The sequence below is a fragment of the Ramlibacter tataouinensis genome (genome assembly GCF_001580455.1).
Lineage (GTDB): Bacteria > Pseudomonadota > Gammaproteobacteria > Burkholderiales > Burkholderiaceae_C > Ramlibacter > Ramlibacter tataouinensis_B.
This window is the reverse complement of the sequence record NZ_CP010951.1, coordinates 2906502-3135676: the sequence shown is the minus strand read 5'-3', so window position 1 is coordinate 3135676 and position 229175 is coordinate 2906502. Positions and strand designations below refer to the sequence as shown.

The following is a 229175-nucleotide window of genomic DNA, read 5'->3' as shown; positions in this document are numbered from 1 at the left end:
GTCCTAGAGCCCGATCACGTCCACGAACTTCTCGGGCTCGCTGCTTTGCTGCTGCAGCGCCCACATGGCGGCGTAGCGGCCACTCTGGGCCAGCAGCTGTGCGTGGGTGCCGCGTTCGACGATGCGGCCGGCCTCCATCACCAGTATCTCGTGGGCGTCGACGATGGTGGACAGCCGGTGCGCGATGACCAGCGCCGTCTTGTTGCGCGCCACGCCCTTGAGCTCGGCCTGGATGGCGCGCTCGTTGGCGGAGTCGAGCGCCGAGGTCGCCTCGTCGAAGATCATGATCGGCGGGTTCTTCAGCAGGGTGCGCGCGATCGCCACGCGCTGCTTCTCGCCGCCCGAGAGTTTCAGGCCGCGCTCGCCCACCATGGTCTGGTAGCCCTTGGGCGTGGACTGGATGAAGTCGTGGATGCGCGCCGCGCGCGCCGCCTCCTCCACCTCGGCGTGAGTCGCGCCGGGGCGGCCGTAGGCGATGTTGTATTCCACCGTGTCGTTGAACAGCACGGTGTCCTGCGGCACGATACCGATGGAGTGCCGCACGCTGGCCTGGGTCACGTCGCGGATGTCTCGCCCGGCGATCGTGATGTGTCCGGCCCTCACGTCATAGAAGCGATACAGCAGGCGCGCCAGCGTCGACTTGCCCGAGCCCGAGGGGCCGACCACCGCCACGGTCTTGCCGGCGGGGATCTCGAAGCTGACGTCGTGCAGGATGGGGCGGGCGGCTTCGTAGGAGAAGTCGACGTGCTCGAACTTGACGGTCCAGGCACCCTCCCCCCCGCCCTCTCCCGCCAGCGGGAGCGGGAGCGCGTCGGGCCGGTCTTCGACCTCGCGCTCGCGCTCCATCAGCACGAACATCTTGTCCAGGTCGGTCAGGCTCTGCTTGATCTCGCGGTACAGCACGCCCAGGAAGTTCAGCGGGATGTAGAGCTGGATCATGAAGGCGTTGACCATGACCAGGTCGCCCAGCGTCATGCGGCCCTCGACCACGCCCTGGGTGGCGCGCCACAGCATGGCCACCAGGCCGACGGCGATGATCAACTGCTGGCCGGCGTTGAGCATGGACAGTGTGGTCTGGCTCTTCAGGCGGGCGCGGCGCAGCCGCTCCAGGCTCTCGTCGTAGCGGCGGGCTTCGAAGTTCTCGTTGTTGAAGTACTTGACCGTCTCGTAATTCAGCAGCGAATCGACCGCCTTGGTGTGCGCGGCCGAGTCGAATTCGTTGGCCTCGCGCCGGAACTTGGTGCGCCACTCGGTGATGGTCACCGTGTAGACGATGTAGAGCACCAGCGCCGACAGCGTGATCCAGGCGAACACCATGTCGAAGCGCACGCCCAGGATCGTCAGCACCAGCAGCACCTCGATCAGCGTCGGCACGATGCTGAACAGCGAATACGAAATCAGCGACTCGATGCCGCGCACGCCGCGCTCGATGTCCCGCGTCATGCCGCCGGTCTGCCGCTCCAGGTGGAAGCGCAGCGACAGCGAATGCAGGTGGCGGAAGGTCTCCAGCGCGATGCGGCGCGCGGCGCCCTGCGTCGCCTTGGCGAACACCAGCTCGCGCAGCTCGGTGAACAGCGTGGTCGACAGGCGCAGCAGGCCGTAGGCGAGCAGCAGCCCCACCGGCACCACCAGCAGGGCCACGGCCTGGCCCGGCTGGATGCTCATGGCGTCCACCAGGTTCTTCAGCAGCACCGGCACGCCCACGTTGGCGAGCTTGGCCCCCACCATGAACAGCAGCGCCGCCAGCACCCGGCCCTTGTATTCCCACAGGTAGGGGAACAGGCGCTGGATGGTGGTCCAGTCGGTGTGGACGCGGGCGCGGCCGGTCGCGGAGGCGGCGGCGGGCAGGGAAGATGAGGCAAGTTCGCCGTAGCGGCGCATTGAACGACAATCCTTGGGAAATGGAGATTGTGCCCATGTCCGACGACTCAAGCGACCTGGCCTGCGAATTGCCCGCCGACAAGGAACTGGTTCTCAAGGTCATCCCGATGCCAGCGGATACCAACTCCAACGGCGACATCTTCGGCGGCTGGGTGATGGCGCAGGTGGATTTGGCCGGCGCGGTGCTGCCCGCGCGCTACACCATGGGGCGCATGGCCACCGTGGCGGTGAACGAGTTCATCTTCAAGCAGCCGGTGCGCGTCGGCGACATTCTTTCCTTCTACTCGGAAGTCACCCGCGTCGGCCGCACCTCGGTCACGGTGAAGGTCGAGGTTTTCGCCGAGCGCTTTCGCACGCAGCGGCGCTACATCAAGGTGACGGAAGCCACCGTGACCTACGTGGCCATCGACGACAGCGGGCGGCCGCGGCCGCTGCCCGAGCGCAGCTAGGCCGACCCTCACCCCTGCCCTCTCCCGCGGGCGGGAGAGGGAGAACACCTCCAAGGCCTGGGTCTCGGGGTCAGAACTTCCCGTGCCGGCCCTCGCCGGACGCAAAGCGCGCGGCGCCCTCCAGCGCGTCGCCGATGCGCTGCCGGCTGCGCTCCCACTCGGCATGCAGCGCTTCGCCCAGGGGCTTGCCCCATTGCTCGTAGGCGTTCATGCGGTCGGCCAGCATGGTCTGCTGCGGGAACTTCGCCAGCTGCAGCGCCAGCTCGATCGCGGCCTCGCGCACGCTGCCCTTGGGCACCACGCGGTTGGCCAGCCCCATCTGCAGGGCTTCCGCGGCCTCGACCTTGCGGCCGGTGAGGATCAGGTCCATGGCGTGGCCCATGCCGACAAGACGCGGCAGGCGCACGGTGCCGCCGTCGATCAGCGGCACGCCGAAGCGCCGGCAGTAGACGCCGAAGTAGGCGTCCTCTTCCATCACCCGCATGTCGCACCACAGCGCCAGTTCCATGCCGCCGGCCACGGCCGCGCCGCTGACCGCGGCGATCACCGGCTTGGTCAGCAGCAGGCGCGAGGGACCCATCGGCCCGAGCGCGGCCTGGTCACTGGCCTGGAAATCGAGCGCCGCCAGCGGATCGCCCGCCTGCTGAGCCATCCGGGCGCCCGCCTGCAGGTCCCAGCCGGCGCAGAAGTGGCCGTGCGCGCCATGGAACACAGCCACGCGGGCCTGCGGATCGGCGTCGAAGGCCAGGAAGGCCTGGTGCAGCGCCACCGCCGTGTCGCTGTCCACCGCGTTGCGCACTTCGCGGCGGTCCAGCGTCACCACCGTGACGGATTCGAACATCTCGACGCGCACGCTGTCGCCCATGCGCCATTACACCGCACGGCGCCAGGCCGGTCCATCGGCGCTGATTCGGGCAGACCCTGTATCGGGCGCCCCCGGCGCAAAGCTATAACGCGACCAGAAGCAGAAGCATTCAACCGGAGACCGGGTTGCAAGTCCTTCAACTGGTGATCAGCGGCGTCGCGCAAGGCTGCATCTACGGCCTGATCGCGCTGGGCTTCGTGCTCATCTACAAGGCGACCGAGACGGTGAGCTTCGCCCAGGGCGAGCTCATGATGCTGGGCGCCTTCTGCGCGCTGGCGGCCATGGCCTTCCTGGGATTTCCGTTCTGGCTGGCGGTGATCAGCGCGATCGCGGCGATGGGCGTGTTCGGCGTGCTGCTCGAGCGCATCGTGATCCGCCCCATCCTCGGCCAGCCGGCGTTCTCCATAGTCATGCTCACCATCGGCATCGGCTATGTCGCGCGCGGGCTGATCACCATGATTCCCAACATCGGCACCGAAACGCACACGCTACCGGTGCCGTACAAGGACCGGGTGCTGAACCTGGGCACGCTGGTGATCAACGTGGAGCAGATGGCGGTCATCGGCTCCACGGCGGCGCTGTGCCTGCTGCTCTACACCGTGTTCAGGTACAGCAAGGTGGGCATCGCGATGCAGGCCGCCTCGCAGAACCAGCTGGCTGCCTACTACATGGGCATCCCGGTCAAGACACTCAATGGGCTGGTGTGGGGCCTGGCCGCCGGCGCCGCCGCGATCGCCGGCCTGCTGCTCGCGCCCATCACCTTCGTGCACGCCAACATGGGCTTCATCGGCCTGAAGGCCTTCCCGGCGGCGGTGGTCGGCGGTTTCGGCAGCCTGCCCGGGGCGATCGTCGGCGGGCTGGTGATCGGCATCGTCGAATCGCTGGCGGGCTTCTACCTGCCGGAAGGCTTCAAGGATACGGCCGCCTACATCGTGGTGCTGCTGATGCTGATGATCAAACCCAACGGCCTGTTCGGCGAGAAGCTGCGCAAGAAGGTCTAACACCCACCGACGACATGCACCCCCACGCTCGTCACTTCGTGTACTCGCTGCCCCCCAAGGGGGCCTCAGCCTCCTTGAGGCGGCTCGGCGGAGGCTGAATGCACCCCCACGCTCGTCACTTTGTGTACTCGCTGCCCCCCGAGGGGGCCTCAGCCTCCTTGAGGCGGCTCGGCGGAGGCTGACATGCGCTTCATCTTCAAGACCGACTACGGCCAGGACATCCAGCTAGCCAAGCATGGCGGTCAGGTGTTCTGGTACGGCCTGCTGCTGGTGCTGCTCGCCGCCGCGCCCTGGCTGTTCGCCGAGTACTGGCTGGCGCAGCTCACCTTCGTGCTGATCTACGCCATCGTCGGGCTGGGCCTGATGCTGCTGGCCGGCTTCACCGGGCTGTTCTCGATCGGACACGCCGCCTTCCTGGGCGTCGGCGCCTACACCGAGGCGGTGCTGGTCAATGCGGGCTGGCCCTTCCCGGTATCGCTGCTGATGGCCGCGGGCCTGTCGGCCGCCGTGGGGGTGATCGTCGGCCTGCCGGCGCTGCGGGTGAAGGGCATCTACCTGGGCATCGCGACGCTCGCCTTCGGCTTCATCGTCGAGGAGGTGCTGGCGCGCTGGGAGTCGGTCACCGGCGGCAATGCCGGCATCAGCGTCAAGAAACCCGGCATGTTCGGCTGGACCATCGATTCCGGCACCGGCTTCTATTTCCTGTGCCTGGTGCTGGCGATCGCGGCGACGCTGATCATCCTGAACCTGCTGCGCTCACCGACCGGCCGCGCCTTCGTGGCGATCCGCGATTCGGAGATCTCGGCGCAGAGCATGGGCATCCACCTGGCGCGCTACAAGACGCTGTCGTTCGCGCTCTCGGCGGCCTTCGCCGGCGTGGGCGGCGCGCTCTACGCGCACAAGCTCTCGTTCATCTCGCCCGACCAGTTCAACATCCTGCAGTCGATCGACCTGCTGCTGATGGTGGTGATCGGCGGGCTGGGCTCGGTGCACGGCGCCTTCCTGGGCGCGATCTTCCTGATCTCCATGCCGCAGCTGATCTCGATGTCCAAGGACTGGCTGCCCGCCGCCATCGGCCAGGCGCCGGGGCTGCAGGGCCTGGTGTACGGCCTGGTGCTGATCGGCTTCGTGCTGTTCGAGCCGCTCGGGCTTTACGGGCGCTGGCTGAAGGTGCGCACCTACCTGCAGCTCTTCCCCTTCTACCGCAGCGGCCTGTTCCGCCGGCAGAAGTCCTTCCAGAAGTCTGATCGGCTCCGCTGAACATGAACGGCGACATCCTTCTTTCGGCCAAGGACCTCAGCGTGCGCTTCGGCGGCGTGCTGGCCGTGAACAAGGTCAGCTTCGACGTCCGGCGCGGCGAAGTTTTCACACTGATCGGCCCGAATGGCGCCGGCAAGACCACGGTCTTCAACCTGATCAGCCGCATCTACACGCCCACTGCCGGCACCCTCGAATACGAAGGCCGCGAACTCACGCACCAGCCGCCGCACCGCATCGCCAAGCTCGGCATCGCGCGCACCTTCCAGAACATCGAGCTGTTCGAGCATGCCACCGTGCTGCACAACCTGCTGATCGGGCGCCACACCCACCGCCAGACCGGCCTGTGGAGCGAGATGTTCTTCACGCCGTCCGCGCGCCGCGCCGAGATCGAGGCACGCGAGAAGGTGGAGCGGGTGATCGACCTGCTGGACCTGCAGCACCACCGTGACGCCATGGTCGCCGGCCTGCCCTACGGTGTCCGCAAGGTGGTGGAACTGGCGCGCGCCCTGTGCACCGAGCCCAAGCTGCTGCTGCTCGATGAGCCCTCATCGGGGCTGAACGTGGAAGAGACCGAGGACATGGCCTTCTGGATCCAGGACATCAAGCACGAACTGGGTGTCACCGTGCTGATGGTGGAGCACGACATGACGCTGGTGTCCAAGGTCTCCGACCGGGTGCTGGCGATGAACCAGGGCGAGGTGCTGGCCATGGGCGCGCCGCGCGAGGTGCAGACGCACCCGGGCGTGATCGAGGCCTACCTCGGAACGACCGACGAGCCGACTGAATTGAGAAGGGCCGTGGCATGACCCACACGGAGGGTAACCAATGAGCCTCAACCCGCCCGCCGTCAGCGACACGCCGGTGCTGAGGCTGCTGAACGTGGAATCGGCCTACGGGCCGATCAAGGCGATCCGCGGCGTCAGCTTGCAGGTGCGCCGCGGCGAGATCGCCACCGTGCTCGGCTCCAACGGCGCCGGCAAGACCACCATCCTCAAGACCATCTCCGGCATCATCGACCCGCGCAAGGGCAGCGTCGAGTTCAAGGGCGAGGAGATCACCGCGCGCGATCCGGCCTACATCGTGCAGCAGGGCCTGATGCATGTGCCGGAAGGCCGCGAGGTGTTCCCGCTGCTGTCGGTGCACGACAACCTGCTGATGGGCGCCTACACCCGTAAGGACCGCGACGGCGTGGCGCGCGACATGGAGGCCGTGTTCGGCTACTTCCCCATCCTCAAGGAGCGCGCCCGGCAGGACGCCGGGCTGCTCTCGGGCGGCCAGCAGCAGATGCTGGCGATCAGCCGCGCGCTGATGGCCTCGCCCGACCTGATCCTGCTGGACGAGCCCAGCCTGGGCCTGTCGCCCAAGCTCACGAAGGAGATCTTCGAGATCGTCGTGCGCATCAACCGCGAGCGCGGCGCCACCATCCTGCTGGTGGAACAGAACGCCAACATGGCGCTGAACGTCTCTGACTACGGCTACGTGCTGGAAAACGGCCGCATCGTGATGGAAGACACCTGCGCCCGCCTGCGCGAGAAGGAGGACATCAAGGAGTTCTACCTCGGCATGAAGGAAGCCGGCGTGCGCGGGGAGCGGCGGTGGAAGAAGAAGAAGACATGGCGGTGAACCTGGGCGCTCCCTCCCCCTCCGGGGGAGGGCGGGGGTGGGGGCGCTTGGTGGAGAAGCGCCCCCATCCCGACCTTCCCCCGGAGGGGGAAGGAGAAAGGCAAGCCACATGAGCAATCTCTGGGACCTCAGTCACATCCAGCCCGAAACGCGCGTGGTGCTCGAGGGCGAGACCATTCCGCAGATGTTCTGGAACGGCGTGCGCGAGCGCGGGCCGCGGGTGTGGATGCGCCAGAAGGATCTGGGCATCTGGCGCGCCTGGACCTGGCAGCAGACCGGCGACGCGGTGGCCGAGATCGCGGGCGGGCTGATGAGCCTGGGGCTGGCGGCGGGCGAGACCGCTTCCATCCTGTCGAACACGGTGATCGAGTGGGTGTTGGCCGACCTGGCCGTGCTGTCCTGCGGCGGCGTGTCCAACGGCATCTATCCCACCGACGCGGCTTCGCAGGTGCACTACCTGTGCGAGGACTCGCGCACCCGCGTCCTGTTCGTGGAGGATGACGAGCAGCTGGACAAGGCGCTGGAAGTGCGCGCGCAGCTGCCCTTGCTCACGAAGATCGTCGTCTTCGACATGGAGGGCCTGCGCGAGCTGCAGGACCCGGGCGTGATCAGCCTGGATGAGCTGCGGGCGCTGGGACGCGAGTACAACGCGCAGCACCCCCAGGAACTGACGGCGCGCGTGCAGGCGCGCCAGCCGGAAGACCTGGCCATCCTGGTCTACACCTCGGGCACCACCGGCAAGCCGAAGGGCGCGATGCACAGCCACCGCGGACTGGTCTTCATCGTGCGCGGCTACAACATCCTGGTGCAGCAGGACGAGCGCGACGAGCGCATGGCCTTCCTGCCGCTATGCCACATCGCCGAGCGCGTGGGCGGCGAGTACTTCGGGATGTACACCGGGGCCATCCTTAACTTCGTCGAGAACCCGGAAACGGTGCCCGAGAACGTGCGCGAGATCGCACCCACGGTGTGCACTGCGGTGCCGCGCATCTGGGAGAAGTTCTATTCGGCGGTGATGATCGCGCTGAAGGAGTCCACGCCGCTGCAGCAGGCCGCCTACCGCTGGGGGATCGGCGTGGGCACGCAGATCGCCGACCGCGTGCTGGCCGGCCAGCCGGTGGGCAGCCTGCTCAAGGCGAAGTTCATGCTGGCGCGCTGGCTCGCGCTGGACAACGTGCGCAAGCTGATCGGCATCCATCGCGCGCGCTTCCTGGTGACCGGCGCGGCGCCGATCTCGCCCGAACTGGTGAAGTGGTACCTGGCGCTGGGCGTTCCGATGCTGGAGGTCTGGGGCATGACCGAGTCCTGCGGCGCGTCCACCGGCATCACGCCCACCAAGATCAAGCCCGGCTCGATCGGGCCGGCCGCGCCCTACAACGAAGTGAAGATCGACCCGGCCACCGGCGAGATCCTGGTGCGCGGCACCAACGTGTTCATGGGCTACCTGAACCAGCCGGAGAAGACGCGCGAGACCATCGACGCCGAGGGCTGGCTGCACACCGGCGACGTCGGCTCGATGGACGCGGACGGCTACTTCCACATCACCGACCGGATGAAGGACATCATCATCACCGCCGGCGGCAAGAACATCACGCCGAGCGAGCTGGAAAACGAGCTGAAGTTCTCGCCCTACATCACCGACGCCGTGGTGGTCGGCGACCGCCGCCCCTACCTCACGGCGATCGTGATGATCGACCAGGACAACGTGGAGAAGTTCGCGCAGGACCATGACGTGCCCTTCTCCAACTACGCCAGCCTGACGCGGACGACCCAGGTGCAGGAGCTGATCCAGGGCGAGATCGACCGCGTCAACGCCAGGTTCGCCCGCGTGGAGCAGATCAAGCGCTTCTTCCTGCTCGATACGCAATTGAGCGCCGAAGACGAGGAGTTGACGCCCACCATGAAGCTCAAGCGCAAGCTGGTGCAGCAAAAGTACGCCGAGCGCATCGAGGCGATGTACGCGTGAGGGGATTCACCCGCCCTCTTTTTCCGGGAGAGGCGGGGTGAGAGCGCTCCGGGATTCCGCCCTTGACACACCCCGCGCCCCATCAAGAATGAGGCGACCTTCCACTGCAGCCCCCCTCAAAGGAGACAGGATGAAGAACAAGGCCAAACTCGCCGCCCTCGCCAGCCTGGCACTGGCCAGCACCCTGGCCGTCGCGCAGCAGCAGGGCGTATCCAAGGATGAGATCGTCGTCGGCACCATCCAGGACCTCTCCGGACCGATCGCCGGCTACGGCAAGCAGGCGCGCAACGGCATGCTGCTGCGCATCCAGGAGCTGAACGAGCAGCAGGGCAATGTCAACGGCCGCAAGATCCGGCTGATCGCCGAGGACAACGGCTACGACCCGAAGAAGGCCGTGCTGGCGGCGCAGAAGCTGGTGAACCAGGACAAGGTGTTCATCATCGTCGGCCACATCGGCACCGCGCAGAACATGGCGGCCATGCCGGTGCAGTTCGAGAAGAACATCGTCAACTTCATGCCGATCACCGCGGCGCGCGAGATGTACGAGCCGCTGCACAAGCTGAAGTACTCGTTCGCGGCGACCTACTACGACCAGATGCGCATGACCCTGCCCAAGCTGGTGAAGGAGAAGAACGCGAAGAAGGTCTGCACGCTGTACCAGGACGACGACTTCGGCCTGGAGGTGCAGCGCGGCGCCGAAGCCGGCCTGAAGACGATCAACATGGAAGTGACCGAGAAGACGACCTACAAGCGCGGCGCCACCGACTTCTCCTCGCAGGTCGCCAAGATGAAGGCATCGGGCTGCGACCTGGTGGTGCTGGGCACCATCATCCGCGAGACCATCGGGACCATCGCCGAGTCGCGCAAGACCGGCTTCAGCCCGGTGTTCCTCGGGTCCAGCGCCGCCTACACCGACCTGATCCACAAACTGGGCGGCAAGGCCATGGACGGCCTGTACGCCACCCATACGGTGCAGCACCCGTACCTGGACGAAGCCGCGCAACCGATCCGCTTCTGGGCTGCCAAGTACCAGACCCGGTTCAACGAGGATCCGACGGTGTTCTCTGTCTACGGCTACCTCATCATGGACCAGTTCATCCAGGCGGCACGCAAGGCGGGTCCGAACCTCACCACCGATTCCTTCGTGAAAGCGATGGACTCCATGACCTTCGAACCCGACATGTTCGGAGGCCCCCGCTCCACCTACACGGCCACCAAGCGCCTGGGCAACGACCAGTCGCGGCTGTCGCAGATCCAGGACGGCAAGTGGAAGGTGGTCTCGGACTACATCAAGCAACCCTGAAACGAGCCGGTTGCCGGCCGGGGCGCCCCCCCCCCGCTCCCGGCACCCCATCACCCCGCAGGCCGCCTGATGGCGGCCTTTCTCTTTGTTCCTCAGCTTCGCGGGCGATAATCCCGCGCAACCCATGCCCGGACCGCTCCACCCCTCGACGCTACAGGACAAGGCCCTGCTGCTGCTGGTGGCGCTGGTCACCGTACTGTTCGGGGTGGTGCTGTGGCCGCTGATCGGGGCGGTGCTGTGGGCGGTGTTCATCGCCATCGTGTTCTCCTCGCTGCAGGACCGCTCGGTGCAGGTGTGCCGTGGACGCCGCGGCTGGGCCGCCTTCGGCACGCTGCTGGTGATCGTGGTGATCGTGCTGATCCCGATGGCGCTGCTGGCGTCGGCGGTCGCCCAGGAAGCCACCGCTTTCTACGAGCGCATCAAGTCCGGCCAGTATGCGATCGGCGACCATTTCCAGCAGGTGATGAACGCGCTGCCCGAGTGGGCCCGCGCGCTGCTGGACCGGGTCGGGCTGGAAGACCTGGGGGCCGTGCAGCGCAAGCTGGTGTCGGCGTTGGCCGCCAGCAGCCAGCAGATCACGGTGCGGGCCTTCACCATCGGCCAGAACACGCTGGAATTCCTGCTGAACTTCTTCGTGATGCTGTACCTGCTGTTCTTCCTGCTGCGCGACGGCAAGCGCATCGCCGCGCTCGCCATCCGCGCCCTGCCGCTGGAGCCCTACCACACGCGCCGCGTGATCGACCACTTCGCGACCGTGGTGCGCGCCACGGTCAAGGGCAACGTGTTGGTGGCGCTGGTTCAGGGCGCGCTGGGTTGGGTCGCGTTCTCGGTGCTGGGCATCACCGGCGCGCTGCTGTGGGGCGCGGTGATGGCGCTGCTGTCCCTGCTGCCCGCCGTGGGCGCAGGCCTGGTGTGGGGGCCGGTGGCGATCTACCTTCTGGCCACGGGCTCGATCACCGCCGGGCTCGGCCTGGTCGCCTGGGGCGTGCTGGTGATCGGGCTGGTGGACAACGTGCTGCGCCCGGTCCTGGTCGGCAAGGAAACGCGCATGCCCGACTACCTGGTGCTGATCGCCACGCTGGGCGGGCTGGCGGTCTTCGGCATCAACGGCTTCGTCATCGGGCCGGTGATCGCCGCGCTGTTCCTGGTCTGCTGGGACATGTTGACCGAGGAGCGCGAGCAGCAGCACGCCTCGCCGGCTGGCGTTTCACCGCTCGCCGTCCCACCGCCCGCCGCTACTTCGACGCCGCCTGCGTCGGCGCCGGCTTCCACCCCGCGTCCGGATTGAAGGTTTTCATCTGGCCCGCCACCGTGGCGGTGTTGGGGCCGAGGTCCTTCTCCAGCAGCTTGCCTTCGTGGTTGAGCATGAAGCTCATGACGCCGGTCTCACCGTATTTCACCGGCCAGGCGATCAGCCCGAATCCATTGCGCAGGCGCCCGCCGCTGATGTAGCTGTAGGCGCCGCCGGGCACCTGCTTGCCCTGGCCCGTGAGGATTCGGAAGTGGTAGCCGTGATAGCCGCCCCCGGTCGGCTTGTTGCCGGCGAACACTGGGCCGAGCGGGCTCTCGTCCTTGCCTGTGGGATCGTCCCAGTACAGGCCGTCGTGCTTGCCGGGCGTGCTGGCGAACTTCTGCGCGTAGTAGCGCACGCCGGTCTTGTCGCGGTCCTTGGACGCGTAGTCGCGCTGGGCGTCGACATACGCCAGCGCGGCCTGCATCGCGTTCAATTCGTTGCGGCCGATGGCGCGCACGCGCATCTCGTCGGCGCCGGCCGCCGGGTCGAAGCGCCAGCCCGACTTGACCTTGACGATGGGAACCGGCAGGGTCCAGCCGCCCTCGCCCACCGAGATCACCGCCTTGCTGTCGGACTCATTGACGATCTTGTGCGCCTTGTCCCAGTCGGCGAGGTAGGCATCGACGTCTTCGCGATCCGGTCCGCCTTCGGCGGGCACATAGCGCCGCCAGTTCTGGCCGAGCACGACGCCCAGCGCGACGCGGTCGTTCTTGCGCAGCGCATCGGTGAACGCCGCGGCTGCGGCCTCGGCGCTCGGATAGGACTTCGGCGGCGGCGCCGGCTTCGGCGCCTGCGCCTTCGGCGCCGAAGCGGCCTTCTGGCCTTCCGCGGACTGCTGTGCAAGCGCCCATCCTGGCGCCAGCGCCAGCGCCACAGCCAGCATCGAGTCGAGGATCAGGGACTTTCTATTCATGGTTATCTCCTTCGGACCCACCCTAGCGCCGGCCGCCGCCGCCGCCGCGTCCACCACCACCACCGCCTCCCCGCCCACCACCTCCACCGCCACCCGCGCGCGCGCCACCGCCGCCGCTGAATCCGCTGCTGGCGCGGGCACCACCACCGCCGCCGCCGTGCTGCGAGGCCGACTGGCGGCTGGCGTTGCCGCGGTCGATCTGCTGGCGTGATGCGCCCGGATCGCGCGCGCCCTGGAAGGCATTGCTGCCACCGCCGGCCTGCGTGCGTCCGCCCGCGCCCGCGCCAGCACCCGCCCCGGCCCCAGCGCCCTGTGCGCGCCCGCCCGCCCCGGCCCCGGCGCCAGCGCCCTGCGCTCGCCCTCCGGCGCCAGCACCACCCGCGCGATCGCCCTGCGAAATGCCACGCTGCTGCATCGCCGACTGGGCCTGCTGGCGCTGCGCGTCGCGACTGCCGCCCGCAGCGTCGCGCCCGCGGTAGTTCGTGCGTTGCGCCGCATCGCCGGACTGCCGGCCGAACTGTTGCTGGCTGCGCTGGTCGCGGTACGGCGTGCCGCGGCGATTCTCGGCGTTGTGCTTGAAGTTCGTCTGGCTCCGGTCGATCTGCCGGTTGGAGTTGATATTGTTGTACTTGTTGACGTTGACGTTGACGTCGCCGCCGCCCCAGTTGCAGTTACCCCAGAGCGAACCGACCGCCGCCACACCGATGCCAAACGCGATTCCCGAAGCCAGCGCTGCGCCCGGGACGTAGCCGGGGTAGTAGTAAGGCGACGGCGGATAGTAGTAAGGTGGGTAGGCTGGATAAGGCCAGGTGCCGTACACCGTGGTCGGGTTGTAGGCCGGAACATAGACCGTTTCCGGATTGGACGGCTCGATCTTGATCACCGTCTGCTGCGTCTGCGGCGCTTGCTCGACCACCACCTTTTGTTGTTCCGACGACTTCAGGTTGCCCGCCTTCTGCGCCTGGGCACGCAGGCGCTGGGCCGAATCGAGCACATCCTTGGGCGAAGCCAGGAAGGCGTCGCCCAGGTTCTGCGTCCAGTCGGGCTTGTCGCCCATCATTTGGACCACCTGGGGAAAAGCGACTATGGCCTGCACCGCCGGATCCCAGGGCTGGTCCTGCACCGCCTTGGTCGCCTCGTCGCCCTTCATGTCCTTGTGGGCCTTGGACCACTTGGCCGCCTCCGCCACGTCGGACGGGTAGGTCGCGGCCATCAGGACCTGCGACAGCAGCGAGTCCGGATACAGCGCGATGGGCGCCAGCATCTGGTCCAGCTGTTCCTGTGAGAAACCGGAACCCTGCGCGGGCGCGCTTTGGGCAGGGGCGCTCTGCGGTGCCGTACCCTGCGCCACCGTGATCGCCGTGGGCGGCCCCTGCACGGGGACCGCTACCGGGTAGGCCGGGCCTGGCAGCGCCAAGCCGGCGATGCTCGTATGCACTAGCACGCGAGAGATGAATGCAGCCATGACCGCTCCATTCGCTGTCTGATTGATTTCACACGACCATAACGTGACAGGTTTGCCGCGGCCACTAGGGTTCGGGGAAGGCTGGGGTTACAAATCGCGTCAGCGCCGTTGGAAGCGCGGGACCACCAGATCTCTACTTCGACGCCGCCTGCGTCGGCGCCGGCTTCCACCCCGCGTCCGGATTGAAGGTTTTCATCTGGCCCGCCACCGTGGCGGTGTTGGGGCCGAGGTCCTTCTCCAGCAGCTTGCCTTCGTGGTTGAGCATGAAGCTCATGACGCCGGTCTCGCCATATTTCACCGGCCAGGCGATCAGCCCGAAGCCATTGCGCAGGCGCCCGCCGCTGATGTAGCTGTAGGCGCCGCCGGGCACCTCCTTGCCCTGGCCCGTGAGGATTCGGAAGTGGTAGCCGTGATAGCCGCCCCCGGTCGGCTTGTTGCCGGCGAACACTGGGCCGAGCGGGCTCTCGTCCTTGCCTATGGGATCGTCCCAGTACAGGCCGTCGTGCTTGCCGGGGCTGCTGGCGAACTTCTGCGCGTAGTAGCGCACGCCGGTCTTGTCGCGGTCCTTGGACGCGTAGTCGCGCTGGGCGTCGACATAAGCCAGCGCGGCCTGCATCGCGTTCAATTCGTTGCGGCCGATGGCGCGCACGCGCATCTCGTCGGCGCCGGCCGCCGGGTCGAAGCGCCAGCCCGACTTGACCTTGACGATGGGAACCGGCAGGGTCCAGCCGCCTTCGCCCACCGAGATCACGGCCTTGCTGTCGGACTCATTGACGATCTTGTGCGCCTTGTCCCAGTCGGCGAGGTAGGCATCGACGTCTTCGCGATCCGGTCCGCCTTCGGCGGGCACATAGCGCCGCCAGTTCTGGCCGAGCACGACGCCCAGCGCCGTACGGTCGTTCTTGCGCAGCGCATCGGTGAACGCCGCGGCTGCGGCCTCGGCGCTCGGATAGGACTTCGGCGGCGGCGCCGGCTTTGGCGCCTGCGCCTTCGGCGCCGAAGCGGCCTTCTGGCCTTCCGCGGACTGCTGTGCAAGCGCCCATCCTGGCGCCAGCGCCAGCGCCGCAGCCACGACCGAATTGAGCAGGATGAACTTCTTCATGGTCATCTCCTTCCGCCGCCACCACGTCCACCACCACCGCCTGCCCGGCCGCCACCGCTGAATCCGCCACCGCCCGCGCGCGCGCCGCCTCCTCCGCTGAATCCGCTGGCGCGAGCGCCACCGCCGCCGCCGTGCTGCGAGAACGACTGGCGGCTGGCGTTGCCGCGGTCCATCTGCTGGCGTGATGCGCCCGGGTCGCGTGCGCCCTGGAAGGCGTTGTTGCCGCCGCCGAATCCACCGCCGCCGCGCCCGTCGCCTTGGGAGAAGCCACGCTGCTGCAGCGCCGACTGCGCCTGTTGGCGCTGCGCTTCGCGACCCCCGGCGGCATCGCGCCCGCGATAGCCGCTGCGTTGCGCCGCGTCGGCGGACTGCCGGCCGAATTGCTGCTGGCTGCGCTGGTCGCGATACGGCGTGCCGCGCCGATTCTCGGCGTTGTGCTTGAACTTGTTCTGGCCCCTGTCGATCTGCCTGTTGCGATTGATGTTGTTGAAGCGATCGACGTCGATGTTGATGTCGCCACCACCCCAGTTGCAGTTGCCCCATATGGCGCCGGCCGCCGCAAAACCGATCCCCCACATGATCCCGGAGGCGAAGGCCGCGCCCGGGTAGTAACCGGGGTAGTAGAAGGGGTCCGGGGGCCAGTAGTACGGCGGATAGGCTGGATAAGGCCAGGCGCCGTACACCGTGACGGGGTTGTACGCGGGCACGTAGATCGTTTCAGGATTGGCCGGCTCGATCTTGATCACCGTCTGCTGAGTCTCCGGCGCCTGCTCCACCACCACCTTTTGCTGCTCGCTGGATTTCAGGTTGCCCTGCTGCTGCGCCTTGGCGCGCAGGCGCTGCGCCGCATCGAGCACATCCTTGGGCGAAGCCAGGAAAGCGTCGCCCAGGTTTTGCGTCCAGTCGGGCTTGGCGCCCATCATCTGGATCACTTGCGGAAAAGCCACCATCGCCTGCACCGCCGGGTCCCAGGGCTGGTTCTGCACCGCCTTGGTCGCCTCGTCGCCCTTCATGTTGGGATTGGCCTTGGACCACTTGGCCGCATCAGCCACATCCGACGGATAGGTCGCAGCCATGAGGATCTGCGCCAGCAGCGAGTCCGGATACAGCGCGATCGGTGCCACCATCTGGTCCAGCTGTTCCATCGAGAAACCAGAACCCTGCGCGGGCGCGCTCTGCGGGGGAGGTGCGCTTTGAGGGGGAGCAGCACTCTGCCGCGGGGGCGCACTTTGGGGAGGGGCGCTCTGCGGGGCCGGCCCCTGCGTCACCGTGACTGTCGTCGGTGGGGCCTGTACCGGGACCGGCACCGGATAGGCACAGCCCAACAGCGCCAAGCCGACGAAGCTCGTATGCACCAGCACGCGTGAGATGAATGCAGCCATGACCGCTCCAAGCGTTCGTGTGATCTCACGCGACCATAACTCGGCAGGCCTACCCCGGCCACTAGGGTCCGGGGAACGACGGGGTTACAAATCGCGTCAGGAAACGATGTAGGCGGCCGACCCCGTGGACAGCAGCTTGCCGTCCGCGGCCAGGAACTCCATGCGGGTGGAGGCCACCCGCGAGCCCAGTCGCATCACCTCGGCGCGCAACTCGAAATGCTCGCCGATGCCCTGCCGGAGGTAGTCGATGCGCAAGTCGATGGTGCCCAGCTTGGAGAAGCGGTGCAGGCGCTCCATCGGCGGCTCGTCCAGGTGACGCGCGCCGATCGCGGCCATCACAGCCAGGCCGCCCATGGCGTCGAGGCTCGCGCTGATCACGCCGCCGTGGAGTCGGTTATACGAGAAGTGACCGACCAGCTCGGGCTTCATCTCGATGCGACCGACCACGCCCTCGGGCGCGAGCGTCACGATCTTCAGGCCCAGCACCTGGTTGAAGACGATCTTCTCCTCGAAGATCTGCTTGAGCCCCGCGATGAACTCGGGCTCGAAGGCGGGGGCGGCACCGGGATTCTTGGTCATAGCCCCAATTGTCGCGCCGCCAGCTCCTTCATGATTTCCTCGGCGCCGCCGCCGATCATCATGACCTTCACCTCGCGGTAGACACGCTCGCTGCGCGTGCCGCGCATGAAGCCCATGCCGCCCAGGATCTGCACCGCCTGGTCGGCGCAGAACTGCATCGCCTGAGTCGCGTGGTTCTTCAGCATGCACACCTGCGCCACGCAATCGGGGTCAGATTCCAATTTCCCTTCGTCGGCCAGCTGCGTCACGGTCGCCAGCCAAGCTTCGGTCGAGCGGATGCGCATCTGCATGTCCACCAGCTTGTGCCGTATCACCGGCTTGTCGATCAGCGCGCCGCCGAAGGCCTGGCGCTGGCGCGCCCAGTCGAGCGCTTCGTCGAAGCAGGCCTGCGCGAAGCCCAGCGCCAGGGCCGACATCCCCAGCCGCTCGCCGTTGAAATTGCTCATGACGATCTTGAAGCCGGCGCCCTGCTCGCCCACCAGCAAGCGCGCCGGCACCCGCACGCCGTCGAGGCGAAGGTGGGCGGTATCCGAAGCCAGCCAACCCATCTTGTCGAGCGCAGTGCGCGACAGGCCGGCCGCGTCGCCCGGCACCACGATCATGGAAATGCCCGAGGCGCCCTTGGCCTCGCCGGTGCGCACCGCCATCGTGATCCAGTCGGCGCGCATGCCCGAGGTGATGAACACCTTCTCGCCGTCGATCACCCACTCGGCGCCGTCCAGGCGCGCGCGCGTGCGCAGCGACGCCACGTCCGAGCCGCAGCCCGGCTCGGTGATCGCCAGCGCCGCGATGCGTTCGCCGCGCAGCACCGGCGGGATGATCTCGCGCTGCAGCTCGGCGCTGTCATGGCGCAGGACCGGCGGCAGGCCGATGTTGTGCGAGAACAGCGCCGCCATCACCCCGCCGCTGGCGCTGTGGCGCGCCATGGTCACCGACACCGCATGGCGCAGCGCGTAGGGGGCTGGCGTGCCGCCGAGTTCTTCCGGATAGCCCAAACCCAGCAGGCCAAGCGCCGCGGCTTCCCGGTGCAGCTCGCGCGGCACCAGCCCGGCCTTTTCCCACGCGTCCACGTTCGGGACGATGCGCTCGAGCGTGAAGCGCCGCACCGTGTCGGTGAGCGCAGCCAGGTCGGCCTTCAGGTCGGCATTCATGCGGCTTCGAACGTGACCAGTACCTGCGAGGTGGCCGCCTGCTGGCCCGGCGCGACATGGATGGACTTGACCACCGCATCGCGGGCGGCCGCCAGCGCGTGCTCGAGCTTCATCGATTCGATCACCAGCAGCGTGTCGCCGCGGGCGACGCTCGCGCCCGGCCGGGCCTTGACTTCGATCACCTTGCCGTTGAACGGCGCGCGCAGCTCGTCGGAGGGGTTGTGGCCGCCGCCGCGCGCCGCCGGCTCGAACGAAGCGTCCTCGACGATCAGGTCCACCGTGCCGGCCTGCAGATGCCAGCGCGACGGTCCCAGCGGTGCCTTAAGCACGCGCGCCGTATGCGTGGCCTGCCCTGCGGCGATGTCGACGATGGCCCCGCGATGGCGCATGCGCAGCGGGCGCGCGTAGGGGCAGGCCAGAGCCGGCGCGGGCGGTGCCAGCGCGGCGGCGCAGGCGCCCTGAAGCAAGGCGGCTTCCTCGTCCTGCAACTGGCGGCGCAATTCGTCGCCGTGCTGCTGCAGGAAGGGGATCAACGCACGCCCGGCACGGAATTCCGGATGCCGCAGGCAGGCCGCGAGCAGGCGCCGGTTCGTCGGAACGCCGAGCAGCTGCGTTCGATCGAGCGCGGCGGCCAGGCGGGCGATGGCTTCTTCGCGGGTGGGGGCGTGGGCGATGAGTTTCCCGAGGAGGGAGTCGTAGTGAGGCGGAACTTCGACGCCTTTGAAGAGGGCATGGTCGAAACGCAGGCGAGCAGCGCCCCCACCCCCACCCTCCCCCGGAGGGGGAGGGTGAAATTCCTGAACGGTGCCGGTATGCGGAGCGAAGTTCTCGTCCTCGGCGCACAGGCGCACTTCGATGGCGTGGCCGGAAAACGTGACCTCTTCCTGCGTCAGCGGCAAAGGCTCGCCCTGTGCCACGCGCAGCTGCCACTCGACCAGGTCCAGTCCGGTGACGGCCTCGGTCACCGGATGCTCGACCTGCAGGCGCGTGTTCATCTCCATCAGGAAGAACTCGGCGCCGTCCACCAGGAACTCCACCGTGCCGGCGCCGACATAGCCGGCGGCTTGCGCGAGGTCCACCGCGCAGCGCCCCATGCGCTCGCGCATCGCCGCATCGACCGCCGGGCTGGGCGACTCCTCGACCAGCTTCTGGTGCCGGCGCTGCACCGAGCAGTCGCGCTCGCCCAGGTGGATGCAGTGGCCGTGTGCGTCGGCGAACACCTGCACTTCCACATGCCGCGGCGCGAGCAGGGCGCGTTCCAGCAGCAGCTCGCCGGAGCCGAAAGACGATTGCGCTTCGGAACGGGCGCTGCGCAACGCAGCCGCGAGTTGCGCAGCCTCGGTCACCAGCCGCATGCCGCGGCCGCCGCCGCCCGCTGCGGCCTTCACCATCACGGGGTAGCCGATGCGCCCGGCTTCGCGCACGAAGCACTCGTCGGACTGGTCGGCACCGAAGTAGCCCGGCAGGCAGGGCACGCCGCGCGCCTGCGCGATCGCCTTGGCCGACGACTTGCTGCCCAGCGCACGGATTGCCGCGGCAGGTGGCCCGACCCAGACCAGGCCCGCGTCCACCACCGCCTGCGCGAAATCGGCGTTCTCGCTCAGGAAACCGTAGCCGGGATGCACCGCATCGGCCCCGGTGGCGCGCGCCGCGGCGATCAGCTTGTCGATGCGCAGGTAGCTCTCGGCCGAGGCGTTGCCGCCCAGCGCGTGGGCCAGGGTAGCCTCCTGCACGTGCAGGGCGCCGGCGTCCGCATCGGAGTACACCGCGACGGATTCAATGCCCAGGCGGCGCGCCGTCCGAATGACCCGCAGCGCAATCTCGCCGCGATTCGCAATCAGCAGCCGTCGGATCCTCACGAGCGCCCCCACCCCTACCCACCCCCGGTGGGGGAGGGGGCTGATCTTTTCGCGATGCCCATGATCTTGGCCAGGATGCCCAGCATCACCTCGTCGGCGCCGCCGCCGATGGAGGCCAGGCGGCCGTCGCGGTACATGCGCGAGACCTTGTTCTCCCAGGTGAAGCCCATGCCGCCCCAGAACTGCAGGCAGGTGTCGGGCACCAGGCGATTGAGGCGCCCGGCCTTCAGCTTGGCCATGGACGCCAGCTCCAGCACGTCCTGGCCCTGCACGTACAGCTCGCAGGCGCGGTAGGTCAGCGCGCGCAGGCATTCGACTTCGGTCTTGAGCTCGGCCAGCTTGAACTGCACCCACTGCTGGTCGGCCAGCGATGCGCCGAACAGCTTGCGCTCCTGCGCCCACTCGATGGTCCAGCCGATGCAGTTGGACAGCGACACCAGGCAACTGGCCGCGGCCCACAGCCGCTCTTCCTGGAACTGCTGCATCTGGTAGATGAAGCCCTGCCCTTCGGCGCCGATGCGGTAGCGCTGCGGCACCCGCACCTCGTCGAAGTAGATCAGGCCGGTGTCCGAGGCATTCATGCCGATCTTGCGGATCTTCTTCGCCACTTCGATGCCGGGCCGCAGCTTGCCGTTCTCCCGCATCGGCACGATGACCAGCGACTTGTTCTTGTGCATCGGGCCGTCGCCGGTGTTGACCAGCATGCACATCCAGTCGGCCTGCAGGCTGTTGGTGATCCACATCTTCTGGCCGCTGATCACGTAGTCGTCGCCGTCCTTGCGCGCCCGGCTCTTGATGGCCGCCACGTCGCTGCCGGCGCCCGGTTCGCTCACGCCGATGCAGGCCACGGTTTCGCCCGCGATGGCCGGCGCCAGGAACTCGCGCCGCAATTCGTCGCTGCCGTAGCGCGCCAGCGCCGGCGTGGCCATGTCGGTCTGCACGCCGATCGCCATGGGCACGCCGCCGCATTCGATGTGGCCCAGCGTCTCGGTCATGGCCAGCGCGTAGGAGTAGTCCAGCCCGGCGCCGCCGAAGGCTTCGGGCTTGGTCAGCCCGAGCAGGCCGAGCTGCCCCAGGCGCTTGAACACCTGGTGCGCCGGGAACATCTCCGCGGCTTCCCACTCGTCCACGTGCGGATTGATCTCGTCGTCGATGAAGCGCTTGAGCGTCTTCTGGATCTCGAGGTGTTCGTGGCTGAACTGCATGCGTGTCTCCTCACATCCGGGCCACACCGAACTGCACCGGCCGCAACTGCCGCTGCTCGCCTTCCCGTATCGTGTCCAGGCAGAAGGCCAGCACCGCGCGCGTGTCGCGCGGATCGATCACGCCGTCGTCCAGCAGCAGGCCCGAGGTGTAGAAGGCGTCGGCCTGCGCCTCGAACATGGCGACGATCTGGTCGAACTGCGCCTTCGACTGCACGGGATCGGGCTGGATGCCCTTTCGCGCCAGCGCGGCTTCGGTGACGATCTGCATGGTCTGCGCCGCCTGCTCGCCGCCCATCACCGCGGTCTTCGCGCTCGGCCAGCTGAACAGGAACCGCGGCGCATAGGCGCGGCCGCACATGCCGTAGTTGCCGGCGCCGAAGGACGCGCCGCACTGGATGGTGATCTGCGGCACGTTGGCGCTGGTCACGGCCTGGATCATCTTGCTGCCGTGCTTGATCATCCCGTCCTGCTCGCTGTGCTTGCCGACGATGTAGCCGGTGGTGTTCTGCAGGTAGATGATGGGGTGGCCGAGCTGGCACATCATCTGGATGAAGTGCGTGGCCTTGTTCGCACCGGCGACATCGATCGGGCCATTGTTGGTGATGAAGCCCACCGCATGGCCGGCAATGCGCGCCTGCGCGCAGACCGTGGCCGCGCCGTACAGCGCCTTGAATTCGAGCAGGTCGGCATCGTCGGCGAGCCGCGCGATGATCTCGCGCATGTCCAGGGGTTCGCGCAGGCTGGTGGGCATGAGGGTGAGGAGTTCTTCCGAGGCCGGAGCGCCCCCACCCCAGCCCTCCCCCGGTGGGGGAGGGAGTGCCTGCTCCTCCCCCCTCCGGGGGGAGGCTGGGAGGGGGGCGCTGCGCAGGGCCAGCCGCGACACCACATCGCGCGCGATCCCCAGCGCATGCCGGTCATCCTCCGCCAGGTACTCGCCCAGCCCCGACACCGCCGTGTGCATCTCCGCCCCGCCGAGCTCCTCTTCGGTCGCGATCTCGCCGGTGGCCGCTTTCAGCAGCGGCGGGCCGGCCAGGAAGGCGCGCGAGCGGCCGCGCACCATGATCACGATGTCGCTCAGCCCCGGCATGTAGGCGCCGCCCGCGGTGCCCGAGCCGTGCTGCACGGTGATCACCGGGATGCCGGCCGCCGACAGCCGCGCGAGGTTGCGAAACAGCGCGCCGCCATGGATGAATCCTTCCACCCGGTAGCGCATGAGGTTGGCGCCGGCGCTTTCGACGAGGTGGATGAAGGGCAGCTTGTTTTGCAGCGCGATCTCCTGCACGCGCAGGATCTTGTCCAGCCCCATGGCCTGGATCGCCCCGGCCTCGATGCCGGAGTCGCTGGCGACGATCATGCAACGCACGCCGCCGACGAAGCCGATGCCGGCGACGATGCCGCCGCCCGGCACCGACTGCGCGGCTTCCCGGGTGTCCTGCAGGTAGCCCGCCAGCGAGCACAGCGGCAGGTAAGGCGTGCCCGCGTCCAGCAGCAGCGCGACGCGCTCGCGCGGCAGAAGTTGGCCGCGCTTGTCGAACACGGGCTTGGACCGGGCCGAGGTGGCGGCGGCGCGCTCCTCGAGCGCGCGCAACTGCGCGATGCGCTCCAGCATGGCCGCGCGGCGCGCCTGGGCGGGTTCGCCCTGCGGATTCCAGGCGGAGGCAAAGCTGCTCATCGCGGGTGGCGCAACGGCGTGTTCTCGCCCCGAGCGTGGATCTGCATGCCGGGGACCATAGCAAACCCGGCGGTTTCGGACAATCAGTTGCTGCGCTGATCCGGAGCGTCCGACTCCGCCGGTGCGGCCGGGCGCGGCGGCACCGCCGCCGGGTGATCGACCTCGAGCACCCAGGCTTTCAGCAGGGTGTAGCTCACGGCCAGGATGACCGGGCCGATGAACAGGCCGATGACACCGAAGGAAAGCAGGCCGCCGATCACGCCCGCGAAGATGAGCAGCAGCGGCAGGTTGGCGCCGCGCTGTATCAGCCAGGGGCGCAGCACGTTGTCCATGGCCAGCACCACCACGGTCCAGACCAGGAACACCGTGCCACGTCCCGGCGAGCCGGACCAGTACAGCCAGACCACGCCCGGGACCATGACGAGGAAGGGCCCCAGCTGCGCGATGCACAGGATGAAGATCAGCGCCGTGAGCAGGCCGACCTGCGGAATACCGACCACCAGCATGCCGAGCGCCGCCACCGTCGACTGGACCAGGGCCGTGACGATCACCCCCAGCGCGACGGCCCGGATCGCCTGGCCGGCGAGCACCACCGATTCCTCGCCGCGCACCCCGGCCAGCCGCCGGAAGAACAGCATCACGCCGCGGGCCGCGACTTCGCCGGTGGCGTAGAGGATGACGGCGATGATCAGCATCGCCACGAAATAGAACAGCAGCAGGCCCACGCTGCCGGCCTGCGAGCCGAGCCAGACCACCGCCTTGGCGGCATAGGGCTCGAGCCGGCCGGCCAGCACGTCCGGCGCGGTTTCGGCCAGCTCCAACCAGGCCTGGGCAATGCGCGCGCCGGCGAGCGGGATGGACTGGACCCACGCGGGCGGCGGCGGGATGCGCAGCTCGGGCATCTCGCGCACCAGCGACACCAGCCGGTCGGACTGATCGAGCAGCGTGTCCACCGCCAGGAACAGCGGCACCACGATGATGGCCAGCAGCATCAGTGTCATCGCCGTGACCGCCAGGAAGCGGCTGCCACCGAGGATCGCCTGCAGTTTCTTGAACAGCGGCCAAGTGGCGGCGACGATGGTCACCGCCCAGATGCCCGGGCCGATGAAGGGCTGGACCACCCAGAGGGTCCCCAGCAGCAGTCCCCCGATGGCCAGGATGGACATCAGCACGCGAGGCAGGTTGGTGACTGGCGTCAATCGGGCTCCTTCGGGTTGGCGCGAGTGTAGAGCGTCGGCGGCGCGGCGGCTATCGGGCCAGGGCTTGGCCCGGAAATGCTGGCCGAGCAAGGGTGGCCCGCACTTGACCCTCGAACGTCGCCGGGCAGGCGTTTCCGCGAGAATGCCGCTTTTGCCTTCCCAGCATTCCGAGGACTCGAAGATGACATATCCGAACACCCAGCTCTTCATCGATGGCCAGTGGCAGGACGCGGCGGACGGGCGCACGCTGGCGGTCTTCAATCCCGCCTCCGGCCGGGAGATCGGCCGCGTGGCGCATGCCGGCGCCGCCGACCTGGACCGCGCGCTGGCGGCAGCGCAGAAGGGCTTCGAAACCTGGCGCGACCTGCCGGCGATCGAGCGCAACAAGGTGATGCGCCGGGCCGCCGCGCTCATGCGCGAGCGCGCCGGCGACATCGCCGCCGTGCTGACGCAGGAACAGGGCAAGCCGCTGGCGGAAGCCAAGGGCGAAGCGAACGCCGCTGCCGACATCATCGAATGGTTCGCCGACGAGGGACTGCGCGTGTACGGGCGCATCGTGCCCTCGCGCGGCAACCTGGCGGCGCGCCAAATGGTGCTGAAGGACCCGGTCGGCCCGGTGGCCGCGTTCACGCCGTGGAACTTCCCCATCAACCAGGTGGTGCGCAAGCTGGCGGCAGCGCTGGCCTCGGGCTGCTCGATGATCGTCAAGGCGCCGGAGGAAACCCCGGCCGCGCCGGCCGCGCTCATCCGTGCCTTCGCCGACGCCGGCCTGCCGGCCGGCGTGCTCGGCCTGGTGTACGGCAACCCGGCCGAGATCTCCAGCTACCTGATCCCGCACCCGGTCATCCGCAAGGTCACCTTCACCGGCTCGACGCCGGTCGGCAAGCAGCTCGCGGCGATGGCCGGCCAGCACATGAAGCGCGTCACCATGGAGCTGGGCGGCCACGCGCCGGTGATCGTGTGCGAGGACGCCGACATCGCGCTGGCGGTGAAGGCCGCGGGCGCGGCGAAGTTCCGCAACGCCGGCCAGGTCTGCATCTCGCCCACCCGCTTCCTGGTGCACGAGAGCGTGAAGCGGGACTTCGCCGCGGCGCTGGCCAAGCACGCGGCCGGACTGAAGATCGGCGACGGCCTGGCCGAAGGCACGCAGATGGGGCCGCTGGCCAACCCGCGGCGCCTGACCGCGATGGCCGAGTTCACACGCGACGCGGTGGAGCGCGGCGCCACCGTGATGCACGGCGGCGAGCGCATCGGGGACGCCGGCAACTTCTGGCAGCCGACCATCCTGGCCGACGTGCCGCTGGAGGCCAAGGTGTTCAACGACGAGCCCTTCGGCCCGATGGCGGCCATCCGCGGCTTCAACACCCTGGCCGAGGCCATCGCCGAGGCCAACCGGCTGGCCTTCGGCCTGGCGGGCTACGCCTTCACCAAATCGCTGAAGAACGCCGACCTGCTGGCGCGGCGCGTCGAAGTGGGCATGCTGTGGATGAACATGCCGGCCCTGCCCACGGCCGAAATGCCCTTCGGCGGCATCAAGGATTCGGGCTACGGTTCCGAAGGCGGGCCGGAGGCGATGGAGGCGTACCTCAATACGCGCGCCGTCACCGTGATGAACGTCTGAGCGCGCGAGCCGGGCCAAGGCACGGGCGGCCCGGCTCGGTCACGAGCCCTAGTCGACGAAGAAGTCCGGGATGAAGTTCTGGTTGCCCGGCTTGACCGCATAGCGGCCGAGGTCGGTCACGCCGTGCGCGGCCAGCAGCTCATCGTCGATGAAGAAGTTGCCCGTGTTGCTGCTGGGGCTGGTGAGGATGAAGTAGGCCGCATCGGCCAGGATCTCGGGCGTGCGGCACAGATTCACATCCACGCCCGGGATCATCTGCAGGGCCGCGGTGGCGATCGCGGTGCGCGGCCACAGGCTGTTCACCGCGATGCCGTGCTGGCGCAGCTCGCCCGAATGTCCCAGCGTGCACATGCTCATGCCGTACTTGGCCATGGTGTAGGCCGTGTGCGGCGCGAACCAGTGCTGCTTCATCGACAGCGGCGGCGACATGTTCAGCACATGCGGGTTGCGCCCGGCGGCCGCCGATTTCTTCAGCTGCGGCAGGCAGGCCTGCGTGCACAGGTAGGTGCCGCGCGCGTTGATCCCGTTCATCAGGTCGTAACGCTTCATCGGCGTGTGCTCGGTGTCCGTCAGGCTGATGGCACTGGCGTTGTTGACCAGGATGTCGATGCCGCCGAACGCGGCTTCGGCCTTGGCCACCGCGGCCAGCACGGCGTCCTCCTCGCGGATGTCCACCGCCAGCGGCAGCGCCTGCCCGCCCGCGGCCCGGATCTCCTCGGCGGCCGAGAAGATGGTGCCCGGCAGTCTGGGGTTCGGATCGGTCGTCTTGGCCGCGATCACGATGTTGGCGCCGTCGGCTGCCGCCCGTTTGGCGATCGCCAGGCCGATGCCGCGCGATGCGCCGGTGATGAAAAGCGTACGACCCTTGAGTGTCATTGGATTACCTCCGCCCTGCGGGCTGCGGTGCTATGAATCTTCGGAGCGGCCGTTCGGTTCATGGCCCTACCCCGCTGTTGCCAGGGGCGCGACGGACAGCAGCTCCGAAGGCGCCGGTTGAGATGTGCTGTCGCGCGCCGCAGCATGCCAGGAGTGGCCCTGCAGCTGCTCGCGGGCGTACTCGTAGCCGGCCTGGACGATGCGGTCGAACTTCGACCAGTCCAGCATACCGTAGCCATGGACGCCGGGCGCGAAGTACAGGTCGACGTAGCGCTTGGCCTCGGCCTGGCGCGCGTAGCTGTACATGATGCTGGCGTTGAGCAGCAGCGGCACCAGCCCCGGGAGGCGGTTGCGCTTGCCGCGCATCTTGTCGAGCATCAGCTGCCAGCTTCCCGGCAGTTCCTCGATGCCCTGGTACTTCCGGGTGCCCTCGCGCAGCAGGTTGACGCCGATGATGCGGCCGGCGCCCCTCTGCGCCATCACGTCCGTGGGGAAGTTGTTGAACGTGCCGCCGTCGATGTGCAACTCGCCGTCGAGCATGACGGGCGGAAGCGCGCCCGGGATCGAAACCGAAGCCCGGATGCTCTTGGCGAGCGGGCCGCGGGTCAGCACCGTCTCGCGCATGGCGGAGTAGTTGCTGCTGACGCAGAAGTAGCCCTTCCACAGGTCCTCGATGCCGCAGCCTTCGCCCATGATCGAATGCACGCCCTGGTCGATCACGCGCCGCAGGCGCTTGCCGCCGATCAGCGACAGCATGGGCAGCAGGTTGTAGTCGCCGGTGGGGTTCTCGCGGAACGCGCTGCGCGCCCGGTCGATGGCCTCCTCGATCGGGATGTCCATGGCGCCGAACGCGGCCATCACCGAGCCGATGCTGGTGCCGCCCAGCAGGTCGTAGCCGATGCCGGCTTCCTGCAGCGCCTTCATCACGCCCAGGTGCGCGAAGCCGCGCGCGCCGCCGCCCGACAGCACCAGGCCGACGCCGTTGCCGCTGACCACGCGCGACAGCCGCGCCCAGTCGGCGGCGCGGTCCGCGCGCACGTGGAAATGGCCGGCGAGCTCGCGCGGCGCCAGCCAGCGCGCGGTGCCGCGCGGCACCGCCGTCTCCGGTGGATGCACCAGCACCAGCGAACATGCGGCGTTGTGTTCCCGCTGCGCCCCCTGCAGGCAGGCGGCCTCGACGGGCGCCAACGCCGGGTCCTCGCGGGTGTCGGCGAACAGCAGGATGTGGTCGCTGTGGCGCAGGCAGCGGCGGGTCCATTCGCTGGGACCCGGGTCCGCGACCAGCAGCACGAACTGGTGGTCGCCCTCCACCTGCTCCAGCTTGTGCGCGAGACGTGCAGAAGCCGCCAGGTCCTGGCGCGGCGCCTGCGCGGCGCCCGGATCGCCCAGCCATTCGCCGACGCGGGCGGCCGTCACGACGAGGGTGGGCCCCAGCGCGGACAGGGTCTGCGCCATCCGCTGGGCGGCTTCGAGGGCATCAAGCGCGGGCGCCAGCGGCACCAGCCCGATGGTCATGGGCTTGCCGCCGCCCCTGGCCGCGTCGTTGTGCTTCATCCGCCCGATGACCAGGCGGGTGAGGTTCAGCGCGACCTGCGGGTAGGCCATCAGCAGTTCGCGGAACACCTCGCTGCCCACCCGGGCGAGCAGCGAGTCGCGCACCGCGGCGATGGTCGCCATGCGCGGCTCACCGGTGAAGAAGGCCAGCTCACCAACGGTCTCGCCGCGGGCGATCTCGCCCAGCACGGTGCGCGTGTGCTCGGCATCCTCGCGCACCGCGCGCAGGCGGCCGCTCACCACGAAGTACAAGCTGTCGTCGCGCTCGCCCTGCCGGAACAGCACCTCTCCGCCGCCAAGCTCCAGCCATTCGAACCGGGGCAGGACTCGCTCGAGCATCTCCTGGTCGAACTCCCCGAAGATGCGCTTGAGCCCGTCCACCAGCAGCTGGGTGTGCCCCTGCAGCAATTCCTTCTTTGCAGGCGCCATGCCCGTCACCTCTTGTTGTTCGTTCTTAGTACGGGACAGTACCACCCGCCGCGCGATTGTGGGTGAACTGGCCCGGCGTTGGCAACGCCGGGGAAACCTCAGGGGGTCACAGGTTCGTGAAGTCCGGCTTGCGCTTGGCCATGAAGGCGCCGAAGGCCTCGCGCGCCGCGGGCTCGCGCAGCATGCGGGTGAAGCTCTTGCCTTCCTCGGCCATCTGCTGCGCCACCAGCTGCTGCTGGCCGGCTTTCATCAGGCGCTTGGTTTCGGCCAGCGCGCTGGCTGGCTTGGCCGCCAGCTTCTGCGCCACCGCCAGCGCATAGGCATTGGCCTCGGTCGGCGGCAGCACGCGATTGACCAGGCCCACCTCGAGGGCCGCCTCGGCCATGAAGGGCTCGCCCAGAAGCAGCGCCTCGGCGGCGCGGTGGTAGCCGAGCATCTGCGGCACCAGCACGCTGGAAGCCGCTTCGGGGCACAGGCCCAGATTGACGAAGGGCATGGAGAAGGCCGCGTTGTCGCCGGCGTACACGAGGTCGCAATGCAACAGCAAGGTGGTGCCGACGCCGACCGCCGGCCCGCACACCGCCGCCAGCAGCGGCTTCGGGAAGGAGGCGATGCCGCGCAGGAACCGAAACACGGGCGAGCCGTCCTGCGCCGGCGGCTGGTTCAGGAAGTCGCCGATGTCGTTGCCGGCGCTGAACACGGTTTCGTGCCCCTGGATCAGGACGACGCGCACGGCGGCATCGCCACTGGCGGCCTCCAGGGCGTCGGCCAGCGCGCCGTACATGTCCGCGGTGATCGAGTTCTTGCGCTCGAGCCGGTTGAACGTGAGGATCATCACGCCCTGCTCGCTGTGAACGAGGATATCTTTACTCATGCTTGCCTCAGTGCTTGTTCGACGAAATCGAGCCGGTCCTGGCCCCAATACAACTGGCCGTCGACGAAGAAGGACGGTGCGCCGAACACGCCGCGCTCGACCGCCTCCTGGGTGACGGCTTTCAGCCGCTCCTTGACCTGCGGTTCGGCGGTCAGCGCCAGCAGCGCCTGCGGATCGAAGCCCGCCGCGTGCAGCACGCCGGCGACCACCGCCGGGTCGTTCATGTTCTGGCCCTCGACCCAGATCGCCCGGTTGACCGCGTCCACATAGGCCACCAGTTGCGGCTCATCGCGCATCTGCAAGGCGGTCGCGCAGCGCATCAGCATGAGCGTGTTGATCGGGAAATGCGGATTGAGCCTGAACGGGATGCCGCGCTGCCGCGCGAAGCGCTCCAGGTCGGCCTCCATGTAGCGGCTCTTGGCCGGAATGTTCATGGGCGACTGGTTGCCCGTGGCCTGGAACACGCCGCCCAGCAGCATGGGCCGGTATTGCAGCCTGGCGCCGGCCGCCTGCGCGATCTGCGCGATCGGGCGCCACGCCAGGTAGGACGCCGGGCTGCCGACATCGAAGAAGAATTCCACCGTCTTGCCCATCCGGATCACTCCTTGAAGTACACGAGCTGGTGCGTGGTCGCCAGCAGCACGCCGGCCTCGCTCCACAGGTGGCCCGCATGGTCGAAGTAGCCGTTGCGAAAGCCCTGCCCCTGAGCCTGCGCGAGCAGGTAGCCGGCGCCCGCAGCCTGCAGCTGCGCGCCGTCGGCGTGGAAGTAGACCGTCATCGTCACGGTGCCGACCACGCTGGGCTTGCCGCGGCGCAGCCACACGCGCGGAAAGAAGATGTCGGCCATGGAGGTGAGCGACGGGAAGTCGAGCGCACGCGACGGATTGTCGCGCACCCACAGCGCCGTGCGGCTGTGGCCGCGGTCCTGTCCGTCCCAGGGGTAGGGAACGGACCCGCCGATGAAGCGCATGTCGTATCGCCCCAACCAGGCCACCCGCGCCGGCTGCGTGGGCGGCGCCAGCTCCTGGGGCGCCCGCGCGGCGGGCATCACCGCCTCGTCGCCGCTCCAGGTCTCGCGCCGGATCGCGGTGAGCGCGGTGGCGGTCACCACCGCCTGCCCGTCCTGCAGCAGTTCCACGATCCAGTGCTGGGTCGACCGGTTGGTGCGCGCCGGCCGCGCCCGCGCCTCGAACGGACCGTCGGCCATGGCCGCCGCGAAGTTGACGGTGAAGGCCACCGGCTCGCCCAGGCGCTGCGGATGCAGCATCACGGCGTTGAGCGCCTGCGCGGCCATGATGCCGCCGTAGGGGCCGATGAAGTTCGCGTAGTCCGGGCTGGTGCGGCCTTCCCAGCCGTCCTGGCCGGTCGCGGCCAGTGCGATCGCGTTGTCGAAGGGATGCGTGTTCATTGGAATAACCTCCGCCCTGCGGGCTGCGGTGCTATTCGCCTTCGGAGCGGCCGTGCGGCTCATGCCGTTCGCAAGTTGGGCAGGCCGCTCAGCCACTCGGCCATGCGCGGCCACAGCTGCGCCTCGTGTTCGCTGCGGAAGGGACCGAAGTGGCCCAGGCGGCGCGCGCCGATGTCGGCGGGTGCCAGCCGCTGCACCGAGCGCGGCGCGTTCTCGTACAGGTCGATCAGGATGTGCGTGCCGCGCAGCGTCATCAGCTCGTCGTCGGTGATCGACAGCGCGTGCACCGGGAAGGTGGCGCGCGAATAGCTCTGGCGCGCGGACTCGCCCTCGGCGCTGACGCTGTAGCGCGGCGAGAGGCACCATTTGCGCCATTGCATGACGACGCCGGTGGGCAGGTCGCCGACCTTGCGCAGCTTGCGGCCGGGGAAGTAGCCGAACAGCCGCGTGGCCAGCGGCACCAGCACGAACCAGAAGTAGGGAACGAAGCGCTTGAGCTGCGGCGCGTTCTCGCGCCAGTAGCCGCTGCCGGCCGCGACGCTGAGCATGCCGCTGACCTTGTGCTGGTTACTCAGGAAGCCGGGCAGTTGCGCGCCCAGGCTGTGGCCCAGCAGGAACAGGGGCCGCTCCGGCAGCGCGGCGTGGGCGAGGTCGATCACCGCCTCGTAGTCGCGCGTCCAGTCGAACAGGTCGGCCTGGTAGCCGCGCAGCGCCTTGCCGCTGGGGCCGGAATCGCCGCTGCCGCGGTAGTCGAAGGTGACGACCCGCCATCCCTGCGTGGCCAGCCACTGCGCAAAGGGCGCGTAGTAATCCTGGCGCACCCCCATCGCGCCGCCGATCACCACGCTGCCGCGGTCCGGGCTGTCCGGTTCGAAGACGCGCAGCGCGATCTTCGCGCCGTCCCGCGATTCGATCACCTGGGCCTTCATGCGTGACTCCTTGTCCATGCGACTGGCCCCTTGAGTTCAGACTCTTTCGAAGATTCCCGCTGCGCCCTGCCCCATGCCGACGCACATCGTGACCATGCCGTATTTCAGATTCTTGCGGCGAAGCGCGTGCACCACTGTCGCCGAGCGGATAGCACCCGTCGCGCCCAGCGGATGACCCAGCGCAATCGCGCCGCCCATGGGGTTGACCTTGGCGCCGTCCAGGCCCAGCGTATCGATCACGGCGAGCGATTGCGCCGCGAACGCCTCGTTGAGTTCGATCCAGTCCAGGTCCTGCTGCTTGAGCCCCGCCGCCTTCAGGGCCGCCGGGATCGCCTCGACCGGGCCGATGCCCATGATGTGCGGCGGCACGCCGCGGCTGGCGAAGCTGACGAAGCGGGCCAGCGGCGTCAGCCCGAAGCGCTTGATGGCCGACTCGCTGGCCAGGATCAGGGCGCCGGCGCCGTCGGAGGTCTGCGAGCTGTTGCCCGCGGTCACCGTGCCGCGCGCCGCGAACACGGTCTTGAGCTTGGCCAGGCCCTCGGGCGTGGTGTCGGGCCGCGCGCCCTCGTCGAGCTGGACCGTGCGCCGGCTGATGCCAACCTCGGCCGACTCCAGGTCGAGCGAGCGCTCTTCGACTTCGATCGACGTGATCTCGGCGGCGAACTCGCCGGCGGTCATGGCAGCGACCGCCTTCATGTGCGAGCGATAGGCGAACTCGTCCTGCGCCTCGCGCGAGACTTTCCACTGCTGCGCGACCTTCTCCGCCGTGAGGCCCATGCCGTAGGCGATGCCATAGCTCTCGATGTCCTCGGGGTTCGAGAAGATGGCCGGCGACAGCGAGGGCGAGTTGCCCATCATCGGCACCATGCTCATGCTCTCGGCGCCGGCGGCGATCATCACCTCGGCCTCGCCGACGCGAATGCGGTCGGCCGCGATCTGCACCGCCGACAGCCCGGAGGCGCAGAAGCGGTTGACGGTGATGCCGCCCACGCTCTTGGGCAGTCCGGCCAGCACGGCGCCGACGCGCGCGACGTTCAGGCCCTGCTGCGCCTCGGGAATGGCACAGCCGCAGATGATGTCTTCGATCACTGCCGGATCGAGGCCGGGCGCCTGCGCCAGCGCCGACTTGAGCACGGCGGCCAGCAAGTCGTCGGGCCGCGTGTTGCGGAAAGACCCCTTGTGCGAGCGCCCGATGGGGGAGCGGGTGGCGGCGATGATGTAGGCGTCCTGGATTTGTTTCACTTGGATGCTCCTAGGTATTTGCTCCTTCCCCCTCCGGGGGAAGGGTGGGATGGGGGCGCTTGCCCGCCAGACCAAGTTGTTCAACGATGGCTGTCAGCACACCTTCGATGTTCGTCAAAGGCGCGTCGGTAGCAAACCGCAGAATCGCGAAGCCCTGCTCGCGGAAGAACGCATCGCGTCGTGCGTCGTAAGCGAGGGCGTCTGCGTGCTGGGAACCGTCCAGCTCCACGATCATCTTTGGCGAAAGACAAGCGAAGTCTGCGATGTAGTGGCCCAGGGGATGCTGGCGCCTGAACTTGACTCCAAGCTGTTCTCCCCGCAGGCGGGACCAAAGCTTGCGCTCGGAGTCCGTCATGGATCCGCGCAACGCCCGGGCGTTGGCATGCGTGGTGGAAAGAGCCTGGTTTCGCATCGAAGCGCCCCCATCCCTGCCTTCCCCCGGAGGGGGAAGGAGGAACAGCCGCCTAGTTCCTCACCGGCTTCCCCGTGTTCAGCATCCCCAAAATCCGCTCCTGCGTCTTGGGGTGCTGCACCAGTTCGCAGAAGGCCTGGCGCTCCAGCGTCATCAGGTACTCCTCGGTCACCAGCGTGCCGGCGTCGACGTCGCCGCCGGTCACCACCCTGGCGATCAGCGAGGCGATGTGGAAGTCGTGGTGGCTGATGAAGCCGCCGTCACGCATGTTCACCAGCTGGCCCTGGATGGTGGCGCGGGCAGCGCGGCCAGCCACCGGGAAGCGGCGACGGTGCGGCGCGCGCCAGCCGGCGTCGTGCATGGACTTGGCCTGCTGCACGGCCACGTACAGCAGTTCGTCCTTGTTCGGGACGACGATGTCGCTTTCCAGCAGGTAACCGAGCTTGCGCGATTCGATCGCGCTGGTGCCGACCTTGGCCATGGCGGCCGCGGTGAAGCCTTCGCTCAGGAACTTCAGCAGGTCCTTGTCGGTGCTGCTCGCGGCGTTCTCGGCCGCGCGGCGCGCGATGTAGGTCAGGCCGCCGGCGCCCGGCACCAGGCCCACGCCGACTTCGACCAGGCCGATGTAGCTTTCCATCGCGGCCACGCGCCTGGCCGAATACAGGCCCAGCTCGCAGCCGCCGCCCAGCGCCAGCCCGCGGATGGCCGACACCACCGGCACGCCGGCGTAGCGCAGGCGCAGCATGGTCTGCTGCATGAAGCCTTCGGCATCCTCGATCGCGGCCACGCCGACGGCGATAAAGGCCGGCAAGGTGGACTCCAGGTCGGCGCCGGCGCTGAAGGGCTCGTCGCCCGACCAGATCACCAGGCCGCGGAAGTCCTTCTCGGCCATCTCCACCGCCTGCTGCAGGCCTTCGCAGACCTCGGGGCTGATGGTGTGCATCTTGGTCTTCAGGCTGGCGATCAGCACCTCCTGGTCCAGTGTCCACAGCCGGATGTTCTTGTCCTCGTGCAGCGTGCTGCCCGCCTCCTGGAAGCGCGGGCCGGCTTCGCCCAGCAGCAGTTCGGGGAACAGCTGGCGCGCATGCACCGGCAGCACGCGGCGCGGCTCGAAGCGATTCGCGGCCGGATTCCAGGATCCCTGCGCCGTGTGCACGCCGCCGGCCTCGGCCACCGGGCCCTCGAACACCCACTTCGGCAGCGGCGCCTTCGACAGCGCCTTGCCGGCATCGATGTCTTCCTGGATCCAGCGCGCGACCTGCAGCCAGCCCACCTCCTGCCACAGTTCGAACGGGCCCTGCTTCATGCCGAAGCCCCAGCGCATCGCCAGGTCGACGTCGCGCGCGGTCTCGGCGATCGTCGCCAGGTGCACCGCGGCGTAGTGGAAGCTGTTGCGCAGGATCGCCCACAGGAAGCGGCCTTGCGGGCCTTCGGCGTGGCGCAGCAGCTTCAGGCGCTCGGCCGCCGGCTTCTTCAGCATGCGGGCGTAGACCTCGTCGGCCTTCTGCCCAGCGGGCACGTACTCGCCCGATTCCAGCTCGAAGCGCAGCACGTCGCGGCCGGCCTTCTTGTAGAAGCCCGCTTTGGTCTTCTGGCCCAGGTGACCCTTCTCGAGCAGCGTCTTGAGTACCGCCGGCGTGCCGAAACTGGCGTAGAAGGGATCCGTGTCGGCGCTCAGGGTGTCCTGCAGCGTCTTGATCACGTGGGCCATGGTGTCCAGGCCCACCACGTCGGCGGTGCGGAAGGTGCCCGAGCTGGCGCGGCCCATCTTCTTGCCGGTGAGGTCGTCGACCACGTCGAAGGTGAGGCCGAAGTTGTCGACCTCCTTCATGGTCGCCAGCATGCCGGCGATGCCGACCCGGTTGGCGACGAAGTTGGGCGTGTCCTTGGCCCGCACCACGCCCTTGCCCAGGCCGCTGGTGACGAAGGTCTCCAGGTCGTCCAGGATCTGCGGCTCCGTGGTGGGCGTGGCGATCAGCTCCACCAGATACATGTACCGGGGCGGATTGAAGAAGTGGATGCCGCAGAAGCGCGGCTTGATCGCGTCGGGCAGCGCCTGCGACAGCGCGCTGATCGACAGGCCCGAGGTGTTGGACGCCACGATGGCATGCGGCGCGACGTGCGGCGCGATTTTCTTGTACAGGTCCAGCTTCCAGTCCATGCGCTCGGCGATCGCCTCGATCACCAGGTCGCAATCGCCCAGCAGCGCCAGGTGTTCCTCGTAGTTCGCCTGCTGGATCAGCTCGGCGTCCTCGGCCACCCCGAGCGGCGAGGGCTTCATCTTCTTCAGGCCCTCGACGGCCTTGGCGACGATGCCGGTCTTCGGGCCTGTTCCGCCGCCGGGCCGCCCCAAGGCGGAACCGGCCCCCTCGGGGGGCAGCGACCCACGCGCAGCGGGGAGCGTGGGGGCGAGCTGATCCGGCAGATCGAACAGCACGACCGGCACCTTCACATTGACCAGGTGTGCGGCGATCTGCGCGCCCATCACCCCCGCGCCGAGCACGGCGACTTTCTTCACGTGGAATCGGTTCATCGCGATATCAAAACTTGTTCACTATTGAGCGCGCACCCAGGTCTGCGTGCGGCCGAAGGGGCCGAAGGAGCCGCGCACCTCCAGCTTCTTGCCGGCGTCGACGGGCGTCAGGCGCAGCCGGTACTCGCGGCCGTTCTCGGGGTCGAGGATCTTGCCGTCTTCCCACACGTCCTTGCCGTCGGCCTTGCGCGCGCCGCGGATGATCTCCAGCCCCACCATGGGCTGGCCCTTGCGCTCGTCGGCGCACTCATTGCAGCGCTCGTCGGGCTTGGCGTCCTTGCGCAGGATCTTCTCGATGCGCCCGCTCAGGCCGCCGGCCGTCTCCGTGATGCGGATCTCGGCCTTGGCTTCGCCGGTCTTGTCGTCGACGTTTCGCCACAGGCCCACCGGCGTGGTCTGCGCGAAGGCGGCGGCCGCCGCGAGCCCCAGGCCGGCGATCAACAGCCGCTTCATGCCAGCGCCAGGTCGGTGTCCATCAACACCTTGCTGCCGGCGCGCGCGGTGCGCATCAGCGTCGCGGTCTCGGGGAACAGCTTGGCGAAATAGAAGCGCGCCGTCTGCAGCTTGCCCTGGTAGAAGGGGTCTGTGTTGCCGGCCGCGATCTCGCGCAGCGCGACTTGCGCCATGCGGGCCCAGAAGTAGCCGAACACCAGGTGGCCGGCGACGCGCAGGTAGTCGACCGACGCGGCGCCGACCTCGTCCGGGTTCTGGAAACCCTTGAAGCCGATCTCGGTGGTGAACTTGGTCATCTGCTCGCCGAGGTAGGCGATCGGATTGATGAACTCGGCCATCTTCTCGTTCACGCCCTCTTCCTCGACCAGCTGGGCGACCATCTTGCCGAACCTCTTGAGCGCCGCGCCGTTGTCGCCCAGGATCTTGCGGCCCAGCAGGTCCAGCGACTGGATGCCGTTGGTTCCCTCGTAGATCATGTTGATGCGGGCATCGCGCACGAACTGCTCCATGCCCCATTCCTTGATGTAGCCGTGGCCGCCGAACACCTGCATGCAGGCCGAGGTCGAAATCCAGCCGTTGTCGGTGATGAAGGCCTTGACGATGGGCGTGAGCAGCGCCACCAGCTCGGCGGCATCCTTGCGCACCTTCTCGTCGGGGTGGTTCAGTTCGCGGTCGATCAGCAGCGCGCAGAACTGCGCCAGCGCCCGGCCGCCTTCGGCGTAGGCCTTGGCGGTGAGCAGCATGCGGCGCACGTCCGGGTGCACGATGATCGGGTCGGCCGGCTTGTCCTTGGCCTTGGTGCCCGAGAGCGAGCGCATCTGCACGCGGTCCTTGGCATAGGCCAACGCGTTCTGGTAGGCCACTTCGGTCAGGCCCAGCGACTGCATGCCGACGCCGACGCGGGCGGCGTTCATCATGACGAACATCGCCATCAGCCCCTTGTTGGGCTCGCCCACCAGCGTGCCGACCGCGCCGTCCAGCGTGAGCTGCGCGGTGGCATTGCCGTGGATGCCCATCTTGTGTTCCAGGCCGGTGCAGAAGATGGGATTGCGGGCGCCCAGCGAGCCGTCCTGGTTCACCCTGAACTTGGGCACCGCGAACAGGCTGATGCCCTTGCTGCCCTTGGGCGCGTCCGGCAGGCGCGCCAGCACCAGGTGCACGATGTTGGCGGTGAGGTCGTGCTCGCCCGCCGAGATGAAGATCTTGCTGCCGGTCAGCTTGTAGCTGCCGTCGCCCTGCGGCTCGGCCTTCGTGCGCAGCAGGCCCAGGTCGGTGCCGCAGTGCGATTCGGTCAGGCACATGGTGCCGGTCCACTCGCCGCTGGCCAGCTTGGGCACGTACATCCGCTTCTGCTCGGGCGTGCCGTGCACGCGCAGCGCCGCGTACGCGCCGGCGGTCAGGCCCGGGTACATGGTCCAGGCCTGGTTGGCGCTGTTCATCATTTCGTTGAAGGCCTGACTCACCACCAGGGGCAGGCCCTGGCCGCCGTAGTCCGGGTCGCAGGACAAGGCCGGCCAGCCGGCCTGCACACACTGGTGGTAGGCCTCCTTGAAGCCCTTGGGGGTCGTGACTTCGTGGGTCTTGGGATCCAGCCGGCAACCTTCCTCGTCGCCCGTGATGTTGAGCGGGAAGATGACCTCGGCCGCGAACTTGCCGCCTTGTTCCAGCACGGCATTGATCGTCTCGGCATCGATGTCCGCGTAGCGCGGGATGGACTTGTACTCGTCCGTGACCTTGAGCACTTCGTGCATCACGAACTGCATGTCGCGCAGCGGCGGGGTGTATGTCGGCATGGGGGACTACTCCTTGGAAGCTTTGCCGGAACGGCGGGCGTTGGATGCGGCGGGCGCGAGGGGTGCGCCGTAGAGCCGCAGGATGTTTTCGAAACCGGTGTTCGCGCGGGCGAGCGCGCCCGGGCTCTTGAGGAATCGCGCCTCGTAGTGCAGCGCGAGGATGAGGCCGTGGATCTCGAACAGCATTTGTTCCTCGTCCGCGTCCGGGTGCAGGTGGCCTTCGGCCTTGGCTCCGACGATGGAGCGCTTCATGGCGTTGTGCCAGGTCAGCACGGAACTGGCCAGCGCGTCGCGCACCGGCCCCGTGCGGTCGTCGAACTCCACTGCGCCGCTGATGTAGATGCAGCCGGAATCGATCTCGATCGAGGTGCGCTTCATCCAGAGGCTGAACAGCGCGCGCAGGCGCGGCAGCCCGCGCTCTTCGCGCATCGCCGGATAGAACACCTCGTCCTCGAAGCGCGAGTGGTATTCGCGGATGACCGAAATCTGCAGTTCCTCGCGCGAGCCGAAGTGGGCGAACACGCCCGACTTGCTCATGCGGGTGACCTCGGCCAGCGCGCCGATGGACAGCCCTTCCAGGCCGATCTGCGTCGCCAGCCCGAGCGCGGCGTCGACGATGGCGGCCTTGGTCTGCTGGCCCTTTTGCAAGGCCTTGCCTTCGCGCGTAGAGCGGGGAGGCCGGGAAGGCAGTTCAGTGACGGACATGGCGATCACGCAAAATAAAACGAACGGTCGTTCTATTCTGCATGAATCGGTGGCCGGTCAACGGGAAAGCCCGGACTCTAGAGGCGCTTTTCTAAGGTCCTTTGGGGCAAACCCTGAGGCCGGCCATGGAAAAAGTCGCGTCGGAGCCAAGTGCGGCCGCGCCGTCAGCGCCAAGGCGCCCACGGCATCGGGCCGTCGGACCGCTGCGCTTCAGCGCTTGAACGGCACCACCAGTTGCCGCTGCTCGCCCAGCCCCTCAATGCCCAGCGTCACCACGTCGCCCTTCTTCAGGTAGGTGGGCGGCTTCATGCCCAGGCCGACGCCGGGCGGCGTGCCGGTGGTGATCACGTCGCCGGGCATCAGCGTCATGAATTCGCTCACGTAGCTCACCAGCTTGGCGCAGTCGAAGATCATGGTGCGGGTGTTGCCGGTCTGCATGCGCTTGCCGTTGACGTCCAGCCACATGTCCAGCCGCTGCACGTTGGTGATCTCGTCGCTCGTCACCAGCCAGGGGCCGATGGGGCCGAAGGTATCGCAGCCCTTGCCCTTGTCCCACTGCGGACCGCGCTCGAGCTGGAACTCGCGCTCGCTCACGTCGTTGATCACGCAAAAGCCGGCCACATGCGACAGCGCGTCCTTCTTGGTCACATAGCGCGCGCGGGTGCCGATCACCACGCCCAGTTCGACCTCCCAGTCGGTCTTGACCGAACCCTTTGGCAGCATCACCGGATCATCCGGCCCCTGGATGCAGCTGGTGGACTTCATGAACACCACCGGCTCCTTGGGGATGGGTACGCCCGATTCGGCGGCATGGTCGGCGTAGTTCAAGCCGATCGCGACGAACTTGCCGATGCCGGTCACCGGGCAGCCGAAGCGCGGCTTGCCGCGCACCGCCGGCAGCTTGGCGGGATTGAGCTTGCGCAGCTTGGCCAGCGCCGTGGCGCCCAGTTGCGCCGGTCCGATGTCGGGCACCACCGCGCTCAAGTCGCGCAGGCGCCCGTCGGCGTCGATCAGGCCCGGCTTTTCCTTGCCGGGGTTGCCGTAGCGGACGAGTTTCATGTCATTGCCTTTCTAGTGATATCAGTAGGTCGAGCGCCCGCCGGACAGGTCGAACACCGCGCCGGTCGAGAAGGAACATTCCTCGGTGCACAGCCAGCCCACCAGGGACGCGACCTCCTCGGGCGTGCCGAAGCGTCCCATGGGGATCTTCGAGAGCATGAACTGGATGTGCTCGGGCGTCATCTGGTCGAAGATGGCCGTCTTCACCGCCGCCGGCGTCACGCAGTTGACGCGGATGCCGGTGTCGGCCAGCTCCTTGCCGAGCGATTTGGTCAGGGCGATCACCGCTGCCTTGCTGGCGCTGTAGGCGCTCGCGTTCGGGTTGCCGTCCTTGCCGGCCACCGAGGCGATGTTGACGATGCGGCCGTAGTTGGCCGCGCGCATGACCGGCACCACCTGACGGCAGCACAGGAACAGGCCGTTCAGGTTGACGTCCATGACCTGCCGCCAGTCGGCCACCGGGTACTCCCACAGCCGGGTGTTGGGGCCGGTGATGCCTGCGCTGTTGACCAGCGCGTCGATGCGCCCGGCCGCCTGCAGCGTCGACTGCACCGCGCGCTCCACGTCGGCGGGGTCCGCAACGTCGACCCCGACCCAGCTGGTGTTGCCGCCCAGGTGTGTGGCGGCCTGCTGCGCGGCCGCCCCGTCGCGGTCCCACAAGGTGACGCTGCCGCCCGAGCGGACCAGCCGGGCGGCGATGGCCAGGCCGAGCCCGGCGGCGCCGCCGGTGACCACCGCGTGGCGGCCCTGGAAGTCAAGCTGGTTCATATCGTGATCCCCCCATCGACGGCGAAGGACTGTCCGGTGGCGAAGCGCGATTCGTCGCTGGCCAGGTAGACGATCAGCGGGACGATCTCCTCGGCCTGCGCCAGGCGGCCCATCGGCTGGCGCGCGATGAAGGCCTGGCGCGCGGCCACCGGGTCAGGGTTGGCATTGATGCGGTCCTGCAGCGAGGGCGTGTCCACCGTGCCCGGGCAGATGGCATTGCAGCGGATGCCCTGCGTGACGTAGTCGGCCGCCACGCTCTTGGTCAGGCCCAGCACCGCGGCCTTGCTCACGCCGTAGATGAAGCGGTTGGGCAGGCCCTTGATGCTGCTGCACACGCTGGCCATGTTGATGATGCTGCCCGCGCCCTTGCCGCCGTCGTTGGCCAGCATGCGCGGCAGCGCGGCCTGCACGGCCCAGAACTGCGAGCGCACGTTCAGGTCGAGCGCGAAGTTCCATTCCTCGTCGGTCGCCTGCAGCACCGTGCCGTTGTGCACGAAGCCGGCGCAATTGAACAGCACGTCGATGGCCGGCATGGACGCCACCACCCGCTGGATCGCCGCCTTGTCCAGCACGTCGAGCGGAACGGCGCGGATGCCCGCGACGCCCTCGAAGCGCTCCAGCAGCTTCGGGTCGACGTCGGTGGCCCACACCTGCGCGCCCTCGGCCGCGAAGGCCAGCGCCGCCGCATGCCCCATGCCCTGTCCGGCGGCGGTGACGAGGGCGGTCTTCCCTTCCAATCTCATGGCTACCTCCCGTCTATGCTGAGATTCACATGGGCACGGCGCGCGATGGCTTCCCAGTCCCATTCGATGCCCAGGCCCGGCGTGTCGGGCGGGCGGGCGTGGCCGTCCTCGATGACGAGGCGACTGGTGGTGATGTCATCGAGCTGCGGGATGTATTCGACCCAGGCCGCATTGGGCACGCCGGCGCACAGGCTGACGTGCAACTCCATCAGGAAGTGCGGGCACACCGGCACGACGAATGCCTCGGCCAGGTGCGCCACCTTGAGCCAGGGCGTGATGCCGCCGATGCGTGCCACGTCGGGCTGCACGATGCTGCAGGCGCCCTGCTCCAGGTACTCGCGGAACTGCGCCAGGTGGTAGATCGATTCGCCCACCGCCACCGGAATGGTGGTGTGCTCGCGCAGCTGGCGATGGCCGGCCACGTCTTCGGCCGGGAGCGGCTCTTCGATCCAGGCGAGGTCCAGGCCTTCGAACAACTTGGCGCGCCGCGCCGCCGCCGGCCGCGTCAGGCCCTGGTTGGCGTCGGTCATCAGCTCGAAGCCCGGGCCGACGGCGTCGCGCACCGCTTCGAGTCGCGCGCGGTCCTCGCTCGGGTGGGGCCGGCCGATTTTGATCTTGGCGCCCAGGAAGCCCTGCTCGCGCGCCGCCAGCGTCTGCTCCACCAGTTCGCCGGCCGAAAGGTGCAGCCAGCCGCCTTCAGTGGTGTACAGCGGCACGCGCGGCTGCGCGCCACCCAGCAGGCGCCACAGCGGCAGCGCCTGGCTGCGCGCGCGCCAGTCCCACAGCGCCGTGTCCACGCAGGCCAGCGCCAGGCTGGTGATCGCGCCGACGGCGGTGGCATGGGTGTGGAAGAACAGGTCCTTCCAGATCGCTTCCACATCGAGGGGCGCGCGGCCCAGCAGGCGCGGCGCCAGGTGGTCGCGCAGCAGCGCCACCACCGATGAGCCCCCGGTGCCTATGGTGTAGGCGTAGCCGGTGGCGTCGATGCCGTCGCTGACGTGCAAGGTGAGCAGCAGGGTTTCCTGCGTCACGAAGGACTGGATGGCGTCGGTGCGCACGACCTTAGGCGGCAGGTCGAGCTGGCGGATCGTGACGCGCTCGATGACGGGAAGAGGCGACAGCATGGGCTTGGGGTGAACCCCGATTGTGAAATTGGTCTGACCACTTTTCTAATCCGCAGGAACCCTTAGATGCCATGCTCCCGCACGCCATCGAACTCCGCGCCGCCGAACCCCAGCGCCTGTACCGGCAGATTGCCGAGCAATTGCGCACGCTGATCGCGGGCGGCGAGTTCACGCCGGGCACCCGCCTGCCCGCCGAGCGCGAACTGGCGGCGCAGCTGGGCGTCAGCCGCCCGTCGGCACGCGAGGCGCTGATCGCGCTCGAGGTCGAAGGCTGGGTGGAGGTGCGCCCCGGCTCCGGCGTGTACGTGGTGGACCGCCGCGGCGCCCGGACGACGGCCAAGGTCCCGCCCAATGAATGGGGCCCGCTCGAACTGCTGCGCGCCCGCCGCGTCGTCGAGGGCGAGGTCGCGGCGCTGGCCGCGGCGCATGCCAAGCGCAAGCATTTGCAGGCGATCCGCGACGCCATCCGCGCCATGAAGGACGAGGCCGACCGCAACGTGCAACCGGTGATGGGCGACCGCGCCTTCCACACCGCCGTAGCGGCCGCCTGCGACAACGTGGTGCTGCTGGAGACCGTGCAGACCTATTGGGATGCGCGGCACGGCCCGCTGTTCGAGCGCCTTGGCGGCCACTTCGAAACCGTGCCGTCCTGGCGAACGGCCATCGCCGAACACGAGCTGGTGCTGGAAGCGATCGCCTCGCGCGACCCCCAGGCCGCACGCGAGGCGATGCATCACCACCTGGAGAAAGCCCACGCCCGATTCAGCGCGAGCTGGCGCCGCGCGAACACTTCCTGACCCAGCCCAGCGGTAATCAAGGAGACATCGATGAAGAAGCGTTTGACCCTGAAGCTCGCCGCCACCTGTGCCCTGCTCGCGGCCGCCATGCCGTTCGCGGCGCAGGCCCAGACCAAGCTGAAGTTCGCCCACGTGTACGAGACTTCCGAGCCGTACCACAAGTGGGCGGTGTGGGCGGCCGACGAACTCAAGAAGCGCACCGCCGCCCGCTACGAGATGCAGGTCTTCCCGGCCTCGACCCTGGGCAAGGAAACCGAGATCAACCAGGGCCTCACGCTCGGAACGGTGGACGTGATCTACACCGGGCAGGCCTTCGCGGCGCGAACCTACCCGCCGATCGCCATCGGCGGCGCGCCCTTCATGTTCCGCGACTTCAGCCACTGGAAGGCCTACGCCGCCAGCCCCGTGCTGCAGGGACTGATGGACGAGTACGCCAAGAAAGGCGGCAACCGGCCGATCGCGGTCACCTACTACGGCGTGCGCCACACCACCGCCAACAAGGCAATCAACAAGCCCGAGGACATGGCCGGCCTGAAGCTGCGTGTGCCGGACGCGCCGCTGTACGTCCTGTACCCCAAGGTGGTCGGCGCCAACGCGACGCCGATCGCCTTCGCCGAGGTCTACCTGGCGCTGCAGAACAAGACGGTGGACGCGCAGGAGAACCCGCTGCCGACGATCGAGGCCAAGAAGTTCTATGAGGTGCAGTCGCACATCAACCTCACCGGCCACATCACCGAGATGCTGCTCACCATCGTGAGCGGCCCCGTCTGGAACAAGATGAGCGACGCCGACAAGAAGACCTTCGAGGCCGTGTTCAAGGAGGCCGCCGCCAAGTGCACCGACGACATCGCGCAGGCCGAGACCAAGCTGGTGGAGACCTTCGCCACGCAGTACAAGAAGACCGTGGTCAAGTCCGACCGCGCGGCCTTCAGCGCGGCCTTCCAGAAGTTCCACCTGGGCCCGGACGCGAGCTGGGACAAGGCGCTGTACGACAAGGTGCAGGCGCTCAAGTAGGACCATGTCGACCTCATCGATCGACGAGCTCCCCCGGGTGATGGGGGCGGACGGGGAGTTCCACGCGCAGGACGAGGCCGTGGACCTCTCCGGGACGGCTCCGGAAGCCTGGGTGGCGCTCGGCTTCTTCTGGCTGCTGGGCGCCGTGGTGTTCCACCAGTTCTTCACGCGCTACGTGCTGAACAACTCGGCGGCCTGGACCGAGGAGGTGGCCCGCTACCTCCTCATTGCCACCGTGTTCACCGGCGCGACCATCGGCGTGGTGAAGAACAACCACATCCAGGTGGACTTCTTCTACCGCTACATGCCGCGGTGGATGGCGCGCGCCGCGGCCACCGTCGTCGACGTGCTGCGCATCGGCTTCTTCGCCGCCGCCGTGGTGCTCACGGTGCTGATGATGCTCAAGCTGGGCAGCAGTTCGCGCATGACCATGGTGGACCTGCCGATGAACTGGATCTATGGCGTGTGCCTCGCGGGCTTTGCCGCCATGACCGTGCGCTCCGTCCTGGTGATGCGCACGCACCTGAAGCGCGGCTACAGCGTGCTGGAGCGGCCCGAATCCAACATCGACGACCGCTGACGGCGTCAACGCGAAAGATCACCACATGCTCAAGGTCCTGTTCCTGTTGCTGATGGGCGGAGGCATTCCGGTGGCCATCGCCATGGCCGGTTCCGCCCTGCTGTTCATCCTGTGGAGCGGCAACCTGCCGCCCTTTGTGGTGATCCACCGCATGGTGAGCGGCATCGACAGCTTCCCGCTGCTGGCCGTGCCCTTCTTCATCCTGGCCGGCAATTTGATGAACAACGCCGGCATCACCAACCGCATCTACAACTTCGCGCTGGCGCTGGTGGGCTGGCTCAAGGGCGGACTGGGGCACGTCAACGTGCTGGGGTCGGTGATCTTCGCCGGCATGAGCGGCACGGCCATCGCGGACGCCGCGGGGCTGGGAACGATCGAGATCAAGGCCATGAAGGACCATGGCTACAGCACCGAGTTCGCCGTCGGCGTCACCGCCGCCTCGGCCACGCTGGGGCCCATCATCCCGCCCTCGCTGCCCTTCGTGATCTACGGAATGATGGCCAACGTCAGCGTGGGTGCCCTGTTCCTGGCCGGCATCCTGCCGGGCGCGCTGATGGCTGTGCTGATGATGCTCACGGTGGCGTACTACGCCCACAAGAACGGCTGGGGCGCCGACATCAAGTTCGACTGGACACGCCTGACCAAGGCGCTGGCCGAAACCGCCGTGGTGATCGGCTGGCCGCTGGTCCTGTGGCTGCTGGTGGACAAGGCCGGCGCGCCGGCGCAGGCCACCGTGCTGACCGGCCTCGTGCTCCTGTTCGTCGCCGACAAGATGTTCAAGTTCCAGGCGGTGCTGCCGATCATGACGCCCGTGCTGCTGATCGGCGGCATGACCACTGGCCTGTTCACGCCCACCGAAGGCGCGATCGCCGCCTGCGTCTGGTCCATGGTGCTGGGCCTGTTCTGGTACCGCACGCTGACCTGGAAGATGTTCGTCAAGGTCTGCCTGGACACCGTCGAGACCACGTCCACGGTGCTGTTCATCGTGGCGGCGGCCAGCATCTTCGGCTGGATGCTCACCGCCACCGGCGTGACCTCGGCGATCTCGTCCTGGGTGCTGAGTTTCACCCAGGAGGCCTGGGTGTTCCTGCTGCTGGCCAACCTGTTGATGCTGTTCGTCGGCTGCTTCCTGGAGCCGACCGCCGCCATCACCATCCTCGTGCCCATCCTGATGCCGATCTGCCAGCAACTGGGCATCGACCCGGTGCACTTCGGGCTGGTGATGGTGCTGAACCTGATGATCGGCCTGCTGCATCCGCCGATGGGCCTGGTGCTGTTCGTGCTGGCGCGGGTGGCCAAGTTGAGTGTGGAGCGCACCACCGTCGCCATCCTGCCGTGGCTGGCGCCGCTGCTCGGCTCGCTGGTGATCATCACCTACTTCCCCAAGCTGGTGCTTTGGCTGCCCAAGCAGTTTTTCTGAACTTGTTCCGATTGCCATGACGCCGTTCATCCGCCTCCATCCCCAGGACGACGTCCTCATCGCGCGCGCCCAGCTGGTCAGCGGCGCGCGCGCCGGGGACGTGGTCGTCAAGGGCCTGATCCCGCCCGGCCACAAGGTCGCCGTCCGTGACATCGCGGCAGGCCAGCCGGTGCGCCGCTACAACCAGATCATCGGCTTCGCCAGCCGGCCGATCGCCGCCGGCGAGCATGTGCACACGCACAACCTGGCCATGGGCGATTTCGAGCGCGACTACGCCTTCGGCGCCGACCTGAAGCCCGAGCCGGCCACGCGCGAAGCCAGCTTCCTGGGCTTCAAGCGGGCCGACGGCCGCGTCGCCACCCGCAACTACATCGGCATCCTGTCCAGCGTGAACTGCTCGGCGACCGCCGCACGCGCCATCGCCGACCACTTCTCGCGCCAGGCCAACCCGGGGGCGCTCGAAGCCTTCCCCAACGTCGACGGCGTGGTGGCGCTCACCCACGGCACCGGCTGCGGCATGGACACCGAGGGCCTGGGCATGCGGGTGCTGGAGCGCACGCTGGCCGGTTACGCCACCCATGCCAACTTCTGGGGCGTGCTGGTGGTGGGCCTGGGCTGCGAGGCCAACCAGATCAATGCCTGGCTGGCGCACTCCAGCCTGCGCGAAGGCGAGCAGCTGCGCGTGTTCAACATCCAGGACACCGGCGGCACCCGCAAGACGGTGGAGCGCGGCATCGCCATGGTCCGCGAGATGCTGCCGGGGGCCAATGCCTGCCGCCGCGAGCCCTGCAGCGCCGCGCACATCACGATCGGCCTGCAGTGCGGCGGCTCCGATGGCTACTCGGGCATCAGCGCCAACCCGGCGCTGGGCGCGGCGGTGGACCTGCTGGTGGCCCACGGCGGCACGGCCATCCTGTCGGAGACGCCCGAGATCTACGGCGCCGAGCACCTGCTCACGCGCCGCGCCGTCACGCAGGAGGTCGGCGACAAGCTCATCTCGCGCATCCGCTGGTGGGAGCACTACACCAAGGTCAACGAGGGCGAGATGAACAACAACCCCTCACCCGGCAACAAGGCCGGCGGGTTGACCACCATCCTCGAAAAGTCGCTGGGCGCGGTGGCCAAGGGCGGCACCACCAACCTGCGCGCGGTGTACGAATACGCCGAGCCCGTGACGCAGCACGGCTTCGTCTACATGGACACACCCGGCTACGACCCGGTCAGCGCCACCGGCCAGGTCGCCGGCGGCGCCAACATGATCTGCTTCACCACCGGGCGCGGCTCGGCCTACGGCTGCGCGCCCTCCCCTTCGCTCAAGCTCGCCACCAACACGGCGCTGTGGCAGCGGCAGGAAGAGGACATGGACATCAACTGCGGCGAGATCATCGACGGCAAGGCCAGCATCCAGGAGATGGGCCAGCGCATCTTCGAACTGGTGCTGGCCACGGCCTCCGGCGCAGCCACCAAGAGCGAGCTCCACGGCTACGGGCAGAACGAGTTCGTGCCCTGGCAACTCGGTGCGGTGATGTAGCCCGGCGCCCCGGGGGATGGCCTCGAGATGACGACCACCGGTGGAAATCGCGGCTCCAAGGCCAAAGAAGGCGCCCGGATGACAACTTTTGGGCGCACCGCGCGCCTTTTCGTCGGCGGCTAGCGCATTCCGCTACGGGCGTTGGTTCTTCGCCGAATGAGCAGTAACGGCACGTGACAATTCGGGCCGGCCGGGTTACAACGCTCATCCGTATCCTTCAAATGAATGAGAGCCGGGGCCGGTGGTGCTTGGCCGACCGCCGTACCGGCCATGAGACAGTAGATGCCGCTCGAGTCGTTCCAGCCCGCGGACGAACCGTTCCCGCCGACCGACGTCGCCCCGCTCGAGCCCTTGCGCCCAAGCCAGGAGCCGGCGCCGGTCGTGGCCGTGCGCGCCGAACCCGAAGCGCAGCTCGCGACCTTCATGTACGCGCGCGTGCGCAACTTTGGCGTCACCTGCGACTCGATGGCCGGCGCCGAACTCACTGCGTGGGTGAACGACGTGCGGCGCGTGCTGCAACGCGCCGCCGTCGAGCTCGACGGCGTGATCGCGCAGCGCAAGCCCGACTCGATCCTGTGCGTGTTCTCGCATCGGCCCGATGAGGCCGTGCCCTCACACGCCAAGCGCGCGCTGCATGCGGCCATCCTCACCGTGCATGCCTGCACGGTGCTCGCCGACCGCATCGCAGCACGGCCGCAGTCACAAGGCCTGCCGCCGCTGTCCGTCGCGATCGGCGTACACCTGGGCGTCGCCGAAGTGAGCCCGCGCCCGAGCAACCCGGGCATGGTGCACGCCGTCGGCGAGGCGGTCGAGATCGCGCGCCTGCTCGAAGTCGTCGCGGCCGACCTGCATTGGAGCATCGCCGCATCGTTCGGCACGCGGCAGGCCGCCGGGGCCCGCGTCGACTCCGGCCGCAGCGGCACGCTCGGGCTGCCCGACGAAACCTTCCTCGAGGTCGTTGAGATCGCGGGGCTGGTACCGCGACTGGGCTCGACCACCTCCGAACAACACTACGCGCTGCTGCGGGAGTCGCTGCAGAAGAACCAGCAGCTCTCGCGCACCAACGGCAACGCCGGGGGCGGCGGCGGGCACATGCTGATCGAGGGCTACCGGCTGCTGCGCAAGATCGGCCAGGGCGGCGTCGCCACCGTCTATCTCGCCCAGCCGATACACGGCGGCCCGGCGCAGGTGCTGAAGGTGCTGCGGCTGGGCAGCGGGGCCGCCGACATGGACCTGCAGCGCTTCATCACCGAGTTCGCGCTGCTCGCGCAGATCGAGCACCCCAACGTCGCACGCATCTTCAAGCAGGACTTCTCGGCGGGCTGTGCCTACATCGCGATGGAGTACTTCCCGCTCGGCGACTTGCGCTCGCACATGCGCAAGGCGATCGATCCCGCCATCGCGCTTTACTACGTCCGGCAGATCGCCGCAGGACTGGAATCGATCCACCGGATCGGTATCGTGCACCGCGACCTGAAACCGCACAACGTGATGCTGCGCCAGGACGGCATCCTGGCGATCGCCGACTTCGGCATTGCCAAGCAGGTGTCGATGAAGCTCACCGACACGGGCGCCGGCGAGATCATCGGCACGCCCTACTACATCAGTCCGGAGCAGGCGCTCGGGCACCCGGTCGACGCGCGTGCCGACCTCTACAGCCTCGGAGTGATGGCCTACGAGATGCTCACGGGGCAACGCCCTTACCAGGCGCCAAGCGCGCAGGAACTGCTCGACCTGCACCTGCACGCGCCCCTGCCCGCGCTGCCGGCCCACCTGCGTCACCTGCAGCCCGTGCTCGATCGCATGATGGCCAAGGACCCCCAGCAGCGCTATGCCTCGGCAACCGAACTGCTCGAGGTGTTGATGGGGATCGGCGCATGAGGCGCCCGGTCGCTCCGAAGCCTCATAGCACCGCAGCCCGCAGGGCGGAGGTTATCCAATGAGCCGCCCGGCCGCTCCGAAGGCTCATAGCACCGCAGCCCGCAGGGCGAAGGTTATCCAATGAGTGCCGCACGCTATCGCATCGAAAAGCTGCTGGGACAGGGCCGGCACGCGAGCCTGTGGCGCGCCATGGACGTCGACCGGCGCGAGCGGGTCGCGCTCAAGGTCGCGTCGCGCGGATGCCTGCGGCGCGAGTTCGACACCTTGCAGGAGAACCAGGACGGCCACGCCGTGAAGGCGCACGACTGCGGCGTGCTGCCCGACGGCCGTCCCTACCTGGCGATGGAATACGTCGACCACGGCGACCTGGCGCATGCGCCCCTGCCCGAAGGCGGGGCCGCACGCGCGCTGAACGATGCGGCGCTGGCGCTGGCCGGCGTGCACCGCCGCGGCTGGGTGCACCGTGACATCAAGCCCGCGCACCTGCTGCTGCGCGCGAACGGCCAGGTCGTGTTGTGCGATTTCGGCAGCGCCTGCCGCGCGGGAGCGCGCGAGGACCGCGCGGCGCCCAGCCTCGTCGGCACACCGCGCTATGCCGCGCCCGAACAGATGGAAGGCGCCGCCGCGTCGACCGCCGCCGACGTGTACAGCCTCGGCATCTGCGCATTCGAACTACTGGCGGGGAAACCGCCGTTCCGGGGAGAAACCTTGACCGAACTGTTCAGCCAGCACCTGCGAGCGCCCGTGCCGCGCCTGCCGCCCGGCGCCGCGCACTGGCAATCGTTGGTCGACGCGATGCTCGCGAAACATCCCGCGAGCCGGCCGGCCGACGGCGACGCCGTGCTCGCGGTCCTGCGGGAGAACCATTCTTGAGCCTCGATGACCAGTATCTCGTGGACGTGATCGGCTTCAACGAAGTCGAGCGCTCCATGCTCTCCAGCATCTTCGCGCTTGCGGCGCGGCGCGACCCGGGCTTCGGCCAGTACGAGCCGGGCGCGGCCGGCCGCACCCCCGACCTTTATCTGGTCGACGCCGACGACCCGGGCGCCGTCAGCGAGTTCCGCGCGCTGCACAAGCGCGCGCCGCTGCCGGCGGTGCTCGTCGGCACCAGCACGCACGGCACCTCGCACACCCTGTTGCCGCGTCCCCTGCAATGGGCCAGGCTGCTGCAGGCACTGGAAGACGCCTTGCCGGCCGGCGGCCAGGCATCGCCGGACGAGCTCGCGCTCTCGCGTCCCGGCAGCGGGCCCGATCCGCGCCGCACGCTCTCGAGCACGGACTCGCTCAGCCGCTCGATCCCGCGGCCGAACGCGCCACGTGCTGCGCCGCCGGCGCCGGCCCAGGCGAAGCGCCTGGTCACCGACAGCGTGCTCGTCGTCGACGACAACGCCACCGTGCGCGCATTCATGCAGGCCAAGCTCGAGCCGTACGGCTTCGACGTCGACTTCGCCGAGTCCGGCGAGGAGGCCATCGGCCTGTCGGGCAACAGCGAGTACACCTGCGTGTTCCTCGACGTGGTGCTGCCCGGCATCGACGGCTACCAGGTCTGCAAGCTGATCAAGTCGAACAAGCAGGCGATCAAGAAGACCGCCGTCGTGATGCTCACCAGCCGCTCGTCGCCGTTCGACAAGCTGCGCGGCTCGATCGCCGGCTGCGACGAATACCTCACCAAGCCGCTCGACGAGGATCGGCTGCTTGAAGTCATCGCCAAGTTCCTGCCCGGCAGCCGCAAGCGTGCCGAGCGGGCCGAGGGCCGCTAATAGGAGGAGGCCGACATGAGCAAGTCGATCCTGGTGGTGGACGATACGCGCTCGATGCGCAAGATGGTGGCGGCCGTGCTGGCGGGCGCGGGCTACGAGGTCGCCGAGGCCGCCGACGGCGTCGATGCGCTGGAGCTCGCCCGGGGCCGCCGCTTCGACCTGGTGGTGACGGACCACAACATGCCGCGCATGGACGGCGTGACGCTGGTGCGCGAACTGCGGGCCATCGCCGACTACGACCCGGTTGCGCTGATCGTGCTGTCCACCGAAGTCGACCCGGCCGTCAAGCAGCGTGGCCGCGAGGCGGGGGCGACGGGCTGGATGGCCAAGCCCTTCGACCCGCAGCGCATGCTCGACATCGTGGCGAAGTTCATCTGAAGGGCCCCATGCTACAGGCCGGCGCACTCGCAGACCCGAAAGCCTACCGGGAGATCTTTTTTGAGGAGACGCAGGATCATTTGGCGGATGTCGAAGCCATCCTGCTCAGGCTCGAGCCGCAAGCGCCCTGCCTGCCCGAGCTGAACGCGATCTTCCGCGCGATCCATTCGATCAAGGGCAGCGCGTCGATGCTCGATTGCGTCGACATCGCCCAGATGGCGCACCTGCAGGAGAACCTGCTGGACTTGCTGCGCAAGCAGGAGCGGCTGCTCGAAGCCGGAGACATCCAGGCCATGCTGAAGTCCGGGGACGTGATGCGCGCGCAGGCCCTCAGGCACCGTGGCGACATCGAGCATGCGCCCGACAGCGGCTCGGCCCAGGCCCTGCTGCGCGAGCAGCTGGACCGGCCGCGCGCCGACGCGGTGGACGGCGCGGCGGGGCCGGTCCGCCGCCGTTTCTCCGTGCGGCTGGGTCCGCTTGAACAGGCCATCGACGCCGCCGACCTGGACATGACGCTCGCCGGCCTGGGCGAGATGGGGCAGCTCGCCACGCCGGCGATCGAGAACTGCGAGGGCGGCAGCATCGCATTCGAGGTGGAGCTCGAGGGTACGGCCGACGACCTGCGCAGCGTGCTGGCGCTGATCGTCGCGCCCGAACTGGTCTGGGTCGAGAAGATCGAGGCTTCTCCGGCCCTCGCCCCGCGCCATTCATACCGGGACGGCGAGCACGACGAATTTTTCGTCGACCCCGATGAGTTCCGGCGCAAGCGCGCCGAGCTGCTGCAGGACGAAGGCGAGGACGACGCAGCCGGCCCATCGGTGATGGCGGCCGACCTCATGCAGGCATTCTTCGACGAAGTGGACGTGCCCATCGCCTCGCGCGAGACCGGCCACATCCGCGTCGCGACCGAGAAGATCGACCAGCTCGTGAACCTGGTGGGCGAGCTCGTCATCACCGAGGCAATGCTCGCACGCAGCGTGACGGAAAGCGGCCTGGCCGACCTCGCGCGCCACACGCGCAATCTGCAGGAAGCCGTGCTGGCGATCCGCATGCTGCCGATCTCGCACGCGTTCTCGCGCTTTCCCCGCCTGGTGCACGAGCTGTCGGGCCGCCTGGGCAAGGAGGTCGATCTGAAATTCGAGGGCGAGTCGACCGAGCTGGACCGCGGCCTCATCGAGAAGATCAGCGACCCGCTGACGCACCTGGTGCGAAACGCCGTCGACCACGGTCTGGAAGCGCCGGACATCCGGACCGCCGAAGGCAAGTCCGCGACCGGGACCCTGCTGCTCGCCGCCCGGCAGCGTGGCGGCAACATCGTGATCGAAGTCAGTGACGACGGCCGCGGCCTGGACCGCGAGCGCATCCTGCAGCAGGCGCGGCGGTGCGGCATCGCGATCGCGCCCGATGCGCCTGACCAGGAGGTGTGGGAGCTCGTCTTCGCCCCGGGCTTCTCGACCGCCGAATCCGTCACCGAACTGTCCGGCCGCGGCGTCGGCATGGACGTGGTCAGGCGCAACATCAAGGCGCTGGGCGGCACGATCGACCTGAGGTCGCAGGCCGGCGAGGGCACGGCGGTCACCGTGAGCGTGCCACTCACGCTCGCCATCATCGAGGCGATGATCGTCGCGATCGGCGGCGCGGTCTATGTGCTGCCGATCGCGGCCGTGATCGAGACGCTGAGCGTGGAGCCGGGCGACATCCACACCTTGCCGGGCCAGGGCGACACGCTGCGCGTTCGTGAATCGTACCTGCCGGTCATCCACCTCGCGCGCATCTTCCCGCCGCCCCATCCCCGGAGCCAAGCGGGCGGCATCGCCATCATCGTCGACGCCGACGGCCGCCAGGCCGCGCTCGTGGTCGACGATGTGGTCGGCCAGCAGCAGGTGGTCGTGAAGAGCCTCGAGGCGAATTTCCGAAAGGTGCCGGGCCTGTCCGGCGCCACCGTGATGGGCGACGGTTCGGTCGCACTCATCCTGGACGTGGCGCACATCGTGCGCATGTGAATGGAGACTGGAATGCAAGCTGCCATGCCATCCCTCAGCGCGCGCCACGCGCGCGAGGTCGTGGTTCCCAAGAAGGAGTTCCTCACCTTCCGGCTCGGCACCGAGAGTTACGGCATCGACATCCTGAAGGTGCAGGAGATCCGCGGCTTTGAACAGCCGACGATCATCGCCAACGCCCCACCCTTCATCAAGGGCGTGATCAACCTGCGCGGCGTGATCGTGCCGATCCTCGACCTGCGCGTGAAGTTCGGCCTGCCCGCGGTCAAGTACGACGAGTTCACGGTCGTGATCATCCTCAACGTGGCCTCGCGCGTGGTGGGCGTGGTCGTCGACTCGGTCTCCGACGTGCTCCTGCTGACCCCTGAATCGATCCGGCCCACCCCGGAATTCGCCTCGGCCACCTTCGACACCAAGTACATCACCGGCCTCACCGACGTCGAAGATGGCTTGTTGATCATGCTGGACATCGAAAAACTCATGACCTCCGCCGACATGGCGCTGGTCGACGCCGCGGTGTGAGGAGCTTTGCCATGTTGAAACGGACCTCTGCCGAAATCGTCCTGCGGCTCATTTTCGTGACCTTCCTCGCCGGCTCGCTGCTGATGGCCTGGATGGGTTTCGGTGCCATGCAGGAGGCCCACGAGGCCGCGCTGGCGGCGCTGCGCGCCGGGCCCCCGGATCTTACGCAGCAATACGCCGCCGCGGCGGAAGCGCGCGAATTCAGGCTGCTGTGGCTCTTGGGCGCCATGCTGGCCATCGGCGTCGGCATGGTCTTCTTCTTCCGGTGGTGGATCACGACGGTCAATTCGGCGCCGCTGCGGACTGCCCTGCGGCTGGTGCGCCGGGTGGCGGACGGCGACCTCACCGCGTCCACCGAGGGCGAGGACTTCCGTCATGTGCAGCGCTTCGCCGAAGCACTCGACCAGATGACGGCGGGCCTGCGCAAGCTCGCGATCGAAGTCGCGCACAGCGCGAACACCGTCGCCAACACGAGCACCCAGATCGCGCATGGCAACCTCGACCTGTCGCAGCGCACCGAGGAGCAGGCCAGCACGCTCGAAGAGACCGCGAGTTCGATGGAGGAACTCACCTCCACCGTGGCGCAGAACGCGGAGAACGCGCGGCAGGCCAGCGACCTTGCCGTCGAGGCGTCCGAAGTCGCGCGCCGGGGCGGCCACGCGGTCAGCCAGGTGGTCTCCACGATGAACGGCATCGCCGACTCCTCGCGCAAGATCGGCGACATCATCGGCGTGATCGACAGCATCGCGTTCCAGACTAACATCCTCGCGCTCAACGCGGCCGTGGAGGCCGCGCGCGCCGGCGAACAGGGCCGCGGCTTCGCGGTGGTGGCCTCCGAGGTTCGCACCCTCGCGCAACGCAGCGCCACCGCGGCCAAGGAGATCAAGTCGCTGATCGGCGACTCCGTCGGCCGGGTCGAGGCCGGCACCCGGCAGGTCGACGCGGCCGGCAAGACGATGGACGAGATCGTCAGCTCGGTGAACAAGGTCAGCATCCTGATCGCCGAGATCGCCGCCGCCAGCCGCGAGCAAAGCGCCGGCATCGGCCAGGTCAACAGCGCCGTCGCCCAGATGGAGCAGGTGGTGCAGCAGAACGCCTCGCTGGTGGAGGAAGCCAGCGCCGCGACGGAATCGATGAAGGAGCAGGCGGCGGTGCTGCTGCAGGCGGTCGGGCGTTTCCGCGTCGGCGACGAAGCGCCCGGCCGGCGCGCGGAGCCGACGCCCATCACGCCGATCGCGCCGGTCAAGGTGAAGCCCGCCGGCGGCGCCACGCTGCAACCGGCCCCGCCCGCGAGCCTCAACGGCGCGCGACCGGCCCTCGCCTCCTCGGGGCAGTGGGAAGAGTTCTAGGCAAGGACATCGGGGAACAGGCAGAACATGGCCAGGATCTCGGTCATCACCAAGCTCAACGCCTGGCTGGCATTGCTCGTCGGCATGGTGGCGTCGATGGCGGGCATCGCACTGTACGTGCAGGATCCGTCGGGCGACCGGCAGATGCTGGCCATCACGCTGGGCGCACTCGTGCTGTTCACGGTCGTGGCGGGCGTCGGGCTGCGCCTGTCGGTCCGCGAGGGCATCCTGCGCTCCATTCGCGATGCCGCCCAGGTGGTCACGCGCGTGGCCAACGGCGACCTCACGGCGCGGGTCACGGTCAGCGCCCACGGTGAGACGCAGCGGCTGCTCGAGGGGCTGGAGAAGATGACGCGCGACCTGCAGGCGCTGGTGGGTGGCGTGACGCACGCCGCCGGCACCGTCGCTGCCACCAGCGCGCAGATCGCGCAGGGCAACCTCGACCTCTCGCAGCGTACCGAGGAGCAGGCCAGCACGCTGGAGGAAACCGCCAGTTCGATGGAGGAGCTGACTTCCACGGTCGCACACAACGCGGAGAACGCGGCGCAGGCGAGCCAGCTCGCCGTCGAGGCATCCGATGTGGCGCGGCGCGGCGGCCAGGTCGTCGGCCAGGTGGTCTCGACGATGAACGGCATCTCCGATTCGTCGCGCAGGATCGGCGACATCATCGGCGTGATCGACGGCATCGCCTTCCAGACCAACATTCTCGCGCTCAATGCCGCCGTGGAAGCGGCCCGTGCCGGTGAGCAGGGCCGCGGCTTCGCCGTGGTGGCTTCGGAGGTGCGCAGCCTCGCCCAGCGCAGTGCTGCCGCCGCGAAGGAGATCAAGGCACTCATCGGCGATTCGGTCGCGCGTGTCGAAGCAGGCACCCGGCAGGTCGACGCGGCCGGCAAGACGATGGACGAGATCGTCAGCTCGGTGAACAAGGTCAGCATCCTGATCGCCGAGATCGCCGCCGCCAGCCGCGAGCAAAGCGCGGGCATTGGCCAGATCAACAGCGCCGTCGCCCAGATGGAGCAGGTGGTGCAGCAGAACGCCTCGCTGGTGGAGGAAGCCAGCGCCGCGACGGAATCGATGAAGGATCAGGCGGCGGTGCTGCTGCAGACGGTCGCTCGCTTTCACGTCGGCGACGAAGCGCCCGCCGGGCGCGCCCCGCCGACGCCCATCACGCCGATTACGCCGGCGCCGGCCCGGACGGGGAGCCGGAGCGGCGCGGGCGGCCAGCGCCCGGCGCTCGGCTCGCCCGGCCAGTGGGAAGAGTTCTAGTGGCCCGTGTCATGGCAACGCCCGAGGTCGAAGCACCGGCGCAGCTCAACCCATCCGAATTCGACCTCGCCTGCAGCCTGATCGCGCAGTACGCGGGCATCAAGCTCGGCCCGCACAAGCGCTACATGGTCTACAACCGCCTCGTGCGCCGGCTGCGTGCGCACGCCATGCGCGATTTCGGCCAGTACCTGCAGCTCGTGCAGACCGACGTCATGGGCGAGCGCGAGGCCTTCGTCAACGCGCTCACCACCAATCTCACCGCATTCTTCCGCGAGCCGCACCACTTCGATTTGCTGGCCGAGCGCGCAAAGCTGCACCAGCACAACCAGCGCCGGCCGATGCGCATCTGGTCCTGCGCCTGCTCCACCGGCGAGGAACCGTGGTCGATCGCGATGACGCTGCGCGAGGCGGGCTGCGACGCCCAGGTGGTAGCCAGCGACATCGACACCGACGCGCTCGAGAAGGCCGCATCGGGTGTCTATGCCGCCGACCGCATCGCCGACCTGCCGGCGTCCAGGCTGCGCGGGCACTTCCTGCGCGGTACCGGCGCGAACGATGGCCGGGTGATGGTTCGCCCCGAACTGCGCAGCATGGTGAAGTTCGGGCAGCTGAACCTGCAGTCGCCCCGGTGGCCGGCCATGGAGGCTTTCGATGCGGTCTTTTGCCGTAACGTGACGATCTACTTCGACCGGGAGGCGCAGAAGAAGCTGCTCGAGCGCCTGGCGCAGGTGCTGCGCCCGGGCGGCGTGCTGGTGGTGGGTCACGCCGAGAGCTTTCCCGCGACCCACCGTTCGTTCCGCGGCTGCGGCCGCACGGCGTACGAGTACCTGCCGGCCTGAAGGCGCGCGCGCATGGAACACCTGCACCCCACGCGCTATTTCGATCGCGAGCTGCGCGTCCACTCGGTCAAGATCCTGCCCGGGCAGTACTACGCGGCGGCCGGCGACGGCTCCATCTCCACGCTGCTGGGCTCCTGCGTCTCGACCTGCCTGTGGGACCCGCTGCTGAAGATCGGCGGCATGAACCATTTCATGCTGCCCGGCGAGTCGTCGCCGGCTGCATCGCCCTGGGCGGTGTCGGCGCGCTTTGGCGTGTACGCGATGGAGGTGCTGATCAACGAAATGATTCACCTCGGAGCCGACCGGCGCCGCCTCGTGGCCAAGGTGTTTGGCGGGGCCCAGGTGCTGCAGGGCTTCGACAAGCTCGACGTGGGCGCGATGAACGTGCGCTTCGTGCTGGACTTCCTGCGCGAAGAGGCGATCCCGATCGCGGGGCAGGACCTGCTGGGCTCCTCGCCGCGCAAGCTGCACTTCTTCCCGGCCAACGGGAAGGCGCAAGTCAAACGCCTGCACCTGCAGCCCACCGATGCGGCGCTGCAGCAGGAGCGCGAGTACTTCGACGGGCTCTCGCATGCGGGCGGCGGCGAAGTCGAACTGTTCGAGGCGCCGCGATGATCCGCGTCCTGGTCGTCGACGATTCCGCCGTGATGCGCGCATTCCTCGCCAGCGTGATCGAGGCGCAGCCGGACATGGAAGTCGCGGGTGTCGTGTCGGATCCGGTGCTCGCCGTCGACCGCATCCGACGCCACGCGCCCGACGTGATCACGCTCGACGTCGAGATGCCGCGCATGAACGGCCTGGATTTCCTGCGCAACCTGATGGCCGTGCGACCCCTGCCCGTGGTGATGATCTCGTCGCTCACGCGCGATGGTGCCGAGACGACGATGCGTGCGCTCGAGCTCGGCGCGGTGGACTTCGTTGCGAAACCCGCCTCGCCCTCCGAGTTCGAAAGCGTGGGGCCGATCATCGCGGAGAAGATCCGCACCGCGGCGCAGGCACAGGTCGCGCGACGGCACCGGCCGGCCGCCCAGCCGCACGCGCCCCGGGCCAAGACTTTCGGCGCCGTGGCCGGCACGCTCGGCACGATCATCGGCATCGGCGCCTCCACGGGCGGTGTCGAAGCGCTGCGCGGGATCTTGCCGCAGCTGCCGGCTGACATCGCACCCGTCCTGATCGCGCAGCACATGCTGCCCGGCTTCACACCGGCGTTCGCCCGGCGGCTGGACTCGCTGTGCGAGATCGCCGTGAAGGAGGCCGAAGAAGGCGAGGTGCCGCTGGCCGGCGTCGCCTACATAGCGCCGGGCGGTCGCCACCTGATGCTGGCACGGCGCGCGTCGACCTATGTGCTGCGGCTTTCGGACGAACCCCCGGTGAATCGACATCGCCCGTCGGTCGACACCCTGTTCCGCTCGATGGCCGCGGCTGCGGGGGATGACGCGATCGGCGTGCTGCTCACCGGCATGGGCGAAGACGGCGCGCAGGGCCTGCTGGCGCTGCGGCGCGCGCGCGCAGCAACCATCGCGCAGGACGAAACCACCTGCGTCGTGTTCGGCATGCCGCGGCAGGCGATTGAACTCGGCGGGGCGGGCGAAGTGCTGCGCCTGCCCGACATTGCACCACGCCTGCGGCTGCTCGCCCGGGCCACCACACGAAATTCGCGCTTCAGCGAGATCTAGAAGAGGAGTCCACCATGTTCCAGAAAACCACCATCGCGCAGCGCCTGCTCCTCGGCTTCGGGGCAGTGGTCGGCCTGCTCGTCGCCATCGTGGCGGTGGGGCTCGCCTACCTCAACTCGCTCACGCGCCAGGTCGACGTGCTGGCAAACGACCGCATCCCGCAAGTGATTGCGGCAGGCCGCCTGGAGGCCTCCGTGCTGCGCGCGTCACGTGGCCTGCAAACCGTGTTCGAGCTGACCGAAGCGACCGAGCAGCAGGGACAGCTGGCGGCGCTGAAGGCCGCGCGCGAGGAGCAGGCGAACCTCGCCGCACAGATGCGACGGTTGGCGGCCACGGACCAGTCCCGGGCGCTGCTCGCCCAGATCGACCAGGCCCGCAAGGCCTGGGTGAAAACGGAATCGGAAATCATCGCGCAGCTTGAATCGGGCCAGACTCACGAAGCCAAGGTCTTGCTGCTCACGAAGGCGCGCACCGTCCAGGGCGAGTACCAGACCGCGATCACGAAGCTGTCCGCCTTCTATGGCGACGAGGCGCACCAGCTCGCCCAGGAGTCCACCACGGCCTACCGGCGCAGCATCGGGGCCTTCGTCGTCGCGGCGCTGCTGTGCATCGCCGCGGCCATTGGGGTCGCGCTGCTGATCTCGCGCAGCATCCGCGCCCAGCTGGGCGGCGAGCCGGACTTCGTGCGTTCGATGGTCAAGCGGGTGGCGGATGGCGATCTCACGGTCAAGGTGCAGCTCGGGGCCGGCGACCAGCACAGCCTGATGGCCGCGATGCGCGAGATGGTCACGAGCCTGCGCGCCATCGCCGGCGAAACCGCGCGCGGGGCGCAGGCGGTGGCCGACACCAGCGCGCAGATCGCGCAGGGCAACCTCGACCTGTCGCAGCGTACCGAGGAGCAAGCCAGCACGCTGGAAGAAACGGCGTCGTCGATGGAGGAGCTGACCGTGGCCGTGCAACACAATGCACAGAACGCCAAGCAGGCCAGCGCGCTCGCCTCGGAGGCCTCGGAAACCGCACGCAAGGGCGGCCTGGCGGTCGACGACGTGGTGAGCACGATGGACGAGATCCTCGATTCGTCCAAGAAGATCGGCGACATCATCGGCGTGATCGACAGCATCGCCTTCCAGACCAACATCCTGGCGCTGAACGCGGCTGTCGAAGCCGCGCGCGCGGGCGAACAGGGCCGCGGTTTCGCCGTGGTGGCCACCGAAGTGCGCAATCTCGCGCACCGCAGCGCCGCCGCCGCCAAGGAGATCAAGGCGCTGATCGCCGACTCGACCAACAAGGTGCAGGCGGGTTCCAGCCGCGTCGATGCCGCGGGCCACACCATGACCGGCGTCGTGCTCTCGGTGAAGAAGGTGACCGACCTGATCGCCGAGATCGCGGCGCAGAACCAGGAGCAAAGCCTGAAGATCGCGCAGGTGGGCACGGCCGTGCGGCAGATGGATACCGTCGTGCAGCAGAACGCCTCGCTGGTCGAGGAAGCCGCGGCCGCGACCGAGTCCATGAAGGACCAGGCCGGGACGCTGCTGGCGATCGTGTCGCGCTTCCGGCTGGAGGACGCGCCGCGCGCCGAGGCAAGCCCGGCGACGCTGCTGGAGACCGCGAAGGCCGCGGCGGAGCCCGCGCCGATCCGCATGCGTCCGGCCGCCGTGCCCTACGCGCCCGGGTTCAAGAAGGTCGAAGCGCGAGGGTGGAAGGGTTTCTAGCCCGGAGGGCCTAGAGCATCAGCGCGAGGCTGGCCTCGAGGTGCTCTGAAGGCAGGCGCTTGAACCCCGAGCGGGCGAAGCGCTGCAGGCGGCCCACCACGAAAGCGGTGAGCATCGAGGCCCGCACCTGGGCGTCGAAGCTGGGGGTGCCCGAGGCGTCGGCTTCGGCGCCACTGCGCAGACCCTGCTTGAGCGAGGACTCGATCTTGTCGAAGAACAGGTTCATGCGCTGCTGCAGGCGCTCGTTCTCGTAGACCAGCGCGTCGCCGACCATCACCCGGGTCATGCCCGGGTTCTTCTCGGCGAACTGCAGCAGCATCGCCACGGTCTTGGCCGCCTGGGCGTCGCCCGCCGATTCGCGCTCGGCGATCTGGTTGACCAGGCTGAACACGCTCTGCTCGATGAATTCGATCAGGCCCTCGAACATCTGGGCCTTGCTGGCGAAGTGCCGGTACAGCGCGGCTTCGCTGACGTCCAGCCGCGCCGCCAGGGCCGCGGTGGTGACACGCTCGGCCCCAGGCTGCTCCAGCATGGTGGCCAGCGCCTGCAGGATTTGCACCCGGCGCTCGCCCGGCTTGGGGCGCTTGCGAACCGCGGGCGCTTCCTGGACGGCGGGGGAATCAGGGGTGCTGAACGGCGCGTCGGACATGGTGAGGTAGGCCCTATCTGGAAGAGCTGTTCGAGGAATTCTCGCACAGCCCAACCTAGGGTCTTTCCCGCGCACCCCGGCGGGCGCGGGCACTGTCGCGCAGCCGCCTCAGTGGGACCGGATCATGGTGCCGTAGGCCTGGTCTGTGAGGATTTCCAGCAGCATCGCGTGCGGCACGCGCCCGTCGATGATGTGCACCGCGTGCACGCCGCTCTTGGCGGCATCGAGCGCGCCCGCGATCTTGGGCAGCATGCCGCCGGAAATCGTGCCGTCGGCAAAGAGGTCGTCGATCTCGCGCGCGGACAGCTCCGTGAGCAGCTTGCCATTCTTGTCCAGCACGCCGGGGGTGTTGGTCAGGAGCATCAGCTTCTCGGCGCGCAGCACCGTGGCGAGCTTGCCGGCAACCACGTCGGCGTTGATGTTGTAGCTCTCGTTCTGCTCGCCGAAGCCGATCGGGGAGATCACCGGAATGAACTGGTCGTCCTGCAGCGCCTTGACCACCGAGGGGTCGATGCCGACGATGTCGCCCACCTGGCCGACGTCGTGCTCCTTGTTCGGATCCTGGCTGTCCACCATCTTGAGCTTCTGCGCGCGAATGAGCCCGCCGTCGCGGCCGGTCAGCCCCACGGCCTTGCCGCCGGCCTGGTTGATCAGGCCCACGATGTCCTGCTGCACTTCGCCGGCCAACACCCACTCGACCACTTCCATGGTTTCGGCGTCGGTCACGCGCATGCCCTGGATGAACTCGCCTTTCTTGCCCAGGCGATTGAGGGCCTGCTCGATCTGCGGCCCGCCGCCGTGGACCACCACCGGGTTCATGCCGACCAGCTTGAGCAACACCACGTCCTCGGCGAAGTCGGCCTGCAGCTCGGGATCGGTCATGGCGTTGCCGCCGTACTTGATCACGATGGTCTTGCCGTGGAACCGGCGGATGTAGGGCAGGGCCTGCGCGAGGATCTCGGCCTTGTCACGCGGCGCAATCTTGGAGATGTCGGTCATGGCGGGTCGGGTTTTAGCAGCGATTTTGCCGCAAGGCGGCCGGCGCGCCGCCGCGCGGCTGGCTCAGCGCCTGAGCCAGGTCGGCACCTTGAAGCGCACGATGCTCACGTAGGCCCAGACGTAGCAGATCACGAACAGGGCCGTGAACGCCATCAGCACGCGCGTGTTGTTCCAGAACAGCACGGCCGGGGCGACGGTCAGGATGGTGAAGCCCCACAAATAGGGTGAGGTGCGGTTGTTGCGCATCAGCATGCGGCGGGCCTCGTCGTCGATGTCGAAGACGCCGCGCACGATGCGCCGGTAGATCAGCTGGTGGAAGTGCAGCGCGTCCGCCACGCCCGGCGACTGGCCGCGCGCGACCTTGCGGTAGATGGAGAACAGCGTTTCCCACACGGGATAGATCAGCAGCAGCACCGGAAACCAGGGCGACACGGTGGAATAGCGCTGCACCAGTTGCACGCTGGCCACCGCGATGATCACGCCCCACAGGTAGGCCCCGCCGTCGCCGGCGAAGATCAGGCCGCGCGGGTAGTTCCAGAACAGGAAGCCCACGGTGGCGCCGGCCGGCACCAGCACCAGCGCGGCGAGCTGGCGGTCGCCCACCAGCAGGCTCACATAGGCCAGCGCCAGGCAGCACACCAGGGCCACGGTGCCGGCCAGGCCGTTGTAGCCGTCGATCAGGTTGAAGGCATGGGGCAGCCCCGCGACCGCGAAGATCGCGAGCGCGAGCCCCGGCCACGGCGTCGCGGCCCAGGCCGGCTGCAGCGCGGCGATGCCCAGGCTCGGGATCGACAGGCCCAGTAGCCAGGTCGCGGCGACACCGGACAGCACGGTGATCAGCAGCCGCCAGGTCGCCGTGAGCCGGTGGCTCACGTCTTCGGCGACGCCGCCCGCCACCGCGATCAGCGCGACGGCCCACCAGGCCAGGGCGATCCCGCCGGGGAGCTTGATCTGATAGTTGGTGCCGATAAGCCGCTCGGCGCTGACGACCCACGCCCACCCCACGGTGCAGGCCACGATCATGGCGACGCCGCCCAGGCGCGGCACGTGGCCCGCATGGAAACGCTGCGGTACCGACTGGCCGTAGCGCCGACCGCTGGCGGTGCCATACCGCAGCAGCAGGCCGCACACGAACCAGGACACCGCGCTGCACAGGATCAAAAGAATGAGCATCAGCTCGACACAGTCTTTGTTACGGGCACGAATTCTCTCATTACATCGAGATACCTCTCAGGGCGGAGCGGCAACTGTACAGTCGCGCTTCGCGGCACGGATGAGGACGTGCATACGCCTAGAATCAACATATAAAAACACAGCGGGAGTATCGGATGAAGCTCGTACCGGTGGTACTTTCAGGGGGCGCGGGCACGAGGCTGTGGCCGGCCTCGCGTCAGGCCTATCCCAAGCCATTCATGAAACTGGGCGGCCAGGCCTTGCTCGAGCAGGCCGTCGCGCGCGGCCAGGCCTGCGGCACGGATGAGCTGCTGGTCATCACCAACCAAGACCACCTCTTCCTGACGCGCAACCTGCTGGAACAGCTGGCCGATCCTCCCCTCGCCCATTTCCTGCTCGAGCCACAGGGGCGCAATACCGGTCCGGCCATCGCGCTGGCCGCCCTGCACTGCGCGGCCCGCCACGGCCCCGACACGGTCCTCCTCGTGCTGCCGGCCGACCACCTGATCCCCGACACACGCGCCTTCGTGGCCTGCGCGCTCGAAGCGGCGCAACTCGCGCAGCAGGGCCAGCTGGTGGTGTTCGGCATCCACCCCACCACGCCCGAAACCGGGTTCGGCTACATCGAGGTGGAACACGTGGGCCGCGAAAGCCAGCGCGTGCTGCGCTTCGTCGAGAAGCCCGACCTGGCCACCGCGCAGGAATACCTCGCCACCGGCCGCTTCTACTGGAACAGCGGCATGTTCTGCTTCACGGCCCAGACCATGCTGGATGCGCTGGCCGCCCACGCGCCCCATGCGCTGGAGACGGCCAGGCAGGCGCTGCGCGAAGGCGTGACCACCGGCGACGTGACGCGCTTCGACACCCACCTGTTCGGCCTGCAGCCCGACATCAGCGTCGACTACGCGGTGATGGAACACGCCTCCAACGTGTCCGTGGTGCCGGCGCGTTTCGGCTGGAGCGACGTCGGGTCCTGGCCCGCCGTGGCCCAGGCGCACACCCCTGACGCCAGCGGCAACACCTTCATCGCCGAGGTGGTCGACGTGGACACCCAGGACACGCACGTGCAGGTGGAAAGCCACGGGCCCAAGATCGTGGCCACCGTGGGCGTCAGGGATCTCGTGATCGTCGACACGCCCGATGCCCTGCTGGTAGCGAACAAGCACTCGGCGCAGAAGATCAAGTCGGTGGTTGATGCGCTCAAGGAGCGCGGCCACGAATGTACGCAGTTGCCCGCGACCGTCCACCGGCCCTGGGGCACGTATGCCACGATCAAGGAAGAAGCGGGCTACAAGGTCAAGCGCATCACGGTCAGACCCGGCGCCTCGCTGTCCCTGCAGTACCACCATCACCGCGCCGAGCACTGGGTGGTGGTCAAGGGCGTCGCGCTGGTGCAGGTCGGCGAGCGCGAAGTGCGCACGGAAGCCGGCCAGTACCGCTACATCCCCCTGAAGGAAAAGCACAGGCTGTCCAACATCGGCACCGAGGAACTGGTGGTGGTCGAGGTCCAGTGCGGCGACTACCTCGGTGAGGACGACATCGTTCGCCTGGCGGACACCTATGGGCGTGCATGATGACTCTGGTGAGAGCGCTATGGGCCTACCGCGGCTTCATACTGGGTAGCGTCAAACGCGAATTCCAGTCCCGCTACCAGAACTCGGTGCTGGGCGCCGCATGGACGGTGCTCAACCCGCTGGCGATGATCGTCGTGTATACGGTGATCTTCTCGCAGGTGATGCAGGCACGGCTGCCGGGCGCCACCGGCGGCTTCGCCTACAGCATCTACCTGTGCGCGGGTGTGCTGACCTGGCAGCTGTTCTCTGAAATCACGACCCGCGCCCAGGGCGTGTTCATCGAGAACGCCGGCCTGCTCAAGAAGCTGAATTTCCCGCGCATCAGCCTGCCGGTCACGGTGGTCACCAATGCGCTGCTGAACTTCGCGATCGTCTTTTCGCTGCTCACCCTGTTCCTGCTGCTCACCGGCAACTTCCCCGGCTGGCCCTTCCTGGCCCTGGTGCCGGTGATCGGCATCCTGGCGATGTTCGCCATCGGCCTCGGCATCACGCTGGGCATCCTGAATGTCTTCTTCCGCGACGTCGGCCAGGTGTTCGGCATCTTCCTGCAGTTCTGGTTTTGGCTGACGCCCATCGTCTACCCGCGCAGCATCCTGCCTGCCCGCGTCGTTGACTGGCTCTGGATCAATCCCATGGCGCCGCTGATCGGCGCGGCGCAGGACGTGCTCGTGCATGCGCAGTGGCCGCATTGGCTCTCGCTGCTGCCGCCGCTGGTGGTGGCCATGCTGCTGTGCGCGCTGGGCTGGCGCCTGTTCCGGCGCCACTCGGCCGAGCTGGTGGACGAACTCTGATGGGAACGATCACCGTCGAAGGCCTGGGCAAGGCCTACAAGCACTACCCCTCGCGCCGGGCCCGCCTGGCTGAGTGGCTGATTCCGCTGGCCGGCAAGCGCCACGACCTGCGCTGGGTCCTGCGTGACGTCAGCTTCCGGGTCGACGCTGGCCGCGCGCTGGGCATCATCGGCGTCAACGGCGCCGGCAAGAGCACGCTGCTCAAGATGATCACCGGCACCACGAACCCCACCACCGGCAGCGTGCGGATGACGGGCCGGGTCGCGGCGCTGCTCGAACTGGGGCTGGGGTTCCACCCCGACTTCACCGGCCGGCAGAACGCGATCATGGCGTCGCAGCTGCTGGGGCTGTCGGCGCAGGACATCGAGCGCCTGATGCCCGGGATCGAGGCCTTCGCCGAGATCGGCGAGTACATCGACGAGCCCCTGCGCGTGTACTCCAGCGGCATGCAGATGCGCCTGGCGTTCAGCGTGGCCACCGCCGTGCGTCCCGACGTGCTGATCGTCGACGAAGCGCTGTCGGTGGGCGACACCTATTTCCAGCACAAGAGCATGGACCGCATCCGCAGCTTCCGGGAGCAGGGCACGACGCTGCTGCTGGTGTCGCACGACAAGGGTGCAATCCAGTCGATCTGCGACGAAGCCATCCTGCTCAATGAGGGTCGCCTGGCAATGCAGGGCGAGCCCGAAGCGGTGATGGACTACTACAACGCTCTCATCGCCGAAAAGGAAAAACGCACCGTGCGGCAGCACACGGCGCAGGACGGCCGCATCCAGACCATATCTGGCACCGGTGAAGCCACGCTGGGCCACGTCCGCCTGCTCGACGAGCACGGCGAGCCGGCGGAGACCCTGCGGGTCGGCGCACGCGTCACGCTGGAAGTCCAGGTGCAGGTCAACACGCCGATTGACAGTCTGGTCGTCGGCTACATGATCAAGGACCGGTTCGGGCAGCCGGTGTTCGGCACCAACACGCATCACCTCGAGCGCAGCGCAGGCCCCCTGCACGCCGGCGACCGGGTCACCCTGCGATTCGGATTCGTCGCCAACCTTGGCGAGGGCAGCTATTCAATGGCAGTGGCTGCGCATGACGCTGAGACGCACATGACGAAGAATTACGAGTGGCGGGACCTGGCGGTGGTGTTCAAGGTTCTCAATTTCTCAGTGCCGCGCTTTGTCGGGACGTCCTACCTGCCCACGATAGTGAGCGTCGAGATCAACGAGCATGAGGAAGCACTGCGGGAATGAGCCAGGATTTCTACCGCGCCTTTGAGGACCGCCACCGCGGCTCGCGGGATCTCATCAGGGATCGCCAGCGGGTCTACCTGTCCTTCCTGCGTCCACTGGCGCAATTGGGCATGCCGCCGCAAGCCGTAGACCTCGGCTGCGGACGCGGCGAGTGGCTCGAACTGCTGCGTGGCGAGGGCTGGCGAGCCAGTGGCGTAGACCTCGACGAAGGGATGCTGGCAGCCTGCCATGAACTCGGACTCGACGTGCGAAGCGGCGACGTGCTGCAGCACCTTCAAAGTCTCGCAACGGCCAGCCTGTCGGTTGTTTCGGCTCTGCACGTCGCCGAGCACATGCCATTTCGAGATTTGCAGTTGCTGGTGAGTGAAGCGCTGCGTGTCCTGCGCCCTGGCGGCTTGTTAATCCTGGAGACTCCGAACCCAGAAAATCTCGTCGTCGGCTCCTCGGGCTTCTACATGGACCCGACCCATGCCCGGCCGCTGCCGCCGCCGCTATTGGCCTTCCTCGCGGAATTCAGCGGCTTCGGCCGGGTCGCAACCCTGCGGCTTCATGAAGCCCTGGCCCCCCCCGGAAGGCCGGTTGAACTGATCCATGTGCTCGCGGGCGTGAGTCCCGACTACGCCATCGTGGCCCAAAAGGGTGAACTCAATGGCAATGCCGACGACCAAGCGAGGGCCGCACTGGACGCAGCCTTTGCGCAGGCATGCGGATCGAGCCTCATCGAGGCGGCCGCGCGCTACGACCAGCAATGGTCAGCCCGGCTGCGCGAGATGCATGTCATCGGCGAAATGGCGCGCGAGTCCAGCATCTTGCTGACACGCGGCCAGCAGGCATTGAAGGAGCGGCTGGACGCCATAGAACGGGCGAATGCGATTGGCGCAGGGTTGGAGCGCGGCGCTGTCAACCACGTGTTCGCGCTCAACGACCAGATCTCCGCCCTGAATCGCCAGGTGGAGGCGATGCGCCGGAGTACCTCGTGGCGACTGACCGCGCCGCTACGCTGGGCCGGTGCGCTGCCCCGCGCGCTGCGTCAACGCGGTGTGAAGGGGACGGCCCGTGGCGCGCTGCGCCATGTTGCAATGGCGTCTGCCCGCACCGCAGCACGAATCCTGCGCGATCGTCCCAAGGCCCGCGCGGCGATCATGCGCGCGGCCAAAAGATTGGGACTGGAGCGGTATCTCCAGCGCATGCGATCGACCCCGCCGGCTCCCGTGATCATCCAGGAATCGAACCGGATGACCGCAAGCGCACACCGTGTGCATCAAAATCTGAGGTTCTCCCTGACCAGACGCTTGGAGAAAAAGGAAGAACTCGTTGCGGATCGTCATTGACCTGGAAGCGGCGCAGTCGCCGCATTCGCGCAACCGCGGCATCGGCCGCTATTCGATGGCGCTGGCCAAGGCGATGCTGCGCCATGGCGGCAAGCACGAGTTCATCGTGGCGCTCAACGGCATGTATGCCGACACAGTCGTGCCGGTGCGCGAGGCGCTGGCCGGACTGCTGCCTGCCCGCAACATTGTCAGCTGGCAGGCGACGCAGCCACCGCTGGTCGCGCACAACGCCGGGGAGCGGCGCGCGTTCGAAGTCGTGCGTGAAGCGTTCCTCGCCAGCCTGAAGGCCGATGTGGTGCACGTCGCCAGCCTGTTCGAGAGCGGGCCCCACTCGTTCACCAGCATTGGCCTCGGCGAAGCGCCGCACCGCACCGCGGTCACCCTGTACGACCTGATCCCGCACGTCTACTCCGACATCTATCTCTGGCACGAGCAGGCCGCCCGAGAATACAGCGAGAAGATCCAGCACCTCAAGCGCGCCGACCTCTGGCTGGCGATCTCGGAAGCCTCGCGGCGCGAAGGCATCGAGCGCCTGGACCTGCCGGGTGAGCGGGTGGTCAATATCTCGTCAGCGGCCGACGAGCATTTCACGCCGGCCGCCGTGAGCGCGGAGGCCGAGGTGGGTCTGCGGGTGCGCTACGGCCTGTGGCGCCCTTTCGTGATGTACACCGGCGGCATCGATCACCGCAAGAACATCGAAGGTTTGATCGAAGCGTGGGCGCAGCTGCCGCACGAGCTGCGGTCGCGCCACCAGCTGGCCATCGTGTGCTCGGTGCAGCCCGCCGAGCGCGAGCGCCTGGAGCAGCTTGCAGCCGCATCCGGCCTCGCTAACGGCGAACTGGTGCTCACAGGCTTCGTGTCGGAGCAGGACCTGCTGGACCTGTACCGGACTTGCAAGCTGTTCGTCTTTCCGTCGCTGCACGAGGGCTTCGGGCTGCCTGCGCTGGAGGCGATGCGTTGCGGCGCGCCCGTGATCGGCGCCGACAACAGCAGTATTCCCGAAGTAATCGGCCGCGCCGACGCGCTGTTCAATGCCCGCTCCCGCGCATCGATCACTGCCAAGCTCCAGCAGTGCCTGGTGGACGAGCCGTTCCGGCTCGAGCTGGCGCGCAATGGCCCCGAGCAAGCGCAGCAGTTCAGCTGGGACACCAGCGCCAAGACCGCGCTGGCCGCGATCGAGACGTTGGGGCCGCCGGCCCGCCGCGCCGCGCCTGCGAGCCCGCGGCGCAAGCGCCTGGCCTACGTGTCGCCCCTGCCGCCATCGCGTAGCGGCATTGCCGACTACAGCGCGGAACTGCTGCCGGCGCTGGCGGCGCACTACGACATCGACGCCATCGTCGAGCAGCCGGAGCAACTCGAAGCCCTGCCGCCGGGGTCAGTCCGGAGCAAGCGCAGCGCCGAATGGTTCATGGAGCACGGCGACGAGTACGACCGCATCCTGTACCACTTCGGCAACTCCGAGTTCCACGTCCACATGGTGCCCCTGCTCGAACGCTACCCGGGAACGGTGGTGCTCCACGATTTCTTTCTCAGCGGGATGCAAAGCTACCGCGAGCTGGTGATCGCCAAGGAGCCGAATTGGTCGCAGGCCCTGTACGCCTCGCACGGCTGGCCGGCGCTGCTGCGGCGCGCGTGCGGCGCGGACATCCACAACGTGATCCATGAGTTCCCGGCCAATTTCGAGGTGCTGCGCGGCGCCCAGGGCGTGATCGTCCACTCGCCGTTCTCCCGACAGCTGGCCGGCGAGTGGTACGGGCCCGGCGCAGCCGACGGCTGGTCCCTCATCCCGCACCTGCGCGTGGCCCTGCCGGTACGGCGCGAGGAGGCGCGGGCGCAGCTCGGGCTGGAGGCGGACGACTTCCTGGTCTGCTCCTTCGGCATCCTGGCGGAGACCAAGATGAACCACCGGCTGCTGGCCGCGTGGCAGCGTTCGAGCCTGGCGCGTGACCCGCGCTGCCGCCTCGTGTTCGTCGGCGAGAACCATCCCGGCGACTACGGGCGCGAACTGCTGCGAAGCATCGAGGCCGGGCCGGGCCGCGTCAGCATCACCGGCTGGGCCAGCCCGGAGGACTTCCGCCGCTACCTGAATGCCTCGGACCTCGCGGTGCAACTGCGCACCCTCTCGCGCGGCGAGACCTCAGGCACCGTGCTCGACGCAATGAACCATGGCGTGCCGGTGATCGCCAATGCCAACGGCGCCATGGCTTACCTGCCGCGCGATGCCGCGCTGGTGCTGGACGAGGAATTCACCGACGAACAGCTGGTGCAGGCGCTGGAAAAGCTGCGCAGCGACCGCGAAGTTCGAACGGCCCTCGGCCGCGCCGCGCGGCGCATCATCGAAACCCAACATTCGCCCACCGATTGCGCCACAGCCTATGCGCAGGCGATCGAGCGTTTCGCCGCGCAGGCGGCGCACAGCCCGGCCGCGCTGGTTCGACAGGTCGCGGCCGTCCTTCCTGCGGACACCGACGACGCGGTGACCGGCAATCTTGCCAGCGGCATCGCCCTGAGCCTGCCGCAACCGCGACCGGCGCGGCAGCTGCTGGTAGACGTCGGCACGTGGGTCCGCGCCGCGGGCGATTCAGCATCTGAGTTGCCGGCGCTGCTGCTCGGAATGATCGAGCATCCCCTGCCCGGCTGGCGAGCCGAGCCGGTGTACCAGGCCGCCGATGGCGAATGGCGCTACGCGCACGAATTCATGCTGCGCCACTATGGTTGCCAGTTGCGTATCGCCGGAGATGAAACCATCGAGATCGGCAGCAGCGACCTCTGGGGCTGGTTCGGTCCGCGGGAGGGCGAGACGACGCTGCCCCTGCCGGCGGTCCGCGAGGGCCTGGACACCGTCAGCTTGCCGGCGGAGGGCGAACCCGAATTTATCTGGGCCTGGTTGGCCGTGGTGCGCCCGAGCAGGCGCGGCCCGCGGCTCTTCTTGGACATCTCGGAACTGGTGCGACACGACTGGCAGGGTGGCATCCAGCGGGTGGTGAAGAACTACCTGATGGAGCTGCTGCGCCGGCCTCTCGCAGGGCACACGGTGATCCCGGTGTACGCCACTCCGCGCGAGCATGGATACCGCGTGGCCATGGCCTTCCTGTGCGAAGCCGCGGGGCTGCCGGTGGACGACGAACAACCCGGCGACTGGATCCGCCCGCGCGCGGGCGACACCTTCTTCGCCATGGACCTGCAGCCGCACCTGATCACCAAGCACGAGTCCTACCTCGACGAGCTGCAGCGCCAGGGCGTGCGCACCGCCTTCCTGGTCTACGACCTGCTGCCGGTGCGCCTGCCGGACTGCTTCCTGCCGGGGGCGGCCGAGCACCATGAACGCTGGCTGCGCGTGGTCGCCAAGTCGGACCTGGCGATTTGCATTTCAGAATCGATCGCCGACGAGTTGCGCCACTGGCTCAAAGAGCACTGGGGCGACGACGCACGCCGCCGCCAGCCGGAAGTCCGCGCCGTGCACCTGGGCTCCGACATCAGCGACCGCATCGCCACCCGTGGCCAGCCCACCGGCGCGCCCGAACTGCTGGCGCGCATCCGCCAGCACACCAGCTTCCTCATGGTCGGGACGATCGAGCCGCGCAAGGCCTACGCCGCGGTGCTCGCTGCCTTCGAAACGCTTTGGGAAGAAGGGCACGACACCATGCTGGTGATCGTCGGGCGGCCCGGCTGGATGGTCGACGAACTGCAGGCGCGCCTGCGCTCGCACCCCGAGCGGGGCCAGCGCCTGGTTTGGGTGGAAGACGCCAGCGACGAATTCCTGGAAGCGCTCTACGAGAGCTCGACCGCCCTGATTGCCGCCTCCCGCGGCGAAGGCTTCGGACTGCCGCTGGTGGAAGCGGCGCAGCGCGGGCTGCCCATCATCGCGCGCGACCTTCCTGTGTTCCGGGAAGTGGCCGGCACGCATGCCCACTACTTCCGCGACGACGGGGCGCTGGCCCTGTCCGCGTCGCTCGCGACCTGGATGGAACTGGCGCGGGAAGACCGGCATCCGAAGCCGGAAGGGCTGCCGCGGCTCACCTGGGAAGCAAGCGCGGCGCAGGTCAAGCGCGTGTTGCTGGAGACGGCCCAGTCCGGGGCCAATGCCGCCCCGCGGGCGGCATCAGCCGATGTAGGCCATGCCGGCCTGCATGACGCCGAGCAGCAGGGCCTGGTTCTCGGGTGATTCCGAGAAACCGACGAGGATGTCGGCGCGCGTAGCGCCGTGCTGCAGGCGGTCCAGGTGGAAGGCGAGGCCGCCCTCGTCCGGCGCGCGGTGCAGCACATTGGCATACAGCCGCGTGACGAACTCGCCGTCATCGACGACGCCGTAGGCCTGGTATTCGGGACTCAGGAGGAAGTTGCCCGCCACGCCCGCCAGCGACAGCCCGCTCTCCAGGGCATTCATCTGAAATCCCAATCCCGGCAGGTCCGGCGCCCGGTCGAAGGCCGCCTGGTACAGGCGATAAGCCTGACCGGCCGAACCCTGGATATCGAAGGCGAGTGAAAAGTCGCTGAACTCCACCCGCTCCACCTCGCGCAGCGTGTCGAAGCCATCGCGCCAAGGCATGGAATCGGCCACCTGGATCAGTCCGGGCGCGACCACGTTGACCGCGTAGGAGGCGCGCGCGCCACTGTAGATGGCCACGTCGACGCCACCGCCGCCGGTGAGCACATCGTCGCCGCCGAGGCCGCGGAAGCTGTCGCGGCCCAGGGTGCCGGTGAAGTTGTCCGCGCCGTCGCTGCCCAGATAGATGTTCGGGCTGGAGGCCGGGGCGGCGCCGGGGCTCAGGCCGATCAGCGTGTCGTTGGCGGACATGGCCGCTCGCAGCCAGTCCATCGTTCCCGGCCCGAAGAGACCGGCATAGGTCGACGAGGTGGCAGCGAAGTCGCCGCTGGACAGCACGCCCGCGACCGAGGTCACGCCGCCGGCGGTATAGAGCAGCGGGCCGCCCGAGGCGCCCGGACCCAGCCCCGAGGCGACATCGTAGACCCCCCAGGAGTCGGACGCGTCGGCCCACACGCCCTCTGCCATCAGGCCGGTGCCGCGCGCCGGGTAGCCGGACATCAGGCCGTAGAAGTCCGTGGGCATCTGCGTCACCGGCAACCAGCCGCTCACCTCACCGATGCGCGAAGTCATGCCGATCAGAACCAGGTCGCCCGCGGACTCCTGCGGCGTCATCAACTGGTCGCCATTGAAGTCCCAATTGGCGGCCCGCGCGTTCAGCGACCCCACGTCGCTGAACTGACCGAGCGGCGCGCTGAATGGCAAGGTGTCGGCGCCGGGGTAGACGATCACCTGCCGCGCCCAGCCGCCCCGGCTTTCGTCGAACACCACGTGCAGGGCCGTCAGCACGTCGTTGATGCCGACCACGACGCCGGAGGCCCGGGTGGCGGATCCGTCGGCCCAGTCGCAACGGATATAGCAAACCGACGCGTAGGGCGCGGCCGTCGTGGGGGTGATTTCAAACATGTGCTTGAGCCCAGTGTACGGGCCCGGCGGGCGGCGCGGCGGGCATGGTTACCGTGCGTATCCGCTGCGCGTGACTTAGGTGGCGGCGCCTTGCAACGGCGGGAATTTCGTCAGTCTGTCGGCCAGCGCAACGAAGTGCGGATTGAGAAGGGCACGGTCCAGGCCGTAGCGCAGATCGCCGCCCTGCGCAGCGAGCACCGCGCCGCCGGCCTGCTCCAGCACGGCCTGCCCCGCCGCGGTGTCCCACTGGTTGGTGGGACCCAGGCGCGGATAGATGTCTGCGGCGCCTTCGGCGATGCGACAGAACTTCAGCGAACTGCCGGCGGCCGTGTAGGTGTGCGCGCACTGCAGCCGTTCGAGCCAGCCATCCAGCACGCCGTCATCATGCGAGCGGCTGCCGATCACGCGAAGCGGCCCTTCGGAGCGCCGGGCGCGCAATGGCGTCTGCACGTCACCCTGGCGCTTCCAGGCACCCAGGCCCTGCGCGGCGAAGAACAGTTCGCCCAGCGCCGGCGCCAGCACCACGCCCGCCATCGGGCGGCCCTGTGCGATGAGCGCGATGTTGACCGTGAATTCGTCGTTGCGCCGGAGAAATTCCCGGGTGCCGTCGAGCGGGTCCACCAGGAAGAAGACGTCCCGCGCGCCGCTGCCGGCGGATGTCGATTCCTCCGACAGGATGAACACGCCGGGAAAGAGCGACTCCAGCCCGGCGCGGATCACTTTGTCCGCACGAAGGTCGCCCTCGGTCAGCGGCGATTGGTCCTGCTTGTGCCAAGAGGCGAAGTCGGTGCGGTACACCGCCATGATCTCGCGGCCGGCCGCCTGCGCGATCTCGCACAGGCTCTCGAGTTGGTCACGGCGTATCAGCATGGGGCGTCCAGCCCACCAAGCCTACCGCGCCGTCCTCCGCCGTAGCAAGCGCCAACATCTCGACGACGGGCTCTTGCCGTGACCTGAATCACATTCAAGAAACGCTGCTGTTCGCGCCTGCCAGATCGTTCACCCACTGCAACTGGCGGGGCAGGCAGACGCGCTTCAGGTCATAGTGGGTGCGCGCGAACTCGCGCGCATTGGAGCCCAGGCGCATGCGTTCGGCCGGATCATCCAGCAGCGCGCACACCTTGGCGGCCAGGCCGTCGACGTCGAAGAAGTCCACCAGCTGGCCGGTCTGGCCGTCCTGGATCGCCTCCAACAAGGGCCCGGTGTTGCTCGCGACGATCGCGCAACCGGTGCTCATCGCCTCCAGCAGGCTCCAGCTCAGGACGAAAGGGTACGTGAGGTACACATGCACCGTGGACAGCTGCAGCAGCCCGATGAATTCCTTGTACGGAATGCGGCCGAGAAAGTGCACATGCGAACGATCGAGGCGATCGGCAACCTCGGAAAGGTAGATGTCCTTCCAGTTCCTGCCGCCCTCGGGCCGTGGGCCATAGCTCACGTCGTCGCCGCCGACGATCAGCACTCTCGCGTTCGGCCGCTGCTCGAGGATGCGCGGCAAGGCGCGCATGAACACGTGGTAGCCGCGGGTGGGCTCCAGGTTGCGGTTGACGAAGGTGATGATTTCTTCCGCCCGCGTGAGCCTGATCTTGTCGTTCAGGGTCAGGCTCACGTTCGGATTCGGCGCCACGGCATCCGTGTCGATGCCGTCGTGGATCACCGAGATCCTGCTGCGGAAGGGTTCGGGAAATGTATCAGCCTGCCAATGGGTAGGAGAGATTGCCGCGTCTGCCGATTCGAAATGCAGCAGGTTGTTGACGTTCTTCAAGCGCAGGCGGCAAGGATCGCCCAGGTCAGTAACCGGAAACTCGGGGTCGAACCCGACGTCGAGTCCCGTCTGGCGATAGAAGAATTCGCAATAGATCGCCAGGCGCGCACCGGGCCAAACGTCTTTAAGGAACAGCGATTCTCCCCACCCTGGATGGGCGATGATCACGTCGGGCTCGTAGCCTTCGCTGCGAAGCTGCACGCACTTTCGGAAGGCCGCTTCGCCGCGAATCGTTTTTGTCTCCAGGTCCAGCATCCACGGATGGATACCGGGTGTCGATCCTCGCGGCACTGCATACGGAACCAAGTTCAAGCCTTGCCAGATGCTAGGCGCATCCTTGCGAAGTGTCATGGCGTGCACCGTGTTGCCGGGGGTCGCCGCCAGGGCTGGGGCCAGGGATTTGAACTGGCCCGGGAAATTTTGGTGGACGAAGAGGATTTTCACATCAACGAATGCGCATTCGACGTTTAGGCCCGGCGCGTGCCGAGCACTTCGAGAAGAAGGGCCTGATTCACACGCCTATTATTTCCGCGACGATTGCGTGGAGGCTCTCGCTACTGGGCCGGCGAATTGGATGAAACGCACGGCAACACCGGCATCCTCAACGTGTGCTGCTCGAGCCCGCTAAGCCAGTGCCGACCTGCATAACGCCGAGAAGCAGGGCCGAGTGAGACACCCGCGACCATCGGGGGCGCGTCGCATGGGGCCGGGCAGCCGATCATCTCGCCCTAGAAGTTTATGGGCGACTGCCCCGAGCAGCAACCACTCGGTCACTTCGCCGATGCGGAACATACCGATCAGCGCCAGGTCGTCGTCCGCTGGTGGTCGCCGCGGAACTAATAAGCAGAACGTCGAGGAATAACGCCGGGCTGAGCCCGGCGTTGTTGAAGTCGAAGTTGATCGGCTTACAGCAGGATGTCGGCTGTCGTGAGACTGCTCACGCCAGTCAGCACGATGGCGAACTCGGCGTCCGTGTCGGCGTCGGTGCTGCCCAGCAGCGTGTGCGAAGCCGCATCGAAGCGCAGCTGCCCCGCGGCGTTGCCGCTGAAGGCGGCGGTGCCGATGAAGCGGAACGCCTGGTCCCCGGCCATATCGAGGCGAGCATCGATGGCACGCAAGTCGATCTTGTCGCCCTGGCGGGCGTTGAAGTCGGTCACCTCATCTGGCGTTGCGACGGATGTGTCAGCCGCGGCGCTGAAGGTGAAGGTGTCTGCCCCCAGCCCGCCGGTCAGCGTATCGGCGCCGCCAAAGCCGTTGAGGACGTTGTTGGCGGCGTTACCCACGATCAGGTTGCTCAACGCATTGCCGCTGCCGGACAAGCTGCCCAAGCCACCCAGCGTCAGGTTCTCCTGGTTGACCCCGAGCGTATAGTTGACCGCGGCGATCACGGTATCCACGCCTTCGTTGGCATTCTCGACGACCACATCGCCCGCTTCATTGATGTAGTAGGTGTCGTTGCCTCGACCGCCAGCCATGGTGTCGGCGCCCAGGCGGCCGTCGATGACGTCGTCGCCGATGGTGCCAACGAGGGAGTCGGCACGGCCAGTGCCGACAACGCTGATGCCCGGCACGGTTTCGTTGGCGCCGTTGATCGTCACCGTGATCGTCTGCGAGGCGCTGCCGTCTTTGGAGACGGCCGTGAAGGAGTCAGTGAGCGACTGGCCCGCGCCGAGGTTCTGAATGGCCGCCTGGCTGTTGTTGGCTGTGTAGGTCCAGGTCCCGTTCGCAGCGAGCGTGAAAATACCGTAGCCATTGCTGCCAGTGGTTCCAACTTGAGCCGTGAAGCTGGACTGGCCCTGGTCGACATCATTGACCGTCAGCGAGCCGCTAGTGGCGAGATTGCCCGCGGTGACAGCGATGTCCTCGGTGATTGAGCCGGTTGCCCCACCGCCGATTACGGCCGTATCGTTCGCGCCGTTGATGGTGACGGTGACAGTTTCGGAGGCGCTGCCGTCCTTGGAAACCGCCGTGAAAGAGTCAGTGAGCAACTGACCCGCACCGAGGCTCTGGACGGCCGCTTGGCTGTTGTTGGCGGTGTAAGTCCAGGTGCCGTCCGTGGCGAGCGTGAAGGTCCCATAGCCGTTGGCACCGATGGTGCTGGCCTGCGCCGTGAAGCTGGCTTGCCCCTGGTCTACATCGGTGATGCTCAGCAAACCGCCGGCCGTGAGATTGCCCACAACGAGAGAGGTGTCCTCGGTGGCCGCGCCGCTAGTGACTCCGCCGATCTCTGCGGTGTCGTTGGCACCGGTCAGGTTGATCGTGATGGTGCGCGTGGCCGTCGCTCCGTTCGAATCGGTCACCGTCGCGGTGAAGCTGTCGCTGGGGTTGCTGCCCGAGGCCAGCGCGTTCACCGCCGCCGCGTTGACCGCGTAGCTGTAGCTGCCGTCAGCGTTGACCGTCAGCGCACCGTACACGCCTGCCGCGCTGCCGCTCCAGGTCAGGCTGTCGCCGCTGTCGACGTCGCTGGCGCTCAGCGTGCCGGTGATCGGCGCGTAGGTATCGCCCGCGGCCGTGTCGGTCACCGTGTGCGTGTACGTACCGCTGGCCACCGGCGTGTCGTTGGCACCGGTCAGGTTGATCGTGATGGTGCGCGTGGCCGTCGCTCCGTGCGAATCGGTCACCGTCGCGGTAAAGCTGTCGCTGGGGTTACTGCCCGAGGCCAGCGCGTTCACCGCCGCCGCGTTGACCGCGTAGCTGTAGCTGCCGTCAGCGTTGACCGTCAGCGCACCGTACACGCCTGCCGCGCTGCCGCTCCAGGTCAGGCTGTCGCCGCTGTCGACGTCGCTGGCGCTCAGCGTGCCGGTGATCGGCGCGTAGGCATCGCCCGCGGCCGTGTCGGTCACCGTGTGCGTGTACGTGCCGCTGGCCACCGGCGTGTCGTTGGCACCGGTCAGGTTGATCGTGATGGTGCGCGTGGCCGTCGCTCCGTGCGAATCGGTCACCGTCGCGGTAAAGCTGTCGCTGGGGTTACTGCCCGAGGCCAGCGCGTTCACCGCCGCCGCGTTGACCGCGTAGCTGTAGCTGCCGTCAGCGTTGACCGTCAGCGCACCGTACACGCCTGCCGCGCTGCCGCTCCAGGTCAGGCTGTCGCCGCTGTCGACGTCGCTGGCGCTCAGCGTGCCGGTGATCGGCGCGTAGGCATCGCCCGCGGCCGTGTCGGTCACCGTGTGCGTGTACGTGCCGCTGGCCACCGGCGTGTCGTTGGCACCGGTCAGGTTGATCGTGATGGTGCGCGTGGCCGTCGCTCCGTGCGAATCGGTCACCGTCGCGGTAAAGCTGTCGCTGGGGTTGCTGCCCGAGGCCAGCGCGTTCACCGCCGCCGCGTTGACCGCGTAGCTGTAGCTGCCGTCAGCGTTGACCGTCAGCGCACCGTACACGCCTGCCGCGCTGCCGCTCCAGGTCAGGCTGTCGCCGCTGTCGACGTCGCTGGCGCTCAGCGTGCCGGTGATCGGCGCGTAGGCATCGCCCGCGGCCGTGTCGGTCACCGTGTGCGTGTACGTGCCGCTGGCCACCGGCGTGTCGTTGGCACCGGTCAGGTTGATCGTGATGGTGCGCGTGGCCGTCGCTCCGTGCGAATCGGTCACCGTCGCGGTAAAGCTGTCGCTGGGGTTACTGCCCGAGGCCAGCGCGTTCACCGCCGCCGCGTTGACCGCGTAGCTGTAGCTGCCGTCAGCGTTGACCGTCAGCGCACCGTACACGCCTGCCGCGCTGCCGCTCCAGGTCAGGCTGTCGCCGCTGTCGACGTCGCTGGCGCTCAGCGTGCCGGTGATCGGCGCGTAGGTATCGCCCGCGGCCGTGTCGGTCACCGTGTGCGTGTACGTACCGCTGGCCACCGGCGTGTCGTTGGCACCGGTCAGGTTGATCGTGATGGTGCGCGTGGCCGTCGCTCCGTGCGAATCGGTCACCGTCGCGGTAAAGCTGTCGCTGGGGTTACTGCCCGAGGCCAGCGCGTTCACCGCCGCCGCGTTGACCGCGTAGCTGTAGCTGCCGTCAGCGTTGACCGTCAGCGCACCGTACACGCCTGCCGCGCTGCCGCTCCAGGTCAGGCTGTCGCCGCTGTCGACGTCGCTGGCGCTCAGCGTGCCGGTGATCGGCGCGTAGGCATCGCCCGCGGCCGTGTCGGTCACCGTGTGCGTGTACGTGCCGCTGGCCACCGGCGTGTCGTTGGCACCGGTCAGGTTGATCGTGATGGTGCGCGTGGCCGTCGCTCCGTTCGAATCGGTCACCGTCGCGGTGAAGCTGTCGCTGGGGTTGCTGCCCGAGGCCAGCGCGTTCACCGCCGCCGCGTTGACCGCGTAGCTGTAGCTGCCGTCAGCGTTGACCGTCAGCGCACCGTACACGCCTGCCGCGCTGCCGCTCCAGGTCAGGCTGTCGCCGCTGTCGACGTCGCTGGCGCTCAGCGTGCCGGTGATCGGCGCGTAGGTATCGCCCGCGGCCGTGTCGGTCACCGTGTGCGTGTACGTGCCGCTGGCCACCGGCGTGTCGTTGGCACCAGTGATCGTCACGGTCAACGTCGACGTGCTGGGCACACCGCCACCGTCCTGCATTGTGTATGTGAAGGAGTCAGTGGCAGTCTGCTCCAGCGCCAGCGCATTGGCGTTGTCCGCAACGTAGCTAAAGCTGCCATCGGCGTTGAGCGTCAGGCTCCCATAGGTTCCAGCCTTGGCCACCCCCACGCTGCCGCCCGTGAGGGCGGTCACCGTCTTGGTGTCCCCTGTATCGTCGAAATCGTTGGTCAGCACGTTGCCCGTGGCCGCCGGACCGTCTTCGGTCGCACTGGCCGTGTCAGGAAAGGCCTGCGGCGCATCGTCGACACCGTGGATCGTGACAGTGACAGTCTTCGCGGTGCCGTCGGCGGCCTGGGCAACGAATGAGTCGGTAATCGCTTGGCCCGCGCCCACCTGCTGGATGGCTGCCTGGGCGTTGGAAGCCACATAGGTCCACGCGCCGTTGGCTGCGAGCGTGAAAGTGCCGTAGGTGCCAGCAGTGCTGGCCTGAGCGATGAAGCTGGACCCGCCCTGGTCGGCGTCGGTGATGGTCAGTGCGCCGCTGGCGTTGAGATTGCCTAGGCCATCGACGGCGGCATCTTCGGTGACGTCACCAGTGCTCACGCCTCCGATCACGGGCACATCGTTTGTACCGGTGATGGTAATGGTGACCAGTTGGGTCACCGAGAGTCCGCCGTTGTCCGTGATCGTGACGTTAAATGTTTCGGTCACCTGCTGGCCCGCTGCCAAACTCTGCACGGCAGTGTTGCTGTTAGGGAGGTTGTAGCTCCAGGTGACGACGCCCGCGTTGGCGCCGTTGGGATCGGGGGTCGTGACACTGGCGGTCAGCGAGCCGCCGAGCGAGTTGCTGACGACCGCGGTGGACGCGACGTGCGTATCACCGTTGTTTTGATCATCGAATCGTATGGTGCCGGTGACGGTCAGTGTTGCTGCGGCGTCCTCCGTGACAGCGCCATCGAATGCATTCGGCGGACTCGTTGGGCTCGGAACCGATGGGATGATGGGCGCTTGGTTTACCGCCATGGGTCTTTCCTCCTCGGGCAACTTGCCCACTGGTGTTGCAAAGCACTGGCCTTCGCGCTCACAACGCAGCTGCGCTACAACGCTTGAGGTCCAGCAACCGTCGGAGGAAAGCTGAGTCAACCTTGCGGCATCGGGCCGTGGATCTGATGCAAGCCGTTGGGACTCACCACCTCTCGTGAAGTCAATGTAACTGTTGCTTTCACTTTTTGCAATGCGATTCGGTTAAACCTTCGCAAATCACATGGACAAGATTCCTAAAACGCGATAGACCCATCCTCACTGTAACAACATGTTATGCTAGAGGACGGCGGTCGGTCGGCTATATGCTCGGGAGGCACGTGTTTAGCGAACCAGCACGGTGGTCTCGATCGCGTTGTCGACCGACATATAGCTGGCCGAGGCGGTGCGCACGCGGCGTGCAGGAGCCTCTTCCCAGCGCTTTTCAGCGGACGGCAAGCTGTGCTAAAGAAAAACGCCGGGCTGAGCCCGGCGTTCTTGAGGTCGAAGTTGCTCGGCTTACAGCAGGATGTCGGCTGCCATGAGACTGCTCACGCCCGTCAGCACGATGGCGAACTCGGCGTCCGTGTCGGCATCGGTGCTGCCCAGCAGCATGTGCGAAGCCGCATCGAAGCGCAGCTGCCCCGCGGCGTTGCCGCTGAAGGCGGCGGTGCCGATGAAGCGGAACGCCTGGTCCCCGGCCATATCGAGGCGAGCATCGATGGCACGCAAGTCGATCTTGTCGCCCTGGCGGGCGTTGAAGTCGGTCACCTCATCTGGCGTTGCGACGGATGTGTCAGCCGCGGCGCTGAAGGTGAAGGTGTCTGCCCCCAGCCCGCCGGTCAGCGTATCGGCGCCGCCAAAGCCGTTGAGGACGTTGTTGGCGGCGTTACCCACGATCAGGTTGCTCAACGCATTCCCGCTGCCGGACAAGCTGCCTAAGCCACCCAGCGTCAGGTTCTCCTGGTTGGCGCCCAGCGTGTAGTTGACCGTGGCGATCACGGTATCCACGCCTTCATTGGCATTCTCGACGACCACATCGCCCGCTTCATTGATGTAGTAGGTGTCGTTGCCTCGACCGCCAGCCATGGTGTCGGCGCCCAGGCGGCCGTCGATGACGTCGTTGCCGGTGGTGCCGACCAGCGAATCGGCGCGCCCGGTGCCGACAACGCTGATGCCAGCATCGTCGGCTCCAGTGACGATGACGTTAACGGTCTGACTGGCCGCGCCGCCGTGGCCGTCGTTCACGGTCACGGTGTATCGCTGGGTCAGCGTTTCTCCTGCGCCGAGATGATCCACCGCAGAGTCGGCCACGGTGAAGGTCCAGGTGACCTTGCCTTCGCCATCGCCGGTGGAATCGCTGACCACCGCGGTGAGGGCCCCGAGATAGCCGGCCCCCGCCGGGATGACAGTGACCGAGTGACTGTCGGCGACATCCAAGTCCTTGAACGGGATCACGCCGTCGGCCACCAGATTGGTGATGCCTTCGCCAAGCCCTCCGTCGGCGATCTCCTTCACGGCGCCGGAAACTTCACCCAGGGTCAGGTTGTCGATCGCCAGCGCGCCCGGTACCGTGACATCGGTAAACCAGCCATAGCGGTTGCCGCCGACAACTGTCGAAACCGCAAGGTCTGTCGTGATTGTCGTGCCCCAGACGCGGGTACCGGCGGCATCGATCAGGTTCATGTCGACTGCCAAATAGCCGCCGACATCGTGGAACACATGCTGCAGGGTGTACCAGCCAGTGCTGGCGACGACTGCGTGATCTCTCGACTCGAGATCTTCCATAGGTGCAAAGTTGGAGCCGGTGCCCGTGCCAACGAGAAGTTGACCGGTGCTGCTGTCCTTGGTGACATGGAAGATGAAGTCGCGCAGGTAGCCACCGCTCTTGTCGCTGGCCGCGACCGAGTAGTCGAAGCCATTACCGGCAGACCAAGCGGTATCAAGGTAAACATCGACGCTTGCCGTGAGGCCTTCGATGAACTCGCCCCGATAACCGTCGAACCGCGTGAACGGCCCATCCCCATCTGTGCCCGACGCAGACGGTTCCTCTGTCACGATCGCATAGTTGACGCCGACAGGGCCGGACGCCACTCGAGTGATCGTGCCCCGTCCGTCGGCAATGACCCCAAGTGTGTCGGCTGCAAAGGCCTGGACGAAGCCAAGAGTGGGTTTGGTGTTTGGCATGACTACTACTTTTCTCCTCGGGCAATCTCGCCCGCTCCTCGGTACAACTTGCAGCCGCTCAAGCGCACCGCACGACTTGCAGTGACTCGAGATCAGCCATCTATAGGGAACTCAACCCTCATGCGGCTCAGAGTGCCAAGGCCAACTGAATGCCGGGCTGTGACGAACTTGCGCTCCCGTTGCACAGAGACAGTGCATGTGTCACTGTATCGGTGCATTGACAACCGTAACAGTGCATCTCATCCATTGCAATAGGATGCAACCGCCTCTGTCGTAGTTTGCAGACTCGTCTTGGACAAGGATTGACATGCCTTGAGGAGGATCAAATCCGGGAGCCATGTCCGGCACCCAACGGCACCCAGTTGCGAAGGATCGGTTCGGGCGCCGAACTTACACTTCCCGGGCCCGGGTTCGTGTCGGCGTGTCAGGCATTGGGGGGAGCCATTCGGCGATCGGCCAATGCAACAAAGAGGGAGTTTCCAACTCCCGTGCACAGACCACAGCGGCTGGCTCAAGCCCGCGTGGTCGGAACGTCAACGCGAGGTGACGTCCACCCCCATAAGTTTGATGATTTCGCGATACCGTGTGTGCATCCGGCGCATTTCGGAGTCGAGATGCTCGGGACCACCGCCAACAGGGATTTGCGCGGAAATGCGCATCGACTCCCGAACCTCCGCGGCACGAAGCACTGCATTGAGCTCGCGGTTTAGCTGCTCCATGCGCTCTTTCGGCGTTCCTTTCGGCGCGAAGATCCCGGTGAAACCCTCCAGGAAGAAACCTCGCCAAGCCATCGACAGCAGCGGGAGGCTTCCCATGTCCGGCGGAAGCACGTCACGACTGGAGACGGCGACCAAGCGGAGGCGCCCAGCATGTACCAGTGGCAGCAAAGAGCTGACCGGCGCGAAGGTCAAGTCGGCCTCGCCCGCGACGACAGCTTGCACCGCAGGCGCTGCGCCGGCGTACGGGACGGATGTCGACCGGCCTTTCAGCAGGATTTTGAGTTGCTCGCAAGCAAGTTCGGGCGCCCCAGGCACGACCGAGCAGTTCAGGCCCTCCCGGCGCGCGGCCGCGAGTCGCTCCAGATCCTGCGGTATGGTCACCGTCGAGCTTGTGCTGACCGCCAGGGCGTAGGTCTCGGCCGAGATCTGGATCACCGGCACCACTCCGTCAACGCTGAGCGAGGTCTTCTGGAGCAACGGCGCGATCGCCATGCTCGTGGTGCTGTACAAGAGGGTCCGTCCGTCCGCCGCTGCACGTGCGACGAAGTCGGCACCGATCAGCGTGTTGGCGCCCGGGCGGTTCTCCACGACCACCGGTGCCCCCGCGATCACTGCCCACTCCTTTGCTATGCGACGGGCAGTGGTGTCGAGCGTGGCCCCTGGCGGCACAGGGACGACCAGCTTAATGGGCTGGATATCTTCTGCCTGAGCGATTGGCGCCACGGAAATCCATGCCGAGCAGGCCAGAATCCAGGCCCGAGCGGCAAGTCCCCAGCGGCTCATGCCGGCACCCCGACCGGTGTCTTGCCAGGAGATCCGCGTCGGATCCCCTTGGCGAGCTCAGCGCGCATCACCTTGCCGGACGCATTTCGGGGCAGCGCGTCCAGGGTGACGAAACCACGTGGAACTGCGATGGCGGGCAGCACCTCCGCACATCGCCGCTGCAGCCGGGGCCAGTCCACCTCGCCCTGCGGTACGATCACAGCGACCAGCGACACCACCGCGTGCTGGTCGGCCACTCCGACAACCGCACACTCGAGCACGCCAGGCTCGCGCGCGAGCAACTCCTCGACGCGAGCCGGGTCAACCTTGACGCCGCCGAGATTGATGACGTCGCTCGCCCGGCCGGAAAGATAGACACGCCCGTCGAGTGCCACGCGGCCTATGTCCTTGGAATAGAACCAGCCATCGCGGAACGCCTGCGCATCGTCTACGCTCGCATCGGGCGAAAGAATGTAGCCTGAGGCCATGGTCGCCGATCGCATGCGCAGCAGGCCTTCGCCCTGCCCGGGTGGGATAGGCTGGCCCTTCGGATCCACTGCCTGCACCTCCAGGTAGTCGACCAGACGCCCCGCACACGCAGGATCCGAGTCCATCAACGCAGGGTTGAGCAGGGCCACCATGCCCACCTCGCTGGCGCCGTAGTTGATCAGCAGGTTCTCGCAGAGCTCCCTGCGCACCTGCGCGCGCTGGGCGGGCGATACAGCGGCACCACCCAACATGGTCCTGCGCAGACTGGCGGGGCGCACTGCCTCGCCCTGGCCACGCGCAACGGCCAGCATCCCCAACGCATTTCCCGGACTGGTGACGAGGAACGTCACCTGATAGAGCTGCAGCGCCTCCCACGCCTTGTCCGCACTCTCCTGCCGGGCCACCACGGCCGCGCCGGCGGCGAGCGTGCGCATCCAGTACGTGACCGCGAACACCAGGCCAGTGCCCATTTGAACAAGCACGCGATCCTGAGGGAGAACGGGCACGATCGAGCCCAGCGCGTGGTTCTTCAGAATCATTGCCTCATGGGCAATCTTCATCGCCTTCGGCCGACCCGTAGTGCCCGATGTGAATGCGATTCGCCAGATGTCCTGGGGCTCGGCCTGAACCATGCGAACGGGTTCCGGGCTGGGCGCCTGTGCAAAGAGCTCCCTTACACTCATCCGGACCACTGCGCCGGGTGTCGCGAACTTGGGAACATCGACGTCGCCATGGAAGAAGAATTTCACTCCGCAGAGCTCGGCGTTGCGCGCCTTGTCCTCGTCCGAGCCTTCGGTACCCAGCGAAACGGAGATGCCGCCCAGCCAAGCGGTGGCGAGGGTCAGCCAAACATGCGGCAGGCTGTTGCGGGCCAGGATTCCGACCACGTCGCCGCGGCGCACGCCGAGCTGCGCCATCCTCGAGGCGAGCCGGAGCACGTCACCCATCAACTGTTCATAGCTGACAACCCCATTCGGGGTGATCAGCGCCGGTGCTTTGGGACGGGAAAGTGCCTGCCGGGCAATGGCTTGGACGACATTCATGGGATAAAAGATCAGATAGCAACGGCTCGGGCCATGGGAAAGCCGAGTGTCGTCATTATGGCCCAGCTGTTGTGCAGCACATTTGTGCCTGCTTCCGGGCCGTGAACAAGTTATCGGAGAACGCCAATCAGGCGGCTTGCCTGATCGCGCGACGGCGTTCGATTGTCTGCCTTAGCAGCCGATCCAAGGCTCGTGCCTTCACTGACAGGTCGTGATGGCGTGCCGCCTCCCGCGCTTGCGCACTCATCGCCTCGTAGTGTTGCGAATCGCAGTGCAGGGCATTCAGCGCATCCCACCAATGCTGGGCTTCCTCTTCCGTTGGCATATGCCAGTGATCACGCATGCAGGCTGTCGGCACGGGGAGTAACGTGCCACCTCCGGCGAGGGTTTCTGGAATGCCGCCGCGATTGGTCGCGACGACCGGAATACCGTTGGCGATCGCTTCAACGAGCACCCGGCCCGCAGCTTCGAACCAGAATGAGGGACACAGTAGTGCGCGAGTTTGTGCGTACACCTCGCGCATGTCGTCGCTACGGGGCACCACCGTCACATGTTCGGTGAGTGCCGGGTCGAGCTTGAGCCGTTCGATGGCGGCAGCCAGCGTGCCGCGACTCTCAACGACCAGGAACCGCAGGTCGGGCGCCCGCGTCCGCGCCATGGCCACCAGCCGCAGGAACAGGGTCACCCCCTTCTCGGCCACGGGATTGATAAAGGTGATGTACCGCGGCTCGCTTCGTACTGCGATGAAGCGGCTGGTGTCCACGTAGACGCCGACGTTGCGCGCTTCGATGCCCAGGCGCTGCGCGTACATCTGCGCCGTCACGCCCGAGTTGGTGATCACCTGGTCGATCTCAGCGAACGTTTCCCGATTGTTGTAGCTGCCGTTGGCAAGATAAAAGACCACAGCGGCGCCCTGTCGGCGCGCCTCTCTTTGCAACGCAGCGTCGAGGACCAGTCCGCCCATCGTGAGTACCACGTCCGGCTTCACCTGGGCGAGCCAGCGGCGCGCAAGCTGAAGGAACAGGGCTTCCTCGAGGGGACTCATCTGCATGCGCTGCGTCTTGCCCAGGTGAACCACCATGTGGTCCACACCCTCCACCGTGCCGCGCCACACGGGCGCGCGGGTGCCTTTCAAGTTGCCGCGCAGGGGCAGGCCCCAGCCCGCGACCACTTCCGCCAGCGATCTCGCGGGTGGCGGGCGGTCGAACACCGCGGCGCTTAACGAATGGGTCTGCCAGTCGACACCAGACAGCGCCCGAAGCATGGTCAGCAGTGAAATCGCCGCGCCACTGGTGCGGTCCTGCAGTGCATTGGGAGCGAGATAGGCGATGCGCGGTCGCCGGTTCTCCATCTCGGCAGCCGGTGGTTCGTTTAACCCGGTCAATGTAGTACGGCCGTCTCGATCGGCGCGAGGGCTAATTGCTGTGCCTTCACCATTCGGCGCAACTCGCCGCGCAGCACTTTCCCCATGCCGTTTCTCGGAATGGCGTCGATATAGGCGACGCGCAGGCTGGGCAGCTGCGGAAAGCGCTGCTTGAAACGGCTGATCACCGCGGCAGCGTCAAAGCCCATGCCGCGCACGACGGCGACCCAGGGCTGCTCGGTGGCGCCCGCCTGGTCCACCGCAAACGCGGCCATGTCGGCGATGCCTTCGCAGGCGCGGATAGCGTCTTCGATGAGCGTTGGGGCTACCTTAATGCCGCCAAGGTTCATGAGCTCCTGAGTGCGACCGACGATCGCTAGCAGGCCGCCGGCAGTGAGCACGCCCGCATCGCCGGGGTAGAACCAGCCATCGCGAAAGGCGGTTTGCGCTGAGATCTCTTCCCGCGGTTCGTCTGCATAGCCGCTGACGGCCGTGGCGCCGCGCACACGCACTTCACCGACCTGACCGTGCGAAACAGGTTGGCCGTCGGAGTCCACGACCTGCACTTCCACGCTGGGCACGACATAGCCGCCCGTCACGCCGTTTTCCATGCTGGCATTCATGCGGTAGACGGTGCCGACCTCGGTGGACCCGTACACCACCATCAGCTGCGAAGTCAGACGCAGTCGCGCCTGCTGCGCGAGATCGTGCGGCAGGGCGCTGCCGCCGACGGACACGGTCAGCCCTTCGACAGGCCACGCGTCGCGCGGCATGGACTTCAACATGCCCGCAAGCTGCACGGGCGACATGAAGGCGACGCTCACGCCGTTTCGGCGCAGGGTGATGTAGGCATTGTCTTTCGGCAGGAGCATGACCACCCGGCCGCCATGCGCCCAAGTCGCCATCGGCAGCTGGTAGCCGCCTACGGTGTCGGCCCCGACCATGGCCATGACACGGGCAGTCGGCGCGGCCGCCGCGCCGAGCGAGCCGGAGAACACCCGGTGCTGGAACTGGCCATAGGTGATGACGATTTTTTTCGGTTTGCCAGTCGTGCCGGAGGACAGCACGAGCCGCAGCGGGTCGTCATAGCCGTGCTCACGATCCACGAACGCTGGAAACTCATTGGTGGGGCCGGCGAGCCAATCCTTGGTGACCCGGATGATCCGCCGCTCGCCACCCAGCAGATCCTGGTCGGTAAGAACGACCTCAGCACCGGTGAAGCGGAACAGCTCGCTGTCCGAGCCGAAGGCCGTCACCGACACAACGCCCATGCGGCCCAGGGCGATGGTGAGCAGCCAGTGGACATAGGGGTGCGCCACGTTGACCAGTACGCGCCGCGCGGCGCCGACTTCGAGGGCGGCCAGGCGGCGCGTGGTGCGCTCGATGTCCTTTGCGAAGCGCTGGTACGTGACATGTTCCTCGCCAAACACGCAGGCGATGGAATACGGGTTGAAGCGCGAGTGAAACAGGATGGACGAGTAGAACGTAGACCTGAAAGGAGCGGACATGGCGAATTTTGGTGTAGGTCGTACAGGCCGATACGGGCGCCCTGAAGTATAGGCAGAGCTTGCGCTTCGGCAGCAGGCCGGATTGGTGAAAGCGCCGGAACCATGAAAAAAGGCCAGCCCTTGCGGGCTGGCCTTCATGCTGCGCCGGAGCGCAGGTTCAGCGGATCACGCCGATCAGGCGATGTTGGCAGCGTTCATGCTGTTCACGCCGGTCAGTTCGATCGCCATGTCGCCGGTGTCGATCACGCCGTTGGCGTTCACGTCGGCGTACAGCGTGTGCTCGCTGGTCACGAAAACCACGTTCAGCGTCGTGGTGGGGGCGTCAGGCAGCGCCGTGTTGGCGATGGTCCCGTTGCTCACGTTGCCGATGAAGCTAACACCGCCGGCCAGGCCCGCAAGAGTCGCGACAGCGGACAGATTGATCACATCGTGACCCGACAGCGTGCCAGCCGTGAAGTTCGTGATCGTGTCGACGTTCACGCCCGACGATTCCGAAGCCAGGTTGTAGATGTAAGTATCCACACCCAAGCCACCCGTCATCGTGTCGCCACCCGCACCACCGGTGATGGTGTTGGTGCCATTGCCGGCGATGATCACGTCGGCGCCCGCGCCACCCTTGATGGTGTCGTTGCCGGCACCGGTCGTGATGTGGTCGGTAGCGGTCGTCAGGCTGGCGTCCACGTTCTGGTTGCCCGAACCCATGGCCGACACATCGACGCTGGCGCCCTTGGCGATCACCGTCTCATTGCCATTGCCGCGGATCGTCACCGAGTCGTGCGAACTGCCGGCACCGACCGTCACCGAATTGGCCGCGGTGGAGATGGAACCAACGGTGCCCAGGAAGACCGTGTTGGACGTCGTGGCATCGGCGACCACCGTGTTGGCGCCGTTGCCGGAGTTCAGGGTAGCCGTGGTGCCACTCAGGTCGAAGCTGTTGTTGCCATTGCCGGCCGTCACGTTGCTGTTACCGGCGATGACCACGGTCTCGTTGCCGTTGCCCAGCGTCACGGTGGCGGCGCCGCCGGCGTTGATCACGTCGTCGCCGTGGGTGTTGCCGAGGTTGATCACTGCCAGGCCGGTGCCCGTCGTGATGTCGTACACGCTTTGCGCGCCGCTGCCGCCCGTGATCGTCACCGCGTTCGTGGTGCCGGTACCGTCGAACGTGAAGTCGCCGGCGTACAGCAGGTTGTCCGGGTCGCTCAGGTCATCCACCATCGACGCGGCGTCGATGGTGAGAGCGCCACCTGCGTTCATGTCAACCGTGCCGGTCAGCGTGATGTCGTCGCCCACCTCGGTCTGCGACACCACCACCTTGTCGAAGCCCATGTCCAGGGCGTCGAGGTCGGCCGTGCCGGCACCAGTCGTGTGCAGCGTCACCGTATCTGCGGTGCCCGCACCGCCCACCAGGTGGTCGGCATTGGTCAGCTGGACGTCGTCGGCGATCACGTTCACGCTGGCGGAGGCGAGCTGGCTGATCACCGAATCGTTGCCGTTGCCCAGCGTGACATTGAGGTTACGACCGAAGTCGGCCGTCACACGCAGGATGTCGTCACCGTTCTCGCTCAGAACCACGTTCTTCAGGCCGCCGTTGTGCGCCAGGCCGCCGACGCTGGCGATCAGGCCCAGGGTCAGGTCGTTGCCGCCGCTGCTCAGTTGCAGGGTTTCGATGCCGTCGATCTGGAAGAAGAAGGCGTCGTTCTGCGTGCCGAGCGAGCCGTTGGCGATCAGCGTGTCTTTGTCGCCAGCACCACCTTCGATCTTGTCGGAGGCAGTCAGGCCACCTGCAGCGAATTCGATCGTGTCGTCGCCGGCACCGGTGTCGATGTCGGACACCGCGCCGCTCGCCACGTAGACGAAATCGCTGCCCGAACCCGTGCGGATCGTCGCCGTATCGCCGAACGACCACACCTCGTTGTCGCCGTCGCCGACATTGATCGTGGCGTTGCCAACGGCCAGGACGTAGTCGTCGCCCGAACCTGCGACGACGTTCGCGACGTCGCCGTACGAGTACACGACGTTGTCGCCTTCGCCGGCGAAGACCGTGTCGGTCGAGCCAGAGGTGCCGATCTGGACGAAGTCGTCGCCGGAGCCGGCCGTCACGGTAACGTCGCCGCCTTCCGTGGCGTACACGTCGTTGTCGCCGTTGCCGACGTTCACCGTCGCGTCGCCGATGCCCATGGTGACGCTGTCGTTGCCCGAGCCCGTCAGGACCGTGAGGCCAGCGGCTTCGATCACGCCACCCAGGTCGAGCGTGAGGTCACCGGTCATGGCGCCCGCGTTGACGGTCGTCAGCTGCGTCAGGCTGAATTCGTTGCCGTAGATGTCGACTTCGGTGTTGCCAGTGATCGTCAGCGTCGTCAGGTTGTCGGCAACGAAGTTGTTGAACTGGACGTACGCGAAATCGGATTGGCCCGAGTCGCTCAGGGTCACGTTGGCGTTCAGCGTCAGGTTCTCGACGTTGGTTTCGGTCGTGTCGAACTCGAACTCGTCGCCAGCCTGCTGCGCCACGTTGATGGTCGCGCTCGAGCCCTCCGGATCGATCACATCCAGCGCGAAGTCATAGTTGTCGGAGTTGCCGTTCGTGAAGTCGACCGTCACGCCGTTGACCATGTTGGTCAGTTCCAGGTCATCAGCCACCGGGCCCGTGAAGACATAGTGGTTGATACCGGTGTTGTTCGCGCCGGTGAGGATGCCATCGAAGCTGCCCGACGCATCACCGTTCACTTGCAGCGTCTGGAAGTTGGTGACGTTCGCGAAGTCGTCTTCGCCGCTCACGTGATCGAGGGTGTCCACGGCCAGCGTGTTGGCGCCCGTACCGCCGTCGATCGTGTAGCCAGCCGCAGAGTACGTGCTGGTGTCCGAATCGAAGTGCTCCAGACCCTGGTAGCCCAGAGAGACGATGTCATCGCCGGCACCCGTCTGGACGTCCAGCGTGGCAGCGATGTCACCGCTGCCCGATCCGCCGCCGAACAGGTTGATCTGGTCATCGCCCGCGCCGGTCGTGATGGTCACATCGGCATTCTCGGTGGAGCCGCCATAGCCGCCCAGGTTGAACACGTTGTCGCCATCGCCGAGGTTGGCGTCGAGCGAACCGGAGACGCTGAACACCTGGACGTAGTCGTCGGCCGCACCGGTCGTGATGTTGCCCTGGTTGCCGACAGCGTAGACGTCAACGGTGTTCGTGTCGCCCGCCTCGCCGCCGAGGTTGATCGTCAGCACGTCCTCGGCACCGCCCACAACCACGAAGTTGTTGCCGGCGCTGGCATTGATCGTGATGTCGCCGGAACCGGACACAGCGTCAGTCGGAACATGCGTGACGGGGTCGTGATGGAACTCCTGATAGGCATAACCCGTCATGACCTCGTTTGAGCCTGCACCCACGTCGATGATGATCGAGTTGGCGTTGCCCACCTGGACGCCGTCGTCGCCCGAACCGGCGGTAATGCTGATGTTGTGGAAGTCCTCGCCGCCGGTACCGGGGTTGGTACTGACGTAGTTGTCGCCGTCGCCGACGTTCACGGTCAGATCGGTGGCGTTGTCTTCTGCCGTCGTCGTGTAGACAGTGTCGTCGCCGCTGCCAGTGATCACGTTGATCTGGCCAACATAGTTGTCGGCATCGATCGCGACGTAGTTGTCGCCGTCGCCGGCAGCCACGTTCATTTCGCCCGTGCCCACCAAGCGCTGCAGGTCGGCATCGAAGCTGCCGCTGGCGCCGTGCACCGAACCCTCGATGTCGTCGTCACCCGAGCCCGCGGTCACGTTGGCGTCGATGTCCAGGTCGAACGTGACGTAGTTGTCGCCGTCGCCAGCCGAGATGGAGGCGTCGGAGCCGCCGCTCGCGTCGATGTTGTCGTCGCCGGAGCCCGTCACGATGGTGCCGTTGTCGCCGAACCCGACTTGCAAGGAGTTGTCGCCGTTGCCAACGGTGATCGTGGCGTCGTCCGTCATCTCGCCCGAGAAGTTCAGGCCGCCGTCGAATGCGCCGGCCGCCACCGTGGTGAGGGTGGCGTCCGCCATGCCCAGCGTGAGCTCAGCCTCGCCAGTGACGGTCACGGTCGAGTAGTCCACGCCGTGCAGCGTGAGGTCCGAACCGACAGAACCGTGCGAGGCGATCTCGGCCGCTTCGGTGCCGTTACCGTCCACATCGCCCGCCCAAACGTCGCCGTTGAAATCGGAGACGGAAACGACCTGGTCAGTGAAGAGGGCACGCGCCGCAGGCGTGTAGCCCACGCGAACATCGATGCTGTCGTTGCCGTTGCCCTGGAGATCCAGATTGACCACGTTGCCGACGTTGCCCAGCGTGATGTCGCCGGTGCTGTTGACGGAGCGGACGTTCTGCAGGCCGGTGACGTTCACCAGGCCGAGATTGACGCCGGTGCCAAACGAGTCAACTTCGAGCGTTTCCACGCCGTCCATGACGAAGCCATTCACGCTGGTGGCGCCGTTGTCGGCGATCACGCGCAGGATGTCGTCGCCGTTGCCGCCATGGACGGCGTCCGACGCGTGCAGCGTGGTGATGGTGCCCAGCTGGCCGATGATGACGTCATTGGTGTCGCGCGCGGGAATCACGTCCGTGGCGCTGATGGTCAGCAGCGCGGGGGGCGTGAGCGAGGTGTCGTTGACGGTGGCGGACGCAGACTGGCCGGCGATGGCAATGTTCAGCGTCTCGGCGCCTTCGGTCGTCAGATCGTTCACGAGCGTGACCTGGACGACGGCCTTGCCGTCGGCGCCGACCACGGCGGTGCCGGTCAGCGAGCCGCCGACGACGTCGGCGGAGGACACGCCGGTCAGCGTGTAGCTGAACGAGGTGCCTGCGGGGACATTGGTCGTCGTCAGCGTGAAGAAGACGGTGCCGCCTTCGTCCACGGCGGCGACATTGCCGGCGAGCGCGAAGGTCGGGACGGGCGCCGTGGAGACGTCGTTGACGGTGACGTTCGCGGCTTGGCCGGCGACGGTCAGGGTCAGCGTCTCAGCGCCTTCGGTCGAGCCATCGGCGGCGAGCGCGATCTGGATGTTGGCCTTGCCGTCGGCGCCGATGATGGCGGTGCCGGTCAGTTGACCGCCAGCGACGTCGGAAGCCGACACGCCGGTGATGACGTAGCTGTAGGCCGTGCCAGCGGGCACGTTGGTGGTCGTGAGCGTGAACACCACGCTCTGGCCTTCGTCGACGGACGTGGCGCCACCGGCGACGCCGAGCGCGAACGTTTGCACCGGGGTCGTGGACGTGTCGCTGACAGTGACCGACTTGCTCAGGTTGGCCATCGAGAGCGTCAGCGTCTCGACGCCTTCCGTGGCGGCGTCGTTGGTCAGCGTAACCTGGACGACGGCGTTGCCGTTGGCGTCGACCGTAGCAGTGCCGGTCAGCTGGCCGCCAGCCACATCAGCCGCGTTCACGCCGGTGATGGTGTAGGTGTACTGGGTGCCGGCGGCCTTGCCAGCCGTATCCAGGGTGAAGAAGACGGTGGTGCCTTCGTTGGCCGTGGTGACGCTGGAGGTCAGGGCGACGCCACCGGTCGAGTGGGCGTTGACGGAGGCGGCGATCGCTGCGTCGACGTTGGCGGTGGCGGCGGTCACGCTGGCTGCGGTCGAATCGACGGTGGCCAGGAACTGGCGAGCCACCTCGACGGCCGCGATGCCGCTGTAGCCGACGATCTCTTCAGCGGTATTGAGGTGTTGCATCCACAGCGTGGAGATCCCCATCTTGTTGGCGACCGACACCGCGTCGGCGTTTTGCGCGCCGATCAGGATGTTGTAGGCCGCATAGGCAGGCGAAATCGCGCCGCTGTTCACGGCGTTCGACCAGAATGCGATGCCATCCGCTTCGGCATGCCGGTTGAACAGGTTCATGTAGATCGCGTCGATCTGCGCGGCACCGAAGGTGGTGCCGTACAGGGCCTGCGATTCAGGCGATGCGCTGAACGCCGCAGCAACCGACTGCACGGTGGCGTTCGGTTGGTTCAGATAGAAGTTCAGGCCATCGAAGTCCGGGGGACGACCGAAGTAGGCCAGATACAGTTGGGTCAACTGTGTTTGCGTAACCGCCATTTGCAGCTCCTGATGAGAATGTGTGCCGTCAATCCGTTGAAAGCTCGGGAGTCGAGACTCCCTCGCCTTTGCGAGCCCTGACCCAATACGAGCCAATACTCCCGCTAGGGCTAGGCGCGACTATAGAGGGTCCTCAGCCGTATCTTGTGATCTGAATCACTTTTTGGAAGATTTTGTTGCAGGTCGGCCACATGAATCTTGTAACCCAAGTCCTTGTTTTCATTGGGTTTTCGCTAAATATTCCCGGCCACCTGTAACCGCGTCCCCAGAGGCCGGGCAACAGAGTGTGTCCCCAGGCTCCATATAGTTGAGACAGACGCTATAAAAGTGATAGCACCTGGGGTTCCGTCAATAACCGGTTGACTCTTCATATAGGAAGCTGAACAATTCGCTTCCTATATGAATTCCTCGCTCCGCGTCCCGCTGAACGCCCAGCCTGAACAGGCTGCGAGGCTCGTCGCCTTGCAGGCCGCTTTTTCTCAGGCCTGCAACGCGCTGGCGCCCTTAGTGCAAAAGACACGGGTGTGGAACCGCGTTGCGCTGCACCACATGGCCTACAAGCCGCTGCGCGAGCAGTTTCCGCAGATGGGCTCGCAGATGGTGTGCAACGCGATCTATTCAGTGTCGCGCCACTGCCGCATGGTGTTCCAGAGCCCGGGCAGCCCTTTCAACCTGACCAAGCTCGGCGACAAGCCGCTGCCCCTGCTCCGCTTTGCCAGCACCTGCCCCGTGTACTTCGACCGCCACACGTTGAGCCTGAAGGAAGGCCAGTTGTCGATGTACACGCTGGACGGCCGCATGCGCTTCAAACTGGACCTCAACGTGAAGGACGAAGCGAGGTTCCACCAGCAGAAGCTGCGCGAGATCGTGCTGTCCCGCAGTCGCGCCGGCAGCTTTGAGCTGCAGTTCGCCTTTTCGGAAACCGACGACACCCCTGACCTGCCCACGGCCGAGATGCCCGAGTACGTGATGGTGGAGGAGATGAATGAGCAACCCCGTTGACCCGCGCGCCCTGCGTGCCCCCACCACCGAGCTGCAGGAGGCCGTGCGCGAGCTGCGGCCCTACTTCGTGCGCACCGCGTGGTTCTCCATCATCGCGAGCCTGCTGGTGCTGATGCCCACCTGGTACATGTTCGAGGTCTACGACCGCGTCGTGAACAGCCGCAACCACCTCACGCTCGGCATGCTGACCCTGATGGTGCTGGCCGCCTACGCCGTCATGGAGCTGCTCGAATGGGCGCACGGCGAGCAGATGCACCGCGCCGGCCTGGCGCTGGACCGCAAGCTCGGCCCGCGCCTCTTCCACCTGCTATTCGAGGCCAACCTCAAGCGGCTGCCGGGCGGCACCACACAGCCCATGTCCGACTTGCGCACGCTGCGCGAGTTCCTGCCGTCGCCGCTGCTCAAGTCCATGATCGAGGCGCCCGTCGCCCTCGTCTTCCTGGCCATCATCTTCTTCATCGACCCGGTGCTGGGCTATTCGGCGCTGGTGGGCGCGGTGCTGCAGTCGCTGGTCGCGTGGGCCAACGAAGCCAGCACTCAGCCGCCGCTGTCGGCGGCCGGCCGCAGCTCGATCGCCGCGCAGCAGTATGCCGACGGCAGCCTGCGCAACGCGCAGGTGATCGAGGCCATGGGCATGCTCGGGAACATCCACAAGCGCTGGATCGCCAAGCAACGCGAATTCCTCGGACTGCAGGCGGTGGCTTCGGATCGCGCCGGCTTCTACTCGGCGATCTCCAAGTTCTTGCAGACCGTAATGGGCTCGCTCCTGCTCGGCCTGGGTGCCTGGCTGATGCTGCGCAACGAGCTCGGCGGCAACGGCGGCCACATGCTGGTGGGCTCAATCCTCGGCGGCCGCGTGCTGCAGCCGCTGGTGCAGTTCGTGGGCCAGTGGCGCATCGGCGTCAACACGCGCGACGCCTGGAAACGCCTGAACCAGCTGCTGGTCACCCTGCCGGCGCGCCAGGACTCCATGCCGCTGCCGCCCCCGCGTGGCATGCTCGCCGCGGAGAACCTGCTGGCCGCGGCGCCCGGCACGCAGACCCCGATCCTCAAGGGCGTGTCCTTCGGCATCAATCCCGGCGAAGTGCTCGCCGTGATCGGCCCTTCGGCCTCCGGCAAGACGACGCTCGCCCGGGTGCTCACCGGCGTCTGGCCATCCGCGGGCGGCAAGGCGCGCCTGGACGGGGTCGATCTGTACACTTGGGACAAGAGCGAACTCGGCCCCCACGTGGGCTACCTGCCGCAGGGCGTGGAGCTGTTCGACGGCACGCTGGCGGAAAACATCGCGCGCTTCGGCAAGGTCGAGAAGGCAAAGGTCGAGAACGCCGCCCGCGCCGTGGGCCTGCACGAATTCATCATGCATCTGCCCGACGGCTACGACACCGAGGTCGGCCCTGAAGGCGCGCGCCTGTCCGGCGGCCAGCGCCAACGCGTGGCCCTGGCCCGTGCCCTGTACGGCGACCCGGTCTTCGTGGTGCTGGACGAGCCGAACTCCAGCCTCGACGAGGTGGGTGACGCCGCGCTGAGCGCCGCGATCCAGGCGTTCAAGGCGCGGGGCACGACCTTCGTCGTCATCACGCACCGCACCAGCATCGTGGGCGTTGCCGACAAGCTCCTGGTGCTGCGCGACGGCACGGTCGCCGCCTTTGGCCCGCGCGACGAAGTCCTGGCCGCGATGCAGAAAGCCAACCAACAGGCCCAGGCACAGGCCCAGGCCCGCCAACAGCAGGCCGCCCCGGCACGCGCCGCGAAGGAAACGACCGCATGAAGACCCCCACCTTCTTCCAGCGCAGCGAACTGGCCGCGACCCTTTGGTCGTTTCGGCGCGAATTCGCCATAGTGGGCCTGTTCAGCGCCGTGGCCAACCTGCTGATGCTGACGCCGACCATCTACATGCTGCAGGTCTACGACCGCGTGCTGGTGAGCCACAGCGAGCTGACGCTGTTGGCGGTGTCGCTCATCTGCCTGTTCCTGTTCGCGGTGATGGCGATGTCCGAGTGGACGCGCTCGCGGCTGCTGGTGCGCACCGGCGTGCGCCTGGACGAGCAGTTGGGTACCCGCGTCTTCAACGCCAGCTTCGAGGCCTACCTCGACAGCAGCGGCTTGAGCCCGCAGCGCGCCTTCAACGACCTGCTGCAGGTGCGCCAGTTCCTCACCGGCCAGGGCATCTTTGCGTTCTTCGACGCGCCGTGGACGCCCATCTACATCGCGGTCAGCTTCGCGCTGCATCCGCTGCTTGGCATCCTCGCAATCGTGTTCGCAATAGTTCAGGTCGGGCTGGCTTGGTTCGGCCACCGCCACACGGTGGCGCCTTCGGAAGAGGCGGTGAAGGCCAACCTGGAGGTGAACCTCTTCCTGCAGGGCAAGCTGCGCAACTCCGAAACGCTCGAGGCCATGGGCATGGTGCGAAACCTGCAGCAACGCTGGCGCGAGCGCCACGTCAGGGCGCTGGCCCGGCAGACGCAGTCGCAGGCGGTGAGCAACCGAGTCACGGCCTGGAGCAAATTTGTCCGCTACAGCCAGCAGTCGCTATCGCTGGGCGCGGGTGCGCTGCTGGTGATCGACGGCCAACTGAGCCCCGGCGCCATGATCGCAGCCAACGTGCTGATGAACCGCGCCCTCGCACCCATCGACATGATGGTCAGCTCCTGGCGCAGCTTCATTGGCGCGCGCGCCGCGTTCGAGCGCCTGGAGAAGCTGCTGGGGACCTTCCCCGAGCGCGACCCGGCCCTCACGCGCGTGGCGCCTACCGGCGAGATCACGCTGCGCGGCGTCGAGGCGACAGCGCCCCGCCGCGAAGCGCCCATCCTCAAAAAAATCAACTTCGCGATCCCCGCCGGCACGGTGGTGGCGGTGCTCGGCCCGTCCGGGTCCGGCAAGTCGACCTTGGCGCGCACGCTGGTGGGCATCTGGCCGGACGTCAGCGGCGAAGTGCTGCTCGATGGCAGCCCGATCGAAGGCTGGAACCGCCTTGAACTGGGACCGCACCTGGGCTACTTGCCGCAGGACGTCGAGCTTTTCGATGGCACGATCGCCGAGAACATTGCGCGCTTTTCGGAGATCGACTCTGAAAAGGTCATCACTGCGGCGCGCATCACCGGCCTGCACGAATCGATCCTGCGCTTCCCAAAGGGCTACGACACGCCCATCGGCGAGGCCGGCAGCGTACTCTCGGGCGGGCAGCGCCAGCGCATCGCCCTGGCCCGGGCCGTCTACGGCGACCCCGCACTGGTGGTGCTCGATGAACCGAACGCGAACCTCGACGACGCCGGCGAAGCCGCGCTGATGAACGCGGTCGCGCAGCTCAAGGCCAAGGGCAAGACGGTGTTTATCGTCAGCCATCGTCCCGGCGCCCTCGCCGTGGCCGACTGGATCCTGGCGCTCAACAACGGCGAGGTGGTCGCTAACGGTCCTCGCGACTTGGTGACTCAATTCGCCAGGCGCCAGCACATGGCAGCCCAGTCCGATACGGGCAGTGGTCCCTTGCCCCCCCAGCCCGCCTGACTTATTCCCGAACTGAATTCCAAGCGATAACGACCATGGTCAACATCCCTTTCCTCAAATCCGCCCGGCCCGAGGGCACCGAACTGGACGCCGCCGCCGAAGAGGCTGTACTGGCCGACGACGGCAAGCGCGCAACCCGCATCGGCCTGTGGGCCCTGGCGATCGGCTTCGGCGGCTTCATGCTGTGGGCCGCATTCGCGCCGCTCGATGAGGGCGTGGCCGCACCGGGCCTAGTATCCATCGATACCAAGCGCAAGGCGGTACAGCACCTGACCGGCGGCATCGTCAAGGAAGTGCTGGTGCGTGAAGGCCAGAGTGCCAAGGAAGGCCAGGTCCTGATCAAGCTCGACGCGGCAACGGCACGCGCCAACTATGAGGCCTCCCGGCAGCGCTACCTGTCACTGCGTTCCATGCAATCGAGGCTGACGGCGGAGCAGACGAGCGCAGCCAAGATCACCTTCCATCCCGAACTTATCGAAGCTGCCGGCCAAGACCCGCTGATTCGAGCGCAGATGCTCACGCAGGAGCAGCTCCTCGCGGCGCGTCGTGGCGCGCTGAACGCAGACCTGCAGTCCTTGAGCGAGCAGGTTCAGGGCATGGAAGCTTCGATCCAGGCCTACACGTCCATGATCGAAAGCCGCAGCACGCAACTGTCGCTGCTGAACGAAGAACTGAAGAACACGCGGAGCTTGGTCGCGGACGGCTACGCGCCGCGCAACCGCCAGTTCGAACTGGAACGGATGGTGGCCGAAGCCAATAGCTCGTTGGCCGACCTGCAAGGCAACATCCTCCGGGCGCGCCGCTCGATCGGTGACCTCAAGAGCCGCGCGATCTCGCGACAGCAGGAGTTCCGCAAGGAGACTGAAGGCCAAATGGCCGACGTGACGCGCGAGGCGCTGGCCGAGGTCGAAAAATTCCGCGCACTCCAGGCCGACCTGGCGCGCATCGACATCAAGGCGCCCGCCACCGGCCAGGTGGTGGGACTGGCCGTGCAGACGCCCGGCGCCGTGATCCAGCCCGGCCAGAAACTGATGGACATCGTGCCCAACGACGAGCCCTTGCTGCTCGAGGCCCGTGTCCAACCGAACTTCATCGACAAGGTCCACGCGGGGCTGCCGGTGGATATCCGTTTCGCGAACTTCGCCAACGCGCCCACACTGGTCGTGGACGGCAAGGTCCTTTCGGTCTCCGGTGACCTCATCACGGACCCCGCGACCAACCAGAGCTACTTCCTGGCGCGCGTGTCGGTGACCCCCGAGGGCCTGAAGAAGCTGGGCAAGCACCAGATGCAGCCCGGCATGCCGACCGAAATGATCTTCCGGACCGGAGAGCGTTCGCTCCTGACCTACCTGCTCGGCCCGCTGTACAAGCGGATGTCGGCGTCGATGAAGGAGGCTTGAAGATGACAAGAGACCTCCTTCGGGCGGTGGCGGTCGCGGCCGCGACGGCCTGCGCCGCGTCCGCGGCCTGGTCGATCGACCTGGCCGAGGCCTATCGCCTGGCCTCGGAGCGCGACGCCACGATCCGCGCCTCGCGCGCCACCAGCGAGGCCGGCCGCGAGCGGCTGCCGCAGGCGCGCGCCTCCCTGCTGCCCAGCGTCTCGATCAATTCATCGCGCTTCAAGAACGACCTGGACTCCAAGACGCCCAACCCGCTGGTGCCCGGGCAGGAAATCAACAACCAGGACCGCTACAACAGCAACAACGACACCTTCGTGATCCGGCAGCCGCTGTTTCGCAAGGCCCTGACGGCGCAGTACCGCAGTGCCGAAGCCGTGGCTGCCGATGCCAACGCCACGCTCGAGCGCGACGAGCAGAGCCTGGTGGTGCGCGTCACGGGGGCCTACTTCGAGGCCCTGCTGGCGGAAGACCAGCTGGAACTGATCGGATTGCAGAAGGCGGCCTATGCCGGCCAGGTCGACGCCGCCACCAAGGCGTTCCGGGCCGGCGCGGGCACGCGCACCGACATCGACGACGCGCAGGCGCGCTATGACCTTGCGGTGGCGCAGGAAGTCGAGGCGCGCGAGAACGTGGACCTGACCCGCCGGCAGTTGCAGGTGCTGATCGACCAGCCGGTGACCACGCTGTCGAAGCTGAATGTGTCCAGGATGCAGCTGACCCCTCCGGCGCCGGCCACCACGCAGGAATGGCTCTCGCTGGCCGAAGCGGCCAGCCCGGAACTGATGTCGGCCCGCGCCCAGGTGGAAGCCGCGCGCGCCGACGTCGACAAGGCGCGTTCCGGCCACTACCCCACGCTGGACGCCGTGGCGCAGGTCTCGCGCAGCACCAGCGAAAACGTCACGCGCCTCAACACCAGCTACTACCAGAAGCAGATCGGCGTGCAGCTGACGGTGCCGATCTTCCAGGGCGGCTACGTCAATTCGCAGGCGCGCGAGGCGCTGGCGCTGCTCGAGCGCTCGGAGAGCCGGCTCGAGGAACTGCGGCGCGACCTCGGCGTGCGGATCCACAAGGAATTCAAGGGTGTGACCGAAGGCGTGCTGAAGGTGCGGGCGCTGGAACAGGCGGTGCGCTCCTCCGAGCAGGTGCTGGTGTCCACCCGCAGGTCCTTCGAGGCCGGCGCGCGCACGCGCATCGACATCCTCAACGCCGAACAGCAGGCGGGACAGGCGCGCCGCGACCTGTCGCAGGCGCGTCTGACTTACATGCTGTCACGCGTGCGCCTGAAGGCGCTCGCCGGCGGACTGAAGGTGGAGAACATTGACGAAATGAACGGCTGGCTCCAGCATTGAGCCAGGGGACCCGCTCACGCTATCCAATCAATGGACCTTCGCCAGTTTCCGCTGTTCGCCAACCTGCCGGAGGACGAGCTCAAGATCACCAGCGGGCTGATGCGGTTGAAGAACTTCGGGCGGCGCGAGATCGTGTGCCGCAAGGAGGAAGTGGCGGACGGCCTGTACCTGCTGTTTTCCGGCTCGCTGCAGGCCGTGGACATCGCCGAAGACGGCCGTGAGATCGGCCTGAACCTGATCAAGCCCGGTAGCTTCTTCGGCGAGCTGTCGGTGATCGACGGCCTGCCGCGCTCGGCCCATATCATCGCCCTGCAGCCCTCCACCGTGGGCCTGATCCCGCAGGCGGCCGCGCGCGAGGTGTTCTACAAGCTGCCCGCCACGGCCGAAGCGATGATGAAGCACCTGGCTTCGCTGGTCCGCAACCTGTCGGCGTTTCGCGCGCTGCTGGCCATCCCCAACGCGCAGCAGCGCGTCTATGCGCTGCTGCAGCAGCTCGGGCAGCAGATGCCGGGCGGCCTGATGGTGATCCAGAACCTGCCCAAGCAGCAGGAGATCGCGATCATGATCAACACCAGCCGCGAGACGGTGTCCCGGGCGATCGCGCAACTGGTCGCCTCGGGCGTGCTCGAGAAGGACTTCCGGCGGCTGATCGTGCGCGACCCGCCCCGGCTGCGGCGCCTGGCGAGCCAGAACACGCCGCCCAACGACTTCAAAATCTGAGCGCCAGCGTCGCGCTGAGCACCTGCGCGTTGTACGTGTACAGCGCGATCGTGTCTCGCGCCCGGCGGCCGCGCCATTCCAGCAGCAGCGAGGTGTTGGTCCAGACGGGCCGCTCGGCTTGCAGGCTTGCCTGGCTCAGGCGGTTGTGCCTGCGCATGTCGAGCAGGCCGGGTGCGAACAGCTCGTCGCTGCTCCAGTCGTAGTAGGAAAGCTGTGGCTTGAAGCGCCACTGGCCGGCCAGCGCCACGGCGCCGAGCTGCACCTGCCACCCCAGGCGGTCGCCGCCCGGGCGCGCGCCGCGCGCGGTGTCGCGCAGCAGCGAGACCCCCGCCTCGAGGTACTGCCACGCGTTCACCCGCCATTCGCGCAGCAGGCCCGCTTCCAGCAGGTACGCATTCTGCGACGCCTGCGTGAAATAGTGCGCGGATGTCGCGTTCAGCGTCGCCTGCCAGAACCCGCCCTGCCCGTAGGCATAGAGCCACTGCAGCGCGGCCACCGCGTTGCGCTGGTAATGCCGGCTTCCGAGCCAGATCTCCTGGGCCTCCAGTTGGCCGCGCATGGTGCCCCAGGGCAGGATCCGGAATTCGCGCGCGGCGGCCGCCGAGAAGGCCCGCACATCGAACGCAGGTTCCTGCAGGTTGCTGCGCTGGGCCAGCGAGAACAGCAGGCCGGTATCCCACCGGGGCAGCGCCACGCTGTAGTCCGCGGCGGCCTGCACGAAGGTGCTGGAGCGCGGCCGGTAGCTCGGGTCCAGGTCGACTTCGACCTTGTTCTCGCCGCTTCCGATCACCAGACTGTGCGCGGTGATGCCCTGGCTCACGTTGCTGTCCCAGCCGCCGCCGACCTGCACGCGGAAGGCGGAGCCCGACGCCACCGGAAGCGTCACGCAGCCGCTGGCTTCGAGGTCCTGCACCAGGCGCAGGAGGGCCGGCGGCGGGTCGAGCTGGACGCGGATCGCCTCGAACATGGCCATGGCCTGATCGCGCTCGCCGCGCCGGCAATGCTCCACGGCCCGGTCCATGATCTCGCCGGCGACCCCGCGCGACGACAGGGCCTCTTCATCGGAGGCGGCGGCCCGGCCCGCCGCGCAGCAGGCCAGGAGCGCGGCGACCCACAGCCACCGCGCCTTCATCCTGCGGCCGTCGCAACCGCGCCCGGGCGCGTCGCCGCGTCGGGCAGCGAACCGCTCGAAGAAGGGAAAGACCAAAGTACGGATGCCTCTCGAAGACCCGGCAGCTGCACTTGCGTCACCGGCACCAGCGCGCTGCCGGCGGCAAGGCGCGCTGCCACCGGCCCGACGACCAGATCGCAACTGAGGGTTTTGGCGATTGCCTGCAGCTTGCTCGCCGTGTTGATGCAATCGCCCACGGCAGTATACGTGCGCCGGAAGCGTGTTCCGAGGTCGCCGACCAGCACCGAGCCGGCTTCGACGCCGATGCGCACCCGCGCCGGCGCGAGGCCCTGCGCGACGCGCTGCTCGTTCCATGCGCGGACGTTGGCGACCATGGCCTGCGCGGCCTCCAGCGCCCGGTGCGTGTGCAGCGGGTTCACCAAGGGCGCACCCCAGAAGGCCACCAGCCCGTCGCCGGTGTATTTGTCGAGCGTTCCTTCGTAACGGAGGATCGGCTCGGTCAGGCACTGCAGGAACTCGCGCGTGAGCTGCGCCGCTTCCTGCAGGCTGGAGCGGTTGGTCAGGCCCGTGTAGTCCTGCATGTCCGCGGAGATGACCGTGATCTCGCGGTGCTGCGGCACCATGGGGTTCTCCAGCCCTTGGCGCAACATCTCATTGAGCACCGAAGGCGCCACGTAGGAGGCGAAGGATCGCAACAGCTGACCCTGTTCGCGCTGCATCATCCACAGCTCCACCGAGATCACGAACAGCATCAGCACGTACGCAAGCAGCGGCGCGCTGGGGCTGAAGGCGGTGTCCTGCAGGACCAGCCAGCCGGCGATCGCCAGCCACGAGGCGAAGGCCGCGATCGTTGCGGGGATCAGCCACCAGGCCTTGTAACGCCCCAGCGCCCAGGCACCCGCTGCGAGCGTCAGCAGCGTCCACAGCGCCGCGATCCAGCGGCCGCTGCCGCCCAGGCCGGCGGTCTTGCCCTCGATGTGGTCGAGCAGCGAGGTCATGGCCGCCGCATGCACCATCACGCCGCCCGCGCTGGCGGCCAGCGGCGTGGCGGCGCGGTCGTTCAGGCCGAGCGCCGACGACCCGACCAGCACCCAGCGCCCGCGCAGCAGATCCGCGGGCACGCTGCCATCGAGCACGTATCGCGCGGGAATGACGGTGTAGGCCTCCCAGCGGCGGGAGAAAGGCAGCGCCCACTCCGCATCCTCGCGCAGTTGCCGCGGCAGGTGATCGAAGGCGTTGACCGGGGCGCCGCGTTGCATGGGGCACGCCAACATGGCGACGGGCAGCAAAGGCGAGCCCTGCCCGTGCCAGCTGGCCATCAGGGGCACACGCCGCACGCGGCCATCGGGATCGAGCCGATGGCCGATGTTGCCGACGCAGCGGGCCTTCGCCAGCCCGTCGTGGTTCGCCAGGTAGCCGGTGGCGGCAATGCCGGCGGGCGCCTCCTGGAGCGCCGGCGCGCCGAACACCGGCTTGCCGCTGGCCACCTGCGGGTTGTGGTCGCGCTGCTCGAAATCCAGCGCCTGCGCCAGCACCAGCGGCGCGAAATCGGCCAGCGCGGCCAGGCGCTCGTCGCCCGCGGCATCGGCCGGCGAGGGGAAAACGATGTCCAGCCCCACGGCACGGGCGCCGTAGGGGCCGGCCAGTGCCTCCAGCAGGTCGGCAATGCGCGCCCGTGGCCAGGGCCAGGGGCCCAGCGCCGCGATGCTGGACTCGTCGAGATCAACGACGACGACCCGGTGCTCCGGTTCGTCCGACGCCAGCATCAGGTGCAGGCGATCGCCGATCAGGTGGTCGAGGGCAGACAGGACCGGGATGCGGGGCGAGGCCCACTGCATCGCCATCGACAGCGCCGCGAGCAGCGCGATGAGCGCCCAGCGAAAAGAAGCGCGATGGTTGCGCAAGTTAGGACTACCTGTTCACGCCGCGCTTACTTGCGCCAGGAAGTCGCTCCCGTCGCCTCGTAGCGGCCGCCGAACTCCCGTTGGTACAGGTACATGGCTTCACCCGCATCCTTGCCGCCGACGATGCCGTTGACGATGGAGGCGTTCGGAATCAGCGAGAAAGCTTCCGACTGGAACTGTCCGTTGGGGTCCACCGAACCCCTGGCGGCGATCCACGCCGACAGGTCGCCCGCGGACACCTTCATCGAGGTTTCGAACTTGCGGGAGCCGAAATCGATCTTCAGCGACCCGTCCGATGCCTTGGACACGACAGAGATGCCGGTCGGTTTGTCGGTGATCACGCCCTCATGCCCGGTCAGGCTGAAACGGCCCACGCCGTCGCCCGGCAGCGCCATGGAGGTCATGGTGGGGTTGGATGCCAGCACGTAGAAACGATTGATCGATACTAGGTTGCGCCCATTGAGCACGTCCTCCGCGCTGACGACGCCGGCGTCCCCCTCGGAAACCGCGGCCCAGCGGCCCCACACGGCGACCGGCGGGTCGGGCTGCTGCGGCTGCGTGGGGGGCGGCGGCGTCACGACAACCGGCGGAGTCGGGTCGAGGACCGGCGGGTTGGGCAAGGTCACCCCTCCGGTGACGAGCTCGGAACCGCGCGAATCCGCCACTTTCACCTCGGTGGGGCCGGCAGGCTGCTTCGCCACCGGTTCCGCGGCCGCCGGCGGTCGCGCCCGGTCGGGACTGGCTGACGGGTCATCGATCAGCTGCGGCCGGCGCTCGCCCGCCTGCAACTGCAGCAGCTTGTCCTTGGCGCCGGCAAACAACTCGACCGCCGAGGGTCCCTCGCAGGGGCCCAAGGCATCGCGCTGGCAGCCTTCGCCCAGGCTGTTCATGATCACACCGCCGGAGTGCACCGAGACCCGCGTGACCTTGGCGTCAGCCAGCACCGTGAAATCGGTGCCCCGCACGCCAATGGCCGCCATGGGCGTGTTGAAGCGGAATTTCTCGCGGGCGGCCTTGGCGCCCTGTCCGGACACGTGGCGCGCGACGCCGTTAACGAGCGAGTACCTGATTTGGGAATCCTGCGGCCGCGCGGGGTCGAAACGCCAGAGCTCCACATGGAGTTCCGACGCCGGACGCACGACCAGCAGGCCGCCGTCGCGCAGGCGAACATAGACATGACTGTCGGGCTGGGTGCGGATGCGGTCACCCTCGAGCACCAGCATGCCCTTGCTCACCGAGTTGGCCGCGCCATCCGCGCGAATGCGCTCGGCCTTGCCCGAAATGAACATGACCTCGCCGCTGCCGGCACCGTTGTCCGGCTGCGCCTGAGCAACTGCCGGCAGCACGAAAGCTGCCACAGCGCTACAGAAAATGCCGCAGAGGTATTTCATTTGCAACAAAATAACACGCCAGCCGAGTAGAAAACGTGATGGCGAGCACAGTTCTCGCTGCAGCCAGGCTCATCCTTTGCCCAATTACAACACCGGTCGCCCTGCTGCTGGGTAAAGAGCCCCGACCTTTGTCGGGCAAAATCCCTCGCATTACCAGCTGACGTTGCTCCTGAAGGGGTAAACGGTCAACTTTTTAACGAAGGGAGAAGAATTAGATGGGGATCGCAGCCGGATTGACCGAGAAGACCGCCAAAGAGGCCAAGACTGCCATCGTCACGGGCGTGACCGGCCAGGACGGCGCCTACCTCTGTGCGCTCCTGCTGGAGAAGGGCTATTCGGTCCACGGAACCTACCGTCGCACGAGTTCGGTGAATTTCTGGCGGCTCGAGGAAGTCGGGGTGCGCGACCACCCGCGCCTGAATCTGGTCGAGTACGACCTGACGGACCTGGGCGCCAGCATCTCCCTGCTGCAGCGGGCACAGCCCGACGAGGTCTACAACCTGGCCGCGCAGAGTTTCGTCGGGGTCAGCTTCGAGCAACCCACGACCACCGCGCAGATCACCGGCCTGGGCACACTGAACCTGCTCGAGGCGATCCGCCTGACCAACCCGAAGATCCGCTTCTATCAGGCCTCGACCTCTGAGATGTTCGGCAAGGTGCAGGCGGTGCCACAGCGGGAGGACACCCCTTTCTATCCGCGCAGCCCCTATGGCGTCGCCAAGCTGTTCGCGCACTGGACGGCGGTCAACTACCGCGAAAGCTACGACATCTTCGCCACCAGCGGGATCCTGTTCAACCACGAATCGCCGCTGCGTGGCCGCGAGTTCGTGACGCGCAAGATCACGGACACCGTGGCGCGCATCAAGCTCGGCAAGCAGGACGTGCTGGAACTGGGCAACATCGACGCGCGGCGCGATTGGGGCTATGCCAAGGAATATGTCGAAGGCATGTGGCGCATGCTGCAGGTGGACGAGCCGGACACTTTCGTGCTGGCGACCCACCGCACCGTGCCCGTGCGTGACTTCGTGCGGATGGCCTTCTCCGGCGCCGGGATGCAAGTGGAATTCCGCGGCAGCGGTGTCGATGAAACGGCAGTCGATGTCGCGACCGGCAAGGTGGTCATGAAGGTCAACCCGAAGTTTTACCGCCCGGCGGAAGTCGACCTCCTGATCGGCGATCCTTCACGGGCGCGCGACAAGCTCGGCTGGGAGGCGCGCACTTCGCTGGAAGAGCTGTGCGCGTTGATGGTCGACGCCGACCTGCGTCGCAACGAGCGGGGCTTCTCGTTTTGAGGATCGCGCTGACCGGCAGCGACGGCTTCACGGGCCGCCATTTCCAGGCCGTCGCCGAGCGCGAGGGCCATGAAGTCCTGCCGTTCCGCGCCGACCTCACCGATGCCGCAGCAACCCAGGCCGAAGCGGCAGCGGTGCAGGCCGATGCGCTGGTCCACCTGGCCGCCATCAGCTTCGTGGGCCACCATGACGAGCACCGCTTCTACGACGTCAACCTGTTCGGCACCCTCAACCTGCTCGACGCCCTGGCCAAAACCGGACGGCCGTGGCGCCGCATTCTGCTGGCCAGCAGCGCCAATGTGTATGGCAACTGCGAGCAATCGCCGATCGCCGAGTCGCAGCCGCCCGCGCCGGTCAACCACTATGCGATGAGCAAGGTGGCGTCCGAACTGATGGCCCGCAGCCGGTTCCCGCAGCTTCCCGTCGTGATCACCCGGCCGTTCAACTACACCGGCCCGGGCCAGCATGAGGCTTTCGTGATCCCGAAGCTGGTCGGGCACTTCAAGAGGCGCAGTCCCACCGTTAACCTGGGCAACCTGGACGTCCAGCGCGAGTACAACGACGTGCGCTTCGTCTGCGAAGCTTACCTGCGCCTGCTGGAACTTGGCACGCCGGGGTCGGCCTACAACATCTGCACCGGCATCACCCACGACTTCAACGCCGTGATCGGGTTGCTGCAGGATCTCACCGGCCACCGGATCGAGGTCCGGACCGATCCCGCCCTGGTGCGCGCGAACGAAGTGCACCGCCTGTGCGGGGACCCGGCGCGCCTGCAGCAGACGATCGGTGCCACGACCGCCTACCAGCTGCAGGACACGCTCGCCTGGATGCTGGCGAGCTGATGTCAGCCACCCGGGTGGTCTTCGGCGGTGCGGCCCTCACCGTGCCCCTGACCGGCGTCGGCCAGTATTCCTTCCAGTTGGCCAGCCGGCTGGCGCGCGATCCGGCCCTGGACATGCTGTTCTTCTACGGGCGCGAATTCGGGCGCGAGGTCCGCGCCGGCGGCAGCCCGCGCGTGCTGCGCTCGCGCCGCTGGGTGCGCGACATCGTGCCCAACGTGTACACCATGCAGCGCTGGCTGCGGCAGCGCCGCTTCGACGCCGGCATGCGCGCCGGCCAGTTCGACCTGTACCACGAGCCGAACTTCCTGCCACTGCGTTTCGACGGGCCGATCGTGCTCACGGTGCACGACCTGTCGTGGGTGCGCTATCCGCAGACGCACCCGGCCGAACGCGTGCGCGACATGGACCGGTACTTCGAGCCGGGGCTGCGCCGGGCGACCCTCGTGCTCACGGTGTCGGAGTTCGTGCGCCGCGAGCTCATCGAGGTGTTCGGGCTGGCGCCGCAGCGCGTGCTGGCCATCCCCAACGGCCTGGACCCGGTGTTCCGGCCCATGCCGGCGCCCGCCACGCGCGACGTCCTGGCCGCCCACGGCCTCTCGCATGGCGCCTACTTCCTTTCCCTCGGAACGCTGGAGCCGCGCAAGAACATCGAGACGACACTGCGCGCCTACGCTCGGCTGCCGCAGGAGCTGCGGCAGCGCCTGCCGCTGGTGCTGGCGGGCATGAAGGGCTGGCGTACCAGCGCGATCGACAGCGTCATGGCGCCGCTGCTGGCCAGCGGCCAGGTCCGCCTGCTCGGCTTCGTGGAGCGCGAGGCGCTGGCGGCTGTCACCGCCGGCGCGCTCGCCCTGGTGTATCCCTCGCTGTACGAAGGATTCGGCCTGCCGCCGCTCGAAGCCATGGGCTGCGGGGTGCCGGCGATCGTCTCCAATGTCAGCTCGCTGCCCGAGGTGGTGGGCGATGCCGGCATCCAGGTGGCCCCGATGGACGACGCGCAACTGGCCGATGCGATGCGCGGACTGGCCGAGGACGCCGGGCTGCGCGCCCGGCTGTCGCTGCGCTCCCTGGAGCGCGCGGCGGCATTCACCTGGGACCGCTGCGCGGCCGAGACCAAGGCGGCCTATGCGAGGGCGCTCGTCGGCTGAGGCAGGAGCTCGCGATAGAGCTCGTGGTAGCTGCGCGCCATGCGCGTCGCGGTGAACAGTTCCTCGAAGCGGCGCCGCGCGGCTACGCCCATCTCGCCGGCCAGGGCGGGTGAATCGAGCAGGCGGCGCATGGCATCGCGCAATGCCGCCGCGTCATCGGGCCCCACGACCCAGCCTGTCACGCCGTCGACGTTGATGAAAGAGGTGCCGGTGCCGATTTCGCAGGTGATCATCGGCTTGCCGCACATCGCGGCCTCCACCAGCGACATGCCGAAAGCCTCGGAGCGCAGGTGGGACGGAAAGACGAAGCCACCGGCCAGGCGCAGCAGGCACATCTTGTCCTCGTCGCTGATGGCGCCGAGGAAGCGCACGTTGGCCAGCGACTCGCGTTCGGCATGCTGGCGCAGACGCTCGGCCTCGGGGCCCGTGCCCGCGACCACGATGCGGCCGCGCAGGTCCTTCGCCGCCCGCAGCAGCGTTTCCAGGCCCTTGTAGTAGCGCAGCACGCCCACGAACAGGAAGAAGCCCTCGCCGACCTCGCCGCGCCAGCGCTCGACCTCCGCTGCCGAAGGCTGGGGATAGCTGGCTTCGTCGATGCCGTTGGGGATCACGCGCACCTGCGGGCCCAGGCGCGCCAGCACCGGGCTGCTGTCGCGGTACTGCGGTGAGGTCGCCACCACGGCCGTCGCCGCGCGCAGGAAGCGGTTCATCAGGGGCGTGTACGCCCGCAGCAGCCACTTCTGCCGGACGATGTCCGACTGGTAGGAGACCACGCTCGGCTTGTCGCAGCCGTGCAGCACGTGCAGCAGGTCCCCGAAGGGCCAGGGGAACTGGTAGTGCACCACGTCCGCCCACTGCAACTGGCGCCGGAACTCGGCAAAGGCGTCGATCGAAATCGGGTTGGAGGCGATCTCGAGCGTGACGCGGCTGCGGTGCACCTCGCCCTCGGGCCGGCGCAGCACTGCCGGGTGGGCGCCGGGGCTGAGGGTGAACACCCGGGACTCGTCGCCGAGTGCAGCCAGGCCCTTGCCCAGCTGGTTGATGACCTGTTCGATGCCCCCTAGGGTGTCGGGATAGTAGCTCTTGTAGACGTGCAGGACTCTCATGCGGCGCTTGGTTGCCCTGCAGTCTGCAAGGCACGCAGCGCGAGGAGCGATGCCATTTTAAGCGGCGGCAAAACTATCAGAAGTGGATGCCCCGCATCATCTGCTGCATGGCGATCGCCTCGGGCGACAGCTGCGGCTTGCCGGACTTGTCGCCCTTGGCCGCCGACGAATCCGGGAACATCCGGAAGCTGGTGTTCATGGTGATCTGCGCCACGCGCGGGGCCAGCGCGTGCAGCAGCTCGCCGGCGGTTCCCAGGCGCGTGGCGATGCGCACCGGCTTGAGGATGCAGGCCTGCGCGATCATGTCGGCCGCTTCCTCGGGCGACAGCGTCGGCACGTTGTTGTAGAGGTTGGTCGGCGCGATCATCGGCGTGCGCACCAGCGGCATGTTGATGGTGGTGAAGGTGATGCCGCGGTCGGCGAATTCGCTGGCGGCGCAGCGCGTCCAGGCGTCCAGCGCCGCTTTCGAGGCCACGTAGGCGGAAAAGCGCGGTGCATTGGTGAGCACACCGATCGAGCTGATGTTCACCACGTGGCCGGCGTGCCGGGCGACCATGCCCGGCAGCAGGCCCATGGTCACGCGCAGGCAGCCGAAATAGTTGAGCTGCATGGTGCGCTCGAAGTCGTGGAAGCGGTCGTAGCTCGATTCGATCGCGCGCCGGATCGAGCGACCGGCGTTGTTGATGAGGAAGTCGACGCCGCCGTGCTTTTCCACCAGCAGCTGCACGAAGCGCTCGCAGTCGGCGCCTTCGGCCAGGTCCACCGGATAGGCGATGAACTCGTAGCCCTGGTCCCGCGCCTCGCGGCAGGCGTCGTCGAGCTTGTCCTGGTCGCGCCCGCAGATGATGGTGGTCGCGCCGGCCTGGGCGAAGCGGTGCGCCGCCGCCAGGCCGATGCCCGACGAACCGCCGGTCACCAGCACCACCTTGCCGCCGACGGCCCCCTTGAGCGATCGGTCGATGTGCAGGTCCGGGTCGAGGTGCCGTTCCCAGTAGTCCCACAGGCGCCAGGCGTAGTCCTTCAGGTTCGGGCATCCGATGCCGGAGCCCTTCAGCGCCGCCAGCGATTCGCGGCAGTCGAAGCGCGTGGGGTAGTTGACGAACTGCAGGATGTCCTCGGGCAGCCCGAGGTCCTTCATGACCGCGTTGCGGATGCGGCGCACCGGCGCCAGCGCCAGCAGCCCCTTCTTCACGCTCTTCGGAATGAACCCGAGCAGCGCGGCGTTGACGAACAGGCTCATCTTCGGCGCGTGCGCGGCGCGGCTGAAGATGTCCAGCACGTCGCCGACCCGATAGCCCACTGGATCGACCAGGTGGAAGCACTTCTTCGCGATGCCGCCCAGATGGCTGAGGTGGTCGAGCGCATCCACCACGAAATCCACCGGCACGATGTTGACGCGCCCGCCTTCCAGGCCGATGGTGGGCATCCAGGGCGGCAGCAGCTGCCGCATGCGCTGGATCAGCTTGAAGAAATAGTAGGGACCGTCGATCTTGTCCATCTCGCCGGTGCGGCTGTCGCCGACCACCATGGCGGGGCGGTACACGGTCCACGGCACCTTGCATTCCTGCCGAACGATCTTCTCGCTCTCGTGCTTGGTCATGAAGTACGGGTGCTCGTAGTTCTCGGCCTCCGCGAACATGTCCTCGCGGAACACGCCTTCGTACAGGCCCGCCGCGGCGATCGAGGACACGTGGTGGAAGTGGCCGGCGTCGATCGCGCGGGCGAACTCGACTGCGCTGCGGGTGCCGTCGATGTTGCCGGCGACCTGGCTCTCCTCGTCGGACGACAGGTCGTACACGGCGGCCAGGTGGTACACATGGTCCACCTGCCCCTTCAGGTGTTTCAGGTCGGCGGCGGACACGCCCAGCTTCTTGCCGGTGAGATCGCCGAACACCGGCACGGCCCGGGCCGCGGAAACGCCCCAGTACTCGCGCAGCGCATCGATCTTGTCCCGGGTTTCCTCGCGCAGCAGGAAATGGACCATCGAGCCCTTGCGCTCGAGCAGCTTCCTGACCAGCCGCTTGCCGATGAACCCGGTGGCGCCGGTGACGAAATAGTGCATAAGGATCTCCTCCACGTGCGTGCCCATTCTGCCGAAAGTTTAGGAAGAGACCCCTAAACCGGCCGGGGGTGCAAGGCTTAAAGTGGGACCCGTCGTCAATCGAAGGAGCTCACGATGGTCAAGAAGATGCACAAGGCAAGCGACGAGGATTCGAAAAGCTCCGCGCAGTTCGCGGACACGATCCGCGAGTCGGCCCAGCAGATCTGGCTGGCCGGCCTGGGCGCGTTTTCCAAGGCCCAGGAAGAAGGCGGCAAGGTGTTCGAGTCGCTGGTGAAGGAGGGGCAATCCATCCACCGCAAGACGCAGACCGCCGCGGAGGAACGATTCGCCGAAGCCTCCAGCCGCATGGCCAGCATGGCCAGCGACATCTCCTCGAAGGCCTCGGGCCAATGGGACAAGCTCGAAAATATCTTCGAGGACCGCGTCTCGCGCGCCCTCAAGAAGCTCGGCGTGCCCACCGCCAAGGACATCGACGAACTGGTGGCGCGCATCGACGAGCTCAACCGCAACGTCGCCAAGCTCAACGCGAAGAGCCATGCCGCCAAGCCGGCGCGGGCCGCGGCGCCGGCCGGCGGCAAGCGCACGGCGACCAAGCGCGCGAGCGCGCGCAAGACCGCCCCGTGACGTCGGGCGCCGGGGTCCAGTCAACCGGAGGGCGCTGCGGCGCCCTTTTTTGCGGCGCCGCAGCAGCTGCGGTTGAGCAAGCTCTCTACACTGGACGATCATGACGATCATGAGGTCCAAATTGCAGTCACCTCGCATCGCCCTGGCCCTCGCCGGCGGCGGACCCATGGGGGCGATCTACGAGATCGGCGCCTTGTGCGCCCTCGACGAGGCGCTGGAAGGGCTCGATTTCAACCGGCTGCATCACTACGTCGGCGTGTCGGCGGGCGCCTTCATCGCCGCGGCCCTGGCCAATGGCATGACGCCGCGCCAGCTTTGCGCCTCCTTCATCGAGGCCAGCGGCGACCCCGCGGACGTCTTCGATCCCGCCTGGTTGCTGGTGCCGGCCTACGGCGAGATCGCGCGCCGCGCCGCATCGGCGCCGGTCCTCGCGGCCTCGGCCCTGTGGCGCGGTGTGCTGGGCCGGCGATCGCTGGCGCACTCGCTGGAGCGGCTCGGCCGCTGCCTGCCGACCGGCCTGTTTTCGAGCGAGCCGGTGGAGCTGCGGCTGGCCAAGGCCTTCTCCCGGCCGGGGCGCACCAACGACTTCCGGCAGCTCGCCGCCCGGCTCACGCTGGTGGCGACCGACCTCGACTCGGGCGACGCCGCGCCATTCGGGCAGCCCGGCTGGGACCAGGTGCCGATCTCCCGGGCCGTGCGGGCCAGCTGCGCCCTGCCCGGCCTGTTCCCGCCGGTGGAGATCGACGGCCGCCACTACGTGGACGGCGCGCTGAAGAAGACCCTGCATGCGTCGGTCGCGCTCGAGGACGGCGCGGACCTGCTGCTTTGCCTCAATCCGCTCGTGCCCTTCAACGCGACGGGGAGGGACGCCGCGGCGGGCGCGGCCCCGCAGCGAATCGCCGAAGCCGGCATGCCCACGGTCCTGAGCCAGACCCTGCGCTGCATGATCCATTCGCGCATGGAGCTGGGCATGAAGCACTACGAGCGGGCCTATCCGGGCAGCGACATCGTGCTGGTCGAACCGGACGGCCACGACGCCGAGCTGTACCTGGCCAACACCTTCAGCTACAGCCGGCGCGCGCAGCTGGCCGAGCATGCCTACCAGCAGACGCGCGCCTGGCTGCGCTCGCAGCGCGACGCGCTCGCGCCGAGGCTGGAGCGGCACGGCATCGTGCTGCGGAGCGCAAGGCTCGACGCGCCGCGACGGCTGATCACGCCGCGCCCGCCCACCCGCATCGGCCGCGCGGTGGCGTCCCTGCATGACGCCCTCGACGAACTGGGGTGCGCGCTCGAGGCCGCATGAAGAAGGCGCCGCGCCGCACCGCCGAGCGGATCCTGGAGGTCTCGCTCGACCTCTTCAATCGCTTCGGCGAGCCGAACGTCTCCACGACCCTGATCTCCAGCGAACTCAACATCAGTCCGGGCAACCTCTACTACCACTACCCGGCCAAGGACGAGCTGATCAACGCGCTGTTCGACCGCTACGAGCAGGCGCTGAACGAACTGCTGGGCGCGAGCGACGGCGTCCGCGACGTCGAGGATGCGTGGTTCTTCATGCACACGCTGTTCGAGTTGATCTGGAAGTACCGCTTCCTCTATCGCGACCTGAACGACCTGCTGTCCAAGAACCGCAAGCTGGAAACGCACTTCCAGGGGGTGCTGAAAAACAAGACGCGGGCGATCCGCGCGATGCTGACCGGCATGAGCCGCGCCGGCGCGGTGGACATGGACTCGCGCGAGGTCGACCCCACGGCCACCGGCATGGTGGTGCTGCTCACCTATTGGCTGAGCTACGAATACGTGCGCGATCCGCGCCATGCGCTCGAACCGGGAAGCGCGCAGCAGGCTTTGCTGCGTGGAGCGCACCATGTGCTGAATCTGCTGGTACCCTATCTCGAACCGGGCCAGCGCGCTCACTTCCTCGGATTGGTGTCCGCCTACGAAAGTCCGCCGACAGGGATTTCTGGAGACAGCCATGGGCAGGTGGACGGTATTTCCTCACGCCGGTGAATACAGCTTCGATGCCGCGAGCCTGGAAAAGCTCTGGACGCCGCTGCATGCCGGCGACATGGAACCGCTGCCGGAGGACCCCGCGGTGCTGCAAGCCTGGGCGCTGTTCCACAGCGGCGACTTCCAGCATGCCGCCGAGGCCGGTTTGCGCGCCGGCGGCGCCGGCATCACCGTGGCCAACAAGGCCACCGCCGTCTACGCGAACTACCTCGAGCGGAAAGAGCAAAGGAAGCTCGAACTGCTGATGGAGGTGGTGGAGCGGGCGCAGGCGCAGGCAGCGCACGACCCGAAGAATCCCAACGCCTGGTTCTGCCAGGGCTTCGCCCTCGGGCGCTACAGCCAGGGCATCAGCGTGGCCAAGGCGCTGGCGCAGGGCCTGGGCGGCCGCGTGAAGGAAGCGCTGGAACGGGCCCTCGAGCTGCAGCCGCGGCACGCGGAGGCGCACATCGCGCTGGGCGCCTTCCACGCCGAGGTGATCGACAAGGTGGGTCGGCTCATCGGCGGCATGACCTACGGCGCCAAGAAGGAAACCGGGCTGAAGCTGTTCCAGGAAGCGCTGCGCCTGAACCCCGGCTCGCCCATCGCGATGATCGAGTACGCCAACGGCCTGCTGATGCTCGAAGGCGAGGACAAGATGGCCGAGGCGACGCGGCTCTACAAGCAGGCGGCGGCATGCAAGCCGGCCGACGCGACCGAGCGGCTGGAAGTCGAGCTGGCCAAGGCCGAGCTTCAATAGCGCCTGCCCGGGCTTGCGTGCTCGGCCTACACATCCGAGCCGAGGCGACCCTCAGACTGCGGGCCATGGACATCTTCGACGCCCTGCTTGAAAGCCATGAGCTGCAACGCGCGATCTGCCGCCGCCTGCTGGCCCAGGTCGGCGACGCCAAGGCGCGCACGCGGACCTTCGACGAGTTGAAGGCCGAGCTGGCCGCGCACGAAACCGCCGAGGAGCGCACGTTCTACGTGCCGCTCATCGAGCACGACGAGACTGTGGAAGCGGCGCGGCACGGCATCGCCGAGCACCACGAGATGGACGAGATGGTGGAGCAACTGGACAAGCTCGACCAGGGATCGGCCGAATGGCTGGAGCTGATCGGCAAGCTGGTCCACCAGATCGAGCACCACCTGAAGGAAGAGGAAGAGAAGTTCTTCCCGCAGGCGCGCGAGGTGTTGTCGCGCCATCAGCAGAAGGGCCTGGGCGAGCCCTACCGGGAGGAGCACGACCGCCTGCGCGCCAAGGAAGACGCGCCCTGAGGCACCTGCCTCACTCGTCCCAGGGCAGCATCAGGGTGACCAGCGACAGCCGGGCGAACTCCGGCTCGAAGCCCTCGATGATCTTCTGCGGCTCCGGGCACAGGCTCGCGTCGGTGATCACGCCGAACTGCACGCCGCCGCCGTAGCTCAGTACCGAAATGCCCAGGCCGATGTCGCCGGCCTGCGGCACCCAGAACATGCACTGCTCCACCCCGGCGCCCAGCAGCTCGATCTTCTCGCGCGGGCCGGGGACATTGGTCATGACCGCAGTGGTCTTGCGGTTGAAGATGTTGAGCAGTGCATCCTGCCCGCCCTTGGCCAGCACGCCGGCCGAGGCCAGCAGCGCGAAGGCAAGCAGCGGCTGGGTGCTGCCCTTGAGCGCGTTCATGCGGCGGCGCACTTCGTAGACGCGTTCGATCGGGTTCTCAATGCCGATGGGCAGCGACAAAGGCACCAGCCCGAAGCGGTTGCCCAGCTTGTGCGCCTGCTCGAGCGGGCGCAGGTTCACCGGGATCATGGCGCGGATCTCCTGGCCCTCGGTGCGATCGCCCAGCGATCGCAGGTAGCCGCCGATGGCGCCCGCCACGCAACTGAGCAGCACATCGTTGATCGAGCAACCGAGCGCCTTGCCGACCGCCTTGACCTCGACCAGCGGCAGCGGGTCGCACCAGGCGACGCGCTTGACGGTGCCGGCCCGGCCCTTCAAGCGCGTCTTCGAATCGTCGGGCATCAGCAGCAGCGAGGCGGCGTCGCTGGCCACCTGCATGCCCAGGCGCGCCAGTGCCTTCGGCGCCTCGGCGCGCTTGCGGGGATCGAGCAGCAGGGATATCGACTTCGCCGCGCCGCCGTGCGCCACTTCGAGCGCCTTGGACGCCATCTCGGTCAAGGGCCGGATCAAGGCCTCGGAGAACCAGTCGTCCACATCGCGCGCGGCCTGCCGCTTTGCCGAGGGTGGCGGCGCCTGCCCGCCATCTGCCAGCGACATGGCCACCGCGATCAGCGCGACGCCGTCGGCGATGCAGTGGTGGATGCGCATGATGAGGGCGCTGCCGCCCTCGAAATGCTCGATCAGGTGGATCTGCCACAGCGGATGCCGGTGATCCAGCGGCTGCAGCGCCAGTTCGCCCAGGCGCTTTTGCAGCTGGGCGCGCGCCTGGCCTCGCGGCAGCGACTCGCGCACCACATGCCGGTGGATGTCGAAACCCTCATCCTCGATCCAGCTGGCGCCGGCCAGGTCCTGGTCGACGCGCTGGCGGAAGCGACCGTATTTGAGGAGCCGTTCGCGCACCCGCTCGCACAGCGCCTCGTAGCCAATGCCCGGCCGCAAGGTCCAGAACCCCAGGATCATCATGAGGTTGCCCGGCGAGTCCATGCGCAGCCAGGCCGTGTCGACCTTGGTCATGCGCTCGCCGGCCAGGCCCAGGATGGGTCGGGCCATCCGCGGCGCGCCCTCACCGGCCGCGGCCGCCTTGCGGCTTCGCTTGCGCGCGGGCTGCGTTTCCTGCGTCGCCTGCCGGATGCGGGTCACCATCGGGTCTCCTTGATCGAGGCGCGCCTCTCTACTTCTTCAAGGTGGGCCGCCGTAAGATACCGCGACCATACCGCAGCCGTGCCGGCGCGGATAGGCCGTCATCCCACAGTTCACCGGAGGAACAACCATGGCCGACCTGAAAGCCGCTTTCGAAACTGCCGTCGCCAATTCCAAGAAGCTTGCCGAGCGCCCCGACAACGCGACGCTGCTCAAGATCTATGCGCTGTACAAGCAGGCCACGGCCGGCGACATCACCGAAAAGAAGCCCGGCTTCGGCGACATGGTCGGCCGCGCTAAGTGGGACGCCTGGAATGGCGTGAAGGGCACCTCCAGCGAGGACGCCATGCAGCAGTACATCGACCTGGTCGAGTCGCTCAGCTAGGCACCCTCGCTCCCGATGATCCCGCGCTCGCGCAGAGCGGCGATCTGCTGCGCATCGAGGCCGATCTCGCGCAGCACCGCATCGGTGTCCTGGCCCAGGCCGGGCGCATTGCGGCGATGCCCGCCCGGCGTGAGCGAGAGCTTGGGCACCACGCCCGGCAGCGTGAGGCGGCTGCCGTCGGCCAGCTGCACCTCCTGCAGCATGCCGCGCGCGCGGTAGTGCGGATCGGCGGCGATGTCGGCCACCGTGTAGATGCGGCCGGCCGGCACGCTGGCGCCGTCCAGCGCCTGCAGCACTTCGGCGACCGTGCGCTGCGCGGTCCAGGCGCCGATGGCGGCATCGATCTCCTCGACCCGCTGGACCCGTCCCGCGTTGTCCGCCAGCGCCGGGTCGGCTGCGAGCTCGTCCCGGCCGATCGCGCCCATCAGGCGCTTGAAGATGCTGTCGCCGTTGCCCGCCACCAGCGCGTAGCCGCCGTCGCGGCACAGGTAGGCGTTGGTCGGCGCGATCCCCGGCATCGCGCTGCCCGCCGGGCCCCGCACCGCGCCGAAGGCGCTGTATTCGGGCAGCAGGCTTTCCATGCAGTTGAACACCGCTTCGTAGAGCGCGACGTCGACCACCTGGCCGCGGCCGCTGCGATGCCGCTCGTGCAACGCCAGCAGGATGCCGATCACGCCGTGCAGCGAAGCCAGCGTGTCGCCGATGGACACGCCCACGCGCACCGGGACGCGGCCGGGTTCGCCGGTCAGGTGGCGCAGTCCCCCCATGGCTTCGGCCACCACGCCGAAGCCCGGGCGGTCGCGGTAGGGCCCGGTCTGGCCGTAGCCGCTGATGCGCAGCACCACCAGGCGCGGGTTGAGCGCCAGCAGCTGCTCGGGGCCGAGCCCCCAGCCTTCCAGCGCGCCCGGGCGGAAATTCTCGATCAGCACGTCGGCGTCCTGCGCGAGCTTTCGCACCACCTCCTGGGCCGGCGGCTCCTTCAGGTCCAGCGTGATCGAGCGCTTGTTGCGCGACTGCACCTGCCACCACACCGAAGTGCCGTCCTTGAGCATGCGCCACTTGCGCAGCGGGTCGCCGACGCCGGGCGGCTCCACCTTGATCACGTCGGCGCCGAAGTCGCCCAGCGTCTTGGCGGCGAACGGGCCGGCGATGAGCTGGCCAAGCTCGAGGACCTTGATGCCGGCGAGCGGTCCCATGGCTTCAGGCCTTCTTCGCCTTCGGTTTCGCAGCTGGTTTCGCCGCCGGTTTCTTCGGCGCGGCCTTTTTCCCATGCGCCGCCAGCGCGTGGTCGAAGGCCTTGAGTGGCTCCTCGTGCGCGAGCAGCTCGTCCAGGTTCTTCACGATCTCCGACTCGATGCGCTCCCGGAACGCGCCGAGCAGCAGCCCGAGCCGGGCGTCGAGCACGAAGCTGCTCTTCGTCACCTTCAACTCGCCGTTGGCGCCCGCCCGGGTGAAGATGACCCGGTCGGAGGACTTGCCCTCTTCGTAGGTGCACTCCATGCCCAGCTTGTCCTCGGCCACTTCGGCCCAGCGGAAGGCGAGCTTGCGTGCCGCGGGCAGGCCCAGGCCGTGCTCGCGTGTGATGTGGATGTCAGGCACCGGAAGACTCCTTCGATTTGAGTTGTTGGTGACGCTCAGCCTTGGGCAGCCGGGCCAGGGCCCTGGCCGCATCATAGAAGCGAAGGAAGTCACCGCCTTCGCGCGCGAACAGGGCCTCGAAGCCGGGCACCAGCTCCTCGTAAGCCGCCTGCGCGCCGAAGGAGGCGTTGTTCGCCTCGGCGACCCAGCGGTCGTAGAAGCGGTAGCGCGCCGGCTCGCCCGGCCAGCTGGCGCGCAGCTGCGCGTAGTCCTCGCGAAAACGCTGCAGCGCTTCCTGCTTGAGCTTGCCCCGCTCTTCGCCGCCCGCCTGCTCGTAGATCGCCCTGAGCGTATCGCTCGTGGCCCGCACCAGCCCGCGGAACTGCCGGCGCCGCCCGTCGTACTGCTCGTACTCGCGGCGCACCGGCTCCGAAGCATGGGTCTCCAGCCAGCGCTTGCCGCCGATGCGCTCCACCGCGGTCGCGAACGACTCGTTGAACATGGTGTCGCCGTTGGCATAGACCACCTGGTGCGCCAGTTCGTGGAAGATGATGCGCGCCAGCTCGCCTTCCGGGTAGTTGATGAAGGTATTGAGCAGCGGATCGCCGCCCGCCCAGTTCATCCAGCCCAGCGTGGAATACGCAGGCACCGGATAGACGCTGGTTTCCTGGCCCTGAGCCGCGAGCCGACCGGCTTCGGCCCTGGCCTCACTCTCGTCGAAATAGCCGCGGTAACCCACGCAGCCGGTCACGGGAAAGCAGGACTGCGTCAGCGTCAGGGAGTACGGCGGCGCGGCCACCACGTTCCAGACCACGGCCGGCCGCTGCAGGTCGGCATAGCGCCGGTAGCTCGGGTTGTCCGGCAGCATGAGCTCGCTCACCGCGAAGTTGCGGATGCGCTGGCTCAGCGCCAGCCGGTCGCGCAGGCGCTCAGGCGTCTGGGTGTCGCCCAACCAATCATCAACGGGCCGCGCGGCGCTCATCATGCGCAGGTGGCCGGTCGCCGACTGCCAGTAGTAGCCGACGTTGGAACAGCCCGCCAGGCTGGAAAGCAGCAACGCGGCCAGGACGCCGCCCGCCGCTCGCCACTTCCGCGTTTTCACGCCGGTTCGACTTCCACCAGGCAGTCGTAAAACACCGGACCGCGGCCGATGTCGGTGAGCTGCTGGCTGGTGAGTTCGTTGACGTTGGTGCCCGCCAGCCCCAGCTTGCGCCACCACACGCCCAGGCCGTTGACCACGCCGGGGCGCGCGCGCTCCGACACCTGGGCCTTGCAGTGGTACTGGCCGCGGTCGTTGAACACGCGCACCACCGCGCCGGAAGCGATGCCGCGCGCGGCCGCGTCGCTCGCGTGGATCTCGAGCAGGGGCTCGCGTTCGATCTCCTGCAGGCTGTCCACGTTGACGAAGCTCGAATTCAGGAAATTGCGCGCCGGCGGCGAAATCATCGCCAGCGGATAGCGGGGCGACGTGCCCGCCGCTTCGTAGTTGGGCAGGTGGTCGGGCAGCCCGTCCAGGCCCTGGCGGGCCAGCCGTTCGCTGAAGAACTCGCACTTGCCCGACGGCGTCGGAAAGCCGCCTTGCGCGAACGGCGCCTCGGGCAGCGGCAGCGGCGCGAAGCCTTCCTGCAGCAGCTCGTCGAAGTCGACCCTGGCGCCGTAGGCCATGCGGCACAGCGCGAGGTCGTCGTCGTCGAAGCAGGGATCGGTCAAGCCCATGCGGCGCGCCAGCTCGCGGAACACCTGGGTGTTCGGCCGGGCCTCGCCCACCGGCGCGATCGCCGGGCGGTTCAGGGTCACGTCGGTGTGGCCATAGGAGAAGTGGATGTCCCAGTGTTCCAGCTGGGTGGTGGCCGGCAGGATGTAGTCGGCGTAATCGGCCGTGTCGGTCTGGAAATGCTCCAGCACCACGGTGAACAGGTCCTCGCGCGCGAAGCCGGCGACCACCTTGCCCGATTCGGGCGCTACCGCGAGCGGGTTGCTGTTGTAGACCACCAGCGCCTCGATGCGGGGGCCGAACGCGGGCGATGCCGGCCGCAGCAGGTCGTCGCCGATGGTGACCATGTTGATGGTGCGGGGCTGCCGGCCGGCCAGCAGGTCCGGCCGCTGCAGCGCCGCCTTGTCCACCGGGAATTGGCCGGAGCTGGACAGCAGCGCGCCGCCGGCCCGGTGACGCCAGGCGCCGGTGAGCGCTGGCAGGCAGGCGATGGCGCGGACCGCGTTGCCGCCGCCGCGCACCCGCTGCATGCCGTAGTTCAGGCGAATGGCCGCCGGTTGCGTGGTGCCCCAGTCGCGCGCCAGGGCGCGGATCTGCGCGGCCGGCACGCCGCAGACCTCGGCCGCGCGCTCCGGCGTCCAGCGCAGGGCGCGCTCGCGCAGGGCCTCCCAGCCCAGGGTGTAGCGCTCGATGTAGTCGTGGTCGAGCAAGTCGTTGACGACCAGCTCGTGCATGATGGCCAGCGCCAGCGCGGCGTCGGTGCCGGGGCGCAGCTGCACGTGATCGTGGCACTTCTCCGCGGTTTCGGTGCGGCGCGGGTCGATGCAGACCAGCCGGGCGCCATTGCGCTTGGCCTCCTGCGCCTGCCGCCAGAAATGCAGGTTGCTGGTGATGGAGTTGCTGCCCCAGATCAGGATCAGCCGCGACTCGGCGAAGTACTCCACCTTCATGCCGACCTTGCCGCCCAAGGTGTGGACCAGCGCTTCGCCGCCCGCGTTGGAGCAGATCGTGCGATCCAGGAACGATGCGCCCAGCCGGTTGAAAAAGCGCGCGGCGATGCTCTCGCCCTGCACCAGTCCCATGGTGCCGGCGTAGCTGTAGGGCACGATCGCCTGCGGATCGCGCGCGGCGATCTGCGACAGGCGCGCCGCGATGTCCATGAGGGCTTGGTCCCAGCTGGTGCGCTCGAACTTGCCGCTGCCCTTGGGCCCGACCCGGCGCAGGGGATGCAGCAGGCGCTCGGGGTGGTAGGTGCGTTCGGGATAACGCGACACCTTCGTGCACAACACCCCACCCGTATGGCGATGCTCGGGATTTCCCTGAACCTTGACAGCGACGCCGTCCTGCACCGTCGTCACAAGCGCGCAGGCATCGGGGCAGTCATGGGGGCAAGCCCCCTTCACAAGCGTTATACGTTTGGACACACTTCCTGCGGGAGTAGTAGTAACGGTGGTGCTGGTCATGGGTTCAGTCGTTTTGGGGCGACGCACCCCAGCGCCGCAGATGCCGGAGGAGACAAAGCATGAAATTCACCCGATCCATGGCCGTCCATGCGATGGTAGCTGTGTTGGCGCTGCTGGGTGCTGCGGCGCCGGCAATAGCCAATGACGGCGTGTCCAAATCCAGCATCGTGATCGGCCAGTCGGTCGCGCTGACCGGCCCCGGCTCGGCCCTGGCCGAACCCTTCCACCAGGGCGCGAAGCTGTTTTTCGACCGGCTCAACGCCGCCGGCGGCATCCAGGGCCGCAAGGTCGAATTGGTGACGCTGGACGACCGGGGCAACCCCAAACTCACGGCCGACAACACCAAGAAGCTGCTCGACCAGGGCGTGTTGTCGCTGTTCGGCTACTACGGCTCACCCCAGGTCACCGCCGCCTACCCGCTGATCAAGGACGGCGAGGTGCTGATGTTCGCCCCCATGGCCGGGGCCGACGAACTGCGCGGCGCCATGTATGCCAACGTGTACACGCTGCGGCCCGGCTACGCCGAGGAAGCAGCGGCGATCTCGCGCCACGCCGGGATGCTGGGCACCGCCAAGAAGTTCGGCGTGCTGCACGGCGGCGACAGCGAGTCGCTGGCCGCGCTCGATTCGGCCCTGCGCACCATGCCCAGCACCGGGGTCAACGTGGTGGCGAGTTCCACGCTCCAGGCTGGCAGCATCGCCAACAGCGTGGACAAGGTGGTGGCCGCCGGCCCGCAGTCGGTCCTGCTGATCGGCAATGCGAGCACTGCCGCCGGCGCCATCCGCGACCTGCGGGCCAAGAACTTCCGCGGACCGATCTACGGTTTTTCCAACACCGGCGAGAGCCTGCTGGCCGAGGAGATCGGCCCCGAGGGCGCCGGCGTGGTGGTGGTGCGCGTGGTGCCCAAGAGCGACGCCCCCAAGATCGCCATCGTGCGCGAGCTGATGCAGGAAGCGCAGGCCGCCAAGCTGGGCAAGCCGAACGTGTACATGCTGGAGGGCTACATCGCGGCGAGCCTGTACGCCGAGGCCCTGCGGCGCATCCCGCGCGACCCCACCCGCGCCAAGTTCAAGAAGGCGCTGAGCTCGCTGGACGACGTGAACCTGGGTGGCTTTCGCGCCCATCTGGCCGACGACCGCGTGGCCTCCAAGTTGGTCGAGCTGAGCCTGATCGATTCCCAGGGCCGCGTGCGCGAGTAAGCCGCCGGCCCCTGCCGTCAGCCCAGGGGCTTCTCCAGGTGCGCCAGGCCGCGCATGAAGGCCTCGCAGCGCGCGAGTTGTTCGAGGCTGACGAACTCGTCCGGCTTGTGGGCCTGCGCGATGCTGCCCGGCCCGCACACCACCGTGGGAATGCCGGCGCTCTTGAACAGGCCTGCCTCGGTGCCGAAGGCCACCTGCGTGGTCCGGCGTTCGCCCGACAACTGCAGGGCCAGGCGCGTGACGCTGTCCTCGGCCGACCCCAGGAAGCTGGGGATCTCGCAGATGGTCTGGAAGCTGAATCCCGCCTCCGGCGCGATGCGCTTCATGCCCGGCTCCAGCGAGCGCGCGTAGTCGACGAGCTCGCGCTGCATGGCCGCCACGTCGGCCGTGGGCAGGTCGCGGAATTCGTAGCGGAATTCGGCGTCGCGCGGCACCACGTTGTCGGCGATGCCGCCGTGGAAGCGCCCGACGCTGGCGGTGGAGAACGGCACGTCGAAGCCCGCGTAGCGCGGCTCGTCGCGCTCGAAGCCTTCGGCCATGTCGCGCAGCTTGCCGATCACCCGCGCCGCCATTTCGATCGCGTTCACCGACTCCGGCGTCAGCGAGGAATGCGCCTCCTGGCCGCGCACGCAGCACTTGTAGCGGTACACGCCCTTGTGCGCGATCGCCGGCACCATGCCGGTGGGCTCGCCGACGATGCAGGCCAGCGGCCGGATGCCGGCCTCGCGCATGTCGGCGATCAGCTCGCGCACGCCGAAGCAGCCGATCTCCTCCTCGTAGCTCAGGGCCAGGTGGATCGCGTACGGGGCCTTGCTGTGCAGGAAGCTTTCCGCGTGAGCCACCGCCATGGCGATGAAGCTCTTCATGTCTGCCGAACCGCGGCCATAGAGCTTGTCGCCGTGGATGTCACCGCCCAGCGGGTCGAACACCCAGTCCTGCCCGTCCCAGGGCACGGTGTCGGTGTGGCCCGACAGGATGATGCCGGCCGGCTTGCCCTCGCCCAGCGTGGCGAACAGGTTGGCCTTGGTCCGCTCTTCATTGAAGGTCAGCCGGCACTCGACGCCGAAGCCGGCCAGTTCCTCGCGCACCAGATCGATGAGCTGCAGGTTGGAGTTGGCGCTGACGGTGTTGATGTTCACCAGCGCCTGCGCCAGCTCCAGCGCCTTGGGCGAAACCGTGGTTGTGGAATCCATCACTGCATTCTGACGAATATCCGGGCGTGGCGCGGACTCTGCGGCACGGCTAGACTGGGAGTTTCATCTGCCACAAGCTGATCATGAACATCCTGGACTCGGTCGTCACCCAGGCGGCCGCCATCACGGCCATCCGCCGCGACCTGCACGCCCACCCTGAACTGTGCTTCGAAGAAGTGCGCACCGCCGATCTGGTGGCCGCCAAGCTCACCGAATGGGGCATCCCGGTGCACCGCGGCCTGGGCAAGACCGGCGTCGTCGGCATCGTGAAGAACGGCACCAGCGCGCGCGCCGTCGGCCTGCGCGCCGACATGGATGCGCTGCCGATGCAGGAGTTCAACACCTTCGCGCACGCCAGCCAGCACGCCGGCAAGATGCACGCCTGCGGCCACGACGGCCATGTGGCGATGCTGCTGGCCGCGGCCCAGCACCTGGCGGCCAATCGCAACTTCGACGGCACGGTGTACCTGATCTTCCAGCCGGCCGAGGAAGGCGGCGGCGGCGCCCGCGAGATGATCAAGGAGGGCCTGTTCGAAAAGTTCCCGATGGAGGCCGTGTTCGGCATGCACAACTGGCCGGGCAGCGACGTGGGCAAGTTCGCCATCAGCCCGGGGCCCGTGATGGCCTCCACCAGCGAATTCAGGATCACCATCCGGGGACGCGGCAGCCACGCAGCGCTGCCGCACAACGGCGTCGACCCGGTGCCCGTCGCCTGCCAGATGGTGCAGGCCTTCCAGACCATCATCAGCCGCAACAAGAAGCCCATCGACGCAGGCGTGATCTCGGTGACCATGATCCACGCCGGCGAGGCGACCAACGTCGTCCCGGACAGCTGCGAGCTGCAGGGCACGGTGCGCACCTTCACGGTCGAGGTGCTGGACCTGATCGAAAAGCGCATGAAGCAGGTCGCCGAACACGTCTGCGCGGCCCATGACGCGCAGTGCGAGTTCGAGTTCCAGCGCAACTACCCGCCCACCATCAACTGGCCGGCCGAGGCCGAGTTCGCGCGCAAAGTGATGGCCTCCATCGTGGGCGAGGACAACGTGCAGTCGCAGGAGCCCACCATGGGGGGCGAGGACTTCGCCTACATGCTGCAGGTCAAGCCGGGCGCCTACTGCTTCATCGCCAACGGCGACGGCGCCCACCGCGAGATCGGCCACGGCGCCGGTCCCTGCATGCTGCACAACCCCAGCTACGACTTCAACGACGAGCTGATCCCGCTGGGCGCCACCTACTGGGTCCGCCTGGCGGAAGCCTGGCTGGGAAGGCGCGAGTGATGAACGCGCCCGAGGACGCGTTCGCCGCGAGCTACGGCCAGGCGCGGCGCAAGTTCCTGGAGGCCGCCCGGGCCGCGGGCCTCCAGGTCGAAAGCAGGATCCATCCGGGCCAGGGCCGCGACGGCGAGGAACTGGCGATGGACATCGCGCGCGAGGGTCCGCCCGAGGCATCCCGGCTGCTGGTGCTCACCAGTGCCTGCCACGGCATTGAAGGCTACTGCGGCAGCGGCGTGCAGGTCGCCGCCCTGGGCGATGGCGCCTGGCGGCAGTACGCGCGCGAGCGCGGGGTCGCGGTGCTCTATGTCCATGCGCTCAACCCCCACGGTTTCTCGCATGGGCGTCGCGTGACGCAGGAGAACGTGGACCTGAACCGCAACTTCCACGACTTCGGCGCCGCGCTGCCCGCCAACCCGGCGTATGGCGAGTTGCATCCCCTGCTGCTGCCGGCCACGTGGCCTCCCACGCCCGAGGTCCAGCAGGCGGTCCTGCGCTACGTCGCCGAGCGCGGCGAGCCGGCGCTGCAGGCCGCCGTCAGCCGCGGCCAGCACGAGTTTCCGGATGGCCTGTTCTTCGGCGGCACCGCGCCGACCTGGAGCAACCTGGCCGTCCGCGAGGTGCTGCGCGCGCACGCGCGCCGGGCCGCGCGCCTGGGCTGGATCGATTTCCATACCGGCCTCGGGCCCAACGGCGTCGGCGAGCGCATCTTCGCCGGCCCGGACGACGGCGCATCGATCGCGCGCGCCCGCGCCTGGTGGGACTCCGGCGGCGCCACGCCGGTCACGTCGATGTACGACGGATCGTCCACCTCGGCCTTTCTCACCGGCCTCATGTGGATTGCGGCGCGCCAGGAGTGCCCGCAGGCGGAGTTCACCAGCATCGCGCTGGAGTACGGCACGCTGCCGGTGATGCAAGTGATGGAAGCCCTGCGGGGCGACCATTGGCTGCATGCGCACCCGCAGGCCCCGTCCGAACTGGCCGATGGCATCCGCCAGCGGATGCGCGAGGCTTTTTACACCGACACGCCCGAATGGAAGCGCCAGGTGCTGGAGCAGGCGCGGCAGGCGCTGTACCAGGCGGTCGATGGTCTGGCCGTTTGACGCCAGGGCGTCGCTGCGCGAGCGCGGGACGCCCGGTCAGCCGGTGAAGCGGTGACGGGCGATTTCGAGCAGGCCGTCGAAGATCAGGCTTTCCACCAGCTCGAACGGCATCGACATGTGCGGCGACATCTTCCAGCCCGCGCCGCCGGTCATGTAGCGAAGCGGCTCCTCGCCGCAGTGCTCGCGCACGTGCTTGACCATGCGCTCGATGGCCCCCGCGATCGCGAAGGTTCCGCCGCTGGTGAGCGCGTCCGAGGTGTTGGTGGGGAATTCGCGCACATCGCCGGTGGGCACGTGCAGGCCGGCGGTGCCTGATTCCAGCGCGCGCAGCATGATGCCGTGGCCCGGCAGGATGAAGCCGCCCAGGAAGGCGCCGGTGGCGTCGACGGCTTCCACCGTGACCGCCGTGCCCACCATGACCACGACCATGGGACGCGCCGGCCCGCTGGCGAGCATGCGGTGCCAGGCGCCGATCATCGCAACCCAGCGGTCGGCACCCAGCCGCGTCGGATGGTCATAGCGGTTGGCCAGGCCCGCCTCGGCGGCGCTGGCCACCACCCATTGCGCGGGCACATCCCAGATCTCCTCCATCTGCTCCTCGACGCGGCGCTTGATCGCGTCGGCGGCGACGGCGCATCCCAGCATGCGCTGCGGCTGCGGCAGCCGGGCCCAGGGGCCTTCGGCCAGCTTGTCGATGTTTTCCAGGAATTCGGCGCCGTGCGCCAGCAGCGCCGCGCCGGGGCGCGGCTGCGCGTACATCGCCCACTTCAGCCGGGTGTTACCCACGTCGATCGCCAGGAAAGCCATGGGGGTGCCGTGCAGGGGTTGGAGGGGCGGCTCAGGCCGCCGGTTTCACCTGGGCGGCCAGCGAATCCAGGGCTTCGGCCAGCGCTTTCTCCTGCGCCTGCGCCTGGCCGCAATCGGCGATCGCCTGCTTGACGCCCAACTGCAGGTCGCGGTGGCAATCCATGGAGCCTTCCAGGCTCAGCGCGGGCGCACTGCCAGTGCGCGCCGCATCGGCCAGTGGCGCCAGCCGCTTGCGCCATTCCTTGAGTTCGCCGGACAGGGCCCGCTGCAGCATCTGCGCGAGGCTGGAACGCCGCGCGGCCGCCGATTGGGCCTGTTGCTGGGCATGTTGGGCGGCCGTGCCCAGCGCCCGCAGGGATTTGAGCCGGGCCACCAGCAGCTCGCAGCGCGCCGTGTCCTCCTCGATCAGGCGCCGGGCCGCCGCGTCGCCGCTGGCGCTTTCGCGCGCCTTGAGCTGGTTACGCATGTCCTGCAGCCAGCGCGAACCCTGGTCGATGATCTTCTCGATGGCGCGAAACTCGACCTCGAACTCGAGCAGGGACCGGTCGGTCAGGCCGGCCTGCTCGCCGTGGCGGGCCTGCAGCGACTTCACTTGGGCCGCGAGGGCCTGGGCCGCGGTATCGATCTGGTCGTACTGCGCCGCGAACTCGGCCCCGGCGGTCCGGCTCTTGCCGGACAGGCGCGCCATGAAGCCGCGCGCCTGCAGCAGCCCGAAGTCGAGCCTGGGCAAGGCTTCCGCCAGCTGGGCGAGCTCGGCGGCCAGGGGCCGGTAGTCGCGGCGACCGGACTGGGTGCGCAGGTCCTCGGCCAGCTCACCGAGCCGCGCCACGTGCTGGTGGCCGGCATCCATGGCCATCTTGTCCAGCCAGGCCGAAGGCGAGACCGGCGCGCGCGGTTTGACCTGGGCCAGCTTGGCGGGGGTCATCAGCGAGGCGGTGCGGTCGGGATCCATTGGCGGCTGGGGTGACGAGGTGAGCCGCAATATAAACCTTTCGCGCTGGGGCACCAAAGAAGGTGCCCCAGGCGGGCCGGCCGCTGGGGCCGGCGATGCTGCCTTCAGGCGAGCTTGCCGTGGCAGTGCTTGAACTTCTTGCCGCTGCCGCAGGGGCAGGGGTCGTTGCGGCCGACCCGGGCGCCGCCGGCCGCCGCCGCGGCGGCCAAGGCCACCGGCGCATGGCGAGCGGTGCTCTCGTCGAGCTTGCTTTCGACTTCGCCGGTTTCGGTCGGCGCGGTGTAGGTGACGTTGGCGATCCGCTCGGCGCGGTCCTCCATCTCGTCGGCCGCCTGCTCGAGCTGCTCGCCCGACTGCACCTGCACCGTCATCAGCACCTTAGTGACTTCGTTCTTGACCGAATCCAGCAGTTGGCCGAACAGTTCGAAGGCTTCGCGCTTGTACTCCTGCTTGGGCTGCTTCTGGGCGTAGCCGCGCAGGTGGATACCCTGGCGCAGGTAGTCGAGCGCCGACAGGTGCTCGCGCCAGTGCGTGTCGATGCTCTGCAGCAGCACGATGCGCTCGAACTGCGTGAAGTTCGCGGCGCCCACCTGCTGGACCTTGGCTTCGAAGGCCTCGTTGGCGGCCTTGAGCACGCGCTCGAGGATGTCCTCGTCGGTGATGCTGCTGGCGGACTGCACCGCGCCCTGCAGGTCGACGCGGATGCCCCACTCGTCGGCCAGCGCCTTCTCGAGCGCCGGCACGTCCCACTGCTCCTCCACCGATTCGGGCGGCACGTACTGGTGGACGACGTCGGTGATGCAGCCCTCGCGCAACGAGGCGATCTGGGCCGACAGGTCGGCCGCGTCGATGATGTCGTTGCGCTGCTGGTAGATCACCTTGCGCTGGTCGTTGGAGACGTCGTCGTACTCCAGCAGCTGCTTGCGGATGTCGAAGTTGCGAGCCTCGACCTTGCGCTGCGCGCTCTCGATGCTGCGCGAGACGATGCCCGCCTCGATGGCTTCGCCGTCGGGCATCTTCAGCCGGTCCATGATGGCCTTGACGCGTTCGCCGGCGAAGATGCGCATCAGCGGGTCGTCCAGGCCCAGGTAGAAGCGCGAGGAGCCGGGATCGCCCTGGCGGCCCGAGCGGCCGCGCAACTGGTTGTCGATGCGGCGCGACTCGTGGCGCTCGGTCGCGATGATGCGCAGGCCCCCCTGCTGCACCACGAACTCGTGGTCCTTCTGCCACTGCGCCCGCAGCTCGGCGGCGCGCTGCTGCCGGACGGCGTCGTCCAGCAATTCGTCGGCCTCGATCGCCTCGACCGCCTTCTCCACGTTGCCGCCGAGCACGATGTCGGTGCCGCGGCCGGCCATGTTGGTGGCGATGGTGATCATCTTGGGACGGCCGGCCTGGGCCACGATGTCCGCTTCGCGCGCGTGCTGCTTGGCATTGAGTACCTGGTGCGACAGCTTGGCCTTGCCCAGCAGCTCGGAAATCAGCTCGGAATTCTCGATCGAGGTGGTGCCCACCAGCACCGGCTGGCCGCGCTCGTGGCACTCGCGGATGTCCTGGATCGCCGCTTCGTACTTCTCGCGGGTGGTCTTGTAGACGCGATCGAGCGCGTCCCCGCGCCGGCTCGGCCTGTTCGGCGGGATCACCACGGTTTCCAGGCCGTAGATCTCCTGGAATTCGTAGGCTTCGGTATCGGCCGTGCCGGTCATTCCGGCCAGCTTGCCGTACAGGCGGAAGTAGTTCTGGAAGGTGATCGAGGCCAGCGTCTGGTTCTCGGCCTGGATCTGCACGCCTTCCTTGGCTTCCACGGCCTGGTGCAGGCCGTCGCTCCAGCGGCGGCCCTGCATCAGGCGGCCGGTGAACTCGTCGACGATGATGACCTCGCCCTCCTGCACCACGTAGTGCTGGTCGCGCAGGTACAGGTGGTTGGCCCGCAGCGCCGCGTTCAGGTGGTGCATCAGCGTGATGTTGGCCGGGTCGTACAGCGTCGCCCCTTCCGGAATCAGCCCCAGGTTGAACAGGATGCGCTCGGCATTCTCGTGGCCCTGCTCGGTGAGGAACACCTGGCGGCTCTTCTCGTCCAGGGTGAAGTCGCCGGGCTTGGTGACGCCCTCGCCGGTGCGCGGGTCGGCTTCGCCCTCCTGCTTGGACAGCAGCGGCACGATGCGGTTGATCGCGATGTACAGGTCGGTGTGGTCTTCGGCCTGGCCGCTGATGATCAGCGGCGTGCGCGCCTCGTCGATCAGGATCGAGTCCACTTCGTCGACGATGGCGTAGTTCAGGCCCCGCGCCACGCGGTCGGCTGCCTCGTACACCATGTTGTCGCGCAGGTAGTCGAAGCCGAACTCGTTGTTGGTGCCGTAAGTGATGTCGGACCGGTAGGCGGCCTGCTTCTCCTCGCGCGGCATGTTGGGCAGGTTCACGCCCACGCCCAACCCGAGGAAGTTGTACAGCTTGCCCATCCACTGGGCGTCGCGGTTGGCCAGGTAGTCGTTCACCGTCACCACGTGCACGCCCTTGCCGGTCAGCGCGTTCAGGTACACCGGCAAGGTGGCGGTCAGCGTCTTGCCTTCGCCGGTGCGCATCTCGGCGATCTTGCCGTAGTGCAGCGCCATGCCGCCTTGCAGCTGCACGTCGAAGTGGCGCATCTTCATCACGCGCTTGGAGCCCTCCCGCACCACCGCGAAGGCTTCCGCCAGCAGGTCGTCCAGCGACTCGCCCTGGGCCAGGCGCGCCTTGAACTCGTCGGTCTTGGCGCGCAGCTCGGCGTCGCTGAGCTTTTCGAGCTCCGGCTCCAGGGCGTTGATGCGCTCGACCCCTTTGCGGTATTGCTTGAGCAGGCGGTCGTTGCGCGAACCGAAAATTTGGGTGAGGAAGTTCTTGGCCATGAACGTGGGCTCAGGGCGGGCGGCCGTGCCGGAGCGCGGCGCCACGCGATTGTTCTGTCGTCAGCAGGATGTGGGGCCGCTGTCGGCCAATGCAAGCAGCGGCCTCTCCAGCGGAGAAACCGGGGATTTTACCCGTCGGTGCCTTCCGCGGCCTTGGCCCGGGCGGCGGCCCCCTTGGCCACCGGCAGGTGGCGGCCGGCGGCGAGGAACTTGCCCGGATCCTGCGGCACGCCCTGCACAAGCACCTCGAAATGCAGGTGCGGGCCGGTGGAGCGCCCGGTCGAGCCGACGGCGGCGATCTTCTGCCCCCGCTTGACCAGATCGCCCTGCTTGACGAACACCTTCGAGGCGTGCGCGTAGCGGGTGATCAGGTTGTTGCCGTGGTCCACCTCGACCATGTTGCCGTAGGCCGGATGCAATTCCTGCGTCACGACGACGCCGCCGGCCGCCGCGAGGATGGAGGTGCCGGGCTCAGCCTGGAAATCCATCCCGGTGTGCAGGGCGGAGCGGCCGGTAAAGGGATCGATGCGCCAGCCGAAGGGCGAGCCCAGATGGCCGTCGGATACCGGCTGCTGGGTCGGGATCATCATGCTGCGGACCTTCTGGTCGATCAGGCGCGACTCCAGCACGGTCATCATGTCGACGTGCTGGCCGGTGTTCTGCTCCAGTTCGGCCAGGGTGGCCTGCAGTTCCTCCATCGACAGGGAGCGGCCCGACACCAGTGCGCCGCCCTGCCCGGCCGTGCTCTTGAACTCGGCAAAATTGACGCCGGCCAGGCCCGACACGCGCTCGCCCAAGGCGTCGAGTTGCAGCAGGCGGGCCTGCATTTCGCCGAGCCGGCGCGCCATGGCGTCGAGGTTCTCGCGCATGAAGCGGTCGCGCTGTTCGAACTCGTCCTTCACGACCAGGCGCACCAGCGCGCCGATGACCGGCCAGCCTTCGCGCGCGCCCTTGAGAAACACCCAGTGGTAGAGGCCGGCGGCCGACAGCATCAGCACCAGCGACAACGCCACCATGGCGGCGAGCAGCCGGGCGCCGCTCAGGTGCACGGCGCGGCTCTTCGCCAGCGAGGCATCCGTGATAATGAAATGCACTGTTATCCCCTCATGACGACCCCACCGTCCAACCGCCGGCACCATGCCGTGCCGATCCTGCAAGCCGCCGAAGACGCGCCGGCGTTGGCGAAGCTCGCCCAGCTCGCACGTGAATCGAGCGAGCGCTTGCTAGCGATTGAACCCCTGATCCCAAGCCCGTTGCGCTCCGCCGTCAAGGCCGGTCCCATTGACGGAACCGATTGGTGCCTGCTGGTGAACAGCAACGCCGCGGCGGCCAAATTACGGCAGGTTTTGCCTGCTCTGAAGGCTCATCTGTGCAGCCGGGGGTGGCAGGTTAACTCAATTCGCCTGAAGGTCCAAATAGCTGGAAAGTAACCGTTTGGCGTGGCGCCACAGCCACCTGCGGGTGCACGCTAGCCCTGCGCGGGCGACTTGACGGGCGTGGAAATGCCGCTCTGGCGCAGGGCCTGCTCGAGCGGACGCAACTGGTCGCCGAGCGCTTCCAGCTGCTTGAGGTAATCGACGCGGCGCACGCGATCGCCCTCATGGGCCATGCTGATGCGGATCGCTTCGGCCTGCGCCCGCAGCTGCTGGATCTGAGCGCCGAGTTCCTTGGCGGCGTCGGCGCCGATGTCGGCACGGGCCGGCGGGCGGCCGACGCTGTCGAGCCAGGAGCCATGGGAACGGTCGTCGAGCCCGGCGCAACCGGCCAGCATCAACACGGAGAGCATCAGCAAGGGTGATTTCATGCGAGTGGGCTCAGCGCCTGGCTACTGATCAGCGCAATTCAGTATACCGTCGCGCGCGCAGAGTTCCATGGCATGCGCCAGGTGCGCTCGAATAGCCGGCCGCCCCGGGCGCCCGTGGGCTTCCTAGCGCTTGACCGGGCGACGTTGCGGCTGCGCAGCCACCCGGCGCTCCGGCAGATGGCGGAACATGATCCTGCCCTTGCTCAGGTCGTAAGGTGACAGCTCCAGTGTCACGTCGTCGCCGGCAATGATCCGGATGCGGTGTTTCCTCATTTTGCCGCCGGTGTAGGCGACGAGTTCGTGGCCGTTCGTGAGCAGCACGCGGCAACGCGAGTCCGGCAACACCTCGGTGACCCGGCCGCGCATTTCGATGAGATCCTCTTTCGCCATCAGCACTCCTTCGAGGTCAGGGTCGTCGGTCGCGGGGCACCTGATTCAGCGACCCACCGCAATGCTTCGGCATGCGCGTGAACCGCAGCCTCGGTTGCGCAACGGAATCTGCGCGTCAAGCGCAGCACACGATCCGTCGTGGCCGACCCGGATCCGGATCGGATCGAGACGGAACTGGCGAACCAGCCGTTCTCGAGTGCCGTCACCAGGGGCGAGACGAGATACTTGCCGACCCGTCGCGCGCCTTTGGGCGTTCGTTCGCTGCGGAGACAGGGAGAATCCTGGGCCGGGGGAGAAGCGGCCGCGTGCGTGCGGCCCACAAGAGATTGGATCTGAATGGGAACTCCAAAGGTGCGTTGAGGAAGAACCTGTTGGAGCCGCGCAATTGCAGCTTCTCACCCGCGCACGCACCGAGGCGCCGGGCCAGGAACGGACGAGTTCTCGTCCAGGACCGCGGTTTCGCACCGCTGACAAAGGCCGCGCGGCCTCGTCGATGTGCCGCCGATCTCAGGTGATCGTGCGGATGTTGGAAGCCTGCGGCCCCTTGGCGCCCTGCGTGATGTCGAATTGCACGCGCGTATTGTCGGCAAGCGTCCTGTAGCCATCGGCTCCCTGGATCTCGCGGAAATGCGCGAACAGGTCTTTCCCGCCGGCGTCCGGCGTGATGAAGCCGTAGCCCTTGCCCTGGTCGAACCACTTCACGGTTCCGGTCTGGTTTGTCGTCATATCGATCCTTCGATGATTTGTGCTGCGGGCAGCGTCGAGCCGCGCCGTGCAAACGCCAAGAAAATCATCGGTGGGAGAGTCGACTACGGCTCGCCGTTGCGGCTGGAGCAGGGGAAGAGAGACCTAGAGATGCAGACTCTTGTGTAACGTCAGCAAGCCCATACTACCTTAATTCGCGCGTCCGTGCTGGCCGGCAAGCATCCTGACTGCGGCCTACCTGCTGGATGCCCAGCGACAGCGCACGTCCCTACGGGGAAATCGGTTCCGTCAGGGTCATCAGGATGTCGGCGTACCAAGCGCCGTTGAGTCCCAGCATGTCATCTTGCAGCCGGTCGCGGCCGCCCATGTCGAAGCCCGACGAATGGACGCCAAGCAATTTCCACGCGTCCAGCGAAGTGCCGGCGGACGAGCGCATGACGATGGGCCCGCCGCTTGAGCCGCGGTGCGCCCGCACATCGGTGAGAAAGAACCCCTGCCCCTGAAAACGCAGCCCGAACGACGAGGCGATGATGGCGTGGCGCGCCACGGGGAGGCGGTGCAGCATGTCATGAAAGCCCAGTGGAAAGCCGAGCAGCAGCACAGACGTTCCCACTTCGACCAAGTCCAGCGATTGCAGCAGGTGCCCGGGCGTGAATGTCGACATCACGGCATGGGGCGGCAGCGCGGCCCGCTCGAGCTCGATCGCGGCCACGTCGACGTCACCGCCGCCATCGCGCGCCTGGCGCCACACCGCGCGCCCGTCGCGGTAAAGGGCCAGCCTGACCGGGGCCGTACGCGTCAGGTTGTCTGCGTCGGAATGCACGTCGATCTCGACCTGATCGGGCAGGTGCCCGCTCGGCTCGTCGAAGAGCACGTGCCTGCTTGTGACCAGAAACAGCTGCCCGCCCCGCTCGAAGAAGAATCCCGACGCACGGGTGAGCAGGCCTGGGCCCAGGTAGGTCGAGAGTTGCACGGTCGTGAGCAACAGCGGCTCGACCTGGGGCGCCGCCGCGCCGCGCTCGAGGCTCATGGGGTCTCCCCGCGAATCTCGGCCTCGATCGCGCGCACGACGCGCTGCACGGCACGCGCCGCCTCGTCATCGAGCGGCCCTGTCACGCCCAGGAACGTCGGTGGGTCGGACCAGCGGGCCGCGATATGAGCGCAGCGAAGCCGTTCGGCGTCCGCGGCAGTTTCGGCCCCTGCCTGCAAGCGCTCGCCGACGTTTTGGCCGACGGGCTTGTGCGTCGGCCCGGCATCGCTCTGCTGCTTTTTGAGGGCAGACGCCTCATCGCGCGTGTGCGACTCCCACTGTGATTGGCTCGACTTCTCGTCCATATCGCTCCGATCTGTGCTCGAGAGACCAAGCCTCCATGATGCTCCGCTCCCCCGCGCCCGGGTGCGGACAAAGCAGACCGACCGATCTACCACGCGAACGTGATGGTGAATCGGGACCGAGTTGGCACTATTCGACGCTGAAACGATGGCTCCGCTTGGCGCCGAACGCATCCAGGCCCCTTGCTGTTGTCACTGCCTCAGCCGAGATGACAGAGCGGACGGAATGCCACTCCGAGCTGCCGCGCAGCCTTGCTGGATGGGGCACCGCCGAGCGGTGTAACAGGCCCTGGTGTTGAGATACCGACAGACCTTCGGGTGCGGGTGCGTAGCGACGCCGGAAGCCGCCGCGCGGGCGACTGGTGCCGATTGTCGGATTCGAACTGACGACCTACCGCTTACAAGGCGGTTGCTCTACCCCTGAGCTAAATCGGCGGGATGGCCTTGATTCTAGACGCCGGCTGCGCCGCGTCATCCGGCGTGCTGGGCTGAAGTCGGAGCGCTGACTTCGCACCCGCGCGTGCCCCGGCGAGATTTGCAATGAGCTGTAAGCCTGGGCCTTTTGCAGGCACGGCCTTGAGTACGCTGTGTCCGCGCTCAGGAGGCCCCATGCAGTACCGGAACCCGCGCACGCTCACGCCAGTTCTTGCAACCTTCTTGCTTGCGGGCTGCGGCGGAGGCGGCGGCGGAGACAGCCTCCCCGCGACCGAAGCGCCGGTGCTAGCCAACAGCGCCGAGGGCTACTGGGTCGGCCGGACTTCGGGCGAGAACCGCGCGGACGTCCTTATTCTGGAAAACGGGAGCACCTGGGGCATCTACACGGACTCCGTCGAAGTGCGCGGTGCCGTGCAGGGCACCAGCCGGGGCGAACAGGGCCGCTTCACCGCCACGCTGACCGAATACTCGCTGCTGGATAACCTGGCGCCTGAGCTCAGCTATTCCGGGAACGTGACGCCGCGTGCGCGCATCGAGGCGGCGGCCGGCGCGCGTGGGTTGATCCTGTCCTATGGGATCAACTACGAGCGGGCCGCCTCCGCGGACGCGCTGGCCGGGCGCTACCAGCTGAGTGGCGAAGCCGTGCTGTCGATCGATCGGGCTGGCCTGTTCAACTGGGTGGCTTCGACCAACTGTGTCCTCAGCGGACAGGTGACGCCGCGCGAATCCGGCAAGAACGTCTTCAACCTGGCGCTGACCTATGTCGGGACGGGCTGCAGCCACGGCAACGGCACGCGCATCACCGGCGTGGCCTACCTGGATGTCGATTCCGATCCCGCGCGCCTGGTGGCATTGGCGCTGCGGGACGATCGCCGGGTGGGATTCGTTTCTCGGGCAGCAAAGTTGCCGGCACCCGCACCCGCACCCGCACCCGCACCCGCTCCGGCGCCTGCACCCGCGCCGGCACCTGCACCCGCGCCGGCTCCTGCACCCGCGCCTGCTCCTGCGCCCGCGCCGGCACCTGCGCCCGCCCCGGCTCCTGCACCCGCGCCTGCTCCTGCGCCCGCGCCTGCTCCTGCGCCCGCCCCGGCTCCTGCGCCCGCGCCTGCTCCTGCGCCCGCACCGGCTCCTGCACCCGCCCCGGCTCCTGCACCTGCTCCGGCCCCTGCTCCCGCACCGGCCCCTGCGCCCGCTCCGGCACCTGCGCCCGCGCCGGCTCCTGCTCCTGCACCCGCTCCGGCTCCCGCACCCGCGCCGGCACCTGCACCCGCGCCGGCCCCTGCTCCTGCACCCGCTCCGGCTCCCGCACCCGCGCCGGCACCCGCGCCTGCTCCCGCGCCCGCTCCGGCTCCTGCACCCGCGCCGGCTCCCGCACCCGCGCCGGCTCCCGCGCCCGCCCCGGCTCCCGCGCCCGCCCCGGCTCCTGCACCCGCCCCGGCTCCTGCACCCGCCCCGGCTCCTGCACCTGCGCCCGCCCCTCCGCCACCGTCACCGTGAATCGGAAGCTCAGTGAGCAAGCGTTGAATGGCGCGCAGGCGTGCTGAGCAACGCCATGAATGGCGTCGCTTTGCCGAACTGGGAGATGGGGCGCTGGATCCAGCGCCGGTTTACTTGACGCGCTTGAGCGCCGGGCGCGGACCGCCGCTGGGCGGCCTGGGCGGCTCGCCTTCGGGGGTGCCGCCTTCGACGGTCTCGGGACCGACGAACTGGACCACCTTGGTCTCGTCCTGCCCGCCGGCGGCCGGCACGCTGGACAGCGGCGAGGGCTTGGTCAGTTCCGGCCCCGCCTCGCTCGCCACGGGCACCGGAAAGGCCATGCCCTGGCCGTTCTCGCGCGCGTAGATCGCGATGACGCGGTTGACCGGCACCATGATCTCGCGCGCGCTGCCGGCGAAGCGGGCCTTGAACTCGATGAACTCGTTGCCGAGCTTGAGAGAACTGGTCGCGTCGAAGCTGATGTTCAGGACGATCTCGCCGTTCTTCACGTATTCACGCGGCACCTGCACCGTCTCGTCGACGAGCACTGCCACGTAAGGCGTGAGGCCGTTGTCCGTGCACCAGTCGTACAGCGCGCGGATCAGGTAGGGACGGGTCGACGTGGATTCCAAAGCGTTCATCGTCGCGCAGCGCGGTGGCAGCCTACTTGCGCATCACCTTTTCGGACGGCGTCAGCGCCTCGATGTAGGCGGGCCGCGAAAAGATGCGCTCGGCGTACTTCAGGAGCGGTGCAGCGTTCTTGGACAGTTCGATGCCATAGTAGTCCAGGCGCCACAGCAGCGGAGCGATCGCCACGTCCAGCATGGAGAAATTCTCGCCGAGCATGTACTTGTTCTTGAGGAACACGGGCGCAAGCTGGGTCAATCTGTCGCGAATATGCGACCGCGCCTTCTCCAGCGCCTTCTCGTTGCTCTTGGCGGCGCGCGATTCGAGCGTGCTGACGTGCACGAACAGTTCCTTCTCGAAATTGAGCAGGAACAGGCGCACGCGTGCGCGGTCGACCGGGTCGCCCGGCATCAGCTGCGGATGCGGGAAGCGCTCGTCGATGTACTCGTTGATGATGTTGGATTCGTACAGGATCAGGTCACGCTCGACCAGGATCGGCACCTGCCCGTACGGGTTCATCACGTTGATGTCCTCGGGCTTGTTGTACAGATCGACGTCGCGGATCTCGAAATCCATGCCCTTTTCGAACAACACGAAGCGGCAGCGGTGGGAAAACGGGCAGGTGGTGCCGGAATAGAGGACCATCATGGCGGACTCTCCTTAAAGGGGGAAAGGGTGGACCTGGGTCCACCCTCGCTAAAACAGAACGCCGGGCGCGGCCGTGTGGCCACGCGCCCGGCCTTTCGGGTTACTTGACGTTCTTCCAGTAGGCGGCGTTCAGGCGCCAGGCGAAGACGGTGAACAGCACCAGGAACAGCAGCACCCAGACGCCGACGCGAACGCGCGAATTCTGGGCCGGCTCGGCCATCCATTGCAGGTAGGCCACCAGGTCGCCGACGGCCTGGTCGTATTCCAGCGGGGTCATGGTGCCGGGAGTCAGTTGCTTCCAGCCCTTGAACACCTTGACCTCATGGCCGTGCTCCATGCGCGGCTCGTACACCGGTTCACGATCGCCCTGCAACTCCCACAGCACGTGCGGCATGCCGACGTTGGGGAACAGCACGTTGTTCCATCCCGTCGGACGGGAGGGATCGCGGTAGAAGGTCCGCATGTAGGTGTACAGGTAGTCCGCGCCGGTGCCGCCGTGGCCGGAGCGCGAGCGGGCGACCAGCGTGAGATCGGGCGGGTTGGCGCCGAACCATTCCTTGGCCTGCTTCGGGTCGATCGCGGCCTTCATGGTGTCGCCGACCTTGTCGCTGGTGAACAGCATGTTGTCCTTGATCTGCTGCTCTGACAGGCCGATCTCCTTCATGCGGTTGTAGCGCATGAACGCGGCCGAGTGGCAGTTCAGGCAGTAATTGACGAACAACTTGGCGCCGTTCTGCAGGGACGTCAGGTCATTCGTGCCGCTGGGCGCCTTGTCCCAGGCCATGGATTGCTCGGAGGCCACGGCGCCGGTGACCAGGCCCAGGGCCGCGATCAGCGAGAGGAGGATTTTTTTCATTCGTGTCTCCGGCTCAATGCGCTGCGAACGTGATGCGATCGGGCTCGGGCTTGAACTGGCCCAGCCGGCTCCACCAGGGCATCAGCAGGAAGAAACCGAAATAGAACAGCGTGCCGATCTGCGAGATGCGCTCGCCGACGGGTGACGGCGGCTGCGTGCCCAGGTAGGCCAGCACGATGAAGTTCACCACGAACACTGCGTATACCCACTTGTGCCAGTCCGGACGGTAGCGGATCGACTTGACCGGGCTGTGGTCCAGCCAGGGCAGGAAGAAAAGGATGATCACGGCGCCGCCCATCACCAACACGCCCCAGAACTTGGCGTCGATGCCCTGCAGCGCTTCGATGCCGGTGAAGCCGAAGGCGCCGAACATCCACAGGAAGGCGAAGGCGATGGCCGCCAGCACGCCCTTGATGAAGCTCGGCATGCGGACCTTGACGATGGTCCAGCCGACGGCGACGACCAGGATCAGCGACAGCGCCTGCATCATCTGCGTGGTGATGGCGCGCAGCATCGAGTAGTACGGCGTGAAGTACCAGACCGGGGCGATGTGGGGAGGCGTCTTCAGCGGGTCGGCCGGGATGAAGTTGTTGTACTCCAGGAAGTAGCCGCCCAGTTCGGGTGCGAAGAAGATGATGGCCGAGAACACCATCAGGAACACCGCCACGCCGAAGATGTCGTGCACCGTGTAGAACGGGTGGAAGGGAATGCCGTCCACCGGGTGGCCGGCGGCATCCTTGGGCGCCTTGGGGCCCTTGATCTCGACGCCGTCGGGGTTGTTCGAACCGACGTCGTGCAGCGCCAGCAGGTGGGCGACCACCAGGCCCAGCAGCACCAGCGGCACCGCGATCACGTGGAAGCTGAAGAAGCGGTTCAGCGTTGCGTCACCCACCACGAAGTCGCCGCGGATCCAGGTCGAGAGTTCCGGACCGATGAAGGGAATGGCGGAGAACAGGTTGATGATCACCTGCGCGCCCCAGTAGGACATCTGGCCCCAAGGCAGCAGGTAGCCCATGAAGGCCTCGGCCATTAGCACCAGGAAGATCGCGCAGCCGAAGATCCAGACCAGTTCGCGCGGCTTGCGGAAGCTGCCGTAGATCAGGCCGCGGTACATGTGCAGGTACACCACGATGAAGAACGCCGAGGCGCCGGTGGAGTGCATGTAGCGCACCAGCCAGCCCCAGGGGACGTCACGCATGATGTATTCGACCGACTCGAACGCCTTGGCCGCGTCGGGCTTGTAGTGCATCACCAGGAAGATGCCGGTGACGATCTGGATCACCAGCACCAGCATCGCCAGCGAGCCGAAGAAATACCAGAAGTTGAAGTTCTTCGGAGCGTAGTACTCCGACATGTGCTTCTTGTATTCGAAGAACGCGGTCGGGAAGCGGTTCTCGAACCAGTTGGTCAGCTGCTCGGTGTAGCTGGCGTTGGGAGAGATTTCCTTGAATTCAGCCATGTCTCGCGCCTCAAGCCTTCTTGTCTTCGCCGATCAGCAGGCGCGTATCGGACAGGTACATGTGCGGGGGTACCTCGAGGTTGTCCGGAGCCGGCTTGTTCTTGAACACGCGGCCCGCCAGGTCGAAGGTCGAGCCGTGGCAGGGGCACAGGAAGCCGCCCTTCCAGTCGTCGGGCAGCGAGGGCTGCGGCCCGGCCTGCAGCTTGTCGGTGGGCGAGCAGCCCAGGTGCGAGCAGATGCCGACCACCACCAGCACTTCGGGCTTGATCGAGCGGGCCTCGTTGCGCGCGTATTCCGGCGTCAGTTCGTCCGGCTTGCGCTTGGACAGCGGGTCGGCCAGCTGGCCATCGAGCTTGGCCAGCTCGTCCACCTGCTCCTTGGTGCGCCTGAGGATCCACACGGGCTTGCCGCGCCATTCGACGGTGGCTTTCTCGCCCGGCTTCAGACTGCCGATGTCGACCTCCACCGGGGCACCGGCGGCCTTGGCGCGCTCGGACGGTTCGAAGCTCCTGACAAACGGGACGGCCGCGAACCCGGCGCCAACAACGCCGGCGCAACTGGACGCAATCAGCCAGGTTCGCTTGCTGGCGTCCATTGGAGTGTCACTCATGGGGATCCTTGAGGATGATGGCTTACTGGGGTCAACCCGCAATTGTAGCGGAGCGTCACAGGCGAATTCAACGCTTCAGCACTTGCGAAACCGCTGATGTGCCCCCGATACTTGCTGCCACATTCAGGAGAAGGAGACTGTCCATGGCCATCCTCAAGGAATTCAGGGACTTTGCCGTCAAGGGCAACGTGATCGACCTGGCGGTCGGCGTCATCATCGGCGCGGCTTTTTCCAAGATCGTCGATTCGCTGGTCGGCGACGTCATCATGCCGGTGATCGGCAAGGTGGTCGGCTCGCTCGACTTCTCCAACCTCTTCGTCGTCCTGGGCAGCGTGCCGGCGGGCACGCCGATGGCGCTGTCGGACCTGAAGAAGGCCGGGGTTCCCGTGCTCGCCTACGGCAACTTCATCACCGTCGTCGTCAACTTCATCCTGCTGGCCTGGATCATCTTCCTGATGGTGCGCGCCATCAACCGGCTGCGCCGCCAGCAGGAGCAGGACCAGGCCGCGGCGGCTGCGCCCCCGGAGCCCGAGGACGTGCGCCTGCTGCGGGAGATCCGCGACAGCCTCAGGGCGCCGCGGTAGCGACACCGGCCAGCGACTTCGCTACCCGGATCGCCTCGACCAGGCTGGAGGCGTTGGCGCGGCCGCTGCCCGCGAGGTCGAAGGCGGTGCCGTGGTCCGGGCTGGTGCGCACGAAGGGCAGCCCCAGCGTCACGTTGACGCCTTGCCCGAGTCCGAGGTATTTCACGGGGATCAGGCCCTGGTCGTGGTACATCGCGACCACCACGTCGAATTCGCCCGCGCCGTCGGACCTGGCGCGGGCCCGCATGAAGACCGTGTCGGGGGCAAAGGGGCCGCTCGCCGCGATGCCCTGCGCCTGCGCGGCGGCGACGGCCGGCGCGATCACCTCGATCTCCTCGCGCCCGAACAGTCCCGCTTCACCGGCATGCGGATTGAGGCCGGCGACGCCGATGTGCGGCGCCCGTCCCAGCAGGCGCGACAGCGAGTCGTGGGTGATGCGCAGCGTCTGCAGCACGTTGTCGAAGGTGACCGCTTCGATCGCCTCGCGCATGGACACGTGGATGCTGACCAGGACCGTGCGCAGTTCGTCGCTGGCCAGCATCATGCGCACCGGCACCTGATCCAGTGGCTGGCCCAGCCATGCGGCGGCCTGGGCCTGCAGCAGTTCGGTGTGCCCGGGGAAGTTGACGGCGGCCGCGGCCAGGGCTTCCTTGTGCAGCGGCGCGGTGACCACGCCGGCGATGTCGCCGCGCAAGGCGGCTCGCGCGGCCCAGACCACGCAATCGGCCGCAGCCGCGCCGGCGCCGGGGCTGACCCGGCCCCAATCGGGCAGCCGCGCCAGCTTGCCCACCTCGAGCACGGGCACGCAGCGCGGCGGCATTCCCCACGCCTCGCCGGGCGACTCGATCACGGCCACCGGCAGCGCGGCCTGGCCCGGATGCCGCACGGCACCGGCGCCACGCCGGATCGCCTGCACGTCGCCGGCGACGAAGCACCCGCGCGCGAGTTCGGGGGCATCGCGGAAGGCCTTGGCGATGATCTCGGGACCGATGCCCGCGGCATCGCCCATGGTGATCGCGAAGGGCCTCATGCCGGGTTGTCGATGTCGATGAAACGGTGTTCGAGGCCCAGCTGCTGCGCCACATGGCCGCAGGCCGCCGGCGCGCCGTAGCGCTCGCTGGCGTGGTGGCCGCAGGCCAGGAAGGCAACGCCGCACTCGCGCGCGTAGTGCGCCTGGGGTTCCGACATCTCGCCGGTGATGAACACGTCGGCCCCAGCCGCGATGGCGGCCTCGAAGTAGCCCTGGGCGCCGCCGGTGCACCAGGCGATGCGGCGCAGCGGCCGGCCGTCGCCTTCGACCCAGCGCGGCGTCTTGCCCAGCGCCATCTCCACATGGCCGGCCAGCAGCTGCACCGAAGCGAATGCGCCGCCGCCTTCGAGCCCGCCGAGGAATCCCAGGTCCTGCTCGCCGAAGCGCGCCTGCGCCGCCAGGCCCAGCTGCCGCGCCAGCTGCGCGTTGTTGCCGAGCTCGGGATGCGCATCCAGCGGCAGGTGGTAGGCGAACAGGTTGATGTCGTGGGCCAGCAGCAGCGCCAGCCGCTGCTTCATCCATCCGGTCACGCGCCCGTCCTGACCGCGCCAGAACAGGCCGTGGTGGACGAAGATCGCATCGGCCTGCGCCGCCACCGCCGCCTCGATCAGCGCGCGGCTGGCCGTCACGCCGGACACGATGCGGCGCACCTCGCCCTTGCCCTCGACCTGCAGGCCGTTCGGGCCGTAGTCCTTGAAGCGTTCGGGCTGGAGCAGGCTGTCGAAAGCCTGGAGAAGCTGTTGCGGGCTGGCCATTCGGTGTGCGTGGAAAGTCCGATTCTCGCCCATGGGTTCGGGCCGGCCCCAGGCTGTCGCAGTACGTGATAATGAATTAGTAAACAAATCGAGGAGAGGAACCGTGGCGGGACAGGAGCTGATGATCTGGAGCCTGGCGCTGGGCGCGATCGCCGCCATGGCGGTCGCGCGCTTGCTGGAGGCCATGACGAACCCGAGCCAGTCCCGGCTGCAGGGCATCGCCTACCACCTCACCGTCTTCCTGTTCGTGCTGGTGGAAAGCGGGCTGGCGTCGCACGCGGCGCCGGTGAATCCGCGCCTGCTGCTGCCGGCGCAGGTGCTGGCCGGCCCGGTCTGCGTGGGGCTGTCGAACTTCTGGATCCGCGGCTGGCTCAATGCCGCGCAGCGCGATCGCCTGATGTCGGCGTGGCTGCGCGTGACGGCCATCGTTCTGCCCCTGGGCGGGCTGGCCTGCTTGGCGCTGCCGGCCGGCCAGCAGCTGCCGGCCGCCGCGGCGCTGTCGCTGCTCGGTGGCACGGTCACCTGCTGGCTCACGGTGAGGGCCGGCCTGCTCGGCGACCGGCTCGCGCCCCTCATGGCGGCCGGCTGCCTGCTGACGCTGCCGGCGATCGCCGGCCTGTATGCCATGGCGCTGCACCTTCCCCTGGGACTGGCCGCGCAGGTGCTGGTCGCCGCCTGCGCGGCGCTCTCCAATGGCCTCACCGGCCAAGCGCTGTGGCAGCGCGACCGGCATCTATGGCGGAGCTGGCGTACCGATCCCGGCGCGCCGCGGCTCGATCCGGTCACGCGGCTGGCGAGCGGCGCCGCGGTGGTGCGCCGGCTGCTCAAGGCGCAGCGCCGCCGCCGGCGCAGTCGCCGCGACGGCGCCGCGCTCGCCATCGTGGTGTTCGACGTCGAGCGCCTGGCCGCCCAAGCCGGCACGGCCGGCGTCAACGAGCTGTTCGTGGTGCTCGCCTCGCGCATCCAGCGCCAGCTGGGCGTCGTCAATCCGGTGGGGCGCTACTACGACTGCTGCTTCGTCTCGCTGGTGGAAACCATCCATTCCCCGGGCTGGCTGCGCACGCTGGGCCTGCGCGTCGCCACCAGCGTGCGCCGGCCGGTGCGGGTGACCGCCGCCGACGGCCAGCCGCTCGAATTGCAGCCCGACGTCGGCGTCGGCGTGGTGCACCTGAATGCCTGGTCGGCCAGCGAGGTCGAGGACATCCTCCACGATGCGCAGCGCATGGCCGCGGCCGCCCGCGCGATGCGCTCGCGCGCGGCCACCATGGACCCGGCCACCGGCGAGGTTGTGCCGGTCGAACAGGCCCAGCTCGGCCCGCGCCGTCGCGGCCACGCGGGGCGCGTGCGCCACGCCTGAGCGCGCCGTTGCAGCACGGGTCTACACTTGCCCAAACAACGACGGCCCCGCGCCGAACCTACACGATGCGTCGCTTCTGGCTGCTGTTCTCCCAGTCCGTCACGGTCCTGCTGGCCGCGTACTTCGTGGTCGCCACGCTCAAGCCGGACTGGCTGGGCCGCACCGGCGAAGCGGTGAGCCGCGGGGTGGCGCTGGTGGAGGCCCCGAGCGCGCCCGCCACCGTCACCGGCCCGCCGCCGGCCGGCAGCTTGCGCGCCTCCGCGCAGAAGGCCTCGGCCGCGGTGGTCAGCATCAACACGCTGAAGGCGGCGGAACGCCACCCGCAGGCCAATGACCCCTGGTTCCGCTTCTTCTTCGGCGACCAGCCCGCGCAGCCGCAGATGGGCCTGGGCAGCGGCGTCATCGTCACCGCCGACGGCTACATCCTGACCAACAACCACGTGATCGAGGGCGCCGACGAAATCGAGGTGGTGCTCAACGACAACCGGCGGGCGCGCGGCACCCTGATCGGCAGCGACCCCGACACCGACCTGGCGGTGCTCAAGATCGCGCTCGACCGGCTGCCGGTCATGACGGTGGGCAACTCCGATGCGCTCCAGGTGGGCGACCAGGTGCTGGCGGTCGGCAACCCGTTCGGTGTCGGCCAGACCGTCACCAGCGGCATCGTCAGTGCCCTGGGCCGCAACCAGCTCGGCATCAACACCTTCGAGAACTTCATCCAGACCGACGCCGCCATCAACCCCGGCAATTCCGGCGGCGCGCTGGTCGACGTCAACGGCCACCTGATGGGGATCAACACCGCGATCTACTCGCGCTCCGGCGGCAGCATGGGCATCGGCTTCGCGATCCCGGTGAACACCGCCAAGCTGGTGCTCGACGGCATCGTCAAGGAAGGCGTGGTCAAGCGCGGCTGGATCGGGGTCGAGCCGGCCGAGCTCTCGCCCGAGCTGATGCAGACCTTCGGTGTCAAGGCGCGGCACGGCGTGCTGATCACCGGCGTGCTGCAGAACGGCCCGGCCGCGCAGGCCGGCATCCGGCCGGGCGACGTGATCGTGCAGGTGGCGGGCCGCGACATCGCCAATGTCTCGGAACTGCTCAGCACCGTGGCGGCGCTCAAGCCGGGCGCGCCGGCCAAGTTCCAGGTGCAGCGGCGCGACGACGGGATGGATGTGACCGTGACGCCGGGCCTGCGGCCCAAGTCACAACGGCTGCCCCGCTGAGTCGCCCCGGCGGCGGCGGTCGCTACTTGGCCGTGGCGGCTGTCTCTTCCGGCGCCCGGGTGTGGCGGATGAAGATCTGCGCCGCCCAGATGCCCACTTCGTACAGCAGGCACATCGGCACCGCCAGCGCCAGCTGCGACACCACATCGGGCGGCGTGATCACGGCGGCGATCACGAAGGCGATGACGATGAAGTAGCCGCGGAAGGCCTTGAGCTTCTCGATGGTCACCATGCCCAGGCGGGCCAGCACCACCACCACGATCGGCACTTCGAACGCGAGGCCGAAGGCGATGAACATGGTCAGCACGAAACTGAGGTAGGCCTCGATGTCAGGCGCTGCCGTGATGCTCTTGGGCGCGAAGCTCTGGATGAACTTGAAGACCTGGCCGAACACGAAGAAGTAGCAGAACGCCACCCCTGCAAAGAACAGGATCGTGCTGGAGACCACGAGCGGCAGCACCAGCTTTTTCTCGTGCGAGTACAGCCCCGGCGCGACGAAGGCCCAGGCCTGGTAGAGCACCACCGGCAGCGCGATCAGGAACGCCGTCATCAGCAGGATCTTCAGCGGCACCAGGAACGGCGAGATCACCGAGGTGGCGATCAGCGTGGCGTTCTTGGGCAGGTGCGCGATCAGCGGCGCCGCCAGCACGTCGTACAGTGCGCCCGGGCCGGGCCAGAAGAACAGCACGCTTGCCACGACGCCGACGGCGATCATCGCCTTGATCAGGCGGTCGCGCAGCTCCACGAGGTGGGCGACAAAGGGCTGCTCGGTCCCTGCGAGCTCGTCTTCTGGATCGGACATCAGTTAAATTTTTGCGGGCGATAGCGCGCCACGCGCGCGGCCCCGGACAAGGCCTTGGTGCGAATGCCGTTGCGCGCCTTGTACCACTGGGGCGTGGCGCCCTGCTTGAGGCGCCACTTCTTGCGGGGGTTCCGGTACTCGGGGAAAACGACCGGCGGCGCCAGCTCCGCGCTTGCCTCGGCGCCATCCGCCGTCGAAGCCGCCGCGTTGAGCTCGCGCTCCAGGTCGCGTGCGCCGGTATTGATCGAGGTCTCGACGTCGCGCGCGGCGGACTCGACCTGCTCCTTCATCTTCTTGAGCTCTTCGAGCTCGATCGAGCGATTGACCTCGGCCTTGACGTCGGCCACGTAGCGCTGCGCCTTGCCGAGCAAGGTGCCCACGGTGCGGGCGACCCTCGGGAGCTTCTCGGGCCCGATCACGATCAGCGCCACTGCGCCGATCACCATCATCTTCTCGATGCCGAGGTCGATCATGCTTTCAGCTCACCCGCTGCGGGCGCGTCCCCGTCATGAACGGTTCTTGGCCTCGACATCGATCGTGCCGCGGTCGGCGGACGGCTGCTGGGACGAGGTGACCTGGTTCTGGGTGCTCGGCGGCACGGGCGTTTCCGGCGTCGTCCCGCCTTCGCGGACGCCATCCTTGAAGCCCTTGACCGCGGCGCCCATGTCGGAGCCGATGTTCTTGAGCTTCTTGGTGCCGAACACCAGGACGATGATCAGCAGCACGATCAGCCAATGCCAAATGGAAAATGAACCCATGGATTACTCCTATCTCACTTCGGTGGGATTCTAGTCGCGCAGGCGAAGTTCGCCTCTTCGCGACCTCGCTGCAGCTCAGCCCTTCAGCCAGGGACGCGGGCCGCCGAACACGTGCAGATGCAGGTGGGGGACCTCCTGGCCGCCGTCGGCGCCGGTGTTCACCACCATGCGGAAGCCGCCCTCCGGATAGGGCCGGCAGCCTTCACGGAACGCCAGTTGCGGCGCCAGCGTCATCATCCGGCCCAGCAGCGCGGCATGTTCCGGGCCCACCTGGGCCATCGAGGGAATGTGCAGCTTGGGGACCAACAGGAAATGCACCGGCGCCCACGGATGGATGTCGTGGAAGGCGATGAGTTCGTCGTCCTCGTGCAGCTTGCGCGAGGGGATCTGGCCGAGGACGATCTTGCAGAAGATGCAGTTGGGGTCGTGGCTCATCGATTGAATAACCTCCGCCCTGGCGGGCTGCGGTGCCATGAGCCTTCGGAGCGGCCGGGCGGCTCATGGCGGGATTTCTTCCGGTTTCAGGGCGCGCGGTCGTCGGCAAAGCGCAGCCAGCCGCGCAGGCACCGGTACAGGTACCACAGGCCAATGATGGTGTAGGCGGCAGCGCCGGGCAAGACGAGCAGGAACCATAGCGGACCGGTGACGACCAGCCACAGCACCGTCCACCAGAAGGTCGCGATCATGTAGCTGTGGTGGCTGGCGTACAGCGGGTCCTGCTCGTCGGCGCGCCGGATGTAATTGACGATCAGCGCGATCACGGCCAGAGTGCCCCCGCTCAGCCAGGCCACCGTGTGCAGCCCGTACAGCACGTGCATCACGGTGCGGTCGCCGGGGGTCTTGGCGGCAAACGCGGCGTAGTCGGTCTCGGCCATGGCTCAGCCCTCTCCCGGCGGGCGAGACCCGCGCGAGGCCTTTTCCTCGATGCCGCTGGTGCCGGCGCGCCGGTCCAGCTCGGCGATGACCTGCGCCGGTCCCAGCCCGTGGCGGGCCAGCGCGATCATCGTGTGGAACCACAGGTCCGCCACCTCGGACACGATCCGGCCCGGATCGCCGCCATGGTCGGCGTCCTTGGCGGCCATCACCACCTCGGTGGCTTCCTCACCGATCTTCTTGAGCACCGCGTCCGGCCCCTGCTGCAGCAGGCGCGCGACGTAGCTCTTCCCGGCGTCGCCGCCCTGCGCCGTCTTGCGGCTTTCGATCACTGCCGCCAGCCGCGCCAGCGAGTCTTCGGAGTTCATGCGTTCTGCTTGTAGATGGTGTCGGGATCCTTGAGCACCGGCTCGATGTCGTGCCACTGCCCATCGCGGTAAAGCCGGAAAAAGCAGCTGTGGCGGCCGGTGTGGCAGGCGATCGAGGGCACATGCCCCTGCTGCGTCACCTTCAACAGCACCACGTCGTTGTCGCAATCCAGCCGGATCTCGTGCACGGTCTGCACATGCCCCGATTCCTCGCCCTTGAACCACAACTTGCCGCGCGAGCGGCTGTGATAGACGGCGCGCCCGAGTTCCGCCGTCAGGCGCAGCGCCTCGCGGTCCATCCACGCGAACATGAGCACGTCGCTGCTTTCGGCCTCCTGCGCGATGACGGGAACGAGGCCCTGCGCGTCCCACTTGACCTGATCGAGCCAGTCCATGCGGCTATTGTCGCCCATCGCGCCGGCGCCTTCCGGAGGCGCCGGAGGGCCCCGGCGCCTACAGCCGGACCGGGATGCCGCGGCTGGCCATCAGCGCCTTGGCCTGGCCCACCGTGTACTCGCCGTAGTGGAAGATGCTGGCGGCCAGCACCGCGTCGGCCCCGCCCTTCTGGATGCCCTCGGCCAGGTGCTCGAGGTTGCCTACGCCGCCCGAAGCGATCACCGGCACCGTCACCGCATCGCTGACGGCACGCGTGAGCTCGAGGTCGAACCCGGACTTGGTGCCGTCGCGGTCCATGCTGGTCAGCAGGATCTCGCCGGCGCCGCGCCGCGCCATCTCGACCGCCCACTGGACCGCGTCCAGGCCGGTGTTGCGGCGCCCGCCGTGGCTGTAGACGTCCCAGCCGGGGCCGCGGGCCTGCGCCTCCTCGGGGGTGCGGCGCTTGGCGTCGATGGCCACCACGATGCACTGCGCCCCGTACTTGTCCGAGGACGCCGAGATCACGTCCGGATTGGCGATGGCGGCGGAATTGAAGCTGGTCTTGTCCGCGCCCGCGTTCAGCAGGCGCCGCACGTCTTCCACCGTGCGCACGCCGCCGCCCACGGTGAGCGGAATGAACACCTGGGAAGCAACCTGCTCGATGATGGGCAGGATCAGGTCGCGTCCGTCGCTGGTTGCGGTGATGTCCAGGAACGTCAGCTCGTCGGCGCCCTGCTCGTTGTAGCGCGCGGCGATCTCCACCGGGTCGCCGGCGTCGCGCAGTTCGACGAAGTTGACGCCTTTGACGACACGCCCGCCGGTGACGTCCAGGCAGGGGATGATGCGCTTGGCCAGCACGGGAAGCCCTCTCAGTCCAGTGACTACGATCCGTTCAGTTCGTCGGCCTTGGCCTGCGCCTTCGCGAAATCCAGGTCGCCCGAGTAGATCGCGCGGCCGCAGATCACCCCTTCCACGCCTTCGTCTTCGACGGCGCACAACTTTTCGATGTCGGCCATGTTCGACAGGCCGCCCGAGGCGATCACCGGGATTTGCAGGGCCTGCGCCAGCTTCACCGTGGCCTCGATGTTGATGCCGGTCAGCATGCCGTCGCGCCCGATGTCGGTGTAGATGATCGACTCGACGCCCCAGTCCTCGAACTTGCGCGCCAGGTCGACGACCTCGTGGCCGGTGAGCTTGCTCCAGCCGTCGGTGGCCACCTTGCCGTCCTTGGCATCCAGCCCCACGATGATGTGGCCGCCGAAGGCCGAGCAGGCGTCCTTCAGGAAGCCGGGGTTCTTGACCGCGGCGGTGCCGATGATCACGTAGCGCAGCCCGCCGTCGATGTACTTTTCGATGGTGTCCAGGTCGCGGATGCCGCCGCCCAGCTGCACCGGGATCTCGTCGCCGACCGCGTTGAGGATGGACTTCACCGCCGCGTAGTTCTGCGGCTTGCCGGCGAAGGCGCCATTGAGGTCGACCAGGTGCAGCCGGCGCGCGCCCTTTTCAAGCCAGCCGCGTGCCACGGCCGCCGGGTCCTCGCCGAAGGTCGTGACCTGCGTCATGTCGCCCTGTTTCAGGCGCACGCAATGTCCGTCTTTGAGGTCGATGGCGGGGATCAGCAGCATAGGGAGCGGAAAGAGACCGGCACCGGCGCGCGGCCGGCAGCGTGCTCAGGGGTTCCAGTTGAGGAAATTTCGGTAAAGGGCCAAACCTTGGTCCGCACTCTTCTCGGGGTGGAACTGGGTCGCGAAAATATTATCGCGCCCAAGCGCGGCGGTAAAGCGGGTGCCGTACTCGGCTTCCCCTAGGCTGTGGCGGGCATCGGACGGGCGGGCGTAGAAGCTGTGGACGAAGTAGAAGTAGCTGCCGTCGGCCACGCCCTGCCACATGGGGTGCGGGCGCGCCTGGAACACCTGGTTCCAGCCCATTTGGGGCACCTTGTAGCGGCTGCCATCGGGCTGCAGCTGGCCGGCCAGCTCGAATCTGACGACCTCCCCGCCGATCAGGCCCAGCCCGTCGGTGGGGCCCTCCTGGCTGCGCTCCAGCACCATTTGCATGCCCACGCAGACGCCGAACAGGGGCTTGGCGGCCGCGGCTTCGAGCACCGGTTCCAGCAGGCCGGAGTCGCGCAGCTCGCGCATGCAGTCGGGCATCGCGCCCTGGCCGGGGAGCACCACGCGCTCGGCGGCGCGCACCTCGTCCGGCCGCGACGTGACCACCACCTCCACCCCGCTGCCCTGGGCGGCGTGGCGCACCGCATTCGCCACCGAACGCAGGTTGCCCATTCCATAGTCGACGACGGCGACGGTCCTCATCGGTTCGATCTCGAAGCTGCCTCGCGGCGGCAGGCGCAGGATGTCAGAGCGAGCCCTTGGTCGAAGGAATGCTGCCGGCGGCGCGCGGGTCGAGCTCCAGCGCGGCGCGCAGGGCGCGCGCGAAGGCCTTGAACACCGTCTCGCACTGGTGGTGGGCGTTCTCGCCGCGCAGGTTGTCGATGTGCAGGGTGACGAACGCATGGTTCGCGAAACCCTGGAAGAACTCGTGCGCCAGCTGGCTGTCGAAGTTGCCGATCATGCCGCTCTTGAACGGCACGTTCATGACCAGCCCCGGGCGGCCGGAGAAATCGATGACCACGCGCGACAGGGCCTCGTCCAGCGGGACGTAGGCGTGGCCGTAGCGGCGGATGCCCTTCTTGTCGCCCACCGCCTTGAGCACGGCCTGGCCGAGCGTGATGCCCACGTCTTCCACCGTGTGGTGGCCGTCGATGTGCAGGTCGCCCTCGGCCAGCACGTCCAGGTCGATCAGGCCGTGCCGGGCGATCTGGTCCAGCATGTGGTCGAAGAAGCCAATGCCGGTGGACAGCTTGGCCCGGCCCGTGCCGTCAAGGTCGACGCGCACGGTGATCTTGGTCTCCTGCGTGTTGCGGGTGATTTCGGCGGTACGTGCAGTGCTCATAGGGATGCGTGCAGGGCCTCCAGCATGCGTGCGTTCTCCTCGGCGGTTCCGACCGTCAGGCGCAGGCAATTGGCCAGCAATGGGTGCATTTTAGAAACGTTCTTGACCAGCACGCCGCGCGCCTTCATGCCGTCGAAGGTCCGGGCCGCGTCGGGCACGCGCACCAGGATCATGTTGGCGTCGCTCGGCCAGCTCCGGACGCCGGGCAGCGCGCCCAGCGCCCGCTGGATGCGGCCGCGTTCCTCGCGGATCTGCGCGGCCTGGGCGGCGAACACCGGCTCGTGCTCCAGCGCGAACAGCGCGCATTCGCTGTTGAGCACGCTGATGTTGTAGGGCGGGCGAACCTTGTCGATCTCCCGGACCAGCGCCTTGCGCCCCAGCATGTAGCCGATGCGCACGCCCGCCAGCCCGAACTTGCTCAGGGTGCGCATCAGCAGCACGTGCGGATGCCGCGCCACCCGGTCGATGTAGCTGCGGCTGGAGAACGGCTGGTAGGCCTCGTCGATCACCACCAGCCCGGGCGCCGCCTCGATGATCTTCTCGATCACCGCGTCGTCCCACAGGTTGGCGGTGGGGTTGTTCGGATAGGCGAGGTACACGATGGCGGGCTGGTGCCGCTCGATGGCCGCCAGCATGGCGGCCTCGTCGAGCTCGAAGTCGGGGGTCAGGTCGACCGGGATGAACTTCAGGCCCTGCAGCTGCGCGCTCATGGCGTACATCACGAAACCGGGCAGCGGCGCCAGGATGGCGGCGCCGGGCACGTCGCAGGCCATCGCCAGCAGCGAGATCAGCTCGTCCGAGCCGTTGCCCAGCATCAGGTCGAAGCCCTCGGGCATGGCGGCATGGCGCGCCAGTGCGGCACGCAGCTCGTGGACACGGTCGCCGGGGTAGCGGTTCAGCGCCACTTCGGCCAGCCGCTCGCCCAGTTTCTGCCGCAGCGCCGGCGGCAGCCGGTGCGGGTTCTCCATCGCGTCCAGCTTGATCAGCCCGCGCGAATCCTGGATGGCGTAGGCGTGCATCGACTGCACGTCCTGGCGGATGCGGCTGGCGATGATGCGGTCCAGGTCCCTCGTGGTCATTCGGATTCGGCCCTCAGCCCTTGTAGCGCATCTCGGCGGCGCGCGCATGGGCCTGCAGGCCCTCGCCGTAGGCCAGTTCGGCGGCGATCGGGCCCAGGCTGCGCGCCCCGGCCTCGCTCACCTCGATCAGGCTGCTGCGTTTCTGGAAGTCGTACACGCCCAGGGGCGAGGAGAAGCGCGCCGTGCCGCTGGTGGGCAGCACGTGGTTGGGCCCGGCGCAGTAGTCGCCCAGCGACTCGCTGGTGAAGGAGCCGAGGAAGATGGCGCCCGCGTGCCGCAGCAGCGGCTCCCAGCGCGAAGGCTCACTGCTGGCGATCTCCAGGTGCTCCGGCGCGATGCGGTTGCTGATCTCGCAGGCCTCCTCCATCGAACGGGTGTGGATCAGCGCGCCGCGGCCGGAAAGCGATTTGGCGATGATCTGCGCGCGCGGCATGGCCGGCAGCAGGCGGTCGATCTCGGCCTGCACGCGGCCGATGTAGCCGACGTCGGGGCACAGCAGGATGCTTTGCGCCAGCTCGTCGTGCTCGGCCTGCGAGAACAGGTCCATCGCCACCCAGTCGGGCGGCGTGCTGCCGTCGGCCAGCACCAGGATCTCGCTGGGCCCGGCGATCATGTCGATGCCGACCTGGCCGAACACGCGGCGCTTGGCGCTGGCCACATAGGCGTTGCCCGGGCCGGTGATCTTGTCCACCCGCGGCACGGTCGCGGTGCCATAGGCCAGCGCGCCCACCGCCTGGGCGCCGCCGATGCGGAACACCCGGGTCACGCCCGCCAAGTGCGCCGCCGCCAGCACCAGCAGGTTTTTCTCCCCGCGTGGCGTGGGCACCACCATGATGATCTCGGGCACGCCCGCGACCTGCGCCGGGATCGCGTTCATCAGCACCGAAGAGGGGTAGGCCGCCTTGCCGCCCGGCACGTAGATGCCCACGCGGTCCAGCGGCGTGACCTTCTGGCCCAGCAGCGTCCCATCGGCTTCACGGTAGGACCAGCTCTCGCCCGAAGCCTTCTTCTGCGCCTCGTGGTAGCGGCGCACGCGGGCCGCGGCCTGCTCCAGCGCCGAGCGCTGCGGTGCCGGCAAGGCAGCAAAGGCCGCCTGCAACTCGGAAGCGGGCAGCTCCAGCTCGCCGAGGCTGGCCGCGCCCACGGCATCGAAGCGATTGCTGTATTCGAGCACCGCGTCATCGCCGCGCCGCTTCACGTCGGCCAGGATGCCGGCCACGGTCTGCTCCACGCCGGCGTCGGTTTCCTCCGACCAGTGCAGCCGCGCCTGGAACGCGGCCTCGAAGCCGGCGTCGGCGGTGGACAGTCGCAGGGGGCGGGCGGCGGGCGTCATGCTTTCCTCAGGTGGCGCGGGCGGCGGTGGCCGCGGCGAAAACATCGATCAGGCGGCGGATCGGCTCCTGCTTGAGCTTGAGGGCGGCCTGGTTCACCACCAGCCGGGAACTGATGTCCATGATGCGCTCGACCTCGACCAGCCGGTTGGCCTTGAGCGTGCCGCCGGTGGACACCAGGTCCACGATGGCGTCGGCCAGGCCGGTCAGCGGCGCCAGCTCCATGCTGCCGTACAGCTTGACCATGTCCACGTGCACGCCCTTGGCGGCGAAGAAGTCGCGCGCGATGCTCACGTACTTGGTGGCCACGCGCAGGCGCGAACCCTGGCGCACGGCGCTGGCGTAGTCGAAGTCGTCGCGCACCGCTACGCTGACGCGGCACTTGGCGATCTGCAGGTCCAGCGGCTGGTACAGCCCCGCGCTGCGTGCTGCAGCGCCGCCCCAGCCCGCGCCGTGTTCGATCAGGGTGTCCAGTCCGGTCACGCCCAGGTCCGCGCCGCCGTACTGCACGTAGGTGGGCACGTCGGTGGCGCGCACGATCACCACGCGCAGGTCGGGCTGGCTGGTGGGCAGGATCAGCTTGCGCGAGCGTTCCGGGTCTTCCAGCACCCGGATGCCGGCGGCCTCCAGCAGCGGCAGGGTCTCGTCGAAGATGCGTCCCTTGGACAGCGCGAGCGTAATCATGGGGCCGTCCTCATTTCACGCGGTGAATGTCCGCGCCGATGCCGCGCAGCTTGGCTTCCATCCGGTCGTAGCCGCGGTCCAGGTGGTAGATGCGGTCGACCAGGGTTTCGCCTTCGGCCACCAGGCCGGCCAGCACCAGGCTGGCGGAGGCGCGCAAGTCGGTCGCCATCACGGTGGCGCCGGAGAGTTTGTCGACGCCTTCGATCACCGCCACCTTGCCTTCCACCTGGATCTTCGCGCCCAGGCGCAGCAGCTCGTTGACGTGCATGAAGCGGTTCTCGAAGATGGTCTCGGTCACCGTGGCCGGCCCCTGCGCGACCGCGTTCAGGGCCATGAACTGGGCCTGCATGTCGGTCGGGAAGCCCGGGTATTCGGTGGTGCGGAAACTCTGCGCCGCGAGCCGCCCCCGCGAGCGCACGCGGATGCCGTCGTCGACCGCCGTCACTTCCGCGCCGGCGGCGCGCAATTTATCGATCACCGCCTCCAGATGGTCGACGCGGCCATGCCGCAGCACCACGTCGCCGCCGGTGGCGGCCACCGCGCACAGGAATGTGCCCGCCTCGATGCGATCGGCGACCACCCGGTGCGTGCAGCCATGCAGCTTGTCGACGCCCTGGATCGTGATGCGATGCGTGCCCTGGCCTTCGATGCGCGCGCCCATCTTGATCAGCATCTCGGCCAGGTCGGTGATCTCCGGCTCCTGGGCCGCGTTCTCCAGCACCGTCTCGCCCTCGGCCAGCGCCGCGGCCATCAGGAAATTCTCGGTGCCGGTCACGGTGATCATGTCGGTGCGGATGCTGGCGCCGCGCAGGCGCTCGCGTCCCTTGGGCAGCTTGGCGATGATGTAACCGTGCTCCACCACGATCTCGGCGCCCATGGCCTGCAAGCCCTTGATGTGCTGGTCCACCGGGCGCGAGCCGATCGCGCAGCCGCCGGGCAGCGACACCGTGGCTTCGCCGAAGCGCGCCAGCAGCGGCCCCAGCGCCAGCACCGAGGCCCGCATGGTCTTGACCAACTCATAGGGCGCCTCGGGGAAGTGCAGCGGGGCGGCGTCGACCCGCACCCGGCCGTCGCCCTGCTCCACGCCGACGCCCATGTTGGCGATCAGCTTGACCATGGTGGCCACGTCCTGCAGCCGCGGCACGTTCTCGAGCACGACCGGCTCGTCGGTGAGCAGCGCGGCGCACAGCTCCGGCAGCGCCGCATTCTTGGCGCCGGAAATCCGGACCTCGCCGTGGAGCTCGCGCCCCCCGCGAATCAGTAGCTTGTCCATGTGTCGGTCAGTGGTTTTGCGCGTTCGCCCACTCGGCGGGCGTGAAGGTCTTCATCGAGAGCGCATGTACCTCGTCGGTATGCATTCTCTCACCCAGCGTGGCATAGACCCGCTGGTGGCGCTGGATCAGGCGCTTGCCCTCGAAGGCGGACGAAACAATCAGGGCGTCCCAGTGGCGGCCATCCCCGGCCACTTCGAGGTGATCGCAGGGCAGGCCCGCGCTGATCAGGGCGTGCAGTTCTTCGGCAGTCATCGGGGCAGCGGCGAAGCCGCGTAGAGGGGGATTGTCATCCTCGGATTTTGTAGCCGATGCGAAGCAGATGGACGGCCACGCCGCCGGCGGCCAGCATGGCGCCGCCGACGATGCCCAGGCTCAGCCAGGGCGACACGTCGCTCACGCCGAAGAAGCCGTAGCGGAAGCCGTCGATCATGTAGAAGAAGGGGTTCAGGTGGCTCACCCCCTGCCAGAACTCGGGCAGCGAATGGATGGAATAGAAGACGCCCGACAGGAAGGTCATGGGCATGATGACGAAGTTCTGGAACGCCGCCATCTGGTCGAACTTCTCGGCCCACAGGCCGGCGATCACGCCCAGCGACCCCAGCATGGCCGCGCCCAGCACGGCGAAGACCACGATCCACAGGGGCTGGGCGAACCCGGGCTGGCCGAACAGCGCCGTCACGACGAACACGCCCAAGCCCACCACCAAGCCGCGCGCCACCGACGCGCCCACATAGGCGAAGAACCAGCTCCAGTGCGACAGCGGCGTGAGCAGCAGGAACACCAGGTTGCCGGTGATCTTGCTCTGGATCAGCGAGGATGAGCTGTTGGCGAAGGCGTTCTGCAGCACGCTCATCATCACCAGGCCCGGCACCAGGAAGGCGGTGTAGCTGACCTTGCCGTAGACCTGCACATGGTCCTGCAGCACATGCCCGAAGATCAGCATGTACAGCACCGCCGTCAGCACCGGCGCCGCCACGGTCTGGAAGCTGACCTTCCAGAAGCGCAGCACCTCCTTGTAGAACAGCGTGCTCCAGCCCGTCATCCGGCCACCGCCGCTTTCTCCGCCTTGTCGGACATGACGTCGAGGAACACGTCCTCGAGGTCGGCCTTGCGGATTTCCACGTCTTCCACCCGCAGGCCCGCCTCGCGGATGTGCGCCAGGTGCTCTTCGATCTCGTGCGCATCGTGCGCCGGCAACTGCACGATGCGACCAGTCACGCGCGCCTTCTCGCGCAGCGCCTGCGGCAGGGCGCTGTCCATCTTGAAGCGCAGCACGTTGCTGGAGGCCGCCTTGAGCAGGTCGCTGGTGCGCTCCAGCGCCACCACCCGGCCCGTCTTGAGCATGGCGATGCGCCCGCAGAGGGCTTCGGCTTCTTCCAGGTAATGGGTGGTGAGGAGCACCGTGTGACCTTCGCGGTTCAGTCGCGCGATGAACTGCCACAGGGTCTGGCGCAGCTCGACGTCGACGCCGGCCGTGGGCTCGTCCAGCACGATGACCGGCGGCTTGTGCACCAGCGCCTGTGCCACCAGCACGCGCCGCTTCATGCCGCCCGACAGCTGCCGCATGTTGGCATGGGCCTTGTCGGCCAGGCCGAGGCTTTCCAGCAGCTCGTCGATCCAGGCGTCGTTGTTCTTCACGCCGAAGTAACCCGACTGGATGCGCAGGGCCTCGCGCACGTTGAAGAACGGGTCGAACACCAGCTCCTGCGGCACCACGCCCAGCTGCCGGCGGGCCTGCGCGTAGTCTTTCTGCACGTCGAAGCCGTGCACCGAGGCGCGCCCGGCGCTGGGCCGGGCGAGGCCGGCCAGGATGCTGATCAGGGTGGTCTTGCCCGCGCCATTGGGCCCGAGCAGCCCGAAGAACTCGCCTTCCTCGATGTCGAAGGAGACGCTGTCGAGCGCCTTCAGCGCTCCGCCCCGCGAGGAATAGGTTTTCGAGACGGACTGGAAGCGGATCGCGGGCATGGGCAAGCCGGCGATTTTAGCGAGGGCCCCGGAGCCGGGCGCGCCGGCCGGGCAGCGTCCCTAGGGCGCGGCCGGGAACAGCTCGGCGACGCCATACAGCGTCGCGAGCTCGCGCAGGCGCTGCGGCATGCGCGCGACGGCGAAGGTCTTGCCCGCGGCGAGGGCTTCGCGCCGGCATTCCAGCAGCACCGCCAGCGCCGAGGAATCGAAATCCTTCAGCGCCCCGGCGTCGGCCACCACCACCGGCTCGGCCTGCGAGCGCAGGCCCTGCGCCAGCATCCGGCTGCAGGCCAGGGCCTGTTCATGGGTAAGTTCGGCGGGCAGCACCAGCATCGGCGTCAGCTCTTCTTGCCGGAGTTGCTCTTGTTCTGCGCCTCAAGCGTGGCGATCAGGCCATCGACGCCCTTGCTGTTGATCTGCTCGGCGAACTGGCTGCGGTAGGTCTCCACCAGCCACACGCCCAGCACGTTCAGGTTGTAGATCTTCCAGCCCGAACCCTGCCCCGGCGTCTTCTCGAGCCGGTAGTCCAGCTGGATCGGTTCGCCGCGGCCGCGTATCTCGGTGCGCACCACGACTTCCTTGTCGTCCGGCGAGCCGCGCTGCGGCTTGACGCTGACGGTCTGGTCACGCACCTGCGACAGCGCGCCCGAGTAGGTGCGAACCAGCAGGACCTTGAATTCATCCTGCAGCTTCTTCTTCTGCTCGGGCGTGGCCTGGCGCCAGGCCGGTCCCACCGCTGCCGCGGTCATGCGCTGGAAATCCACGTTCGGCATGATCTTGCCGTCCACCAGCGAAAGGATCCGGCTGGTGTCGCCGCCCTGGATCGCTTTGTCGGCCTTGATCGCGTCGAGCACCTCGTCCGACAGCCGCTTGATCATGGCATCGGGCGACTCGTCGGCAGCCCAGGACAGGGCCGGCAGCGTGGCCGCGCCAAGTCCCAGCGACAGGGCGGTGAGCAATGCAAACACACGTCTTTTCATTCGTTTCCCTTTCAATCGGTATTGAACCTCACCGTTGGAACGCCATCGGTGGGCGGGGTTCCGGTGCGGCTGAGCACGCAGCCGGGCACCTCATCGGGCCGGGGCCGGGGCCGGCGCCGGCTCAGGCGCGGGCGTTGCCGGCGGGGCGGACGGCTCGGACTCCACTTCCGGCTCAGCGCCATCGGATTCCGGCTTCTGCTCCTTGAAGTCGTACACCTCGGCATTGCGCCTCTGCAGGTAGGCCTCGCGCGTGAAGCTGTACTTGTCCAGGGCCGCCTCATCAATCAGGCTACCCAAGCGCAACAGGTTGGCCCGCCGGTCCACGTAGCGTACCCCAAAGAGGATGTTTCGATTGGCCATGCTGGTGGGCACCACCCACACCAGGTCGCCCTGGAAGTCCACCCACAGGGCCAGGCCGTCACGCACGGTCGAGGGCCCGAAGAAAGGCAGCACCACGTAGGGGCCCGCAGGCACGCCCCAACGCCCCAGCGTCTGCCCGAAGTCCTCGCGGTGGCGCTCGATGTTGAGGTCGCTGGCCACATCGAAGATGCCGCCCAGGCCGAAGAAGGTGTTGATGTGGAAGCGGGCGAAGTTCTCCTCCGCATCCTGCAGCCGGAACTGCAGCAGGCTGTTGACGAAGTACCAGGCGTCGTTCATGTTGGAGAACACGTTGGTGACGCCGGTTCGCACCATCGAGGGCACCACCTTCTGGTAGGCGGTCGCCACGGGCTTGAGGAAGGCGGCGTCGACGTCGTCGTTGAACTGCATCACCTTGCGGTTGACGGGTTCCAGCGGGTCGCGCGGGTTCGGCCCCGTCAGGCTCGCGCAGCCGGTGGCCAGCAAGCCGAGTGACAGGATCAGCAGCGCGCGGGCCAGCCATCGCGCGAGCTCAGGATGGAAAAGCTTCATTTCTTCGGCGCGGGGCTCTGGATCTTGGGCGCCGGGGCCGGCGTGGCCGGGCCTTCGGCGGCCTTGCTGTAGAGGAACTGACCGATGAGGTTTTCCAGCACCACCGCCGATTGCGTGGTGGAAATCGTGTCGCCGGCGGCCAGGTTCTTCTCATCGGCGCCCGCCTCGATCCCGATGTACTGCTCGCCCAGCAGGCCGCTGGTCAGGATCTTCAGAGAACTGTCCTTCGGAAACATGTAGCGGCTTTCCAGCGCCAGCGTGACGCGGGCCTGGAAGCTCTTGTCGTCGAGCGCGATGCTCTCCACACGGCCGACCACCACGCCCGCGCTCTTCACCGCGGCGCGCGGCTTGAGGCCGCCGATGTTGTCGAATTTCGCCAGCACCCGATACTCGGGCTGGAAGCTCAGGTTCAGCAGGTTCGCCGACTTGAGGGCGAGGAACAGGATGGCCGCCAGTCCGATGATCACGAACAGGCCCACCCACACATCGTTCTTGGAACGCTCCACGCGCTTCTCCCTAAATGCTAAACATCATCACGGTCAGGATGAAATCCAGGCCGAGCACCGACAGCGACGAGATGACCACCGTGCGCGTCGTGGCCGTGGACACGCCTTCGGGCGTGGGCTGGGCCTTGAACCCCTGCAGCAGGGCGATGAAGGTCACGGCCACGCCGAACACCAGGCTCTTGACGACGCCGTTGCCCACGTCCTTCCACACGTCCACGCCGCCCTGCATCTGGCTCCAGAAGGAGCCGGGATCGACGCCGATCAGCAGCACGCCGACCACATAGCCGCCGAAAACGCCGACGGCGCTGAACACCGCGGCGAGCAGGGGCATGCAGATCACGCCGCCCCAAAACCGGGGCGCCAGCAAGCGGCTCACCGGATCGACGGCCATCATTTCCATCGCCGTGATCTGTTCGCCCGCGCGCATCAGCCCGATCTCCGCCGTGAGCGAGGCACCGGCCCGGCCGGCGAACAGCAGGGCCGTGACCACGGGCCCCAGTTCGCGCACCAGGCTGAGGGCGACCAGCAGGCCCAGGGCCTCCGCCGAACCATAGCGCTGCAGCGTGTAGTAGCCCTGCAGCCCGAGCACGAAGCCGACGAACAGGCCCGACACCGTGATGATCGCCAGCGAGTAGTTGCCCAGGAAATGGATCTGGTCGCGCACCAGGCCGAAGCGGCGCAGGCTGGACCCGGCCAGCATGAACAGGCGCAGCAGCAGCCGTGCGCCATAGCCCCAGTCGGCCAGCTGCGAGCGGGTGCGAAAGCCGATCTCGGCCGGTCGGAACCAGCTCATTGCAGGCCCCCGCTGAAGTCCTGAGCCACGCCGGGCCCGGGATAGTGGAAATGCACCGGCCCCTCGGGCAGGGCGTTGACGAACTGGTGCACGAGCGGGTCCTGCGAGTGACGCACCTCGTCGGGCGTGCCTTGCGCGGCGACCCGGCCGTTGGCCAGCACGATCACCTGGTCGGCGATCCGGAACGTTTCGTCCAGGTCATGCGACACGATGATGCTGGTGATGCCCAGTGTGTCATTCAGCTGGCGGATCAGGCGCGCCGCGGTGCCCAGCGAGATCGGATCCAGTCCGGCGAAGGGTTCGTCGTACATCACGAGTTCCGGATCGAGCGCGATCGCCCGCGCCAGCGCCACGCGACGGCTCATGCCGCCGGATATCTCGGAGGGCATCAGGTCGCGCGCGCCGCGCAAACCCACGGCCTGCAGCTTCATCAGGACGATGTCCCGGATCAGGCCATCGGTCAGCTCGGTCTGCTCGCGCAGCGGAAAGGCGACGTTGTCGAACACGCTCAGGTCGGCGAACAGCGCGCCGAACTGGAACAGCATGCCCATGCGGCGGCGCGCCGCATACAGCTGCTCCTGATCCAGGCGGCCGACGTCCTGGCCTTCGAACAGGAGTTCGCCCCGGCTGGCGCGGATCTGCCCGCCGATCAGGCGCAGCACGGTGGTCTTGCCGCCACCCGAGGCACCCATGATCGCCGTCACCTTGCCGCGCGGCACGGTGAACGAAAGGTCGTCGAGAACGAGGCGCTGCCCGTAGCCAAAGCTCAGGCCGCGGCACTCCACGAGGGTGTCGGACATCCAGGGCAATCTAGTGAAAACCCTGCATCATAAGGCTGACCCGCAAAGTCAGCTGGTAGGCAGGCCCATCGAGGCAATTCGGACAATCCCATAAGAAAATGGTCGTCGATACCGCGGTGACCTGCCGGCTGTCCACTCCGCCAGCCGGGCCGGCTGACGTGCCGCTGGACGCCCAAGGGGCGATTTGCGAGGGCTTAGCGGGGCAGGTCGGAGAACCCCATGAGGAATTCATCCACGGCGCGGGCGGCTTGCCGGCCCTCGCGAATCGCCCACACCACCAGGGACTGCCCGCGCCGGATGTCGCCGGCGGCGAACACCTTGGGGATGCTGGTGGCGTAGCCGCCGATGAAGTCAGTGCTGGCTTTCGCGTTGCCCCGCGCGTCCTTGTCGACGCCGAAGCCTTCCAGGATGGTCGCCACCGGGCTGACGAAGCCCATGGCCAGCAGGACCAGGTCGGCCTTGAGCGTCTGCTCGGAGCCCGCGACCTCGGTCATCTTGCCGTCCTTCCATTCGACGCGCACGGTCTTCAGGCCGGTGACCTTGCCCTTCTCGCCGATGAACTCCTTGGTGGCGATGGCGAACTCGCGCTCGCAGCCTTCCTCGTGGCTGGAGCTGGTGCGCAGCTTGTACGGCCAGTAGGGCCAGGTCAGTTCCTTGTTCTCCTGCTCCGGCGGCTCGGGCATCAGCTCGAACTGGGTGACGCTGGCGGCGCCGTGCCGGTTGCTGGTGCCCACGCAGTCGGAGCCGGTGTCGCCGCCGCCGATCACGATCACGTGCTTGCCGGCCGCGGAGATCTGGCCCTTGATCTTGTCGCCGGCGTTGACGCGGTTCTGCTGCGGCAGGAACTCCATGGCGAAATGGACGCCGTCCAGGTTGCGCCCGGGCACCGGCAGGTCGCGCGACTGCTCGGCGCCGCCGGCCAGCAGCACCGCGTCGAAGTCTTTCTGCAGTTCCTTGGGATCGATGCTTTCCTTGGCCAGGTTGGTGACCTTGGAGCCCTCGGGCAGCTTGCCGATGATCACGCCGGTGCGGAAGTTGACCCCCTCGGCCTTCATCTGCTCGACGCGGCGGTCGATGTGGCCCTTCTCCATCTTGAAGTCGGGAATGCCGTAGCGCAGCAGGCCGCCCAGGCGGTCGTTCTTCTCGAACAGCGTCACCTCGTGGCCGGCGCGCGCCAGTTGCTGGGCCGCCGCCAGGCCCGCCGGCCCGGAGCCCACCACCGCGACCTTCTTGCCGGTCTTGATGCGGGCGGCGCGCGGTTTCACCCAGCCGTTCTCCCAGGCGCGATCGATGATCGCGTGCTCCAGCGACTTGATGCCGACCGGCTCGTCGTTCACGTTCAGCGTGCACGCCTCCTCGCAGGGGGCGGGGCAGATGCGGCCGGTGAACTCGGGGAAGTTGTTGGTGGAGTCCAGCACCGCCCAGGCGTTCTCCCAGTCCTGGCGATACACCAGGTCGTTGAAGTCCGGGATGATGTTGTTGACCGGACAGCCGTTGTTGCAGAACGGGATGCCGCAATCCATGCAGCGGGCGCCCTGTACCTTGGCCTGCTCGTCGGTCAAGGCGAGGATGAATTCCTTGTGGTGCTTCACGCGCTCTTTGATCGGGCGGTAGCCCTCCTCGATGCGCTCGAATTCCATGAAGCCGGTGATCTTGCCCATTGCTGTTCCGTCCTGATTACTTGGCTGCCGCGGTTTCGTGCTTCATCGCCACGTGCGCGTTGTTGCCCGTGCTCGCCGCCTCGACCTCGCGCTCGTACATCTCGAGCAGCGCGCGCTTGTATTCGTTGGGGAAGACCTTCACGAACTTGGTGCGGGCGGTCGCCCAGTCGTCCAGCAGCTCGCGCGCCCGGCGGCTGCCGGTCCAGCGGTTGTGCTCCTCCAGCAGCCGCTTGAGCAGCGACTCGTCGGTCTGGTCCTTGTGCAGGCGCGTGCGGCTGGTCGCCTTCTGCTCGGCGGCGGTGCCCACGCGCTCCAGCGACACCATGGCCGTGTTGCAGCGGCTGGCGAACTGGCCGTCCTCGTCGTAGACGTAGGCGATGCCGCCGGACATGCCGGCCGCGAAGTTGCGCCCGGTCTTGCCCAGCACCACCACCGTGCCGCCGGTCATGTATTCGCAGCCGTGGTCGCCGGTGCCTTCGACCACCGTGGTGGCGCCCGACAGGCGGACCGCGAAACGCTCGCCGGCCACCCCGCTGAAGAAGGCCTCACCGGTGGTGGCACCGTACAGCGCGGTGTTGCCGATGATGATGTTCTGCGTGGCCACGCCGCGGAAGTCGATGCTGGGGCGCACCACAATGCGGCCGCCCGACAGGCCCTTGCCGGTGTAGTCGTTGGCGTCGCCGATCAGGTAGAGCGTGATTCCGCGCGACAGGAAGGCGCCGAAGGACTGGCCGCCGGTGCCTTCGAGCTGGATGCGCACGGTGTCGTCGGGCAGGCCCTCGGGGTGCACCTTGGTCACGGCGCCCGAGAGCATCGCGCCCACCGAGCGGTTAACGTTGCGCGCGACTTCGATGAAGTGCACCTTCTCGCCGCGCTCGATGGCCGGGCGCGACTTCTCGATCAGGATGCGGTCCAGGCTCTTGTGCAGGCCGTGGTCCTGCTCCTCGCACTGGAAGCGCGGCACGTCGGCCGGCACCCTCGGTTGCGCGAACAGGCGGCTGAAGTCCAGGCCCCGGGCCTTCCAGTGCTCGATGCCCTTCTTCATGTCGAGCAGGTCGGTGCGGCCGATCAGCTCGTCGAACGTGCGGATGCCCAGCTGCGCCATGATCTGGCGCACTTCCTCGGCGACGAAGAAGAAGTAGTTGACGACGTGCTCGGGCTTGCCGGAGAACTTGCGGCGCAGCACCGGGTCCTGCGTGGCCACGCCCACCGGGCAGGTGTTCAGGTGGCACTTGCGCATCATGATGCAGCCCTCGACCACCAGCGGCGCGGTGGCGAAGCCGAATTCGTCGGCGCCCAGGATGGCGCCGATGGCGACGTCGCGGCCGGTCTTCATCTGGCCGTCGGCCTGCACGCGGATGCGGCCGCGCAGGCGGTTGAGCACCAGGGTCTGCTGGGTTTCGGCCAGGCCGATTTCCCAGGGCGAGCCGGCGTGCTTGATCGACGACCAGGGCGAGGCGCCGGTGCCGCCGTCATGGCCGGCGATCACCACGTGGTCGGCCTTGCACTTGGCGACGCCGGCGGCGATGGTGCCGACGCCCACTTCCGACACCAGCTTGACGCTGATCGACGACTGCGTGGCGACGTTCTTCAGGTCGTGAATGAGCTGCGCCAAGTCCTCGATCGAATAGATATCGTGGTGCGGCGGCGGCGAGATCAGGCCCACGCCGGGCACCGAGTAGCGCAGCTTGCCGATGTACTTGGAGACCTTGCCGCCGGGCAGCTGGCCGCCCTCGCCCGGCTTGGCGCCCTGCGCCATCTTGATCTGGATCTGGTCCGAGGACGACAGGTATTCGGCCGTGACGCCGAACCGGCCCGAGGCCACCTGCTTGATCTTCGAGCGCAGCGAGTCGCCCTCGTTCAGCGGATAGTCGACCTCGACGATCTCCTTGCCGAGGATCTGCGAGATCGTCTCGCCCTGCTTGATCGGGATGCCCTTGAGCTCGTTGCGGTAGCGGACCGGGTCCTCGCCGCCCTCGCCGGTGTTGCTCTTGCCGCCGATGCGGTTCATCGCCACGGCCAGGGTGGCGTGCGCTTCGGTGGAGATGGAGCCGAGCGACATGGCGCCGGTGGCGAAGCGCTTGACGATCTCCTTCGCCGGCTCGACCTCGTCGACGGGAATCGCCCGGGAGGGGTCGACCCGGAACTCGAACAGGCCGCGCAGCGTCATGTGGCGCCGGCTCTGGTCGTTGATCAGCTGGGCGTATTCCTTGTAGGTGTTCCAGTTGTTGGCGCGCGAGGCGTGCTGCAGCTTGGCGATCGCGTCGGGCGTCCACATATGCTCTTCGCCGCGGGTGCGCCAGGCGTACTCGCCGCCGGCGTCCAGCATGGTGGCCAGCACCGGGTCGTCGCCGAACGCGGCCTTGTGCATGCGGATGGCTTCCTGCGCGATCTCGAACACGCCGATGCCTTCGATGCGGCTGGAGGTGCCGGTGAAGTACTTCTCGATGGTGTCGCTGTTGATGCCGATGACCTCGAACAGCTGGGCGCCGCAGTAGCTCATGTACGTCGACACGCCCATCTTGGACATGATCTTCGACAGGCCCTTGCCGATCGCCTTGACGTAGTTGTAGATCGCCTTGTCCGGGTTCAGCTCGCCCGGCAGGTCCTTGTGGATGGACACCAGGGTTTCCATCGCCAGGTAGGGGTGCACGGCTTCGGCGCCGTAGCCGGCCAGCACGCCGAAGTGGTGGACTTCACGCGCGGTGCCCGTCTCGACCACCAGGCCGGCGGTGGTGCGCAGGCCCTCGCGCACCAGGTGCTGGTGGATCGACGAGAGCGCCAGCAGCGCCGGAATGGCGACCTGGTCCGGGCCGACGGCGCGGTCCGAGATGATCAGGATGTTCTTGCCGCCGCGGATCGCGTCCACCGCCTCGGCGTTGATCGAGGCCAGCTTGGCCTCCACCCCTTCGTGGCCCCAGGCCAGCGGGTAGGTGATGTCCAGCGTGTAGCTGCGGAACTTGCCGTGCGTGATGCTTTCGATGTCGCGCAGCTTGGCCATGTCGGCGAAGTCGAGGATGGGCTGGCTCACTTCCAGCCGCATCGGCGGGTTCACCTGGTTGATGTCCAGCAGGTTCGGCTTGGGGCCGATGAAGGACACCAGCGACATCACGATGGCTTCGCGGATCGGGTCGATCGGCGGGTTGGTCACCTGCGCGAACAACTGCTTGAAGTAGTTGTAGAGCGGCTTGTCCTTGCTCGAGAGCACGGCCAGCGGGCTGTCGTTGCCCATGGAGCCCACGCCCTCCTCGCCGGTCTGCGCCATCGGCGACATCAGGAACTTGATGTCTTCCTGCGTGTAGCCGAAGGCCTGCTGGCGGTCCAGCAGATCGACCTCGCTGTGCGGCACCTTGCCCGAGGTGTCGGACAGGTCATCGAGCTTGATGCGCAGGTTCTCGATCCACTGCTTGTATGGCTTGCCGTTGGCAAGGCTCGCCTTGAGTTCCTCGTCGTCGATCAGGCGTCCCTGTTCCAGGTCGATCAGGAACATCTTGCCGGGCTGCAGGCGCCACTTGCGCACGATCTTGTTCTCGGGCACCGGCAGCACGCCGGATTCCGAGGCCATGATCACCAGGTCGTCGTCGGTGACGCAGTAACGCGCAGGCCGCAGGCCGTTGCGGTCCAGCGTGGCGCCGATCTGGCGCCCGTCGGTGAAGACGATGGAGGCCGGGCCGTCCCAGGGCTCCAGCATTGCCGCGTGGTATTCGTAGAAAGCCTTGCGGCGCTCGTCCATCGTCGTGTGCTGCTCCCAGGGCTCCGGGATCATCATCATCACGGCCTGGCTGATCGGGTAGCCGGCCATGGTGAGCAGTTCCAGGCAGTTGTCGAAGGTCGCGGTGTCGGACTGCGTCGGGAAACTGATCGGGTAGAGCTTCTTCAGGTCGGCGGCCAGCACCGGCGAGGACATCACGCCTTCGCGCGCGCGCATCCAGTTGTAGTTGCCCTTGACCGTGTTGATCTCGCCGTTGTGGGCGACGTAGCGGTAGGGGTGGGCGAGCGGCCACTCGGGGAAGGTGTTGGTCGAGAACCGCTGGTGCACCAGCGCCAACGCCGAGACGCAGCGCGCATCCTTCAGGTCCAGGTAGTAGGTGCCGACCTGGTCCGCCAGCAGCAGACCCTTGTAGACCACCGTGCGGCTGGACATGCTGGGCACATAGTATTCCTTGCTGTGCTTCAGACGCAGGTTCTGGATCGCGGCGCTGGCCGTCTTGCGGATCACATAGAGCTTGCGCTCCAGGGCGTCCTGCACGATGACGTCGGTGCCGCGGCCGATGAAGATCTGGCGCAGGATCGGCTCCTTGGTCTTCACCGTGGGCGACATCGGCATGTCGCGGTCCACCGGCACGTCGCGCCAGCCAATCAGCACCTGGCCTTCGGCCTTCACCGCGCGCTCCAGCTCCTGCTCGCAGGCCAGGCGCGAGGCGTGTTCCTTGGGCAGGAAGATCATGCCGACGCCGTATTCGCCGGGCGGCGGCAGTTCCACGCCCTGCTTGGCCATCTCTTCGCGATACAGCGCGTCGGGCAGCTGCAGCAGGATGCCGGCACCGTCCCCCATCAACTTGTCGGCACCGACCGCGCCCCGGTGATCCAGGTTCTCCAGGATCTTCAGGCCCTGCTGGACGATGGCATGGCTCTTGTCACCCTTGATGTGGGCGACGAACCCGACGCCGCAGGCATCGTGTTCATGGGCGGCCGAATAAAGGCCTTCTTGGCTCAGATGGGAAATTTCGGCAGCCTGGGTCACGGCGCTCTCCTGCGGGTTCTTCATGGGAACGCACAGAATACTGCAGCGCAACAAGCCTGCCAAGTCAAACAATTGGGGTCAGATTCCAATTATTCAGACGCAGCATTCGCCTAACTTTAATTAGGGACAGATCAATCGTCTGTTTCTTCACCCTTTCTGGGACGTCCTGCCTTGCCCCGGCTCAGGCGCCGCTCGGTCCGCCGCTGAAGGTCTGCGACATAGTTGGCGTCACCGAGCGCCCAGCCGCGCAGGGTGGAATCAGTGAGCGCTTGCTGCTGCTGCGATCCAATTCCGGCAAGGACCAGGTCGGTATAGGCGATGTCACGGGCGAAGGGTGTGTTGCCCAGGTTCCAGTACAGGGGATGCGGCGTCACCAGTTTGTCGTGGCGCCGGCCGATGTAGTGCCGATGGCTCGACCAGGGATATTCCGCCGGATCACCGACCAGGCCCGCCCGGACAGGGTTCAGGTCGATGTAGACCATGCAGGCCGCCAGGTAGCGCTCCGCCTGGATCAATGTGGATTTGTACCGCCCCTCCCACAGGGTGCCGGTGCGTTGCTGCTCGCGATTGAAATAGCGCACATAGCTGCGGCCGAGCGCCTGCATCATCAACGGGATCCCCTCGGCGTCCTCCGGCGTGGCGAGCAAATGGAAGTGGTTGCTCATCAGCACATAGGCATGGATCGCCACCCGGTGCTTGCGCGCCTGCTCATCCAGCAGCTGCAGCAGCATCTCGTAGTCGGCCGATGTGGCAAAAATCGCTTGGCGGTTATTGCCGCGCTGGATGATGTGGTGCGGATACCCGGGCAGGGTCAGGCGGGGAAGACGGGCCATGAGGGATCGAGCGTTGAGGCCCGATCTTAAATTGGAATCTGACCCCAATTTAGAGGTCGGGGTAGCGGAGGGGTTCGAGGCCTTGCAGGCCGAATTCGGCCAGCAGGGACCGCAGGCGGTCGGAGGCGGCGCGCTTGCGATGGCCGGTGTGGGTGGCCAGGATCAGTTCATTCTTGAGGCTGTGCTCCCAGCCCACGAGTTCGGTGACCGTGACCTGGTAACCGCGCGCCTCGAGATAGAGGCAGCGCAGCACGTTGGTGAGCTGGCTGCCCAGCTCGCGGGTGTGCAGTGGATGGCGCCACAGCTCGGCCAAGGGCGTGCGCGACAGGGACAGTGCCTTGTCGCGCCGCAGGCAGGCGGCCACCTCGGCCTGGCAGCAGGGCACCAGCACCATGTGCTGCGCCTGCTTGCGCAGCCCGAAGGCGATGGCGTCGTCGGTCGCGGTGTCGCAGGCATGCAGGGCGGTCACCACGTCGAAGCGCTGCGGCAGCGTGTCCAGCCCCGAGGCATCCGCCGCGCTGACGTTGAGGAAGGACATGCGTTCGAACCCCAGGCGTGCAGCCAGCGCCTGCGAGCGTTCCACCAGCTCGGCACGGGTTTCGATGCCGTAGATGCGGCCCGCGCCCAGATCCTTGAAGTACAGGTCGTACAGGATGAATCCCAGGTAGGACTTGCCGGCGCCGTGGTCCGCCAGCGTCGGGCCTTCAGGCGCCTGCGGCAATTGCGCGAGCAGCTTCTCGATGAACTGGTAGAGATGCAGGACCTGCTTGAGCTTGCGCCGCGAGTCCTGGTTGATGCGCCCTTCCCGCGTGAGGATGTGCAGTTCCTTGAGCAGCTCGGTCGACTGCCCCGGCCGCAAGTCCAGCTGCGTCGCGCCGTCCTTCATCGCGCTGTCCTTCATCGCGCCGTCCTTCATGGCGACGGCCCGACGTCCAGCGCCGCCCAGCCTTCGGGCCCGAGCTTGCGCAGGGTCTGCATGTTGGTTTCGTAGATCGCCTCGGCTTCCGGAAACGCCTGCACTGCGCGATCGATGCTGGCTTCGCGGATCAGGTGGATCGTGGGATAGGGCGAGCGGTTCGTGAAGTTCGTGATGTCGTCTTCGGCGGTGCCGGCGAACTGGAAGCGCGGGTGGAAAGACGCCAGCTGGATCGTACCGGCCAGCCCGCGCTTGCGCACCAGGCGCTCGGCCCGCGCCATGAAATCGTTGAACTCCAGGAAATCCTCGAAGGCCCTCGGCAGGATCAGCAAAGTGGTGTCGCGCTCGGAAGCATCCCGCCCGACCAGATCATGAAGTTCCGCGGCGAGCGCCTCCAGCACCTCGCCGGCCCCGGTGGCCGCGCAAACCGCGTGGTGCACCTGTCCCTTGATGTGCACCGACTTGGCAAAGGGGCACAGGTTCAGGCCGATGACGGCACGCTCCAGCCAGCGGCGCGTGTCGCGCTCGGCGGCCTCTATCAGGCTGGACATGGTCACACCACGAAGCGTTGGGGCTGTGAAACGATCAGCTTGGCCAGTTCATCGAGCAGTTCGGACTTGATCTGCGCGGCAGGCCAGCTGACGTTGATGATGTCGAAGCCGGTGGCGTTCATCAAGCGGAAGGCGATCAGGGCCTTGTCATGGTCGGGCGCGATCATGATGCTGCCGCGGGTTTCCGTGATGTAGTCGAACTGATAGGCCAGCAGCGTGTTCTTTTCCGGATGGCGCAGGTCCTTGCGCTCGTGCTTGACCGGCCCCATCGCCAGCCGCGATTCGACCCGCTGCAGGTCCGGCGGGAAGTTCACGCGCACGCTGCCGCCCACCGGCTGGCCGATCTGCGGAACGATGCGCCATCCCATGCCGAGGTATTCGAAGGCCTCCTTGTTGCGCAGCATCTTGCGGCGCGAATCGACGCGGAAGTCGACGAGCTTCATCGCCGGCCAGGGCGTCCTGCCATCCAGCGAGAACTTCGGTGCGGCCGGTGAGATCACGTTCAACTGCCCGGCCAGGTCCCGCAGGTAGAACAGGATCGTGCGGCACGCCTGCTCGGTCTCGGCAGTGTTGTGTTGCAGGTCGACGTCGTCGCGCTCCTGTTGCGTCTGCAAGGCCCGCGCCTGGGTTTTCAGTTGATTGAGGAAACTCACGATGCTGCGTAATGTGTGTCCCGCTGAATTTTAGGCCGTCGCTCACACTTTTCTTACAAATTGGGGCCGGCGCTGCGCGCCCTCGCGCGCACTAGCGTGAGGTTCTTGCCAGCAGGCCACCGATGACACGCGCCAGCAGCATTCCGGCGAGGGCCAGGCAGCCGGTGACCACCCCGCTCCACTGCCAGCCACCGGCCCAGGAGGCGACCAGGGCCACCAGCGGAGGCCCTGCGAACTGTCCGGCCGACGACCACTGCTGCATCCAGCCCACCGTCGTCGAGACCGTCTGTTCGCCCGGCGCCAGCCGCACGGCCAGCGAAAAGAGCGTGCCCGGAATCAGCCCGCCCACCATCGAGAAGCCGAGCACGCCGGCGTAGCGCACGGCGGCCGCGAGCCGCGCATCCACGCCGCCCCAGACATCCGCGAAAGCGATGAGCGCACCCAGCGCCATCGCCGCGAAGCCGGCGACCAGCAGGCGCTGCGGCCGCGCGTGCCGCTGCAGCAGCCGTCCTGCGGCGATGTTGCCGAGCATGTTGACCAGCGCGGCCAGCGCCGTCGCCGCGCCGGCCAGCGATGCGCTCCATCCGGCCTGCGCATACATCGACGGCAGGAAGCCGATCACCGACAGCCACTGGCCGGAATAGACCGCGAAGCTCAATGCAATTAGCCAGGGGCCGGGGCTGCGCAGCGTGCGCGCCAGCCGCGACACCCAGCCCGCTGCAGCGCCCTGCCCCGTGCCGAAAAGGCGCGGATCGACAGGCAAGGCCACCCAGATCCACAGCGCGGCCAGCGCCGACATGGCAGCGAGCAGCCACCACCAGCCCGGCCAACCGACCCAGGACATCACCGGCGCGCCACACAACAGGGCCAGCGCGGTGCCGAGCGGCATGTAGGCACCCCAAACGCCCAGCACCGCATTGACGCGGCCGGGCGCAACCAGGCGGCGGATCAGGCTGGGCGCCGAGGTCGCCGCCATCAGGAATCCCATGCCCTCGAGCGCGCGCAGCAGCATCAGTGCCGGCACCGAAGGTGTCGCGCCGGCAACGGCACTCGCCAGCGAGAGCAGGGCCAGGCCTGCGACCATTGTGCGCTTGAGCCCCAGGCTGTCCGCCGCCAGGCCGATCATCAGCCCGAACAGCATGCCGGCCACCTGAACCAGCGACAGCAGGAAGCCCGCCTGCACGAGCGTCACGCCCAAGGCCTCGCGCAGCACCGGCAAGGCGATGGGCAGCTTTCCCACATGCAGTGCTGCGGCAACGCCGCCGAGCACGACCAGCAGCGCCGGATCGACGCGGCGCGCGCTCACGCCAACAGCTTGCGTCCTGTCAGACGCTCGTGCTCGCGGCCGGCGAAGCGGTCCGTCATGCCGGCGATGTAATCGGCGACGGCCCGGGCGGTGTCCGCGCGCGCCGCGAAGTCCGCCGGCATCTGCGAAGCATCGTTCATGTAGGCGTCGAACAGTTCGCGGACGACCTGCTTGGCCCGGCCGGTGACGTCCAGCACCTGCGGATGCCGGTACAGCTTGTGCAGCAGGAAGCGCTTCAGCGCCGCCGACTGGCTGCCCATGCCCGCGCTGAAGCGGACCAGCGGGGCGCAGCGGCGCGCGGCGTCGGGGCTGGCCGGCGCCGCCTGATCGATCTGCGCGCGCGTGGCATCGATGACGTCGTACACCTGGGCACTGAGCATGCGGCGGATCGTCTCGTACAGCACGCGGCGGCCGGTGAGCGCCGGATGGTCGCGCAGCGTGTCCGAGTGAAAGCGCTCGAACAGTTCGACCCCGGCGAGCTGCTGGATGGTGATCAGGCCCGATCGCACGCCGTCGTCGATGTCGTGCGCGTTGTAGGCGATCTCGTCGGCCAGGTTGCAAAGCTGCGCTTCGATGCTGGGCTGCGTGCCGTCGAGGAATCGGCGCGCCACTCCCTGCGGCTGCGCCGCTTCGATCTGCTGCGCGTTGGCGCGCGAACAGTGTTTGAGGATGCCTTCGCGCGTTTCGAAGGTCAGGTTCAGCCCGGCGTAGGCGGGATAGCGCTCTTCCAGTTCGTCCACCACGCGCAGGCTTTGCAGGTTGTGCTCGAAGCCGCCGTGTTCGCGCATGCAATCGTGCAGCGCGTCCTGGCCTGCATGGCCGAAGGGCGTGTGCCCCAGATCGTGCGCCAGCGCGATCGTCTCGACCAGGTCTTCGTTCAGTTCGAGCGTGCGCGCGATCGAGCGCGCCAGCTGCGCCACTTCCAGCGAGTGGGTGAGCCGGGTGCGGAACAGGTCGCCCTCGTGGTTGAGGAACACCTGGGTCTTGTAGACCAGCCGGCGAAAGGCGGTGGAATGGACGATGCGGTCGCGGTCGCGCTGAAACTCGCTGCGGGTGGGCGCCGCTTCCTCGCTATGGCGGCGGCCCCGCGAGCGCGCGGGGTCGCAGGCATAGGCCGCCAGGCTCACCTCAGGCGCCCTGGGTGCAGTGCTCGATCACCTCGCGCACCAGCCCGTCGGGAGCCCCGCGCACCGTCGCATGCCCCGGCCGGTCGATCAGCACGAACTTGATCTCGCCCCCCTCGGCCTTCTTGTCCACCTGCATCAGTTCGAGGTAGCGCGCCGCACCGAGCCGTGGCCCGACGACGGGCAGACCGGCACGGGCGATCAGAGCCGTCACGCGCTGCGCGAAGGCTTCGTCCACCAGCCCGAGCCGTTGCGACAGCTGCAGCGCCATGACCATGCCGCAGCCGACAGCCTCGCCATGCAGCCACTCGCCGTAGCCGAGGCCGGCCTCGATCGCGTGGCCGAAGGTGTGGCCGAAATTGAGGATGGCGCGCAGGCCCGACTCGCGCTCGTCATGCCCGACCACCTGCGCCTTGATCTCGCAACTGCGCTTGACCGCATGCGCGAGCAGTGCCGTGTCGCGCGCCAGCAGGCCGGCTATGTTCTGCTCGATCCAGCCGAGGAATTCCATGTCGGCGATCGGCCCGTACTTGATCACTTCCGCCAGGCCGGCGCTCAGCTCGCGCGGCGGCAGCGTGGCCAAGGTCGTGAGGTCGCATACCACCAGCCGGGGCTGGTAGAACGCGCCGATCATGTTCTTGCCCAGCGGATGGTTGATCGCGGTCTTGCCGCCGACCGAGGAATCCACCTGCGCGAGCAGCGTCGTGGGCACCTGCACGAAAGGCACGCCGCGCATGTAGCTGGCGGCGGCGAATCCCGTCATGTCGCCCACGACGCCGCCACCCAGCGCGTACAGCACCGTCTTGCGGTCGCAAGCCTTGGCCAGCAGCGAGTCGAAGATGAGATTGAGCGTCTGCCAGTCTTTGTGCGCCTCGCCGTCCGGCAGGACCACCAGGTCCACACTGCGGTGGCGGGCGGCGATCGCGGCACGCAGCCGGGCCGCGTAAAGTGGTGCCACGGTCGTGTTGCTGACGATCACCGCCTGGGTGGACGCGGGCACACCGGCCCAGGTGCCGGGGGCGTCGAGCAGCGCGGCGCCGATGAGAATGGGGTAACTGCGGTCGCCGAGGTCGATCTCGACCTGCTCGGACGCCGGCACTTGCGCGGGGGACATGCCCCAAGTGTACGGCGACGTTCCTCAGCGGCCTTTGGGACGCGCCGGCAGCAACCCGGCGGCCGCCAGTTGCGCCTCGATGGCCTTCGCCAGCGCAGGCACCGAAGGGTTGGCGGTCGCTACGATGAAGTGCGCGGTTTCGCTGTAAAGCGGGTCGCGCGCTTCGAAGAGTTCGCGCAGGCGGCCGAGCGGATCGGCCACCTGCAGCAGCGGCCGCTTCTTGTCGTGCCGGATGCGTTCGAAGATATCGTCGGCGCTGGCGCGCAGGTAGACCACCTGCCCGGCCTCGCGCAAACGCTGGCGATTGGCGGCCCGCAGCACGGCCCCGCCGCCGGTGGCGAGCACGCCTTCCTGCCGGCACAACTCGGCGATGACCTCTTCCTCGACATCACGAAAGGCGTCCTCGCCTTCCCGCTCGAAAAAAGAACGGATCGAGCAGCCCAGTCGCTGCTCGATCACGTGGTCGGAGTCGTTGAAGTTGAGTCCGAGCCGCCGGGCGAGTTGACGCCCGACGGTGGATTTACCTGAGCCGGGCAAGCCGGTCAGGATGATCACGGGATGGGGACATTGAAGATCGTCTTCAGGCCGCCGGGCGTGAGCACCGTGACCGAGACGAGGTCATTCGACGCGCAATTCTTCAGGATCACCTGATGACTGGTCACCAGCGATTCGTTCGGATTCGGGCTAGGGATCACGTTCGGAACCACGGTGCCAAACAGCTTTTCCACTGAGCATGCCAGATTGTTGCCGGGCGTACGATCGCCGGTGTCGACCGAAACGACCGTTCCCGCCGGCATCGGCAGCAGCGGATTGTCGATGCTGCCCAGCGTGAAGTCCATCGCGCCCGCATTGAAGGCCACAATGTTCAGAACGGGATTGCTCGAGGAGAACAGCAAGACGGCTTGCTGTCGCACGGTCGTTCCCAGAGTACCGTCGCAAGTGTTCGCGCGCGCCGGGAAAGGCCAGCCGCTACCTGAACAGGCATTTGTGCCGCCACGCGGGACCACGAACTCGCCTTGTTCGAACGAGTGATTTTCATTGTCGTCGCGGTACGCGTCACCGATGTCGGCGAGAGTGTCGATGCCGGCGTCGTACTTGTTGTTGCCATTGACGTCCACATAGTCCTTGGTGCCCGACGCGAAGGCCATAACCGACACGCGGCCTCCGGCCGGCCTGGGGTTCTGGCTGATGAAGTCGACCGTGCACAACGAAATGCCATTCACCTTGGTCGTTGCGCAACTGGAAGCCACCTGCCCCCCCTCCGCCGTGAAGTTGACCACGGTGCCGTTCTCGACCGGGTTGCCCTGGCGGTCGGCCAGGCGAGCCGTCAGCCTCGTGGGCGTGCCATCCTGATTCCAGCCTTCGATATTGGAAGTTTCCACGCTCAGGCTCATGAAACGCTGCGATGGCGGGCCAGACGAAACGCTGAGATTCTGGGTTTCGGCAAACACGCTGGCATCAGAGACCAGCGATGCGCGCACCTTCACCGGTCCTGGAATTGTGCCGGAGAAGACCGAGACCGTGGCCTCGCCTTGGGCGTCGCTGGTTGCGGAGACATCGACGGTTGAGCCAGTAGAGCCCAAGCCAACACCACCAGGATTGACCAGCAGGCTGAACTTGACGGCCACGTTCGTCAGCGGCGTCGTTCCCGACAGGACCTTGAACTTGACGTTCGATTGTTCCATAGCGCCCGAACCCGACACAAAGATCTGCCCCGGCGTGGCATTCACGAAGGTAATGGCATTCGCGACGGGCGCCGCCACAGTCACGGTGGACGATTTGGGCGTGGCACCGGCACTGCTGGCAGTCACGGTCACCGGTCCGCTGCACAGCGTTCCGTCACCGTTGACAGCGTTGTAGACGGCGGTCGCAATGCCCGATCCGTTCGTCGTGGTGCTGAAGCTGGTGCCGACGTTGTTGATGCGTCCGCAGCTGGCCGTGAAGCTCACGTTGATCGGCAGCGCACTCGCCGGAGTTCCCCCGATCATCGCCGTGACGCTGAGGGAGGTGTTTCCGCCGGAGGGAAGGTTGGCACTGCCAACGGTCAATGCCGAGAGACTGAGACTGCTGGAGGAGACCGCGAAGTCGACGTTTCCGGTCACCGTGGCGCCGTTGACCGAAGCACTCGCGGTCAGGGTCGCGGCGCCGGTCGCGGTCAGGGAAGCGGGGGCAATAACCACCTGCGCCACGCCTGAGGAATCCGTCAACGCGGTACTCGGCGTCAAGGTGGCGAGGTTCGCGTTGCTCAAGGAGAACGTGACCAGTTTGTTGGTCACCGCGGCGCCCGATCCGTCCTTGACGGTGGCCTTGGCGGAAAACGAGCTGCCGACGCTCAGCGAAGTCGAGGGCGCGCCGGTGGAGTTGACCACTGCGACAACCACGGTCGGCGACGTGGTAGGAGTGCTGCCACCGCCATCGCTTCCTGAACCGCCGCTGTTCGTGGGCGGGGTAGTGGTGCCTGTGCTTCCCGCGCTACCGCCGCCTCCACCGCAAGCTGCCAACAGCACCGCGAACAGCGCGCTCACGAGCAATCTCATCAATTGAGTCATGTCCTCTTCCTAGCCTTCTCGATTCTTGGTTTTTTTGGTCAACGTGCCGCCGCGCGATCCGCAATCATCTTGGGGGTGATGAAGACAAGCATTTCCTGCTTGTTGGTGCTGCGCGTCCTGTTCTTGAACAGGTTGCCGGCGTAGGGGATGTCGCCGAGCAGCGGAACCTTGGCTTCGCTGTCGCTCTCGGTCAGCTCGAAGATGCCGCCGATGACGACCGTGCCGCCGTTCTCCACCAGCACCTGGGTCTTGATGTGCTTGGTGTTGATCGCGATGCCCGCGGCCGTGGTTTCGCCGCGGCTGTCCTTGTTGATGTCCAGGTCCAGGATGATGTTGCCTTCGGGCGTGATCTGCGGCGTGACCTCCAGCTTGAGGGTGGCGCGGCGGAACGCGATCGAGGTGGCGCCGCTGGACGTCGCCTGCTGGTAGGGGAACTCGGTGCCCTGCTCGATCATGGCCTTGGTCTTGTCGGCCGTCACGATGCGCGGGCTGGACACCAGCTTGCCCTTGCCGTCAGCCTCCAGGGCCGAGAGCTCGAGGTTCAGGAAGCGGTTGGCCGCGGCGCTGAACAGCGAGATGGCGAAGGTCGACGGGTTGTAGCCGCCCTGCCCGATCGCCGGCAGGTGCACGAAGGTGGTGTTCGCCGTGTCCAGCTTGTTTTCCGCTTCGCCGGTGGTGCCCGAGACGGCGTCGTAGGTGCCGCCCAGCGCGATCCGGTTGCCGTTGCCGCCGACCGAGTAGCCGGCGTCACCGCCGCGGATGCCGCGCAGGTCGCTGCCGCCCAGGCGCACGCCGAGCGAGCGGCCGAAGGTGTCGGAGGCTTCCACGATGCGCGCCTCGATCAGCACCTGGGGCACTGCGATGTCGAGCTTGGCGATCAGGTCCTGCACCTGTTCCAGGCGCGCCGGGATGTCGGTGACGAACACCTGGTTGGTGCGCGGCTCGGCGATCACGCTGCCGCGGGTGCTCAGGATGCGCGCGGCACCGGAGCCGGCGGTGATCTGCGCCGCGATGTCGGCGGCCTTGGTGTAGTTCAGCTGGAAGGACTGGGTGCGCACCGGCTCCAGGCTCTGGATGGCCGCTTTCGACTCGAGGTCGAGCTTCTCCTTGGCGGCGATTTCGTCCTTGGGCGCGATCCACAGCACGTTGCCGGTCTTGCGCATGCCCAGGCCCTTGGCCTGCAGAACGATGTCAAGCGCCTGGTCCCAGGGCACATCCTTCAGGCGCAGCGTCACCGAACCCGTCACGGAGTCGGAAGTCACCACGTTGAAGTTGGTGAAGTCGGCGATCACCTGCAGCAGCGCCCGCACGTCGATGCTCTGGAAGTTCAGCGACAGCTTCTCGCCGGCGAAACCGCGGCCTTGCGTCAGCTTGGACGGATCGACCTTGACCTGGCGCACCTCGACGACGAACTGGTTGTCGCTCTGGTAGGCGCTGTGCTCCCAGGTGCCCTTGGGCTCGATAGTCACCCGCACGCGGTCGCCGACCTGCGTCGTGGTCACGGTCTGCACGGGCGTGCCGAAGTCGGTCACGTCCAGGCGGCGGCGCAGCCCCTCGGGCAGGGTCGACTTGAGGAATTCGACCACCAGGTTATGGCCCTGCTGGCGGATGTCCACGCCCACCTGGTTGCTGGGCAGGGCGACGATGACGCGCCCGGCGCTGTCGGTGCCGCGCCGGAAGTCCAGGTCGCGGATCGGCTGCGTCTCGACGTTGCGGCTCTCGGCGAACACCGGCTGCGTCGGCTTGGCCGGGCCGGCCGCGGCGACCGGCTCGAACACCACGAGCAGCGACTTGCCCTGCAGCTGCGCCTTGTAGCCGGCGGCGGCCTTCAGGTTCAGCACGAGGCGGGTGCGCTCGCCGGCCTGGACCACGTTCACCGAGCGCACGTTGCCCTGGTTGATTTCCACCGTGCTCTTGCCCAGGCCGTTGCTGGCCCCGGGAATGTCCAGCGCCACGCGTGCGGGCGCCTGGATCGAGAACCCGGCCGGCACCGCTGCCAGCGGCTGCGCGAAGTCGATCCGCACGACCTCCACCCCGCCCTGGATCGAGCCATTGACCGCTTCGACGGCGTTTTGCGCCCGCGCGGAGAAGGCCAATGAGGCGGCGACCAAAGCGGTGCCGAAGGCACAGATCCGCCGCCAGCTGATCCTGTTGTAGTTCATTTCGACCCTCTCTCTTGCAGTTGCAACGTGGCGGCTCGCTCAGTCCATTCACCGGCAGCGTCCTGCACGATTTCGCGCAGGACCACCTCCGTCTCGCCCACCTTCATGATCTTTCCGTAGTTCTGGCCCAGGTAATTGCCGGGGCGCACCTGGTACAGCAGGTTGTCCACGCGCAGCAGCGCCACCGGGCGGCCCTCCTTGTTGAGGTAGCCGACCATCTTCATCGAATCCAGGGGGAAGGCTTCGAGCGCTTCCTTACGCCGCGCGAGTTCGGGCGCCAGCAGCGCCATGTTCGCCGTGGACTTGTCCGACTCCCGCTTGAGCGCCTGCGTCAGCTTCTGATTGCTGAAGGGATCGGTGGACCCGTCTTGCGTGTAGGGCTGCGGCACAAACTTCTTGGGTTCGGGAATCGGCTGAACTCGCGGCCGGGTGGCGGCGCGCTGCGCGGCCATCCATTGCTGCAGTTCGTCCTGCCCTGACGAGCCGCAGCCCGCCAGCGCCAACGCGGCCATTCCCGCCGCCGCGAGGGTGCGCTTTCTCATTTCTTCTGCGCTCCTTTCGCCTTGCGCTGCGCGGCCACTTCGTCCGAATCGAGATAGCGGAAGGTCTTCGCCGTCGCGTCCATCACCAGACTGCCGTCCTTGTTCGGCGTCACCGCCAGGTTGTTCAGCGTGACGATGCGCGAGAGGTTGGCCACGTCGGCGGCGAACGCGCCCACATCGTGGAAGCGGCCGGTGACCCGCAGGGCGATGGGCAGTTCGGCGTAGTACTCGCGCACGCTCACCTGTCCCGGGCGGAACAGCTCGAAGCTCAGGCTGCGGCCGAGGCCGGCCTGGTTGATGTCCGACAGCAGGGCGTCCATTTCCGCCTTGCTGGGCAGCTGCTTCTCGAGTTGCGTCACGTACTGCAGCACCTGCTCGCGCTGCTTCTTGAGCGCATCAAGGTTGACCGCCTCGGCCAGCTTCTTGCTGTAGTCCGCGCGCAGCTCGATTTCCTTCTTCTGCTCGCGCTGCAGTTCCTCGTCGGAGTCGACCAACCAGGCGAACCAGAGGCCCACCACGATGGCAGCCATCAGGGTGAGGCACAGCAGGGCGCGCGGCAGCAGCGGCCAGGACGACGGATCGTTCGGGTTCAGGCCACGGAACTGGCCGAACACGGCGTGCTGGATCGCCGCGACGTCGAACTTGGAAGGCTCACGGGTCGCCATGTCAGGTCCTCACGGGGCCGGAAGCGGCCGAAGCCGGCGCCGATGAGCCGCTGGCAGCGGACGCAGCCTTCTGCGCCTCGCTCGCCCGCAGCAGCTTGAAGCGCAGGACATAGTTGGAAACCCGGCGGTTGTCGCGCGGACTCAGGGAAACCGAGGTGGACGTGATCTCGACCAGGTCCGGACGCGTCAACCAGGGGCTGTTGTTGCTCAGGTTGCGCAGCAGCTCCGAAACGCGCTCGTTGGATTGCGCGATGCCGGTGATCGAAATGGTCTGGTTCTCCTGCTTGATGCTGGTGACATACACGCCATCGGGCAGCTGCTTGACCAGTTCGTTCAGCAGGTGCACCGGCATGTTGCGGTCGGCCTGCAGGTCTTCCACCGCCTGCTGGCGGGCCCGCAGGGCCGCAATCTCGGCCTGCAGCGTGGCGATATCCTTGATCTGGTCTTCCAGCTTCTTGATCTCCGTCTGCAGCACCGCGTTCTGGTTCTGCTGGTCGGAGATCTGGGCGACATACCAGCCGTAGATCGCGCCGGCGATGATGCCGCCGGCCACGGCCGATGCCCCCAGCGATGCGAAGAAGGCCTCGCGCCGGCGTTTGCGTGCCGCCTCGCGGTGCGGCAACAGGTTGATCAGGATCACTGCAGGAACCTCCGCATCGCCAGGCCGCAGGAGGTCAGGTAGGACGGCGCTTCACGGCGCATCTTCTTCTCCCGCACTCCCTCACCCACGTGCATGCCTTCGAACGGGTCGGCCAGGTGGCAGGCGAAGGAGGTCTGCGCCGTCACCGCTTCGGCCAGGCCGGGCAAGGCCGCCGAACCGCCGGCCAGCATCACGTACTCGACCTTGTTGTGCGGGGTGCTGGTGAAGAAGAACTGCAGCGCCCGGGCCACTTCCTGCGCCATGCTTTCGACAAAGGGCTTGAGCACCGCGGCTTCATAGTCTTCCGGCAGGTCGCCGCTGCGCTTCTTCGATTCAGCCTCTTCCGGCGAGAAGCCGTATTGGCGAACGATCAGCTGGGTGAGCTGCGCGCCGCCGAAGGCCTGGTCGCGGTCGTACAGGACTTCCTCGTTGCGCAGCACCTGCATGCTGGTGGTGTAGGCGCCCACCTCGAACAGGGCGACCATGGTGTCCACCCCCTCGCCGGGCAGGCCCTGGATCAGGCGGGCCGCCGCCAGGCGCGACGCATACGACTCGACGTCGATGATCACCGGCTTCAGGCCGGCAGCTTCCGCCAGGCCCTGCCGGTCTTGCACCTTTTCCTTGCGCGAGGCCGCGATCAGCACCTCGACGTCGCCGGCCGAGGTGGAGCTCGGGCCGATCACGCAGAAGTCCAGGCTCACTTCGTCCAGCGAGAACGGGATGTACTGGTTGGCCTCGGCTTCGACCTGGACCTCCAGCTCCTGCTCGGACAGGCCGCCGGGGAGGATGATCTTCTTGGTGATGACGGCGGAGGGCGGGAGCGCCATGGCGACGTTCCGCGTGCGCGTGCCGCTTTTCTTGATCACCCGGCGCATGGCTTCCGCCACCTCGTCGAATTTCTCGACGTTGCCATCGGTGATCCAGCCGCGCTCCAAGGGCTCTATGGCGCAGCGTTCCAGCACCAGATTGCCCTCCTTGTCACGGCCGAGTTCGACCAGCTTGACGCTGGATGAGCTGATGTCCAAGCCCAACAGTGGCGCTGGCTGGCGGCTAAGCAAAGACCCCAAAGAGATCAATTGAACGTCTCCTGCAACGCCGTATTTCAAGGCGTAACAAACCTAAGGTTTCACTTCAATGCTAGCAGTAACGTCCTTGTCCCACAAAGGATTTTTCCCCATCTCATCTACGCCCCGTTGCCAAATACTGACGGCGTTACCCAACTCGTCCACGGAACTTTGTCTCGCCTGGAGCGGGCCCGGCGGCAGCCCTCGGCGCACCCATCCTGCCCAGGGGAAGCCGCCCCGGAAGCGATTTTTATAATGAGCTGTTGGGACGCAACCTGGAAACTGAATGTCCGCTGAATCTCCCGCCGGCCAGTCCGGCAAGTCGTCCCCCTCCTCCCGCCGTCCGACCCCCTGGGTTCTCCGGGCGCTGCTGTGGGCGGGTGGCTTGGCCCTGGCCGGTCTCGTGTCCGTCCTCATCGTGGTCGCGGTGGCCCTGTCGGTGGCCTACCCGAACCTGCCCGACGTGTCCGACCTGTCGGACTACCGTCCCAAGCTGCCCCTGCGCGTCTATTCGGCCGAAGGCATCCTGATCGGCGAGTTCGGCCAGGAGCGGCGCAGCCTGACGCCGATCAATGAAGTCCCGAAGGTGATGAAGGACGCGGTGCTGGCGATCGAAGACGCCCGCTTCTATTCGCACGGCGGCGTGGACTACAAGGGCCTGCTGCGCGCGACCCTGGCCAACCTCGGCCGGGCCAAGAGCCAGGGCGCCTCGACCATCACCATGCAGGTCGCGCGCAATGTGTACCTGTCGTCGGAAAAGACCTTCACCCGCAAGCTGTACGAGGTCCTGCTGACCTTCAAGCTGGAACACCTGTTGACCAAGGACCAGATCCTGGAGATCTATATGAACCAGATCTTCCTTGGCAACCGCTCCTACGGCTTCGCCGCCGCCGCCGATGCCTATTTCGGCAAGCCGATGAAGGACCTGACCGTGGCCGAGGCGGCGATGCTGGCGGGGCTGCCCAAGTCGCCGTCGGCCAACAACCCGATCAGCAACCCGGCCCGCGCCCGCTCCCGGCAGCTCTACATCATCGAGCGCATGCATGAAAACGGCTTCATCACCGCCCAGGAAGCCGAAGCGGCCAAGAAGCAGGAACTGAAGATCCGCAGCGGCGGCGACCATACGCGCGGCAACGCCGACTACGTCGCCGAGACCGTGCGGCAACTGGTCCACGCCCAATATGGCGATGAGGCCTACACCCGCGGCCTGAACGTCTACACCACGGTGGTCGCGGCCCAGCAGGAAGTCGCGTACAAGGCGCTGCGCAAGGGCATCATGGACTACGAGGCCCGCCAGATCTACCGCGGCCCCGAGGAATTCGTCGAGCTGCCGACCAACCCCAAGGAACTGGAAGACGCGATCGACGACGCGCTGGCGGAGCACCCGGACAACGGCGACGTGATGTCGGCCGTGGTGCTGGAGGCCTCGCCGAAGAAGATCCTGGCGGTGCGCCAGAACGACGAACGCGTCGAGATCACCGGCGAGGGCCTGCGCCCGGCCCAGTCGGGCCTGTCCGAGAAGGCGCCGCCCAAGACCAAGCTGCGGCGGGGCGCGGTGATCCGCGTCATGAAGACGCCCAAGGGCGCCTGGATGATCACCCAGCTGCCGGAAGTGGAAGGCGCCTTCGTCGCGCTCAATCCGCGCGACGGGGCCGTCCAGGCGCTGGTCGGCGGCTTCGACTTCAACAAGAACAAGTTCAACCACGTCACGCAGGCCTGGCGCCAGCCCGGTTCCGGCTTCAAGCCCTTTATCTATTCGGCGGCGCTGGAAAAGGGCTTTACGCCGACCACGGTGGTCAATGACGCGCCGCTGTTCTTCGATGCCGGCGTGACCGGCGGCCAGCCCTGGGAGCCGAAGAACTACGACGGCAAGTTCGAAGGGCCGATGCCGCTGCACGTGGCGCTGGCCAAGTCCAAGAACATGGTGTCGATCCGGGTGCTGCAGGCCGTGGGCACGCAAAGTGCGCAGGAATGGGTCACCCGCTTCGGCTTCGAGGCCGAGAAGCACCCGGCCTACCTCACGATGGCGCTGGGCGCGGGCTCGGTGACGCCGATGCAGATGGCCACCGGCTACGCCGTGTTCGCCAACGGCGGCTACCGCGTCAACCCCTGGCTAATCACCAGGATCACCGACCAGAAGGGCAAGACGCTGGTGGAAAGCCAGCCGCCGCTGCTCAATGAATCGGTGCGCGCCATCGACCCCCGCAATGCCTTCGTCATGAACCGGCTGATGCAGGAAATCACCCGCTCGGGGACCGCCGCGCGGGCGCAGGCCACCCTGAAGCGCCCCGACCTGTACGGCAAGACCGGCACCACCAACGACTCGATCGACAACTGGTTCAACGGCTTCCATCCGACGCTGGTCGCCGTGGTGTGGATGGGCTACGACAACCCGCGCTCGCTCGGCGAGAGCGAGACCGGCGGGCGGCTCGCGCTGCCGGTGTGGATCTCCTTCATGGAGACTGCCCTCAAGGGCGTCCCGGTCATGGAACCGGCGCCGCCCGCGGGCGTGGTCAACGTCGGCGGCGAGTGGTACTACGAAGAGTATGCACGCGGCGGCGGCGTGAGCAACCTGGGCGTCGATCCGTCCCTGACGCCCCCGATGCCGGGTCAGCCGGGACAGCCGATGCAGCCGGGCCAGGTCGCCGTGCCCTACGACAAGAGCCTGATGAACTCCGACGGCCTGCCGCCGCCGCGCACGCAATCCTCGCCCGAGGAGCGCAAGAGCATCCTCGACCTGTTCCGCAACTGAGTCGCGGGCCGGCCTAGTCGAAGCTGAGTGGCTGGCGGGCCTGCTCGCCGGCGTAGCGGGTCAGGTTGGCGAAGAACTCGCCGTTGCCCTTGGTGTCCATCCAGCGGGTGCCGTCGAACTTGAAATGGAAGCCGCCGGCGCGCGCGGCCATCCAGACTTCGTGCAGGGGCTTTTGCAGGTTGACGACGATCTGGCTGCCGTCGCGGAAGGTGAGCGTGACCATGCCGCCGACCCGCTGGTTGTCGACGTCGGCGTCGGTTTCCTCGTTGATGCGATCGCAGCAGGCCTCGACGCGCGCCAGCAGCGCCTCCGCGCGGTTCATGTACTCGGGGTCGGTCATTACAATTTGCCGATGTTGATGCTTCGCCAAATTCTAGACAGCGCCCGGCTGCCGGCGTTAGTCCTTGGCGCGGCCGGGGTTGCCCTGCTCTCCGGTTGCGGCCAGAAAGGTCCGCTCTACCTGCCCTCCGGCGAAGCCGCGGCCAGCCGCGCCACGCTGCCCCAGACCCTGAATCCCGTCCCGCCCGCCCCCTCCGACGCTGGCAACACGGCCAATCCGGTGCCGCGGCCATGAATCCCACCTTGCTGCCGGGCCACCCGCATTTCCACTACCGTGAGGGCGAGCTCTTCGTCGAGGAGCTGCGCCTCACCGACCTGGCGCGCCAGCACGGCACGCCGCTGTTCGTCTATTCCAAGGCGGCCATGCTGGCAGCGCTGGCCGCCTACCAGCGCGGCTTTGCCGGCCGCAAGGCGAAGATCTGCTATGCGATGAAGGCCAATTCCTCGCTGGCCCTGCTGCAGGTGTTCGCGCGGGCCGGCTGCGGCTTCGACATCGTCTCCGGCGGCGAGCTCGAGCGCGTGCTGGCGGCCGGTGGCCGTCCCCAGGACATCATCTTCTCGGGCGTGGGCAAGACCCGCGCCGAGATGCGGCGGGCGCTCGAACTGGGCATCGGCTGCTTCAACGTGGAAAGCGAAGCCGAGCTGGACGTGCTGAGCGAAGTGGCCGTCGCCCTCGGCCGGGTGGCGCCGGTCAGCATCCGCGTGAACCCGGATGTCGACCCCAAGACCCACCCCTACATCTCCACCGGCCTGAAGGGCAACAAGTTCGGCATCGCCCACGACCGCGCGGTCGCCGCCTACCAGCACGCGGCCGGGCTGCCCGGCCTGAAGGTCGCCGGTATCGATTGCCACATCGGCTCGCAGATCACCGAGCCGGCGCCCTACCTCGATGCCATGGAGCGCATCCTCGACCTGGTCGAAGCCGTCGAGGCCAAGGGCATCCGGATCGGCCACATCGACTTCGGCGGCGGCCTGGGCATCGCCTACAACGGCGACCAACCGCCCGCCGCCGATGCGCTGTGGCAGGCGCTGTTCGCCCGCATCGACGCGCGCGGCTTCGGCGACCGCCAGTTCATGATCGAACCCGGGCGCTCGCTCGTCGGCAACGCCGGGATCTGCGTGACCGAAGTGCTGTATCTCAAGCCGGGCGAGGACAAGAACTTCTGCATCGTGGACGCTGCCATGAACGACCTGCCGCGGCCCGCGATGTACCAGGCCTTCCATGCCATCGCGCCGCTGCGCGCGGGCAGCGAAGGCGCACGCCGCTACGACGTGGTGGGGCCGGTGTGCGAGAGCGGCGACTGGATCGCGCGCGAGCGCGAACTCGCGGTGCACGCAGGCGACCTGCTGGCCGTGATGTCCGCCGGCGCCTATTGCATGAGCATGGCCAGCAACTACAACACCCGCGGCCGCGCCGCCGAGGTGCTGGTCGACGGCACGCAGTCCTGGCTCATCCGCGAACGCGAGACACCGGCCGAGCTGATGCGCTCGGAACGGCTGCTTCCCGGCTCTTGAGCCTGTTGACCAGCCGCCAGCCCAGCAGCGTCGCCAGGATCGCCGCGTAGACGGCGACCTCGGCGAAGTTGTTCTTGCCGGCGCGCATCCAGAAGAAGTGCAGGATCGCCAGCCCGGCGACCAGGTAGACCAGCCGGTGCAGCGCCTGCCAGCGCTTCGCGCCCAGCGCCTTGATGGCGCGGTTGAAGGAGGTGGCGGCCAGGGGCGTCAGCAGCACGAAGGCGCTGAAGCCGACCAGGATGAACGGGCGCTTGGCGATGTCGCGGGCGATCTCGTCGAGATCGAAGCCCATGTCGAACCAGCTGAACGCCAGCAGGTGCAGCACCACATAGAAATAGGTGAACAGCCCCAGCATGCGGCGAAAGCGCGCCAGCGCCGGCGTGGCGCTCATGACGCGCAGCGGCGTCACCGCCAACGTCAGGCACAGGAAGCGCAAGGTCCAGTCGCCGGTGGAGCGGCTCAGGTATTCGGCGGGATTGGCGCCCAGGTTGTCGGTGGCGGCGCCATAGATCAACCAGGCAAAAGGCAGCAGGCACAGGATGAACACCAGCGGCTTGGCCGCCGGATGCAGCAGGGCCTTGGATGAGATCATGGGTCGGGCATCGGAACGCAGGCCCAGTGTAAGACCGGCGCCGCGCCCCAGTCTTAGGGGGGCATTAGGCTAGGGCCTGCTAACGCTATTTCCAGGGGCGCGTTGCGACTCCAAGGGGCCAGGCGCAAGGCGCGAGGCCGCCCTGGGGTCACCCCCAGCAAGGACACGCAACGCCGCGCATGGCCCCTTGGAGCCGCAACCCGAAGGGAAGGGGCCGCATCGGGCGCCACTCGGCGTTGCCCGGCTTGCCCGCATGAGTGCGGGCTGCACCGTGCGCCTTGATTGGCACCCGATGCGGCCCCTTCGCGCCCCTGGAAATAGCGTTAACGGGCCCTAGATCAACACGCCCATCAGCAAGCCGATCACGGCATCGAAGGGCATCGCAATCAGCGCGACCGGGGCGAACGGAAGCAGGGTCGCGCCGGCGAGCATGAGCAGATTCGTGCGGTCCACCGGCACGAAGCGCATGGCCAGCACGCGGTCGACCACCTGGTAGAGGTCGGTGGCCGCGGAGAAATCGCCGCGCTCGAGCACGCCCTCGGGCAAGGACTGCCTGGGCCGGAACCACTCGCGCTCGAACTCCAGGCCGAAACTGGTCGCCAGCTGGCCGTACTGGCGCAGTCCCTTGCGCCGTTCCATGGCCAGGCGCGGCGCGAAGGCCAGCAGCGGCGCGGTGAACAGCACCACGCACGCGGCGGCCGTCCCCCCGATGAGGTACTTGAAGGTGGTGATCGACTCGCCGGCGAGCACCTGGTTGGCGACGGCGCCCGCCACGATGGCGCCGAAGGCCGCCGCGACGAAGGCAAAGCCGCGCAGGGAATTGCCGACGAACCCGAGCCCGGCCGCACGGTCGGGATGCACCGGAATCAGCGCGAGGTCGAGCTTCGAAATACGGATCAGGAAGCTCGTCCACAACACCAGCCGCCACAGCCAGCCGACGACCAGCAGCAGCAGCAGCGGCATGCTGACGAGCATGTACCACCAGCCGGCGGGCGATATGGCGTCCGGCTGCGTCTGGTGGCGAATCCACAGGGGCAAGGCATCCAGCGGCAGTCCCTTGATCATGCCGGCGACGATGACGCCCACCGTCAGGGCGACCACCACCTCGAGCACGGGCCCGTCGCGCACCCGCAGGGTCGATGCCACGATGCGGGTGAAGCCTTCGCGATCGTTCTGCGACAGCGAGCACAGCCAGCCGAAGCGCCCTGCCCCGCGGCTCAGCTCGCGTCCGGCGAAGGCGTCGGCCGCCAGCAGCAAGGGGCCGGCGATCCAGGAGCGGGCGAACGCGCCCATATCCGTGAGAAACACGGGCAGCGTTCCATCCAGCGCCGCGAGCACGCACAGCGGCACCCAGCAGATCAGGACGAACACCACGCAGCGCCGCGCCGTGTGCAGCCGCCCCGGCCGCAACAGGCCCAGCTTGGCCTCGACCAGCATCGGCGGGCCTTCCATGAAGAGGTCGTCGCCATCGGCACCCGCTGTCGCTGCCGCGGTGGCGGCGTGCGCGCGCGTCGCATCGAATTCCGCCTGCATGCTTTCCCCGGCTGTCGTCGATGTGCCGAGCATGGCAAGCGCGCCTGCGGGCACCTATTGGACCTTTGTCCAATGCGGGCCGGAAGCGGCACGCGCCGCAGCTATTGGACCTTGGTCCAATAGTGGAAGCACCCCCGCGACCGGAACATGAATCGGCGCCTCGGGAATCGCGTCATCCCGCAGAAGAAGAGAACTCTCGCCGCCGAGTTGTCCGAAGGGGTGCAGCCCACGTCGTCTTTAGTTCTCCAGGAAGCTCCCATGGCTGACCCGACCCGAAAGCTGTCCCGCAGCGCCGACTTGGCTGCCAAGGTCTCGCGGCTGGCCCGCAAACGCACGCAGGTCGCGCAGGAGCAGCTCGCGCAGCGCACCCAAAAGGCCGTGGCCACCGCCGCCCCGCCGGGCGAGTTGGCCGGCGGGCTGCAGGCCTACCTGGTGGACTCGTTCCAGCGCGGCGTGCTGTTCTGGGACACCCTGCGCCAGCGCGGCAACGACTACCTCGAGCGCAACCGGGCCGGCTTGCCGCCGGTGCTGCACTTCGACTACGAGGTGCTGATGGACGGGCGCCAGTTCGAGCGCGCGGTGAACTATGCGCTGGTGCGCATCAAGCCACCCGCCGGCGTGAAGGTGGACAAGAAGCGGCGGCCTTACGTGGTGATCGACCCGCGCGCCGGGCACGGGCCGGGCATCGGGGGCTTCAAGGACGACTCGCAGGTCGGCGAAGCCCTGCGCGCCGGGCACCCGGTGTACTTCGTGATCTTCTTTCCCGAGCCCGAGCCCCACCAGACCCTGCTGGACGTCTGCCAGGCCGAGCAGCAGTTCGTGCGCCACGTCCGCGAGCTGCATCCCGATGCGCCCAAGCCGGCCATCGTCGGCAACTGCCAGGGCGGCTGGGCCGCCATGATGCTGGCCTCGTCCGAGCCGGACGACACCGGTCCCATCGTGATCAACGGCGCGCCCATGTCCTACTGGGGCGGCGCCTGGAGCGAGGGCGAAGGCGACAACCCGATGCGCTACGCCGGCGGCTTGCTGGGTGGTGCCTGGCTCGCGTCGCTGACCTCCGACCTGGGCCAAGGCAAGTTCGACGGCGCCTGGCTGGTGCAGAACTTCGAGAACCTCCATCCGGCCAATACTTTCTGGGACAAGTACTACCACGTGTGGGCGAACGCGGACACCGAGCCGCCGCGCTTCCTCGACTTCGAGCGCTGGTGGGGCGGCTTCTACCTGATGAACCGCGAGGAGATCGAGTGGATCACCCAGAACCTGTTCGTCGGCAACAAGCTGTGGACCGGCGGCGTCAAGACCGGCGAAGGCGGCGTGTTCGATATCCGCGAGCTGAAGGTGCCGGTGATCCTGTTCGCGTCGATGGGCGACAACATCACGCCGCCGCAGCAGGCCTTCAACTGGGTCGCCGACGTGTACGGCAGCACCGAGGAGATCAAGGCGCGCGGCCAGGTGATCATCGGGCTGCTGCACGAGGACGTGGGGCACCTGGGCATCTTCGTCTCCGGCCGGGTGGCCCGCAAGGAGCACAAGGAGATCGTGCAGGTCATGGACTTCATCGAGGACCTGTCGCCCGGCCTGTACGGCATGGAGATCTTGGAGCACAAGGCGGCCGACGGCACGCCCTCGTACGACGTCCGCTTCGTGGAAAAGCGGCTGGAAGACGTGGTGCCGCGGCTGAACCGGATGAAGCGCGAGGATGAGAAACCGTTCGAGGCGGTGGCCGCGATCTCCGAATTCAACCAGCGCGCCTACGAGCTGTTCGCCCGGCCGCTGGTGCAGGCCATGGCCAATGACTTCAGCGCCAAGCTCGGGCGCGACTTCCATCCGCTGCGCTGGCAGCGCTGGGCGGTCTCGGACCTCAATCCCCTGTGCTGGTGGCTGCCCGCCGCGGCGCAGGCGGTCAAGGAACATCGGCAGCCACTGGACGCCGACCATCCCTGGCGCAAGCAGGAGGCCGCGATGTCGCAGCTGACCAGCGCCGCGCTCGACTTCCAGCGCGCCGCGCGCGACACCGCGAGCGAGGCCAGCTTCTTCCAGATCTACGGGAACCTGTACTCCATGTACCTGGCCGACAAGCAGGAAGGGGAGCGCGCGCCGGTGGCCGCGGTGCATGATCCGCGCCAGCTGCCCGTGGTGCAGGAGGCACTCGCCGCGATCGACCAGGGCGGCTATGCCGAAGCCGTCGCCCGCGCGGCCTTCCTGCTGGCGCGCAAAGGGGAGCCACTGCCGCTGGAGCGGCTGCAGCTCAAGCACGAGCTGATGCGCGACTACAAGGACCTGCTGCCGGCGCTGCCGCGCGATCAGTTGCGCCGCATCCGCGGCGAGCAGGAACTGATCGTGCGCTACGAGCCGCGCCAGGCCATCGACACCCTGCCGGCACTGCTGCCGCAGGCGGCCGACCGCAACCGCTTCTTCAGCCTGCTCGAGCGCCTGCTAGCCGACCCGCGGGTGCACAACACGCAGCCCTCACCCGAGCAGGCCGCCATGCTGGAGCGCATCCGCGGCGTCGTCGGCGCGCACAACGGCAAGACCCCCAAGACCCCCACGGACAACGGTGAGCCGAAGCCGCGCCGGCCCGCGCCGGTCGCGAAGCGGCGCAGCACGGCGCACGCCGCGCCCAGGAGACTGCAGTGAGCTCGCCACGCCAGGAGAAGTACCAGCGCCTGATCGCGCGCGCCCAGTCGGCGCCGCCGGTGCCGACGGCGGTCGCCCATCCTTGCGACGAGACCTCGCTGACCGGCGCCGTGGACGCGGCCCGGCTGGGACTGATCGCACCCATCCTGGTCGGCCCGCCCGAGCGCATCCGGGGCGTGGCGCAGCAATGCAAGCTCGACATCTCGGGCTTTCCGCTGGTCGAGGCGCCGCACAGCCACGCGTCGGCGAGCGAGGCAGTGCGCCTGGTGCGCGAGGGCCGCGCCGAGTGCCTGATGAAGGGCAGCCTGCACACCGACGAGCTGATGGGCGCGGTGGTGTCGCGCGAAGGCGGCCTGCGCACCGCGCGGCGCATCACCCACTGCTTCGTGATGGACGTGCCCAGCTATCCCGAGCCGCTGATCGTGACGGACGCGGCGGTGAACATCGCGCCCACGCTCGAGGACAAGATGCACATCGTGCAGAACGCGATCGACCTGGGCCAGGCGCTCGGCATGCCGGAGGTGCGCGTCGCCATCCTGTCGGCGATGGAAACCGTCAATCCCAAGGTGCCGTCCACGATCGAGGCCGCGGCGCTGTGCAAGATGGCCGACCGCGGCCAGATCACCGGCGGCATCCTGGACGGGCCGCTCGCCCTGGACAACGCGATCAGCCTGGAAGCGGCGGCCATCAAGCACATCCAGTCGCCGGTGGCCGGTCGCGCCAACGTGCTGGTCGTGCCCGACCTGGAAGCCGGCAACATGCTGGCCAAGAGCCTCATCTTCCTGGCCGGCGCGGAGACGGCCGGCATCGTGATCGGCGCCAAGGTGCCGGTCATCCTCACCAGCCGCGCCGATTCGGTCACGGCCCGGCTCGCCTCCTGCGCCGTCGCCTCGCTGGTGGCGCAGGTGCGGCGCGAGCGGCTGTCGAAGGCGGTGCAATAGACGAGGCGGGGCTGCGCATGTCCGATGCCATCGCCGTGCTGAATGCGGGCTCGTCCAGCCTGAAGTTTTCGCTGTTCCTGCTGCGCGGGCGCGAGCTCGAACTGGAGTCGCGCGGCCAGGTCGAGGGCCTCTACACCAACCCGCGCTTCACGGCCAAGGACGCAGCCGGCCAGCTGAAGGAAGAGAAGTCCTGGGGCCAGGGCGTGGAGCTGGGCCATGCCGGCGCCATCGACCACCTGGTCGCCTTCCTGCGCACCAGCCTGCAGGGGGACCGCTTGGTGGGCGTGGGCCATCGCGTGGTCCACGGCGGCCTGGATTTCAGCGGCCCGGTGCGCATCGACGGCCAGGTCCTGCATGCGCTCGAGCAGTTCGTGCCGCTCGCACCGCTGCACCAGCCGCACAACCTGTCGTCCATCCGACTGTTGCTGGAGCGGCTGCCGCAGCTGCCGCAGGTGGCCTGCTTCGACACCTCCTTCCACCGCAGCAACCCGGAACTGGCGCAAATGTTCGCCCTGCCCGCGAAGCTGCATGAAGCAGGTGTGCGGCGCTACGGCTTCCACGGGCTGTCGTACGAGTACATCGCCTCGGTGCTGCCCGAGGTGGACGCCCGGGCGGCCAGCGGGCGCACGGTGGTGCTGCACCTGGGCAACGGCGCCAGCATGTGCGCGCTGCAAGGCGGCCGCAGCATGGCCAGCACCATGGGCTTCACCGCGGTGGACGGCCTGCCCATGGGCACGCGCTGCGGCGCGATCGATCCGGGCGTCATTCTTTTCCTCATGGACCAGCGCGGCATGAATGCGCGCGACATCGAAACGATGGTCTACAAGCAATCCGGCCTGCTCGGCGTGTCGGGCATCTCCAGCGACATGCGCGCCTTGCTGGCCAGCGACGAGCCGCGGGCCGGGACGGCGATCGACCTCTACGTCTACCGCATCGGGCGCGAGCTCGGCTCGCTGGCGGCTGCGCTGGGCGGCCTGGACGCCATCGTGTTCACCGCCGGCATCGGCGAGAACGCCGGCGCGATTCGCGAGCGCGTCTGCGCCGCCGCGCAGTGGTTGGGCGTCGAACTCGATGCCGCCGCCAACACCCGCAGCGGGCCGCGCATCAGCACGGCAGGCAGCCGCGTGTCCGCCTGGGTGCTGCCCACCAACGAAGAGCTGATGATCGCCCGCCACGCGCGGGACCTCATCGCCGCCTAGGGGCACAGGATCGTGGACGCCAGCAACTATTCGGCCGCGGAGCAGCTGCGTGATGGCCGCGCCGTCGAGATCCGGGCGCAGCGGCCGACGGACCTCGAGGGCCTGCGCAACGCACTGCGCCGCATGAGCGAGGAAACCATCGTGCGCCGTTTCTTCGCGCCCCGGCGCAGTTTCACGCCGCAGGAAGTGGCCAGCTTCATCGACATCGACTTCAGCCGCCATGTGGCACTGGTGGCGGACCTGCTGCTGGAGGGCCGGCCGCAAATCGTCGGCGCGGGGCGCTACATCGTGAGTTCGCCGGAAACGGCCGAGGTGGCTTTCGCGATCGACGACGACTTCCAGCACCGCGGGCTCGGCACGCTGCTGATCAAGCACCTGGTGCTGATCGCGCGGGCACGCGGCTTGCGCCAGTTCGTCGCCGAGATGCTGCCGGAGAACACCGCCATGCTCGGGCTGATGCGCAAGTCCGGGCTCGAGCTGACGACGCATCGAGACCACGGCGTGCTGCGCGCCCACGCGCAACTGCGCCGCGCTGTCCCTCACCTCTAGCCGATCGCCATGCCATGATCAACATCCCGCACCCCCCGCTGAAGGGCCAGAAGGCGCTCGTGGTCGGCATCGCCAACGAGCATTCGATCGCCTACGGGTGCGCCGCGGCCTTCCGCCAGCTGGAGGCCGATCTCGCCATCACCTACCTGAGCGAGAAAGCCAGGCCGCATGTGGAGCCGCTGGCCCAGCAGCTCGGGGCCGGCCTGTTCCTGCCGCTGGACGTGGCCACGCCGGGTCAGCTCGAGGCGGTGTTCGAGCGTATCGACAAGGAATGGGGGCGCCTGGACATCCTGGTGCATTCGGTCGCGTGGGCGCCCAAGGAGGACCTGCAAGGCGGCCTGATCGACAGCAGCGCCGAGGGCTTCGCCCGGGCCATGGACATTTCCTGCCATTCCTTCGTCCGCATGGCCCGGCTCGCCGCGCCACTGATGAAGAACGGCGGCAGCATGTTCGCGATGAGCTACCACGGCGCGGTGAACGTGGTGCCCAACTACAACCTGATGGGGCCGGTGAAGGCCGCGCTCGAAGCCTCGTGCCGCTACCTCGCCTATGAGCTCGGCACGCGCGGCATCCGCGTCCATCCGGTCTCGCCCGGCCCGCTGAAGACCCGCGCGGCCTCGGGCCTGAAGGACTTCGACCTGCTGCTCAACGAGGCGGTGAAGAAAGCCCCGGTGGGCGAGTTGGTCGACATCATGGACGTAGGCTTCGCCTGCGCCTACCTCGCCACGCCCTATGCCCGCCGCATCACTGGCGGCACCGTGTATGTCGACGGCGGCGTCAACATCATGGCCTGAACGTCGTCATGGCCTGAACATGTGAACAGCCTCCAACCGGGAGAACAGTCATGCGCATCGTCATCAGCAATCTGCCCGACGACACCACCCAGGAAGACGTCCAGGACGCGCTGTCGGCCTTCGCGCCGGTGGAGAACATCAAGCTCTACCACGAGAGCGGCAAGCCCATGGCGCTGATCGAGCTGGAAACCACCCACGCGCACGCGGAGTTGCTGGCCAACCGCATCCGCGGCCGCCTGTACAAGGGCCAGCCGCTGAATGCCTGGGTGCCGACCATGAACTGGTAGCCCATGGCCGGCGACGATTCATTCTTCGACCGGGTCCTGTCCCGGCTGTTCGGCAAGGACGACGAGGGCGAAGATGCGGACCAGCAGCTCGTGGCCGAGCTGACGGACGCCATCGTCGATACCGTCGAGCCCCGGGTCAAGGCCCACCGCCACTACCGGCGCGAGCTGAAGGACTGCGTGCGCGCCACCGTGGCCTGGCTGCGCGAGATCGGCCGGATGCCGATCGACCATGTGCTGCTCGCGCGCGCCAGCTGGGGCAGCGACCCCCGGCTCAACACCTTCTTCGGCGCGCCCGATGCCATCACCGAATTCCTGGGCCGAAGCCGCGAGCTGCGCGCCTACTTCGATGACCCGGCGAACGCCGGCGTGCGGGAGGCCTTCGCCCTGCTCGGCATGAGCAAGGAAGAGAAAACCTTCCTCGGTCCGCGCTACGAAGACGGGATGCTCAAGCAGGACGTGGCGCAGACCTCGGTCAACTTCAACGGCCATCGCCTGTTCGCCCTGGCGCCCACCGAAGCGCAGACCCGGGTCGAGCTGGGACGGCGCATCGTCCAGCGCCTGTCGGAGGTGACGCTGTCGCGCATCATGGAGATCGACCGGAAGGGCCTGAACCTGGAACAGCAGAAGTCCCTGCTGGGCACGCGCCTGCGCATGCTCAAGCTGGCGCGCGACGGCGTGCCGGGACTGGTCGACGATCCCGGCACCGTCGAACAGCAGATCCGCGAGGTGCAGCGCCAGCTGGACGAGCGCGTGAAAGACTTCATCGAAGCCAAGTCCAGCCTGGCGACCCTGGACGGCTACATCGAGCAGATCCGCGAGGTGTTCGCGCACCCCGAGCAGCACGTGGTGCTGACGCGCAGCGAACTGGACGTGACCCGGATGAACGTCAAGGCCGACGAGGGCACCGAAGAGCCGCATCGCACGCTGACCCTGGCCGAGCTGCAGGTCGGCGGCCGCCAGCCGGCCGTGATCGCGTTCGTCCGCTGCCTGCGCTCGGAACTGCCGCCCAAGGAAGACCTGCTCGCCAAGGCCGAGCGTTTCCTTTAGCGCGGCGGGCTGCTACGCTTGCCGACAGCCAAGGCCAAAGGAGACGCCATGTACGCAGCGCAACTGTTCGCAGGGCAACGCATCCTCGTGACCGGCGGCGGCACCGGCCTGGGCCGGGCCATGGCCGAGGGCTTTCTTTCGCTGGGTGCCGACGTCGCGATCTGCGGCCGCCGCAAGGCGGTGTGCGACGAGACGGCGGCGGGCTGGCGGGCGCAGTTCCCCGGACGCCGCGTCGACACCTTCGAGGTGGACATCCGCGTCGCCCAAGCGGTGGAGGACATGGTCCAGCAGCTCTGGGACGGCGGCGGCCTCACCGGCCTGGTGAACAACGCGGCCGGCAACTTCATCGCGCCCACCGAAAGCCTGTCGCCGCGCGGCTTCGATGCGATCGCCAACATCGTGTTCCACGGCACCTTCTACGTGACGCAGGCTGTCGGCAAGCGCTGGGTGGCCGAGGCGCGCGAGGGCAAGTGGACCCCCGACCGGCCCTGGCGCAACGTGATGAGCATCATCGTGACCTGGGTCGACAACGGCAGCCCCTACGTGGTCCCCTCCGCCATGAGCAAGGCCGGCATCGAGGTGATGACCAAGTCGCTGGCGGTGGAATGGGCGCCCTTCGGCGTGCGCCTCAATGCGGTCGGCCCCGGCGAGATTCCGACCGAGGGCATGAGCAAGCGGCTCAACCCCGGCGAGGAGCCCGGCGCGCGCAGCCGCGCCCGCAACCCCATGGCGCGCACCGGCAAGATGAGCGAGCTGCAGAACCTGTCCGCCTTCCTGATGGCGCCCGGCCAGTGCGACTGGCTCACCGGCCAGAGCATCATGATGGACGGCGGCCACGCGCTGGCCACCGGCGGCAATTTCTACGAGCTGCGCGAATGGTCGCCGGCCGACTGGCAGGCAGCGCGCGAACGCATCGAGGCGCAAAACGCGAAGGACAAGACGCAGCGCTGACCGACTGCCTCTCGCAGGCTGCTGAAGAGCGTAGCTTTTTCAGCTGCCTGCGGGGCGTAGGCTGCGTCCCAGCGCCACCTTGCGGATGCCGTTGGCGAAGGAGCGCACCGCCGGCGTCTGGCGGGCGCCGCGCTTCCACAGGATGCCCGGCGTGCGCACCGGCGTGGGACTCTCCAGCGGAATGAGGCGGATGTCCTCGCGCGGCGGCACGGCCTGTGGCGACAGGATGGTGGCCAGCGTGGTGCGCGCCACCAGCGCGATCATCGGCGCGATGGTGTTCATCTCCGCCGCCAGCATCGGCTCGGCGCCGCAGGCGCGGAAGCACTCGTGCAGCAGCGTGCGGGTGGCGAAGCTCGGGGGCAGCAGCACCAGGCGCTGCCGGTGCAGCTCCACCATGCGCACGCGCTTGCGCGCCGCCAGCGGATGCGCGAGCCCCACCACCAGCATCATCTGCTCGGTGTAGAGCGGCTCGAACCACAGGTGCGTCGGGTCCGGCGGCTGGTAGCCGATGCCCAGGTCGAGCGTGCCATCCAGCAACCGGTGCGAGATCTCGTCGGCGGCCAGTTCGTCGACCGTGACCTTCACCGTCGGGTGCTTCTGCATGAAGGCCGCGAGGCACTCGGGCACGAAACCCATGTTGAAGGTGCCGGTCGTGCCGATGCGCACCTCGCCCGACAGTTCGTCGGGCGCGCGCAGCAGGTCGCCCAGGCCCTGGTCCACCTCGCGCAGCGCCTTGGCCGCATAGCCGAGGAAGGTCTCGCCCGCTTCGGTGAGCAGCACGCGCTTGCCGATGCGCTCCAGCAGGGGCCGCCCGACCTCGTCCTCGAGTTGGCGGATCTGGTGGGACAGCGTGGACTGCGTGACGTGCACGCGCTCAGCCGCGCGGGTGAAGCTCAGCGTTTCTGCCAAGGCCACGAAGTAGCGCAAATGTCGCAGTTCCATAGGGGAAACCCCGTCGGATGATCGACGGCATCGATGAAAGTCATTGAAATTCTTCACATTCAAGGTGCGCCGTCAATCGTTACAGTCCCGACCATTGCACCTGAGGAGTTTGTAATGGCCCAGCTCGAATACGACACCCTCAGCCTGACCGACGCGGTGATCGGACGGCTCGCCGACTGCCAGGACCCGCGCTTCAAACAGGTGATGACCTCGCTGGTGCGCCACCTGCACGCCTTCGCGCGTGACGTGGACCTGAAGGCGGACGAATGGTTCGCCGCCATCCAGTTCCTCACCGCCTGCGGCCAGGCCTGCGACGAGAAGCGCCAGGAGTTCATCCTGCTGTCCGACACGCTGGGCCTGTCGATGCTGGTGGTGGCGCTCGAGCATGCACGCGCGCTGAAGGGCCGCAGCGGCGCGACGCAACCCACCGACGCCACCGTTCAGGGCCCCTTCTACTGGGAAGGCGCGCCCGAGCTGCCCCTGGGCAGCGACATCGCCGAGGGCGTGGCCGGCGAGCCGGCGCTCTACAGCGGGCGCGTCACCGACCTCGAAGGCCGTCCGCTGGCGGGCGCGCTGCTCGATGTCTGGTCCGGCGACGGCGAAGGCATGTACGACATGCAGCGCGAAGACGGCGGCATGCGCGCGCGCGCCCGCGTCCGCACCGACAGCGAAGGCCGCTACTGGTTCTGGTCCATCCGCCCGACCTACTACCCGGTGCCCACCGACGGCCCGGTGGGCGCGATGCTGCGCCGCATGGGCCGCCATCCGAACCGGCCGGGCCACATCCACATGAAAGTGTCGGCGCCGGGGCATCGTGAGGTGACCACCCACCTGTTCGTCAAGGACAGCCCCTACCTCGACTCCGACGCGGTGTTCGGCGTGCGCGAAAGCCTGATCGTGGAGTTCGAGCGCTGCGAGCCCGGCACCGCGGTCGACGGCCGCCGCATGGACAGCCCCTACCACGTGGCGCACTACGACTTCCGCCTGATTCCCGAGCACGCGTGAGGCTGCGATGAAGATCGGCAAGTCCACCGTCCCCCGCACCGCCATCAGCACCTCCGACGAGCACAGCATCAGCGTGCGCGGCGAGGACCTGTGCCGCGACCTGATCGGGCAGATCTCGTTCACCGACTATTTCAGCCTGCTGGTGACCGGGCAGCGGCCGTCGGCAGGCGATGCGCGCGTGCTCGACGCCACCCTGGTCGCCATCGCGGAACACGGCCTGGTGCCCAGCGTGCAGGCCAGCCGCATGACCTACGCGGCCGCGCCCGATGCGCTGCAGGGCGCGGTGGCCGCCGGCATCCTTGGCTGCGGCAGCGTGATCCTCGGCGCGTCCGAGACGGCGGGCCGCCTGTTCACGGAAGTGAGCGAGCTCGCCGGTGACGCGGGCGACCTGCGCGAGGCCGCCGCCACCGTGGTCAAGCGCTGGCGCGCCGCGGGCCAGGCGATTCCCGGCTACGGCCATCCGCTGCACAAGGCGCGCGACCCGCGCGTGGCGCGCCTGTTCGAAGTGGCGAAGGAAGCCGGCACCAGCCTGCGCTTCGTGCAGATCGCCGAAGCGGTGGAAGAAGTGATCCCCGCCATCGTCGGCAAGGACCTGCGCCTGAACGTCTCGGCCGCCATCCCCGCGGTTCTGCTCGGCACCCAGTTCCCGCTGCGCGCGCTGCGCGGGGTGCCGATCCTGGCGCGCACCGCCGGGCTGATCGCGCACCTGGCCGAGGAAGCGGTCGCGCCCAGCGGCTTCGCGCTGTCCTACCAGGCCACGCGCGAGCTGGTCTACGAAGGCAAGGAGCCGCGCAAATGAACGGCGTGCTGGCCGACGTGCGCGTGCTCGAACAGGGCACCTTCATCACCGGGCCGGCCTGCGGCATGCTGCTGGGCGACCTGGGCGCCGACGTGATCAAGATCGAGCAGCCCGGCACGGGCGATCCGTTCCGCGCCTTCAAGGGCGGCCTGTACAGCCCGCATTTCCAGACCTACAACCGCAACAAGCGCAGCATCACGCTCAACACCCGGCAGCCGGCCGACCGCGAGCGCCTGTACGAACTGGTGAAGACGGCCGACGTCTACATCCAGAACTTCCGGCCCGGCGTGGCGGAGGAACTGGGGGTCGGCGAGGCGCAGTTGCGCAGCCTGAACCCGCGCCTGATCTACTGCTCCATCAGCGGCTTCGGCGCGACCGGACCTTCGGCCGCGCGTCCCAGCTACGACACGGTGGCGCAGGCGGCCAGCGGCTACCTCAAGCTGCTGGTCAACCCGGCCAACCCGCGCGTGGTCGGACCCGCCATCGCCGATGCGGTGACCGGCTTCTACGCCGCCTACGGCGTGCTGGGCGCGCTGCACGAGCGCGCGCGCACCGGCCACGGCCGCAAGGTCGAGGTCTCGATGCTGGAGGCAATGTCGCACTGGAACCTCGACGCCTTCACCCACTACTACTCGGCGGGCGAGGTGATGGGCCCGTTCAGCCGGCCGCGGGTGTCGCAGTCCTATGTGCTGGAGTGCCAGGACGGCAAGTGGATCGCGCTGCACATGTCCTCTCCCGAGAAGTTCTGGCAGGGGCTGGCCCGGGCGATCGAGCGGCCCGCCATCTTCGAGGATCCGCGCTTCGCCACGCGCGAGGCCCGCATCGACAACCAGGAGGCGATGATCGAGCTGCTGGGCGAGCGCTTCCGCACCCGCACCCGCCTCGACTGGTGCAACCGCCTGCTGGCCGAGGACGTGCCGCATGCGCCCATGTACGGCACCGACGAGGCGCTGCAGGACCCGCAGGCCGAGCACCTGCAACTGCTGGTCTCGGCCACCCACCCCACCATGGGCGAGTTCCGCACCGTGCGCCCGCCGGTGAGCTTCGACGGCCGGCGCTCGCTGGACGTGCGTCCGCCGCCCACGCTGGGCGAGCACAACGCCGAGATCGACGCGCTGCTGGCGCAGTCGAAGGGAGCCGCATGAACCCGTGGCGCGTGAGCGTGGTGATCGGCAGCCTGCGGCGCGAATCCATGAGCCGGCGCATCGCCGATGCGCTGGTGCCGCTGGCGCCGCCGGCCATGGCGCTGCAGGAACTCGCGATCGGCGACCTGCCGCTCTACAACGGCGACCTGGAGCCCGAGTTGCCCGCGCCGTGGCGGCGGCTGCGCGACGCGGTGCGGGCCAGCGACGCGCTGATCTTCGTCTGCCCGGAATACAACCGCTCGATTCCCGGCGCGGTGAAGAACGCGGTCGACGTCGCGTCCAAGCCCACCGGCCAGAACTGCTGGGCCGGCAAGCCGGCGCTGGTGATCACCCAGAGCACCGGCCCGCTCGGCGGGCTGGCGGGCTCGTATGCCACCAAGCAGGTGCTGGCCGCGGTGAACGTCGCGACCTTGCCGCTTCCCGAGGTGTATCTGAGCCGCATCGCCACGCTGTTCGACGGCGAAGGCCGGCTGCTGCCGGACACGCAGGAGCACCTGCGCGACGTGCTGGCAAGTTTCGAGACCTGGTGCGCGCGCTTCATCGCGCGCTAGTGGACATCCGTGCATAGCCGACCAACAAAGGAGACAGCCATGACGAAGAGACCGACCTTCCAGCGCCGCACCCTCCTGGCCGCGGCCGCCGCTTCGGCCACCTGGCCGCTGGCCACCTGGGCCCAGCAGCCGCCGCTGCGCATCGGCAGCACGCTGGCGCTGACCGGCCCCCTGTCCGCCACCGCGCAGGTCCACAAGCTGGTGGGCGAGATCTACGTCGATGACCTCAACAAGCGCGGCGGCCTGCTGGGCCGGCGCGTGGAGTGGGTGCTGAAGGACGACCAGTCCAAGCCGGACCTGGCGCGCACGCTGTACGAGCAGCTGATCACCGGCGACAAGGTCGACCTGCTCATGGGGCCCTATGCGACCGGCGCCATCCTCTCGGCCATGGGCGTGGCCCAGCGCTACAACAAGATGCTGGTGCACCACACGCTGGGCATTCCTTCGCTTGCCAAGTACGACATGCAGTTCCCGGCCTGGCAGACCGGGCCGGAACCGAACGTGAGCACCACCAACACCGTGTTCGAGGCACTGGCCAACGGGCCCAAGCCGCCCAAGACGGTGGCGGTGGTCACCAGCAAGTTCCCCTCGATCCACTTCATGTCCCTGGGTGCGCGCGAGACGATCAAGAAGCGCGGCCTGCAGGAGGTGCTGTTCCTGGAGTGGGAGTTCGGCAACCGCGACTTCGGCCCGATCGCCAGCCGCGTCAAGGATGCCAAGCCCGACTTCGTGTGGGTCGGCGCCATCGGCCTGGACGGCAACCTGCTGCTGGACGCGATGAAGAAGATCGACTATGTGCCGCCGCAGCACTTTTACATGTACCCGGCGCCGGGGCCGCTGGTCACCTTGCCGGAAGCCGCCGGCGCGCTGTCGGTGACGATCTTCGAGGAGCACCCGCCCTTCAGCACGCGGCCGCACGCCGCCGAGTTCATCAAGACCTACCACGAGCGCGCGGCCAAGGCCAACTTTCCCGACACCTCGGTGGAGGTGCAGGCGGCCGCTTCGTTCACCGCCTGGCAGATCCTGGAAACGGCGGTCACCACCACCAAGAGCCTGGACGACAAGGTGCTGGCCGACTGGCTGAAGAAAAACCGCGTCAACACCATCCAGGGTTCGCTGCGCTTCGACGGCCCGAGCAACTACGGCGACGACCTGATGCGCATCAAGCAGGTGCAGAGCGGCAAGTGGGTGGTGGTATGGCCGCGCGATTTCGCGGCCCCGGGCGCCACCATGACGGCACGCTGACGTGTCCTGGCCGAGCTGGACACTGCTGGCCCAGTCGGTGCTGTCCGGCGTGTTCGCCGGGGCGCTGTACGGGCTGCTCGGGCTGGGGCTGGGCCTCAGCTGGGGGCTGCTGCGCACCATCAACCTGGCGCACTTTGCCTTCGCCTTCCTCTCGGCCTACATCTGCTACCAGCTCGCCTTCGTGATGAAGGTCGATCCGCTGCTCTCGCTCGGACTGATCGTGCCGCTGATGTTCGCGCTGGGCGCAGGCCTGCACTGGCTGACCGACCGCTTCAAGCTCACGCCCTTCAGCTCGCTGCTGCTTACCTTCGGCTGCATGGGCATCGCGGAATCGCTGATGCAAACGGTGTGGACCGCCGACCCGCGCAAGCTGGAGTCGCACTACGCCGAGCTGAAGTTCCGGCTCGGGCCCCTGTACCTGCCGGTGCCCGAGGTGCTGACGCTGGTGCTGGCGATCGCCATCTCCTTCGGCGCCTGGGCGCTGCTGCGCCACACCGACCTGGGCAAGGCGCTGCGCGCTTCGGCCGAAGATGCGCCGGTGGCGGCCGCCTTCGGCATCAACCAGCGGCGCAACGGCTTCCTGCTGGCCGGCGCGTGCGCGGCGCTGGCCGGGGTGGCCGGGGTGTGCATCGCGCTGTCCAGCAGCATCAGCCCCTCGCAGATGTACGCCTGGGTCGGCGTGGTGTTCGCGGCCGTCATGCTGGGCGGGCTGGGCAGCGCCCTCGGCCCGCTCATCGCCGGCCTGGTGATCGGCGTGAGCGAAGCGGTGACCATGGCCGTCACCGCGCCGTCCTGGGCGCCGCTGGTGTCCTTCACGCTGCTGATCCTGATCCTGCTGGCGCGGCCGGGGCGCATCCGATGATGCGGCGAATCGCTCCCGCGGCCATCGTCGGCGCCGGCGCGCTGCTCGCGCTGCTGCCCTTTTTCAAGCTGCCGTTCTACGAGTCCTTCCTGTACCTGGCGCTGTTCTGGATCGTGCTGGCCACCTCCTGGAACATCCTGTCGGGCTACGCCGGCTACTTCTCCTTCGGCCACGGCGCTTTCTTCGGCGCGGGTGTCTACACCACGGCGACGCTGGCGGGCAAGTTCAACTGGCCCTTCCTGTGGACCTTGCCGGTCGCCGCGCTGGTGGCGGCAGCCATCGGCACCGGCGTCGGCGCGGTGGCGTTCCGGGTGCGCGGCGTGCGCGGCGAGTTGTTCGCGCTGCTCACGCTGGCCGTCACCTTCGTGGTGGCCACCATCATCGGCAACACCCCCATCGATGGCGGGCCGGGCGTGTACCTCAATGCGGTGCCGGTGCCGAAGATCGGCCCGACGCCGACGTCCAGCCTGTTCCTGCTGATGCTGGCGGCGGCGGTGGTCACGCTGCTGGTGTCGTGGGCGATCCGCCATTCGCGCTTCGGCGCCGGCCTGTTCGCCATCCACGACGACGAGGAAGCGGCGGAGGTGATGGGGGTGCCGAGTTACCGCTGGAAGCTCGCCGCGCTGGCCGTGTCCTGCGCGCTGGCCGGCTGGGTGGGCGGCATCCATGCGCTGTTCATCTCCTACGTCACCACGGCGGAGACCTTCAACCTGACCGTGCCCCTCACCGTGGTGCTCATGAGCATTCTCGGCGGCACCCGGCACTGGGCCGGCCCGGCCATCGGCGCGGTGGCCATCACCTGCCTGCTGTTCGCTTTTACCGGCGGCGAGTACGCCGTGCTGGGCAAGGGGGTGATCGGGCTGATCCTGGTGGTGGGGATCCTGTTCATGCCGGAAGGGGTGATGGGGAAACTGCGGCGCAAGGTGCGGAGCGCCCCCCTCCCGGCCTCCCCCCGGAGGGGGGAGGAGCGCCCAACCGAACTCCCTCCCCCTACGGGGGAGGGCAGGGGTGGGGGCGCTCCCCGTCTGCCCCTGCTGCAAGTCAAGAACCTGTCCAAATCCTTCCGCGGCCTCAAGGCGCTTTCCGGCGTCAGTCTCGACGTGCGGCGCGGCGAGATCCTCGGCCTGCTCGGGCCGAACGGCTCCGGCAAGTCCACCTTCATCAACGTCGTCAGCGGCCACTACCTGCCCGACGGCGGCGAGGTCTGGCTGGGCGGATGCAACATCGCGGGCCAGCCCGCGCACCGGATTGCGCGAGCTGGCATCGCGCGCACCTATCAGATCCCGCGGCCATTCACGCAGATGAGCGTGCTGGACAACGTCGCCATCGCCGCCATGTATGCGGGCCAGGGCCTGCGCACCATGGAGGAAGGCCGGCGCGAGGCGATGCAATGGCTGGAGTTCACGCAGCTGGCGGGCAAGGCGCAGGTGCTGCCGGCCGGCCTGAACCTGCACCAGCGCAAGTTCCTCGAACTGGCGCGCGCGCTGGCAGCGCGGCCGCAGCTGGTGCTGCTGGACGAGGTGCTGTGCGGACTCACGCCGACCGAGATCCAGTCGGCGGTGGCGCTGATCCGCCGCATCCGCGACCAGGGCACCACCATCGTCTTCGTCGAGCACGTGATGGATGCGGTGATGGCGCTGACCGACCGCATCGTGGTGTTCGACCAGGGCGCCATGCTGGCCGAAGGCGCGCCGCGCGAGGTGATGCAAAGCCCGGCCGTCATGAGCGCCTACCTGGGGGTGTCGCATGCTTGAACTGCAGGCGGTCAACGTCGCCTACGGCGAAGCCCGCGCCCTGTGCGACATCTCGATGCAGGTGAAGCCGGGCGAGCTGCTCTGCGTGGTCGGCCCCAACGGCGCCGGCAAGACCACGCTGGTCAACACCCTGGCCGGCATCCTGCGCGCAAAGTCGGGGCGCATCCTGATGGAAGGCCGCGACATCACGCGGCTCGCGCCGCACCGCTTCTGCGAGGCCGGCATCGCGCTGGTGCCCGAGGGCCGGCGGCTGTTCGCCGGCATGACCGTGCTGGAGAACCTCGAGATCGGCAGCCTGCTGCCTTCGGCCAAGGCGAAGCGGCGCGAGACGCTCGAGGAAGTGCTGCAGCTCTTTCCCGCGCTCAAGCCCAAGCTCGCGGCGCCGGCCGGCGAGCTTTCCGGCGGCCAGCAGCAGATGGTGGCGATCGGCCGCGCGCTGATGGCCCGGCCGCGCCTGCTGCTGCTCGACGAGCCCTCGCTGGGCCTGTCGCCGCTGGTGGTGGCCGCCATGTTCGACGCCATCCGCAAGATCAGCGCGGGCGGCATCACCATCGTGCTGGTCGAGCAGAACGTCGTCATGGCGATGCGCATCTCGCACCGCGCCTGCGTGCTGGAGCTCAGCCGCATCGTGGCCGAGGGCGACCCCGACGAGTTGATGAAGCGGCCGGAGATCCGGCAGGCCTACCTCGGTGTTTGAGTCGATGCTGAACCTCGCCTAGCAAAGGAGTGAGCCGCATGCTGTTTCCCACCACCATCGTCGGCAGCTACCCGCAGCCCGAATGGCTGATCGACCGCGCCAAGCTCGCCGGGCGTTTTCCGCCGCGCGTGCGGGCAAGAGAACTCTGGCGCCTTCCCGAGCCCTGGCTGGCCCAGGCGCAGGACGACGCCACGCTGCTGGCGATCCGCGCGCAGGAGGACGCCGGGCTGGACATCGTGTCGGACGGCGAGATCCGGCGCGAGAGCTACTCGAACCGCTTCGCCACCGCGCTCGACGGCGTCGACCTCGACAACCCCGGCACGGCGCTCGACCGCTCGGGCCATCCCAACCCGGTGCCACGCATCGTCGGCCGCATCCGCCGCCGCCACGCGGTGGAAGTGGAGGACCTGAAGTTCCTCAAGCGCCACACCAATCGCATGACCAAGATCACCGTGCCCGGCCCGTTCACCATGCTGCAGCAGGCGCAGAACGACTTCTACTTCTCGGAGGAGGAAGCCGCGATGGATTACGCCGAGGCGGTCAACGGCGAGATCCACGATCTGTTCGCCGCCGGCGCCGACATCGTGCAGATCGACGAGCCCTACATGCAGGCGCGGCCCGAGAAGGCCCGCCAGTACGGACTGGCCGCGCTCAACCGCGCGCTCGAGGGCGTGACCGGCACCACCTGCGTACACATCTGCTTCGGCTACGCGGCCATCATCCACCAGCGTCCCAGCGGCTACTCCTTCCTGCCCGAGCTGGCGGGCTGCCGCTGCCGCCAGGTGTCGATCGAGACGGCACAGTCCAAGCTGGACACCAAGGTTCTGGAGGAGTTGGCCGGCAAGCAGATCCTTGTGGGCTGCATCGACCTCGCGGACATGAACGTCGAAACGCCCGAGGTGATCGCCGGCCGCATCCGGCGCGCGCTGCAGCATGTGAAGCCCGAGCAGGTGATCCTGGCGCCCGACTGCGGCATGAAGTACCTGCCGCGCGAGGTGGCCCAGGGCAAGCTGGCGGCGATGGTGGAAGCGGCGAAGCAGCTGCGCGCAGAGTACGCGCGGCCCTAGTGCACCGTCGCGCCGGCGGGCCTCGAGGAACAACCGGCGGCGTGATAGCGTCCACCTTGCATGAAGCTCCACGTCCTTTCCGACCTGCACCTGAGTTTCGGCCCGATGGCGCGTCCGGCCAGCGACGCCGACGTGGTCGTGCTGGCCGGCGACATCGCGCGCTCGCGGGCGGCGGCCGAATGGGCCCAGGGCTTCGGCAAGCCGGTGCTCTACGTGCTCGGCAACCACGAGTACTACGGCGCCAGCCTGGCGGGCGCGATGGCCGAGTTGAAGGGCTTGTGCCAGGGCAGCGACGTGCACGTGCTCGATGCCGAGGAGATCGTCCTGGACGGCGTGCGCTTTCTCGGCGCCACGCTGTGGAGCGACTTCGACCTGTTCGGCCCCGGCGAGAAGAAGGCGGCCGCCATGGCCGCGGCGCAGCACATGTTGCGCGACTTCAGCGCCATCCGCACGGACGAGGCCGGCACCCTGTTCACGCCGGCACACTCCGCCGCGCTGTTCAGGCGGCACGCGGCCTGGCTCAATGAGAAGCTGGCCACGCCGCACGCCGGGCCGACCGTGGTGATCACCCACCACGCCCCCTCGCCCCGCAGCGTCCATCCGCGCTTTGCGGAGTCGCCCCTCAACGCCTGCTTCGTCTCCGACCTGGAGCGCCTGCTGGGCGCTGGACGGGTGGCCCTGTGGATTCATGGCCACACGCACGACAGCTTCGACTACCGCGTGAACGGCACGCGGGTGCTGTGCAACCCGCGCGGCTATGCGCGTGAGGGCGTCAACGAGAACGCCAGCTTCGACCCAGGCCTGACCGTCGAGGTGTAGGCGCCGGTTCCAGGTTCTACCTAGTAGTTCTTCTTCAGGTCCATCCCCGCGTACAACTGGCCGACCTGCGGCTCGTAGCCGTTGAACATCAGTGTCTTGCGCTTCTTGGCGAACAGGCCGTCCTCGCCGATGCGGCGTTCGGTGGCCTGCGACCAGCGCGGGTGGTCCACCGTGGGGTTCACGTTGGAATAGAAGCCGTACTCGTTGGCCGCGGCCTTGTTCCAGGCGGTCTTCGGTTCCTTGTCGGTGAAGCGGATGCGCACCAGGCTCTTGGCACTCTTGAAGCCGTACTTCCATGGCACCACCAGCCGCACCGGCGCGCCGTTCTGGTTCGGCAGGACTTCGCCATACATGCCGAAGGACAGCAGCGTGAGCGGGTGCATGGCTTCGTCCATGCGCAGGCCCTCGACATAGGGCCAGTCGAGCACGTTCGAGCCGACGAAGGGCATGGTCTTCTTGTCCGCCAGCGTCACGAATTCGACGAACTTGGCGCCGGGCTGCGGCTCGACCTTCTCGATCAGCTTGGACAGCGAATAGCCGATCCAGGGAATCACCATCGACCAGCCTTCGACGCAGCGCAGGCGGTAGATGCGCTCTTCCTGCGCACTGAGCTTGAGCAGGTCTTCGATCGCGTACTTCGCCGGCTTCTTCACCAGGCCCTCGACCTCCACGGTCCAGGGCCGGGTCTTGAGGGTGTGGGCGTTGTGCGCCGGATCGGCCTTGTCGGTGCCGAACTCGTAGAAGTTGTTGTAGCTGGTGGCGTGCTTGTACTCCGTCACCTTTTCCATGGTGACCGCGCCGTCGACGCCCGACTTCGAGGCGGCCAGTTGCGCCAGCTTGCCGGGACGCTCGGCGTCGGCGGCGAGCGCTTCGCGCGCAGCCCAGCCCGCCAGCACCGGGCCGGCGGCGCCCGCGGCCATCAGTTTCAGCAGCTCGCGCCGCCGGGCATACACGGCCGGCGGCGTGATCTCGCTGGGGACCGGGTGAATGAAGCCGTCGCTCAATCTCTTGATCAGCATGGGGTGCTCCTCACACACGCGCCCGCGGCGCAAGCCTCACAGCGTACCGTAGCTGTGCAATCCTGACAGGAACATGTTGACGCCCAGGAAGGCGAAGGTCGTGACCGCCAGCCCCGCCAGCGCCCACCAGGCCGAGACAGTCCCGCGCAGCCCCTTCATCAGGCGCATGTGCAGCCAGGCCGCGTAGTTCAGCCAGACGATCAGCGCCCAGGTCTCCTTGGGGTCCCAGCTCCAGTAGCCGCCCCAAGCCTCGGCCGCCCACAGCGCCCCCAGCACGGTGGCGATGGTGAAGAAGGCGAAGCCGACGGCGATCGACTTGTACATCACGTCGTCCAGCACCTCCAGCGAAGGCAGGCGGGCGGCGATGCGCTTGCGTCCCAGCAGGATGCCGGCCGCGATCAGCGCCGAGATCAGCGCGTAGCCGACCCAGTAGTAGCCGCCAGCCTCGGCCACGCCGCGCTGGCGGAAGGCGATCGGCACGAAGCACAGCGCGATGCCCAGCAGCCACAGGGGCGCCAGCCGGCCCCAGTGCTGCTCCTGCGCCTGCTTCTTGATCAGGTAGGCGAAGGCCACCATGGCGGCCAGCGAGAAGGTGCCGTAGCCGATGAAGTTGGCGGGCACGTGCAGCTTCATCCACCAGCTCTTGAGGGCCGGCACCAGCGGCTGGATCTCGTGCGCCTCGCGCACCACCGTGTACCACAGCAGGAAGCCAACCGCCGCGCTCACCACCAGCATGACGAAGGCGCCCAGCGCCCGGGTCTGGTAGCGGTCCTCGAAGTACAGGTAGAAGGCCGCCGTCAGCCAGCAGAACAGGACGAACACCTCGTACAGGTTGCTGACCGGGATGTGGCCGACGTCGGTGCCGATCAGGTAGCTTTCGTACCAGCGCACCAGCGAGCCGATCAGCGCCATGGTCACCGCCGCCCAAGCGATGCGCGAACCGATCAGCTCCATCACCGGGCCCTGGCGCGGCGCGAACATGCCGATCCAGTAGAAGGCCGTGCTCATGAAGAACAGCACGCTCATCCACAGGATGGCCGACTGGCTGGACAGGAAGTATTTCAGCCAGAACACCGAGTCGGCGCTGGCCAGCGTGCCGCCATAGGACAGCACGCCCAACAGGCTGGCGGCCGAGGCGCCCAGCATCAACGCGCGCAGCGGCTTCCAGAACCAGCCAACCCAGATCGCCGCCGGCACCGCGGCAACCAGGATCCCCTTCTCGTACACGTCCATGTAGGCGCCGTAGCGGGCGAAGGCATAGGCGCCACCGAGCGCGACGATGGCGGCGAACAGCCAGTCGAACCAGCTGCGCTGCGAGAAATAGCCGCTGTGCAGCGTGAGCGTTGTGCTTGCGGTGTTCATACCTTGTCTCCCGACACCTTGTCTCCCAACAGTTGCTGCCTGAGCAGCTCGAATTCACGGTCGGCGTCCATGGTCTTGCGGTTGCTCGACAGCGCCATCGTGCAGCGCGATCGCTCGCCCTCGCCCGTCACCCAGCACCAGACGCGGCGCTCGCGCACGTACAGCATGGCAAAGACCCCCAGGATGAGCAGGGCGCAACCCAGATAGACAATGTTCTTGCCAGGGCCGCGCGTCACCTGGAACACGCTGGCCTGCACCTGCTTGAAGTCCACCAGCTGGAAGGCCATGGGAACGGGGTAGGCGTTGGCGTCGCTCAGCGCCAGCATCGCCTGCGTCATGAAGGCCTGGGTCTGCTCGCTGGGCTCCAGGAGCTTCAGGCCCGCTTGCTCGCGCGTGATCTGGGTCATCTCGAACAGCACGCCGCTGAGGATTCGCAGCAGCACTTCGCCGGCGCGAGCGCGCTCGGCTTCCGGCACGTTGGCTTCCATGAAGTCGGAGATGGCCTGCAGGCCGGCCGCCGGCTTGCCGCCCGGGCCCGGCGGCGTGCCCTCGCCGGCGAACATGTCCAGCGCCCGGCTGGCCGAGGCGGTGAGCTGCTGCGCCAGTTCCGGCCTGGAGGCGTCGGTCACCTTGGCGGCGTAGCGGCGGATCGCCTGCGCGCGCACGGCCGGGTCCTGCAGCGCGGCGCGCAGGCGCACGAAACCGTCAAGCGCGCCCTGGTCGTCGGCCGGCACGCGCAGGTAGCGGAAGGGCTCCGAGGGCGTTTCGCGCAAGCCCATCAGGAACACCGGGCCGTCGCCCATGTCCACCGGCAGCATGTAGTTGTTGAACTCGCGGGCCTGGCCGGCCGCGTCGCGCAGCTTGTAGCTGATGCTGGGGCCGATGTTGCGCAGCTCCTTCTTGGCCGTCGTCTTGTTGGCCGCGCCCAGGCGGGCGTCGAGCGAGGCACGCAGATCCACCGCGCGCACGTCGGTGCCGCCGCGCTCGCCGCCGCTGAAATTCTCGACGTTGATCACGCGCAGGCCGGTGTACTCCAGCGTCATCTTCTCGGCGCCATCCACCGGCCCCCGGGTCAGCTGCGAGCTGCCGCCGATCACGCCCTCGACCTCGAAGGGGCGGCCGCCGTTGATCGGGACCGCCTTCAGCTTCACGCTGGAGCCGCCGTCGTCGAAGCTGGATTGGTAGATCTCGATGCCGCGGTAGCGTGCCGGATGGTTCACCTCCACCCGCGCCGGCGTGGCGGCGCCGGTCTCGCGGTCGTGGATCACGATCTCGCTGGCGAACAGCTTGGGCATGCCGGTGGAGTAGTGCTCCACGATGAACTTCTTCAGCTCGATCGAGAACGGCAGCTCCTGGATCAGGATGCCGTCCGACTGGTTCAGGACCGCGCTGCCCGACTGCGTGCCTTCGGCCACGAACAGGTTGCCGCGGAAGGTCGGGTTGCTGGCCGGCAGCCGGTGCTCCGGCTTCACGTCGGAGATCATGCCGCCGCCGGCATAGGGTGTCTTGCCGCCGAACCACATCTGGGCCCGCACGATCAGGTCGCCGTCCATCAGGCCGCCCAGGCACACCAGCACGATGGCGCTGTGGGCCGCCAGGTAGCCGACCTTGTTGGCGCCGCCGCGCTTGGCCGCCACCATCCATCCTTCGCCGCGCGCGGTGGCGCGGCGCTGCAGCTTCACCTTCCAGCCTGCCTTGGCCAGCGACTCCCCGAGGCGCGTGGCGCCGGCCTGCGCCGGGCCGGCCAGCTCCGCCTCGGCCCGGTGGTGGAAGGCCCGCAGGGCTTCCTCGCGCACGTTTTCCTTGTAGGCCTTCAGGTCACGGATGATCTTCGGCGTGTTGCGCGCGATGCACAGCGAGGTGCTGATCACCAGGAACGCCAGGATCAGCAGGAACCAGCCCGCGCTGTACACCGCGTTGAGCTTGAGCGCCATGAACAGCTCGGCCCAGAACGGGCCGAACTGGTTGACGTAGTTCACCACCGGCTCGTGCTGCTTGACGATGGTGCCGATCACCGAGGCGATGCAGATCACCGTCAGCAGCGAGATGGCGAAGCGCATCGACGACACCAGCTCGACCGCCGCGCGCAGGCGCTGCGATCCGGTGCGAAGTTCCAGGCCCTGGGTGGCAGCGGTCATTGCAAAGGGGAAGCTTGGACAAAAAAAGGCGGGCCCTCCGTCCGAGGCGCCCGCCTTTCTTAGGCTTGTTCTGTGGCGGTTAGTTCAACTTTTGTCGACGGAACTCAACGGAGGCCGGCGATGTAGTCGGCCACCGCCTTGATTTCCTTGTCGCTCAGGCGCGCGGCGATCTGCGCCATCTGGGGGCTGTTGGCGCGCACGCCGTCGCGGAAGGCCGTCAGCTGCGCGGCGGTGTAGTCGGCGTGCTGGCCCGACAGCCGCGGGTACTGCGCCGGGATGCCGGCGCCGTTGGGGCTGTGGCAGCCGGCGCAGGCGGCCACCTGCTTGTCGGCGATGCCGCCGCGGTAGATCTTCTCGCCCAGGATCACCAGGTCCTTGTCCTTGGCGAAGCCCGGCTTGGCCTTGTTGGAGGCGGCCCAGTGGGCGATGTTCTTCATGTCGGCCGGCGTGAGCTGCGCGGCCATCCCCTGCATGATCGGGCTGGTGCGCTTGCCGCTCTTGAACTCTTCGAGCTGCTTGACCAGGTACTCGGGATGCTGCTGGGCCAGCTTGGGGTTGGCCGGCACGCCCGAATTGCCGTCGGCGCCGTGGCAGGCCGCGCAGGCCGCGCCGTACTTGGTGGAGCCGGCATTGATGTCCGCCTTCGCCGCGGGAGCCGCCGCCGCGGCGGGGGCGGCGCCATTGGCCAGCGCGGGCAGCGCGGGCAGTGCCAGTGCGGCGACAGTCAGCAGGGAAGCAGCAATCGACTTCATGATGGGGCGTTGATCTTTTCGGGACGCAAAACCCCGTAATTCTACAATGCGTCACTCGGGGCTCCTCCCGACACGACCTAGCCACCCCCAGAGCCCATGACCTCCCCCAGCCCGCAGCCCGCCGGCCCCAGCAACGCCGCGGCGCTGGCCATGGGCTGGATGCACACCGCGCGCTTTCTCACCACCGCGCCCACGCTCGAATTCCTGCCCGCGCTGTCGGTGCCGGAATTCGCCTTCGTCGGCCGCTCCAATGCCGGCAAGTCCACCTGCATCAACACCCTGACGCAGCAAAAGCGCCTGGCCTTCGCCTCCAAGAAGCCGGGGCGTACCCAGGCCATCAACCTGTTCGCCCTGGGCAAGCAGGGCATCACCGACGCCGTGCTGGCCGACCTGCCCGGCTACGGCTATGCCGCCGTCCCGCGCCAGGACAAGATCCGTTGGCAGCAGGTCATGGCCAACTACCTGGTCACGCGCGAGAACCTGCGGGCCATCGTGCTGCTGTGCGACCCGCGCCACGGCCTCACCGAGCTCGACGAGATCCTGCTGGAGGTGATCCGCCCGCGTGTGGAGCAGGGGCTGAAGTTCCTGCTGCTCCTGACCAAGGCCGACAAGCTCAACCGCAGCGAGGCGACCAAGGCGCTGTCCATCGCGCGACTGCAGGCAGGCGGTGGGGAGGTCAGACTCTTTTCCGCGCTCAAGAAGCAGGGCGTCGAAGAAGCGGCCCTGCTGCTTCGCAACTGGGCGCAGGAATCGACATGATCCAGACCTACGAGCGGCGGCTGCCGCACGACATCACCCTCAGCTGCCGCGCCGCCGGCGAGCCCGGTCGGCCGGTGCTGATGTTCCTGCACGGTTTTCCCGAAGCGGCCTTCGTCTGGGATGTGCTGCTGGAACACTTCGCCCGCCCCGAACACGGCGGCTACCGCTGCGTGGCACCCAACCTGCGCGGCTACGAAAAGTCCTCGCAGCCGCAGGACGTGAAGCAATACCGCGCCAAGCAGCTGGTGCAGGACATCGCGGCCCTGATTCAAATCGAAGCCCAGGGACAGCCGCTGGCCTGTCTGGTGGCGCACGACTGGGGCGGCGCCGTCGCCTGGAACCTGGCGAACCAGCTGCCGCAACTCGCGAACAAGCTGGCGATCATCAATTCGCCGCATCCGGGCACCTTCCTGCGCGAACTGCAGTCAAACCCGCGCCAGCAGGCCGCCAGCGCCTACATGAACTTCCTGATCCGCCCGGACGCGGAGAAGCTGCTGCGCGAGGACGATTACCGCCGCCTGTTCGGGTTCTTCACGGCCGGCCACGATGCCGGCTGGCTGACCGAGGCGGTGAAGCAGCAGTACCGCGAGGTCTGGGACGCCAGCCTGACCGGCGGCTGCAACTACTACCGCGCCTCGCCGCTGCGCCCGCCGCGCGAAGGTGACCCGGCCGCAGCCGCGATCACGCTGCCGCGCGAGATGCTGACGGTGGACCTCCCGACGCTGGTGCTGTGGGCCATGGAGGACGTGGCGCTGCCGCCGGAGTTGATCGAGGGGCTGGACGAGTACATCCCGCAGCTCACGCTGGAGAAAGTGCCGGGGGCGACGCACTGGATCATCCATGAGCGGCCGGCGTTCGTGGCGGAACGGCTCCAGGCTTTTCTGGCCAGCTGACCCTCACCCCCGCCCTCTCCCCGCCGGGCAAGGGATGCACCCCCTACCCCGCCCGCATTACTCCCTCTCCCCTCCGGGGAGAGGGCTGGGGTGAGGGGCGCTGCACGTTCCGGATCCCGGCTCAATACACGCCCGGTTCGCCGGGCGGGCGCGTCTTGAAGCGCTTGTGCACCCAGTAGTACTGCGCGGGCATCTCGTCGATGTAGCCTTCCAGCCGCTTGTTCATCAGCGCCGTATCGGCTTCGGCGTCGGCCGAGGGGAAGGCGGCCCAGGATTCCAGCACCCGCACTTCGTAGCCCTCGGGCGTCAGGCGGGTGACCAGCGGCACGACCTTGGCCCGGCCCAGGCGGGCGAAGCGCGACAGCGAGGGCACCGTCGCCGCGGACACGCCGTAGAAGGGCACGAAGATCGACTCCTCCGGACCGAAGTTCATGTCCGGCAGCAGGTACATCAGGTCTCCTTCGCGGATGGCCGACACGATCTCGCGCACGCCCTCCGAGCGGTTCATCGGGCGCGGCCGGATGCCGAAGCGGTGCCGGCCCTTGAGGACCCAGGCATCGACCACCTTGTTGCTCTGCTGGGTGTAGATGCCGATGACGCGGCGCGGGATCTGCTGCGTGACACCGGTCACCCCCGCATCCAGGCCGACGAAGTGCGGCGCGAACAGGATGGTGGGCGCCTCGCCGGCCAGTTCATGGACGGCGCCGGTCAGCTTCACCCGGCGGCGCACCACCTCGGGATCGGCATGCCACAGCCAGGCGCGATCCAGGAAGGACTGGGTCACGTAGATGAAGACATCGCGCATCACCTGCCGGCGCTGTGCCTCGCTCCATTGGGGGAAGCACAGTCGCAGGTTCACGCGCACCACGCGGCGGCGCGGCACCACGACGAGGTACAGCAGCAGGCCCAGCGCGTGGCCGAGCGCGCGCACCAGCGGCAGCGGCAGGAACGCCAGCAGCCGCATGAAGAGGATCCCCAGCCTGCTCATCATGGCGCCATCTCCACCCGCGGCTGCTTGTAGCGCGCATAACCCCACAGGTACTGGGCCGGCCAGCCCCCCACCAGGCGCTCCATTTGCGCGTTGACCTGGGCCGCGGCCGGCGCCGGCGCGCTGTCCAGCGCGCCCTCCCAGGGCATCAGGCGCACGCAGTAGCCCTGCCCATGCGGCAGGCGCTCGCCCACCGCCAGCAAGAGCACCGCGCCGGTCTGCTGGACCAGGCGCGCCGGCAGCGTCATGGTGTAGGCCTCCTTGCCGAAGAACGGCGCCCAGGCGCCCAGCCCCTGCGGCGGCACCTGGTCGGGCAGCAGGCCCACCGCTTCGCCGGCCCGCAGGGCACGCAGCATCTGGCGCACGCCCGCCAGGGTGGTGGGCGCGGCCGCCAGGTTGGTCCGCTCGCGCGCGGTGTCCACCAGCTCGCGCAGCCAGGCCTTGCGCGCCGGACGGTAGAGCACGGTGATCCGGCCATAGCGCACGGCGTAGGCCTGGGCGGTAATCTCGAAACAGCCGAGGTGTGGCGTGAGAAAGACGATCCCGCGCCCAGTGGCGCGGGCGGCGTCGATCAGCTCGGCACCCTCCCAGTGGATGCGCGGCATGCTGCCGAACCACAGGCGGGGCGCTTCGGCCACCAGCTTGCCCGCCTCGGCGACCGCCCGCCGCACCGACGCAAAGCGGTAGCCGGCCTGCGCGGCATTGGCCAGAAAGCGCCGCCGGTAGGTGGGCGAGCCCAGGAACGCCGCCCAGCCGAGCACGGCGCCCATGATGTGCAGCAGCGGCAAGGGCCAACCGGACAGCATGTGGAAAAGACGTTTCACAGTTAAAATGGGGATGTCGCCGAGTTATCGAACTACTTGCAGGGCGACGTAAAACAGTGCTGCTAAAGCGTTCGCCCAAGCTCCGGCAGAAGGCAACGCGCTTTCTGCAACGACAGCGGAGTGTATTCAATGGCGAACGACTTTCTCTTTACTTCCGAATCGGTGTCCGAGGGCCATCCCGACAAGGTGGCCGACCAGGTCTCCGACGCGATCCTCGATGCCATCTTCCGGCAGGACCCGCGCAGCCGCGTAGCCGCCGAGACCCTGTGCAACACCGGGCTGGTGGTGCTGGCCGGCGAGATCACGACCAACGCGCACGTCGACTACATCCAGGTCGCGCGCGACACCATCAAGCGCATCGGCTACGACAACACCGAGTACGGCATCGACTACAAGGGCTGCGCGGTGATGGTCTGCTACGACAAGCAGTCCAACGACATCGCCCAGGGCGTGGACCACGCCTCGGACGACCACCTGAACACCGGCGCCGGCGACCAGGGCCTGATGTTCGGCTACGCCTGCGACGAGACGCCCGAGCTGATGCCCGCGCCGATCTACTACGCGCACCGGCTGGTCGAGCGCCAGGCCCAGCTGCGCAAGGATGGCCGCCTGCCCTTCCTGCGCCCCGACGCCAAGAGCCAGGTGACCATGCGCTATGTGGACGGCAAGCCGCACAGCATCGACACCGTGGTGCTGTCCTCGCAGCACAGCCCGGAGATGAGCGACGGCAAACACATGAAGCCGGCCTTCATCGAGGCGGTGGTCGAGGAGATCATCAAGCCGGTGCTACCCACCGCGTGGCTGAAGGACACCAAGTACCTGATCAACCCGACCGGGCGCTTCGTCATCGGCGGCCCGCAGGGCGACTGCGGCCTGACCGGCCGCAAGATCATCGTCGACACCTACGGCGGCGCCTGCCCGCACGGCGGCGGCGCCTTCTCGGGCAAGGACCCGAGCAAGGTGGACCGCTCGGCCGCCTACGCGGCCCGCTACGTGGCCAAGAACATCGTGGCCGCCGGCCTGGCGCGGCAGTGCCAGATCCAGGTGGCCTACGCCATCGGCGTCGCCCGGCCGATGAACGTCACGGTTTACACCGAAGGCACCGGCGTGATCCCCGATGACCAGATCGCCGCGCTGGTGCACGATCACTTCGACCTGCGTCCCAAGGGCATCATCCAGATGCTCGACCTGCTGCGCCCGATCTACGAGAAGACCGCGGCCTACGGCCACTTCGGACGTGAAGAGCCGGAATTCAGCTGGGAGAGGACGGACAAGGCTGCCGCGCTGCGTGCAGCGGCCGGCCTGAAGTAAAGCCAGCTCGGGTCATCCACTGCCGAGGGCGCAGAGACGCGCAGAGCCATGGTGCTCTGCGAATCTCGGCGCCCTCGGCGCCTCTGCGGTGAAGGTCTGGCCCTACTGCAGCATCGTCTGCTGCCGCGCGACCTCGCTGCGCTTCATGGCGACGTACTGCGAGCGGTCCATCTCGTGCAACTGCCGGGCGTACTGCTCGGTCGAGTTGAACCAGGTCATCAGGCGCTTGTCCAGCTGCTGCTCGGGCGGCGCCCCCATCGCCGCCAGGTGCGCGTCCACCGCCAGGAAATAGCGCATCGCGTTGCGCTCGATGACGCCCCGCATCCCCTTGACGTAAACCGGCTGCTTGTTGCCGTCGTGGCTCACCACGGTAAAACCGACCTTCTGGGCGCCCGTGGTGTTGAGGTAGACCTGCATTGCCATGCGCCCCATGCCGCTCGATCCGTAGGAATAGCTCAGGCGCATGAAGGTGCGGTTCGCGTCCAGCGGCATCGCCGCCAGCACGATGCGGTAGTCGCGCGTGCCGATGGGGCCGGTTTCGGCCAGCAGCCGGCTCTCGAAATAGTCGGAGCGCGCCGCGACCGGCTGCAGGCTGAAGTCGAGGCGGTAGGCGTCACCGACCGGCTGGTCCGCCTTGCGGCCGATGCGCAGCATCAGGCCGGCACCGGCCGCGCCCTCGATCGGATGGCAGTACTTGGTGTTGAACGGCAGGATGAGGATCGCGCACCATTCGGCCGGCTCCTTCAGCGCGCCGCTCAGGGACTGGAACGGATGATCCAGCACCGCATAGACGTCGCCCCGGAGGATATCGCCGGTCTCCGCCGACTCGATATGGATCGCCCGCTGGTAGGGGTTGTGGCGCAACTGCTCGCGCAGCTGCGCATGCTGTTCGCGAAGTTCTTCAGGCGAGGCGGCCGCGCCGGCTGCCAGCAGGGCCAGCCCGGTGGCGGCCACCCACTTCCAGCGGCGGCCGGCCCGGCCGATGCCGGGCGGCCGTCGAGGGCTCATGAGTGTTCCCCATGCCACTCCGGCTCCTCGTGCCCCGCTTCGACCAGCGCCGGCCCGAGCACTTCACGGACATCGAACTGGATGCCCCCGGTGAACAATGAATGTGGTTGCACCGTATAGAGATACCGCCCGCGGGGTCCGAGTTCCAGGGACATGCGCAATTGGGGCTCGTTGATCTGCTCCCAGGCCCGGATCAGCCGGGCGCGAACCAGGTTGTCGGCGCACTGCAGGTAGCGCAGCTTGTGGTGGTTGTGCTCGAAATTCACCGCGTCGACATAGGCCGACGCCGTCTTGTTGCGGGTGTGGAAGTTGGGCGTCAGGTCGATTGCCACCGTTAACACCTTGTCCTCGATCTCCAGCATGAAGTTGCGGCCGATCAGTCCATCGGTGCCCTCGCCGTACTTGTAGGCCAGGTGCAGGTGGGAAGGGGTCTTGCGCAGCGAATATTTCATGGCGGCACGCTTCGAAATCGTGTTGTTTTCACGTCCTGCGCGAGCGTGCCCGTCCGCGCGCCGCCCGGATGTAGGACAGCGCATGAATCGCCTGTGGGCGCCGGCGGCACGGCGGCAATGCCGTGCCGGGGCGCGAATCCTTCTCCTACAGGCTGTCTCCCCCATGGCCGACTGCCGCGCCATGCAGGCCGTCCAAAGATGGGAGTCGTATCGCGGAGGCGCCAGCCAGCAACGGCGCCCCGTTCACTTTCAAGGAGACATTCACATGGCTGCTGAAGACAGAGGCCTCAATCGCGATCCGCTCGATCGGGATCCGCTGGACGACGAAAGCATGAGCCGCTCGACCGCCTCGCACCCGGTCGGCACCGGCATCGGCGCGGTCGGCGGTGCGGTGGCAGGCGCTGCGGCAGGCGGCGCCCTGGCCGGCGCCACGGCCGGCGTGGTGGGTGGCCCGGCGGGGATGGCCGTGGGCGGCGCGATCGGCGCCGTGGTCGGCGCCCTGGCCGGCCACGCCGCGGCCGAGGCCATCAACCCCGAAGCCGAGGAAAGGCACTGGCGCGAGAAGTACGAGAGCGAGCCCTATTACGAGGCCGGCCGCAGCTTCGACGATTACCGGCCGGCCTATCGGCTCGGCGTGACCGGCCGCAGCCGCTACCAGGACTGGGACGCCGCCGAAGCCCAGCTCCGGTCCGAATGGGACCGCACCCGCGCCGATTCCGCCCTCGACTGGGAAGGCGCACGGCCCGCCAGCCGCGCCGCCTGGGACCGCGTCGATGCATCCCTGCGCGAGCGCACGCGGGACGACCGCATGCGCGGCAGCCCAGGTGGCGGCGCCGCCGCCGCCGTGGGCGACATGCAGGCCGCGGGCAACGACAGCGGCGACCAGCGTGACGTGATCGACGTGCTGCAGGACCTGGCCGAATGCGCCCTGGACGGCGAATACGGCTTCCGCGAATGCGCGGCGCAGGCCCGGCGGGCGGACCTCAAGGCGACCCTGATGCAGCGGGCGGTGGAGTGCCGGCGCGCCACGCAGGAACTCAATGAGCAGGTCCGCGCCCTGGGCGGGCGCGTGGAAGAGCACGGCAGCGCGGCGGCCGCAATGCACCGGGGCTGGGTCGCGCTCAGGACGGCGCTGGCCACCTACGACGACAAGGCCGTGCTCGAGGAATGCGAACGCGGCGAGGACAACGCCGTCGCGCGCTACCGCAAGGCCATGAAGAAGCCGCTGCCGGCGGACGTGAAGCAGATGGTGGAACGGCAGATGCAGGGCGTGCAGCGCAACCACGACCAGATCAAGATGCTGCGCGATCAGTTGCGCCGCGCATGACGGCCAGCCCGTCCCTTGCCATGCCGGCCTTCGGGCCGGCTTTTTGTTGCCGGCGTGCGCGGCACTGGCGAGCTTCTCCTACAAGCCGGCGCCGGCCAGGTTCTTATCGTTGAAGCAGCAAGCCCCCATGGATGACCGCTCCGCCCGCGCGCTCCGGACCTACCGCGCCAAGCGCAACTTCGACGCCACGCCCGAACCCGCCGAGGGCGGCGTGGCGAACGAGTCCGCGCGCAGCTTCGTCGTGCAGAAGCACTGGGCCACGCGCCTGCACTACGACTTCCGGCTGGAGCTGGATGGCACCATGAAAAGCTGGGCGGTGCCCAAGGGACCCAGCTTCGATACCGCGGACAAGCGGATGGCCATGCCGACCGAAGACCATCCGATCTCCTACAACAGCTTCGAGGGGACCATCCCGCCGGGCAACTACGGCGCCGGCAAGGTCATCGTCTGGGACAAGGGCGTCTGGGTCCCGGTCGAGGATCCGCACCAGGGCCTGCTCGAAGGCAGCCTCAAGTTCGAGTTGCGTGGCCACAAGCTGCACGGGCGATGGGCGCTGGTGCGCATGAAAGGCCGGGCCCAAGGCGACGGCCATGGCGGACGCGCCGAGCCCTGGCTGCTGATCAAGGAGCGCGACCAGTTCGCCCGGCCCTCCAGCGAATTCAGCGTGGTGGACGAGATGCCCGACAGCGTCAGCACCCTGTCCGACCGGCCGCCGGCCGGCCGCCGGGCGTCGCCGGCCGTGGCGCCGGCGCCCGCCCCCGGCGGGCCGCCCGCCGGTGCGCGCAAGGCGGACCTGCCGGACCGCCTGCAGCCGCAGCTGGCCACGCTGGTCGATGCGCCGCCCAAGGATGGCGGGCAGGACTGGATGTACGAAATCAAGTTCGACGGCTACCGCCTGCTCACGCGCGCCGAAGGCGGTCGGCTGACGCTGTTCACGCGCAACGGCAACGACTGGACCCACAAGCTGGGGCAGCTTCACAAGGCGCTCGAATCCATGGAACTGCCCGACGGCTGGTACGACGGCGAGATCATCATGCCCAGCGAGCGCGCGCCGGCGGACTTCCAGGCACTGCAGAACGCCTTCGACAGCGCGCGCACGGCCAACATCGTCTACTACCTGTTCGATCTGCCCTATTGCGCCGGCTATGACCTGCGCGAGGTGCCGCTCACCGAGCGGCGCGCGGTGCTGCAGCGGATCGTGCAGCGCAAGCCGCACGACAAGGTGCGCTTCTCGCAGGTGTTCGACGCGCCGGCCGAAGAGGTGCTGCAGTCGTGCTGCAAGCTGGGGCTGGAAGGGGCGATCGGCAAGCGGCGCGACTCGGCCTACGTGGCGCGCCGCTCCGCGGACTGGATCAAGCTGAAGTGCGGCCTGCGGCAGGAGTTCGTGATCGGCGGCTACACCGACCCGCGCGGCGCGCGCGCCGGCGTGGGCTCGCTGCTGCTGGGGACCTATGCGGGCAGCCGGCTGCACTATGCCGGCAATGTGGGCACTGGCTTCGACGAGGCGACCCTGCGCGACCTGCAGCGCCGGCTCGAGGCCCTGGGCACGGGCAGCAGTCCGTTCGATCCCGGCACGCCGATCCCGATGAAGGCCCATTGGGTCCGGCCCGAGCTGGTGTGCGAAGTGAGCTTCGGTGAATGGACGCGCGACGACCGGATCCGGCATTCGGTGTTCCACGGGCTGCGCGAGGACCGCAAGCCTGCGAGTGTGCGGCGCGAGGAGCCCCTGCATGTGGTGCGAGCCAGCAAGGCCGCCCGGCCGGCGGGCCGGAATTCCGCGCCCGAAGCGGCGCCGGCCCCCGCCGCCACCGCGGCGCAGGCCCGGCTGCCGGCCACGCTGCGCGTGAGCAACCCCGACCGCGTCATCGACGCGCAGACCGGCACCCGAAAGATCGACCTGGTGCGCTACTACGCGCTGGTCGCCCCGCTGATGATGGAGCACCTGAAGAACCGGCCGATCGCGATGCTTCGGGCGCCCGACGGCATCGACGGGCAGCTGTTTTTCCAGAAGCACATGGACCGCTACCAGATGGCCGGCATCGAGTCGCTGGACCCGTCCATCTTCCCCGGCCACCCGGCCATGGTGTATGTTGCGCGGCCGGACGGGCTGCTGTCGGCCGCGCAGATGAACGTGGTGGAATTCCACACCTGGAACGGGGTGAAGACCGGCATCGACAAGCCCGACCGCATGACCTTCGACCTCGATCCGGGCGAGGGCGTGTCATGGCCGAAGATCCAGGAAGCGGCCCAACTGGTGCGCGCCTTCCTCACCGAGATCGGCCTGCCCTCGTTCCTCAAGACCAGCGGCGGCAAGGGCCTGCACATCATCGTGCCGCTCAAGCGCCAGTTCGACTGGGACACGGTGAAGGACTTTTCGCAAGCGGTGGTGGCGCACCTGGCGCGCACCATTCCGGAGCGCTTCGTCGCCAAGAGCGGCAGCACCAACCGCGTGGGCAAGATCTTCATCGACTACATCCGCAACAGCTACGGCGCCACCACGGTGTGCGCCTGGTCGGCGCGGGCCCGGCCCGGCCTGGGCATTTCGGTGCCGGTGCGCTGGGACGAACTGGCCGGCCTGAAGAGCGGCGCGAACTGGACGGTGGCGACGGTGCACCAGCGGCTGGACCAGGGCAACGCGCCCTGGGCCGACTACGAGGCCAGCCGCATCGGCCTGGCCAAGGCGATGAAGGTCATGGGGTTCAAGCCGTCCTGAAGCCTAGGAATCTCCCAGCTTCAGGCGCCGGCCCCACGCAGCCCGGGGAAGACGAGGCGCAGCTCGCGGCCTTCGCGCCGCAGTTCGACGCCTTCCGCCTCGGCCAGCGCCTCGACATCGCTCCAGGACAGGGGCCGGTAGGTCGGTCCCGCGGGGAAACCCGCCTCCCCCACCCCCGGGGTCAGGGTGAGCGTGAGCCGCAGACCGGACGCCGCCGCGGCGGCCGTCAGCACGATCTCCGCGGGGGGCGCGTTGGCGTCCGAGAGGTGGAGCAAGGCGCCGGTGAGCACGTTGCGCATGGCCGCGCGGCGCACTCGCCCCGGCACCGGCTCGACCTGGTTGCGCAGCGTAAAACCGCGGAAGGTGAAGCTCGTGGCGACCAGGTCCAGGCACTCGCGCACCCCCTCGACCGCGCCGATGCCGGCATCCTCCTCCGGAGCCAGCCAGGTGATCACGTCCAGGCAGGAATTCAGCGCCGAACGGGCATAG

The 229175-nt window shown here is 67.8% G+C and carries 201 protein-coding genes and 1 tRNA gene (1 of these 202 only partly in view); 79 read left to right on the top strand and 123 right to left on the bottom strand.

Features of this window, described 5'->3' with window-relative positions; translation table 11 throughout:
• Positions 1–3: 3 nt before the first annotated feature.
• Entirely contained in the window at positions 4–1881 is a 1878-nt protein-coding gene (locus UC35_RS14750) for an ABCB family ABC transporter ATP-binding protein/permease (protein ID WP_061500962.1), read from the bottom strand.
• 35 nt (positions 1882–1916) lie between these two features.
• On the opposite strand from UC35_RS14750, the gene UC35_RS14745 reads away from it, so the two are divergent.
• On the top strand, positions 1917–2330 hold the full coding sequence (locus tag UC35_RS14745) for an acyl-CoA thioesterase (RefSeq protein ID WP_061503853.1): 414 nt from the start codon (positions 1917–1919) through the stop codon (positions 2328–2330).
• Between the two features lie 70 nt (positions 2331–2400).
• Here UC35_RS14745 and UC35_RS14740 read toward each other — a convergent pair whose 3' ends face one another.
• Complete coding sequence (locus UC35_RS14740; protein ID WP_061500960.1) at positions 2401–3195, bottom strand: crotonase/enoyl-CoA hydratase family protein; 795 nt, start codon at positions 3193–3195, stop codon at positions 2401–2403.
• A 125-nt stretch (positions 3196–3320) separates the two neighbouring features.
• On the opposite strand from UC35_RS14740, the gene UC35_RS14735 reads away from it, so the two are divergent.
• The 7 genes from UC35_RS14735 to UC35_RS14705 all read left to right on the top strand — a co-directional run bounded on the left by UC35_RS14735 (position 3321) and on the right by UC35_RS14705 (position 11636).
• On the top strand, positions 3321–4196 hold the full coding sequence (locus tag UC35_RS14735) for a branched-chain amino acid ABC transporter permease (protein ID WP_061500958.1): 876 nt from the start codon (positions 3321–3323) through the stop codon (positions 4194–4196).
• A 183-nt stretch (positions 4197–4379) separates the two neighbouring features.
• A complete protein-coding gene (locus tag UC35_RS14730) occupies positions 4380–5456 on the top strand; it encodes a branched-chain amino acid ABC transporter permease (protein ID WP_061500955.1) in 1077 nt (358 codons plus the stop codon).
• 2 nt (positions 5457–5458) lie between these two features.
• The gene (locus UC35_RS14725; protein ID WP_061500953.1) at positions 5459–6262 is read left to right on the top strand and encodes an ABC transporter ATP-binding protein; all 804 of its coding nucleotides are present in this window, start codon (positions 5459–5461) and stop codon (positions 6260–6262) included.
• A 19-nt stretch (positions 6263–6281) separates the two neighbouring features.
• The gene (locus UC35_RS14720) at positions 6282–7079 is read left to right on the top strand and encodes an ABC transporter ATP-binding protein (protein ID WP_061500951.1); all 798 of its coding nucleotides are present in this window, start codon (positions 6282–6284) and stop codon (positions 7077–7079) included.
• A gap of 109 nt (positions 7080–7188) precedes the next feature.
• A complete protein-coding gene (locus UC35_RS14715) occupies positions 7189–9045 on the top strand; it encodes an AMP-dependent synthetase/ligase (RefSeq protein ID WP_061500949.1) in 1857 nt (618 codons plus the stop codon).
• Between the two features lie 130 nt (positions 9046–9175).
• On the top strand, positions 9176–10348 hold the full coding sequence (locus UC35_RS14710) for an ABC transporter substrate-binding protein (protein WP_061500946.1): 1173 nt from the start codon (positions 9176–9178) through the stop codon (positions 10346–10348).
• A 124-nt stretch (positions 10349–10472) separates the two neighbouring features.
• On the top strand, positions 10473–11636 hold the full coding sequence (locus UC35_RS14705; protein WP_061500944.1) for an AI-2E family transporter: 1164 nt from the start codon (positions 10473–10475) through the stop codon (positions 11634–11636).
• Here the strand turns inward: UC35_RS14705 and UC35_RS14700 are convergent.
• The 10 genes from UC35_RS14700 to ydiK form a co-directional block, all read right to left on the bottom strand.
• Positions 11584–12555 carry a DUF2950 domain-containing protein gene (locus UC35_RS14700; RefSeq protein WP_227820334.1) on the bottom strand — a complete coding sequence of 324 codons (972 nt, stop codon included), beginning with the start codon at positions 12553–12555 and terminating at the stop codon, positions 11584–11586. The genes UC35_RS14705 and UC35_RS14700 overlap by 53 nt on opposite strands.
• A 22-nt stretch (positions 12556–12577) precedes the next feature.
• Complete coding sequence (locus UC35_RS14695) at positions 12578–14020, bottom strand: DUF3300 domain-containing protein (RefSeq protein ID WP_082793227.1); 1443 nt, start codon at positions 14018–14020, stop codon at positions 12578–12580.
• A gap of 133 nt (positions 14021–14153) precedes the next feature.
• On the bottom strand, positions 14154–15122 hold the full coding sequence (locus tag UC35_RS14690; RefSeq protein WP_082793225.1) for a DUF2950 domain-containing protein: 969 nt from the start codon (positions 15120–15122) through the stop codon (positions 14154–14156).
• A gap of 2 nt (positions 15123–15124) precedes the next feature.
• On the bottom strand, positions 15125–16267 hold the full coding sequence (locus tag UC35_RS14685; RefSeq protein ID WP_061500941.1) for a DUF3300 domain-containing protein: 1143 nt from the start codon (positions 16265–16267) through the stop codon (positions 15125–15127).
• Between the two features lie 333 nt (positions 16268–16600).
• Positions 16601–17083, bottom strand: coding sequence for a thioesterase family protein (locus UC35_RS14680; RefSeq protein WP_061500939.1), 483 nt, complete (start codon positions 17081–17083; stop codon positions 16601–16603).
• Complete coding sequence (locus tag UC35_RS14675) at positions 17080–18234, bottom strand: acyl-CoA dehydrogenase family protein (RefSeq protein ID WP_061500937.1); 1155 nt, start codon at positions 18232–18234, stop codon at positions 17080–17082. The genes UC35_RS14680 and UC35_RS14675 overlap by 4 nt, the downstream gene beginning before the upstream one ends.
• The gene (locus UC35_RS14670; RefSeq protein ID WP_061503851.1) at positions 18231–20087 is read right to left on the bottom strand and encodes an acetyl/propionyl/methylcrotonyl-CoA carboxylase subunit alpha; all 1857 of its coding nucleotides are present in this window, start codon (positions 20085–20087) and stop codon (positions 18231–18233) included. The genes UC35_RS14675 and UC35_RS14670 overlap by 4 nt, the downstream gene beginning before the upstream one ends.
• A 20-nt stretch (positions 20088–20107) precedes the next feature.
• Positions 20108–21298: an acyl-CoA dehydrogenase family protein gene (locus tag UC35_RS14665; protein ID WP_061500935.1), complete on the bottom strand. Its 1191-nt coding sequence runs from the start codon at positions 21296–21298 to the stop codon at positions 20108–20110.
• 10 nt (positions 21299–21308) lie between these two features.
• Positions 21309–22970 (bottom strand): acyl-CoA carboxylase subunit beta, encoded by a 1662-nt coding sequence (locus UC35_RS14660; RefSeq protein WP_061500933.1) that lies wholly within the window; start codon positions 22968–22970, stop codon positions 21309–21311.
• 83 nt (positions 22971–23053) lie between these two features.
• Positions 23054–24169, bottom strand: a complete 1116-nt coding sequence (gene ydiK / locus UC35_RS14655) for an AI-2E family transporter YdiK (protein WP_227820333.1) — start codon at positions 24167–24169, stop codon at positions 23054–23056.
• A 181-nt stretch (positions 24170–24350) separates the two neighbouring features.
• On the opposite strand from ydiK, the gene UC35_RS14650 reads away from it, so the two are divergent.
• On the top strand, positions 24351–25790 hold the full coding sequence (locus UC35_RS14650; RefSeq protein ID WP_061500931.1) for an NAD-dependent succinate-semialdehyde dehydrogenase: 1440 nt from the start codon (positions 24351–24353) through the stop codon (positions 25788–25790).
• 48 nt (positions 25791–25838) lie between these two features.
• On the opposite strand, the gene UC35_RS14645 is transcribed toward UC35_RS14650, so the two are convergent.
• The 16 genes from UC35_RS14645 to UC35_RS14570 all read right to left on the bottom strand — a co-directional run bounded on the left by UC35_RS14645 (position 25839) and on the right by UC35_RS14570 (position 42692).
• Positions 25839–26666 (bottom strand): SDR family oxidoreductase, encoded by an 828-nt coding sequence (locus UC35_RS14645; RefSeq protein WP_061500929.1) that lies wholly within the window; start codon positions 26664–26666, stop codon positions 25839–25841.
• A 66-nt stretch (positions 26667–26732) separates the two neighbouring features.
• A complete protein-coding gene (locus UC35_RS14640) occupies positions 26733–28649 on the bottom strand; it encodes a patatin-like phospholipase family protein (protein ID WP_082793221.1) in 1917 nt (638 codons plus the stop codon).
• A gap of 106 nt (positions 28650–28755) precedes the next feature.
• A complete protein-coding gene (locus UC35_RS14635) occupies positions 28756–29523 on the bottom strand; it encodes an enoyl-CoA hydratase (RefSeq protein WP_061500925.1) in 768 nt (255 codons plus the stop codon).
• The gene (locus UC35_RS14630) at positions 29520–30116 is read right to left on the bottom strand and encodes a 2-hydroxychromene-2-carboxylate isomerase (protein WP_061500923.1); all 597 of its coding nucleotides are present in this window, start codon (positions 30114–30116) and stop codon (positions 29520–29522) included. The genes UC35_RS14635 and UC35_RS14630 overlap by 4 nt, the downstream gene beginning before the upstream one ends.
• Before the next feature lie 5 nt (positions 30117–30121).
• Positions 30122–30937: an acyl-CoA thioesterase gene (locus UC35_RS14625; protein WP_145979626.1), complete on the bottom strand. Its 816-nt coding sequence runs from the start codon at positions 30935–30937 to the stop codon at positions 30122–30124.
• 53 nt (positions 30938–30990) lie between these two features.
• A complete protein-coding gene (locus UC35_RS14620) occupies positions 30991–31860 on the bottom strand; it encodes an alpha/beta fold hydrolase (protein WP_061503849.1) in 870 nt (289 codons plus the stop codon).
• A 36-nt stretch (positions 31861–31896) separates the two neighbouring features.
• Entirely contained in the window at positions 31897–33102 is a 1206-nt protein-coding gene (locus UC35_RS14615) for an acetyl-CoA C-acyltransferase (protein ID WP_061503848.1), read from the bottom strand.
• A gap of 10 nt (positions 33103–33112) precedes the next feature.
• A complete protein-coding gene (locus UC35_RS14610) occupies positions 33113–33514 on the bottom strand; it encodes an endonuclease domain-containing protein (protein WP_145979464.1) in 402 nt (133 codons plus the stop codon).
• A 52-nt stretch (positions 33515–33566) separates the two neighbouring features.
• Positions 33567–36047 carry a 3-hydroxyacyl-CoA dehydrogenase/enoyl-CoA hydratase family protein gene (locus UC35_RS14605; RefSeq protein WP_061500919.1) on the bottom strand — a complete coding sequence of 827 codons (2481 nt, stop codon included), beginning with the start codon at positions 36045–36047 and terminating at the stop codon, positions 33567–33569.
• A gap of 21 nt (positions 36048–36068) precedes the next feature.
• Positions 36069–36500 carry a DUF2147 domain-containing protein gene (locus tag UC35_RS14600; protein WP_061500917.1) on the bottom strand — a complete coding sequence of 144 codons (432 nt, stop codon included), beginning with the start codon at positions 36498–36500 and terminating at the stop codon, positions 36069–36071.
• Entirely contained in the window at positions 36497–38293 is a 1797-nt protein-coding gene (locus UC35_RS14595) for an acyl-CoA dehydrogenase C-terminal domain-containing protein (protein ID WP_061500915.1), read from the bottom strand. Before UC35_RS14595 ends, UC35_RS14600 begins: the two co-directional genes overlap by 4 nt.
• A gap of 6 nt (positions 38294–38299) precedes the next feature.
• Positions 38300–38998: a TetR/AcrR family transcriptional regulator gene (locus tag UC35_RS14590; protein WP_061503847.1), complete on the bottom strand. Its 699-nt coding sequence runs from the start codon at positions 38996–38998 to the stop codon at positions 38300–38302.
• A 210-nt stretch (positions 38999–39208) separates the two neighbouring features.
• Positions 39209–40057, bottom strand: a complete 849-nt coding sequence (locus UC35_RS14585; protein WP_061500913.1) for a fumarylacetoacetate hydrolase family protein — start codon at positions 40055–40057, stop codon at positions 39209–39211.
• A gap of 21 nt (positions 40058–40078) precedes the next feature.
• A complete protein-coding gene (locus UC35_RS14580) occupies positions 40079–40825 on the bottom strand; it encodes an SDR family NAD(P)-dependent oxidoreductase (protein WP_061500911.1) in 747 nt (248 codons plus the stop codon).
• On the bottom strand, positions 40822–41568 hold the full coding sequence (locus UC35_RS14575; protein WP_061500909.1) for an SDR family oxidoreductase: 747 nt from the start codon (positions 41566–41568) through the stop codon (positions 40822–40824). The genes UC35_RS14580 and UC35_RS14575 overlap by 4 nt, the downstream gene beginning before the upstream one ends.
• 2 nt (positions 41569–41570) lie before the next feature.
• On the bottom strand, positions 41571–42692 hold the full coding sequence (locus UC35_RS14570; protein ID WP_061500907.1) for a mandelate racemase/muconate lactonizing enzyme family protein: 1122 nt from the start codon (positions 42690–42692) through the stop codon (positions 41571–41573).
• An 86-nt stretch (positions 42693–42778) separates the two neighbouring features.
• Between UC35_RS14570 and UC35_RS14565 the strand changes: the two genes are divergently transcribed.
• From UC35_RS14565 to UC35_RS14485, 17 genes are all read left to right on the top strand, one after another.
• On the top strand, positions 42779–43489 hold the full coding sequence (locus UC35_RS14565) for a FadR/GntR family transcriptional regulator (protein ID WP_061503846.1): 711 nt from the start codon (positions 42779–42781) through the stop codon (positions 43487–43489).
• 30 nt (positions 43490–43519) lie between these two features.
• Entirely contained in the window at positions 43520–44503 is a 984-nt protein-coding gene (locus UC35_RS14560; protein WP_061500904.1) for a sialic acid TRAP transporter substrate-binding protein SiaP, read from the top strand.
• A gap of 4 nt (positions 44504–44507) precedes the next feature.
• The gene (locus UC35_RS14555; protein ID WP_061500902.1) at positions 44508–45083 is read left to right on the top strand and encodes a TRAP transporter small permease; all 576 of its coding nucleotides are present in this window, start codon (positions 44508–44510) and stop codon (positions 45081–45083) included.
• Positions 45084–45108: 25 nt separating this feature from the next.
• Entirely contained in the window at positions 45109–46503 is a 1395-nt protein-coding gene (locus UC35_RS14550) for a TRAP transporter large permease (RefSeq protein WP_061500900.1), read from the top strand.
• 16 nt (positions 46504–46519) lie between these two features.
• The gene (locus UC35_RS14545) at positions 46520–48034 is read left to right on the top strand and encodes a UxaA family hydrolase (protein WP_061500898.1); all 1515 of its coding nucleotides are present in this window, start codon (positions 46520–46522) and stop codon (positions 48032–48034) included.
• 282 nt (positions 48035–48316) lie between these two features.
• The gene (locus UC35_RS14540) at positions 48317–49915 is read left to right on the top strand and encodes a protein kinase domain-containing protein (protein WP_061500896.1); all 1599 of its coding nucleotides are present in this window, start codon (positions 48317–48319) and stop codon (positions 49913–49915) included.
• 120 nt (positions 49916–50035) lie between these two features.
• A complete protein-coding gene (locus UC35_RS14535) occupies positions 50036–50788 on the top strand; it encodes a serine/threonine-protein kinase (RefSeq protein ID WP_061500894.1) in 753 nt (250 codons plus the stop codon).
• On the top strand, positions 50785–51675 hold the full coding sequence (locus UC35_RS14530) for a response regulator (protein WP_061500892.1): 891 nt from the start codon (positions 50785–50787) through the stop codon (positions 51673–51675). Before UC35_RS14535 ends, UC35_RS14530 begins: the two co-directional genes overlap by 4 nt.
• Positions 51676–51690: 15 nt before the next feature.
• Positions 51691–52053: a response regulator gene (locus tag UC35_RS14525; protein ID WP_061500890.1), complete on the top strand. Its 363-nt coding sequence runs from the start codon at positions 51691–51693 to the stop codon at positions 52051–52053.
• Positions 52054–52061: 8 nt separating this feature from the next.
• On the top strand, positions 52062–54056 hold the full coding sequence (locus tag UC35_RS14520; RefSeq protein ID WP_061500888.1) for a chemotaxis protein CheA: 1995 nt from the start codon (positions 52062–52064) through the stop codon (positions 54054–54056).
• Between the two features lie 24 nt (positions 54057–54080).
• Entirely contained in the window at positions 54081–54575 is a 495-nt protein-coding gene (locus tag UC35_RS14515; protein ID WP_061503845.1) for a chemotaxis protein CheW, read from the top strand.
• A gap of 11 nt (positions 54576–54586) precedes the next feature.
• Positions 54587–55924 (top strand): methyl-accepting chemotaxis protein, encoded by a 1338-nt coding sequence (locus UC35_RS23970; protein ID WP_061500885.1) that lies wholly within the window; start codon positions 54587–54589, stop codon positions 55922–55924.
• Between the two features lie 27 nt (positions 55925–55951).
• Positions 55952–57190 (top strand): methyl-accepting chemotaxis protein, encoded by a 1239-nt coding sequence (locus tag UC35_RS14505; protein ID WP_061500883.1) that lies wholly within the window; start codon positions 55952–55954, stop codon positions 57188–57190.
• Positions 57191–57201: 11 nt separating this feature from the next.
• Positions 57202–58029, top strand: coding sequence for a CheR family methyltransferase (locus tag UC35_RS14500; RefSeq protein WP_061500881.1), 828 nt, complete (start codon positions 57202–57204; stop codon positions 58027–58029).
• 12 nt (positions 58030–58041) lie between these two features.
• On the top strand, positions 58042–58644 hold the full coding sequence (gene cheD, locus UC35_RS14495; RefSeq protein WP_061500879.1) for a chemoreceptor glutamine deamidase CheD: 603 nt from the start codon (positions 58042–58044) through the stop codon (positions 58642–58644).
• A complete protein-coding gene (locus UC35_RS14490; RefSeq protein WP_061500877.1) occupies positions 58641–59705 on the top strand; it encodes a protein-glutamate methylesterase/protein-glutamine glutaminase in 1065 nt (354 codons plus the stop codon). Before cheD ends, UC35_RS14490 begins: the two co-directional genes overlap by 4 nt.
• A gap of 14 nt (positions 59706–59719) precedes the next feature.
• Entirely contained in the window at positions 59720–61417 is a 1698-nt protein-coding gene (locus UC35_RS14485; protein WP_061500875.1) for a methyl-accepting chemotaxis protein, read from the top strand.
• A gap of 10 nt (positions 61418–61427) precedes the next feature.
• On the opposite strand, the gene slmA is transcribed toward UC35_RS14485, so the two are convergent.
• The 3 genes from slmA to UC35_RS14470 form a co-directional block, all read right to left on the bottom strand.
• The gene (gene slmA / locus UC35_RS14480; protein WP_061500873.1) at positions 61428–62066 is read right to left on the bottom strand and encodes a nucleoid occlusion factor SlmA; all 639 of its coding nucleotides are present in this window, start codon (positions 62064–62066) and stop codon (positions 61428–61430) included.
• A 108-nt stretch (positions 62067–62174) separates the two neighbouring features.
• The gene (gene argB, locus UC35_RS14475) at positions 62175–63065 is read right to left on the bottom strand and encodes an acetylglutamate kinase (protein WP_061500871.1); all 891 of its coding nucleotides are present in this window, start codon (positions 63063–63065) and stop codon (positions 62175–62177) included.
• A gap of 63 nt (positions 63066–63128) precedes the next feature.
• Entirely contained in the window at positions 63129–64238 is a 1110-nt protein-coding gene (locus UC35_RS14470) for a glycosyltransferase family 4 protein (RefSeq protein ID WP_061500869.1), read from the bottom strand.
• A gap of 155 nt (positions 64239–64393) precedes the next feature.
• Between UC35_RS14470 and UC35_RS14465 the strand changes: the two genes are divergently transcribed.
• Genes UC35_RS14465 through UC35_RS14445 form a run of 5 tightly spaced genes read left to right on the top strand, consistent with a single transcriptional unit; the run spans position 64394 to position 73346 of the window.
• A complete protein-coding gene (locus UC35_RS14465) occupies positions 64394–65812 on the top strand; it encodes a mannose-1-phosphate guanylyltransferase/mannose-6-phosphate isomerase (protein WP_061500866.1) in 1419 nt (472 codons plus the stop codon).
• The gene (locus tag UC35_RS14460; RefSeq protein WP_415752675.1) at positions 65812–66603 is read left to right on the top strand and encodes an ABC transporter permease; all 792 of its coding nucleotides are present in this window, start codon (positions 65812–65814) and stop codon (positions 66601–66603) included. Before UC35_RS14465 ends, UC35_RS14460 begins: the two co-directional genes overlap by 1 nt.
• Positions 66603–67850: an ABC transporter ATP-binding protein gene (locus UC35_RS14455; RefSeq protein ID WP_061500862.1), complete on the top strand. Its 1248-nt coding sequence runs from the start codon at positions 66603–66605 to the stop codon at positions 67848–67850. The genes UC35_RS14460 and UC35_RS14455 overlap by 1 nt, the downstream gene beginning before the upstream one ends.
• Positions 67847–69181, top strand: a complete 1335-nt coding sequence (locus UC35_RS23135; RefSeq protein ID WP_082793217.1) for a class I SAM-dependent methyltransferase — start codon at positions 67847–67849, stop codon at positions 69179–69181. Before UC35_RS14455 ends, UC35_RS23135 begins: the two co-directional genes overlap by 4 nt.
• Positions 69165–73346 (top strand): glycosyltransferase, encoded by a 4182-nt coding sequence (locus UC35_RS14445; RefSeq protein WP_061500859.1) that lies wholly within the window; start codon positions 69165–69167, stop codon positions 73344–73346. The genes UC35_RS23135 and UC35_RS14445 overlap by 17 nt, the downstream gene beginning before the upstream one ends.
• Here UC35_RS14445 and UC35_RS14440 read toward each other — a convergent pair.
• From UC35_RS14440 to UC35_RS14395, 10 genes are all read right to left on the bottom strand, one after another.
• On the bottom strand, positions 73284–74633 hold the full coding sequence (locus UC35_RS14440; RefSeq protein ID WP_061500857.1) for a DUF4214 domain-containing protein: 1350 nt from the start codon (positions 74631–74633) through the stop codon (positions 73284–73286). The two genes, UC35_RS14445 and UC35_RS14440, sit on opposite strands and share 63 nt — an antisense overlap.
• Before the next feature lie 75 nt (positions 74634–74708).
• Positions 74709–75503: a 3'(2'),5'-bisphosphate nucleotidase CysQ gene (gene cysQ / locus UC35_RS14435; protein WP_061500855.1), complete on the bottom strand. Its 795-nt coding sequence runs from the start codon at positions 75501–75503 to the stop codon at positions 74709–74711.
• Positions 75504–75597: 94 nt separating this feature from the next.
• Positions 75598–76842: a glycosyltransferase family 4 protein gene (locus UC35_RS14430; protein WP_061500853.1), complete on the bottom strand. Its 1245-nt coding sequence runs from the start codon at positions 76840–76842 to the stop codon at positions 75598–75600.
• A gap of 461 nt (positions 76843–77303) precedes the next feature.
• Complete coding sequence (locus tag UC35_RS14425; RefSeq protein ID WP_061500851.1) at positions 77304–81929, bottom strand: beta strand repeat-containing protein; 4626 nt, start codon at positions 81927–81929, stop codon at positions 77304–77306.
• Positions 81930–82445: 516 nt separating this feature from the next.
• Positions 82446–84113 carry a M10 family metallopeptidase C-terminal domain-containing protein gene (locus UC35_RS14420; protein WP_082793215.1) on the bottom strand — a complete coding sequence of 556 codons (1668 nt, stop codon included), beginning with the start codon at positions 84111–84113 and terminating at the stop codon, positions 82446–82448.
• Positions 84114–84646: 533 nt separating this feature from the next.
• Positions 84647–85615 (bottom strand): tripartite tricarboxylate transporter substrate-binding protein, encoded by a 969-nt coding sequence (locus tag UC35_RS14415; protein ID WP_082793213.1) that lies wholly within the window; start codon positions 85613–85615, stop codon positions 84647–84649.
• Entirely contained in the window at positions 85612–87126 is a 1515-nt protein-coding gene (locus UC35_RS14410; RefSeq protein ID WP_061500845.1) for a class I adenylate-forming enzyme family protein, read from the bottom strand. Before UC35_RS14410 ends, UC35_RS14415 begins: the two co-directional genes overlap by 4 nt.
• Positions 87127–87253: 127 nt before the next feature.
• Positions 87254–88477 (bottom strand): glycosyltransferase family 4 protein, encoded by a 1224-nt coding sequence (locus UC35_RS14405; RefSeq protein WP_061500843.1) that lies wholly within the window; start codon positions 88475–88477, stop codon positions 87254–87256.
• A gap of 29 nt (positions 88478–88506) precedes the next feature.
• The gene (locus UC35_RS14400) at positions 88507–89997 is read right to left on the bottom strand and encodes a class I adenylate-forming enzyme family protein (protein WP_061500841.1); all 1491 of its coding nucleotides are present in this window, start codon (positions 89995–89997) and stop codon (positions 88507–88509) included.
• A gap of 174 nt (positions 89998–90171) precedes the next feature.
• Positions 90172–96042 (bottom strand): DUF4214 domain-containing protein, encoded by a 5871-nt coding sequence (locus UC35_RS14395; protein ID WP_082793209.1) that lies wholly within the window; start codon positions 96040–96042, stop codon positions 90172–90174.
• 399 nt (positions 96043–96441) lie between these two features.
• Here UC35_RS14395 and UC35_RS14390 point away from each other — a divergent pair, with 399 nt between their 5' ends.
• The 6 genes from UC35_RS14390 to UC35_RS14365 are packed head-to-tail and all read left to right on the top strand — an operon-like array spanning position 96442 to position 104017.
• Complete coding sequence (locus UC35_RS14390; RefSeq protein WP_061500838.1) at positions 96442–97044, top strand: hypothetical protein; 603 nt, start codon at positions 96442–96444, stop codon at positions 97042–97044.
• Positions 97028–98812 carry a type I secretion system permease/ATPase gene (locus tag UC35_RS14385; RefSeq protein WP_061500836.1) on the top strand — a complete coding sequence of 595 codons (1785 nt, stop codon included), beginning with the start codon at positions 97028–97030 and terminating at the stop codon, positions 98810–98812. The genes UC35_RS14390 and UC35_RS14385 overlap by 17 nt, the downstream gene beginning before the upstream one ends.
• A complete protein-coding gene (locus tag UC35_RS14380; RefSeq protein ID WP_061500834.1) occupies positions 98809–100548 on the top strand; it encodes a type I secretion system permease/ATPase in 1740 nt (579 codons plus the stop codon). The genes UC35_RS14385 and UC35_RS14380 overlap by 4 nt, the downstream gene beginning before the upstream one ends.
• Before the next feature lie 35 nt (positions 100549–100583).
• The gene (locus UC35_RS14375) at positions 100584–101948 is read left to right on the top strand and encodes an HlyD family type I secretion periplasmic adaptor subunit (RefSeq protein ID WP_061500832.1); all 1365 of its coding nucleotides are present in this window, start codon (positions 100584–100586) and stop codon (positions 101946–101948) included.
• Positions 101949–101950: 2 nt separating this feature from the next.
• A complete protein-coding gene (locus UC35_RS14370) occupies positions 101951–103297 on the top strand; it encodes a TolC family outer membrane protein (RefSeq protein WP_061500830.1) in 1347 nt (448 codons plus the stop codon).
• 30 nt (positions 103298–103327) lie between these two features.
• Positions 103328–104017: a Crp/Fnr family transcriptional regulator gene (locus UC35_RS14365; protein ID WP_061500829.1), complete on the top strand. Its 690-nt coding sequence runs from the start codon at positions 103328–103330 to the stop codon at positions 104015–104017.
• Here the strand turns inward: UC35_RS14365 and UC35_RS14360 are convergent.
• Genes UC35_RS14360 through UC35_RS14350 form a run of 3 tightly spaced genes read right to left on the bottom strand, consistent with a single transcriptional unit; the run spans position 104007 to position 108399 of the window.
• Positions 104007–105149 carry a hypothetical protein gene (locus UC35_RS14360; RefSeq protein ID WP_145979463.1) on the bottom strand — a complete coding sequence of 381 codons (1143 nt, stop codon included), beginning with the start codon at positions 105147–105149 and terminating at the stop codon, positions 104007–104009. The genes UC35_RS14365 and UC35_RS14360 overlap by 11 nt on opposite strands.
• Positions 105146–107053 (bottom strand): CHASE2 domain-containing protein, encoded by a 1908-nt coding sequence (locus tag UC35_RS14355; protein WP_061500825.1) that lies wholly within the window; start codon positions 107051–107053, stop codon positions 105146–105148. The genes UC35_RS14360 and UC35_RS14355 overlap by 4 nt, the downstream gene beginning before the upstream one ends.
• Positions 107054–107079: 26 nt before the next feature.
• Entirely contained in the window at positions 107080–108399 is a 1320-nt protein-coding gene (locus tag UC35_RS14350) for a FecR domain-containing protein (protein WP_158513907.1), read from the bottom strand.
• Between the two features lie 260 nt (positions 108400–108659).
• Here UC35_RS14350 and gmd point away from each other — a divergent pair, with 260 nt between their 5' ends.
• From gmd to UC35_RS14335, 3 genes are read left to right on the top strand one after another with little or no spacing between them, the layout of a single operon-like run.
• Complete coding sequence (gene gmd, locus UC35_RS14345) at positions 108660–109736, top strand: GDP-mannose 4,6-dehydratase (RefSeq protein WP_061500822.1); 1077 nt, start codon at positions 108660–108662, stop codon at positions 109734–109736.
• Entirely contained in the window at positions 109733–110578 is an 846-nt protein-coding gene (locus tag UC35_RS14340; RefSeq protein WP_061500820.1) for a GDP-mannose 4,6-dehydratase, read from the top strand. The genes gmd and UC35_RS14340 overlap by 4 nt, the downstream gene beginning before the upstream one ends.
• Complete coding sequence (locus tag UC35_RS14335; RefSeq protein WP_061500819.1) at positions 110578–111723, top strand: glycosyltransferase family 4 protein; 1146 nt, start codon at positions 110578–110580, stop codon at positions 111721–111723. The genes UC35_RS14340 and UC35_RS14335 overlap by 1 nt, the downstream gene beginning before the upstream one ends.
• On the opposite strand, the gene UC35_RS14330 is transcribed toward UC35_RS14335, so the two are convergent.
• Both UC35_RS14330 and UC35_RS14325 read right to left on the bottom strand, forming a co-directional pair.
• Positions 111699–112829 (bottom strand): glycosyltransferase, encoded by a 1131-nt coding sequence (locus UC35_RS14330; RefSeq protein WP_061500817.1) that lies wholly within the window; start codon positions 112827–112829, stop codon positions 111699–111701. The two genes, UC35_RS14335 and UC35_RS14330, sit on opposite strands and share 25 nt — an antisense overlap.
• Before the next feature lie 76 nt (positions 112830–112905).
• The gene (locus tag UC35_RS14325; protein WP_061503844.1) at positions 112906–114891 is read right to left on the bottom strand and encodes an SDR family oxidoreductase; all 1986 of its coding nucleotides are present in this window, start codon (positions 114889–114891) and stop codon (positions 112906–112908) included.
• A 114-nt stretch (positions 114892–115005) separates the two neighbouring features.
• Here UC35_RS14325 and UC35_RS14320 point away from each other — a divergent pair, with 114 nt between their 5' ends.
• The 5 genes from UC35_RS14320 to UC35_RS14300 all read left to right on the top strand — a co-directional run bounded on the left by UC35_RS14320 (position 115006) and on the right by UC35_RS14300 (position 118779).
• On the top strand, positions 115006–115515 hold the full coding sequence (locus UC35_RS14320; RefSeq protein WP_061500815.1) for a phasin family protein: 510 nt from the start codon (positions 115006–115008) through the stop codon (positions 115513–115515).
• Positions 115516–115624: 109 nt separating this feature from the next.
• Positions 115625–116818 (top strand): patatin-like phospholipase family protein, encoded by a 1194-nt coding sequence (locus UC35_RS14315; protein ID WP_061503843.1) that lies wholly within the window; start codon positions 115625–115627, stop codon positions 116816–116818.
• Positions 116815–117525 carry a TetR/AcrR family transcriptional regulator gene (locus tag UC35_RS14310; RefSeq protein ID WP_061500813.1) on the top strand — a complete coding sequence of 237 codons (711 nt, stop codon included), beginning with the start codon at positions 116815–116817 and terminating at the stop codon, positions 117523–117525. The genes UC35_RS14315 and UC35_RS14310 overlap by 4 nt, the downstream gene beginning before the upstream one ends.
• Positions 117491–118261 carry a hypothetical protein gene (locus tag UC35_RS14305; RefSeq protein ID WP_061500811.1) on the top strand — a complete coding sequence of 257 codons (771 nt, stop codon included), beginning with the start codon at positions 117491–117493 and terminating at the stop codon, positions 118259–118261. The genes UC35_RS14310 and UC35_RS14305 overlap by 35 nt, the downstream gene beginning before the upstream one ends.
• Positions 118262–118326: 65 nt before the next feature.
• On the top strand, positions 118327–118779 hold the full coding sequence (locus tag UC35_RS14300) for a hemerythrin domain-containing protein (protein WP_061500809.1): 453 nt from the start codon (positions 118327–118329) through the stop codon (positions 118777–118779).
• Between the two features lie 10 nt (positions 118780–118789).
• Here UC35_RS14300 and UC35_RS14295 read toward each other — a convergent pair whose 3' ends face one another.
• Entirely contained in the window at positions 118790–120310 is a 1521-nt protein-coding gene (locus UC35_RS14295; RefSeq protein WP_082793205.1) for a wax ester/triacylglycerol synthase family O-acyltransferase, read from the bottom strand.
• A 127-nt stretch (positions 120311–120437) separates the two neighbouring features.
• On the opposite strand from UC35_RS14295, the gene UC35_RS14290 reads away from it, so the two are divergent.
• On the top strand, positions 120438–120692 hold the full coding sequence (locus UC35_RS14290; protein ID WP_061500808.1) for an acyl-CoA-binding protein: 255 nt from the start codon (positions 120438–120440) through the stop codon (positions 120690–120692).
• Here the strand turns inward: UC35_RS14290 and UC35_RS14285 are convergent.
• Genes UC35_RS14285 through UC35_RS14270 form a run of 4 tightly spaced genes read right to left on the bottom strand, consistent with a single transcriptional unit; the run spans position 120689 to position 125447 of the window.
• Positions 120689–121888 (bottom strand): CaiB/BaiF CoA transferase family protein, encoded by a 1200-nt coding sequence (locus UC35_RS14285; RefSeq protein WP_061500806.1) that lies wholly within the window; start codon positions 121886–121888, stop codon positions 120689–120691. The genes UC35_RS14290 and UC35_RS14285 overlap by 4 nt on opposite strands.
• A 4-nt stretch (positions 121889–121892) precedes the next feature.
• On the bottom strand, positions 121893–122291 hold the full coding sequence (locus UC35_RS14280) for a polyhydroxyalkanoic acid system family protein (protein WP_061500804.1): 399 nt from the start codon (positions 122289–122291) through the stop codon (positions 121893–121895).
• On the bottom strand, positions 122284–123372 hold the full coding sequence (locus UC35_RS14275) for an aminopeptidase (protein WP_061500802.1): 1089 nt from the start codon (positions 123370–123372) through the stop codon (positions 122284–122286). The genes UC35_RS14280 and UC35_RS14275 overlap by 8 nt, the downstream gene beginning before the upstream one ends.
• On the bottom strand, positions 123369–125447 hold the full coding sequence (locus tag UC35_RS14270) for a molybdopterin-dependent oxidoreductase (protein ID WP_061500801.1): 2079 nt from the start codon (positions 125445–125447) through the stop codon (positions 123369–123371). The genes UC35_RS14275 and UC35_RS14270 overlap by 4 nt, the downstream gene beginning before the upstream one ends.
• 59 nt (positions 125448–125506) lie before the next feature.
• Between UC35_RS14270 and UC35_RS14265 the strand changes: the two genes are divergently transcribed.
• Positions 125507–126646 (top strand): ABC transporter substrate-binding protein, encoded by a 1140-nt coding sequence (locus tag UC35_RS14265; RefSeq protein ID WP_061500799.1) that lies wholly within the window; start codon positions 125507–125509, stop codon positions 126644–126646.
• A 17-nt stretch (positions 126647–126663) separates the two neighbouring features.
• Here the strand turns inward: UC35_RS14265 and argE are convergent, their stop codons facing one another.
• Complete coding sequence (gene argE / locus UC35_RS14260) at positions 126664–127839, bottom strand: acetylornithine deacetylase (protein ID WP_061500798.1); 1176 nt, start codon at positions 127837–127839, stop codon at positions 126664–126666.
• 83 nt (positions 127840–127922) lie between these two features.
• Here argE and UC35_RS14255 point away from each other — a divergent pair, with 83 nt between their 5' ends.
• Together UC35_RS14255 and UC35_RS14250 are read left to right on the top strand one after the other, a co-directional pair.
• Positions 127923–129116, top strand: a complete 1194-nt coding sequence (locus tag UC35_RS14255; protein WP_061500796.1) for a M20 aminoacylase family protein — start codon at positions 127923–127925, stop codon at positions 129114–129116.
• Positions 129116–130213 (top strand): M14 family metallopeptidase, encoded by a 1098-nt coding sequence (locus tag UC35_RS14250; RefSeq protein WP_061500794.1) that lies wholly within the window; start codon positions 129116–129118, stop codon positions 130211–130213. Before UC35_RS14255 ends, UC35_RS14250 begins: the two co-directional genes overlap by 1 nt.
• Positions 130214–130249: 36 nt before the next feature.
• Here the strand turns inward: UC35_RS14250 and UC35_RS14245 are convergent, their stop codons facing one another.
• The 4 genes from UC35_RS14245 to UC35_RS14230 form a co-directional block, all read right to left on the bottom strand.
• A complete protein-coding gene (locus UC35_RS14245) occupies positions 130250–131020 on the bottom strand; it encodes a type III pantothenate kinase (RefSeq protein ID WP_061500792.1) in 771 nt (256 codons plus the stop codon).
• 31 nt (positions 131021–131051) lie between these two features.
• Entirely contained in the window at positions 131052–131972 is a 921-nt protein-coding gene (locus UC35_RS14240; protein WP_061500790.1) for a hypothetical protein, read from the bottom strand.
• Between the two features lie 104 nt (positions 131973–132076).
• Positions 132077–134854, bottom strand: coding sequence for a preprotein translocase subunit SecA (gene secA / locus UC35_RS14235; RefSeq protein ID WP_061503841.1), 2778 nt, complete (start codon positions 134852–134854; stop codon positions 132077–132079).
• A gap of 128 nt (positions 134855–134982) precedes the next feature.
• Positions 134983–135948, bottom strand: a complete 966-nt coding sequence (locus tag UC35_RS14230) for a M23 family metallopeptidase (protein WP_227820332.1) — start codon at positions 135946–135948, stop codon at positions 134983–134985.
• Positions 135949–135960: 12 nt separating this feature from the next.
• On the opposite strand from UC35_RS14230, the gene UC35_RS14225 reads away from it, so the two are divergent.
• Complete coding sequence (locus tag UC35_RS14225) at positions 135961–136284, top strand: hypothetical protein (RefSeq protein ID WP_061503839.1); 324 nt, start codon at positions 135961–135963, stop codon at positions 136282–136284.
• 38 nt (positions 136285–136322) lie between these two features.
• Here the strand turns inward: UC35_RS14225 and UC35_RS14220 are convergent, their stop codons facing one another.
• The 12 genes from UC35_RS14220 to petA form a co-directional block, all read right to left on the bottom strand.
• Positions 136323–136658, bottom strand: coding sequence for a hypothetical protein (locus tag UC35_RS14220; protein ID WP_145979462.1), 336 nt, complete (start codon positions 136656–136658; stop codon positions 136323–136325).
• A 123-nt stretch (positions 136659–136781) separates the two neighbouring features.
• Positions 136782–137048, bottom strand: coding sequence for a translation initiation factor IF-1 (gene infA / locus UC35_RS14215; protein ID WP_061503838.1), 267 nt, complete (start codon positions 137046–137048; stop codon positions 136782–136784).
• A gap of 507 nt (positions 137049–137555) precedes the next feature.
• A complete protein-coding gene (locus UC35_RS14210; RefSeq protein ID WP_061500786.1) occupies positions 137556–137774 on the bottom strand; it encodes a cold-shock protein in 219 nt (72 codons plus the stop codon).
• Between the two features lie 247 nt (positions 137775–138021).
• Positions 138022–138783 carry a trypsin-like peptidase domain-containing protein gene (locus UC35_RS14205; RefSeq protein ID WP_061500785.1) on the bottom strand — a complete coding sequence of 254 codons (762 nt, stop codon included), beginning with the start codon at positions 138781–138783 and terminating at the stop codon, positions 138022–138024.
• Entirely contained in the window at positions 138780–139088 is a 309-nt protein-coding gene (locus UC35_RS14200) for a hypothetical protein (protein WP_061500783.1), read from the bottom strand. The genes UC35_RS14205 and UC35_RS14200 overlap by 4 nt, the downstream gene beginning before the upstream one ends.
• Before the next feature lie 357 nt (positions 139089–139445).
• Positions 139446–139520, bottom strand: a tRNA-Thr gene (locus tag UC35_RS14195).
• A 799-nt stretch (positions 139521–140319) separates the two neighbouring features.
• Positions 140320–141012 carry a hypothetical protein gene (locus UC35_RS23965; RefSeq protein WP_061500781.1) on the bottom strand — a complete coding sequence of 231 codons (693 nt, stop codon included), beginning with the start codon at positions 141010–141012 and terminating at the stop codon, positions 140320–140322.
• Positions 141013–141127: 115 nt separating this feature from the next.
• The gene (locus UC35_RS14185) at positions 141128–141637 is read right to left on the bottom strand and encodes a ClpXP protease specificity-enhancing factor (RefSeq protein ID WP_061500779.1); all 510 of its coding nucleotides are present in this window, start codon (positions 141635–141637) and stop codon (positions 141128–141130) included.
• A 22-nt stretch (positions 141638–141659) separates the two neighbouring features.
• A complete protein-coding gene (locus UC35_RS14180) occupies positions 141660–142271 on the bottom strand; it encodes a glutathione S-transferase N-terminal domain-containing protein (protein WP_061500777.1) in 612 nt (203 codons plus the stop codon).
• A gap of 100 nt (positions 142272–142371) precedes the next feature.
• On the bottom strand, positions 142372–143127 hold the full coding sequence (locus UC35_RS14175) for a cytochrome c1 (RefSeq protein ID WP_061500775.1): 756 nt from the start codon (positions 143125–143127) through the stop codon (positions 142372–142374).
• 13 nt (positions 143128–143140) lie between these two features.
• Positions 143141–144586, bottom strand: a complete 1446-nt coding sequence (locus UC35_RS14170; RefSeq protein ID WP_061500773.1) for a cytochrome b — start codon at positions 144584–144586, stop codon at positions 143141–143143.
• A 10-nt stretch (positions 144587–144596) separates the two neighbouring features.
• Positions 144597–145196, bottom strand: a complete 600-nt coding sequence (petA, locus tag UC35_RS14165) for a ubiquinol-cytochrome c reductase iron-sulfur subunit (protein WP_061500771.1) — start codon at positions 145194–145196, stop codon at positions 144597–144599.
• A 143-nt stretch (positions 145197–145339) separates the two neighbouring features.
• Between petA and mscL the strand changes: the two genes are divergently transcribed.
• Positions 145340–145780 carry a large conductance mechanosensitive channel protein MscL gene (mscL, locus tag UC35_RS14160; protein ID WP_061500769.1) on the top strand — a complete coding sequence of 147 codons (441 nt, stop codon included), beginning with the start codon at positions 145340–145342 and terminating at the stop codon, positions 145778–145780.
• Here the strand turns inward: mscL and pdxA are convergent.
• Both pdxA and UC35_RS14150 read right to left on the bottom strand, forming a co-directional pair.
• Complete coding sequence (gene pdxA, locus UC35_RS14155; RefSeq protein WP_061500767.1) at positions 145764–146810, bottom strand: 4-hydroxythreonine-4-phosphate dehydrogenase PdxA; 1047 nt, start codon at positions 146808–146810, stop codon at positions 145764–145766. The genes mscL and pdxA overlap by 17 nt on opposite strands.
• On the bottom strand, positions 146807–147565 hold the full coding sequence (locus UC35_RS14150; protein ID WP_061500765.1) for a Nif3-like dinuclear metal center hexameric protein: 759 nt from the start codon (positions 147563–147565) through the stop codon (positions 146807–146809). The genes pdxA and UC35_RS14150 overlap by 4 nt, the downstream gene beginning before the upstream one ends.
• A 103-nt stretch (positions 147566–147668) precedes the next feature.
• Between UC35_RS14150 and UC35_RS14145 the strand changes: the two genes are divergently transcribed.
• On the top strand, positions 147669–148922 hold the full coding sequence (locus UC35_RS14145) for a hypothetical protein (RefSeq protein ID WP_061500763.1): 1254 nt from the start codon (positions 147669–147671) through the stop codon (positions 148920–148922).
• A 65-nt stretch (positions 148923–148987) separates the two neighbouring features.
• Entirely contained in the window at positions 148988–150142 is a 1155-nt protein-coding gene (locus tag UC35_RS14140) for a trypsin-like peptidase domain-containing protein (RefSeq protein WP_061500761.1), read from the top strand.
• A 22-nt stretch (positions 150143–150164) separates the two neighbouring features.
• Here the strand turns inward: UC35_RS14140 and tatC are convergent, their stop codons facing one another.
• The 40 genes from tatC to UC35_RS13935 form a co-directional block, all read right to left on the bottom strand.
• A complete protein-coding gene (tatC, locus tag UC35_RS14135) occupies positions 150165–150944 on the bottom strand; it encodes a twin-arginine translocase subunit TatC (RefSeq protein WP_061500759.1) in 780 nt (259 codons plus the stop codon).
• Positions 150944–151417, bottom strand: a complete 474-nt coding sequence (gene tatB / locus UC35_RS14130) for a Sec-independent protein translocase protein TatB (protein WP_061500757.1) — start codon at positions 151415–151417, stop codon at positions 150944–150946. Before tatB ends, tatC begins: the two co-directional genes overlap by 1 nt.
• A 33-nt stretch (positions 151418–151450) precedes the next feature.
• Positions 151451–151702, bottom strand: coding sequence for a Sec-independent protein translocase subunit TatA (gene tatA / locus UC35_RS14125; protein ID WP_061500755.1), 252 nt, complete (start codon positions 151700–151702; stop codon positions 151451–151453).
• A gap of 75 nt (positions 151703–151777) precedes the next feature.
• Positions 151778–152137, bottom strand: a complete 360-nt coding sequence (locus UC35_RS14120; protein ID WP_061500753.1) for a histidine triad nucleotide-binding protein — start codon at positions 152135–152137, stop codon at positions 151778–151780.
• Positions 152138–152223: 86 nt separating this feature from the next.
• Positions 152224–152577, bottom strand: a complete 354-nt coding sequence (locus tag UC35_RS14115; RefSeq protein WP_061500751.1) for a DUF4870 family protein — start codon at positions 152575–152577, stop codon at positions 152224–152226.
• Positions 152578–152580: 3 nt separating this feature from the next.
• Entirely contained in the window at positions 152581–152943 is a 363-nt protein-coding gene (locus UC35_RS14110) for a phosphoribosyl-ATP diphosphatase (RefSeq protein WP_061500749.1), read from the bottom strand.
• Positions 152940–153338 carry a phosphoribosyl-AMP cyclohydrolase gene (gene hisI / locus UC35_RS14105; RefSeq protein WP_061500747.1) on the bottom strand — a complete coding sequence of 133 codons (399 nt, stop codon included), beginning with the start codon at positions 153336–153338 and terminating at the stop codon, positions 152940–152942. The genes UC35_RS14110 and hisI overlap by 4 nt, the downstream gene beginning before the upstream one ends.
• A gap of 58 nt (positions 153339–153396) precedes the next feature.
• The gene (hisF, locus tag UC35_RS14100; RefSeq protein WP_061500744.1) at positions 153397–154176 is read right to left on the bottom strand and encodes an imidazole glycerol phosphate synthase subunit HisF; all 780 of its coding nucleotides are present in this window, start codon (positions 154174–154176) and stop codon (positions 153397–153399) included.
• A 23-nt stretch (positions 154177–154199) separates the two neighbouring features.
• Positions 154200–154943 (bottom strand): 1-(5-phosphoribosyl)-5-[(5-phosphoribosylamino)methylideneamino]imidazole-4-carboxamide isomerase, encoded by a 744-nt coding sequence (hisA, locus tag UC35_RS14095; RefSeq protein ID WP_061500742.1) that lies wholly within the window; start codon positions 154941–154943, stop codon positions 154200–154202.
• Positions 154944–154988: 45 nt separating this feature from the next.
• Positions 154989–155633: an imidazole glycerol phosphate synthase subunit HisH gene (gene hisH / locus UC35_RS14090; protein WP_061500740.1), complete on the bottom strand. Its 645-nt coding sequence runs from the start codon at positions 155631–155633 to the stop codon at positions 154989–154991.
• Between the two features lie 43 nt (positions 155634–155676).
• Entirely contained in the window at positions 155677–156273 is a 597-nt protein-coding gene (gene hisB, locus UC35_RS14085) for an imidazoleglycerol-phosphate dehydratase HisB (protein ID WP_061500739.1), read from the bottom strand.
• Positions 156270–157352, bottom strand: coding sequence for a histidinol-phosphate transaminase (hisC, locus tag UC35_RS14080; RefSeq protein WP_061500737.1), 1083 nt, complete (start codon positions 157350–157352; stop codon positions 156270–156272). Before hisC ends, hisB begins: the two co-directional genes overlap by 4 nt.
• A gap of 13 nt (positions 157353–157365) precedes the next feature.
• Complete coding sequence (gene hisD, locus UC35_RS14075; RefSeq protein ID WP_061503837.1) at positions 157366–158685, bottom strand: histidinol dehydrogenase; 1320 nt, start codon at positions 158683–158685, stop codon at positions 157366–157368.
• A gap of 7 nt (positions 158686–158692) precedes the next feature.
• On the bottom strand, positions 158693–159367 hold the full coding sequence (gene hisG / locus UC35_RS14070; protein ID WP_061500735.1) for an ATP phosphoribosyltransferase: 675 nt from the start codon (positions 159365–159367) through the stop codon (positions 158693–158695).
• Between the two features lie 10 nt (positions 159368–159377).
• Positions 159378–160640 (bottom strand): UDP-N-acetylglucosamine 1-carboxyvinyltransferase, encoded by a 1263-nt coding sequence (murA, locus tag UC35_RS14065; protein ID WP_061500733.1) that lies wholly within the window; start codon positions 160638–160640, stop codon positions 159378–159380.
• Between the two features lie 7 nt (positions 160641–160647).
• A complete protein-coding gene (locus UC35_RS14060; RefSeq protein ID WP_061500730.1) occupies positions 160648–160893 on the bottom strand; it encodes a BolA family protein in 246 nt (81 codons plus the stop codon).
• A 34-nt stretch (positions 160894–160927) separates the two neighbouring features.
• Positions 160928–161683 (bottom strand): ABC transporter permease, encoded by a 756-nt coding sequence (locus UC35_RS14055; protein WP_061500728.1) that lies wholly within the window; start codon positions 161681–161683, stop codon positions 160928–160930.
• On the bottom strand, positions 161680–162606 hold the full coding sequence (locus UC35_RS14050) for an ABC transporter ATP-binding protein (protein ID WP_061500727.1): 927 nt from the start codon (positions 162604–162606) through the stop codon (positions 161680–161682). The genes UC35_RS14055 and UC35_RS14050 overlap by 4 nt, the downstream gene beginning before the upstream one ends.
• Before the next feature lie 60 nt (positions 162607–162666).
• Positions 162667–162939: a lipid asymmetry maintenance protein MlaB gene (locus UC35_RS14045; RefSeq protein WP_061500723.1), complete on the bottom strand. Its 273-nt coding sequence runs from the start codon at positions 162937–162939 to the stop codon at positions 162667–162669.
• Between the two features lie 5 nt (positions 162940–162944).
• Positions 162945–163586 (bottom strand): phospholipid-binding protein MlaC, encoded by a 642-nt coding sequence (locus UC35_RS14040; RefSeq protein ID WP_061500722.1) that lies wholly within the window; start codon positions 163584–163586, stop codon positions 162945–162947.
• Between the two features lie 90 nt (positions 163587–163676).
• Positions 163677–164495 (bottom strand): VacJ family lipoprotein, encoded by an 819-nt coding sequence (locus tag UC35_RS14035; protein WP_082793201.1) that lies wholly within the window; start codon positions 164493–164495, stop codon positions 163677–163679.
• A complete protein-coding gene (gene mlaD / locus UC35_RS14030) occupies positions 164492–165001 on the bottom strand; it encodes an outer membrane lipid asymmetry maintenance protein MlaD (protein WP_061500720.1) in 510 nt (169 codons plus the stop codon). Before mlaD ends, UC35_RS14035 begins: the two co-directional genes overlap by 4 nt.
• 10 nt (positions 165002–165011) lie before the next feature.
• Positions 165012–165794, bottom strand: a complete 783-nt coding sequence (gene mlaE / locus UC35_RS14025) for a lipid asymmetry maintenance ABC transporter permease subunit MlaE (protein WP_061500717.1) — start codon at positions 165792–165794, stop codon at positions 165012–165014.
• Positions 165791–166594 (bottom strand): ABC transporter ATP-binding protein, encoded by an 804-nt coding sequence (locus tag UC35_RS14020; RefSeq protein ID WP_061500714.1) that lies wholly within the window; start codon positions 166592–166594, stop codon positions 165791–165793. The genes mlaE and UC35_RS14020 overlap by 4 nt, the downstream gene beginning before the upstream one ends.
• Positions 166595–166788: 194 nt before the next feature.
• Positions 166789–168255: a glutamate synthase subunit beta gene (locus UC35_RS14015; RefSeq protein ID WP_061500712.1), complete on the bottom strand. Its 1467-nt coding sequence runs from the start codon at positions 168253–168255 to the stop codon at positions 166789–166791.
• 16 nt (positions 168256–168271) lie between these two features.
• Positions 168272–172999: a glutamate synthase-related protein gene (locus tag UC35_RS14010; protein WP_061503836.1), complete on the bottom strand. Its 4728-nt coding sequence runs from the start codon at positions 172997–172999 to the stop codon at positions 168272–168274.
• Between the two features lie 131 nt (positions 173000–173130).
• Positions 173131–173832, bottom strand: coding sequence for an REP-associated tyrosine transposase (locus tag UC35_RS14005; protein ID WP_061500710.1), 702 nt, complete (start codon positions 173830–173832; stop codon positions 173131–173133).
• Between the two features lie 49 nt (positions 173833–173881).
• A complete protein-coding gene (locus tag UC35_RS14000; RefSeq protein ID WP_061503835.1) occupies positions 173882–174733 on the bottom strand; it encodes a class I SAM-dependent methyltransferase in 852 nt (283 codons plus the stop codon).
• A gap of 11 nt (positions 174734–174744) precedes the next feature.
• Complete coding sequence (locus UC35_RS13995) at positions 174745–175299, bottom strand: DUF1415 domain-containing protein (protein WP_061500708.1); 555 nt, start codon at positions 175297–175299, stop codon at positions 174745–174747.
• 2 nt (positions 175300–175301) lie between these two features.
• On the bottom strand, positions 175302–175952 hold the full coding sequence (locus UC35_RS13990) for a hypothetical protein (protein WP_061500706.1): 651 nt from the start codon (positions 175950–175952) through the stop codon (positions 175302–175304).
• 91 nt (positions 175953–176043) lie between these two features.
• The gene (locus UC35_RS13985; RefSeq protein ID WP_061500704.1) at positions 176044–177258 is read right to left on the bottom strand and encodes a CynX/NimT family MFS transporter; all 1215 of its coding nucleotides are present in this window, start codon (positions 177256–177258) and stop codon (positions 176044–176046) included.
• Positions 177255–178385: a deoxyguanosinetriphosphate triphosphohydrolase gene (locus UC35_RS13980; RefSeq protein ID WP_061500702.1), complete on the bottom strand. Its 1131-nt coding sequence runs from the start codon at positions 178383–178385 to the stop codon at positions 177255–177257. Before UC35_RS13980 ends, UC35_RS13985 begins: the two co-directional genes overlap by 4 nt.
• A gap of 1 nt (position 178386) precedes the next feature.
• Positions 178387–179496 carry a 3-dehydroquinate synthase gene (aroB, locus tag UC35_RS13975; protein ID WP_061500701.1) on the bottom strand — a complete coding sequence of 370 codons (1110 nt, stop codon included), beginning with the start codon at positions 179494–179496 and terminating at the stop codon, positions 178387–178389.
• Between the two features lie 24 nt (positions 179497–179520).
• Positions 179521–180051 (bottom strand): shikimate kinase, encoded by a 531-nt coding sequence (locus UC35_RS13970; RefSeq protein ID WP_061500699.1) that lies wholly within the window; start codon positions 180049–180051, stop codon positions 179521–179523.
• Entirely contained in the window at positions 180048–182021 is a 1974-nt protein-coding gene (locus UC35_RS13965) for a hypothetical protein (protein WP_158513906.1), read from the bottom strand. Before UC35_RS13965 ends, UC35_RS13970 begins: the two co-directional genes overlap by 4 nt.
• Before the next feature lie 62 nt (positions 182022–182083).
• Positions 182084–184207 (bottom strand): type IV pilus secretin PilQ, encoded by a 2124-nt coding sequence (gene pilQ / locus UC35_RS13955; protein WP_061500693.1) that lies wholly within the window; start codon positions 184205–184207, stop codon positions 182084–182086.
• Positions 184204–184749: a pilus assembly protein PilP gene (locus UC35_RS13950; RefSeq protein ID WP_061500691.1), complete on the bottom strand. Its 546-nt coding sequence runs from the start codon at positions 184747–184749 to the stop codon at positions 184204–184206. The genes pilQ and UC35_RS13950 overlap by 4 nt, the downstream gene beginning before the upstream one ends.
• Positions 184746–185414 (bottom strand): type 4a pilus biogenesis protein PilO, encoded by a 669-nt coding sequence (locus UC35_RS13945; protein WP_061500689.1) that lies wholly within the window; start codon positions 185412–185414, stop codon positions 184746–184748. Before UC35_RS13945 ends, UC35_RS13950 begins: the two co-directional genes overlap by 4 nt.
• A 1-nt stretch (position 185415) precedes the next feature.
• Positions 185416–186054: a PilN domain-containing protein gene (locus tag UC35_RS13940; RefSeq protein WP_061500688.1), complete on the bottom strand. Its 639-nt coding sequence runs from the start codon at positions 186052–186054 to the stop codon at positions 185416–185418.
• Positions 186051–187130 carry a pilus assembly protein PilM gene (locus UC35_RS13935; RefSeq protein ID WP_061500686.1) on the bottom strand — a complete coding sequence of 360 codons (1080 nt, stop codon included), beginning with the start codon at positions 187128–187130 and terminating at the stop codon, positions 186051–186053. The genes UC35_RS13940 and UC35_RS13935 overlap by 4 nt, the downstream gene beginning before the upstream one ends.
• A 274-nt stretch (positions 187131–187404) precedes the next feature.
• Here UC35_RS13935 and UC35_RS13930 point away from each other — a divergent pair, with 274 nt between their 5' ends.
• Positions 187405–189870, top strand: coding sequence for a penicillin-binding protein 1A (locus UC35_RS13930; RefSeq protein ID WP_082793197.1), 2466 nt, complete (start codon positions 187405–187407; stop codon positions 189868–189870).
• A 13-nt stretch (positions 189871–189883) separates the two neighbouring features.
• On the opposite strand, the gene cyaY is transcribed toward UC35_RS13930, so the two are convergent.
• A complete protein-coding gene (gene cyaY, locus UC35_RS13925; protein WP_061500685.1) occupies positions 189884–190210 on the bottom strand; it encodes an iron donor protein CyaY in 327 nt (108 codons plus the stop codon).
• Between the two features lie 12 nt (positions 190211–190222).
• Between cyaY and lptM the strand changes: the two genes are divergently transcribed.
• Both lptM and lysA read left to right on the top strand, forming a co-directional pair.
• Positions 190223–190444, top strand: coding sequence for an LPS translocon maturation chaperone LptM (lptM, locus tag UC35_RS13920; RefSeq protein ID WP_061500684.1), 222 nt, complete (start codon positions 190223–190225; stop codon positions 190442–190444).
• Complete coding sequence (gene lysA / locus UC35_RS13915) at positions 190441–191724, top strand: diaminopimelate decarboxylase (RefSeq protein WP_061500682.1); 1284 nt, start codon at positions 190441–190443, stop codon at positions 191722–191724. The genes lptM and lysA overlap by 4 nt, the downstream gene beginning before the upstream one ends.
• Here lysA and UC35_RS13910 read toward each other — a convergent pair.
• Together UC35_RS13910 and UC35_RS13905 are read right to left on the bottom strand one after the other, a co-directional pair.
• Positions 191660–192316: a sulfite oxidase heme-binding subunit YedZ gene (locus UC35_RS13910; RefSeq protein ID WP_061500681.1), complete on the bottom strand. Its 657-nt coding sequence runs from the start codon at positions 192314–192316 to the stop codon at positions 191660–191662. The genes lysA and UC35_RS13910 overlap by 65 nt on opposite strands.
• Positions 192317–192649: 333 nt before the next feature.
• The gene (locus tag UC35_RS13905; RefSeq protein ID WP_145979460.1) at positions 192650–193882 is read right to left on the bottom strand and encodes a hypothetical protein; all 1233 of its coding nucleotides are present in this window, start codon (positions 193880–193882) and stop codon (positions 192650–192652) included.
• Positions 193883–194107: 225 nt separating this feature from the next.
• On the opposite strand from UC35_RS13905, the gene UC35_RS13900 reads away from it, so the two are divergent.
• From UC35_RS13900 to UC35_RS13865, 8 genes are read left to right on the top strand one after another with little or no spacing between them, the layout of a single operon-like run.
• Positions 194108–196486: a DUF3141 domain-containing protein gene (locus tag UC35_RS13900; RefSeq protein ID WP_082793195.1), complete on the top strand. Its 2379-nt coding sequence runs from the start codon at positions 194108–194110 to the stop codon at positions 196484–196486.
• The gene (locus UC35_RS13895; protein WP_061500677.1) at positions 196483–197427 is read left to right on the top strand and encodes a phosphate acetyltransferase; all 945 of its coding nucleotides are present in this window, start codon (positions 196483–196485) and stop codon (positions 197425–197427) included. The genes UC35_RS13900 and UC35_RS13895 overlap by 4 nt, the downstream gene beginning before the upstream one ends.
• A 17-nt stretch (positions 197428–197444) precedes the next feature.
• Positions 197445–198626, top strand: coding sequence for an acetate/propionate family kinase (locus UC35_RS13890; RefSeq protein ID WP_061500675.1), 1182 nt, complete (start codon positions 197445–197447; stop codon positions 198624–198626).
• A 12-nt stretch (positions 198627–198638) separates the two neighbouring features.
• Positions 198639–199175, top strand: a complete 537-nt coding sequence (locus UC35_RS13885) for a GNAT family N-acetyltransferase (protein WP_227820331.1) — start codon at positions 198639–198641, stop codon at positions 199173–199175.
• Between the two features lie 14 nt (positions 199176–199189).
• A complete protein-coding gene (gene fabI / locus UC35_RS13880) occupies positions 199190–199969 on the top strand; it encodes an enoyl-ACP reductase FabI (protein ID WP_061500672.1) in 780 nt (259 codons plus the stop codon).
• 50 nt (positions 199970–200019) lie between these two features.
• A complete protein-coding gene (locus UC35_RS13875; protein ID WP_061500669.1) occupies positions 200020–200256 on the top strand; it encodes an RNA recognition motif domain-containing protein in 237 nt (78 codons plus the stop codon).
• A 3-nt stretch (positions 200257–200259) separates the two neighbouring features.
• Positions 200260–201303 (top strand): hypothetical protein, encoded by a 1044-nt coding sequence (locus UC35_RS13870; RefSeq protein ID WP_061500668.1) that lies wholly within the window; start codon positions 200260–200262, stop codon positions 201301–201303.
• Positions 201304–201351: 48 nt separating this feature from the next.
• Positions 201352–202254, top strand: coding sequence for an SDR family oxidoreductase (locus tag UC35_RS13865; RefSeq protein ID WP_061500666.1), 903 nt, complete (start codon positions 201352–201354; stop codon positions 202252–202254).
• A 39-nt stretch (positions 202255–202293) separates the two neighbouring features.
• On the opposite strand, the gene UC35_RS13860 is transcribed toward UC35_RS13865, so the two are convergent.
• The gene (locus tag UC35_RS13860) at positions 202294–203196 is read right to left on the bottom strand and encodes a LysR substrate-binding domain-containing protein (RefSeq protein WP_061500664.1); all 903 of its coding nucleotides are present in this window, start codon (positions 203194–203196) and stop codon (positions 202294–202296) included.
• A gap of 114 nt (positions 203197–203310) precedes the next feature.
• On the opposite strand from UC35_RS13860, the gene UC35_RS13855 reads away from it, so the two are divergent.
• From UC35_RS13855 to UC35_RS13810, 10 genes are read left to right on the top strand one after another with little or no spacing between them, the layout of a single operon-like run.
• Entirely contained in the window at positions 203311–204201 is an 891-nt protein-coding gene (locus UC35_RS13855; RefSeq protein ID WP_061500663.1) for a dioxygenase, read from the top strand.
• A 7-nt stretch (positions 204202–204208) separates the two neighbouring features.
• Positions 204209–205000, top strand: a complete 792-nt coding sequence (locus UC35_RS13850) for a citryl-CoA lyase (RefSeq protein WP_061500662.1) — start codon at positions 204209–204211, stop codon at positions 204998–205000.
• On the top strand, positions 204997–206145 hold the full coding sequence (locus UC35_RS13845) for a CaiB/BaiF CoA transferase family protein (RefSeq protein ID WP_061500661.1): 1149 nt from the start codon (positions 204997–204999) through the stop codon (positions 206143–206145). Before UC35_RS13850 ends, UC35_RS13845 begins: the two co-directional genes overlap by 4 nt.
• Entirely contained in the window at positions 206142–206696 is a 555-nt protein-coding gene (locus UC35_RS13840; RefSeq protein WP_061500660.1) for an NADPH-dependent FMN reductase, read from the top strand. The genes UC35_RS13845 and UC35_RS13840 overlap by 4 nt, the downstream gene beginning before the upstream one ends.
• A gap of 39 nt (positions 206697–206735) precedes the next feature.
• A complete protein-coding gene (locus UC35_RS13835; RefSeq protein WP_082793193.1) occupies positions 206736–207941 on the top strand; it encodes an amino acid ABC transporter substrate-binding protein in 1206 nt (401 codons plus the stop codon).
• Between the two features lies 1 nt (position 207942).
• The gene (locus UC35_RS13830; RefSeq protein ID WP_227820330.1) at positions 207943–208803 is read left to right on the top strand and encodes a branched-chain amino acid ABC transporter permease; all 861 of its coding nucleotides are present in this window, start codon (positions 207943–207945) and stop codon (positions 208801–208803) included.
• Positions 208800–210557, top strand: coding sequence for an ABC transporter permease subunit (locus UC35_RS13825; RefSeq protein ID WP_061500658.1), 1758 nt, complete (start codon positions 208800–208802; stop codon positions 210555–210557). Before UC35_RS13830 ends, UC35_RS13825 begins: the two co-directional genes overlap by 4 nt.
• Complete coding sequence (locus UC35_RS13820; RefSeq protein WP_061500657.1) at positions 210550–211254, top strand: ABC transporter ATP-binding protein; 705 nt, start codon at positions 210550–210552, stop codon at positions 211252–211254. Before UC35_RS13825 ends, UC35_RS13820 begins: the two co-directional genes overlap by 8 nt.
• 38 nt (positions 211255–211292) lie before the next feature.
• Positions 211293–212321, top strand: a complete 1029-nt coding sequence (locus UC35_RS13815; RefSeq protein WP_061500656.1) for a uroporphyrinogen decarboxylase family protein — start codon at positions 211293–211295, stop codon at positions 212319–212321.
• 60 nt (positions 212322–212381) lie between these two features.
• On the top strand, positions 212382–213140 hold the full coding sequence (locus tag UC35_RS13810) for a metallophosphoesterase (protein ID WP_061500655.1): 759 nt from the start codon (positions 212382–212384) through the stop codon (positions 213138–213140).
• A gap of 20 nt (positions 213141–213160) precedes the next feature.
• Here UC35_RS13810 and msrP read toward each other — a convergent pair whose 3' ends face one another.
• The 4 genes from msrP to UC35_RS13790 all read right to left on the bottom strand — a co-directional run bounded on the left by msrP (position 213161) and on the right by UC35_RS13790 (position 218411).
• Entirely contained in the window at positions 213161–214159 is a 999-nt protein-coding gene (gene msrP, locus UC35_RS13805; RefSeq protein WP_061500653.1) for a protein-methionine-sulfoxide reductase catalytic subunit MsrP, read from the bottom strand.
• A 36-nt stretch (positions 214160–214195) separates the two neighbouring features.
• Positions 214196–215521 carry a c-type cytochrome biogenesis protein CcsB gene (gene ccsB / locus UC35_RS13800; RefSeq protein WP_061500649.1) on the bottom strand — a complete coding sequence of 442 codons (1326 nt, stop codon included), beginning with the start codon at positions 215519–215521 and terminating at the stop codon, positions 214196–214198.
• Positions 215518–217659: a cytochrome c biogenesis protein ResB gene (locus tag UC35_RS13795; protein WP_061500642.1), complete on the bottom strand. Its 2142-nt coding sequence runs from the start codon at positions 217657–217659 to the stop codon at positions 215518–215520. The genes ccsB and UC35_RS13795 overlap by 4 nt, the downstream gene beginning before the upstream one ends.
• Positions 217660–217763: 104 nt before the next feature.
• Positions 217764–218411, bottom strand: a complete 648-nt coding sequence (locus tag UC35_RS13790; protein WP_061500641.1) for a c-type cytochrome — start codon at positions 218409–218411, stop codon at positions 217764–217766.
• A gap of 96 nt (positions 218412–218507) precedes the next feature.
• Between UC35_RS13790 and yihA the strand changes: the two genes are divergently transcribed.
• Together yihA and UC35_RS13780 are read left to right on the top strand one after the other, a co-directional pair.
• Positions 218508–219170: a ribosome biogenesis GTP-binding protein YihA/YsxC gene (gene yihA, locus UC35_RS13785; RefSeq protein WP_061500640.1), complete on the top strand. Its 663-nt coding sequence runs from the start codon at positions 218508–218510 to the stop codon at positions 219168–219170.
• Positions 219167–220063, top strand: a complete 897-nt coding sequence (locus UC35_RS13780) for an alpha/beta fold hydrolase (protein WP_061500639.1) — start codon at positions 219167–219169, stop codon at positions 220061–220063. The genes yihA and UC35_RS13780 overlap by 4 nt, the downstream gene beginning before the upstream one ends.
• A 121-nt stretch (positions 220064–220184) precedes the next feature.
• Here UC35_RS13780 and UC35_RS13775 read toward each other — a convergent pair whose 3' ends face one another.
• Together UC35_RS13775 and UC35_RS13770 are read right to left on the bottom strand one after the other, a co-directional pair.
• Positions 220185–221054 (bottom strand): lipid A biosynthesis acyltransferase, encoded by an 870-nt coding sequence (locus UC35_RS13775; RefSeq protein WP_061500637.1) that lies wholly within the window; start codon positions 221052–221054, stop codon positions 220185–220187.
• Positions 221051–221875, bottom strand: a complete 825-nt coding sequence (locus tag UC35_RS13770; protein ID WP_145979459.1) for a lysophospholipid acyltransferase family protein — start codon at positions 221873–221875, stop codon at positions 221051–221053. The genes UC35_RS13775 and UC35_RS13770 overlap by 4 nt, the downstream gene beginning before the upstream one ends.
• 129 nt (positions 221876–222004) lie before the next feature.
• Between UC35_RS13770 and metK the strand changes: the two genes are divergently transcribed.
• Positions 222005–223186 (top strand): methionine adenosyltransferase, encoded by a 1182-nt coding sequence (gene metK, locus UC35_RS13765; protein ID WP_061500633.1) that lies wholly within the window; start codon positions 222005–222007, stop codon positions 223184–223186.
• A gap of 102 nt (positions 223187–223288) precedes the next feature.
• On the opposite strand, the gene UC35_RS13760 is transcribed toward metK, so the two are convergent.
• Together UC35_RS13760 and UC35_RS13755 are read right to left on the bottom strand one after the other, a co-directional pair.
• Complete coding sequence (locus UC35_RS13760; protein WP_061500631.1) at positions 223289–224194, bottom strand: hypothetical protein; 906 nt, start codon at positions 224192–224194, stop codon at positions 223289–223291.
• Positions 224191–224646, bottom strand: coding sequence for a hypothetical protein (locus UC35_RS13755; protein WP_061500629.1), 456 nt, complete (start codon positions 224644–224646; stop codon positions 224191–224193). The genes UC35_RS13760 and UC35_RS13755 overlap by 4 nt, the downstream gene beginning before the upstream one ends.
• Before the next feature lie 265 nt (positions 224647–224911).
• Between UC35_RS13755 and UC35_RS13750 the strand changes: the two genes are divergently transcribed.
• Together UC35_RS13750 and ligD are read left to right on the top strand one after the other, a co-directional pair.
• Entirely contained in the window at positions 224912–225973 is a 1062-nt protein-coding gene (locus UC35_RS13750; RefSeq protein ID WP_082793189.1) for a ferritin-like domain-containing protein, read from the top strand.
• 127 nt (positions 225974–226100) lie between these two features.
• Positions 226101–228686, top strand: a complete 2586-nt coding sequence (ligD, locus tag UC35_RS13745; protein WP_061500626.1) for a DNA ligase D — start codon at positions 226101–226103, stop codon at positions 228684–228686.
• 20 nt (positions 228687–228706) lie between these two features.
• On the opposite strand, the gene UC35_RS13740 is transcribed toward ligD, so the two are convergent.
• On the bottom strand, positions 228707–229175 hold the 3' portion of the coding sequence (locus tag UC35_RS13740; RefSeq protein ID WP_145979458.1) for a hypothetical protein. It continues 125 nt past the right edge of the window; only the last 469 of its 594 coding nucleotides appear in the window; the start codon falls outside the window, past its right edge; the stop codon is at positions 228707–228709.

Excerpts from the sequence above, each read along its gene's own strand:
- infA (WP_061503838.1), bottom strand. The coding sequence starts at position 137,048 with ATGGCGAAAGAGGATCTCATCGAAATGCGCGGCCGGGTCACCGAGGTG.
- UC35_RS13860 (WP_061500664.1), bottom strand. The coding sequence starts at position 203,196 with ATGGAACTGCGACATTTGCGCTACTTCGTGGCCTTGGCAGAAACGCTG.
- UC35_RS14595 (WP_061500915.1), bottom strand. The coding sequence starts at position 38,293 with ATGCCGACATACACCCCGCCGCTGCGCGACATGCAGTTCGTGATGCAC.
- UC35_RS14045 (WP_061500723.1), bottom strand. The coding sequence starts at position 162,939 with ATGCTGGTGCTGCCCGCCGAACTTACCCATGAACAGGCCCTGGCCTGC.
- UC35_RS14300 (WP_061500809.1), top strand. The coding sequence starts at position 118,327 with ATGGACATCTTCGACGCCCTGCTTGAAAGCCATGAGCTGCAACGCGCG.
- UC35_RS14220 (WP_145979462.1), bottom strand. The coding sequence starts at position 136,658 with ATGAAATCACCCTTGCTGATGCTCTCCGTGTTGATGCTGGCCGGTTGC.
- UC35_RS14250 (WP_061500794.1), top strand. The coding sequence starts at position 129,116 with ATGAACGCGCCCGAGGACGCGTTCGCCGCGAGCTACGGCCAGGCGCGG.
- UC35_RS14410 (WP_061500845.1), bottom strand. The coding sequence starts at position 87,126 with ATGAATGTCGTCCAAGCCATTGCCCGGCAGGCACTTTCCCGTCCCAAA.
- UC35_RS14415 (WP_082793213.1), bottom strand. The coding sequence starts at position 85,615 with ATGAGCCGCTGGGGACTTGCCGCTCGGGCCTGGATTCTGGCCTGCTCG.
- UC35_RS14035 (WP_082793201.1), bottom strand. The coding sequence starts at position 164,495 with ATGAAGCTTTTCCATCCTGAGCTCGCGCGATGGCTGGCCCGCGCGCTG.
- UC35_RS14180 (WP_061500777.1), bottom strand. The coding sequence starts at position 142,271 with ATGATGGTCCTCTATTCCGGCACCACCTGCCCGTTTTCCCACCGCTGC.
- UC35_RS14380 (WP_061500834.1), top strand. The coding sequence starts at position 98,809 with ATGAAGACCCCCACCTTCTTCCAGCGCAGCGAACTGGCCGCGACCCTT.
- tatA (WP_061500755.1), bottom strand. The coding sequence starts at position 151,702 with ATGGGTTCATTTTCCATTTGGCATTGGCTGATCGTGCTGCTGATCATC.
- UC35_RS13870 (WP_061500668.1), top strand. The coding sequence starts at position 200,260 with ATGGCCGGCGACGATTCATTCTTCGACCGGGTCCTGTCCCGGCTGTTC.
- aroB (WP_061500701.1), bottom strand. The coding sequence starts at position 179,496 with ATGTCCCCCGCGCAAGTGCCGGCGTCCGAGCAGGTCGAGATCGACCTC.
- UC35_RS14720 (WP_061500951.1), top strand. The coding sequence starts at position 6,282 with ATGAGCCTCAACCCGCCCGCCGTCAGCGACACGCCGGTGCTGAGGCTG.
- UC35_RS13790 (WP_061500641.1), bottom strand. The coding sequence starts at position 218,411 with ATGAAGTCGATTGCTGCTTCCCTGCTGACTGTCGCCGCACTGGCACTG.
- UC35_RS14015 (WP_061500712.1), bottom strand. The coding sequence starts at position 168,255 with ATGGGCAAGATCACCGGCTTCATGGAATTCGAGCGCATCGAGGAGGGC.
- msrP (WP_061500653.1), bottom strand. The coding sequence starts at position 214,159 with ATGCTGATCAAGAGATTGAGCGACGGCTTCATTCACCCGGTCCCCAGC.
- UC35_RS14320 (WP_061500815.1), top strand. The coding sequence starts at position 115,006 with ATGGTCAAGAAGATGCACAAGGCAAGCGACGAGGATTCGAAAAGCTCC.
- UC35_RS14115 (WP_061500751.1), bottom strand. The coding sequence starts at position 152,577 with ATGGCCGAGACCGACTACGCCGCGTTTGCCGCCAAGACCCCCGGCGAC.
- UC35_RS13950 (WP_061500691.1), bottom strand. The coding sequence starts at position 184,749 with ATGAGAAAGCGCACCCTCGCGGCGGCGGGAATGGCCGCGTTGGCGCTG.
- UC35_RS14360 (WP_145979463.1), bottom strand. The coding sequence starts at position 105,149 with ATGAAGGCGCGGTGGCTGTGGGTCGCCGCGCTCCTGGCCTGCTGCGCG.
- UC35_RS13750 (WP_082793189.1), top strand. The coding sequence starts at position 224,912 with ATGGCTGCTGAAGACAGAGGCCTCAATCGCGATCCGCTCGATCGGGAT.
- UC35_RS13865 (WP_061500666.1), top strand. The coding sequence starts at position 201,352 with ATGTACGCAGCGCAACTGTTCGCAGGGCAACGCATCCTCGTGACCGGC.
- UC35_RS14485 (WP_061500875.1), top strand. The coding sequence starts at position 59,720 with ATGTTCCAGAAAACCACCATCGCGCAGCGCCTGCTCCTCGGCTTCGGG.
- petA (WP_061500771.1), bottom strand. The coding sequence starts at position 145,196 with ATGAGTGACACTCCAATGGACGCCAGCAAGCGAACCTGGCTGATTGCG.
- UC35_RS14330 (WP_061500817.1), bottom strand. The coding sequence starts at position 112,829 with ATGAGAGTCCTGCACGTCTACAAGAGCTACTATCCCGACACCCTAGGG.
- UC35_RS13855 (WP_061500663.1), top strand. The coding sequence starts at position 203,311 with ATGGCCCAGCTCGAATACGACACCCTCAGCCTGACCGACGCGGTGATC.
- UC35_RS14580 (WP_061500911.1), bottom strand. The coding sequence starts at position 40,825 with ATGAACCAGCTTGACTTCCAGGGCCGCCACGCGGTGGTCACCGGCGGC.
- UC35_RS13775 (WP_061500637.1), bottom strand. The coding sequence starts at position 221,054 with ATGATGAGCAGGCTGGGGATCCTCTTCATGCGGCTGCTGGCGTTCCTG.
- UC35_RS14465 (WP_061500866.1), top strand. The coding sequence starts at position 64,394 with ATGAAGCTCGTACCGGTGGTACTTTCAGGGGGCGCGGGCACGAGGCTG.
- UC35_RS14290 (WP_061500808.1), top strand. The coding sequence starts at position 120,438 with ATGGCCGACCTGAAAGCCGCTTTCGAAACTGCCGTCGCCAATTCCAAG.
- UC35_RS14710 (WP_061500946.1), top strand. The coding sequence starts at position 9,176 with ATGAAGAACAAGGCCAAACTCGCCGCCCTCGCCAGCCTGGCACTGGCC.
- UC35_RS14730 (WP_061500955.1), top strand. The coding sequence starts at position 4,380 with ATGCGCTTCATCTTCAAGACCGACTACGGCCAGGACATCCAGCTAGCC.
- UC35_RS14645 (WP_061500929.1), bottom strand. The coding sequence starts at position 26,666 with ATGACACTCAAGGGTCGTACGCTTTTCATCACCGGCGCATCGCGCGGC.
- UC35_RS14120 (WP_061500753.1), bottom strand. The coding sequence starts at position 152,137 with ATGAGCCACGACCCCAACTGCATCTTCTGCAAGATCGTCCTCGGCCAG.
- hisD (WP_061503837.1), bottom strand. The coding sequence starts at position 158,685 with ATGACGCCCGCCGCCCGCCCCCTGCGACTGTCCACCGCCGACGCCGGC.
- UC35_RS14540 (WP_061500896.1), top strand. The coding sequence starts at position 48,317 with ATGCCGCTCGAGTCGTTCCAGCCCGCGGACGAACCGTTCCCGCCGACC.
- hisH (WP_061500740.1), bottom strand. The coding sequence starts at position 155,633 with ATGAGGACCGTCGCCGTCGTCGACTATGGAATGGGCAACCTGCGTTCG.
- UC35_RS14400 (WP_061500841.1), bottom strand. The coding sequence starts at position 89,997 with ATGTCCGCTCCTTTCAGGTCTACGTTCTACTCGTCCATCCTGTTTCAC.
- UC35_RS14020 (WP_061500714.1), bottom strand. The coding sequence starts at position 166,594 with ATGTCCGACACCCTCGTGGAGTGCCGCGGCCTGAGCTTTGGCTACGGG.
- UC35_RS14690 (WP_082793225.1), bottom strand. The coding sequence starts at position 15,122 with ATGAAGAAGTTCATCCTGCTCAATTCGGTCGTGGCTGCGGCGCTGGCG.
- UC35_RS14460 (WP_415752675.1), top strand. The coding sequence starts at position 65,812 with ATGACTCTGGTGAGAGCGCTATGGGCCTACCGCGGCTTCATACTGGGT.
- lysA (WP_061500682.1), top strand. The coding sequence starts at position 190,441 with ATGAATCCCACCTTGCTGCCGGGCCACCCGCATTTCCACTACCGTGAG.
- UC35_RS14305 (WP_061500811.1), top strand. The coding sequence starts at position 117,491 with ATGGGCAGGTGGACGGTATTTCCTCACGCCGGTGAATACAGCTTCGAT.
- hisI (WP_061500747.1), bottom strand. The coding sequence starts at position 153,338 with ATGGACTGGCTCGATCAGGTCAAGTGGGACGCGCAGGGCCTCGTTCCC.
- yihA (WP_061500640.1), top strand. The coding sequence starts at position 218,508 with ATGACCTCCCCCAGCCCGCAGCCCGCCGGCCCCAGCAACGCCGCGGCG.
- UC35_RS13760 (WP_061500631.1), bottom strand. The coding sequence starts at position 224,194 with ATGAGCCCTCGACGGCCGCCCGGCATCGGCCGGGCCGGCCGCCGCTGG.
- UC35_RS13890 (WP_061500675.1), top strand. The coding sequence starts at position 197,445 with ATGTCCGATGCCATCGCCGTGCTGAATGCGGGCTCGTCCAGCCTGAAG.
- UC35_RS14750 (WP_061500962.1), bottom strand. The coding sequence starts at position 1,881 with ATGCGCCGCTACGGCGAACTTGCCTCATCTTCCCTGCCCGCCGCCGCC.
- UC35_RS14665 (WP_061500935.1), bottom strand. The coding sequence starts at position 21,298 with ATGCAGTTCAGCCACGAACACCTCGAGATCCAGAAGACGCTCAAGCGC.
- tatB (WP_061500757.1), bottom strand. The coding sequence starts at position 151,417 with ATGATCGACCTCGGCATCGAGAAGATGATGGTGATCGGCGCAGTGGCG.
- UC35_RS14680 (WP_061500939.1), bottom strand. The coding sequence starts at position 17,083 with ATGACCAAGAATCCCGGTGCCGCCCCCGCCTTCGAGCCCGAGTTCATC.
- UC35_RS14590 (WP_061503847.1), bottom strand. The coding sequence starts at position 38,998 with ATGTCCGTCACTGAACTGCCTTCCCGGCCTCCCCGCTCTACGCGCGAA.
- UC35_RS14470 (WP_061500869.1), bottom strand. The coding sequence starts at position 64,238 with ATGCTCATTCTTTTGATCCTGTGCAGCGCGGTGTCCTGGTTCGTGTGC.
- UC35_RS14685 (WP_061500941.1), bottom strand. The coding sequence starts at position 16,267 with ATGGAACAGCTGGACCAGATGGTGGCACCGATCGCGCTGTATCCGGAC.
- lptM (WP_061500684.1), top strand. The coding sequence starts at position 190,223 with ATGTTGATGCTTCGCCAAATTCTAGACAGCGCCCGGCTGCCGGCGTTA.
- UC35_RS14255 (WP_061500796.1), top strand. The coding sequence starts at position 127,923 with ATGAACATCCTGGACTCGGTCGTCACCCAGGCGGCCGCCATCACGGCC.
- UC35_RS13930 (WP_082793197.1), top strand. The coding sequence starts at position 187,405 with ATGTCCGCTGAATCTCCCGCCGGCCAGTCCGGCAAGTCGTCCCCCTCC.
- fabI (WP_061500672.1), top strand. The coding sequence starts at position 199,190 with ATGATCAACATCCCGCACCCCCCGCTGAAGGGCCAGAAGGCGCTCGTG.
- tatC (WP_061500759.1), bottom strand. The coding sequence starts at position 150,944 with ATGTCCGATCCAGAAGACGAGCTCGCAGGGACCGAGCAGCCCTTTGTC.
- secA (WP_061503841.1), bottom strand. The coding sequence starts at position 134,854 with ATGGCCAAGAACTTCCTCACCCAAATTTTCGGTTCGCGCAACGACCGC.
- UC35_RS13820 (WP_061500657.1), top strand. The coding sequence starts at position 210,550 with ATGCTTGAACTGCAGGCGGTCAACGTCGCCTACGGCGAAGCCCGCGCC.
- UC35_RS14270 (WP_061500801.1), bottom strand. The coding sequence starts at position 125,447 with ATGACCAGCACCACCGTTACTACTACTCCCGCAGGAAGTGTGTCCAAA.
- gmd (WP_061500822.1), top strand. The coding sequence starts at position 108,660 with ATGGGGATCGCAGCCGGATTGACCGAGAAGACCGCCAAAGAGGCCAAG.
- UC35_RS14140 (WP_061500761.1), top strand. The coding sequence starts at position 148,988 with ATGCGTCGCTTCTGGCTGCTGTTCTCCCAGTCCGTCACGGTCCTGCTG.
- UC35_RS14225 (WP_061503839.1), top strand. The coding sequence starts at position 135,961 with ATGACGACCCCACCGTCCAACCGCCGGCACCATGCCGTGCCGATCCTG.
- UC35_RS14240 (WP_061500790.1), bottom strand. The coding sequence starts at position 131,972 with ATGGATCCCGACCGCACCGCCTCGCTGATGACCCCCGCCAAGCTGGCC.
- UC35_RS14185 (WP_061500779.1), bottom strand. The coding sequence starts at position 141,637 with ATGAACGCTTTGGAATCCACGTCGACCCGTCCCTACCTGATCCGCGCG.
- UC35_RS14740 (WP_061500960.1), bottom strand. The coding sequence starts at position 3,195 with ATGGGCGACAGCGTGCGCGTCGAGATGTTCGAATCCGTCACGGTGGTG.
- UC35_RS14635 (WP_061500925.1), bottom strand. The coding sequence starts at position 29,523 with ATGAGTAAAGATATCCTCGTTCACAGCGAGCAGGGCGTGATGATCCTC.
- UC35_RS14550 (WP_061500900.1), top strand. The coding sequence starts at position 45,109 with ATGCTCAAGGTCCTGTTCCTGTTGCTGATGGGCGGAGGCATTCCGGTG.
- UC35_RS13835 (WP_082793193.1), top strand. The coding sequence starts at position 206,736 with ATGACGAAGAGACCGACCTTCCAGCGCCGCACCCTCCTGGCCGCGGCC.
- UC35_RS14600 (WP_061500917.1), bottom strand. The coding sequence starts at position 36,500 with ATGAAGCGGCTGTTGATCGCCGGCCTGGGGCTCGCGGCGGCCGCCGCC.
- UC35_RS14210 (WP_061500786.1), bottom strand. The coding sequence starts at position 137,774 with ATGACGACAAACCAGACCGGAACCGTGAAGTGGTTCGACCAGGGCAAG.
- UC35_RS13825 (WP_061500658.1), top strand. The coding sequence starts at position 208,800 with ATGATGCGGCGAATCGCTCCCGCGGCCATCGTCGGCGCCGGCGCGCTG.
- UC35_RS14630 (WP_061500923.1), bottom strand. The coding sequence starts at position 30,116 with ATGGGCAAGACGGTGGAATTCTTCTTCGATGTCGGCAGCCCGGCGTCC.
- UC35_RS14455 (WP_061500862.1), top strand. The coding sequence starts at position 66,603 with ATGGGAACGATCACCGTCGAAGGCCTGGGCAAGGCCTACAAGCACTAC.
- UC35_RS14705 (WP_061500944.1), top strand. The coding sequence starts at position 10,473 with ATGCCCGGACCGCTCCACCCCTCGACGCTACAGGACAAGGCCCTGCTG.
- UC35_RS14610 (WP_145979464.1), bottom strand. The coding sequence starts at position 33,514 with ATGCGAAACCAGGCTCTTTCCACCACGCATGCCAACGCCCGGGCGTTG.
- UC35_RS14650 (WP_061500931.1), top strand. The coding sequence starts at position 24,351 with ATGACATATCCGAACACCCAGCTCTTCATCGATGGCCAGTGGCAGGAC.
- UC35_RS14560 (WP_061500904.1), top strand. The coding sequence starts at position 43,520 with ATGAAGAAGCGTTTGACCCTGAAGCTCGCCGCCACCTGTGCCCTGCTC.
- UC35_RS14440 (WP_061500857.1), bottom strand. The coding sequence starts at position 74,633 with ATGTTTGAAATCACCCCCACGACGGCCGCGCCCTACGCGTCGGTTTGC.
- UC35_RS14385 (WP_061500836.1), top strand. The coding sequence starts at position 97,028 with ATGAGCAACCCCGTTGACCCGCGCGCCCTGCGTGCCCCCACCACCGAG.
- UC35_RS14420 (WP_082793215.1), bottom strand. The coding sequence starts at position 84,113 with ATGCCAAACACCAAACCCACTCTTGGCTTCGTCCAGGCCTTTGCAGCC.
- UC35_RS14555 (WP_061500902.1), top strand. The coding sequence starts at position 44,508 with ATGTCGACCTCATCGATCGACGAGCTCCCCCGGGTGATGGGGGCGGAC.
- UC35_RS23135 (WP_082793217.1), top strand. The coding sequence starts at position 67,847 with ATGAGCCAGGATTTCTACCGCGCCTTTGAGGACCGCCACCGCGGCTCG.
- UC35_RS14370 (WP_061500830.1), top strand. The coding sequence starts at position 101,951 with ATGACAAGAGACCTCCTTCGGGCGGTGGCGGTCGCGGCCGCGACGGCC.
- UC35_RS14535 (WP_061500894.1), top strand. The coding sequence starts at position 50,036 with ATGAGTGCCGCACGCTATCGCATCGAAAAGCTGCTGGGACAGGGCCGG.
- UC35_RS14425 (WP_061500851.1), bottom strand. The coding sequence starts at position 81,929 with ATGGCGGTAAACCAAGCGCCCATCATCCCATCGGTTCCGAGCCCAACG.
- UC35_RS14585 (WP_061500913.1), bottom strand. The coding sequence starts at position 40,057 with ATGAAACTCGTCCGCTACGGCAACCCCGGCAAGGAAAAGCCGGGCCTG.
- ligD (WP_061500626.1), top strand. The coding sequence starts at position 226,101 with ATGGATGACCGCTCCGCCCGCGCGCTCCGGACCTACCGCGCCAAGCGC.
- UC35_RS13905 (WP_145979460.1), bottom strand. The coding sequence starts at position 193,882 with ATGCTCGGCACATCGACGACAGCCGGGGAAAGCATGCAGGCGGAATTC.
- UC35_RS13810 (WP_061500655.1), top strand. The coding sequence starts at position 212,382 with ATGAAGCTCCACGTCCTTTCCGACCTGCACCTGAGTTTCGGCCCGATG.
- UC35_RS14545 (WP_061500898.1), top strand. The coding sequence starts at position 46,520 with ATGACGCCGTTCATCCGCCTCCATCCCCAGGACGACGTCCTCATCGCG.
- UC35_RS14110 (WP_061500749.1), bottom strand. The coding sequence starts at position 152,943 with ATGAACTCCGAAGACTCGCTGGCGCGGCTGGCGGCAGTGATCGAAAGC.
- UC35_RS13815 (WP_061500656.1), top strand. The coding sequence starts at position 211,293 with ATGCTGTTTCCCACCACCATCGTCGGCAGCTACCCGCAGCCCGAATGG.
- UC35_RS14695 (WP_082793227.1), bottom strand. The coding sequence starts at position 14,020 with ATGGCTGCATTCATCTCTCGCGTGCTAGTGCATACGAGCATCGCCGGC.
- UC35_RS13795 (WP_061500642.1), bottom strand. The coding sequence starts at position 217,659 with ATGACCGCTGCCACCCAGGGCCTGGAACTTCGCACCGGATCGCAGCGC.
- UC35_RS14265 (WP_061500799.1), top strand. The coding sequence starts at position 125,507 with ATGAAATTCACCCGATCCATGGCCGTCCATGCGATGGTAGCTGTGTTG.
- UC35_RS14170 (WP_061500773.1), bottom strand. The coding sequence starts at position 144,586 with ATGGCTGAATTCAAGGAAATCTCTCCCAACGCCAGCTACACCGAGCAG.
- UC35_RS13845 (WP_061500661.1), top strand. The coding sequence starts at position 204,997 with ATGAACGGCGTGCTGGCCGACGTGCGCGTGCTCGAACAGGGCACCTTC.
- cysQ (WP_061500855.1), bottom strand. The coding sequence starts at position 75,503 with ATGCTGATACGCCGTGACCAACTCGAGAGCCTGTGCGAGATCGCGCAG.
- UC35_RS14245 (WP_061500792.1), bottom strand. The coding sequence starts at position 131,020 with ATGGCTTTCCTGGCGATCGACGTGGGTAACACCCGGCTGAAGTGGGCG.
- UC35_RS13780 (WP_061500639.1), top strand. The coding sequence starts at position 219,167 with ATGATCCAGACCTACGAGCGGCGGCTGCCGCACGACATCACCCTCAGC.
- UC35_RS13945 (WP_061500689.1), bottom strand. The coding sequence starts at position 185,414 with ATGGCGACCCGTGAGCCTTCCAAGTTCGACGTCGCGGCGATCCAGCAC.
- mlaE (WP_061500717.1), bottom strand. The coding sequence starts at position 165,794 with ATGAGCTGGTTCCGACCGGCCGAGATCGGCTTTCGCACCCGCTCGCAG.
- slmA (WP_061500873.1), bottom strand. The coding sequence starts at position 62,066 with ATGTCCGACGCGCCGTTCAGCACCCCTGATTCCCCCGCCGTCCAGGAA.
- UC35_RS14005 (WP_061500710.1), bottom strand. The coding sequence starts at position 173,832 with ATGGCCCGTCTTCCCCGCCTGACCCTGCCCGGGTATCCGCACCACATC.
- hisG (WP_061500735.1), bottom strand. The coding sequence starts at position 159,367 with ATGATTACGCTCGCGCTGTCCAAGGGACGCATCTTCGACGAGACCCTG.
- UC35_RS14620 (WP_061503849.1), bottom strand. The coding sequence starts at position 31,860 with ATGAAGGCCCAGGTGATCGAATCGCGGGACGGCGCGAAGATCGCGCTG.
- ccsB (WP_061500649.1), bottom strand. The coding sequence starts at position 215,521 with ATGAACACCGCAAGCACAACGCTCACGCTGCACAGCGGCTATTTCTCG.
- hisC (WP_061500737.1), bottom strand. The coding sequence starts at position 157,352 with ATGACCACGAGGGACCTGGACCGCATCATCGCCAGCCGCATCCGCCAG.
- UC35_RS14200 (WP_061500783.1), bottom strand. The coding sequence starts at position 139,088 with ATGGACGAGAAGTCGAGCCAATCACAGTGGGAGTCGCACACGCGCGAT.
- UC35_RS13875 (WP_061500669.1), top strand. The coding sequence starts at position 200,020 with ATGCGCATCGTCATCAGCAATCTGCCCGACGACACCACCCAGGAAGAC.
- metK (WP_061500633.1), top strand. The coding sequence starts at position 222,005 with ATGGCGAACGACTTTCTCTTTACTTCCGAATCGGTGTCCGAGGGCCAT.
- UC35_RS13995 (WP_061500708.1), bottom strand. The coding sequence starts at position 175,299 with ATGTCCAGCCTGATAGAGGCCGCCGAGCGCGACACGCGCCGCTGGCTG.
- UC35_RS13755 (WP_061500629.1), bottom strand. The coding sequence starts at position 224,646 with ATGAAATATTCGCTGCGCAAGACCCCTTCCCACCTGCACCTGGCCTAC.
- UC35_RS14285 (WP_061500806.1), bottom strand. The coding sequence starts at position 121,888 with ATGGGACCGCTCGCCGGCATCAAGGTCCTCGAGCTTGGCCAGCTCATC.
- UC35_RS14520 (WP_061500888.1), top strand. The coding sequence starts at position 52,062 with ATGCTACAGGCCGGCGCACTCGCAGACCCGAAAGCCTACCGGGAGATC.
- UC35_RS14640 (WP_082793221.1), bottom strand. The coding sequence starts at position 28,649 with ATGGCGCCTGCAAAGAAGGAATTGCTGCAGGGGCACACCCAGCTGCTG.
- UC35_RS14570 (WP_061500907.1), bottom strand. The coding sequence starts at position 42,692 with ATGCTGTCGCCTCTTCCCGTCATCGAGCGCGTCACGATCCGCCAGCTC.
- argE (WP_061500798.1), bottom strand. The coding sequence starts at position 127,839 with ATGGATTCCACAACCACGGTTTCGCCCAAGGCGCTGGAGCTGGCGCAG.
- UC35_RS13910 (WP_061500681.1), bottom strand. The coding sequence starts at position 192,316 with ATGATCTCATCCAAGGCCCTGCTGCATCCGGCGGCCAAGCCGCTGGTG.
- UC35_RS14700 (WP_227820334.1), bottom strand. The coding sequence starts at position 12,555 with ATGAATAGAAAGTCCCTGATCCTCGACTCGATGCTGGCTGTGGCGCTG.
- UC35_RS14725 (WP_061500953.1), top strand. The coding sequence starts at position 5,459 with ATGAACGGCGACATCCTTCTTTCGGCCAAGGACCTCAGCGTGCGCTTC.
- UC35_RS13850 (WP_061500662.1), top strand. The coding sequence starts at position 204,209 with ATGAAGATCGGCAAGTCCACCGTCCCCCGCACCGCCATCAGCACCTCC.
- cyaY (WP_061500685.1), bottom strand. The coding sequence starts at position 190,210 with ATGACCGACCCCGAGTACATGAACCGCGCGGAGGCGCTGCTGGCGCGC.
- UC35_RS23970 (WP_061500885.1), top strand. The coding sequence starts at position 54,587 with ATGTTGAAACGGACCTCTGCCGAAATCGTCCTGCGGCTCATTTTCGTG.
- UC35_RS14375 (WP_061500832.1), top strand. The coding sequence starts at position 100,584 with ATGGTCAACATCCCTTTCCTCAAATCCGCCCGGCCCGAGGGCACCGAA.
- UC35_RS14000 (WP_061503835.1), bottom strand. The coding sequence starts at position 174,733 with ATGAAGGACAGCGCGATGAAGGACGGCGCGACGCAGCTGGACTTGCGG.
- UC35_RS14390 (WP_061500838.1), top strand. The coding sequence starts at position 96,442 with ATGAATTCCTCGCTCCGCGTCCCGCTGAACGCCCAGCCTGAACAGGCT.
- UC35_RS14605 (WP_061500919.1), bottom strand. The coding sequence starts at position 36,047 with ATGAACCGATTCCACGTGAAGAAAGTCGCCGTGCTCGGCGCGGGGGTG.
- murA (WP_061500733.1), bottom strand. The coding sequence starts at position 160,640 with ATGGACAAGCTACTGATTCGCGGGGGGCGCGAGCTCCACGGCGAGGTC.
- UC35_RS14055 (WP_061500728.1), bottom strand. The coding sequence starts at position 161,683 with ATGACGGGCTGGAGCACGCTGTTCTACAAGGAGGTGCTGCGCTTCTGG.
- UC35_RS14675 (WP_061500937.1), bottom strand. The coding sequence starts at position 18,234 with ATGAATGCCGACCTGAAGGCCGACCTGGCTGCGCTCACCGACACGGTG.
- mscL (WP_061500769.1), top strand. The coding sequence starts at position 145,340 with ATGGCCATCCTCAAGGAATTCAGGGACTTTGCCGTCAAGGGCAACGTG.
- UC35_RS14405 (WP_061500843.1), bottom strand. The coding sequence starts at position 88,477 with ATGGAGAACCGGCGACCGCGCATCGCCTATCTCGCTCCCAATGCACTG.
- UC35_RS14745 (WP_061503853.1), top strand. The coding sequence starts at position 1,917 with ATGTCCGACGACTCAAGCGACCTGGCCTGCGAATTGCCCGCCGACAAG.
- UC35_RS14205 (WP_061500785.1), bottom strand. The coding sequence starts at position 138,783 with ATGAGCCTCGAGCGCGGCGCGGCGGCGCCCCAGGTCGAGCCGCTGTTG.
- UC35_RS14175 (WP_061500775.1), bottom strand. The coding sequence starts at position 143,127 with ATGAAAAAAATCCTCCTCTCGCTGATCGCGGCCCTGGGCCTGGTCACC.
- UC35_RS14525 (WP_061500890.1), top strand. The coding sequence starts at position 51,691 with ATGAGCAAGTCGATCCTGGTGGTGGACGATACGCGCTCGATGCGCAAG.
- cheD (WP_061500879.1), top strand. The coding sequence starts at position 58,042 with ATGGAACACCTGCACCCCACGCGCTATTTCGATCGCGAGCTGCGCGTC.
- UC35_RS14060 (WP_061500730.1), bottom strand. The coding sequence starts at position 160,893 with ATGACTGCCGAAGAACTGCACGCCCTGATCAGCGCGGGCCTGCCCTGC.
- hisB (WP_061500739.1), bottom strand. The coding sequence starts at position 156,273 with ATGAGCACTGCACGTACCGCCGAAATCACCCGCAACACGCAGGAGACC.
- UC35_RS14325 (WP_061503844.1), bottom strand. The coding sequence starts at position 114,891 with ATGCACTATTTCGTCACCGGCGCCACCGGGTTCATCGGCAAGCGGCTG.
- UC35_RS14310 (WP_061500813.1), top strand. The coding sequence starts at position 116,815 with ATGAAGAAGGCGCCGCGCCGCACCGCCGAGCGGATCCTGGAGGTCTCG.
- UC35_RS13900 (WP_082793195.1), top strand. The coding sequence starts at position 194,108 with ATGGCTGACCCGACCCGAAAGCTGTCCCGCAGCGCCGACTTGGCTGCC.
- UC35_RS14150 (WP_061500765.1), bottom strand. The coding sequence starts at position 147,565 with ATGGCCAGCCCGCAACAGCTTCTCCAGGCTTTCGACAGCCTGCTCCAG.
- UC35_RS14295 (WP_082793205.1), bottom strand. The coding sequence starts at position 120,310 with ATGGTGACCCGCATCCGGCAGGCGACGCAGGAAACGCAGCCCGCGCGC.
- UC35_RS14335 (WP_061500819.1), top strand. The coding sequence starts at position 110,578 with ATGTCAGCCACCCGGGTGGTCTTCGGCGGTGCGGCCCTCACCGTGCCC.
- UC35_RS14050 (WP_061500727.1), bottom strand. The coding sequence starts at position 162,606 with ATGCCCGCGATCCGCTTCCAGTCCGTCTCGAAAACCTATTCCTCGCGG.
- UC35_RS14660 (WP_061500933.1), bottom strand. The coding sequence starts at position 22,970 with ATGAGCAGCTTTGCCTCCGCCTGGAATCCGCAGGGCGAACCCGCCCAG.
- UC35_RS14395 (WP_082793209.1), bottom strand. The coding sequence starts at position 96,042 with ATGGCGGTTACGCAAACACAGTTGACCCAACTGTATCTGGCCTACTTC.
- UC35_RS13840 (WP_061500660.1), top strand. The coding sequence starts at position 206,142 with ATGAACCCGTGGCGCGTGAGCGTGGTGATCGGCAGCCTGCGGCGCGAA.
- UC35_RS14515 (WP_061503845.1), top strand. The coding sequence starts at position 54,081 with ATGCCATCCCTCAGCGCGCGCCACGCGCGCGAGGTCGTGGTTCCCAAG.
- hisA (WP_061500742.1), bottom strand. The coding sequence starts at position 154,943 with ATGCTGCTGATCCCCGCCATCGACCTCAAAGACGGACATTGCGTGCGC.
- argB (WP_061500871.1), bottom strand. The coding sequence starts at position 63,065 with ATGACCGACATCTCCAAGATTGCGCCGCGTGACAAGGCCGAGATCCTC.
- UC35_RS14315 (WP_061503843.1), top strand. The coding sequence starts at position 115,625 with ATGAGGTCCAAATTGCAGTCACCTCGCATCGCCCTGGCCCTCGCCGGC.
- pdxA (WP_061500767.1), bottom strand. The coding sequence starts at position 146,810 with ATGAGGCCCTTCGCGATCACCATGGGCGATGCCGCGGGCATCGGTCCC.
- UC35_RS14575 (WP_061500909.1), bottom strand. The coding sequence starts at position 41,568 with ATGAGATTGGAAGGGAAGACCGCCCTCGTCACCGCCGCCGGACAGGGC.
- UC35_RS14040 (WP_061500722.1), bottom strand. The coding sequence starts at position 163,586 with ATGAAAAGACGTGTGTTTGCATTGCTCACCGCCCTGTCGCTGGGACTT.
- UC35_RS14490 (WP_061500877.1), top strand. The coding sequence starts at position 58,641 with ATGATCCGCGTCCTGGTCGTCGACGATTCCGCCGTGATGCGCGCATTC.
- UC35_RS14715 (WP_061500949.1), top strand. The coding sequence starts at position 7,189 with ATGAGCAATCTCTGGGACCTCAGTCACATCCAGCCCGAAACGCGCGTG.
- UC35_RS14500 (WP_061500881.1), top strand. The coding sequence starts at position 57,202 with ATGGCAACGCCCGAGGTCGAAGCACCGGCGCAGCTCAACCCATCCGAA.
- pilQ (WP_061500693.1), bottom strand. The coding sequence starts at position 184,207 with ATGAACTACAACAGGATCAGCTGGCGGCGGATCTGTGCCTTCGGCACC.
- UC35_RS14505 (WP_061500883.1), top strand. The coding sequence starts at position 55,952 with ATGGCCAGGATCTCGGTCATCACCAAGCTCAACGCCTGGCTGGCATTG.
- UC35_RS14365 (WP_061500829.1), top strand. The coding sequence starts at position 103,328 with ATGGACCTTCGCCAGTTTCCGCTGTTCGCCAACCTGCCGGAGGACGAG.